220 protein-coding genes, 2 tRNA genes, 3 pseudogenes and 1 riboswitch (2 of these 226 running past the window's edge) are annotated in these 222451 nt (G+C 67.9%); of the genes and pseudogenes, 132 read left to right on the top strand and 93 right to left on the bottom strand.

All coding sequences use genetic code 11. From position 1 onward, the window contains the following. Window positions 1-936, bottom strand: partial view of a hydroxymethylbilane synthase gene (hemC, locus tag ACW178_RS15425; protein ID WP_287103473.1) — the 5' portion only. 18 nt of this gene lie to the left of the window's left edge; 936 of the gene's 954 nt are visible here — the first part of the coding sequence; its start codon is at window positions 934-936; the stop codon falls past the left edge of the window. Between hemC and tsaD the strand changes: the two genes are divergently transcribed. The 3 genes from tsaD to ACW178_RS15410 are packed head-to-tail and all read left to right on the top strand — an operon-like array spanning window position 935 to window position 3529. Next, entirely contained in the window at window positions 935-2137 is a 1203-nt protein-coding gene (tsaD, locus tag ACW178_RS15420; RefSeq protein ID WP_224761064.1) for a tRNA (adenosine(37)-N6)-threonylcarbamoyltransferase complex transferase subunit TsaD, read from the top strand. The genes hemC and tsaD overlap by 2 nt on opposite strands. A gap of 26 nt (window positions 2138-2163) precedes the next feature. After that, window positions 2164-3162, top strand: coding sequence for an NAD(P)H-dependent glycerol-3-phosphate dehydrogenase (locus ACW178_RS15415; protein WP_287103482.1), 999 nt, complete (start codon window positions 2164-2166; stop codon window positions 3160-3162). Then, entirely contained in the window at window positions 3155-3529 is a 375-nt protein-coding gene (locus tag ACW178_RS15410) for a Rieske (2Fe-2S) protein (protein ID WP_183215119.1), read from the top strand. The genes ACW178_RS15415 and ACW178_RS15410 overlap by 8 nt, the downstream gene beginning before the upstream one ends. 48 nt (window positions 3530-3577) lie before the next feature. Here the strand turns inward: ACW178_RS15410 and ACW178_RS15405 are convergent, their stop codons facing one another. From ACW178_RS15405 to ACW178_RS15395, 3 genes and pseudogenes are all read right to left on the bottom strand, one after another. Then, the gene (locus ACW178_RS15405) at window positions 3578-4705 is read right to left on the bottom strand and encodes a hypothetical protein (protein WP_492024739.1); all 1128 of its coding nucleotides are present in this window, start codon (window positions 4703-4705) and stop codon (window positions 3578-3580) included. Window positions 4706-4759: 54 nt separating this feature from the next. After that, window positions 4760-5527, bottom strand: coding sequence for an ABC transporter permease (locus tag ACW178_RS15400; protein WP_287106019.1), 768 nt, complete (start codon window positions 5525-5527; stop codon window positions 4760-4762). After that, a pseudogene (locus ACW178_RS15395) lies at window positions 5527-6460 on the bottom strand (ABC transporter ATP-binding protein). Before ACW178_RS15395 ends, ACW178_RS15400 begins: the two are co-directional and overlap by 1 nt. Window positions 6461-6605: 145 nt before the next feature. On the opposite strand from ACW178_RS15395, the gene ACW178_RS15390 reads away from it, so the two are divergent. The 13 genes from ACW178_RS15390 to ACW178_RS15330 all read left to right on the top strand — a co-directional run bounded on the left by ACW178_RS15390 (window position 6606) and on the right by ACW178_RS15330 (window position 21603). Then, window positions 6606-8003 carry a hypothetical protein gene (locus tag ACW178_RS15390; protein ID WP_287106017.1) on the top strand — a complete coding sequence of 466 codons (1398 nt, stop codon included), beginning with the start codon at window positions 6606-6608 and terminating at the stop codon, window positions 8001-8003. Window positions 8004-8020: 17 nt separating this feature from the next. Further along, a complete protein-coding gene (gene ccmI / locus ACW178_RS15385; RefSeq protein ID WP_287106016.1) occupies window positions 8021-8839 on the top strand; it encodes a c-type cytochrome biogenesis protein CcmI in 819 nt (272 codons plus the stop codon). Between the two features lie 70 nt (window positions 8840-8909). Further along, window positions 8910-9416, top strand: a complete 507-nt coding sequence (gene ccmE, locus ACW178_RS15380; protein WP_191554516.1) for a cytochrome c maturation protein CcmE — start codon at window positions 8910-8912, stop codon at window positions 9414-9416. After that, window positions 9413-11401 (top strand): heme lyase CcmF/NrfE family subunit, encoded by a 1989-nt coding sequence (locus ACW178_RS15375; protein ID WP_492024738.1) that lies wholly within the window; start codon window positions 9413-9415, stop codon window positions 11399-11401. The genes ccmE and ACW178_RS15375 overlap by 4 nt, the downstream gene beginning before the upstream one ends. Continuing rightward, window positions 11398-11928: a cytochrome c-type biogenesis protein gene (locus ACW178_RS15370; protein ID WP_409612646.1), complete on the top strand. Its 531-nt coding sequence runs from the start codon at window positions 11398-11400 to the stop codon at window positions 11926-11928. Before ACW178_RS15375 ends, ACW178_RS15370 begins: the two co-directional genes overlap by 4 nt. A 76-nt stretch (window positions 11929-12004) precedes the next feature. Then, window positions 12005-13540 carry a trypsin-like peptidase domain-containing protein gene (locus ACW178_RS15365; RefSeq protein WP_152950984.1) on the top strand — a complete coding sequence of 512 codons (1536 nt, stop codon included), beginning with the start codon at window positions 12005-12007 and terminating at the stop codon, window positions 13538-13540. Window positions 13541-14040: 500 nt separating this feature from the next. Next, window positions 14041-14712: a response regulator transcription factor gene (locus ACW178_RS15360; RefSeq protein ID WP_054766679.1), complete on the top strand. Its 672-nt coding sequence runs from the start codon at window positions 14041-14043 to the stop codon at window positions 14710-14712. A 151-nt stretch (window positions 14713-14863) separates the two neighbouring features. After that, window positions 14864-16267: a sensor histidine kinase gene (locus ACW178_RS15355; RefSeq protein ID WP_054766678.1), complete on the top strand. Its 1404-nt coding sequence runs from the start codon at window positions 14864-14866 to the stop codon at window positions 16265-16267. A gap of 148 nt (window positions 16268-16415) precedes the next feature. Then, the gene (locus ACW178_RS15350) at window positions 16416-19340 is read left to right on the top strand and encodes a bifunctional [glutamine synthetase] adenylyltransferase/[glutamine synthetase]-adenylyl-L-tyrosine phosphorylase (RefSeq protein WP_191558178.1); all 2925 of its coding nucleotides are present in this window, start codon (window positions 16416-16418) and stop codon (window positions 19338-19340) included. Between the two features lie 48 nt (window positions 19341-19388). Then, window positions 19389-20027 (top strand): EF-hand domain-containing protein, encoded by a 639-nt coding sequence (locus ACW178_RS15345; RefSeq protein ID WP_152950981.1) that lies wholly within the window; start codon window positions 19389-19391, stop codon window positions 20025-20027. 66 nt (window positions 20028-20093) lie between these two features. Then, complete coding sequence (locus ACW178_RS15340; protein ID WP_054766676.1) at window positions 20094-20678, top strand: RNA polymerase sigma factor; 585 nt, start codon at window positions 20094-20096, stop codon at window positions 20676-20678. Then, window positions 20675-21085 (top strand): hypothetical protein, encoded by a 411-nt coding sequence (locus tag ACW178_RS15335; protein ID WP_054766675.1) that lies wholly within the window; start codon window positions 20675-20677, stop codon window positions 21083-21085. Before ACW178_RS15340 ends, ACW178_RS15335 begins: the two co-directional genes overlap by 4 nt. After that, a complete protein-coding gene (locus ACW178_RS15330; RefSeq protein ID WP_444581239.1) occupies window positions 21082-21603 on the top strand; it encodes a periplasmic heavy metal sensor in 522 nt (173 codons plus the stop codon). The genes ACW178_RS15335 and ACW178_RS15330 overlap by 4 nt, the downstream gene beginning before the upstream one ends. A gap of 2 nt (window positions 21604-21605) precedes the next feature. Here ACW178_RS15330 and ACW178_RS15325 read toward each other — a convergent pair whose 3' ends face one another. Then, window positions 21606-22283: a bifunctional 4-hydroxy-2-oxoglutarate aldolase/2-dehydro-3-deoxy-phosphogluconate aldolase gene (locus tag ACW178_RS15325; RefSeq protein ID WP_054766673.1), complete on the bottom strand. Its 678-nt coding sequence runs from the start codon at window positions 22281-22283 to the stop codon at window positions 21606-21608. A gap of 217 nt (window positions 22284-22500) precedes the next feature. Between ACW178_RS15325 and ACW178_RS15320 the strand changes: the two genes are divergently transcribed. After that, window positions 22501-22758, top strand: coding sequence for an Lrp/AsnC ligand binding domain-containing protein (locus ACW178_RS15320; RefSeq protein WP_152950978.1), 258 nt, complete (start codon window positions 22501-22503; stop codon window positions 22756-22758). Here ACW178_RS15320 and ACW178_RS15315 read toward each other — a convergent pair. Further along, the gene (locus ACW178_RS15315; RefSeq protein ID WP_152950977.1) at window positions 22755-23267 is read right to left on the bottom strand and encodes a GNAT family acetyltransferase; all 513 of its coding nucleotides are present in this window, start codon (window positions 23265-23267) and stop codon (window positions 22755-22757) included. The genes ACW178_RS15320 and ACW178_RS15315 overlap by 4 nt on opposite strands. A gap of 143 nt (window positions 23268-23410) precedes the next feature. Here ACW178_RS15315 and ACW178_RS15310 point away from each other — a divergent pair, with 143 nt between their 5' ends. Both ACW178_RS15310 and ACW178_RS15305 read left to right on the top strand, forming a co-directional pair. Further along, window positions 23411-24595 carry an acyl-CoA dehydrogenase family protein gene (locus tag ACW178_RS15310; protein ID WP_492024737.1) on the top strand — a complete coding sequence of 395 codons (1185 nt, stop codon included), beginning with the start codon at window positions 23411-23413 and terminating at the stop codon, window positions 24593-24595. A 189-nt stretch (window positions 24596-24784) separates the two neighbouring features. Continuing rightward, window positions 24785-25903, top strand: a complete 1119-nt coding sequence (locus ACW178_RS15305) for an acyl-CoA dehydrogenase family protein (RefSeq protein ID WP_191558175.1) — start codon at window positions 24785-24787, stop codon at window positions 25901-25903. 7 nt (window positions 25904-25910) lie between these two features. Here the strand turns inward: ACW178_RS15305 and lepA are convergent, their stop codons facing one another. After that, entirely contained in the window at window positions 25911-27719 is a 1809-nt protein-coding gene (gene lepA / locus ACW178_RS15300) for a translation elongation factor 4 (RefSeq protein WP_182714958.1), read from the bottom strand. A gap of 200 nt (window positions 27720-27919) precedes the next feature. Between lepA and ACW178_RS15295 the strand changes: the two genes are divergently transcribed. Then, window positions 27920-29050, top strand: a complete 1131-nt coding sequence (locus ACW178_RS15295) for an efflux RND transporter periplasmic adaptor subunit (RefSeq protein ID WP_492025062.1) — start codon at window positions 27920-27922, stop codon at window positions 29048-29050. Between the two features lie 12 nt (window positions 29051-29062). Further along, a complete protein-coding gene (locus ACW178_RS15290; protein ID WP_191554508.1) occupies window positions 29063-32272 on the top strand; it encodes an efflux RND transporter permease subunit in 3210 nt (1069 codons plus the stop codon). Window positions 32273-32492: 220 nt separating this feature from the next. Here ACW178_RS15290 and ACW178_RS15285 read toward each other — a convergent pair whose 3' ends face one another. Further along, entirely contained in the window at window positions 32493-33152 is a 660-nt protein-coding gene (locus tag ACW178_RS15285) for a hypothetical protein (RefSeq protein WP_191554507.1), read from the bottom strand. 157 nt (window positions 33153-33309) lie between these two features. After that, window positions 33310-35874, bottom strand: coding sequence for a TonB-dependent receptor (locus ACW178_RS15280; protein WP_492025061.1), 2565 nt, complete (start codon window positions 35872-35874; stop codon window positions 33310-33312). A gap of 361 nt (window positions 35875-36235) precedes the next feature. Between ACW178_RS15280 and ACW178_RS15275 the strand changes: the two genes are divergently transcribed. The 11 genes from ACW178_RS15275 to ACW178_RS15225 all read left to right on the top strand — a co-directional run bounded on the left by ACW178_RS15275 (window position 36236) and on the right by ACW178_RS15225 (window position 45157). Continuing rightward, entirely contained in the window at window positions 36236-37678 is a 1443-nt protein-coding gene (locus tag ACW178_RS15275; RefSeq protein WP_191558174.1) for a protein adenylyltransferase SelO family protein, read from the top strand. Between the two features lie 122 nt (window positions 37679-37800). Beyond that, the gene (locus ACW178_RS15270) at window positions 37801-38328 is read left to right on the top strand and encodes a DUF2975 domain-containing protein (RefSeq protein WP_183215101.1); all 528 of its coding nucleotides are present in this window, start codon (window positions 37801-37803) and stop codon (window positions 38326-38328) included. Window positions 38329-38336: 8 nt separating this feature from the next. Beyond that, entirely contained in the window at window positions 38337-38558 is a 222-nt protein-coding gene (locus ACW178_RS15265) for a helix-turn-helix domain-containing protein (RefSeq protein ID WP_152950972.1), read from the top strand. Window positions 38559-38739: 181 nt separating this feature from the next. Beyond that, on the top strand, window positions 38740-39156 hold the full coding sequence (locus tag ACW178_RS15260; RefSeq protein ID WP_054766661.1) for a DoxX family protein: 417 nt from the start codon (window positions 38740-38742) through the stop codon (window positions 39154-39156). Between the two features lie 180 nt (window positions 39157-39336). Beyond that, window positions 39337-39819 carry a MerR family transcriptional regulator gene (locus tag ACW178_RS15255; protein WP_054766660.1) on the top strand — a complete coding sequence of 161 codons (483 nt, stop codon included), beginning with the start codon at window positions 39337-39339 and terminating at the stop codon, window positions 39817-39819. Between the two features lie 3 nt (window positions 39820-39822). Beyond that, window positions 39823-41607, top strand: coding sequence for an acyl-CoA dehydrogenase C-terminal domain-containing protein (locus ACW178_RS15250; RefSeq protein WP_287106533.1), 1785 nt, complete (start codon window positions 39823-39825; stop codon window positions 41605-41607). Between the two features lie 98 nt (window positions 41608-41705). Next, entirely contained in the window at window positions 41706-42869 is a 1164-nt protein-coding gene (locus ACW178_RS15245) for an acyl-CoA dehydrogenase family protein (protein ID WP_492024736.1), read from the top strand. 33 nt (window positions 42870-42902) lie between these two features. Beyond that, window positions 42903-43172, top strand: coding sequence for a type II toxin-antitoxin system Phd/YefM family antitoxin (locus ACW178_RS15240; protein ID WP_224761054.1), 270 nt, complete (start codon window positions 42903-42905; stop codon window positions 43170-43172). Then, a complete protein-coding gene (locus ACW178_RS15235) occupies window positions 43169-43429 on the top strand; it encodes a Txe/YoeB family addiction module toxin (protein ID WP_152950968.1) in 261 nt (86 codons plus the stop codon). Before ACW178_RS15240 ends, ACW178_RS15235 begins: the two co-directional genes overlap by 4 nt. 73 nt (window positions 43430-43502) lie before the next feature. Continuing rightward, on the top strand, window positions 43503-44801 hold the full coding sequence (gene hmgA, locus ACW178_RS15230) for a homogentisate 1,2-dioxygenase (RefSeq protein ID WP_287104867.1): 1299 nt from the start codon (window positions 43503-43505) through the stop codon (window positions 44799-44801). After that, the gene (locus ACW178_RS15225; RefSeq protein WP_287104862.1) at window positions 44798-45157 is read left to right on the top strand and encodes a hypothetical protein; all 360 of its coding nucleotides are present in this window, start codon (window positions 44798-44800) and stop codon (window positions 45155-45157) included. The genes hmgA and ACW178_RS15225 overlap by 4 nt, the downstream gene beginning before the upstream one ends. 24 nt (window positions 45158-45181) lie before the next feature. Here the strand turns inward: ACW178_RS15225 and ACW178_RS15220 are convergent, their stop codons facing one another. Beyond that, the gene (locus ACW178_RS15220; protein ID WP_191558173.1) at window positions 45182-45568 is read right to left on the bottom strand and encodes a DUF983 domain-containing protein; all 387 of its coding nucleotides are present in this window, start codon (window positions 45566-45568) and stop codon (window positions 45182-45184) included. A 120-nt stretch (window positions 45569-45688) separates the two neighbouring features. Between ACW178_RS15220 and ACW178_RS15215 the strand changes: the two genes are divergently transcribed. Further along, complete coding sequence (locus tag ACW178_RS15215; protein WP_191558172.1) at window positions 45689-48541, top strand: tetratricopeptide repeat protein; 2853 nt, start codon at window positions 45689-45691, stop codon at window positions 48539-48541. Between the two features lie 36 nt (window positions 48542-48577). Here ACW178_RS15215 and ACW178_RS15210 read toward each other — a convergent pair whose 3' ends face one another. From ACW178_RS15210 to ACW178_RS15200, 3 genes are all read right to left on the bottom strand, one after another. Next, entirely contained in the window at window positions 48578-48856 is a 279-nt protein-coding gene (locus tag ACW178_RS15210; RefSeq protein WP_054766654.1) for an HU family DNA-binding protein, read from the bottom strand. A gap of 113 nt (window positions 48857-48969) precedes the next feature. Continuing rightward, a complete protein-coding gene (gene fliP / locus ACW178_RS15205) occupies window positions 48970-49743 on the bottom strand; it encodes a flagellar type III secretion system pore protein FliP (RefSeq protein ID WP_183215264.1) in 774 nt (257 codons plus the stop codon). A 68-nt stretch (window positions 49744-49811) separates the two neighbouring features. Further along, the gene (locus ACW178_RS15200) at window positions 49812-50087 is read right to left on the bottom strand and encodes a flagellar biosynthetic protein FliO (protein ID WP_152950966.1); all 276 of its coding nucleotides are present in this window, start codon (window positions 50085-50087) and stop codon (window positions 49812-49814) included. Between the two features lie 143 nt (window positions 50088-50230). Here ACW178_RS15200 and ACW178_RS15195 point away from each other — a divergent pair, with 143 nt between their 5' ends. Genes ACW178_RS15195 through fliE form a run of 3 tightly spaced genes read left to right on the top strand, consistent with a single transcriptional unit; the run spans window position 50231 to window position 51388 of the window. Further along, the gene (locus ACW178_RS15195) at window positions 50231-50638 is read left to right on the top strand and encodes a flagellar basal body protein (protein WP_183215095.1); all 408 of its coding nucleotides are present in this window, start codon (window positions 50231-50233) and stop codon (window positions 50636-50638) included. Window positions 50639-50687: 49 nt separating this feature from the next. Beyond that, entirely contained in the window at window positions 50688-51074 is a 387-nt protein-coding gene (gene flgC / locus ACW178_RS15190; protein ID WP_054766651.1) for a flagellar basal body rod protein FlgC, read from the top strand. Window positions 51075-51085: 11 nt separating this feature from the next. After that, complete coding sequence (fliE, locus tag ACW178_RS15185; protein WP_054766650.1) at window positions 51086-51388, top strand: flagellar hook-basal body complex protein FliE; 303 nt, start codon at window positions 51086-51088, stop codon at window positions 51386-51388. Here the strand turns inward: fliE and ACW178_RS15180 are convergent. Together ACW178_RS15180 and ACW178_RS15175 are read right to left on the bottom strand one after the other, a co-directional pair. Next, complete coding sequence (locus ACW178_RS15180) at window positions 51369-52745, bottom strand: FAD/NAD(P)-binding protein (RefSeq protein ID WP_287104713.1); 1377 nt, start codon at window positions 52743-52745, stop codon at window positions 51369-51371. The genes fliE and ACW178_RS15180 overlap by 20 nt on opposite strands. Window positions 52746-52850: 105 nt before the next feature. Next, entirely contained in the window at window positions 52851-53711 is an 861-nt protein-coding gene (locus ACW178_RS15175) for a WecB/TagA/CpsF family glycosyltransferase (protein ID WP_287104714.1), read from the bottom strand. Between the two features lie 192 nt (window positions 53712-53903). Here ACW178_RS15175 and ACW178_RS15170 point away from each other — a divergent pair. The 8 genes from ACW178_RS15170 to ptsN all read left to right on the top strand — a co-directional run bounded on the left by ACW178_RS15170 (window position 53904) and on the right by ptsN (window position 59638). After that, window positions 53904-53990: transfer RNA gene (locus tag ACW178_RS15170), tRNA-Leu, on the top strand. 113 nt (window positions 53991-54103) lie between these two features. Continuing rightward, entirely contained in the window at window positions 54104-54718 is a 615-nt protein-coding gene (locus ACW178_RS15165; RefSeq protein ID WP_182714242.1) for a ribonuclease D, read from the top strand. A gap of 7 nt (window positions 54719-54725) precedes the next feature. Continuing rightward, complete coding sequence (gene lptC, locus ACW178_RS15160; protein WP_191554497.1) at window positions 54726-55385, top strand: LPS export ABC transporter periplasmic protein LptC; 660 nt, start codon at window positions 54726-54728, stop codon at window positions 55383-55385. Between the two features lie 5 nt (window positions 55386-55390). Beyond that, the gene (locus tag ACW178_RS15155; protein WP_224762147.1) at window positions 55391-55900 is read left to right on the top strand and encodes an LptA/OstA family protein; all 510 of its coding nucleotides are present in this window, start codon (window positions 55391-55393) and stop codon (window positions 55898-55900) included. 33 nt (window positions 55901-55933) lie between these two features. Beyond that, complete coding sequence (gene lptB, locus ACW178_RS15150) at window positions 55934-56728, top strand: LPS export ABC transporter ATP-binding protein (protein WP_492024735.1); 795 nt, start codon at window positions 55934-55936, stop codon at window positions 56726-56728. 153 nt (window positions 56729-56881) lie between these two features. Next, window positions 56882-58393 (top strand): RNA polymerase factor sigma-54, encoded by a 1512-nt coding sequence (rpoN, locus tag ACW178_RS15145; protein ID WP_183215091.1) that lies wholly within the window; start codon window positions 56882-56884, stop codon window positions 58391-58393. Between the two features lie 55 nt (window positions 58394-58448). After that, a complete protein-coding gene (gene hpf, locus ACW178_RS15140) occupies window positions 58449-59087 on the top strand; it encodes a ribosome hibernation-promoting factor, HPF/YfiA family (RefSeq protein WP_054766642.1) in 639 nt (212 codons plus the stop codon). 83 nt (window positions 59088-59170) lie between these two features. Continuing rightward, window positions 59171-59638 carry a PTS IIA-like nitrogen regulatory protein PtsN gene (gene ptsN, locus ACW178_RS15135; RefSeq protein WP_201463120.1) on the top strand — a complete coding sequence of 156 codons (468 nt, stop codon included), beginning with the start codon at window positions 59171-59173 and terminating at the stop codon, window positions 59636-59638. A 29-nt stretch (window positions 59639-59667) separates the two neighbouring features. On the opposite strand, the gene ACW178_RS15130 is transcribed toward ptsN, so the two are convergent. The 5 genes from ACW178_RS15130 to ACW178_RS15110 form a co-directional block, all read right to left on the bottom strand. Beyond that, window positions 59668-59916, bottom strand: a complete 249-nt coding sequence (locus tag ACW178_RS15130) for a DUF1150 family protein (RefSeq protein WP_054766640.1) — start codon at window positions 59914-59916, stop codon at window positions 59668-59670. Between the two features lie 62 nt (window positions 59917-59978). Then, the gene (locus ACW178_RS15125; RefSeq protein ID WP_348683957.1) at window positions 59979-60401 is read right to left on the bottom strand and encodes an Hsp20 family protein; all 423 of its coding nucleotides are present in this window, start codon (window positions 60399-60401) and stop codon (window positions 59979-59981) included. Window positions 60402-60514: 113 nt separating this feature from the next. Beyond that, complete coding sequence (locus tag ACW178_RS15120; RefSeq protein ID WP_492024734.1) at window positions 60515-61828, bottom strand: ammonium transporter; 1314 nt, start codon at window positions 61826-61828, stop codon at window positions 60515-60517. A gap of 45 nt (window positions 61829-61873) precedes the next feature. After that, complete coding sequence (gene gltB, locus ACW178_RS15115) at window positions 61874-66385, bottom strand: glutamate synthase large subunit (protein WP_492024733.1); 4512 nt, start codon at window positions 66383-66385, stop codon at window positions 61874-61876. Then, window positions 66382-67809: an NAD(P)-dependent oxidoreductase gene (locus ACW178_RS15110; RefSeq protein ID WP_287103710.1), complete on the bottom strand. Its 1428-nt coding sequence runs from the start codon at window positions 67807-67809 to the stop codon at window positions 66382-66384. Before ACW178_RS15110 ends, gltB begins: the two co-directional genes overlap by 4 nt. Window positions 67810-68038: 229 nt before the next feature. Between ACW178_RS15110 and ACW178_RS15105 the strand changes: the two genes are divergently transcribed. Beyond that, window positions 68039-70471, top strand: coding sequence for a membrane-bound PQQ-dependent dehydrogenase, glucose/quinate/shikimate family (locus tag ACW178_RS15105; RefSeq protein WP_287103708.1), 2433 nt, complete (start codon window positions 68039-68041; stop codon window positions 70469-70471). Between the two features lie 96 nt (window positions 70472-70567). Here the strand turns inward: ACW178_RS15105 and ACW178_RS15100 are convergent, their stop codons facing one another. Together ACW178_RS15100 and proB are read right to left on the bottom strand one after the other, a co-directional pair. Then, window positions 70568-71839 carry a glutamate-5-semialdehyde dehydrogenase gene (locus ACW178_RS15100; RefSeq protein WP_287103707.1) on the bottom strand — a complete coding sequence of 424 codons (1272 nt, stop codon included), beginning with the start codon at window positions 71837-71839 and terminating at the stop codon, window positions 70568-70570. After that, window positions 71836-72993 carry a glutamate 5-kinase gene (gene proB / locus ACW178_RS15095; protein WP_287103706.1) on the bottom strand — a complete coding sequence of 386 codons (1158 nt, stop codon included), beginning with the start codon at window positions 72991-72993 and terminating at the stop codon, window positions 71836-71838. Before proB ends, ACW178_RS15100 begins: the two co-directional genes overlap by 4 nt. Window positions 72994-73057: 64 nt before the next feature. Here proB and ACW178_RS15090 point away from each other — a divergent pair, with 64 nt between their 5' ends. The 4 genes from ACW178_RS15090 (at window position 73058) to ACW178_RS15075 (ending at window position 78500) form a co-directional block, all read left to right on the top strand. Next, window positions 73058-73840 (top strand): ZIP family metal transporter, encoded by a 783-nt coding sequence (locus tag ACW178_RS15090; protein WP_492024732.1) that lies wholly within the window; start codon window positions 73058-73060, stop codon window positions 73838-73840. A gap of 233 nt (window positions 73841-74073) precedes the next feature. Further along, window positions 74074-76293: a glycoside hydrolase family 3 N-terminal domain-containing protein gene (locus tag ACW178_RS15085; protein WP_492024731.1), complete on the top strand. Its 2220-nt coding sequence runs from the start codon at window positions 74074-74076 to the stop codon at window positions 76291-76293. Between the two features lie 97 nt (window positions 76294-76390). Beyond that, window positions 76391-77551 carry a glutamine-hydrolyzing carbamoyl-phosphate synthase small subunit gene (gene carA, locus ACW178_RS15080; RefSeq protein ID WP_287103382.1) on the top strand — a complete coding sequence of 387 codons (1161 nt, stop codon included), beginning with the start codon at window positions 76391-76393 and terminating at the stop codon, window positions 77549-77551. Between the two features lie 4 nt (window positions 77552-77555). After that, window positions 77556-78500, top strand: a complete 945-nt coding sequence (locus tag ACW178_RS15075) for a hypothetical protein (RefSeq protein ID WP_492024730.1) — start codon at window positions 77556-77558, stop codon at window positions 78498-78500. A 25-nt stretch (window positions 78501-78525) separates the two neighbouring features. Here the strand turns inward: ACW178_RS15075 and ACW178_RS15070 are convergent, their stop codons facing one another. The 4 genes from ACW178_RS15070 to metX all read right to left on the bottom strand — a co-directional run bounded on the left by ACW178_RS15070 (window position 78526) and on the right by metX (window position 81354). Then, window positions 78526-78792 carry a hypothetical protein gene (locus tag ACW178_RS15070; RefSeq protein WP_492024729.1) on the bottom strand — a complete coding sequence of 89 codons (267 nt, stop codon included), beginning with the start codon at window positions 78790-78792 and terminating at the stop codon, window positions 78526-78528. A 213-nt stretch (window positions 78793-79005) separates the two neighbouring features. Next, window positions 79006-79080: transfer RNA gene (locus ACW178_RS15065), tRNA-Glu, on the bottom strand. Window positions 79081-79132: 52 nt separating this feature from the next. Next, on the bottom strand, window positions 79133-80317 hold the full coding sequence (gene metB / locus ACW178_RS15060) for a cystathionine gamma-synthase (RefSeq protein WP_492024728.1): 1185 nt from the start codon (window positions 80315-80317) through the stop codon (window positions 79133-79135). Next, entirely contained in the window at window positions 80314-81354 is a 1041-nt protein-coding gene (gene metX / locus ACW178_RS15055; protein WP_287105595.1) for a homoserine O-succinyltransferase MetX, read from the bottom strand. The genes metB and metX overlap by 4 nt, the downstream gene beginning before the upstream one ends. Window positions 81355-81432: 78 nt before the next feature. Then, window positions 81433-81546: riboswitch (SAM riboswitch) on the bottom strand. A gap of 187 nt (window positions 81547-81733) precedes the next feature. On the opposite strand from metX, the gene ACW178_RS15050 reads away from it, so the two are divergent. The 3 genes from ACW178_RS15050 to thrB all read left to right on the top strand — a co-directional run bounded on the left by ACW178_RS15050 (window position 81734) and on the right by thrB (window position 84676). Continuing rightward, a complete protein-coding gene (locus ACW178_RS15050; RefSeq protein WP_228185332.1) occupies window positions 81734-81877 on the top strand; it encodes a hypothetical protein in 144 nt (47 codons plus the stop codon). Window positions 81878-81979: 102 nt separating this feature from the next. Beyond that, on the top strand, window positions 81980-83716 hold the full coding sequence (locus ACW178_RS15045) for an amino acid kinase family protein (protein WP_191558165.1): 1737 nt from the start codon (window positions 81980-81982) through the stop codon (window positions 83714-83716). A gap of 3 nt (window positions 83717-83719) precedes the next feature. After that, the gene (gene thrB, locus ACW178_RS15040) at window positions 83720-84676 is read left to right on the top strand and encodes a homoserine kinase (RefSeq protein WP_191558164.1); all 957 of its coding nucleotides are present in this window, start codon (window positions 83720-83722) and stop codon (window positions 84674-84676) included. Between the two features lie 429 nt (window positions 84677-85105). Here thrB and ACW178_RS15035 read toward each other — a convergent pair whose 3' ends face one another. Beyond that, window positions 85106-85870 (bottom strand): SDR family oxidoreductase, encoded by a 765-nt coding sequence (locus ACW178_RS15035; protein WP_191558163.1) that lies wholly within the window; start codon window positions 85868-85870, stop codon window positions 85106-85108. A 213-nt stretch (window positions 85871-86083) separates the two neighbouring features. Between ACW178_RS15035 and ACW178_RS15030 the strand changes: the two genes are divergently transcribed. Both ACW178_RS15030 and ACW178_RS15025 read left to right on the top strand, forming a co-directional pair. Further along, window positions 86084-86398 (top strand): CsbD family protein, encoded by a 315-nt coding sequence (locus tag ACW178_RS15030; protein WP_054766619.1) that lies wholly within the window; start codon window positions 86084-86086, stop codon window positions 86396-86398. Between the two features lie 68 nt (window positions 86399-86466). Continuing rightward, window positions 86467-87105, top strand: a complete 639-nt coding sequence (locus tag ACW178_RS15025) for a hypothetical protein (RefSeq protein WP_191554486.1) — start codon at window positions 86467-86469, stop codon at window positions 87103-87105. 90 nt (window positions 87106-87195) lie between these two features. Here ACW178_RS15025 and ACW178_RS15020 read toward each other — a convergent pair. Further along, window positions 87196-87503, bottom strand: a pseudogene (locus tag ACW178_RS15020) (transposase); the annotation flags it as partial. Window positions 87504-87795: 292 nt separating this feature from the next. On the opposite strand from ACW178_RS15020, the gene ACW178_RS15015 reads away from it, so the two are divergent. After that, window positions 87796-88590 carry a hypothetical protein gene (locus ACW178_RS15015; protein WP_492024727.1) on the top strand — a complete coding sequence of 265 codons (795 nt, stop codon included), beginning with the start codon at window positions 87796-87798 and terminating at the stop codon, window positions 88588-88590. On the opposite strand, the gene thrC is transcribed toward ACW178_RS15015, so the two are convergent. Next, entirely contained in the window at window positions 88580-89959 is a 1380-nt protein-coding gene (gene thrC / locus ACW178_RS15010) for a threonine synthase (protein WP_191558161.1), read from the bottom strand. The two genes, ACW178_RS15015 and thrC, sit on opposite strands and share 11 nt — an antisense overlap. A 211-nt stretch (window positions 89960-90170) precedes the next feature. Between thrC and ACW178_RS15005 the strand changes: the two genes are divergently transcribed. Beyond that, the gene (locus tag ACW178_RS15005) at window positions 90171-91118 is read left to right on the top strand and encodes an aspartyl protease family protein (protein ID WP_492024726.1); all 948 of its coding nucleotides are present in this window, start codon (window positions 90171-90173) and stop codon (window positions 91116-91118) included. 6 nt (window positions 91119-91124) lie between these two features. On the opposite strand, the gene pgm is transcribed toward ACW178_RS15005, so the two are convergent. The 3 genes from pgm to ACW178_RS14990 form a co-directional block, all read right to left on the bottom strand. Continuing rightward, window positions 91125-92759, bottom strand: a complete 1635-nt coding sequence (gene pgm, locus ACW178_RS15000; protein WP_492024725.1) for a phosphoglucomutase (alpha-D-glucose-1,6-bisphosphate-dependent) — start codon at window positions 92757-92759, stop codon at window positions 91125-91127. A gap of 35 nt (window positions 92760-92794) precedes the next feature. After that, entirely contained in the window at window positions 92795-93646 is an 852-nt protein-coding gene (ypfJ, locus tag ACW178_RS14995) for a KPN_02809 family neutral zinc metallopeptidase (protein WP_054766614.1), read from the bottom strand. Window positions 93647-93709: 63 nt separating this feature from the next. After that, complete coding sequence (locus tag ACW178_RS14990) at window positions 93710-94105, bottom strand: hypothetical protein (protein ID WP_054766613.1); 396 nt, start codon at window positions 94103-94105, stop codon at window positions 93710-93712. A gap of 104 nt (window positions 94106-94209) precedes the next feature. Between ACW178_RS14990 and ACW178_RS14985 the strand changes: the two genes are divergently transcribed. Beyond that, window positions 94210-94818: a type 1 glutamine amidotransferase domain-containing protein gene (locus ACW178_RS14985; protein ID WP_287104471.1), complete on the top strand. Its 609-nt coding sequence runs from the start codon at window positions 94210-94212 to the stop codon at window positions 94816-94818. Window positions 94819-94855: 37 nt separating this feature from the next. On the opposite strand, the gene ACW178_RS14980 is transcribed toward ACW178_RS14985, so the two are convergent. Both ACW178_RS14980 and ACW178_RS14975 read right to left on the bottom strand, forming a co-directional pair. Continuing rightward, the gene (locus tag ACW178_RS14980) at window positions 94856-95509 is read right to left on the bottom strand and encodes a class I SAM-dependent methyltransferase (protein WP_191558698.1); all 654 of its coding nucleotides are present in this window, start codon (window positions 95507-95509) and stop codon (window positions 94856-94858) included. After that, window positions 95506-96465 carry a fatty acid desaturase family protein gene (locus ACW178_RS14975; RefSeq protein ID WP_191558697.1) on the bottom strand — a complete coding sequence of 320 codons (960 nt, stop codon included), beginning with the start codon at window positions 96463-96465 and terminating at the stop codon, window positions 95506-95508. Before ACW178_RS14975 ends, ACW178_RS14980 begins: the two co-directional genes overlap by 4 nt. Window positions 96466-96593: 128 nt before the next feature. Between ACW178_RS14975 and ACW178_RS14970 the strand changes: the two genes are divergently transcribed. Genes ACW178_RS14970 through ACW178_RS14960 form a run of 3 tightly spaced genes read left to right on the top strand, consistent with a single transcriptional unit; the run spans window position 96594 to window position 98174 of the window. Further along, complete coding sequence (locus ACW178_RS14970) at window positions 96594-97001, top strand: hypothetical protein (protein ID WP_054766609.1); 408 nt, start codon at window positions 96594-96596, stop codon at window positions 96999-97001. Further along, complete coding sequence (locus ACW178_RS14965) at window positions 96998-97195, top strand: helix-turn-helix transcriptional regulator (RefSeq protein ID WP_054766608.1); 198 nt, start codon at window positions 96998-97000, stop codon at window positions 97193-97195. Before ACW178_RS14970 ends, ACW178_RS14965 begins: the two co-directional genes overlap by 4 nt. 43 nt (window positions 97196-97238) lie before the next feature. Beyond that, entirely contained in the window at window positions 97239-98174 is a 936-nt protein-coding gene (locus tag ACW178_RS14960; protein WP_191558696.1) for an alpha/beta fold hydrolase, read from the top strand. A gap of 18 nt (window positions 98175-98192) precedes the next feature. Here ACW178_RS14960 and ACW178_RS14955 read toward each other — a convergent pair whose 3' ends face one another. The 5 genes from ACW178_RS14955 to ACW178_RS14935 form a co-directional block, all read right to left on the bottom strand. Continuing rightward, window positions 98193-99026, bottom strand: a complete 834-nt coding sequence (locus ACW178_RS14955) for a DUF3298 and DUF4163 domain-containing protein (RefSeq protein ID WP_492024724.1) — start codon at window positions 99024-99026, stop codon at window positions 98193-98195. An 11-nt stretch (window positions 99027-99037) separates the two neighbouring features. Continuing rightward, window positions 99038-100084: a UbiA family prenyltransferase gene (locus ACW178_RS14950; RefSeq protein WP_492024723.1), complete on the bottom strand. Its 1047-nt coding sequence runs from the start codon at window positions 100082-100084 to the stop codon at window positions 99038-99040. 236 nt (window positions 100085-100320) lie between these two features. Next, the gene (locus ACW178_RS14945) at window positions 100321-101103 is read right to left on the bottom strand and encodes a GIN domain-containing protein (RefSeq protein WP_191558694.1); all 783 of its coding nucleotides are present in this window, start codon (window positions 101101-101103) and stop codon (window positions 100321-100323) included. Continuing rightward, complete coding sequence (locus tag ACW178_RS14940) at window positions 101100-101705, bottom strand: DUF1700 domain-containing protein (RefSeq protein WP_152950931.1); 606 nt, start codon at window positions 101703-101705, stop codon at window positions 101100-101102. The genes ACW178_RS14945 and ACW178_RS14940 overlap by 4 nt, the downstream gene beginning before the upstream one ends. Then, window positions 101702-102073, bottom strand: a complete 372-nt coding sequence (locus ACW178_RS14935) for a PadR family transcriptional regulator (RefSeq protein ID WP_054766602.1) — start codon at window positions 102071-102073, stop codon at window positions 101702-101704. The genes ACW178_RS14940 and ACW178_RS14935 overlap by 4 nt, the downstream gene beginning before the upstream one ends. Window positions 102074-102343: 270 nt before the next feature. On the opposite strand from ACW178_RS14935, the gene coxB reads away from it, so the two are divergent. From coxB to ACW178_RS14880, 11 genes are all read left to right on the top strand, one after another. Then, a complete protein-coding gene (gene coxB / locus ACW178_RS14930) occupies window positions 102344-103375 on the top strand; it encodes a cytochrome c oxidase subunit II (RefSeq protein ID WP_054766601.1) in 1032 nt (343 codons plus the stop codon). 15 nt (window positions 103376-103390) lie between these two features. Then, window positions 103391-105070 carry a cytochrome c oxidase subunit I gene (gene ctaD / locus ACW178_RS14925; RefSeq protein ID WP_183215060.1) on the top strand — a complete coding sequence of 560 codons (1680 nt, stop codon included), beginning with the start codon at window positions 103391-103393 and terminating at the stop codon, window positions 105068-105070. Window positions 105071-105157: 87 nt separating this feature from the next. After that, on the top strand, window positions 105158-106141 hold the full coding sequence (cyoE, locus tag ACW178_RS14920; RefSeq protein ID WP_395942008.1) for a heme o synthase: 984 nt from the start codon (window positions 105158-105160) through the stop codon (window positions 106139-106141). Between the two features lie 3 nt (window positions 106142-106144). Then, window positions 106145-106318: a cytochrome c oxidase system small membrane protein gene (locus ACW178_RS14915; protein WP_182714420.1), complete on the top strand. Its 174-nt coding sequence runs from the start codon at window positions 106145-106147 to the stop codon at window positions 106316-106318. Then, window positions 106315-106863: a cytochrome c oxidase assembly protein gene (locus tag ACW178_RS14910; RefSeq protein WP_287103991.1), complete on the top strand. Its 549-nt coding sequence runs from the start codon at window positions 106315-106317 to the stop codon at window positions 106861-106863. The genes ACW178_RS14915 and ACW178_RS14910 overlap by 4 nt, the downstream gene beginning before the upstream one ends. Beyond that, window positions 106863-107282 (top strand): NUDIX domain-containing protein, encoded by a 420-nt coding sequence (locus ACW178_RS14905; RefSeq protein WP_287103992.1) that lies wholly within the window; start codon window positions 106863-106865, stop codon window positions 107280-107282. Before ACW178_RS14910 ends, ACW178_RS14905 begins: the two co-directional genes overlap by 1 nt. A 119-nt stretch (window positions 107283-107401) precedes the next feature. Next, window positions 107402-108310 carry a cytochrome c oxidase subunit 3 gene (locus ACW178_RS14900; RefSeq protein WP_054766596.1) on the top strand — a complete coding sequence of 303 codons (909 nt, stop codon included), beginning with the start codon at window positions 107402-107404 and terminating at the stop codon, window positions 108308-108310. Beyond that, window positions 108307-108702: a DUF983 domain-containing protein gene (locus ACW178_RS14895; RefSeq protein ID WP_152950925.1), complete on the top strand. Its 396-nt coding sequence runs from the start codon at window positions 108307-108309 to the stop codon at window positions 108700-108702. Before ACW178_RS14900 ends, ACW178_RS14895 begins: the two co-directional genes overlap by 4 nt. Next, the gene (locus tag ACW178_RS14890) at window positions 108699-109400 is read left to right on the top strand and encodes an SURF1 family protein (protein WP_492024722.1); all 702 of its coding nucleotides are present in this window, start codon (window positions 108699-108701) and stop codon (window positions 109398-109400) included. The genes ACW178_RS14895 and ACW178_RS14890 overlap by 4 nt, the downstream gene beginning before the upstream one ends. A gap of 50 nt (window positions 109401-109450) precedes the next feature. After that, window positions 109451-110665: a M16 family metallopeptidase gene (locus tag ACW178_RS14885; protein WP_492024721.1), complete on the top strand. Its 1215-nt coding sequence runs from the start codon at window positions 109451-109453 to the stop codon at window positions 110663-110665. A 64-nt stretch (window positions 110666-110729) separates the two neighbouring features. After that, window positions 110730-111284 carry an NADPH-dependent FMN reductase gene (locus ACW178_RS14880; RefSeq protein WP_492024720.1) on the top strand — a complete coding sequence of 185 codons (555 nt, stop codon included), beginning with the start codon at window positions 110730-110732 and terminating at the stop codon, window positions 111282-111284. A 96-nt stretch (window positions 111285-111380) separates the two neighbouring features. Here ACW178_RS14880 and ACW178_RS14875 read toward each other — a convergent pair whose 3' ends face one another. After that, a complete protein-coding gene (locus tag ACW178_RS14875; RefSeq protein WP_008260410.1) occupies window positions 111381-111593 on the bottom strand; it encodes a cold-shock protein in 213 nt (70 codons plus the stop codon). Window positions 111594-111829: 236 nt separating this feature from the next. Here ACW178_RS14875 and ACW178_RS14870 point away from each other — a divergent pair, with 236 nt between their 5' ends. Then, the gene (locus ACW178_RS14870) at window positions 111830-112021 is read left to right on the top strand and encodes a hypothetical protein (protein ID WP_007443424.1); all 192 of its coding nucleotides are present in this window, start codon (window positions 111830-111832) and stop codon (window positions 112019-112021) included. Between the two features lie 16 nt (window positions 112022-112037). Here the strand turns inward: ACW178_RS14870 and ACW178_RS14865 are convergent, their stop codons facing one another. Together ACW178_RS14865 and ACW178_RS14860 are read right to left on the bottom strand one after the other, a co-directional pair. Then, a complete protein-coding gene (locus tag ACW178_RS14865; RefSeq protein WP_492024719.1) occupies window positions 112038-113231 on the bottom strand; it encodes a DUF1501 domain-containing protein in 1194 nt (397 codons plus the stop codon). Beyond that, window positions 113228-114625, bottom strand: a complete 1398-nt coding sequence (locus ACW178_RS14860) for a DUF1800 domain-containing protein (RefSeq protein ID WP_492024718.1) — start codon at window positions 114623-114625, stop codon at window positions 113228-113230. The genes ACW178_RS14865 and ACW178_RS14860 overlap by 4 nt, the downstream gene beginning before the upstream one ends. Before the next feature lie 112 nt (window positions 114626-114737). On the opposite strand from ACW178_RS14860, the gene ACW178_RS14855 reads away from it, so the two are divergent. Together ACW178_RS14855 and ACW178_RS14850 are read left to right on the top strand one after the other, a co-directional pair. Further along, on the top strand, window positions 114738-115340 hold the full coding sequence (locus ACW178_RS14855) for a GNAT family N-acetyltransferase (RefSeq protein WP_492024717.1): 603 nt from the start codon (window positions 114738-114740) through the stop codon (window positions 115338-115340). A 13-nt stretch (window positions 115341-115353) separates the two neighbouring features. Beyond that, window positions 115354-117021 carry a putative bifunctional diguanylate cyclase/phosphodiesterase gene (locus ACW178_RS14850; protein ID WP_191558689.1) on the top strand — a complete coding sequence of 556 codons (1668 nt, stop codon included), beginning with the start codon at window positions 115354-115356 and terminating at the stop codon, window positions 117019-117021. A 6-nt stretch (window positions 117022-117027) separates the two neighbouring features. Here ACW178_RS14850 and ACW178_RS14845 read toward each other — a convergent pair whose 3' ends face one another. Then, entirely contained in the window at window positions 117028-117309 is a 282-nt protein-coding gene (locus tag ACW178_RS14845; RefSeq protein ID WP_191558688.1) for a hypothetical protein, read from the bottom strand. A gap of 134 nt (window positions 117310-117443) precedes the next feature. On the opposite strand from ACW178_RS14845, the gene ACW178_RS14840 reads away from it, so the two are divergent. Then, window positions 117444-119135, top strand: a complete 1692-nt coding sequence (locus ACW178_RS14840) for a bifunctional protein-serine/threonine kinase/phosphatase (protein ID WP_492024716.1) — start codon at window positions 117444-117446, stop codon at window positions 119133-119135. Between the two features lie 396 nt (window positions 119136-119531). Continuing rightward, complete coding sequence (locus ACW178_RS14835) at window positions 119532-119984, top strand: MarR family winged helix-turn-helix transcriptional regulator (RefSeq protein ID WP_054766585.1); 453 nt, start codon at window positions 119532-119534, stop codon at window positions 119982-119984. 7 nt (window positions 119985-119991) lie between these two features. Here ACW178_RS14835 and ACW178_RS14830 read toward each other — a convergent pair whose 3' ends face one another. Beyond that, on the bottom strand, window positions 119992-120561 hold the full coding sequence (locus ACW178_RS14830; RefSeq protein WP_152950915.1) for a YqgE/AlgH family protein: 570 nt from the start codon (window positions 120559-120561) through the stop codon (window positions 119992-119994). 114 nt (window positions 120562-120675) lie between these two features. On the opposite strand from ACW178_RS14830, the gene ACW178_RS14825 reads away from it, so the two are divergent. Continuing rightward, window positions 120676-121161, top strand: a complete 486-nt coding sequence (locus ACW178_RS14825; protein ID WP_054766584.1) for a peroxiredoxin — start codon at window positions 120676-120678, stop codon at window positions 121159-121161. A 51-nt stretch (window positions 121162-121212) separates the two neighbouring features. After that, complete coding sequence (locus tag ACW178_RS14820) at window positions 121213-121653, top strand: very short patch repair endonuclease (protein WP_054766583.1); 441 nt, start codon at window positions 121213-121215, stop codon at window positions 121651-121653. On the opposite strand, the gene ACW178_RS14815 is transcribed toward ACW178_RS14820, so the two are convergent. From ACW178_RS14815 to ACW178_RS14795, 5 genes are all read right to left on the bottom strand, one after another. Continuing rightward, window positions 121620-123539 carry an ATP-binding protein gene (locus ACW178_RS14815; RefSeq protein ID WP_492024715.1) on the bottom strand — a complete coding sequence of 640 codons (1920 nt, stop codon included), beginning with the start codon at window positions 123537-123539 and terminating at the stop codon, window positions 121620-121622. The genes ACW178_RS14820 and ACW178_RS14815 overlap by 34 nt on opposite strands. 72 nt (window positions 123540-123611) lie before the next feature. Then, window positions 123612-124658 (bottom strand): quinone-dependent dihydroorotate dehydrogenase, encoded by a 1047-nt coding sequence (locus tag ACW178_RS14810; protein WP_191554464.1) that lies wholly within the window; start codon window positions 124656-124658, stop codon window positions 123612-123614. Continuing rightward, window positions 124655-124999: a DUF952 domain-containing protein gene (locus ACW178_RS14805; RefSeq protein ID WP_182714405.1), complete on the bottom strand. Its 345-nt coding sequence runs from the start codon at window positions 124997-124999 to the stop codon at window positions 124655-124657. The genes ACW178_RS14810 and ACW178_RS14805 overlap by 4 nt, the downstream gene beginning before the upstream one ends. Then, window positions 124996-125502: a SixA phosphatase family protein gene (locus tag ACW178_RS14800; RefSeq protein ID WP_054766579.1), complete on the bottom strand. Its 507-nt coding sequence runs from the start codon at window positions 125500-125502 to the stop codon at window positions 124996-124998. Before ACW178_RS14800 ends, ACW178_RS14805 begins: the two co-directional genes overlap by 4 nt. A gap of 70 nt (window positions 125503-125572) precedes the next feature. Further along, window positions 125573-126316, bottom strand: a complete 744-nt coding sequence (locus ACW178_RS14795; protein WP_201463077.1) for a class I SAM-dependent methyltransferase — start codon at window positions 126314-126316, stop codon at window positions 125573-125575. 45 nt (window positions 126317-126361) lie between these two features. Between ACW178_RS14795 and gloB the strand changes: the two genes are divergently transcribed. Beyond that, window positions 126362-127090, top strand: a complete 729-nt coding sequence (gene gloB / locus ACW178_RS14790; RefSeq protein WP_054766577.1) for a hydroxyacylglutathione hydrolase — start codon at window positions 126362-126364, stop codon at window positions 127088-127090. On the opposite strand, the gene ACW178_RS14785 is transcribed toward gloB, so the two are convergent. The 11 genes from ACW178_RS14785 to ACW178_RS14735 all read right to left on the bottom strand — a co-directional run bounded on the left by ACW178_RS14785 (window position 127080) and on the right by ACW178_RS14735 (window position 136711). Beyond that, a complete protein-coding gene (locus ACW178_RS14785; RefSeq protein WP_054766576.1) occupies window positions 127080-127850 on the bottom strand; it encodes a DUF4908 domain-containing protein in 771 nt (256 codons plus the stop codon). The two genes, gloB and ACW178_RS14785, sit on opposite strands and share 11 nt — an antisense overlap. Window positions 127851-127898: 48 nt before the next feature. Then, on the bottom strand, window positions 127899-128624 hold the full coding sequence (gene phbB / locus ACW178_RS14780; RefSeq protein WP_191554463.1) for an acetoacetyl-CoA reductase: 726 nt from the start codon (window positions 128622-128624) through the stop codon (window positions 127899-127901). 121 nt (window positions 128625-128745) lie between these two features. After that, entirely contained in the window at window positions 128746-129807 is a 1062-nt protein-coding gene (locus tag ACW178_RS14775; RefSeq protein ID WP_224761043.1) for an NAD(P)-dependent alcohol dehydrogenase, read from the bottom strand. A gap of 69 nt (window positions 129808-129876) precedes the next feature. Beyond that, window positions 129877-130626: a DUF72 domain-containing protein gene (locus tag ACW178_RS14770; RefSeq protein ID WP_191554462.1), complete on the bottom strand. Its 750-nt coding sequence runs from the start codon at window positions 130624-130626 to the stop codon at window positions 129877-129879. Then, a complete protein-coding gene (locus ACW178_RS14765) occupies window positions 130623-130943 on the bottom strand; it encodes a type II toxin-antitoxin system RelE/ParE family toxin (protein WP_152950907.1) in 321 nt (106 codons plus the stop codon). Before ACW178_RS14765 ends, ACW178_RS14770 begins: the two co-directional genes overlap by 4 nt. After that, on the bottom strand, window positions 130943-131188 hold the full coding sequence (locus tag ACW178_RS14760) for a type II toxin-antitoxin system ParD family antitoxin (protein ID WP_054766571.1): 246 nt from the start codon (window positions 131186-131188) through the stop codon (window positions 130943-130945). The genes ACW178_RS14765 and ACW178_RS14760 overlap by 1 nt, the downstream gene beginning before the upstream one ends. 133 nt (window positions 131189-131321) lie before the next feature. After that, window positions 131322-132944, bottom strand: coding sequence for an ATP-binding protein (locus ACW178_RS14755; protein ID WP_191554460.1), 1623 nt, complete (start codon window positions 132942-132944; stop codon window positions 131322-131324). Between the two features lie 59 nt (window positions 132945-133003). After that, a complete protein-coding gene (locus tag ACW178_RS14750) occupies window positions 133004-134365 on the bottom strand; it encodes a glutamate--cysteine ligase (protein ID WP_492024714.1) in 1362 nt (453 codons plus the stop codon). Window positions 134366-134620: 255 nt separating this feature from the next. Then, window positions 134621-135346: a 16S rRNA (uracil(1498)-N(3))-methyltransferase gene (locus ACW178_RS14745; protein ID WP_492024713.1), complete on the bottom strand. Its 726-nt coding sequence runs from the start codon at window positions 135344-135346 to the stop codon at window positions 134621-134623. A 321-nt stretch (window positions 135347-135667) separates the two neighbouring features. Next, window positions 135668-136294 carry a hypothetical protein gene (locus ACW178_RS14740; protein ID WP_492024712.1) on the bottom strand — a complete coding sequence of 209 codons (627 nt, stop codon included), beginning with the start codon at window positions 136292-136294 and terminating at the stop codon, window positions 135668-135670. Window positions 136295-136480: 186 nt separating this feature from the next. Next, on the bottom strand, window positions 136481-136711 hold the full coding sequence (locus ACW178_RS14735; protein ID WP_492024711.1) for an endonuclease domain-containing protein: 231 nt from the start codon (window positions 136709-136711) through the stop codon (window positions 136481-136483). 171 nt (window positions 136712-136882) lie between these two features. On the opposite strand from ACW178_RS14735, the gene dcm reads away from it, so the two are divergent. Then, window positions 136883-138052, top strand: a complete 1170-nt coding sequence (gene dcm / locus ACW178_RS14730) for a DNA (cytosine-5-)-methyltransferase (RefSeq protein WP_492024710.1) — start codon at window positions 136883-136885, stop codon at window positions 138050-138052. Beyond that, window positions 138045-138509 carry a very short patch repair endonuclease gene (locus ACW178_RS14725; protein WP_492024709.1) on the top strand — a complete coding sequence of 155 codons (465 nt, stop codon included), beginning with the start codon at window positions 138045-138047 and terminating at the stop codon, window positions 138507-138509. Before dcm ends, ACW178_RS14725 begins: the two co-directional genes overlap by 8 nt. Here ACW178_RS14725 and ACW178_RS14720 read toward each other — a convergent pair. After that, window positions 138501-139487, bottom strand: a complete 987-nt coding sequence (locus ACW178_RS14720) for an HNH endonuclease (RefSeq protein WP_492024708.1) — start codon at window positions 139485-139487, stop codon at window positions 138501-138503. The two genes, ACW178_RS14725 and ACW178_RS14720, sit on opposite strands and share 9 nt — an antisense overlap. Window positions 139488-139524: 37 nt before the next feature. Then, window positions 139525-141879, bottom strand: a complete 2355-nt coding sequence (gene uvrB / locus ACW178_RS14715; RefSeq protein ID WP_492024707.1) for an excinuclease ABC subunit UvrB — start codon at window positions 141877-141879, stop codon at window positions 139525-139527. A gap of 393 nt (window positions 141880-142272) precedes the next feature. On the opposite strand from uvrB, the gene ACW178_RS14710 reads away from it, so the two are divergent. Next, a complete protein-coding gene (locus tag ACW178_RS14710; protein WP_227975989.1) occupies window positions 142273-145173 on the top strand; it encodes a TonB-dependent receptor domain-containing protein in 2901 nt (966 codons plus the stop codon). A gap of 70 nt (window positions 145174-145243) precedes the next feature. Here ACW178_RS14710 and ACW178_RS14705 read toward each other — a convergent pair whose 3' ends face one another. From ACW178_RS14705 to ACW178_RS14690, 4 genes are all read right to left on the bottom strand, one after another. After that, the gene (locus ACW178_RS14705) at window positions 145244-146284 is read right to left on the bottom strand and encodes a restriction endonuclease (RefSeq protein ID WP_182713230.1); all 1041 of its coding nucleotides are present in this window, start codon (window positions 146282-146284) and stop codon (window positions 145244-145246) included. A 14-nt stretch (window positions 146285-146298) separates the two neighbouring features. Then, the gene (locus ACW178_RS14700) at window positions 146299-146532 is read right to left on the bottom strand and encodes a hypothetical protein (protein WP_191554453.1); all 234 of its coding nucleotides are present in this window, start codon (window positions 146530-146532) and stop codon (window positions 146299-146301) included. Window positions 146533-146599: 67 nt separating this feature from the next. Next, complete coding sequence (locus ACW178_RS14695) at window positions 146600-146884, bottom strand: hypothetical protein (protein WP_191554452.1); 285 nt, start codon at window positions 146882-146884, stop codon at window positions 146600-146602. A 103-nt stretch (window positions 146885-146987) separates the two neighbouring features. Further along, the gene (locus ACW178_RS14690; protein WP_492024706.1) at window positions 146988-150239 is read right to left on the bottom strand and encodes a type ISP restriction/modification enzyme; all 3252 of its coding nucleotides are present in this window, start codon (window positions 150237-150239) and stop codon (window positions 146988-146990) included. 56 nt (window positions 150240-150295) lie between these two features. Between ACW178_RS14690 and ACW178_RS14685 the strand changes: the two genes are divergently transcribed. The 3 genes from ACW178_RS14685 (at window position 150296) to ACW178_RS14675 (ending at window position 153603) form a co-directional block, all read left to right on the top strand. Beyond that, window positions 150296-150628 carry a PadR family transcriptional regulator gene (locus ACW178_RS14685; RefSeq protein ID WP_191554450.1) on the top strand — a complete coding sequence of 111 codons (333 nt, stop codon included), beginning with the start codon at window positions 150296-150298 and terminating at the stop codon, window positions 150626-150628. 26 nt (window positions 150629-150654) lie between these two features. After that, window positions 150655-151761, top strand: a complete 1107-nt coding sequence (locus ACW178_RS14680; protein ID WP_191554449.1) for an HAAS signaling domain-containing protein — start codon at window positions 150655-150657, stop codon at window positions 151759-151761. 66 nt (window positions 151762-151827) lie between these two features. Next, on the top strand, window positions 151828-153603 hold the full coding sequence (locus tag ACW178_RS14675; protein WP_191558285.1) for an SLC13 family permease: 1776 nt from the start codon (window positions 151828-151830) through the stop codon (window positions 153601-153603). Between the two features lie 44 nt (window positions 153604-153647). Here the strand turns inward: ACW178_RS14675 and ACW178_RS14670 are convergent, their stop codons facing one another. Further along, window positions 153648-153959 (bottom strand): hypothetical protein, encoded by a 312-nt coding sequence (locus tag ACW178_RS14670; RefSeq protein ID WP_191558284.1) that lies wholly within the window; start codon window positions 153957-153959, stop codon window positions 153648-153650. Window positions 153960-154121: 162 nt separating this feature from the next. Between ACW178_RS14670 and ACW178_RS14665 the strand changes: the two genes are divergently transcribed. Further along, window positions 154122-155204, top strand: a complete 1083-nt coding sequence (locus tag ACW178_RS14665) for a bifunctional transcriptional activator/DNA repair enzyme AdaA (protein ID WP_287103814.1) — start codon at window positions 154122-154124, stop codon at window positions 155202-155204. Continuing rightward, entirely contained in the window at window positions 155197-155736 is a 540-nt protein-coding gene (locus ACW178_RS14660; RefSeq protein ID WP_492024705.1) for a methylated-DNA--[protein]-cysteine S-methyltransferase, read from the top strand. Before ACW178_RS14665 ends, ACW178_RS14660 begins: the two co-directional genes overlap by 8 nt. On the opposite strand, the gene ACW178_RS14655 is transcribed toward ACW178_RS14660, so the two are convergent. Then, window positions 155723-156421: a LamG-like jellyroll fold domain-containing protein gene (locus ACW178_RS14655; RefSeq protein ID WP_152950889.1), complete on the bottom strand. Its 699-nt coding sequence runs from the start codon at window positions 156419-156421 to the stop codon at window positions 155723-155725. The genes ACW178_RS14660 and ACW178_RS14655 overlap by 14 nt on opposite strands. A gap of 22 nt (window positions 156422-156443) precedes the next feature. After that, window positions 156444-158003, bottom strand: a complete 1560-nt coding sequence (gene ilvA / locus ACW178_RS14650) for a threonine ammonia-lyase, biosynthetic (protein ID WP_492024704.1) — start codon at window positions 158001-158003, stop codon at window positions 156444-156446. Window positions 158004-158274: 271 nt separating this feature from the next. On the opposite strand from ilvA, the gene ACW178_RS14645 reads away from it, so the two are divergent. The 7 genes from ACW178_RS14645 (at window position 158275) to ACW178_RS14615 (ending at window position 163941) form a co-directional block, all read left to right on the top strand. Beyond that, window positions 158275-158979: a hypothetical protein gene (locus ACW178_RS14645; RefSeq protein WP_287105651.1), complete on the top strand. Its 705-nt coding sequence runs from the start codon at window positions 158275-158277 to the stop codon at window positions 158977-158979. After that, entirely contained in the window at window positions 158972-159181 is a 210-nt protein-coding gene (locus ACW178_RS14640; RefSeq protein ID WP_152950884.1) for a helix-turn-helix transcriptional regulator, read from the top strand. Before ACW178_RS14645 ends, ACW178_RS14640 begins: the two co-directional genes overlap by 8 nt. Before the next feature lie 85 nt (window positions 159182-159266). Beyond that, complete coding sequence (gene nadA, locus ACW178_RS14635) at window positions 159267-160346, top strand: quinolinate synthase NadA (protein WP_287105652.1); 1080 nt, start codon at window positions 159267-159269, stop codon at window positions 160344-160346. Between the two features lie 56 nt (window positions 160347-160402). Beyond that, complete coding sequence (locus ACW178_RS14630; RefSeq protein ID WP_054766547.1) at window positions 160403-161263, top strand: metalloprotease; 861 nt, start codon at window positions 160403-160405, stop codon at window positions 161261-161263. Continuing rightward, window positions 161260-162771, top strand: a complete 1512-nt coding sequence (locus ACW178_RS14625) for an L-aspartate oxidase (RefSeq protein ID WP_287103740.1) — start codon at window positions 161260-161262, stop codon at window positions 162769-162771. Before ACW178_RS14630 ends, ACW178_RS14625 begins: the two co-directional genes overlap by 4 nt. A gap of 8 nt (window positions 162772-162779) precedes the next feature. Beyond that, on the top strand, window positions 162780-163664 hold the full coding sequence (nadC, locus tag ACW178_RS14620; RefSeq protein ID WP_492024703.1) for a carboxylating nicotinate-nucleotide diphosphorylase: 885 nt from the start codon (window positions 162780-162782) through the stop codon (window positions 163662-163664). A gap of 73 nt (window positions 163665-163737) precedes the next feature. Further along, entirely contained in the window at window positions 163738-163941 is a 204-nt protein-coding gene (locus ACW178_RS14615; RefSeq protein ID WP_191554439.1) for a hypothetical protein, read from the top strand. Window positions 163942-163954: 13 nt separating this feature from the next. On the opposite strand, the gene ACW178_RS14610 is transcribed toward ACW178_RS14615, so the two are convergent. Beyond that, window positions 163955-165124, bottom strand: coding sequence for a cell wall hydrolase (locus ACW178_RS14610; RefSeq protein WP_224762064.1), 1170 nt, complete (start codon window positions 165122-165124; stop codon window positions 163955-163957). A 447-nt stretch (window positions 165125-165571) separates the two neighbouring features. On the opposite strand from ACW178_RS14610, the gene ACW178_RS14605 reads away from it, so the two are divergent. After that, entirely contained in the window at window positions 165572-165757 is a 186-nt protein-coding gene (locus ACW178_RS14605; RefSeq protein ID WP_182713242.1) for a hypothetical protein, read from the top strand. Between the two features lie 237 nt (window positions 165758-165994). After that, on the top strand, window positions 165995-166351 hold the full coding sequence (locus ACW178_RS14600) for a DUF6481 family protein (RefSeq protein ID WP_054766543.1): 357 nt from the start codon (window positions 165995-165997) through the stop codon (window positions 166349-166351). Window positions 166352-166413: 62 nt separating this feature from the next. On the opposite strand, the gene ACW178_RS14595 is transcribed toward ACW178_RS14600, so the two are convergent. Beyond that, window positions 166414-167193, bottom strand: a complete 780-nt coding sequence (locus ACW178_RS14595) for a response regulator (protein WP_492024702.1) — start codon at window positions 167191-167193, stop codon at window positions 166414-166416. Window positions 167194-167473: 280 nt separating this feature from the next. After that, window positions 167474-168886, bottom strand: a pseudogene (locus ACW178_RS14590) (PAS domain S-box protein); the annotation flags it as partial. A gap of 725 nt (window positions 168887-169611) precedes the next feature. On the opposite strand from ACW178_RS14590, the gene ACW178_RS14585 reads away from it, so the two are divergent. The 4 genes from ACW178_RS14585 (at window position 169612) to ACW178_RS14570 (ending at window position 173431) form a co-directional block, all read left to right on the top strand. Continuing rightward, window positions 169612-170091 carry a Dps family protein gene (locus tag ACW178_RS14585; RefSeq protein WP_054766541.1) on the top strand — a complete coding sequence of 160 codons (480 nt, stop codon included), beginning with the start codon at window positions 169612-169614 and terminating at the stop codon, window positions 170089-170091. Between the two features lie 95 nt (window positions 170092-170186). Continuing rightward, window positions 170187-171281, top strand: coding sequence for a cell wall hydrolase (locus ACW178_RS14580; protein ID WP_191557931.1), 1095 nt, complete (start codon window positions 170187-170189; stop codon window positions 171279-171281). 85 nt (window positions 171282-171366) lie between these two features. Further along, the gene (locus tag ACW178_RS14575) at window positions 171367-172965 is read left to right on the top strand and encodes a sensor histidine kinase (RefSeq protein ID WP_444571420.1); all 1599 of its coding nucleotides are present in this window, start codon (window positions 171367-171369) and stop codon (window positions 172963-172965) included. A 58-nt stretch (window positions 172966-173023) separates the two neighbouring features. After that, complete coding sequence (locus ACW178_RS14570; RefSeq protein ID WP_054766540.1) at window positions 173024-173431, top strand: response regulator; 408 nt, start codon at window positions 173024-173026, stop codon at window positions 173429-173431. 18 nt (window positions 173432-173449) lie between these two features. Here the strand turns inward: ACW178_RS14570 and trxB are convergent, their stop codons facing one another. Next, window positions 173450-174457, bottom strand: a complete 1008-nt coding sequence (gene trxB, locus ACW178_RS14565) for a thioredoxin-disulfide reductase (protein WP_182713244.1) — start codon at window positions 174455-174457, stop codon at window positions 173450-173452. A gap of 68 nt (window positions 174458-174525) precedes the next feature. Between trxB and ACW178_RS14560 the strand changes: the two genes are divergently transcribed. Then, a complete protein-coding gene (locus tag ACW178_RS14560; RefSeq protein ID WP_054766538.1) occupies window positions 174526-174810 on the top strand; it encodes a glycine zipper domain-containing protein in 285 nt (94 codons plus the stop codon). Window positions 174811-174982: 172 nt separating this feature from the next. Here the strand turns inward: ACW178_RS14560 and ACW178_RS14555 are convergent, their stop codons facing one another. The 5 genes from ACW178_RS14555 to ACW178_RS14535 form a co-directional block, all read right to left on the bottom strand. Continuing rightward, window positions 174983-175948 (bottom strand): mitochondrial fission ELM1 family protein, encoded by a 966-nt coding sequence (locus ACW178_RS14555; protein ID WP_492024701.1) that lies wholly within the window; start codon window positions 175946-175948, stop codon window positions 174983-174985. A 183-nt stretch (window positions 175949-176131) separates the two neighbouring features. Then, window positions 176132-176605, bottom strand: a complete 474-nt coding sequence (gene greA / locus ACW178_RS14550) for a transcription elongation factor GreA (protein WP_191557933.1) — start codon at window positions 176603-176605, stop codon at window positions 176132-176134. A gap of 145 nt (window positions 176606-176750) precedes the next feature. After that, complete coding sequence (locus ACW178_RS14545; RefSeq protein WP_152950872.1) at window positions 176751-176951, bottom strand: hypothetical protein; 201 nt, start codon at window positions 176949-176951, stop codon at window positions 176751-176753. Window positions 176952-177006: 55 nt separating this feature from the next. Then, window positions 177007-177672 (bottom strand): glutathione S-transferase family protein, encoded by a 666-nt coding sequence (locus ACW178_RS14540; RefSeq protein ID WP_191557934.1) that lies wholly within the window; start codon window positions 177670-177672, stop codon window positions 177007-177009. Window positions 177673-177732: 60 nt separating this feature from the next. Beyond that, on the bottom strand, window positions 177733-177954 hold the full coding sequence (locus tag ACW178_RS14535; RefSeq protein WP_054766533.1) for a hypothetical protein: 222 nt from the start codon (window positions 177952-177954) through the stop codon (window positions 177733-177735). A 129-nt stretch (window positions 177955-178083) separates the two neighbouring features. On the opposite strand from ACW178_RS14535, the gene ACW178_RS14530 reads away from it, so the two are divergent. Further along, a complete protein-coding gene (locus ACW178_RS14530) occupies window positions 178084-179394 on the top strand; it encodes a dicarboxylate/amino acid:cation symporter (protein ID WP_191557935.1) in 1311 nt (436 codons plus the stop codon). Between the two features lie 6 nt (window positions 179395-179400). Here the strand turns inward: ACW178_RS14530 and carB are convergent, their stop codons facing one another. The 4 genes from carB to ACW178_RS14510 all read right to left on the bottom strand — a co-directional run bounded on the left by carB (window position 179401) and on the right by ACW178_RS14510 (window position 184689). After that, complete coding sequence (gene carB, locus ACW178_RS14525; protein WP_191557936.1) at window positions 179401-182700, bottom strand: carbamoyl-phosphate synthase large subunit; 3300 nt, start codon at window positions 182698-182700, stop codon at window positions 179401-179403. Window positions 182701-182723: 23 nt separating this feature from the next. Beyond that, a complete protein-coding gene (locus tag ACW178_RS14520; protein ID WP_224761038.1) occupies window positions 182724-183041 on the bottom strand; it encodes a ribonuclease E inhibitor RraB in 318 nt (105 codons plus the stop codon). Window positions 183042-183182: 141 nt separating this feature from the next. Next, window positions 183183-183926 (bottom strand): hypothetical protein, encoded by a 744-nt coding sequence (locus ACW178_RS14515; RefSeq protein ID WP_492024700.1) that lies wholly within the window; start codon window positions 183924-183926, stop codon window positions 183183-183185. A 64-nt stretch (window positions 183927-183990) separates the two neighbouring features. Continuing rightward, window positions 183991-184689 (bottom strand): HAD family hydrolase, encoded by a 699-nt coding sequence (locus ACW178_RS14510; RefSeq protein WP_492024699.1) that lies wholly within the window; start codon window positions 184687-184689, stop codon window positions 183991-183993. Window positions 184690-184731: 42 nt separating this feature from the next. Here ACW178_RS14510 and ACW178_RS14505 point away from each other — a divergent pair, with 42 nt between their 5' ends. After that, window positions 184732-185442: an SDR family NAD(P)-dependent oxidoreductase gene (locus ACW178_RS14505; RefSeq protein ID WP_492024698.1), complete on the top strand. Its 711-nt coding sequence runs from the start codon at window positions 184732-184734 to the stop codon at window positions 185440-185442. Between the two features lie 26 nt (window positions 185443-185468). Here ACW178_RS14505 and ACW178_RS14500 read toward each other — a convergent pair whose 3' ends face one another. Together ACW178_RS14500 and ACW178_RS14495 are read right to left on the bottom strand one after the other, a co-directional pair. Continuing rightward, window positions 185469-185705: a YbdD/YjiX family protein gene (locus ACW178_RS14500; protein WP_224764281.1), complete on the bottom strand. Its 237-nt coding sequence runs from the start codon at window positions 185703-185705 to the stop codon at window positions 185469-185471. After that, a complete protein-coding gene (locus ACW178_RS14495; protein WP_287106642.1) occupies window positions 185698-187785 on the bottom strand; it encodes a carbon starvation CstA family protein in 2088 nt (695 codons plus the stop codon). Before ACW178_RS14495 ends, ACW178_RS14500 begins: the two co-directional genes overlap by 8 nt. Before the next feature lie 189 nt (window positions 187786-187974). Between ACW178_RS14495 and murC the strand changes: the two genes are divergently transcribed. The 10 genes from murC (at window position 187975) to lpxC (ending at window position 201129) form a co-directional block, all read left to right on the top strand. Then, window positions 187975-189387, top strand: a complete 1413-nt coding sequence (gene murC / locus ACW178_RS14490; protein WP_492024697.1) for a UDP-N-acetylmuramate--L-alanine ligase — start codon at window positions 187975-187977, stop codon at window positions 189385-189387. Window positions 189388-189456: 69 nt separating this feature from the next. Beyond that, window positions 189457-189702 carry a type II toxin-antitoxin system VapB family antitoxin gene (locus ACW178_RS14485; protein ID WP_287103557.1) on the top strand — a complete coding sequence of 82 codons (246 nt, stop codon included), beginning with the start codon at window positions 189457-189459 and terminating at the stop codon, window positions 189700-189702. After that, window positions 189702-190097 (top strand): type II toxin-antitoxin system VapC family toxin, encoded by a 396-nt coding sequence (locus tag ACW178_RS14480; RefSeq protein ID WP_287103559.1) that lies wholly within the window; start codon window positions 189702-189704, stop codon window positions 190095-190097. The genes ACW178_RS14485 and ACW178_RS14480 overlap by 1 nt, the downstream gene beginning before the upstream one ends. Continuing rightward, entirely contained in the window at window positions 190094-191002 is a 909-nt protein-coding gene (gene murB, locus ACW178_RS14475; RefSeq protein WP_287103561.1) for a UDP-N-acetylmuramate dehydrogenase, read from the top strand. Before ACW178_RS14480 ends, murB begins: the two co-directional genes overlap by 4 nt. Window positions 191003-191089: 87 nt before the next feature. Beyond that, complete coding sequence (locus tag ACW178_RS14470) at window positions 191090-192031, top strand: D-alanine--D-alanine ligase (protein WP_492024696.1); 942 nt, start codon at window positions 191090-191092, stop codon at window positions 192029-192031. Beyond that, window positions 192019-192903, top strand: coding sequence for a cell division protein FtsQ/DivIB (locus ACW178_RS14465; RefSeq protein ID WP_348685218.1), 885 nt, complete (start codon window positions 192019-192021; stop codon window positions 192901-192903). Before ACW178_RS14470 ends, ACW178_RS14465 begins: the two co-directional genes overlap by 13 nt. A 27-nt stretch (window positions 192904-192930) precedes the next feature. Continuing rightward, complete coding sequence (gene ftsA / locus ACW178_RS14460; protein WP_492024695.1) at window positions 192931-194259, top strand: cell division protein FtsA; 1329 nt, start codon at window positions 192931-192933, stop codon at window positions 194257-194259. 141 nt (window positions 194260-194400) lie between these two features. Further along, complete coding sequence (locus ACW178_RS14455; protein ID WP_492024694.1) at window positions 194401-198198, top strand: TonB-dependent receptor domain-containing protein; 3798 nt, start codon at window positions 194401-194403, stop codon at window positions 198196-198198. A 249-nt stretch (window positions 198199-198447) separates the two neighbouring features. Beyond that, a complete protein-coding gene (ftsZ, locus tag ACW178_RS14450; protein WP_054766519.1) occupies window positions 198448-200046 on the top strand; it encodes a cell division protein FtsZ in 1599 nt (532 codons plus the stop codon). Between the two features lie 183 nt (window positions 200047-200229). Beyond that, a complete protein-coding gene (gene lpxC / locus ACW178_RS14445; protein WP_492024693.1) occupies window positions 200230-201129 on the top strand; it encodes a UDP-3-O-acyl-N-acetylglucosamine deacetylase in 900 nt (299 codons plus the stop codon). Window positions 201130-201178: 49 nt separating this feature from the next. On the opposite strand, the gene pgeF is transcribed toward lpxC, so the two are convergent. The 3 genes from pgeF to lgt are packed head-to-tail and all read right to left on the bottom strand — an operon-like array spanning window position 201179 to window position 203909. After that, on the bottom strand, window positions 201179-201961 hold the full coding sequence (pgeF, locus tag ACW178_RS14440) for a peptidoglycan editing factor PgeF (RefSeq protein WP_492024692.1): 783 nt from the start codon (window positions 201959-201961) through the stop codon (window positions 201179-201181). Then, entirely contained in the window at window positions 201958-203043 is a 1086-nt protein-coding gene (locus tag ACW178_RS14435; RefSeq protein WP_287104855.1) for a class I SAM-dependent methyltransferase, read from the bottom strand. Before ACW178_RS14435 ends, pgeF begins: the two co-directional genes overlap by 4 nt. Beyond that, the gene (lgt, locus tag ACW178_RS14430; RefSeq protein ID WP_182713261.1) at window positions 203040-203909 is read right to left on the bottom strand and encodes a prolipoprotein diacylglyceryl transferase; all 870 of its coding nucleotides are present in this window, start codon (window positions 203907-203909) and stop codon (window positions 203040-203042) included. The genes ACW178_RS14435 and lgt overlap by 4 nt, the downstream gene beginning before the upstream one ends. A gap of 177 nt (window positions 203910-204086) precedes the next feature. On the opposite strand from lgt, the gene ACW178_RS14425 reads away from it, so the two are divergent. The 3 genes from ACW178_RS14425 to ACW178_RS14415 all read left to right on the top strand — a co-directional run bounded on the left by ACW178_RS14425 (window position 204087) and on the right by ACW178_RS14415 (window position 205775). After that, on the top strand, window positions 204087-204386 hold the full coding sequence (locus tag ACW178_RS14425) for an accessory factor UbiK family protein (RefSeq protein ID WP_182713262.1): 300 nt from the start codon (window positions 204087-204089) through the stop codon (window positions 204384-204386). A gap of 76 nt (window positions 204387-204462) precedes the next feature. Then, complete coding sequence (locus ACW178_RS14420; RefSeq protein ID WP_054766514.1) at window positions 204463-204966, top strand: type III secretion system chaperone family protein; 504 nt, start codon at window positions 204463-204465, stop codon at window positions 204964-204966. After that, window positions 204966-205775, top strand: a complete 810-nt coding sequence (locus ACW178_RS14415; RefSeq protein ID WP_287104857.1) for a pyrroline-5-carboxylate reductase family protein — start codon at window positions 204966-204968, stop codon at window positions 205773-205775. Before ACW178_RS14420 ends, ACW178_RS14415 begins: the two co-directional genes overlap by 1 nt. A 6-nt stretch (window positions 205776-205781) precedes the next feature. Here the strand turns inward: ACW178_RS14415 and ACW178_RS14410 are convergent, their stop codons facing one another. From ACW178_RS14410 to ACW178_RS14400, 3 genes are read right to left on the bottom strand one after another with little or no spacing between them, the layout of a single operon-like run. Then, the gene (locus tag ACW178_RS14410; RefSeq protein ID WP_054767037.1) at window positions 205782-206258 is read right to left on the bottom strand and encodes a hypothetical protein; all 477 of its coding nucleotides are present in this window, start codon (window positions 206256-206258) and stop codon (window positions 205782-205784) included. Further along, window positions 206251-207681 carry an ATP-binding protein gene (locus tag ACW178_RS14405; RefSeq protein WP_228185483.1) on the bottom strand — a complete coding sequence of 477 codons (1431 nt, stop codon included), beginning with the start codon at window positions 207679-207681 and terminating at the stop codon, window positions 206251-206253. The genes ACW178_RS14410 and ACW178_RS14405 overlap by 8 nt, the downstream gene beginning before the upstream one ends. 16 nt (window positions 207682-207697) lie before the next feature. Next, window positions 207698-208435 (bottom strand): response regulator, encoded by a 738-nt coding sequence (locus tag ACW178_RS14400; protein WP_183215000.1) that lies wholly within the window; start codon window positions 208433-208435, stop codon window positions 207698-207700. 82 nt (window positions 208436-208517) lie between these two features. Here ACW178_RS14400 and ACW178_RS14395 point away from each other — a divergent pair, with 82 nt between their 5' ends. Continuing rightward, window positions 208518-209396, top strand: coding sequence for a branched-chain amino acid aminotransferase (locus ACW178_RS14395; RefSeq protein ID WP_054766511.1), 879 nt, complete (start codon window positions 208518-208520; stop codon window positions 209394-209396). 7 nt (window positions 209397-209403) lie between these two features. Here ACW178_RS14395 and ACW178_RS14390 read toward each other — a convergent pair whose 3' ends face one another. Both ACW178_RS14390 and ACW178_RS14385 read right to left on the bottom strand, forming a co-directional pair. Next, a complete protein-coding gene (locus ACW178_RS14390) occupies window positions 209404-210039 on the bottom strand; it encodes an NrsF family protein (protein WP_054766510.1) in 636 nt (211 codons plus the stop codon). Next, window positions 210029-210571, bottom strand: coding sequence for a sigma-70 family RNA polymerase sigma factor (locus tag ACW178_RS14385; RefSeq protein WP_152950857.1), 543 nt, complete (start codon window positions 210569-210571; stop codon window positions 210029-210031). The genes ACW178_RS14390 and ACW178_RS14385 overlap by 11 nt, the downstream gene beginning before the upstream one ends. 162 nt (window positions 210572-210733) lie before the next feature. Between ACW178_RS14385 and ACW178_RS14380 the strand changes: the two genes are divergently transcribed. The 7 genes from ACW178_RS14380 to ACW178_RS14350 all read left to right on the top strand — a co-directional run bounded on the left by ACW178_RS14380 (window position 210734) and on the right by ACW178_RS14350 (window position 215713). After that, window positions 210734-211027: a BufA1 family periplasmic bufferin-type metallophore gene (locus tag ACW178_RS14380; protein ID WP_228185480.1), complete on the top strand. Its 294-nt coding sequence runs from the start codon at window positions 210734-210736 to the stop codon at window positions 211025-211027. After that, window positions 211027-211875: an MNIO family bufferin maturase gene (bufB, locus tag ACW178_RS14375; RefSeq protein WP_182713266.1), complete on the top strand. Its 849-nt coding sequence runs from the start codon at window positions 211027-211029 to the stop codon at window positions 211873-211875. Before ACW178_RS14380 ends, bufB begins: the two co-directional genes overlap by 1 nt. Further along, the gene (locus ACW178_RS14370) at window positions 211872-212636 is read left to right on the top strand and encodes an HvfC/BufC N-terminal domain-containing protein (protein ID WP_228185478.1); all 765 of its coding nucleotides are present in this window, start codon (window positions 211872-211874) and stop codon (window positions 212634-212636) included. The genes bufB and ACW178_RS14370 overlap by 4 nt, the downstream gene beginning before the upstream one ends. Continuing rightward, on the top strand, window positions 212633-213061 hold the full coding sequence (locus ACW178_RS14365; RefSeq protein ID WP_054766506.1) for a DoxX family protein: 429 nt from the start codon (window positions 212633-212635) through the stop codon (window positions 213059-213061). The genes ACW178_RS14370 and ACW178_RS14365 overlap by 4 nt, the downstream gene beginning before the upstream one ends. 83 nt (window positions 213062-213144) lie before the next feature. After that, on the top strand, window positions 213145-214419 hold the full coding sequence (locus tag ACW178_RS14360; protein ID WP_492024691.1) for a NupC/NupG family nucleoside CNT transporter: 1275 nt from the start codon (window positions 213145-213147) through the stop codon (window positions 214417-214419). A gap of 28 nt (window positions 214420-214447) precedes the next feature. Beyond that, the gene (locus tag ACW178_RS14355) at window positions 214448-215068 is read left to right on the top strand and encodes a glutathione S-transferase family protein (protein ID WP_336969788.1); all 621 of its coding nucleotides are present in this window, start codon (window positions 214448-214450) and stop codon (window positions 215066-215068) included. Between the two features lie 6 nt (window positions 215069-215074). Further along, window positions 215075-215713, top strand: a complete 639-nt coding sequence (locus tag ACW178_RS14350; protein ID WP_318174251.1) for a YoaK family protein — start codon at window positions 215075-215077, stop codon at window positions 215711-215713. Here the strand turns inward: ACW178_RS14350 and ACW178_RS14345 are convergent. After that, window positions 215697-216131 (bottom strand): PaaI family thioesterase, encoded by a 435-nt coding sequence (locus ACW178_RS14345; RefSeq protein WP_054766502.1) that lies wholly within the window; start codon window positions 216129-216131, stop codon window positions 215697-215699. The genes ACW178_RS14350 and ACW178_RS14345 overlap by 17 nt on opposite strands. 74 nt (window positions 216132-216205) lie before the next feature. Between ACW178_RS14345 and ACW178_RS14340 the strand changes: the two genes are divergently transcribed. The 8 genes from ACW178_RS14340 to flbD form a co-directional block, all read left to right on the top strand. Further along, window positions 216206-216484: a DUF3253 domain-containing protein gene (locus ACW178_RS14340; RefSeq protein WP_492024690.1), complete on the top strand. Its 279-nt coding sequence runs from the start codon at window positions 216206-216208 to the stop codon at window positions 216482-216484. Between the two features lie 138 nt (window positions 216485-216622). Next, window positions 216623-217225 carry a uracil-DNA glycosylase family protein gene (locus ACW178_RS14335; protein WP_492024689.1) on the top strand — a complete coding sequence of 201 codons (603 nt, stop codon included), beginning with the start codon at window positions 216623-216625 and terminating at the stop codon, window positions 217223-217225. Continuing rightward, entirely contained in the window at window positions 217222-218241 is a 1020-nt protein-coding gene (locus ACW178_RS14330) for an alpha/beta fold hydrolase (protein WP_183214995.1), read from the top strand. Before ACW178_RS14335 ends, ACW178_RS14330 begins: the two co-directional genes overlap by 4 nt. Before the next feature lie 88 nt (window positions 218242-218329). Next, window positions 218330-219976, top strand: a complete 1647-nt coding sequence (fliF, locus tag ACW178_RS14325; protein WP_054766499.1) for a flagellar basal-body MS-ring/collar protein FliF — start codon at window positions 218330-218332, stop codon at window positions 219974-219976. Next, the gene (fliG, locus tag ACW178_RS14320; protein WP_054766498.1) at window positions 219976-221010 is read left to right on the top strand and encodes a flagellar motor switch protein FliG; all 1035 of its coding nucleotides are present in this window, start codon (window positions 219976-219978) and stop codon (window positions 221008-221010) included. The genes fliF and fliG overlap by 1 nt, the downstream gene beginning before the upstream one ends. Before the next feature lies 1 nt (window position 221011). Next, a complete protein-coding gene (locus ACW178_RS14315; protein WP_054766497.1) occupies window positions 221012-221659 on the top strand; it encodes a FliH/SctL family protein in 648 nt (215 codons plus the stop codon). Continuing rightward, window positions 221659-221991, top strand: coding sequence for a flagellar motor switch protein FliN (fliN, locus tag ACW178_RS14310; protein ID WP_054766496.1), 333 nt, complete (start codon window positions 221659-221661; stop codon window positions 221989-221991). The genes ACW178_RS14315 and fliN overlap by 1 nt, the downstream gene beginning before the upstream one ends. 46 nt (window positions 221992-222037) lie before the next feature. Further along, window positions 222038-222451, top strand: partial view of a sigma-54-dependent transcriptional regulator FlbD gene (gene flbD, locus ACW178_RS14305; protein ID WP_054766495.1) — the 5' portion only. 1002 nt of this gene lie beyond the right edge of the window; 414 of the gene's 1416 nt are visible here — the first part of the coding sequence; its start codon is at window positions 222038-222040; its stop codon lies off the right edge, out of view.

Below are 222451 nucleotides of genomic sequence, written 5' to 3'. Positions count from 1 at the left end.
CGGATCGACCTCCTGGTCGCCGGCGAAGGCGTGGACCTCGGCCCCCAGCTTTTCGCCCAGGGCGCGCGCGTCGGCCTCGGTCGGCTTGAACAGTTCGCCCGCCCGGCGCCAGCGGGCCGAGCCGTCGGGGCTCAGCATTTCAGTGGTCAGGCGAAGGGTGTCGCCGTCGATCAGGGCGTAGGCGCCCACCGCCGTCCGGCACGACCCCTCCAGCGCCGTCATCGCCCCGCGCTCGGCCGCGACGGCGACGGCGGTCGGGGCGTGGTTCAGGGCGGCGACCCAAGGCGCGTCGATATCCTCGGCGCGGGTCTGAATGGCCAGGGCGCCCTGGCCCGGCGCGGGCAGAAAGGCGTCCAGCGGCAGCTTTTCGCGGATGTGTTCGGTCACCCCCAGCCGGGTCATGCCCGAGACGGCCAGCAGAATGGCGTCGAAATCGCCCTCGGCGGCGCGGCGCAGCCGGGTGTCGATATTGCCCCGCAGCATCTCGACCTTCAGGTCGGGGCGCAGGGCCAGGGCCTGGGCCTGACGGCGCAGGCTGGCGGTGCCCAGACGGGCGCCGAAGGGCAGGGCGTCGAAACTGTCGAAGTCACGGCTGATGAAGGCGTCGCGCGCGTCCTCGCGTTCCGGAATGGCGGCGATGCACAGGCCCTCGGGCTGTTCGGCCGGGACGTCCTTCATCGAATGGATGGCGATGTCGATGCGGCCGTCCAGAAGGGCCTCCTCGATCTCCTTGGTGAACAGGGCCTTGCCGCCCAGCTCCATCAGCCGGCGGTCCTGGATCCGGTCGCCGGTGGTGACGATTTCGACCAGGGGCACGGCCGTTTCGATCTCGGCCTCGGCTATGCCCAGTGCCCGGCCGATGGCGCGCTGCATCATGCCCGACTGGGCGAGGGCCAGTTTGGAGCGCCGGGTGCCGATGCGGAGGGGAAGGGTCATGAGCGTTGCTTACCGGACGCCGGATCGCTACCTCGATCCGATGGAGAGTTCCGCCGACTATAGCAGCGGCGCCGCAGCGGCAACTGGACGGGATGTCCCCCCTCGTTCCGGTAAAGCCCTGACGGTGCTGGGTCTGGAGACCAGCTGCGACGAAACCGCCGCCTCGGTGGTGCGCCTGCACCCATCGGAGCAGGGCGGCCGGGCCGAGGTCCTGTCCTCGGTCGTTCACAGCCAGATCGACGATCACGCGGCCTATGGCGGCGTCGTCCCCGAAATCGCCGCACGCAGCCATGTGGAGATGATCGCCGAGGTCACGCGTCGCGCCATGGCCGACTCCGGCCTGGGCTATGACGGTCTGGACGGCATCGCCGCGACCGCCGGACCGGGCCTGGTCGGCGGGGTCATGGTGGGCCTCAGCTTCGGCAAGGCGGCGGCCCTGGCCCGCGGCCTGCCCCTGGTGGCGGTCAACCATCTCGAAGGCCACGCGGTTTCGGCCCGTCTGGGGCAGGAGGTCGCCTATCCTTTCCTGCTGCTGTTGGTCTCCGGCGGTCATTGCCAGATACTGGAGGTGCGCGGCGTCGGCGACATGAGCCGGATCGGCGCCACCATAGACGACGCGGCGGGCGAAGCCTTCGACAAGATCGCCAAGGCCCTGGGCCTGGGCTATCCGGGCGGGCCGGCGCTGGAGCGGCTGGCGGCCCAAGGCGACGGATCGAAGATCGACCTACCGCGCGCCCTGCTGGGCCGCAAGGACTGCGACTTCTCCTTCTCGGGTCTGAAGACGGCCGCCTTCCGCATCGCCCAGACCTGCGAAACCGACCAGGACAAGGCCGATCTGGCCGACGCGGTCCAGACCGCCATCGCCCGGCAGCTGGCCGACCGGTCCGAACGGGCTCTGGCCGCCTATGCCGAGACCCACGATCATCGCCTCTTTGTCGTCGCGGGCGGCGTGGCCGCCAACAAGACCATTCGCGCCACCTTGCAGGCGACGGCGGCGAAACACGGTTTCGACTTCCTGGCGCCGCCTCTGGCCTATTGCACCGACAATGCGGCCATGATCGCCCTGGCGGGGGCCGAACGGCTGGCGCTCGGGCTGACCAGCGACATCGACGTGGTCGCCCGGCCGCGATGGCCGCTGGACGAAGCGCGCGCCCTGGCCGATCCTTCGCACAAGCCCGGCCGCAAGGGCGCAAAGGCATGACTGAAGAGACCGCCTCGGGAGGGCGCATGGAATTCCGCACCGCAGGGGTCATCGGCGCCGGCGCCTGGGGCACGGCCCTGGCCCAGGTCTGTATTCGCGCCGGACTGGAGACGACGCTTCAGGCGCGTGAGCCCCAGCTGGTCGAGACCTTGAGAACCACGCGCGCCAACGACCTGTATCTGCCGGGCGTGCCCTTGGCCCAGGGGCTCCAATTCACCGCTGATCTGGCCGACTTGGGCGGCTGCGACCTGATCCTGGCTGTGCCGCCGGCCCAGCATATGCGCGCGACCCTGACCGCTTTTGCGCCCTATCACCGCGCCGGCGTGCCTGTGGTGCTCTGCTCCAAGGGAGTCGAGCGGGGCACGATGAAGCTGATGACCGAGGTTCTGGCCGAGACCCTGCCGGACGCCCCGGCCGCCGTCCTGTCCGGCCCCAGTTTCGCGGGCGAGGTGGCGCGCGGCCTGCCCACCGCCGTCACCTTGGCCTGCGCCGATCCCGTCCTGGGCCAAGCCCTGCTGAACACCCTGTCGGCGCCGGGCTTCAGGCCCTATCTGGCCACCGACCTGATCGGGGCCGAGGCGGGCGGGGCGTTGAAGAACGTCCTCGCCATCGCCTGCGGCGTCTCCGAAGGGCGTCAGCTGGGACGCAGCGCCCACGCCGCCCTGATCACGCGCGGCTTTGCGGAAATGACCCGGCTCGCCGTCGCCATGGGCGGCCAGGCCGAGACGGTGGCGGGCCTGTGCGGCCTGGGCGATCTGGTCCTGACCTGCTCCAGCCCTCAGTCGCGCAATATGAGCCTGGGCCTGGCCCTGGGACAGGGCCAGACGGTGGAACAGGCCCTGGCGGGCAAGCGGTCGGTGGCGGAAGGCTATGAGAGCGCCCCGGCCGTGCGCGCCCTGGCCGCCCGCTTGGGGGTGGAGACGCCGATCGCCGAGGGCATCGCGGCCCTCTTGGCCGGCGAGATCACCGTGGACGGCCTGATCGACGGCCTGTTGGCGCGCCCGCTGAAGGCCGAGCGTGTCTGAAGGCGAGACCGAACGCAAACGGGTCTGGAAGACGCCGCCCGGCGTCGCCCTGTGCGCCGAGGCCGACATCGCCGATCCCGGGGCGCGCGGCTTCGTGCTTCAGATCGGGGAGGCCTTCTTCCACGGCTTCGTGGTGCGAAAGGACGGGGTCGTCGCAGGCTGGGTCGACCGCTGTCCCCACGCAGGTTTTCCCATCGCGGTCGAACTGGACCGCTATCTGACGCCTGATGGAAACCTGATCCTGTGCGGCTGGCACGGGGCGGTGTTCGAGCCCCTGACCGGCGAATGCCGCGGCGGCCCCTGCGCCGGCGGGCGGCTGACGCCCTGGCCGGTGGCGGCGAGCGGCGGGATCATCCGCACGGCGTGAGCCGCCGTCGTCTCCTCCCACCTGTGGGCAGGGAGGTGGGAGCAGTTGTCAGTCGAGCGGCTGGGGCCGGGTGACGATCGGGGCTTCGGGGTCGGTCTGGGTGGGGCGCGCGGCGGTGGGCGCAGGCGTCACCACCACCACCGGCGGCGTCTGGGCCGTCGTGGGGGCGTTTGAGGCGGGAGGCGTCGAAACAGTCGGCGCGGGCGTCGCCGTGGACGCCGGGCGGTCCGCTGCGGCGGCTTCGTTCGTCCTCTGGGGCGTCGTCTGGGGCGTCGTCTGGGCGGTCGCCGGCCGGGTGGCGGCGGGGGCGGTTTGAGCCGGGGCCCGATCCACGGCGGTCGTCGTCGCGGGTTGCGCCGCAGCGGGCGTCGACGCGGCCTCGACCGGCGCGGCGGGCTGGGCGGGCTGGGCGGGCTGGGGCGTAGGTGAAGCGGGCGTGAGCGCGACGGCGGGCGCCGCCGTCTCAACTGACGGCGCCGCAGCGGTCGGGACGACGGCCCCCGGACGAAGGGCGAACCAGAGACCGACGCCCAGCACCAGGACGGCGGCGGCGCCGACGCCGACATAGAGGGGCAGGCGCGATGGGCGACGCTCGCTCCGGCGGGGCGTGCGCATCGGCGAGGGTACGGACGCTGCCGACGGCGGGGGCGCCAGAGCGGCGATCGGCGTCTCCGGCGCTTCGGTGGATGCGGCGTCGATCGGGGGTTCAGCCGTCGGCGCCGCGACCTCGGGTCCGGGTTCCGGCGCGGGCAGGGGACGCACCGTCGTGTCCGCGACGGCCGATTGAGGACCGGCCGCCGGATCGGGGTTCGAAACGGATGTCGGCGCTGTCGGCGTCGCTGCGGCGGGGCGCGCCTGGGGGATCAGAGAGCCGGTCAATATGGCGCCGCTCGGACGCGGGGCGGCGCGCCGGGGCTGGAGCCCGCCTTCCAGCACGCCGCGCGCCGATCCTTGTGTCGGAGCTTGCGTCTGGTTCTGTCCTTGGCCGAGGGGCGTCTTCAGCGGCGGCCGGTTCGGAATCCGGTCCAGCGGATTGGGTGCGACCGGCACCGGGCCGACGTGAAAGGTGGTCGCCGGCATCCGGCCCCAGGTGATGACCTTACGCTGAAACGGCTCGGGCGACCCTTCCGGCAGGCGGTTCGCGGCGGTCGGCTGGGGCTTGGATTCGTCGGACATGTTGCTCTAATCGCTGGCGATCTGGCCGGTTTCGTGACGCCTGGACTTGGAAGTCTAGGCCTTCAGCCGATAGCCGGTCTTGAACATCCACATGACCACCCCCAGGCACAGGGCGAAGAAGCCCAGGGTGGCGGCCACGCTGATCCCGATCGCCACGTCGCCGGCGCCGTAGAAGGTCCAGCGGAAGCCCGAGATCAGATAGACCACCGGATTGAACAGGGCCACGGTCCGCCAGCCCTCGGGCAGCATGTCGATCGAATAGAAGGAGCCGCCCAGGAAGGTCAGGGGCGTGACGATCAGCATGGGGATGAAGTTCAGCTGTTCGAAACTACCGGCCCAGATGCCGATGATGAAGCCGAACAGGCTGAAGGTCACCGAAATCAGCACCAGCATGGCCAGCATCATCACCGGATGCAGCACCTGAAGCGGCACGAACAGGGCCGCCGTCGCCAGGATGATCAGCCCCAGCACCGCCGACTTGGTCGCCGCCGCCCCGACATAGGCGATCACCACCTCCAGCGACGACACGGGCGCCGACAGGATCTCATAGATGGTCCCCGTGAACTTGGGGAAATAGATGCCGAAGGAGGCGTTGAAGATCGACTGGGTGAACAGGCTCAGCATGATCAGCCCGGGCACGATGAAGGCGCCGTAGGCCACCCCGTCCACCGCCTCCATCCGCTCGCCGATGGCGCTGCCGAAGACGACGAAATAGAGGGCGGTGGTGATCACCGGCGTGACCACGCTCTGCCACAGGGTGCGCAGCGCCCGGGCCATTTCGAACCGATAGATGGCCCAGACGCCGTATCCGTTGAAGGTCATCAGGCAGCCTCTCCGTCGCGGTGGACCAGGCTGACGAAGATGTCTTCCAGCGAGCTCTGGCGGGTGTTCAGATCCTTGAAGCCGATCTCCAGCCGGTCCAGCCGGCGGATCAGGGCGGGCACGCCGGTGTCTTCGGCGTTGGCGTCGAAACTGTATTCCAGCTCGCCCCCGTCCGGGCTCAGCCTCAGGTCCCAGTCCGACAGGTCGGCGGGCAGGGCGGTCAGGGGCTCGACCAGGTTCAGGGTCAGGGTCTTCTTGCCCAGCTTCTTCATCAGGGCGGTCTTCTCCTCGACCAGGATCAGCTCGCCCTTCAGGATCACCCCCCACCCGGTCGGCCATCTCCTCGGCCTCTTCGATATAGTGGGTGGTCAGGATGATGGTGACGCCGCGCTCACGCAGTTTGCGCACCATGGCCCACATGTCGCGACGCAGTTCCACGTCCACCCCGGCGGTCGGTTCGTCCAGGAACAGGATGTCCGGCTCGTGGCTCAGGGCCTTGGCGATCATCACCCGCCGCTTCATCCCGCCCGACAGGGTCATGATCTTGGCGTCGCGCTTGTCCCACAGCGACAGGTCCTTCAGGATCTGTTCGACCAGGGCGGGGTTCCCCGGCCTGCCGAACAGGCCCCGGCTGAAGGTGACGGTGGCCAGCACCGTCTCGAAGGCGTCGGTGGTCAGCTCCTGCGGCACCAGGCCGATCTTCATCCGAGCGGCGCGGAAATCCTTGCGGATGTCGTGACCGTCGGCCACCACAGTCCCCGTGGTGGCGTTGACGATGCCGCAGATGATCGAGATCAGGGTGGTCTTGCCGGCCCCGTTCGGCCCCAATAGGGCGAAGATCTCGCCCCTGTCTATGGTCAGATCGACCCGCTTCAGGGCCTGAAGACCCGACGGATAGGTCTTGGTCAGACCTTGGATCTCGATAACCGGCATGGGCGCTCCCGTTCCTGCGGCGAATGGCGCCTGGCGTGGTGGTGGCGGGAATATGGCGCGCCGCGCGACCGGCTCAAGGGGCGCCAAGCCGTTGTTAATCACATTGGTGCAGGGTCGGGCCTCAAATCGTACCCAGGGAACCGTCTTGACTGCCCTGTCCGCCGCCCATCGCGCCGCCCTGGAGGCGGTCGTCCAGGCCTGCCCCGACGACGGTATGGCGCAGCTGGAGGCGGCTGTCGGCGGACTGCCGGGCGACAAGGCGGGCGAGCTGGCGATCCTGATTCAGGCGGAAATCCGCGATCGCGCCCGCCGGGATCAGGCGTTCGCGCCCCTGATCCCCCTGTTCCGGCCGCGCGCCGACCAGGTGGCGGCCCTGACCTTTCCCCGGCCGGTTCTGGCCCGTCTCTGGCGCGAGGCCAAGGTCGGCGACGAGCCCTATCTCAGCCTGCTGGACGGGGCGGGTCCGTCGCACGGCGACTGGACCCTGGTCGCCGATCGGCTGTGCGCCCGGGCGGCGGCTGTGCTGCGGGATCGGCCCGGCGACGTTTGGGCCGATCCGTCTCCGCCGGCGCGGGTTTCGAACCTGTCGCCGGCCGCCGCCCCCGCTCCGACCCCGGCGGAGCTCGCCGGCTGTTTCGACCTGGCCCCCTTGGCGCGAACCGCTACGCCGCGTTTGCCTGCCTGGCTCGACCGTCCCGACGACGAACAGGCGGCGGGACTGCGCCTGTTGATCCAGGACTGTCTTGCCGTCTCGCCCGAAGGCGGGCGCCGGATGGTCGACATCCTCTTCGCCCATGTCGCCGACGCCGAACGGATGCTGCGTGTCGTGACCCGCACCAATCGCCTCGCCGATAAGGAGGCGATGCTGAGCCATTCCGACATGGGCGTCTTTGTCGAACGTCTGCTGGCCTCGGTCACAACGCGCGTCGCACGGATCGCCGCCGCCCGGCCCAGCCCGGATGAGGCCGCCATGGCCGAGGTGGTTCAGGAGGTCGCCTGGTGCGCCGGGGTGCTGGGCGAGATCGACCTGTGTCTGCAAATGCGGCCGGACTCGCCCTGGGGCCGGGCCGCCCGGATGGCGCGGATCCAGGTGGCGGGTCAGATGTCCGGCCTGATGAAGTCCGCCTCGGCCGCCGTCCATGCGGCCCTGCCGATGAAGCGGCAGAGGCTGAGCGGCCGGATGACGCGACTCTCGCCCTGGCTGGACGCGCCCGCGACGGGCGAGGCGGTCGAGGCGGCCGCCGGCCTGCTGAACGCCGTCGGGGGGCTGAGAGGCGCCGCCGTCGTCTTCGGCTGCGAGGCGGATCGGATGGCCTTGAAGACCGAGCTGACCGACTATCTGTCCATCTGGGCCAATGAGGCCCTGGATCATCTGGCGGACGGCCAGGTCGCCCAGCCGGAGGGACCCTTGCGTCTGGTCGGCGTCGCGGCGCGGTTCCTGACCTTGATCGACGCGCTGGAGGCCGCGCGGGCGGTGCGACGTCGCGCCGCCGCCGCCGAGGCGCTTCTGGCGACCCAAGGGGCCTCGCCCGCCGCCGCCTGATGCGATAGACGGCGGGGATGATCGCCTTCTGGATAATGACCGGTCTCGCGGCGGCCGGCGCCGCCCTTCTGGTGCTGACCGGCGCGCGTTCCGGCGCCGACCCGACTCCGGCGACGCAGGCCGAGATCGGGGCGCGCGAACTGGCCGAACTGGACCGTCTGAAGGCGCGGGGGCTGCTGGACGAGGCCGCCCATGCGGCGGCGCGCGCCGAAGCGGCCCGGCGTCTGCTGGCCGGGCAGTCAGGGACGACGCCGGCGCCCCAGACGGGCCGTCGCGACCGGCTGTGGGTTCTGAGCGGGATCGCCGCCGCGACGGCCGCCGCCCTGGGGCTTTACATCCTGACCGGATCGCCGGGCCTGCCGGACCAAGCCTATCAGCGGCGGGTGGATGACTGGTCCACCCGGCTGGAGACGCTGCAGCCGGCCCAACTGGCGGCTGTGGCGGCGCGCGCGGCCCAGGATCGACCGAACGACCCCCAGGCCCTGGCCATGCTGGGCGCGGCCCGTTTCGCCGCCGACGACCCCTTGGGCGCCGCCTCGGCCTTTCGTCGGCTGATCGAGCGGGAGCCCGAGAACGCCCAGGCCTGGGCGCGGCTGGGCGAAAGCCTGGTGCGGGCCAATGACGACCAGATCGGCGCCGACGCCGAGGCCGCCTTCCGCCAGGCGGTGAAACACGATCCCGATCAGCTGGGCGCCCGCTTCTTCCTGGGCGAGGCGGCCCTGCGTCGGGGGGATGCGGCCACGACACGGGCCATGTGGACGCCGTTGATCGCCGCCCTCGATCCGGCCGATCCGCGTCGCAAGGATCTGGAACGCCGCCTGCCGAGGGCGGAATGAGCCGTTGGCGCGGGGCGCCGGCCTCTGTAGACGGAAAGAAAAATCCGTCGGGGAGCGGGTCCGCTAAGTCATGAGTTGGCTGCCGAAATCGCCGAAGGCGCGCCGTCGCCTGTGGGTCGTCGCCGCCGTGGCGCCGATCCTGGCCCTGGCGGTCGGCCTGTCGCTGTGGGCCATGCAGGACAGCGTGACCTTCTTCTATTCCCCGTCCGAGGCTACCGTCGACAAGGCGCCGGAAGGCCGCAACATCCGGCTGGGCGGCCTGGTCGAGACGGGCAGCGTGCGCAAGTCCGGCGACGGGGCCGTCGTCTTCACCGTCACCGACAATATCGCCGCGACCCAGGTCCAGTATCACGGCGATCTGCCCGACCTGTTCCGCGAGGGGCAGGGGATCGTGGCGCAAGGCTCGTTCGGCGCCGACCGCGTGTTCCACGCCAGCCAGGTCCTGGCCAAGCACGACGAAAACTATATGCCGCGCGAGGTCGCCGATCGGATCAAGGCCAAGGGCGAATGGCGACCGGAGGCGACGAACATGCGCTCAACTCGGTCGCAGGCCGATAGCGCGACAAAAGCCCTATGATTGTGGAACTGGGGGCTTTCGCCCTGGCCCTGGCCCTGGCCCTGTCGATCCTGCAGACAGGTTTGTCCGCCGCGGGGCGCTGGCGGCGCAGTCCCGTTCTGGCCGGCGCGGCGCAAGGCGCGGCCTTGGCGGCGGCGGGCGCCGTCGCCCTCAGTTTCGCGGCCCTGATCTACGCCTTCGTCATCTCGGACTTTTCGGTCTCCAACGTCGCGGCCAACAGCCACACCGACAAGCCGATGCTGTACAAGGTCGCTGGCGCCTGGGGCAGCCATGAGGGCTCGCTCTTGCTGTGGTGCCTGGTTCTGACGGTTTTCGGCGCCGTCCTAACCCGCGCGCGCGGCCTGCCGTTCGGGCTGAAGACCTCGGCCGTGGCGACCCAAGGCGCTCTGGGCTCGCTGTTCCTGGCCTTCGCCGTCTTCACCTCCAGCCCCTTCACCCGGCTGGACCCCGCCCCGTTTCAGGGCGCTTCGCTGAACCCCCTGCTTCAGGACCCGGCCCTGGCCGCCCATCCGCCCCTGCTCTATGCGGGCTATGTCGGCTTCTCCGTCTGTTTCTCCCTGGCGGTCGCCGCCCTGATCGAGGGCCGGGCCCAGACCGCCTTCTGGCCCGCCTGGGGCCGGTGGGTGCGCCCCTGGGCCCTGGCCAGCTGGGCCTTTCTGACCGTCGGCATCACCCTGGGCTCCTTCTGGGCCTATTATGAGCTGGGCTGGGGCGGCTGGTGGTTCTGGGACCCGGTCGAGAACGCCAGCTTCATGCCCTGGCTGGCGGGCGCGGCCCTGTTGCACAGCGCGGTGGTCACCGAGCGGCGCGGAGCCCTGGCGGGCTGGACCGTCTTTCTGGCCCTCTTGGCCTTCAGCTTCTCCATGCTGGGCGCCTTTCTGGTGCGCTCCGGCGTCCTGACCAGCGTCCACGCCTTCGCCGTCGATCCCCAGCGGGGGATGATGCTGCTGGCCATCCTGGGTCTCACGGCCGGCGCCGCCTTCGCCCTGTTCGCCTGGCGCGCGCCCCAGCTGAAGGGCGGCGGCCTGTTCGCTCCGGTCAGCCGCGAGGGCGCCCTGGTGCTGAACAATCTGTTCCTGACGGCGGCGGCGGCGACCGTGCTTTTGGGCACCCTCTATCCCCTGATCCTGGAGGCGGCCTCCGGCGCGACCATTTCGGTCGGCCCGCCCTATTTCGCCGCCACCTTCGTTCCGCTGATGACGGTCGCCTTCCTGATCCTGCCTGCGGGGCCTCTGCTGGCGTGGAAGCGGGGCGACCTGGCGGGGGCGACGCAGAGGCTGGCGGTCGCGGCGGGCCTGTCGCTGGTCTGCGCTCTTGCGGCCTACGCCCTGTGGTCGCCGAAGAAGGCGTTGGCCGCCGCCGGGATCGGTCTGGGCGCCTGGCTGATCCTGGGCGCCTTGGTCGAGGTCGCCGAACGGACGCGGCTGTTTCGCGCCTCGACTGCCGAGACCCTGCGTCGCCTCAAGGGCCTGCCGCTCGGCGCCTGGGGTATGAGCCTGGCCCATCTGGGCCTGGGCGTCTTCATCCTGGGGGCGGTGGTCGAGACCGGCTTCAAGGCCGAGGCGGCCCGCGCCCTGACCTTGGGCCAAAGCGTTTCCGCCGGCCCCTGGACCGTCACCCTGGATCAGGTGCGGGTGGTCGAAGGCCCCAACTATCTGGCCGAACAGGGCCGGCTGACCGTGCGGCCCTCCAACGACCGGGGCCGGGCGAAGACCGTCACGGCCGAGCGCCGCTTCTTTCCCGCGGGCGGCCAGACCACGACCGAGGTCGGTCTGGATTTCCGGGGTCTGGACGACGTCTATGTGGTGATGGGCGAGCGGGCCGGAACGACTGAGGCTCCCGCCTGGGTCGTCCGACTGTACTGGAATCCCTGGGCGCGGCTGATCTTCCTGGGGCCGATGATCATGGCCTTTGGGGGGCTTTTGTCCCTGCTGGATCGCCGGCTGCGGCTGGGCGTCGGCGCGCGACGGCGGAGGCCGGCGTGAGGCGGCTCAAGATTCTGCTGGCCGCGCCGGTCCTGGCCCTGATGCTGACGGCGGCCGAGCCCGCCGCCGCCCCCGACCGCCCCTTGAGCGACCCGGCCCAGGAAGCCCGCGCCCAGGCCCTGTTCAAGGACGTCCGCTGCGTCGTCTGCCAGCACGAGGCCATCGCCGACAGTCCGGCGGGCGTCGCCGGCGACATGCGCCGGCTGATCCGCGAACAGATCGCCGCCGGCGCCTCCGATCAGGCCGTGCGTCAGGATCTGGTCCGGCGGTTCGGCGACTATGTCCTGTTCACCCCGCCGGTGCGGGCCGGAACCTGGCTGTTGTGGTTCGGCCCCTTCGTCCTCGTCCTTCTTGCGGGGGCGGCTCTGGCCTTGCGCGCGCGCCGGCGCCCGACGGAGGTCGCGCCCCTTTCGCCTGAGGAGGAGCGTCGGCTGGACGAAGTTCTCGCAAATGAGACGCTTCGCCGCGATCTGGACGCAACCTCGCCTCACGACGGGCGCTTGTCGGGATCAACCATCGAACGCTGAAATTGGCGTAACGCCCGTTCGGCCTATATCAAGAGCGAGACGGGGCGCGGCCCCGACAGAGGATCGCAAGAACAAGATGCTGAAGCGCAAAGAGTTCATTCTCGGGGCCTTGGCCGGCCTGACCCTGGCGGCGGGAGCGACGGCGGGCGGGATCGTCACCTGGCCCGGCGCCCACGCCGACCCCCAGGCCGTCAACCGGATCACCCCCGTCCCCGCCAACGGCGACCGCTTCTCGCCTCCGCCCGGCGCGCCCAACAGCTTTGCTGACATCTTCGACCAGGTCGCCCCGGCAGTCGTCCAGATCGACGTGACGGTCAAGGTGGATCAGCCCCAGGGCGGCGCCTTCCAAATCCCCGGCCTGCCGTTCCAGTTCGTCCCGCCCCAGGGCCGCAGCGACGGCGAAGACGCCGAACCCCGCACCACCCAGGGCGCCGGTTCGGGCTTCTTCATCTCGCAGGACGGTTTCATCGTCACCAACAACCACGTCGTCGCCGACGCCACCGAGATCAAGGTCAAGATGTCGGACGGCCGCGAACTGCCCGCGCGTCTGGTGGGGCGCGATGAGGCCACCGATCTGGCCGTGATCAAGGTCGATGGCGACAACTTCAAATACGTCAGCTTTGAAGAAACGGCCGAACCCCGCGTGGGCGACTGGGTGATCGCTGTGGGCAACCCCTTCGGGCTGGGCGGCACGGCGACGGCGGGGATTGTCTCTGCGAAAGCCCGCAGCTTGCCGGATGCCTCTTCAGCATACACCGATTTTCTGCAGATCGACGCCGCCATCAATCGCGGGAACTCGGGCGGGCCGACCTTTGATGTCTACGGTCGCGTTATTGGTGTCAACTCCGTCATTCTGTCTCCAACTGGCTCGTCAGTCGGCATAGGCTTCGCGATTCCGGCGGAAATCGCTAAGCAGATCACGTCGCGCTTGATGCGTGGGGAGGTGATTGAGAGAGGCTATCTCGGCGTGAAAATCAGTACGCCAACCACCGAGGAGTTGGGTGCTTTGGGGCTGAAAGCCGACCAGAAGGGCGCCCTCGTTGCTGAGGTTACCCCTGAAGGTCCGGCCGACAAGGCTGGCCTCAGGTTCAGCGATCTTGTCGTCTCGCTGAATGGCGAGGTGATTGATTCATCGACGAAGCTGACGCGCTTAGTTGGCGCGGCTAAGCCGGGAGACACGCTTCGGATGGAGGTGCTGCGTGACGGTCGCCGACAAACGATCACGGCACGATCCGGTACCCGCCCTTCTGAGACGGAACTGAACAGCGAAAACGGCCTCGGCCAAGGCGGAGCCGCTCCGAACGATCCTTCGGGAGCTTCGGCCACAGTCGAAGGTCTAAACTTGACTCCTCTCACTCCAGCCCTGCGCCAACGTCTGGGCGCGCCGGCCTCCGTCGAAGGTTTGGCGATTATGGGTGTTGAAACCGGTGTCGATGCCCGCCTTGGGCAAGGGGTCGTGATCCAGCAGGTTCAGAATACGCCCGTAAGAACCGTGGACGACTTCCGAGACGCCGTAGCTTCGGTGAAAGCGTCTGGCCGATCCGGAGCTTATCTCCTGATCTGGGTTCGGGGTCAGGGCAACGTACCCTATGTGCTGACTTTCAAAAAATAGAGCACGAAACAGCCCGCCATCATTTCTGATGGCGGGCTGTTCACTTTTAGAAATCACGCTTGAATGATCTCGTCGTCGTATAAATATACGATCTGGCAGTCTAAAAATGGCACCCCATCTGGGTAGTGATTGGTTATGCAGACCATAACCGTCCGCACGGAGGTGGGTTGGTGAGACGGCGCTGTCGGTGATGCGAGGGCGGACGAACCTATGGCTGACGACAACAAGCTCAAAGCAATCAGTGTTCTCTTCACGTTTGATCTCCCAGGTCGAATGCCAAGTGGCGCTCAGTTGGTTCGCGTTTTAGTCGTTCAGTCGTCAACTTGAAACTGTATTCCGCTTCGTCAATTTTTGTTGACCGAGGAGATGGCTGCGTCGAGCTTCCCGCCCGAAGATCGAACTGTCCAAGAACTGATCGGTAATCTGACCAAGCCGTAACTCACTGAATCGCCGCCGATGCGCTACCATCGGCGGCGATTTTGATTCCGGGAGGGGTTTCGATGCGGATTCTGGTGGTCGAGGACGACGCCGAGGCGGCGACGGCCATGGTGCGCGGCCTGACCGAGGCCGGCCATGAGGTGACCCATGCCGTGGACGGCGCCTTCGGCCTGCTGGAGTCGCAAAAGGGCGGCTATGACGTCTATGTGGTCGACCGGATGATGCCGCGTCTCGACGGCGTCGGCATGGTCGAGACGGTCAGGAAGGGCGGGGACCAGACTCCGGTCCTCTTCCTGTCGGCCCTGGGCGAAGTCGAGGACCGGGTCACCGGCCTGAAGGCCGGCGCCGACGACTATCTGGTCAAGCCCTACGCCTTCGCCGAGCTGATCGCGCGGGTCGAGGCCCTGGCGCGGCGCCGCGAGACCGGCGGGGTCCAGACCGTGCTGAAGGTCGGCGATCTGGAGATGAATCTGATCGCCCGCACGGTTCATCGCGGAACCACAGAGATCGACCTCCAACCGCGCGAGTTCCAGCTGCTGGAGTTCCTGATGCGCCACGCCGGCCAGTCGGTGACGCGCACCATGCTGCTGGAGAAGGTGTGGGAATACCATTTCGACCCCCAGACCAACGTCATCGACGTCCACATCAGCCGCCTCCGCTCCAAGATCGACAAGGGTTTCGACAAGGCCATGCTTCAGACGGTTCGCGGCGCGGGGTATCGGTTGGAGGCGTGACGTTCGGAGTGGCGAGTGGTTAGTGGCGAGTGGCGAGAATGATTGAGGCTGGCGACCGAGCGGCGGTTTATGGTCAGGCCCCGCGGAAGCCTCTGTCTGTCCCTGCGCTTGCTCGCCACTCGCCACGCGTCACTCGCCACTAACAAGCCCCATGCGCCTTCCCTCCCTCCTTCGCCGCACGCCCTTCCGGCTGACGCTGCTGTTCCTGGCCCTGTTCGTCGCGGCGGCGGGGGCGATCCTGGCCTATGTCTATTTCGCCTCGGCCTCGGAGGCCCAAGGTCGCGCCCAGGCGGAGGTGGAGGCCGAGCGGGCGGCCCTGACCGCCGTCTATCGCACCCGCGGCCTCGACGCCCTGAACCAGGCCCTGGTCGAGCGCGCCATCCGCGCCGGCCCCTATCTGTATGTGCTGAAGGGGGCGGACGGAAAGATCATCACCGCCAACATCTCCGACGTGCCCGAGGGGGTCGATACGGGCGACTGGGAGCCCTTCCGCCTGACCGACACCGACGCCGAGGGCCGGGTGCGGCGGCGCCAGTCGATCGGCATCGACACCCGGCTGGCGGGCGGCGAACATCTGTTCGTCGGGGCCGACATCGGCGACGTCGAGGACTATCTGGCCCGCCTGACCCAGGCCCTGTGGGGCGCCATGGGCCTAGTCATCCTGCTGGGCCTTGCGGGCGGCCTCTACATCAGCCGCCGGGTCGAAAGCGCCATGGCCGGGCTGAACCGGGTCGTCTCAGCCGTGCAGGAGGGGGATCTGAAGGTCCGCGCCCCGATCCGCCATTCCGGCGACGAGCTTGACGAACTCAGCCAGGGGCTGAACCTGATGCTGGATCGGCTGGAGGCGTCCATGGCCTCCATCCGCCACGCCGGCGACGCCATCGCCCACGACTTGCGCTCGCCCCTGACGCGGATGCGGGCCAAGCTGGAGGTGGCCCTGATCGACGCCGAGGCGGGCCAGATCGACGGGGTAGACGCCCTGGGCGTGGCCCTGGACGAGGCGGACCATCTGCTGAAGACCTTCAACACCGTGCTCGCCATCGCCCGGCTGCAATCGGGCGGGGCGCCGGACCCCCAGCGGATGGACGCCGCCGCCCTGGCCGCCGACATGGCCGAACTGTACGAACCGGCGGCCGAGGACAAGGACATCGACTTCTCGGCCGAGATCGAGACCGGCCTGATGATCGAGGGCAACCAGCCCTTCCTGGCCCAGGCCCTGGCCAATCTGATCGACAACGCCATCAAATACACGCCCTCCGGCGGGGCGGTGAAGCTGCGGGCGCGGCGGCGGTCGTCCGGCGAGATCGAATATTCGGTCACCGACACCGGCCCCGGCGTGCCGGAGGAGGACCGCGAACGGGTGGTCCAACGTTTCGTGCGGCTGGACAACAGCCGCACCGAGCCGGGCTCGGGTCTGGGCCTGTCTCTGGTCACGGCTGTGGCCGAGGCGCACGGCGGCCGGGTGGTGCTGGACGAAGGCCCCGGCGCCTATGAGGGTTACGGGCCGGGTCTTCGCGTGGCCCTGGTTCTGCCGCCGGCCTCGGCCTCGACCTGATCTCCCCTCATTTCCGCTCATCCCGGCGAAAGCCGGGACCCAGTTCTTTGGGCGTTCAGGCTTGTGAGCGTGTCTTGGATCGTGGTCCAACGCATTGCCGAGCGAAAGCACTGGGTCCCGGCTTTCGCCGGGATGAGCGGATGATTTGATGCCCGAAACCAAAACCTCAGTTCCGTTGGCGCATAGCCTCGTCCCCGCCGGTCCCGTCGCCGACCCCGCCGCCGCCGAACGCCTGCACGAAACCCTGTTCGAGGCCGCCGCATCCGAGGGCTGGGCCGACACTCTGGACGCGGCCTGGCCGGCCCTGGCGTCCGTGGCGGGGGCCTCGCCCTATCTCGCCGGCCTGATGCGGCGTCGCCCCGCCCATCTGCGCCGCCTGCTGGAGACCAATCCGACCTCGGGCCTGATCCGCATCCTCGCCGACACCGACGCCCTGAACGCCGAACCCGATGAGGTCCGCGCGCCTCTGCGGGTGCTGAAGGCCGATCTGCACCTGCTGACGGCCCTGGCTGACCTCGGCGGGGTCTGGGACCTGGATCAGGTGACCGGCGCCCTGTCCGGCTTCGCCGACGCCGTCTGCCGCGCCGCCCTGCGCGCCGTCGCCGCCGAGCAGCGGGCGAGGGGGCGGCTGGTCTCGCCGCCCGACGATCCGCGCGGGCCCATCCCCGGCCTGTTCGGCCTGGCCATGGGCAAGCACGGCGCGCACGAGCTGAACTATTCGTCCGACATCGACATCTCCCTCTTCTTCGAGCCGCGCCTGATGGGCCTGGCCCTGCGCGAGGGCGAGGAGATGCAGGACTTCGCCAATCGCGTCGGCAAGGGGATCGCCGGCCTGCTGAGCGAACGCACCGCCGACGGCTATGTCTTCCGCGTCGACCTGCGGCTGCGGCCCGATCCGTCCTCCACCCCGCCGGTGGTCGCCGCCCCCATGGCCCTGGCCTATTACGAGAGCGTCGGCCAGAACTGGGAAAGGGCGGCCTTCATCAAGGCCCGGCCCGTGCTGGGCGATCCCCGCGCCGCCGCCCGCTTCGTCAAGGCCCTGCGGCCCTTCGTCTGGCGCCGCAGCCTGGACTACGCCGCCGTTCTGGACATTCAGTCGATCAAGAAACAGATCCACGTCCACAAGACGGGCGAGGGGCTTCAGGCCGCCGGCGCCAATCTGAAACTGGGTCGGGGCGGCATCCGCGAGATCGAATTCTACGCCCAGACCCAGCAGCTGATCCTGGCGGGACGCGACCCGGACCTGAGGGCGCCGCGCACCCTGGCCGCCCTGACCGCCTTGGCCGAGGCCGACCATATTCCGACCGCGGTCGCCGAGGAGATGTCGGCCGCCTATGTCGAACTGCGCGGGCTGGAACACCGGGTCCAGATGCTGGACGACGAACAGACCCACCGCCTGCCCGAGAGCCCCCAGGCGCGCGCCGCCGTCGCCGCCCTGGCCGGCTGGGCCGATCTGGCCGCCTTCGACGCCCATGTCGAAGCGCTGCTGGGGCGGGTCAACGCCCGCTACGGCGAGCTGTTCGAAGGCGGGGAAGACCTGGATTCCAGCTACGGCAGCCTGGTCTTCACTGGGGTGGAGAACGATCCAGAGACCCTTCTGACCCTGGGCCGCATGGGGTTTTCCGAGGCGGCCTCGGTCGCCGACACCATCCGGTCCTGGCACCACGGCCGCATTCCCGCGACCCGGACCGAGCGGGGCCGCGAACTGTTCACCCGCCTGGCGCCGCGCCTGCTGGAGGCCCTGGCGCGCACGGGCGCGCCGGACGAGGCCTTTCGCCGGTTCGCCGTCTTCTTTTCGGGCCTGGCCGCCGGGGTTCAGGTTCAGGCCCTGTTCCTGAACCAGCCCAAATTGTTCGAAATGGTGCTGGGGGTCATGGCCTTTGCGCCGCGCCTGGCCCGCACCCTGGGCCGTCAGCCTGCGGCCCTGGACGGGATTCTGGACGCCCGCTTCCTGGCCGACCTGTCCGACGATACCGGCCTGGGCGAACAGATGCTGCGCGAGGCCGGCGAGGCGGAGGATTTCGAAGGGGCGATGAACGCCGTGCGGCGTCTGCACCGCGAACAGATGTTCCGCATCGGCCTGCACGCCATGACCGGGCGCGCGGGGCCCGAGGCCGCCGGCCGGGCCTATGCCGATCTGGCCGACGCCGCCATGCGCATCCTGGCCCCTGCCGCCCTGGTCGAGGCGGAACGGTTGGGCGGCGCCTTTCCCGGCGCGGTCGCCGTGGTGGCCCTGGGCAAGGCCGGGTCGCGCGAGATGACGGCCGGGTCGGACCTGGACCTGATGACCCTCTATGACGCCCCGCCCGAGGCCGTGTCCGAGGTCAAGGGCTGGACCGCCGACGTCTTCTACGCCCGTTTCACCCAGCGGCTCATCGCCGCCCTGTCGGCCCATACGGCCGAGGGCGGCCTGTATGAGGTGGACATGCGGTTGCGGCCCACCGGGTCCAAGGGCCCGGTCTCGGTGCGGCTGTCCGCCTTCGACGACTATTACGCCGCCGAGGCCGAGACCTGGGAGTTCATGGTCCTGACCCGCGCGCGCGTGGTCTGGGCCAGCGACCCGGCCTTCGCCGAGCGGGTGTCGGCGGGGATCGAGGCGGCGCTGCGGCGGCCCCGGCCGGGCGTCAACGTGGCGGCGGATGTGCGCCGGATGCGCGCCCTGATGGATCGGGAACGCCGTCCGCACGGCTTCTGGGATCTGAAACTGTCGCCCGGCGGCCAGGTGGACGCCGAGTTCGCCGCCCAGTACCGCCAGCTTCAGGCTGCGGCGGCGGGCGAGCCCTTGACCCTGTCGACGCTTCAGGCCCTCGGGCAGGACCCGATCCTGGCCGAGGCCTGGCGCATCCAGCAGCGACTGGCCCAGCTCCTGGCCGCCGCCTTCGAAGGCCGGGTCGATCCCGAGGCCGAACCGGCGGTCTTTCAGCAGCGGCTGGCCGAGGCGGCGGGGGCGCTCGACTTCGAGAGCCTGAAGACCCGGCTGACGGACCTGCGCGCCCAAGCGCGTCGGGCCTTCGAGCAGGCGGTTCCGGCCGGTCGCGACGGAGAATCGCCGGACCCGCGTTCAACCTCCTGACGGGGCGACGAAAAGGCCGTGCTTGCCACGGCCCAGGAGAAGATCGAGATGAGAACAACCTTGCTGACCGGCCTCGGCGTCATCGCCTTGGCGGGCCTGGCCGGCGCCGCCACGGCCCAGACGCCGCCCCCAGGTCCTGCGCCGACGGCGGCGCATTCGGGACCCCAAGCCGACCGCCCCCATCATCGACGCGGTGAAGCCCGTCGCGCCGGTCCGGTGACGCGGGCCGAATTCGTGGATCAGCACATCGCGCGTCTGACCGCCTTGGACGCCGACCGTGACGGCGTGGTCAGCGTCGCCGAGCGCGAGGCCGCCGTTCAGGCCCGGCGCGCCCGGCACGCGGATTCGCGCTTCGCCAAGCTGGATGCGAACGGCGACGGCGCGGTCAGCCGCGCCGAGTTCGAGGCCGCCCGCGCGGCGCGCGGCGAGGCCGGCGGTCGTCGCGAACGGGCGGGTCGCGGCGACGGACCTCGTCGCGGCAAGGACGGCGCCCATCGCCAGGCCGGTCCGGTGACGATTTCGGACGTCGCCGCCAAACTGGGCGAACGGTTCGACACGATGGACGCCGATCACGACGGCGTTGTCACCCCCGAGGAACGCCGTGCGGCCGCCCAGGCCCACCGCGCCGAACGGCGTCAGGCCCGCTCCGCGCAACAACCGGCTTCCCCGCCGGCCGGTTCGGCGTAAGAACAGTGTCGGGGTCGGCCGTCGCGCGCGAATCGGTCCCTTTCGTCCGGATCGGAATAGGCAGGCTTGGTCGCGATCATCGACCCCGACGAGGATCTGGTGCGCCGCGTGGGTCAGGGCGATCCGGCGGCGGCCCAGGCGCTCGTCGCGCGCAAACTGCCGCGCATCCTGGCCTTGGCGCAGCGGATGCTGGGCGATGCGGTCGAGGCCGAGGACGTGGCTCAGGAAACGATGTTTAAGGCGTGGAAACAGGCGCCCCGGTGGACGCCGGGCCAGGCGCGGTTCGACACCTGGCTGCACCGGGTGGCGCTGAACCTCTGTTACGATCGGCTGCGGCGTCGTCGCGAGATTCCGACGCACACGCCCCCCGACCGTCCCGACGAGGGACCGGCCCCGGATCGGGGTCTGATGGCGGCCGAAACGGGCTTGCGGGTCGGACAGGCGTTGAGCCGCCTGCCGGATCGGCAGCGCGAGGCGGTGGTCCTGTGTCATTATCAGGAACTGTCCAATATCGAGGCGGCCGCCCTGATGGAGATCAGCGTCGAGGCGCTGGAAAGTCTGTTGTCGCGCGGTCGCCGCGCATTGCGTCAGTCCTTGTCGGACCTGGCGCCCCGCGCCCCGGCTGCGGCGCTGAGAGGAGAGGCGAGATGAAGGCGCAACGGTTGCACGCCCTGGCGGAGGCTTACGGCGCCGACCTGCGTCGATGGCCGGCGTCCGAACGCGCCTTCGCCGAAAGCCTGATCGCGGCTGATCCGTCGCTGAAGGCGGTGCTCGACGAGGCGGCGGCGCTGGACGCCCTGCTGGACGCCGCGCCGGCGCCGGCGCCCTCGGCCGTCCTGACCGCGCGGGTTCTCGCCGCCGCGCCCAAGGCCAGAAGCCGTCGTTTCCATCTGGACCGGCTCGCCTTCTATCTGGGCGCCGGCTGGGCGGCGGCGGCCTGCGCCGGGGTTGTGGCGGGGGTCGGCCTGACCAGCGAACTGACCGCCAACGAGCGGGCTGATGCGGTGCTTTATCAATCCAGCCTGACCGGGGTGGACGATACGGAGGTTCTTCGATGAGCGGACGCGGGCTGAAAATCGCCCTGGCGGTCTCTGTGGCCCTGAACCTGTTCGCCCTGGCCGGCGGGGTCGCCTTCGCCGTCAGCCGGGCCAAGGTGGATCAGCACGTCGCCGAACAGCGCCAGCCCGGTCGCGCCGGCGGCTTTCGCGCCCTGGTGGCGGAGCTGAGCCCCGAAACCCGACGCGAGGTGCGCGCCCGCATGCGCGCCGTCGCCCTGTCGGCCCGTCCCGATTTCGAGGCCGCGCGCGAGGCCCGCCGTCAGGCGGTCGAGGCCGCGCGCGAACCGCAGATGAATCCCGAGCGGGTCCAGGCCTTGCTGAATGACTCCCGCGCCGCCGAAATGCGCGGCCGCGCCCGTCTGGAAGGCGGCGCCATCGCCATTCTGGGCGCCCTGGACGTCGAAGACCGCCGCATCATGGCCGACATACTGGCGCGCAAGGGACCAGGCGCCGGCCGGGCCGATCGCCCGGCCGGCGAGGGGCCGCCGCCGCCCGAAGCCGGCGACGTCCCTCGCTGACCTCAGGCCTTGGAGGCGCGGAAGGCGGCGACAGCCTGAACCGCCTCGCGCACCGAGCTCTCGATGGCGGCCCAGTCGCCGGCCTTCACCGCCGCGTCCGTCACCAGTTTGGATCCCATGCCCGCCGCCACGATCCCGGCGCCGAACCATTTGGCGATTGAGGCTTCGTCGGGATCGACCCCGCCGGTCGGCATGATCTTGACCCAGGGCATCGGACCCTTGACCGCCTTGACGAAGTCCGGCCCGCCGACCGACGAACCAGGGAAGAGTTTGACGATGTCGCAGCCCAGTTCGTGCGCCTCGCCGATGTCGGTCACCGAGCCGCAGCCGGGGAAGTAGGCGACCATGCGCCGGTTGCAGACCTTGGCCACGTCGGGGACCAGGCAGGGGCTGACCACGAAACGCGCGCCCCGGTTCAGATAGAGGGCCGCCGTGCCGCTGTCGACGACCGAGCCGATGCCCAGAACCACCCAAGGATCGGTCTTGATCAGTTCGCGATTGATCTCGCCGAACAGGTCGCAGGCGAAGTCGCCGCGATTGGTGAACTCCACCACCGGCGCCCCGCCGCGCGCACAGGCGCGGATGACGTTCAGGCTGACCTCGGGATCGGGATGATAGAAGACCGGGCAGACGCCCTGGGTCTGAAGCGCCTTCAGCACGCTGACGCGATCATGGGCCATGTCTCAAATCTCCGCCTGTCCGACCCGCGCCGGAACGCCTGTGTTTCCTCAACCGGTCGCCCGGCCTTCGCGCCCTGCTTATCCCAGCCGCTGCAGAAAACGAAAGCCGCGCGGTCCGGTTCGGGGCGCTGTGGCGGAACATATTGTTTCACCGGCCGTCTTCGACGCCGCGTCCAAAACCGTTTAGGAGGCGGACCAGCAATAGGAGAGCCCCGCCATGATGACCGCCATCTTCGTCTTCATCAAAACCGAGCTGGGCTACGCCAATGAGGTGGCCGCCGACATCGTGGACCATGTGGAGAACGTGTCGGAGGTCTATTCGACCTCGGGCCAGCACGATCTGCTGGCCAAGTTCAACCTGCCGCGCGACGCCGACATCGGGACCTTCGTGACCAAACAGGTCCAGACCCGACCGCATGTCCGCGACACCTTCACCGTCATCACCTTCTCGCCCTTCCTGCCGAAGGGGGGCTAGGATTTTCCGGCGCCGGTCTTTCGCTTGACGGCGTCCCTGCGCTCCTCCGCCTCGTCGTCCTCGCCGACCTTTTCCTCGACCGAGGCCGAGAACCGCTGGAAGGCGCCCAGGCCCACCAGCACCAGGACGGCTGCGATCAGCAGGGCGGTCGGATAGATCAGCTGGCTGACGTCCTCGCGCGCGGTCTTGAACACCACCACCAGGGCCTCCAGGAACAGGGCGATGACGATGGTGGACAGGAATTTCGTCAGGCTGCGCCGGGCCTCGGCGGCGCTGCGCCGCTCATTGCCGCGCCGCACCTCGTCTTCGAAGATGTATTTGGCCACGTCGAAGACGGCGATGGCGACGATGACATAGCCCAGCACGTCCAGCACCGCCTCGGCCCCCGACTGGCCGGGCGCGCGAATGGTCTCCAGCGCGTCCTTGACGCCGAAGCCGATCAGGGCGGTGGCGGCCAAAAGCAGCAGCAGGCTGGCGCCGCCGAACACCGCGCGGGTCAGATAGGTCATGGTCGCCCCCTGGGCCGCCCCCTTAGTTTCAGGACCACCAACGCGCGGGCGGCCAAGCTGTTGCCTGGGCGCAAATGACCGTAGCCAATCGAAACCCATCTGCTAACCTCCCCTCCAAAGAGGAAACGCGGGGAACACGCGACATGACCGATCTGGACGCCTTCCGCACCGAAACGCGCGCCTGGCTGGAAGAGAATTGCCCGCCCGAGGTGCGCGGTCCCATGGCCTCCGAGGCCGATACGATCTGGGGCGGGCGCGACGCCGTCTTCGCCACGCCGGGGCATAAATTGTGGCTGGAGCGGATGGGCGCGCGCGGCTGGACGGCGCCGGAATGGCCCCGCGAATACGGCGGCGGGGGCTTAAGCCGCGAAGAGGCCAAGGTGCTGGCGTCGGAGCTGCGGCGCATCAAGGCCCAGCCGGCCCTGGCCAGTTTCGGCGTCTGGATGCTGGGCCCGGCGCTTCTGGCCTTCGGGACCGAGGAACAGAAGAAGCGGTTCCTGCCCGAGATCGTGCGCGGCGAAATCCGCTGGTGCCAGGGCTATTCCGAGCCCGGCGCCGGCTCCGACCTGGCCTCGATCCAGACCAAGGCGGAAGATCGCGGCGACCACTGGATGGTCAACGGCCAGAAGATCTGGACCTCCTACGCCGACAAGGCCGACTGGATCTTCTGCCTGGTCCGCACCGATCCGGAGGCGCCCAAACATCTGGGCATCTCCTTCGTCCTGTTCGACATGAAGACGCCGGGCGTCACCACCCGGCCCATCACCCTGATCAGCGGCAAGTCCCCCTTCTGCGAAACCTTCTTCGACGATGTGCGGGTGGAGAAGGAAAACCTGGTCGGCACGCTGAACCGCGGCTGGGACGTGGCCAAATATCTGCTGGCCCATGAGCGGACCATGATCGGCGCCATGGGCGAGGTCGGCGCCGGCCGGCCCCTGCACCAGACTGCTCTGGAGACGATCGGCGCCGACGCCGAGGGCCGGCTGGACGACCCCATGCTGCGCGCCCGGATCGCCGAGCTGGAGATCGACGCCGCCGCCTTCCGCCTGGCGATGGAGCGGGCCGGCGATCAGATGAAGGCCAAACAGGCCCATCCCGCCATCGCCTCCATGCTGAAATACTACGGCTCGGAACTGAACAAGCGCCGCCACGAACTGCGGATGGCGGCCGGCGGGATCGACGCCCTGGAATGGGAGGGCGAACGCTCGCACGGCGGCGCGGCCGCCCGAGACTGGCTGCGCACCAAGGCCAATTCCATCGAGGGCGGGACCAGCGAAATCCAGCTGAACATCATCGCCAAACACCTGCTGCAACTGCCGGGGGCGTGAGACCATGCGCCTTCGTCATCCTCGGGCGTGACCCGAGGACCGGGGGCGCCGCCGCTGGTGCGATGAACCGGGCGCACGGCGCGCCCTACAGCCGATCCTCGGGTCAAGCCCGAGGATGACGAACCGGGTCAAGCCCGACGATGACGAGTTCGGGTCAAGCCCGAGGATGAAGAAAGACGAGGGACCCCAATGCCCCTGATCCTGACCGAAGAACAGACGATGCTCCAGGAGGCCGCCGACGGCTTTCTGGCCGAACACGCTCCGCTGGACCATCTGCGCAAACTGCGTGACGACCGCGATCCGGACGGCCTGTCGCGCGACCTGTGGCGCGGCTTCGGCGAGATGGGCTTCGCCGGCGTCCTGATCCCCGAGGCGCACGGCGGCCTCGGCCTGGGCGCCGTCGAGGCGGGGGTGATCGCTGAAAGCCTGGGGCGCGCCCTGACCCCGTCCCCCTTCATGGGCTCGGCCGTCCTGTCGGCCAAGGTGCTGAGCGACGGCGGCTCAGAGGCCCAGCAGGCCTGGCTGCCCCGTATCGCGGCCGGCGAGGCCGTCCTGTCCCTGGCGATCGACGAGGGGGCCAAACACGCGCCCAGCCGCATCGCCGCGCGCGCCGAACGGTCCGGCAACGGCTTTCGCCTGAACGGCGCCAAGGCCCTGGTGCTGGACGGCCATATCGCCGACGCCCTGATCGTGGCGGCGCGGGCGGAGGAGGGGATCACCCTCTTCCTGGTCGATCCCAAGGCGGACGGGGTCGCGGTCGAACGCACCGTCATGGTCGACGCCCACAACGCCGCCCGCGTGACGCTGAGCGACGTCGAAATCGACGCCGACGCCGTGATCGGCGCCGTCGGCGGGGGGGAGGTCCTGCTGAACCCCGCCCTGGCGCTGGGGCGCGCCTGCGCCGCCTCGACCCTGACCGGCGCCGGGGACCAGGCCTTCAAGATCACGCTTGAGTATCTGCGCACCCGCAAACAGTTCGGCCGCCTGATCGGCGAGTTCCAGGCCCTGCAACACCGCGCCGCCCATCTCTATACCGAACTGGCCTTGGCCCGCGCCGCCACCCTGGCCGCGCTCCAGGCCATCGACGCCGGCCGCGACGACGCCGACCTTGCGGCCTCCGTCGCCAAGGCCAAGGCCGGCCGCGCCGCCGAACTGGCGGTGCAGGAGGCGGTCCAGATGCACGGCGGCGTCGGCATGACCGACGCCTTCGACGTCGGCCTCTATATGAAGCGCGTCCGCGTCCTCAACGAACTCCTGGGCGACGCTCAGTTCCACACCGAACGGCTGGCGAGGAGCCAGGGGTTTTGAGGGGGGATCAATCCTCGTCCATCTTCAGGGCGGCGATGAAGGCTTCCTGGGGGATTTCGACCTTGCCGAACTGGCGCATCCGCTTCTTGCCGGCCTTCTGCTTCTCCAGCAGCTTCTTCTTGCGGGTGGCGTCGCCGCCGTAGCATTTGGAGGTCACGTCCTTGCGCAGGGCGCGCACGGTCTCGCGGGCGATGATCTTGCCGCCGATGGCCGCCTGGATCGGGATCTGGAACAGGTGGGGCGGGATCAGCTCCTTCATCTTCTCGACCATGCCCCGGCCGCGCGTCTCGGCCCGCTGGCGGTGGACCAGCATGGACAGGGCGTCCACCGGCTCGGCGTTGACCAGGATGGACATCTTCACCAGGTCGCCGACCTTGTATTCGGTGATCTCATAGTCGAACGAGGCGTAGCCCTTGGAGATGGACTTCAGCCGGTCGTAGAAGTCGAACACCACCTCGTTCAGCGGCAGTTCGTAAACCACCATGGCGCGGCTGCCGACATAGGACAGCTCCACCTGCTGGCCGCGGCGGTCCTGGCACAGTTTGATGACGCCGCCCAGGTATTCGTCGGGGGTCAGGATGGTGGCCTTGATCCAGGGTTCGGCTATGGTGTCGATCTGCATCACGTCGGGCAGGTCGGCCGGATTGTGCAGGTCCATCTCGGAGCCGTCGCGCAGGCCGATCTTGTAGACGACCGAGGGGGCGGTGGCGATCAGGTCGAGGTTGAACTCGCGGCTCAGCCGCTCCTGGATGATCTCCAGGTGCAGCAGACCCAGGAAGCCGCAGCGGAAGCCGAAGCCCAGCGCCGCCGAGCTTTCCATCTCATAGGTGAAGGAGGCGTCGTTCAGGCGCAGCTTGCCGATGGCGGCGCGCAGGTCCTCGAAGTCGGCGGCGTCGACCGGGAACAGACCGCAGAACACCACCGACTGGACCTCCTTGAACCCCTTCAGCGGTTCGGCCGTGGGCCGTTTCTCGTCGGTGATGGTGTCGCCGACGGCGGCGTGGGCCACTTCCTTGATCTGGGCGGTGATGAAGCCGACTTCGCCGGGGCCCAGTTGGTCCACCGCAGTGTTCTTGGGCAGGAAGACGCCGACGCGGTCGATCAGGTGGGTCGAGCCGTTGCGCATCATCTTGACCCGCATGCCGGTCTTCAAGACGCCGTCGAAGACGCGGACCAGGACGACGACGCCCAGATAGGGGTCGTACCAGGCGTCGACCAGCATGGCCTTCAGCGGGGCGTCGGGGTCGCCCTTGGGCGCCGGCAGGCGGGTGACGATGGCCTCCAGCACCTCCTCGATGCCCAGGCCCGACTTGGCCGAACATTCCACGGCGTCCGAGGCGTCCAGGCCGATAACGTCCTCGATCTGGGCCTTGACCCGCTCGGGCTCGGCGGCGGGCAGGTCGATCTTGTTCAGGACCGGGACGATCTCGTGATTGTTGTCGATGGCCTGATAGACGTTCGCCAGGGTCTGGGCCTCAACCCCCTGCGACGCATCCACCACCAGCAGCGAGCCCTCGCAAGCGGCGAGGCTGCGCGAGACCTCATAGGCGAAGTCCACGTGGCCGGGCGTGTCCATCAGGTTCAGGATATACTCCTCGCCGTCCCTGGCCTTGTAGGTCAGGCGCACGGTCTGGGCCTTGATGGTGATCCCCCGCTCCTTCTCGATCTCCATATTGTCGAGAACCTGTTCCGACATCTCGCGCGCGGTCAGCCCGCCGGTGTGCTGGATCAGGCGGTCGGACAGGGTGGACTTGCCGTGGTCGATGTGCGCGACCACGCTGAAATTCCGGATGTTCGAGATCGGAGGAGTCGTCATCCGCGCGCCCCTAACATGCGTATTCCTTTTGGACCAGCCGCCCAGGTCCGGCGGGAACGCCCCGTCGTAGATTACACCTCTGCAATGTTGCTCGTCCGGGTTTGAGGCGGAGGCGCGGACGGGGTATTAGCCAAGCACCTTCCCGACCGGCGCGAGCCGGCGATCCGCTTCGCCTGAAACCGAGGAACTCCCCCGTGTCCATGACGACCCGAACCGCTGCCGCCCTCTGCGCCGTCGCCCTGTCGGCCTTCTTGGCGAGTTGCGGCGGGGGAGGCGAGGAGAAGAAGGCCGACACGACCGCCGGCGCGCGCCAGACCGTCACGGCCGCCACGGTGGCTTCGATCAACCTCAGCCGCACCGTCAGCGCCTCGGGCTCGGTTTCGGCCTGGGAGGAGGTGCCGGTGGCGGCCGAGACCGGCGGCCTGACGGCCGTCGCCGTCTATGTGGACGAAGGCTCCTACGTCCGTCAGGGCCAGCCCCTGGTGCAGATGAACGACGTCCTGCTGCGCGCCCAGCTGCGTCAGCAGCAGGCCCAGGTGCAGCAGGCCGAGGCCAACGTCGCCCGCGACGATGCGGCCCTGACGCGCGCCCAGCAGCTGAAGGAGCGGGGCTTCCTCAGCCAGGCGTCCCTGGACACGGCCCTGGCCAATCAGCGCAGCTCCAACGCCAATCTGGCGGCCGCCCGCGCCGCCCTGTCGGAAACCCAGACCCGCCTCAGCCAGGCCACCATCCGCGCGCCCGTCGCCGGTCTGATCACCAGCCGCAGCGTGACCAAGGGCCAGATCATCGCCGCCGGGACCGAGCTGTTCCGCATGGTGCGCGACGGTCGGCTGGAGCTGGACGCCCAGGTGCCCGAGACCGAGCTGGCCCTGGTTCGCGCCGGTCAGTCGGCGACCGTGACCTCCAGCGAGGCGGCGCCCACGACCGGCACGGTGCGGATCGTCACGCCGCAAGTCGATCCCGCCACCCGACTGGGTCTGGCGCGCATCTCTCTGGCCCCGGCGGCGCAACTGCGTCCGGGCATGTTCGCCCGCGCCGAGATCGCCGTCGGCGACCAGCCGGCCCTGGTCGTGCCAGGGGCGGCGATCGTCTATCGCGAAGGCAAGCCGGGCGTCTATGTGATCGGCCAGGGCGAGGCGGTTCGCTTCGCTCCCGTGACCACGGGCGCGCGCACAGGCGATCAGGTGGCCGTTCAGGGCCTTCAGGCCGGCCAGCGCGTGGTGGTCCAGGGCGCCGGCTTCCTGGGCGAGGGCGACCATGTGACGGTGGCCCCCGCGACTGCGGCTCCGGCCGCCGCCGCTCCGGCTCCTGCCGGCCAAGCCGCGCGCTAAGGGACCGGACCGATGGGTTTTCAGAACATCTCGTCCTGGTCGATCCGGAATCCGATCCCGATCGTCCTCTTGTTCGTCGTCCTGACGATCGCTGGGACGATGAGCTATTTCAAGCTCCGCACCAACAACTTCCCCGACGTCGACCTGCCGGTCGTGGCCGTCACCGTGATCCAGTCCGGCGCCGCGCCGACGGAGATGGAGACCCAGGTCACGCGCCTGGTCGAGGACGCCGTGGCGGGCCTGGGTTCGGTCAAACACATCACCTCGGTGGTCAATGAGGGGGTGTCGACCACCTCGATCGAGTTCCAGCTGGGGGTGAACCTGGAGAAGGTCACCAATGACGTGCGCAACGCCGTCAGCGGCATTCGCCAGAACCTGCCGGCGGACGTTCAGGAGCCGATCGTCCAGCGCATCGAATTCACCGCCATCCCCTTCGCCAACTTCGTCGTGCGGGCGCCGGGCATGAGCCCCGAGGAGCTGAGCTGGTTCGTCGACAATACGGTGGCCAAACGCCTGCTGTCGGTGCGCGGCGTCAGCCAGATCAGCCGCGACGGCGGCGTCAGCCGCGAAATCCGCATCAAGCTGGACCCGGCGCGTCTCGCCGCCTCGGGCGTGACGGCGGCCCAGGTGTCGAACCAGCTGCGCGCCTCCAACATCAACCTGCCCGGCGGGCGCGGCGAGATCGCCGGCGAAGAACAGGCCATCCGCACCGTCGGCTCGGCCCAGTCGGTCGAACAGCTGCGCGAGACTCTGATTCCGATCGGCAGCCGCAGCGTGCGCCTGGGCGACCTGGGCGAAGTCACTGACGAATGGTCCGAACCGCGCGGCCGCGCCCGGTTCAACGGCCAGGAGGTGGTCGGCTTCGGCGTCTCGCGCGCCATCGGCTCCTCCGAGGTGGACGTCTATGACCGGGTCAAGGCCGAACTGGCCAAGCTGGACGCCGAACGCGCGGATGTGACCTTCGAAGAGGTCGCCAACACCACTGAAGACGTCGTCAACAACTTCCACGCCTCGGTCGAGACCCTGGTGCTGGGCGCCCTTCTGGCCATCGCCGTGGTCTTCATCTTCCTGCGGGACTGGCGGGCGACCCTGATTGCGGCGGTCGCCATGCCGCTGTCGCTGATCCCGACCTTCTGGGTCATGGATCTGACCAATCAGTCGCTGAACGTGGTGACCCTGCTGGCCCTCTCCCTGACCATCGGCATCCTGGTCGATGACGCCATCGTGGAGATCGAAAACATCGTCCGACACATCCGCGACGGCAAGCCGCCCTATCCGGCGGCGATCGAGGCGGCGGACGAGATCGGCCTGGCGGTCATGGCCACGACGGCGACCCTGGTGGCGGTCTTCGCCCCGACCGGCTTCATGCCGGGCATCGTGGGTCAGTTCTTCAAGAGCTTCGCCATCGCCACCTGCGTCAGCGTGCTCTTCTCCCTGTTGGTGGCGCGAACCCTGACGCCCCTGATGGGCGCCTATCTGCTGAAGCGCGACCAGGGCAAGGAACACGGCGATCCCTTCTGGATGGGACCCTATCTGAAGGCCCTGAACTGGGCGCTCGGCGACGACTGGCGCAAACGCCGGGCCGAGCATCATCCGCAGGCCGGCTGGTTCCGCCGCAAGGTGGCGGACCGGATGTTCGATCACCGCGTCTGGGTTCTGGGCATGGGCGTGCTGTTCTTCTTCCTGTCCATCTTCATGGCCAGCCGCCTGCCGGGCGAGTTCATTCCGGTCGAGGATATTTCGCGTTCCACCGTGACGGTTCAGTTCCCGCCCGGCACGACCCTGTCCGAGACGGACGCGGCCGTGCAGCGGATCAATCGCGAACTGATGAAGCGGCCGGAAGTCGAGTCGGTCTATTCCTCGATCGGCTCGGCCACCACCAGCTTCGGGCCCGGCGGCGGCGGATCATCAGGCGAGGTGCGCAGCGCCAATCTGACCGTCAACCTAGTTGGACGCTGGGACCGCAAGCTGAGCCAACAGGCGTTTGAGCGCGACATGGGGCCGACCCTGCGTCAGGTGCCGGGCGCCCGCGTCCAGTTCGGCGCCTCGGGCGGAGGCGGGGGCTCCAGCCTCCTGACCATCGCCCTGGTCGGCGACGATCCCGACGTCCTAGAGCCGGCGGCCGCCAAGGTGGAGCGGGAGATGCGCAACATCTCCGGCCTGTCGAACGTCGTCTCCTCCGCCTCTCTGGTGCGGCCCGAAATCCTGGTCACGCCGCGGGCGGACGTCGCCGCCCTGCAGGGGGTGTCCACCCAGGACATCAGCCAGGTGGCGCGCGTCGCCACCCTGGGCGACGCCGATCAGCTGCTGGCCAAGTTCAACCTGGGCGACCGTCAGGTGCCGATTCGCGTCATGCTGAAGGAGGACGCCCGCTCGGACCTGGGGGTGCTGGAGAATCTGCGCGTGCCGACCGCCTCGGGCGCCACCGTCCCACTGTCGGCGGTGGCCGACATCACCTTCGGCGCCGGGCCGAACCAGATCAACCGTCTGGACCGACTGCGCGTCGCCAACATCACCGCCGAACTCACCGGCCTGACGCTCAGCCAGGCGACCGAGGCGGTGAACGCCCTGCCTTCGATCAAGACTCTGCCCCAGGGCGTCAGCCAACAGCCGTCCGGCGACGCGGAAAGCTTCCAGGAGCTGGGCACGGGCTTCGCCTTCGCCATCATCACAGGCATCCTGCTGATGTATGTCGTGCTGGTCCTGCTGTTCAAAAGCTTCTTCCACCCGATCACCATCCTGGCGGCGCTACCGGTGTCGTTCGGCGGCGCCTTCTTCCTGCTGCTGGTGACGGGCAAGTCGCTGTCGATGCCGGCCCTGATCGGCATCATCATGCTGACCGGGATCGCGGCCAAGAACTCCATCCTGCTGGTCGATTACGCCATCATGGCGATGGAGAAGGGGATGAACCGCCACGACGCCCTGATGGACGCCGCCCACAAGCGGGCGCGGCCGATCATCATGACGACCATGGCCATGGGCCTGGGCATGCTGCCGATCGCCGCCGCGTTCGGGGAAGGCACCGCCTTCCGCTCGCCGATGGCCATCGCCGTGATCGGGGGGCTGATCACCTCCACCGCCCTGTCGCTGATGTTCGTGCCGGTGGTCTTCAGCCTGATCGACGGCCTGAAGCGTCGCATGGAAAGCCGGTTGAGCCGTCTGACCCACGGGCAGCATGGGCATGAGGAGCCGGCGACTGCCCAAGAAGGCCCGGCCGGCTGAGCGACTGTCGCTTTCGGCGCAGGCCGTGGGTGACGGCTTTGGCCGGGCCTGAGCCGGTCAGAGCTGGGCCACAGGTCCGGGTAGCGGGCGATGCCGAGCGCGGGCGGGCATATCGGCCTTGTCCATCTACCAATTCCTCGAAAATGACGGCGCTGAAAATCCGATGCCGTTGGGTGAGTAAGCGCCGCGTCCCCTTTGGGTCGTCCACGGCAAGATCTTCTCAACCTGACCGACGTCGAGCGGGTCGTCGGTGACTTGGACCGTGCATCGCCCCCAGGTCAGACTGGGGATTTGCTTCGGCAGTTCCTCGGGCAGGAGGATCAATCCGCTGCCCGGCACGTGGGGCGTCCTGAACAGGGCGAGGATCGGCAGTTCGTCCCAATGCCAGCACGATCGGCTGCGTCCCTACCAGCGCCCGCGCCTGAGCGGGGCTGACGACGTTCTGGCGCTCGGCCGCTGATAGGGCTTCATAATCGCTCTGGGTGACGGCGCGCTTGCCGAGACGGCTCAGAACTACGTCGTAGGGCGTCCACGGACCGTGGGACCGCTCACGAAGGCCACGCACGATCACATAGCCCTCGAGCATGGCGAACAGATAGGCGGCGCCCGGCAGAGCAAGCGGTGTGGCGTCGCCCTGCCAGGACGACTGACCGGCTCCGTCTGACGGAAACCAACCGGGGTCGTTGAAATACTTGAACTGGCGGATCGAACTGCCGCGGACGGGTCGACCATCCACAAACACTTCCAAGGTCAGGCGAAACCGCATCCCCAGTTCATCGCCTGACGGGACCCTGTCCCGCTGGAAACAACCGGCCAGGCCGCCGCTCAAAACCGCAAGAACGGTTCGGCGTGAGAGCGGGGCTAAGGTGTCGGTTCTCATGCGGCGAGCTTCTTCGGGCAGTGAACAGCCGTCGGTAGATGGGGCGGAAACTTCTACGATCTCGTGAAAGGCCCAAGAAAAAGGCCCGACCGGTCTCCCGGTCGGGCCTTCGTCGTTCCGCCCTGTCAGCCGCTAGGTGCCGCGGCGGTTCAGACGATCAGTATTTGACCTTCAGCGTCACGCCCCAGGTGCGCGGGGCGCCCAGATAGGCGTTGTAGGTCGCCGTGTCGGTGGCGATGTTATAGTAGGTGCCGTCCGCCTGGGGCGTGGTGGTGTTGGTGAAGGCCGTGCCCTGCAGCGGGGCGGCGAAGGCCACCTGGGTGTACTCCTCCTCCAGCAGGTTCTGACCCCAGACATCCACGGTCCAGCGCTCGTCTTCCGAACCGATGGTGATGCGGCCGTTCACGACGGTGAAGGCCTCCTGGTTCTTGTACGGCAGCAGGTCCGAGCCGGTGTTGTACTCGGTCGAATATTTGGCCGACAGGTTGAAGCCGCCGCGCAGGCCGCCGCCCAGCGAGCGGTCGAAGGCCAGGGCGCCGGTCAGCGACCATTCCGGAGCGAAGGAGGCGCGGGCGCCCGGCAGCAGCGACAGCTGCGGGAAGCGCGCCGGGTTCGACAGATCGGCGCCGGTGAAGTCGCCGTACTTGGCGTCGGTGTAGGTGACGCCGCCCTGGAAGGACAGGCCCTCAATCGGGGTGAACCAGACCATGTCGGCGTCGACGCCGCGCGAGGTCAGTTCCGGGATGGATTCCACCACGAAGGCGGTGCCCAGGAAGGTGTTCAACTGGAAGTTTTCGAACTTCTGGTCGAAGTAGGTGATGTTCAACAGCATGGTGCGGTTGAACAGGGTCGTCTTCAGACCGGCCTCATAGCTGTCGACCGTCTCGGCCTCGAAGAAGAGCGAGGCGTCGGGCGTCACCCCCGTCTGCACCCGGTCCATATTGTAGCCGGCGCCCTTGTAGCCGCGGGCGTAGGAGACATAGCCCATGACCGAGGGGTTCAGGCGGTAGGAGGCCTTCACCGTGCCGCTCAGGTCGGTGTCGCTGAACTTCTCCTGGATGCGGCGGTTGTCGTACTGCGGGTTGGACCAAGGCAGGCAGAGCAGGCCGAGGGCCGCCGCCGGCGTTCTCGTATTGACGGTCCCGGGGATCGGAGACGCAGGCAGGGTGGGCGCCAGGTTGTTGGCCAGGGCGCCGCCGCAGGCCGCGCCGTTGGTCCCCAGATTGTCCTGGAGGCCCAGCAGACGCTTGCTGTCATAGGTGTAGCGCAGGCCCAGGTTGATCTCGAACGCCTCCGTCACCCGATAGGTGTTGTTGGTGAAGACGGCGACCGATTCGGACTTCTGCGAATAGTGGTCCTCATAGGCCTTGCCCGTGCCGAAGGTCGGGGCGGCGGCGCTGGGCGGCACGGCGCCGATCACGCAGAGCGGCTGTCCGGCGGCCGGACCGGCCGTGCCGACCAGGAAGCCCTGGGGATTGGTGAAACAGCCCAGGCGGCTGGGGCTGGGGCCGCCCACGGAGGCGGGAAGGGAGGCCGTCAGCAGCAGGGAGGCGAAGGCGTTGTAGTCGGCACCGTAGACATAGCTGTCGTCGCGATAGACCTCTTCCTTGGTGGCGAACAGGCCGACCAGCCAGTCGAACTTGTCCGTCGTCCCGGCCAGGCGCAGTTCCTGGGTCAGGTTGCCGACCCCATAGCCGTTGGAGCCGTCATTGGCGCGGTACAGGATGTCGGCGCCGGTGTAGTCCACGTCCATCCCCTGCTGGAACGACCAGTCGCGCCACGAGGTCTGGGACGTCAGGGTGGCGTTCAGGCTGGGCAGGTCGATGGTGGCCTCCGCCGACAGACCCATGTCCTCGATCTCTTGCGGGGTCTCGCGGTTCGAATAGGCGGTGCGGCTGAAGGGCACCGTGCCGAAGCCGGCGACCGGCGGACGCTGGCCGGGGCCGTTCGGCGCGGTCAGGGCGGCGATGAAGGCCTGGGTCGGGCCGACGCGGGTCTGAACGGCGGCGCAGCAGTATTCGTCGCGCTTGGTGTAGTCGGCGATCAGGCGGATCGATACCTCGTCGCTGGGCAGGATCAGCAGCTGGCCACGGCCGGTCCAGTAGTCCTGGGTGTTGTCTTCCGTCAGGGTGCGGGGGCCGTCGCCCAGATTGACGTCATAGAAGCCGTCGCGCTCGCGATGGGCGACGAACAGGCGGCCGGCGATCTGATCGGTCAGGCCGCCGGTCACCGAGACGGAGCCGCCGACGGCGCCGTAGTTGCCGGCGGTCAGTTCGGCCGAGATCGACGGGTCGAACGACGGACGTTCGGTGATGATGTTGATGACGCCGGCCGAGGTGTTCTTGCCGAACAGGGTGCCTTGCGGCCCCTTCAGCACCTCGATGCGGCTCAGTTCGCCCAGGTCTCCGAAGCCGACCGAGTTGCGCGAACGATAGACGCCGTCGATGACCACGCCGACCGAGCTTTCCAGACCGGGGTTGTCGCCCACGGTGCCGGCGCCGCGGATACGGACGGTGGTCGAGGCTTCCGACTGGGTCGAGGTGACGGTCATGCCGGGGGTCAGGATCTGCAGATCCTTGATGTCCTGCACGCCCGCGCCGTCCAGCACCTCCTGCGACAGGGTGGTGACCACGATCGGCACGTCCTGCAGGCTCTGTTCGCGCTTCTGGGCGGTGACGATGATGTCATCCACGGTCGCCGGCGCCTCTTGGGCGGCGGCCATGCCGGCGAAGCCGAAGGCGGCGGCGCCGACCACGGCGGCGGACACGGTGGTTCTGAGGTAGCGGTTAGTGTGGCGCAACGAAGCGTCCTCCCGGCTCTGAAGCTCGGTCGCGGGGCGACCGAAGCGTTTCCTATTTCCCAATCGACGCGCCTCTGCGTGGAGGCGCGTTCAGTAAGGTGAGGCTAAGCCTGCTTCCCGCCGAACGACAAGCGAGCGCTGATACCCGCGACCATTTTTCGCCCTAGTTCGGCCCTTCTGTGACACGGAAGAGACAGAAAATTTTGACGCTAGGTCAGTCTTCAGCCGATCAGCGACGAGTCCGCGCCTTGCGAAAGCGTCCAGGCGGGCGCAACTGACCGCCATGCCCGTCCACGCCGACTACCGCCCCGCTCCCGTCTTTTTCAATCTGGGGCCGGACTTCGCCGACGCTGTGGAGGCCGCGCGCTTTCCCAAGGCCGATTTGCGTTTCCGCAATCAGCGCGCCGCCGCCGAGGTGGGGCTGGACAGCCTGAGCGAGGCCGAATGGATCGCCGCCTTCGGCCGGTTCGAACCCCTGCCGGGCCAGCCGGGGCCGTTGGCGATGCGCTATCACGGCCATCAGTTCCGTCACTACAACCCCGACCTGGGCGACGGGCGCGGCTTTCTGGCGGCCCAGATGTGGGAGACGCCGCAGGCGACGGCTGCGCGGCGCGGCGCGCGGCCCCGTCTGCTGGATCTGGGAACCAAGGGATCGGGCCAGACGCCCTGGTCGCGCGGCGGCGACGGTCGGTTGACCTTGAAAGGCGGGGTGCGCGAGGTTCTGGCGGCCGCGATGCTGGAGGCCCTGGGGGTTCCGACCAGCCGCGCCTTCTCCTTGATCGAGACCGGCGAGGCGCTGGAGCGGGGCGACGAGCCGTCGCCGACCCGTTCGGCGGTCCTGGTGCGGCTGTCGCACTCCCATATCCGGTTCGGAACCTTCCAGCGGGCGGCCTATCTGGGGCGGGTCGATCAGATCGAAGCGCTGATCGCGCACGTCCGCAGCCTGTATCACCCACAGGTCGCGGCAGGGGACGCGCCCGGCCTGCTGCGCGCCGTCGTCGAGGCCTCGGCCAGACTGACCGCGCGCTGGATCGCGGCGGGTTTCGTCCACGGGGTGCTCAACACCGACAATCTGAACGTCACGGGCGAGAGTTTCGACTATGGCCCCTGGCGCTTCCTGCCGTCCTATCAGCCGGGCTTCACCGCCGCCTATTTCGACCAGACCGGCCTTTACGCCTTCGCCCGCCAGCCGGAGGCGGTGTTCTGGAACCTGACCCAGTTGGCCGGATGCCTGAAGCTGGTCGCCGAGGTCGAGCCCCTGACCGACGCCCTGAACGGCTTCGGCTCCGCCTATATCCGCGAATTGCGTGCGGCCTTTCTCATGCGGTTCGGCGTGCTGAGCCTGGGCGAGGCGGCTGACCAACGGCTGGTCGACACGGCCCTGGCCCTGCTGCGCGAAGGCGGGGAGGGGCTTCGCTGGGAGCCGCTGTTCTTCGACTGGTTCGGCGGCTTCGCCTCGGCCGCGCGCGCCTTGTCGGGACCGCGCGCAAAGCTCTATCAGGGCGAGGCCTTCGACGCGTTCCGCTTCGCCCTGATGGAGCACGAGCCCGACCGGATCGAACGGCTGGAGCATCCGATGTTCGCCGCGCGCGAGCCCGAAGAAATGCTGATCGACGAGGTCGAGGCGATCTGGGCCGCCATCGACGCCGCCGACGACTGGGCGCCCTTCCGGGCCAAGCTGGCCCGGCTGGAGGCGGCGCGCCTCGCCTGGGCCTTCACCGCTTGATGCAGAACCTTACAAAATCGTCATCTCGTTTATCGATAATTTTCTTGCCTGTTTATCGATGAAACCATATCGATAGTCACTAAGGCGCTGCGGAGGGCGCGCCGAAGAAAGGGCTGTTCGACATGAGACTGATCGGAAAATACTCTATCTCAAGCGCCCTGCGCTGGTGCCTGGGGTTCGCCAACGTCTTCGTCATGCTGGCCACCGGGATCATGGCGATCTGCTTGGCCGCCAGCATCATATCGCCCGATTTTGCTGCGGGGTTCGTCGACGGAATGAGGGACCTCGACAGCAGCGACGCGCGCGACCTGCACTGGCCGGAGCGGTTGACCCTGCTCGGCGCCTTCCTGGCCTGCGGCTTCACTTGGTGGATCATCAACCGACTGCGCCGCATCCTGCTTTCGGTCAATCAGGGCGACGCCTTCGAGTTCGCCAACGTCAAGCGGCTGCAGGGCGTGGGGCTGGGCCTGATGGGTATCCAGCTCACCGCCTTGATGCTGGCTCTTGTGGCGCCGCACGTCATGGGGGAGTCGGTTTCCGACTATGACTTCAGCCTAGGATCGTGGCTGGGCATTCTGGTCGTCTTCATCCTGGCCGAGGTGTTTCGCCAGGGCTCGGCCATGCGCGACGAACAGCTGGCGACGGTCTGAGGCGCGCCATGATCATGATCCAACTGGACCGGCTGCTGCTGGAGCGCCGCATGTCCTTGACCGAACTGTCCGACCGCGTCGGGGTGACGATGGCCAATCTGTCGATCCTGAAGACCGGCAAGGCCCGCGCCGTGCGCTTCTCCACCCTGGACGCCCTTTGTAGAGAGCTGGACTGCCAGCCGGGCGATCTGATCGTCCAGACACCGGGACCTCAGTCGGAAGAGGGGTGATCCTCAGGGAAGGGCGACGGGTCGCCTGTAGCGTGGATGTCACAGAAACAATAAGTCATCAGCCGATGTCATCAACTGATGTCATCCGGCGATGACAAAATGCATCGGCTGCGCTACATACCCCTTGCGAACGGAGTTGCTCGATCCGATCTCGCAACTGTTACCAATCAGGCGCTCCCCGATGACCTCCACCACTCTGCCCGTCGCCCAGTCGCGCACCCGCTCCGTCTACAAGAACGTAACACTGTGGACCTTCCAGGGCTGGATCGCGATGTTCTTCATCGCCGCCGGTTACGCCAAGCTGACCGAGCCGATGACCAATCTGATCGCCCTGATGGGCTGGCCTGCGGTCGCGCCGGAAAACATGGTGCGTGGACTGGGCTTGGTGGAGATGGCGCTGGGCCTGAGCGTTCTGGCGCCGCTGATCTCCTGGCGCGTGGGTCGCCCTCTGTTGCTGAGCGCCTCGGCCGGACTGATCGTGATGGAGGCGACCATGCTGATGGTCCACGCCCTGAGCCGCGACATCGGCCTGGCGGTGGTGAACCTCATTCTCCTGGCGCTCACCGTTCCCGTCCTCTTGGGACGGCGGCGCGCCTGAAACAGGATCGATCGCCGGGGCCTCTCCCCCTCCGCCCCGGTGTGTCGCGCCCGGAGCCTTCCCCAGGCTCCGGGCTTTTCTTTGCCTGGCGCGCCGCGAGGGAGGGGTGGCGACGAAAAGCTTACCCTTACGCGCACGTAAACTCTTTCCTTTACGCGCACGTCAAGTTATGGTGCCTTCATGGCTACCGCCGACGACCATCGCACCTATTCCATTCGCCAGCTGTGCCGCGAGTTCGACGCCACGGCGCGGGCGCTGCGCTTCTATGAGGACAAGGGTCTGCTGACCCCTGCACGCAAGGGTCAGACCCGCGTTTATGACGCCCGCGACCGCGCACGTCTGAAGCTGATCCTGCGGGGGCGCCGCATCGGCTTCACCCTGCAGGAGATCCAGGAGATGCTGGATCTGTACGACCGCAAGGATCACAACGTCCACCAGATGGCCGTGGCCCTGCGGCGTCACCGCGCCCAGATCGCGGCCTTGAAACAGCAGTTGGAAGACATCGAAGGCGCCATCCAGACGGCGGAGGACGCCTGCGCTTGGATGGAATCCAAGCTGAGCGAGCACCGTCCCGACCTGCTGCCCGGCGCCGAAGATTACGAGAAGCTGCTGCGCGCGCGTCTCAACCAAGACCACCACCACCCCTTCAAAGCGAGAGCCTGATCCATGGCCTACAAGTCGCCCGTCCGCGATTTCACCTTCATCCTCAACGAGGTGCTGGAGATCGACCGGTACACGAACCAACCTGGCTTCCAGGACGTGTCGTCGGACCTGGTCAACCAGATCCTGGAGGAAGGCGCCAAGTTCGCCGACGAGGTCATCGCCCCGATCAACAACCCCGGCGACAAGGAAGGCTGCCACTGGTCCGAGGGCGGCGTCGTGACCGGTCCCAAGGGCTGGAAGGAAGCCTATAAGGCCATGTCGGAAGCCGGCTGGATGGCGTTGGCCGCCGATCCGGCCTACGGCGGCCAAGGCATGCCCTCGATCGTCGCCTCGGCCTTCGGTCAGATGACCGCCGGCGCCTCGGCGGCCTTCTCCATGTATCCGGGCCTGACCGCCTCGGCCTATGCCGGCATCCACGCCAGCGCCTCGGACGAGATCAAGGCGAAATACCTGCCCAAGATGGTGTCGGGCGAATGGTCCGGCACGATGAACCTGACCGAGCCCCAGTGCGGCACGGATCTGGGCATGGTCCGCACCAAGGCCGTGCGCAACGACGACGGCAGCTTCTCCATCACCGGCCAGAAAATCTGGATCTCGGCGGGCGAGCACGACTTCTCGGACAACATCATCCACACCGTCCTGGCGCGGATCGAAGGCGCAGTTCCGGGCATCAAGGGCCTGTCGCTGTTCGTGGTGCCCAAATATCTGGTGAATGACGACGGTTCTCTGGGCGAGCGCAACACGCTGCAGTGCGTGGGCCTGGAAGAAAAGATGGGCATCCACGGCAACGCCACCTGCGTCATGCAATATGACGGCGCCAAGGGCTGGCTGCTGGGCGAGGAAGGGCGCGGCATGAACAATATGTTCGTGGTCATGAACGAGGCGCGCCTGGGCACCGGCCTGCAAGGCCTGGCCATCGGCACCGCCGCCTATCAGGCCGCCGTCGAGTTCGCCAAGGACCGCCTGCAGGGCCGCAGCCTGACCGGACCGAAGAACCCGGACGGCCCCGCCGACCCGATCATCGTCCACCCCGACGTGCGCCGCATGCTGCTGGAGGCCCGCGCCTTCGTCGAAGGCGGCCAGGCCTTCATCCTGTGGACCGCGCTTCACGCCGATCTGGAGAAGTCGGAAGACGAGGCCGTGGCGACCAAGGCCAAGGATTACATGGGCCTGCTGACCCCCGTGCTGAAGGCCTATCTGACCGACAAGGGCTTCCATGTCGCCTCGCTGGCCATGCAGGTCCATGGCGGTTCGGGCTACACTGAACACTTCCCCGCCTCGCAGTATCTGCGGGATGCGCGCATTACCATGATCTACGAGGGCGCCAACGGCATCCAGGCGCTGGATTTGGTCGGCCGCAAGCTACCGGCCAACGGCGGCCGCGCGATCATGACCTGGTTCGGCGAGATCGACGCCTTCGTGGCCGAGAACAGCGGCAATGAGGCGATCAAGCCCTTCGTCGACGGTCTGGCCGACGCCAAGGCCAAGCTGCAGGAAGGCACCATGTGGTTGATGCAGAACGGCATGGCCAATCCGGACAACGCCGGCGCCGCCTCGACCGACTATCTGAACGTCTTTGGCCTGACGGCGCTCGCCTATATGTGGGCGCAGATGGCCAAGGTCGCCCAGGCCCAGATCGAGGCCGGCTCGACCGACCCCTATTACGCCGCCAAGCTGCAGACCGGCCGCTACTTCGTCGAGCGCATCCTGCCCGACGCCGAAGCCCATCTGAAGAAGATGAAGACCGGCGCGGACGTGCTGATGGCCATGCCGGTCGAGGCGTTCTGACACTAGACTGACGATGGAACGGGCCGGCTGACTTCGCCGGCCCGTCTTTCTTTCCAACCAGAAGGGCGCGAAGCCCTCGCACCACAGGGACAAAACCGATGAACGTGCTGGGCAGCCCAGACCCTGATTTCATGCGTGAAGAAGAGATCACCCTCTTCTCCGACAGCGTCGGCAAATGGATCGACGAGCACGCGCCGCCGGAGAAGGTGCAGCAGTGGATCGCCGACTCCAGCGTGCCGCGCGCCCTGTGGAGCCAGGCCGGCGCCGACGGCCTTCTGGGCCTGTCCATGCCGGAAGAAGACGGCGGCATGGGCGGCGACTATCGGCATGAGGTGGTGCTGATGCGTCAGCTGGGCTGGAAGGGCGCGGACCATTTCGGCATCAGCCTGCACAACGCCATCGTCGCCCCCTACATCTGGCACTACGGCACCGAGGAGCAGAAGAAGCGCTGGCTGCCGCGTCTGGCCTCCGGCGAACTGGTCGGCGCCATCGCCATGACCGAACCGGGCGCGGGCTCGGACCTGCAAGGGGTCAAGACCACGGCGATCAAGAGCGGCAACGGCTATGTCGTCAACGGCTCCAAGACCTTCATCACCAACGGCCAGCTGGCCAACTTCATCATCGTGGTGGCCAAGACCGACCCGGCCGAGGGCGCCAAGGGCACGTCCCTGATCGTGGTCGAGACGGACGGGGCGGAAGGCTTCGAACGCGGCCGGAACCTGCACAAGATCGGCATGGAGGGGAACGACACCTCCGAACTGTTCTTCAACGACGTGAAGGTCCCCGGCGACAACGTCATCGGCGGGGTCGAGGGCCAGGGCTTCGTCCAGCTGATGCAGCAACTGCCCCAGGAACGGCTGAACATCGCCGTCCAGGGCGTCGCCGCCGCCGAGCGCGGGCTGGAGGCCACCCTGGCCTACGTCAAGGAGCGCAAGGCGTTTGGAAAGCGCGTCATCGACTTCCAGAACACCCAGTTCAAACTGGCCGAGGTCAAGACCAAGCTGACCGTCGCCAAGGTCTTCGTCGACCACTGCATCGGCCTGCACCTGAAGGGCCAGCTGGACGCCGCCACGGCCTCCATGGCCAAATACTGGGTCACCGACATCCAGGGCGAGACCATCGACGAGATGCTGCAGCTGCACGGCGGAAACGGCTATATGAACGAATATCCGATCGCCCAGCTGTACAAGGACGCCCGGGTCCAGCGGATCTACGGCGGGACCAACGAGATCATGAAACTCTTGATCGCGCGGACGCTCTGACCACGTAAAAGGCTAGCGATAATGTACGTAAATATGTACATTATCGCTATGAAGGCCATGTCCGTCACCGAACTTCGCAAGAACCTCGCGTCGGCCATCGACCGGGTGACGGCGGACCATGACTACACCATCATCACGCGCGATGGCGGCAAGCCTGCGGCGGTGCTGATGTCGCTGGAGGACTTCGCCTCCTGGCAGGAGACGGACTATCTGCTGCGCAGCCCGGCGAACGCCGAACGCCTGCGCAAGGCCGTCGCCGAGCTGGACGCCGGCGGCGGTCAGCCGCGCGACCTGATTGAATGAGGCTGACGTTTCAGGAAGCGGCCTGGGAGGATTATCTCTATTGGCAATCCACCGACACGAAGCAGCTGAAAAAGATCAACGGCCTGATCCGCGAATGCCTGCGCACGCCGTTTTCGGGAACCGGCAAGCCTGAACCGCTGAAGGGCGAGTTGTCCGGCTGGTGGTCGCGGCGCATCGATCAGGAGCATCGACTGGTTTATCGCCCAACGGAAGACGCCCTTCTGATCGCGCAATGCCGGTACCATTACGCCAAATGAAAGAGAGGCGGTCGACGGGCGGATGACGGCCGCCGTTGAACCTTCTAAACCTCCCGCCAAGGGAGACATGCACATGACGACGCGATCCAACGCGCCCGCCTATCTGACCGGCTTCGGCAATCATTTCGCGACCGAGGCCGCGCCCGGCGCCCTGCCGCAGGGCCAGAACTCGCCGCAGAAGACGCCGATGGGCCTCTATGCCGAACAGCTGTCCGGCACGGCCTTCACCGCACCGCGCGCGGAGAACCGGCGCAGCTGGCTGTACCGTCTGCGTCCCTCGGCCCAGCACGGCCCCTATGTGGCCTTCGACCAGGGGCGGGTCCGCTCCGGCCCGTTTGACGAGACCCCGCCCAACCCCAACCGCATGCGTTGGGACCCGCTGCCGATCCCCGAGACCGCGACCGACTGGGTCGAGGGTCTGGTCACCTACGGCGGCGCGGGCGATCCCGACGCCGGAGCCGGGGCGGGCGTCCACCTCTATGTCGCCAACCGGTCGATGACCGACCGCGTCTTCTACGACGCCGACGGCGAACTGCTGATCGTGCCCCAACAGGGCTCGCACCGGTTCGTCACCGAGATGGGGGTGATCGAGGCCCAGCCTGGCCACATCGTCCTGATCCCGCGCGGCGTCCGCTTCCGCGTCGAGATCGAAGGTCCCGTTCGGGGCTATGTCTGCGAAAACTACGGCAGTCCCTTCCGTCTGCCGGACCTGGGGCCGATCGGCGCAAACGGCCTGGCCAATCCGCGCGACTTCGAAACCCCGGTCGCGGCCTATGAGGACGTGGATCGCCCGACCCAGTGCGTCCAGAAATACGGCGGCCGCCTGTGGGCCACGACCTTCGACCACAGCCCGCTGGACGTCGCAGCCTGGCACGGCAATCTGGCGCCCTGCCGCTATGACACGGCGCGGTTCAACACGATCAACACGGTCAGCTACGACCACCCCGATCCGTCGATCTTCACCGTCCTGACCAGCCCGTCCGAGACGCCGGGCACGGCCAATATCGACTTCGTCATCTTCCCGCCGCGCTGGATGGTCGCCGAACACACCTTCCGCCCGCCCTGGTTCCACCGCAACGTCATGAGCGAGTTCATGGGCCTGGTGACCGGCGCCTATGACGCCAAGGCGGGCGGATTTGCGCCGGGCGGCGCCAGCCTGCACAACCGGATGAGCGGCCACGGCCCGGACCAGGCCAGCTATGAAGGCGCGATCAATGCGGACCTTCAGCCGCACAAGATCACTGACACCCTGGCCTTCATGTTCGAGACCCGGGCGCCGATCCGGGTCACGAAATGGGCGTCGGAATCGCCGCAGATGCAGCTCGACTACGACGACGTCTGGTCGGGCTTCGCCAAAGGACAGGTCGAATGATCCGTATCCCCCTTCTCGCCGCCGCCGCCCTTCTGGCGGCCGCCTGCACCCCGCAGACCACGGCGGGCTCGGACGCCCCGATGCAGAGCGCCGACGCCTCGGCCTGCGCCGCGCGCGGCGGGACGCTGAAACAGGTCGGCCGGCTGCAATCCTGGCAATGCGTGATCAACTACGCCGACGCCGGCAAGCGCTGCACCGACGGCGACCAGTGCCAGGGCGACTGCCGGATCGAGGGCAACAGCGGGATCGCGCCCGGAACCGCCGCGACCGGCGTCTGTCAGGCGACCAGCGACCGCTTCGGCTGCAACACGCCGGTCGAGGACGGCAAGGCGGGCGCGACCCTCTGCATCGACTGAGGGAGCAGGGGCTGCGCCCCGCTCTCAATCCCCGTGCTTGCCGTTGCTGGAGAATTCCGGCGGGGCGGCCTTGTGCACATACTGTTCCGCCACCAGCCAGGCCTTGAACGGCCGCAGACAGCCCAGGCAAAGCGCGATCAGGATCGGCAGGGTGACGACCGCGTGAACCCAGACGGGCGGCTTCATCGTGAAGTCGATGACCATCAACAGGATCATGCCGACCAGGCCGACCGCCGACATGACGAAGAAGGCCGGGCCGTCCGCAGGGTCCGCAAAGCCGTAGCTGAGCCCACAGTTCGGACAGGCTTCGCGCAGGGTCAGATACCCTTTGAACAGGGGACCCTGGCCGCAGCGCGGGCATTTGCAGCCCAGGCCGGTCTTCAGGGTGCTGAGGCGGGGATAATCGGTCATGGCCCCATGATGCGCCAGATCGCCCGGCCTGTCGCGTGGGCGAACCGTCCCATTCGTGGAATCGCGGGTGAACGTCGGTTAACCGCGATTAAAGAGCTTTTGCGGCATGGCTGGGCCGATATGTCCGGGACCCCGCACAGCAAGCGCCTGCTGAAGACGACCGTGGCCGCCGCCGCGGCCGGGGCGGTCGCCTTTGCGCCGCTTGCGCCCCTGGCCCAGGAGGCCGGCCGCTCCAGCGATCCCCTGTCGATCAGCATCGGCCAATCCAGCGAGTTCACCCGCGTCGAATTCGCCGGCGTCATCGGCGTGCGCAGCCAGGTGCGGCGTGAGGCCGACAAGGTCATCGTCCGCCTGGGCGTCTCGGCCGCCCCTGACATTTCGCGTCTGCGCGTCGATCCGCCGCAGGGGGTCAAGGCGGTCGAGACCCGAATGGCGCGCGGCGGGGCGACCGACCTGGTCATCACCCTGGCCGAGGGCGCCGACGCCCGTTCCGGCGTGGCCGACGGCGCCGTCTGGCTGAACCTCTATGCGCCGGGCAAGGCGCCGGAGACGCCGGCGGAAGAGACCGGGGCCAAGATCAACGCCGTCGTGCCGGTTCGCGCCGTCTCCAGCGACGAGAAGACGGTTCTGACCTTCCAGTGGGGCGCGCCGGTCGGCGCCGCCGTCTTCCGCCGGGGCGAGGCGGTCTGGGTCGTCTTCGACGCCGCCGCCAAGATGGATATGGCCGGCGCCAAGGCGCTGGGGCCCGCCAAGGACGCGCGCTGGGCCGCCGGCGGCGACTACACCGCCGTCCGCATCGCGGCGCCGGAGGGGCTGGCGGTTGCGGCGGACGGGCAGGGCGGGACCTGGACCGTGACCATCGGCGGGCCGCCGACCGGCGCCTCGGGCGTGGAGGTGGACCGCGCAGACGACGGCTCCGACGCCCTGGTGGCCCGGATGGCGGGAGCCACCAAGACGGTCTGGCTGACCGATCCCCTCGTCGGCGACCGGTTCGCCGCCGTCACCGCCCTTGCGCCCGGCAAGGGCTTCTCGGGCTCGCGCAGCACGATCGACCTCAGCCTGATCCCGACGGCTCAAGGCCTGGCGGTGGAGACGTCGACCGACGATCTGAAGATCGAGGCTGCAGGCGATCTGGTCACCCTCAGCCGCCCGAACGGCCTGACCCTTTCGCCGCCGTCGGCGACCCTGGAGGCGGGCGAGCGTGAGGCCGACGCGCCGAAACGGGCGTCCCATCCCAGCCTGATCCTTGAGGAATGGGCGACGACCGAGGGCTTTTCCGAGCGCTATCGCCGACTTCAGGACGCCGCGGCCCAGGAGAGTCTGGCCGCGACGGACAATCCCCGCGCCCCGATCGGCGCTCGTCTGGCCCTGTCGCGGTTTCTGGTCGGTTCGGGCCTGAACTATGAGGCGATCGGGGTGCTGAACGCCCTGATCGCCCAGGCCCCCAATATGCAGGGCGAGCCGGAGGTGCGTGGCCTGCGCGGCGCCGCCCGCGTCGGCGTCGGCCGGTTGGAGGAGGCTCAGGTCGACTTCGCCGGCGCGGCCCTGTCCAACGACCCGTCCGCCAAGGTCTGGCAGGGCTATATCGCCGCCGAACAAGGCGACTGGGAGGGGGCGCGCCGCGCCTTCGCCGCCGGGGCCTCGGTCATCGACGACTTCCCCAAGGAATGGCGCGCCCGCTTCGGCGCCGCCCACGCCTTGGCGGCGATCGAAACAGGCGATCTACCCGCCGCGCGCCAGCTGCTGGACTATGTGTTCAGCCAGAACGCCTCGGCGGCCGACCAGCTGGCGGCGCGGGTCGTTCAGGCGCGCCTGTTCGATCTGACGGGCGACAAGGCGCGGGCGCTGGCGGTCTATAAGGCGGTGGCGCGCGCCCCGCTGGACGGCATCGCCACCCCCGCCAAACTGGGCGCCATCAGCCTGGAACTGGACAAGGGCGCGCTCACGCCCGACCAGGCGGCCCAGCAGCTGGAGCTGCTGAAGTGGCGCTGGCGCGGCGATGCGACCGAACTGGCGGTGATCCGCAAACTGGCGGACCTCTATCTGCAACAGGGCCGCTATAGAGAGGCGCTGGACGCCCTGCGCAGCGCCGGCAAGCGGATGGCGAACGTGCCGGGCGCCGCCGAAATCCAGGCGGACCAGTCCAAGGCTTTCCGCGCCCTGTTCCTGGAAGGCGCCGCCGACGGCCTGCAACCTGTTCAGGCCCTGGCCCTCTTCTATGACTTCCGCGAGCTGACGCCGATCGGCGCAGACGGCGATGAAATGGTGCGCCGCCTGTCGCGCCGCCTGATCGACGTCGATCTGCTGGACCAGGCGGCCGAACTGCTGAAACACCAGGTGGACGAGCGGCTCGAAGGCGTGGCCAAGGCGCAGGTCGCCACCGATCTGGCCACCGTCTATCTGATGGACCGTCAGCCGGAGAAGGCGCTTCAGGCGATCTGGGGGTCGCGCACCACCCTCTTGCCGACCGCCGTCAATAGCGAACGCCGCGCCCTGGAAGCGCGGGCCCTGATGGACCTGGGGCGTTACGATCACGCGCTTGAGGTTCTGGATCGGGATCAGTCCGCGCCCGCGCGCGAAGTGCGCGGCGACGTCTTCTGGAAACAGCAGAAGTGGGCGGACGCCGCCCCCCTGTATGAGGCGCGTCTGGGCGATCGCCACAAACAGACCGACGTGCCCCTGACGCCCGCCGAGGAGAGCTGGCTGGTTCGGGCCGGGGTCGGCTATTCGCTGAATGGAAACCGCGCGGCCCTGGATCGTCTGCGGGGTCAGTATTCGCCCTTCATCGCCCGGGCGCGTTCGGCCAATGCGATTCGCGTGGCCTTGGACGACGACCTGTCGGGGGTGGCGGGCGCGGCCGATTTCGCCGGCCTGTCGGCCAACGCCGACACCTTCGTCGGCTGGGTCAATGCGGCCAAACAGGACTTCAGAAAAGAAGCGGGCGGGGGCCGCCCAGCGACCCCCGCCCGTTAATCCGCAGATCAGATCCGCAGTCTGGACCCGAAGGTCTTAGCCGTTGACGGCGTCCTTCAGCGGCTTGGAGACGCGGAAGCGCACGGCCTTGGAGGCGGCGATCTTGATGGTCGCGCCCGTGGCCGGGTTGCGGCCTTCACGCTCGGCGCGGTCGGCGGTGTCGAAGACGCCCAGGTTCGAGATGCGCACGTCGCCGCCGGCCTTCAGGCTGGCGTGGATGTTTTCGACGATGGCGGTCAGCACCTTGCCGGCGTCGGCCTGCGAGACACCGGCGTCCTTGGCGACGGCGGCGATCAGTTCGGCTTGAGTGGTCATAAGAGACATTTCCAGTGTTAGTCGCCCGATTCAGGGCGAGGACCGGGGGATCAACACGGATTTCGCTTGGCTTTGCAAGCGGTGAAACGGCGCAAAGCCTTATGGGGCGGGGATTATCCGGTTCCGGACGCCCGCTGGAAGCTCTCCACCAGGCTCCCGGCGACCAGTCTCCAGCCGTCCACCAGGACGAAGAAGATCAGTTTGAAGGGTAAGGAAACCACCACTGGCGGAAGCATCATCATACCCATGGACATCAGTACGCTGGCCACCACCAGGTCGATGACAAGGAACGGAACGAAAAGAAGAAATCCGATTTCGAAAGCCTTCTTCAGCTCGCTGATCATGAAGGCCGGTGTGACGACCCGAAGGGGCAGTTCCTGGAGGTTGGTCGGGGGCTCGACGCGGCTCAACCGGGTGAAGAGCGCCAGGTCCGAACGGTCCACCTGGGCCAGCATGAAAGTTTTCACAGGTTCGGACGCCGCATCGAAGGCCTGGGGCAGTTCCATCTGCTGATCCAGCAGCGGGCGGATGCCCGAATCATAGGCGTCCTGCCAGGTCGGGGCCATGACGATGGCGCTCAGGAACAGGGCCAAGGACACCAGAACGGCGTTCGGCGGCGACTGCTGCATGCCGAGCGCGGTGCGCAGCAGGGACAGGACCACGACGATCCGCACGAAGCTGGTGGTCATGATGACGATCGACGGCGCCAGGGACAGCACGGTCATCAGTCCGACCAGTTGGACCACCCGCTGGGTCAGGCCGGCCCCGGTGCCCAGGTCGATGTTGATGGCCGAGCCGGACTGGGCGGCTTCCTGGGCCAGGGCCGCGATCGGCCAGGCCAGGCAGACCAGGGTGGTGATCAGCGACAAGAAGGCCGCGCGCTTCAGTTCGGAGGCGGCGGGAACCGTGAAGACCTTTTCCCGGCTCCGGCGGGTGGAAGGCGGTTTTGCGTCCTTCACTTGAAAATCCCCGGCTGGCGCGGCTCGATCAGTTCGCGGCCTTCGCCCAGCAGGATCAGCCGTTCCTCGTCGTCGATCCGCACCAGGACCAGACGGCGGGCGGGGTCCAGCACCAGGGTCTCGACCACCTGCATCCGCCGTTCGCCGCGTTCGGCGTTCAGCCGGGCCAGCAACTGGGGGGCGTAGCGGCGCGCGGCGTAGGCCGCCAGGCCGATCAGCCCCAGGGTGAAGGCCAGGCCGAAGACGGCGCGGGCAAGATCGAGGAAGTTCATACGCTTTGGGCCCCGGCGCAGTCGGCGCTGTGACCCCAAGTCTTAATCAGCCTGGTTAACGAGGCGTTGAGATAACGCCCTATTAACCATGCAGGCGGCATTTTCTGCCCATTGCGCATTTTTGCGCCGCACGGGAGACCGCCATGGGCGTCGCCGACATTCCGCTGCTGGGACAGATCAAGGGCCGGCTGGGCTGGCTGGACGCCCGCCAGAAGGTCATCGCCGAAAACGTGGCCAACGCCGACACCCCCGGCTTCGTCGGCCGCGACCTGAAACAGCCCAGCGACTTCGCCGCGGCCCTGCGCTCCGGCGGCGGATTGCCGATGGTGCGGACCAACCGGGCCCATCTGGCGCCCGCCGTGGCGCCGCCCCGCTTCGATTCGTCCAAGTCCCCGGACTCTGAGACCACCCTGGACGGCAACTCGGTGGTGGTCGAAGAGCAGATGCTGAAGATGGCCGAGAGCCGCATGGCCTATGACGCCGCCATCGGCTTCTACCAAAAATCCATGTCGATGATCCGCATGGCCGCGCGCAAGCCCGGCGCGGCCTGAACCGGAGGCCTGACCCATGCCTGATCCCGTCCCCCCCTCGAACAGCGCCATGGCCGTGGCGGCCTCGGCTCTGAAGGCCCAGCAGTCGCGCATGCGCGTGATCGCCGAGAACATCGCCAACGCCCAGTCCACGGCCCGCACGCCGGGCGGCGAGCCCTATCGTCGGCAGATCCCCGTCTTTCAGGCGCGAGAGGTGGACGGCGCGACCGGCGTCGCCTTGGCCGAGGTCCGGCCCGACGACAGCGATTTCAAGATGGACTACGACCCCTCCCATCCGGCGGCCAACGCCCAGGGCTATGTGATGCGGCCCAATGTCGACACCCTGGTCGAGGCCATGGACATGCGCGAGGCCCAGCGCGCCTATGAGGCCAATCTGAACGTCATCGAGACGGCGCGGTCGATGGACAGCCGCACCCTCGACATCATCAAACGCTGAGGGACTAGGCCATGAACCCGATGATGGCCGCCAAGGCCTACGCCGCCGTCCAGGGCGGGGCCATGCCCGTCGCCGCCCAGCCGCCCGCCGCCGGCGACAACGGCTTCGCCGACCTGGTCAAGACCGCCATGACCGGGCTCGCCGACCAGACGCGGGCGGCCGAGACCCAGATGACCAAGTCGATCCAGGGCCAGGGCAATCTGATCGACGTGGTCACGGCGCTGAGCTCGGCCGAGGCGTCGCTGGAGACGGTGATGTCCGTCCGCGACCAGGTCATCTCGGCCTATAAGGAAATCATGGCCATGCCGATCTGACCGAGCCGTCGGCGTTCGTCAGTCGGTCTGCCACCACCGCCGCCAAGTCCCGCGCCTGCCCTCGCAGATCGGGCACGGCGGTCATTTCCCAAAAGGCGCCGCGGGTCAAAGGGCCGATGGCGTAAAGGTCTGGGGTTGGGGCGCCCTCGCCCCCGATCAGCTGCCCGCCCTGATCGACCTCCAGCCCCAGGCCGATCGGATCGGGCCGACCGTAGCCCTGGGCCAGCAGATTGCGGATCACCGGCTCGGCGCTGTGCTGAATGACGCCCAGCGGGCCGGTGCAGTTGATCACCAGATCGAACCTGTCCCGGATCGGCCGGCGACGGTGGCGCGGCCGCCAGGCGGCCTCGACCGAACCGTCGTCCAGCACCACTCCGGTCAGCTTGCCCGCCAGCACCGTCAGATCCCCCGCAGCCAGCATGGCGGCGATTTCTCGCGTCACGCCCGGCGCCGTCCGGTGGCGGTGAACATCCCAGAGGGGACGAAGATGACGCAGGAAGCGGCGCTTCTGCTGCGGCGTCCAGGCGCGCCACAGGTCGCGGGCGCCGTGCCTCAGGCGATCGAACACCGCCCGCCAATCGTGGGTCAGGACGGCGCGCCGCACTTGGGACAGGACTTCGGACGGACCGCCCGAAAAGGCGCCGTCGAAGGGCGCCGGTGGAACCGTGGCGTGGCCGCGGGGCAGGAGGCCGTGCCTGGACAGGGCGGTGAACCGCCGTCCCGGTCGCCGAAGCGTCAGGACCGCATCCACCATGGTCAGGCCGGAGCCGATCAGAAGGATGTTGCGCGCAGTTCCGACCGCAGCCGTGTCGATACGCCACGGGTTTTCGACATAGACGGCCGAGGCGCGGACCGTCGCATCGACGCCGGGCGGGGAGGCGGGCTCCAGATTGCCCAGGGCCAGGATCACCGCATCGGCCGCGATGACTTCCGCACCAACCATGATCCGCCAACCGCCGTCGCGGCGGTCGATCGCCTGGGCCTCGCCCTGGACGAGAGTCATTCGCCCCGCCTCGTCCGCATTCCCTTCGAGCGTCTCGGCCAGCAGATGCCGCAGATAGTCGCCGTACACGCCGCGTGTGATGAAGCCGTCCTGGGCGCGCCAGGACGGCTGTTCCGCCAGCCAGTTCGCCAGATGGTCGGGTCGGTCGGGAAAGGCGCTCATATTGTCTAGGCGGACGTTCAGCAGATGGCCGGGATTGCCGGTGTCATAGGCGACGCCGGGACCGAAGGCGTCGCGCCGCTCGATCAGGGTCACCCGCACGATGGGCGACCGCCTCAAGAGCTGTATCGCGGTCAGCAGGCCGCTGAAGCCGGCGCCGATGATCGCCACCCTGGGTCCATGGTCTTGCGACATCGATGCTCCCGTAATGCCCGTGGGGCGACCCTTCACCCTGACAGAACGGGCGGAGGCGGAAGTCGATCATGCCGATAAATATCTATCTGCCAAGTAGGATTTAGATCAATCCGCTTGGCGTCGTCGCCTTAGGGCGAAGGCGGCGCCAAGTTCACGCAAGGCCAGAGGCGCCAGGCTCCACGGTTCGACGCAATAGCGGTGAAACAGGCGCCGGGGATCGTGCAGCAGGCGATAGGCCCATTCCAGCCCGACCCGGCCCATCCAGCGCGGCGCCGACTTCTGAACCCCGGCCTCATAGTCGAAGGCCGCCCCGACCGAAAAGACGACGCAGGCGGGCAGATCGTCGAACACGGTCGCGATCCACGACTCCTGACGAGGCATGCCCATGCCGACGAACAGGATGTGGGGCGAGAAGGCGCGGATGTCCGCCAGGAGGTCGGCGTTGTCCGCAGATCCGGGGCGGGCGTCGAAGAAGCCGTGGCGGGTGCGAATCTCTGCGCCGGGGTAGCGTTCGGCCAGGCGCCGGGCCGCCTCCGGGCCGACGGCGGGCGCCCCGCCGATCGACATGACGCGCCAGCCCTGGCGGTCGGCGACGCTCCAGAAATGGTCCCGCCAGTCCAGATAGGTGGATCGGTGAAAGCCGCGACCGGGCAGGCCGAGGGCGCGCAGGAACCAGATCAGAGGCGTCGAATCGACCTGGATCAGGTCGGCGCGGTCATAGAAGGCCCGCATCTCCGCCTGGGTCTGGATCAGATGCAGGCTGTGCAGATTGTGGTTGGCGATCAGGGTCTTGCGGCCCTCTGCCACCGCCGCCTGAACATGGTGCAGCACCTCTTCGGGCCGGACCAGATCGACCGCCTCGCCCAAGAGGCGCACCCGCTCCTCCGGCCGTCGCTGACGGCGGTAGGGACGCCGCACGGCCGCGCGCCGATCGGGCGTCGTCTGGGTCAGGGTCGGCTGGGCCATGGGCGGATGCTAGGTCGGCTCGCCTCAAGGCGGGGTAAGCGAACAGGCTTAACGCAGGCTGGACGCCGCCTTGCGGCGACGCTTGGAAAATAAAACCGCCCGCCGATGAAAAATCCCTGTTGACCCCGCCCGGACCCTCCCTTAGAGGTCCGCGCCTTCCCGATGGAAACGCCGCAAGGCGCTGCCGACGGGGCCCAGATGGCGGAATTGGTAGACGCGCTGGCTTCAGGTGCCAGTGGCTTAACGGCCGTGGAGGTTCGAGTCCTCTTCTGGGCACCATCTTTCAGACGGCGCCGTGTTTTCGGACACGGCGCCGTCGTCGTTTCCGGCCCCTCATCATGCCTGTCGCGAGGCCGTTTCGCCGCGCGCCTTCGCCGTGTAAGAACCTGTCCATGACCGTTTATCTGCATGAGGGCGACCTGCCCGACGACCTGGACCTGGGGACGGAAGTCGCCATCGATTCCGAGACCATGGGCCTGCGTTTCCGTCGCGACCCCCTGTGCGTGGTCCAGCTGTCGTCCGGCGACGGAAACGCCCATGTGGTGCGGCTGAACCGTCCCGCCTACGACTGTCCGAACCTGAAGCGGCTGCTGACCGACCCGGCCGTGACCAAGATCTTCCACTTCGGTCGCTTCGACATCGGCATGTTCCAGCTGCACCTGGGGGTGGAGACCCGGCCGGTCTATTGCACCAAGATCGCCTCCAAACTGGCCCGGACCTATACGGACCGCCACGGTCTGAAGGACGTTGTGCGCGAACTGGTCGGGGTGGACCTGTCCAAGGCGCAGCAGTCGTCCGACTGGGGCGCGGCCGAGCTGAGCCCGGCCCAGCTGGACTACGCCGCCTCCGACGTTCTTTATCTGCATGCGGCCAAGGCGCGTCTGGATCAGATGCTGGCGCGCGAGGGGCGGGCCGAACTGGCCGCCCGCTGCTTCGACTTCCTGCCGAGCCGTTCGGCGCTCGATCTCGCCGGATGGGACGAGGTCGACATTTTCGCCCACAGCTGAGGCCGTCTTGACCGAACCCGGCGAACAGACCCGCATCGAGGCGGACGAACAGCGGGTCGCCCTGGCCGGGGCGCGCTGGCGCGCCCATTCCCGCCGGGTCAAACTGTATCGCCGCGTCCTGCCGATCATCATCCTGGTGCTGGCGGGGGGCGTCCTGACCTGGACGGTCTTCCGCACCGTCATGTCCGGCGTGGAGCGCAAGGCCAGTCAGGGCCAGGAGGTCCGCCTGGACAAGCCCCTGTTCCACGGCCAGGACGCGCAAGGCCGCGCCTTCACCGTCGGGGCCCAGGGCGCCGTGCGCGATGCGGCGACCGGCCGTTTCCGCCTGATCGGCCCGGCGCTGAAGCTGAACCTGGGCGGGCGCAAGGTCACGGAGATGACCGCCGACGGCGGAACCTATGACGAGCAGGCCAAGACCGTGACCATCGGCCCCAATGTGCGGATTTCGGACGGGGGCACGGGCTTTGTGCTGACCACGCCCGAGGCGGTGGTCGACACCTCGACCGGAATCATCACCGGTTCAAAAGGCGTTCAGGGCGCGGGCCCTATTGGAACCATCAACGCTTCGTCCTATGCGATCTATGATCAGGGCGAGCGCGTGGTGTTCAAAGGCTCCGGCGACACCAAGATAAGCGGAACCATCAATCCCTCGGGATCAGGCGAATGACGGCGATGACAGCGAAAACCCCTTACGTCCGGACCGCAGCAGCCCTCACGGCGCTGACCCTTCTGGCCTTGCCGGCCGTGGGCGACGCGCAAACCGCCCGCACGACCTCTCGCCAGCCGATCGCCATCGGCGCTGACGACGGCGAAGCCGCTCCCGATCGCGTGAGCCTGCGCGGCCGCGTCGAAATCATCCAGGGCGACAATCGTCTGCGGTCCGAGGCCATGACCGCCTATCGCGACGCCCAGGGCCAGATCACCCGGGTCGAGGCTAGGGGGACCGTCTATTTCGTCACCCCGACCCAGTCGATGCGCGGCGACCAGGCTGTCTATACGCCCTCGAACGGCGAACTGATCGTGACCGGCAATGTCGTCCTGAACCAGGGCAAGAACGTTCTGACCGGCGGCCGGCTGACCTATAACGTCAACACCGATGCGGCCGCCATGTCGGGCGCCCCGCGAGGCCAAGGCGCCGGCAGCCGCATCCAGGGCGTCTTCTATCCCGACGGAACCAACTGAGGCCGCGGCCCAGCTGAGCACGGATCTCGACCTTTGGCGCGTAAAGAACTCTCAGCCCTGAATCTGGACGATCGGCCGGCGCCCGAGCCGACGCCTGAGGTCGCGCGCGCGGAAAAGGGCCTGCGGGTGCGCAACATCGCCCGCGCGTTCGGCGCCCGGCAGGTGGTGCGCGACGTCTCCCTGACCGTCCAGCGGGGCGAGGTCGCGGGCCTGCTCGGCCCCAACGGCGCCGGCAAGACCACCTGTTTCTACATGATCACTGGCCTGATCCCGCCCGATTCCGGCTCGATCTGGCTGGACGGCGAGGAGATCACCGGCCAGCCCATGTATCAGCGCAGCCGCATGGGCCTGGGCTATCTGGCCCAGGAAGCCTCCATCTTCCGCGGCATGACGGTGGAGCAGAACATCAAGGCTGTGGCCGAACTGAACTATCCGCGCGACCGGGTCGAGGCGGAGACGGAGCGGCTGCTGGGTGAACTGCACATCGACCATCTGCGTCACGCCCCGGCCACCGCCCTGTCGGGCGGCGAGCGGCGCCGGGTCGAGATCGCCCGGGCGCTTGCGGGACGCCCCTCCTTCATCCTGCTGGACGAGCCCTTCGCCGGCATCGACCCCCTGGCCATCGCCGACATCCGTTCGGTGATCCGCTATCTGGCGGGGCAGGGGATCGGCGTCCTGATCACCGACCACAATGTGCGCGAGACCCTGGACATCACTGATCGGGTTTCGATCATCTCGGGCGGCGCGGTCCTGTTCGAAGGCACGGCGGACGAGGCGGTCAACGACCCCGAGGTGCGGCGGGTCTATCTGGGCGAAAACTACATCTGATCGAAGGGCGGCGGCGCTCTGCCCGCCGGTCGCCAAGGCTCAGACTTGCAAGTCAGGACGCGCCCGCATCCCCCGTTTGTCGGGCGTTAACCAATGGGCGGCACTCTCGACAGCAAGTTCCGGGCCAGTTTCGCGCCCGCAGGAAAACCGCACGTGATCGGGCAGCGTCTAGAGATCAGACAGGGGCAGGGGCTCGTCATCACGCCCCAGCTGCAGCAGGCGATCAAGCTGCTGCAACTGTCCAATCTCGAGCTGGAGGAGTTCGTCGAGGCCGAGCTGGAGCGCAATCCGCTGCTGCAACGCGACGAGCCCGAGGGCGCAGAGGCCGACGCGCCCGAAAAGGCGGCCGATCCCGTCGCCGATCAGGAAATGTCTTTCGGCGAAGGGGTGGGCCAGGATTCGGTCGCCGCGATGGACGCCGGTTCCGACGACGTCTATGGCGACGCGGCGCCTGGGGAACGCACCAGCGACCGACTGGTCGACGAGGCTCAGCCCGGCCTGTCGGACTGGTCCAGCGCCGGCAAGGGCGGCGTCGTGTTCGAAGGCGACGGCGAGCGCCCCGACGCCCATGAACCCACCCTGTGGGAGCATCTCCAGGCCCAGGCCTCTTCGGCGGGCCTGTCGCCGGCCGACCACGGCATCGCCCTGACCCTGATTGATGCGACGGACGAAGGGGGCTATCTGCGCGGCGAACTGGCGGAGTTCGCCGATCGGCTGGGGGTCGATCTGGCGCGGATCGAGGCGGTTCTGGCCGTCTGCCACGGGTTCGAACCGACCGGCGTCATGGCCCGTTCCGTGCCCGAATGCCTGAAGCTGCAGCTGATCGAGCGCAATCGCTTCGATCCGGCCATGGCGGCCCTGCTGGACAATCTGGACCTTTTGGCGCGTCGGGATATGGCGGGGCTGAAGAAGGTCTGCGGCGTCGATGCCGAGGATCTGAACGAGATGATCGCCGAGCTGAAGGGGCTGACCCCGCGGCCCGGCGCCGGCTTCGGCGGCGAACCCGCCCAGACGGTGGTTCCTGACGTCCATGTGCGGCCTGATCCCGCCGGCGGCTGGCGGGTCGAACTGAACGCCGACACCCTGCCGCGCCTGCTGATCGACAAACGCTACCATGGACTGGTCCAGGCCGGCGCGCGGTCGGAAACGGAAAAGACCTTCGTCGCCGAATGCGCGGCCCAGGCCAGCTGGCTGGTCAAGTCGCTGGACCAGAGGGCCAAGACCATCCTGAAGGTGGCCTCTGAAATCGTGCGTCAGCAGGACGCCTTCCTGGCCTTCGGGGTCGAGTTCCTGCGTCCGTTGAATCTGAAGACCGTGGCCGACGCCATCGGCATGCATGAATCGACGGTCAGCCGCGTCACCTCGAACAAATATGTCTCGACCCCGCGCGGGGTGTTCGAACTGAAATTCTTCTTCACCGCCGCCATCCAATCGACCGACGGCGCCGCCAGCCATTCGGCCGAAGCCGTCCGTCATAAGATAAAAACCATGATCGACGGCGAGAGCCTGGGGGGGGACATTTTGTCCGACGACAGAATCGTCGAAATCCTTAAGGAAACCGGCATCGACATCGCCCGCCGAACAGTCGCCAAGTATCGGGAAGCCTTGAGAATTCCGTCGTCCGTCGAGCGTCGCAGAATGGTTAGGGGCGCCTGCCAAGCGTGACCACAAATCGGTGATCCCGATTGACACCAAATGCGAGCGGGAGCGTTCTATCCTCATGCAAGTCCAAGTCAGCGGCAAGCAAGTGGATGTCGGCGAAGCGTTAGGCTCGCGCATCTCCCAGGAACTCGAAGAAGGGGTCGGAAAATACTTCGCCCGCGGCGGTGACGACGCCGAGGTCGTGGTGTCCAAGGACGGCCACGGCTTCAAGGTGGACTGTTGGGTCCGCCTCGCGTCGGGCCAGACTCTGGTGACGACGGGTATGGGCGGCGACGCCCACTCCGCCTTCACCGAGGCGCTGGACCGTCTCGAAAAGCGCGTCCGCCGCTATAAGCGCCGGCTCAAGGACCACCATATCGGACCCAAGGGTCTGTCGCCTGAAAAGACCGAAGACGCCGCGCGCGAAGTCGCCCGTAGCATCGTGCTGCGGGATCCCGACAGCGTGGAGGACGACGTCTTCGGCGACGCCGGCGACAGCGACGGTCCGCCCCCGGTCGGCATGGTCATCGCCGAAACCGAGCATGAGATCCGCACCATCACCGTGGGGCGGGCCGTGCTCGAGCTGGACATGACGGGCTATCCGGTCGTCCTGTTCCGCAACGCCGCCCACGGCGGTCTGTCGGTCGTCTATCGCCGTCCTGACGGCAATGTCGGCTGGATCGACCCCGAACGTACCGGCAAGACCAACGGCCACTAGGTGAACAGCCGCGTTTGACTTTGTCGCGGGAGCCTCTAAAGGGGCGCCCGCGACAGCCATTCGCCTGTCTGGAGTCGGCTACAATGCATATCGCAGACCTCCTGGCGCCCAACGGCGTAGTGCTGCGCGGCGGCGCTTCTTCCAAGCGGCAAGCGCTGCACGCGGTCGCTGAGGCGGCCGCCCAGGCCATGGGCGTGGATCAGACCCGCGTGTTCGAAGCCCTGCTGGAGCGCGAAGCCCTGGGCTCCACCGGCCTTGGGTCGGGCGTCGCCGTGCCGCACGCCCGGCTGAAGGAGATCGATCGGGTTTCGGCCGTCTTCGTGCGCCTGGATTCGCCGGTCGCCTATGACGCCGTCGACGATCGCCCGGTGGATCTTCTGTTCGCCCTGTTCGCTCCGCCCAAGGATGGGGCCGAGCATCTGCGCGCGCTGGCCGCGGCGTCTCGCGCCCTGCGTTCAGCCGAGCTGAGGGAGCAGTTGCGTCAGGCGCACACCGCCGACGCGATCCGCGCCCTCTTCGTCAAGGACGACGCTCCCGCGACCGCCGCCTGACAGCAGGCGGCGGCCTCTTCCCTTTCCGCTCAGTGAACCGAGACGGGCTCCAGCTCGTGTGCGACGGCGGCCGCAAAGGCGGTGTCGCGGTCCAGCATCACTGCCAGGCGTTCGCCGTCGGCGCTGTGGACGGCGTAGAGCGACTGGTTCGGGTCGAAGGCGACGTCCTTCATCTCGACCGCCTCTTCCAGCAGGTCGGACGCCTTCACCTCGCGCACATAGACGAGGTCAGGGGCGCCCAGGCCCGCAAAATCTTCCTTGGTCATAATCGGCGTCATAGGACCGCCTCCTTTGATTTCACAACGCCCGGATCGCCGGGCGGTTCGAACGGCCGCGCTTTTCAGCTCGCCGTGATGGGAATGCGCCGCACCTGGCGTTCCGCCTCGGGCCGGATCAGATCGACGTGTAGCAGACCGTGTTCCAGCCGCGCGCCCTGAACCTCCAGCCCGTCGGCGAGGACGAAGCTCCTGACGAAGCCGCGAGAGGCGATGCCGCGATGCAGGAAGGCCTGTTCGCCCTTGCCGGCCTCGTCGCGCTTGCCGGCGATGATCAGTTGACGCCCCTCAAGCGTGATAGACAGCTCGTCTGGCGAAAAGCCGGCGACAGCCAGGCTGATCCGAACCCCCGTGTCGGCGATCTGCTCGACATTATAGGGCGGATAGCTCTCGGCGGCGGCCTTGGCGGCGCGGTCGATCAGGGCGCGCGTATGGTCAAAGCCCAGCAGAAAGGGGCTGTCGAACAGAACGGTGCGGGTCGTCGTCATCTGGGTCCTCGAAAAAGCGACCGACCGACGGCCTCCCGCGAACGGCAAGACCTTCGATCACAGATGAAGATGGGGGCGGACGGGGACGGGATCAACCGCCCCTGTCCATGACCTCAGTGGATGGCTTCGCCATGCTGGGTATAGTCCAGTCCCTCGACCTCTTCGTCCCTGGCGACGCGCAGGCCGGTGGTGAACTTGCAGATCATCAGGACCACGAAGGTGCCCGCCGCGCTCCAGGCGATTGCGCCGACCAGGCCGACCGCCTGTTTCCACACGGTCGCCCCCTCCGCCAGGGCGTTGACGCTGGTGGTGGCGAAGACGCCGGTCAAAAGGGCGCCGACGATGCCGCCGATCCCGTGCACGCCGAAGGCGTCCAGACTGTCGTCGTATTTCAGGGCGTGCTTCAGCCAGACCGCTCCGGCGTAGCAGGCCGGGCCGGCGATCAGGCCGATGAAGAAGGCGCCCTTGGGATCGACGAAGCCGGCGGCGGGGGTGATGGCGACCAGACCGCCCACGATGCCGGACAGCAGGCCCAGCAGGGTCGGGCGTTTGCGGTCGAACCATTCGATCGCCATCCAGCCCAGGGCGGCGGCTGCGGCGGCCAGGATGGTGTTGAAGGCGGCGGTGGCGGCCAGGGCGTCGGCCGCCCCGGCCGACCCGGCGTTGAAGCCGATCCAGCCGACCAGAAGCAGGCCCGTGCCGATGGCGCTATAGACCAGATTGGCCGGGGCCATGTTGTCGCGGCCGAAGCCGTGGCGCGGCCCCAGCACCAGGGCGCAGACCAGGCCGGCGACGCCCGCATTGACGTGAACCACCGCACCGCCCGCGAAATCCAGCACCCCCAGTCCGCCCAGATAGCCGCCGCCCCAGACCTGATGGCAGATCGGCGCATAGACGATCAGGTGCCACAGGGCGAAGAACAGCAGGCTGGCCGAAAACTTCATTCGTTCGGCGAAGGCGCCGGCGATCAGGGCCGGGGTTATGATGGCGAAGGTCATCTGGAAACTGACGAACAACAGTTCGGGCAGGCCCGGCAGCAGGCTGTGCGCCGTCTGCATCGTCACCCCGTTCAGGAAGGCCGCCTGGACCCCGCCGATCAGACCGTTGACCGCATCGGGCCCCTTGCCGAACGACAGGCTGTAGCCGACCAGGAACCACAGCACCGAGACGAGGGCGAAGGCCGCCGCCGACTGGGCGATGACGCTGATGATGTTCTTCTTCCTGACCATGCCGCCGTAGAACAGGGCCAGGCCCGGCAGGGTCATCAGCAGGACCAGGGCGGTGGAGGTCAGAATCCAGGCCGTCGCCGCATTGTCGATGACCAGCGGCGCCTGGTGGGCCAGCAGGGCGGGCGCCGCCAGGGCCGGTGAGGCGAGCGACGCCGCCCCGACGGCGGTGAAGGCGGAAAGGGCGGCGGTTCGGGTCATTTCAGGCGTCTCGGGGAGGAGAGGAAGGAACGGCGCAACCAGGCTTCAGGCCGAAGTCTTAAGCCGTTCCTCCGCCCTGACAATGTCCGTGAGCGGTACGATGCGAACGAAACGGTCAAGCGTGTTGTCCCAGTCGCTCAACAGGCGCCGCGCCAAGGGCGAAGCCGTCGCGGCCAGGTGCGCCTCGACCAGTTCGCGCAGTCGTTCGGCTGCGGCCGCGTCAATGTCGGTCACGCCCGCCAGATCGCCGTTCAGGGCGCGCTCGGCGTGGCCCGGCTGATCCAGCACGAACAGCTCGCCGCCGCTCATGCCCGCCGCCAGGTTCCAGCCGACCGAGCCCAGGACGACCACCCGGCCGCCGGTCATATATTCGCAGCCGTGGGCGCCCAGGCCCTCGACCACGGCTTCCGCGCCCGAGTTGCGCACCGCGAACCGCTCGCCCGCCGCGCCGGCGACGAACAGCCGGCCCGAGGTGGCGCCGTACAGGGTGGTGTTGCCGCAGATCAGCTGATCCTCGCGCCATTCGGGCGTGCGGATCGAAATCTCGGCCCCCGAGAGGCCCTTGCCGACATAGTCGTTGGCCTCGCCCGTCAGGTGCAGTTCCAGACCCTTGGCGGCGAAGGCGCCGAAGCTCTGGCCGGCGATGCCTTCCAGACGCAGCTTCAGCCGTCCGGCCGGACCCTGGGACCCGAAACGCCGCACGATGGCGGACGAGACGGCGGCGCCGACCGTCCGCTGGGTGTTGTTCAGCGGATAGGACAGTTCCAGCGTCTGGCCCCGATCCAGGAACCGCACCGCATCCTTCAGCACCCGCGCGTCCAGACTGTCGGCGATGGGCTTGCGCCCCTTGTCCGCCCACTTGCCGGCGGCGCCCTCGTCGACCTGAACCAGCAGGGGGTTCAGATCGAGGTCGTCCAGGTGCGCCCCGCCGCGCCGGACCTGACGCAACAGGTCGGTGCGGCCGATGATTTCGTCCATCGTCCGGGCGCCGATCGAGGCCAGAATCTCGCGTGTCTCCTCGGCGATGAAGGTGAACAGGTTGACCACCTTGTCCGGCGTGCCGGTGAACTTCTCGCGCAGCCGCTCGTCCTGGGAGCAGACGCCGACGGGGCAGGTGTTCGAATGGCACTGACGCACCATCAGACAGCCCATGGCGATCAGGGCGGCGGTGCCGACCCCGTATTCCTCGGCGCCCAGCATGGCGGCGATGACCACGTCGCGGCCGGTGCGGACCCCGCCGTCGGTGCGCAACGTCACCGAGCCGCGCAGATTGTTCAGCGTCAGCACCTGGTGGGCCTCGGCCAGGCCGATCTCCCAGGGCAGGCCTGCGTGTTTGATCGAGGTCTGGGGCGAGGCGCCGGTGCCGCCGTTGTGGCCGGCGATCAGGATGGCGTCGGCATTGGCCTTGGCCACCCCCGAGGCGATGGCCCCGATGCCCGAGGCGGACACCAGTTTCACCGTCACCCTGGCGTCTGGGTTGATGGCCTTCAGATCATAGATGAGCTGGGCCAGATCCTCGATCGAATAGATGTCGTGGTGCGGCGGCGGGCTGATCAGGGTGGTGCCGGGCACGGCGTGGCGCATCCGGGCGATGAACTCTGTCACCTTGAAGCCGGGCAGTTGCCCGCCCTCGCCGGGCTTGGCGCCCTGGGCCACCTTGATCTCGATCTCGCGGCACTGGTTCAGATATTCGGCCGTGACGCCGAACCGGCCCGAGGCCACCTGTTTCACCGCCGAGTTGGCGTCGTCGCCGTTGGGGCGCGGGTGATAGCGTTCGGGATCCTCGCCGCCTTCGCCCGAGACCGAGCGGGCGCCGATGCGGTTCATGGCTATGTTCAGCGTCTCGTGCGCCTCAGGCCCCAGGGCGCCCAGGGACATGGCCTGGGTCAGGAAGCGGCGGCGGATGTCCGAGACGCTCTCGACCTGATCGATGGGAATCGGCGTCCCTTCGCGGAAGTCCAGCAGGTCGCGCAGCGACAGATCCGGCTGGTTTCGGACGGCTTGCGAGAACTGCTTGAACCGGCGGTAGTCGCCCCGGTTGCAGGCGTCCTGCAGCAGATGGATCGTCTTGGCCTCGTGGGCGTGGGCCTCGCCGCCCGCACGAATCTTGAAGAAGCCGCCGATGGCGGGGGAGGGCTGGGCCTCGCCCCAGGCGACCTTGTGCCGCTTCAGCGCCGCCTGCTCCAGCCCCGCCAGACCGATGCCGGAGATGCGCGAAGGCGCGCCGGGGAAGAACTCGGCCGTCAGGGCGCGGGACAGGCCCAGCACCTCGAACTCGCAGCCGCCGCGATAGGCGGAGATGACGCTGATCCCCTTGCGGGCCAGGGTCTTCAACAGACCCGCCTCGATGCCCGCCTTATAGTTCAGACAGGCGTCGCGCAGGGTCAGGCCGGGGTACAGGCCGCGATCCAGCCGCTCTTGGAACAGGTCCTGAGCCAGCCAGGCGTTGACGGTGGTGGCCCCGACCCCGACCAGAACGGCGAACCCATGCGGGTCCAGGGTCTCGGCGGTGCGGACCACGATCGAGCAATAGGTCCGCAGGCCCGCCGCAGTCAGCCGCCCGTGAACCCCGGCTGTGGCCAGGATCATCGGGGCCGCCAGTCGCGTCGCCGAGCTTTGCTGGTCGGTCAGCACGATCAGGGCGGCGCCGTCACGGGCGGCGGCCTCGGCCTCGTCCATGATCCGGTCTAATGCCGCGCGTAGGCCCGCGCCGGGCCGCGCGTCATCGGCGGGGACGTCATAGCTGCAGTCGATGACCACGGTCGAACCGGCGCCGACAGTCGCGACCATCCGCTCATACATGCCGTTGGTCAGGACGGGGCTGTCCAGGACGAAGACGTCGGTCTGGGCCTCTTCCTGAGCGAGAATATTGCCCAGGTTCTTGAACCGGGTCTTCAGGCTCATCGCCCCCGCTTCTCGAAGGGGGTCGATGGGGGGGTTGGTGACCTGACTGAAGTTCTGCCGGAAATAGTGGCTCAGCGGGCGCGGCAGGGCCGACAGCACCGCCGGCGGAGCGTCGTCGCCCATGGAGCCGACCGCCTCCTTGCCGTCGCGGACCAGGGCGTCCAGCAGCAGGTCCAGATCCTCGCGGCTGTAGCCGGCGGCGATCTGGCGGCGGGTCAGGTCCTCGCCGGAGGCCGAACGCGGTTCCGGTCCGGGGCCGATGATCGGCTCCAGATCCACCATATTGTCCAGCCACTCCGTATAGGGGTGGGCGGCGGCCAGGGCGTCGATGGCCTCATGCTCGTCGTAGAGACGGCCGTGCTTCATATCGACGGCGATCAGCTTGCCGGGGCCGATGTGCAGGCGCCGCTTCACCCGGCTTTCGGGAATGGGCACCAGACCCGCTTCCGACCCGGCCATCAGCAGACCATCGACCGTCTCGACGGCGCGCAGCGGGCGCAGGCCGTTCCGGTCCTTGCCCGCCACGATCCAGCGACCGTCGGCGGCGCAGATGGCGGCCGGACCGTCCCACGGCTCCATCACGGCGTTGCAATAGGCGTAGAAGGCCCGGTGTTCGGGCGGCATGACGACGTCGTCCTTGGCCCAGGCCTCGGGGATCAGCAGGGCCTTGGCCATCGGCGCGGGGCGACCGGCATGGACCAGAACCTCCATGACATTGTCTAGGGCGGCCGAGTCGGACCCGCCCGGCTGGACCACCGGCTTCACCTCGCGGTCACGATCCCCGAAGGCCTGGGCGGCCATGCGGATCTCGTGCGACTTCATCCAGTTGAGGTTGCCCTTCAGCGTGTTGATCTCGCCGTTGTGGGCCAGCATGCGGAAGGGCTGGGCCAGCTTCCATTCCGGGAAGGTGTTGGTGGAATAGCGCTGGTGGAAGACGGCGTAGGCCGAGACGAAGCGCGGATCCTCCAGGTCGGGATACAGGTCGCCCAGCAGTTCGGCCCGCACCATCCCCTTGTAGGCGATGGAGCGCGCGGACAGGGTGCAGATGTAGACCCCCGCCAAGTTCTCGGTCTTGACCGTCTTTTCGATGCGGCGGCGGCACAGGTACAGTTCACGCTCCAGCGCCTCGCCGTCCAGCGGCTGGCCGGCGTCGTCCAGCGGCGGGGCCAGCATGATCTGTTCGATCTCGGGCCGGGTGGCTCCGGCCTTGGTCCCGACGACCGACAGGTCGATGGGCGTCTGACGCCAGCCGTAGATCCAGAAGCCGGCGCGCAGGGCCTCGGTCTCGACGATGGCGCGGGCGCGGTCCTGGGCGCCCAGGTCGGTGCGCGGCAGGAAGACCTGGCCCACGCAGATCGGACCGGGCCGCACGGACTGACCGATCGAGGCCACCTGGTCGGCGAAGAAGCCCTGCGGCAGTTCGCACATGACGCCGGCGCCGTCGCCGGACAGGCCGTCGGGATCGACGGCGCCGCGGTGGGCCACGGCCTTCAGGCTGCGGATCGCATATTCGACCACGTCGCGGCGCGGCGTGCCGTCGATGGAGCAGACCAGGCCCACGCCGCAGGCGTCGCGCTCGGCGCTGCGGTCATAGGCGTTTTCGGCTTCCAGCCGGTCGCGGGTCTGTTCGTACTTGTTCAGCCAATCGGTCATGCCGCGACCTCCTCGGTGCGGGTCTTCAGGTAACGATCGATCTCGGCGGCGGCGTCCTGGCCTTCCCGCACAGCCCAGACGACCAGCGAGGCCCCGCGCACCGCGTCGCCGGCGGCGAAGACGCCGGGCAGGCTGGTGGCGAAGCTGACGGCGCCGACCTTGATGGTGCCGTCGTCGCGGAGTGTCAGGTTCGGCTCATGCGCGGCGAAGGGCTCGGGCGAAAAGCCCAGGGCCTCGATGACGATGTCGGCCGGAATATCGAAGTCGGCGCCGGGCACGGGCACGATGTCGCGCCGCTCGCCGGGGGCCGCCTCGGTCAGTTGCATCCGCGCGGCGCGGACGCCCGTGACGCGATCGCCCTGGGACAGCAGGGCCTTGGGCGCGCCCAGCCATTCGAAGACGACGCCTTCCTCCTCGGCGTTGACCACTTCGCGGGCCGAGCCGGGCATGTTTTCCCGGTCGCGACGATACAGGCAGGTGACGGAGGCCGCGCCCTGGCGGATCGCGGTGCGGACGCAGTCCATGGCGGTGTCGCCGCCGCCGATCACGACCACTCGCTTGCCGCGCGCCTCGTGCCAGCCGTCCTGTTCGGCGTCGCCCAGGTCGCGCCGGTTCTGATGGGTCAGATAGGAGAGGGCCACCACGGTGGAGTCCGGACCCCGCCCCGGCGCGGACAGGACGCGGGGTTGATAGACGCCCATGGCCAGGAGGACCACGTCGTGGCGGTCGCGCAACTCGGTCAGGGTCACGTCCTTGCCGACCTCGCAGCCCAGGACGAACTGAACGCCGCCGTCGATCAGACGGTCCACGCGCCGCTGGACCACATGCTTCTCCAGCTTGAAGCCGGGAATGCCGTAGATCAGCAGGCCGCCGGCCCGGTCATGACGGTCATAGACGGTGACCTGATAGCCTTCGCTGCGCAGCCGGTCGGCGGCGGCCAGACCGGCGGGCCCGGCGCCGACGATGCCGACGCTCTCGCCGCGCTCGGCCGCAGGCCGGATCGGTTCGACCCAGCCGTTGGCGAAGGCCTGATCCCCCAGCCAGGCCTCGACCGAGCCGATGGTCACGGCGTCCCAGCCGGACTGGTTCAGGGTGCAGCCGCCTTCGCACAACCGGTCCTGCGGGCAGATGCGGCCGCAGATTTCGGGCATGGTCGAGGTCAGAGACGCCACGCGCCAGGCTTCGCGCGGCTCGTTCTCGGCCGACAGGCGCAGCCAGTCGGGGATGTTGTTCTGAAGCGGGCAGGCGTTTTGGCAGAACGGCACGCCGCAGTCGGTGCAGCGCGACGCCTGTTTCTCCGCCGTCTCGGTCGAGGGCGGAATCGTGATCTCACCGAAACCGCGTGTGCGCAGTTCGGCGGAGGCCTTGGACAGGCGGCGGGGTTCGACCACGAAAGTCCCGCCTTGCTTCAGGGTCTTATGCATCCCTCGCATATGCAGCAAAGCGGCGGTGTGAGGCAAATATTATTGCCGCTACGGGCTATTGCTCGAGAAAATCGCAACAAATGATCAGATATGCGCGCAATGTGGCGATAAATGTGTGCGCCCGCCGCTCCACTTGGAACGGCTTTAGGGTCTGTAGGCGCCAAATTCGGAACCTGGGCGGCGTCCGTTCGTTGAGCTCGTCTCAACCGCAATCGAAAACGGGGGCTCCATGCCGAGATGGACCACGCCGACTGGGCTGGGAGGATGGCTGACGCTGCTCCTCGGCCTCCTGATCGCCCTGATCGGAGCGATCCTCGCCTTCGGCGGGGCGCAGCTCGCGGCCCTGGGCGGCTCCTGGTATTATCTGATCGTCGGCCTGCTGCTGATCGCCTCGGGCGTGCTGCTGGTCTTGCGCGACGTGCGGGGCGCCTGGATCTACGGCGGCGCCTTCCTGTTCACCCTGGTCTGGGCGCTTTGGGAAAAGGGGCTGGACGGATGGGCCCTGGTCCCGCGTCTGATCGGCCCGCTGGTTCTGATGTTCCTGGTTCTGGCTAGCCTGCCCGTGCTGATGGGGCGGGGCGGCAAACGGCTGGCGGGCGGCGGCGCCCTGGGACTGGCGGTCCTTACGGTGGTGTTCGGCTTCGCCGTGGCCCAGGCCAACCGCGCTCAGATCGCCAGCCCGGCGCCGGGCGCGCGCGGCGCCTACAACGACCCGGCCCTGCTGAAGACCGGCGCCGACTGGCCCGCCTGGGGCGGCACGGACAGCGCCCAGCGCTATTCGCCTCTGACGCAGATCAACAAGGACAATGTCGGTCGACTGGAACGGGCCTGGACCTTCCGCACCGGCGATCTGCCGGAAGAACGATGGGGCGCGGAGACCACGCCTCTGAAGATCGGCGACACCGTCTATCTCTGCTCTGCCCGCAACAAACTGTTCGCCCTGGACGCCGCCACGGGGCGACAGAAGTGGGCCTATGATCCTCAGGTCGCCGACGAGAACATCCCCTATACGGCCGCCTGCCGGGGCGTGACCTATCACGCGCGGGCCGGCGCCGACGCGGCCGAGCCGTGCGCGACCAAGATCGTCGAGGGCACTCTGGACGGCCGCATCATCGCTGTCGATGCGCGCACCGGACGCCCCTGTCCGGCCTTCGGCCAGAACGGCGCCGTCGATATCAAGCGCGGCATGGGCGAGCCCTATCCGGGCATGGTCTCGATAACTTCCGCCCCTGTGATCGTGCGCGGGGTGATCGTCACGGGGCATCAGGTGCTGGACGGCCAGAAGCGCTGGAACGCCTCGGGCGTGATCCAGGGCTTCGATGTGGAGACGGGTGAACTGCGTTTCGCCTGGGACATGATGCGCCCCGACCGCAACGGCCTGCCGCCGGAAGGAGAGACCTATACGCCGGGCACGCCCAATATGTGGACCACGGCCACGGGGGACGAGGCGCTGGGCCTAGTCTATCTGCCCATGGGTAATTCGTCCGCCGACTACTGGTCCAGCTCGCGGCGACCAGCCGAGAATGAATACTCCACCGCCCTGGTCGCGCTGGACGTGACGACCGGCAAGCCCCGCTGGCATTTCCAGACGGTGCATAAGGACGTCTGGGACTTCGACCTGGGCTCTCAGGCGACCTTAATCGACTTCCCGACGGGGGGCGGCGTGGTTCCGGCCCTGCTGCTGCCCACCAAACAGGGCGACATGTATGTGTTCAACCGCGCCACCGGCCAGTTGCTGCATGGGGTCGAGGAACGTCCGGTCCCGACCACGGGCGGAACCGAACAGGGCCAGCGGTCGCCCACCCAGCCCTTTTCGCTGTTCGCCACCCTGCGCAAGCCCAATCTGGAGGAGCGGGACATGTGGGGCATGTCGCCCATCGACCAGATGTTCTGCCGCATCAACTTCAGGAAGGCCGACTATCAGGGCTATTACACCCCGCCATCGACCAACCACTACATCAACTATCCCGGCTATAACGGCGGCTCCGACTGGGGCGGCGTGGCGGTCGATCCTGTGCGCGGCGTGATCATCGCCAACTACAACGACATGCCCAACTACAACCGGCTGGTGCCGCGCGAAGAGGCCAATGAGAGGGGCTGGTTCCCGCGTGACGACCCTCGCTACATCGCCCAGCAGCAGCAGGCGAACGTGCGCGGCGGCAGCCTGTCCAAGGGGGAAGGCGCCGGCGATCCGCAGATCGGCGTCCCCTACGCCATCGACGTCAACGCCGGCTGGCGCGTGAAGTGGACGGGCCTGCTGTGCAAGGAGCCTCCGTACGGCGGCATCACCGCCATCGACATGCGGTCCGGCAAGACCCTGTGGGACCGGCCGTTCGGCACGGCGCGCAAGAACGGGCCGTGGGGCATCCCCTCGCACCTGCCGCTGGAGATCGGCACGCCGAACAACGGCGGTTCGGTGGTGACGGCCGGCGGCCTGATCTTCATCGCCGCGGCGACCGACGACCTGATCCGCGCCATCGACATCGAAACCGGCGAGACCGTCTGGTCCGACGTCCTGCCGGCCGGCGGCCAGGCCAATCCGATGATCTATGAGCAGAACGGCCGCCAGTATCTCGTCATCATGGCGGGCGGCCATCACTTCATGGAGACGCCCCGCGGCGACTATGTGATCGCTTATGCTCTGCCCGAGGGCAGAGCATAAGCTTGCTCTTGGGCCTATCGCGCTTCGCGCTGCTTGAGGCCGTGATGAGATGATCCGAAGGGGCCGGAGGCGGAAAACGTCTCCAGCCTTTTTGCGTCACGGCCGCGTCTGGCCCTGACCCCGCACGACGTATTTGTAGGTCGTCAGCTGTTCGGCGCCGACGGGGCCGCGGGCGTGCAGGCGGGCGGTCGATATGCCGATCTCGCCGCCGAAGCCGAACTCTCCCCCGTCGGCGAACTGGGTCGAGGCGTTGATCAGGACGATGGCGCTGTCCACCTGGGCGGCGAACCGTTCGGCGGCCCTGGCGTCGGTGGTGATGATCGCCTCCGTATGGCCCGAACCGTAGCGGGCGATGTGGGCCACGGCCGCGTCCAGATCCTCCACCACCCGAACCGCCAGGACGGGCGCCAGATATTCGGTGGTCCAGTCGGCCTCTGTCGCCGGGATCATGGCGGGGACCAGGGCCCGCGCCGCATCGTCCCCGCGCAGTTCGCATCCGGCGGCGATCAGGTCGGCGGCGACCGGGGGCAGCAGACGTTCGGCAGCCGCGCGATCCACCAGCAGGGTCTCGGTCGCGCCGCAGACCGAAACCCGCCGCATCTTGGCGTTCAGCACCACGGCGCGCGCGACCTCCAGATCGGCCGCCTCGTGCAGATAGGTGTGGTTCAGCCCCTCCAGATGGCTGAGCACCGCCGTCTTGGCCTCGGCCTGGACTCGGGCCACCAGGCTCTTGCCGCCGCGCGGAATGATGACGTCGATCGCCCCGTCCAGCCCGCCCAGCATCAGGCCGACGGCTTCGCGGTCGGGCGTATCGACCAGTTGCACCGCATCCGCCGGCAGGCCGGCCTCCGCCAGGGATTCCGCGATCAGGCCGGCGATGGCGAGGGAGGACTGGAGGCAATCCGATCCGCAGCGCAGGATGGCGGCGTTGCCCGAGCGGACGCACAGGGCGGCGGCGTCGGCGGTGACGTTGGGCCGGCTCTCATAGATCACGCCCAGCACCCCGATCGGGGTGCGGACCCGCGCGATGTCCAGACCGTTGGCGGGGGTCCAGCGCTCGGTCTCGACGCCCAGGGGATCGGGCACGGCGGCGATGGTCGCCACTGCCTGAGCCATGCCGGCGATGCGGGCGGGGGTCAGAGCCAGCCGGTCGATCAGGGCCTCGCTCATGCCGTTGGCGCGGCCGGCCGCCACGTCTCGCGCATTGGCGGCCAGAATGTCCGCCTCGGCGGCGATCAGCCGTCGAGCCAGGCCGTCCAGGGCGCGGGTGCGGGCGACGGCGGGGGCGTCGCGCAGGCCGGCGGCGGCGGCGCGGGCGCGGCGGCCCCGCGCCAGCATCTGTTCGTTCAGCGTCAGGGTCTCGGTCATCGGTCGTCCAGCACCAGGTCGTCGCGGTGGATCAGGACCGAGGCGCCGCGATAGCCCAGAACGGACTCGATCTCATCGCTGCGGCGGCCCCGGATGCGGGCGGCCTCTTCGGCGGCGTAGGCGGCCAAGCCCACCCCGACCGACCGGCCCTCGGTGTCGGTCAGGCGCACGCAGTCGCCCTTTTCGAAATCGCCGGTCACGGCCGTGACCCCGGCGGGCAACAGGCTCTTGCCGGCCTTCAGCGCGGCGACGGCGCCGTCGTCCAGCGTCAGGGCGCCGGCCGGGGACAGGCTGCCGGCGATCCACTGCTTATAGGCGGCCATCGGGGTGTCCGGCGCCGTGATCAGGGTGGCGCGCGCCCCGGTGCGAACCGCGCTCAGAGGCGACAGGGTCTGGCCCGAGGCGATGACGGTGGCGCAGCCGGCTGAGCGGGCGATCTGGGCGGCGGCCAGCTTGGTCGCCATGCCGCCGGTGCCGACCCCGGCCTGGGCGTTGGCGCCGCCGCCCATGGCCAGGACGTCGGGGCCGAGGCTCTCGATCAGAGGCAGGTGGACGGCGTTCGGGTCTCGCCGTGGATCGGCGGTGTAGAGGCCGTCGACGTCGGACAGCAAAATCAGCAGATCCGCCCGCGCCAGCTGGGCCGTGCGCGCCGCCAGCCGATCGTTGTCGCCATAGCGGATCTCTTCGGTGGCGACGGTGTCGTTCTCATTGACGATGGGCACGACCCCGTGGGCCAGCAGGGCCTCGACCGTGGCGCGGCCGTTCAGCCAGCGCCGGCGCCGTTCGGTGTCGTCGCGGGTCAGGAGGACCTGCCCGGCGACCAGGCCGTGAGGGGCGAGGGCTTCGGACCAGGCGGCCATCAGCAGGGACTGGCCCACCGAGGCCGCCGCCTGCTTGTCCTCCAGCCGCGCGCCCAGGTTCGGCAGGCGGCCGCGCCCCAGTGCGATCGAACCGGACGAGACGACGATCACCTCGCGCCCCTCGGTCCTCAGCCGCGCCAGATCTTCGGCCATGGCGGCCAGCCAGTCGCGCGTCGGCCGCCGCGTCTCGGCGTCGATCAACAGAGACGATCCGATCTTGACCACGACCCGGCGGGCGGCCCCCAGGGCGGAGGCGGCGTCCGGGCGCGGCGCGGGGGAGGCGGCCTGGGACATGAAGGTTTCTCTAAACGCCCCATCGCCGCTTGTCTCTTGTCGTGTGCGGCGTCACAGCAGGGCGATGATGGAATCCCTGTCCCCTATCGCCGCGGGCGCCCTGGGCAGTCTGGCGGCGGGTCTGATGACGGCGGTCGGCGCTGCGCCGATGCTGGTGGTCAAAAGGCCCGGTCAGCAGACCCAGAGCGTGCTCCTGGGCTTCGCCGCCGGCGTCATGCTGGCGGCCTCCTTCTTCTCGCTGATCATGCCGGGGGTGGAGGTGTTGCAAACGGGCGGGGCGTCGCGCGGCTGGGCGGCGGGAACCATGGCGGCGGCGGTGCTGATCGGGGCCACGGTCATCGGCCTGATGAACCGGTTCGCGCCGGTGGACATGCTGGCGATCGGACCGGCCCAGTCGAAAAATCTGGCGCGCCGCATCTGGCTGTTCATCATCGCCATCACCCTGCACAACTTTCCGGAAGGCGCGGCCGTGGGCGTCAGCTTCGGCGGCGGCGACCTGCACCAGGGGCTGGCGACGACGCTCGGCATCGGGATTCAGAACATGCCCGAAGGCCTGGCCGTGTCGGCGGCCATGGCCTCGCTGGGGTATGGCCGCATCGCCGCCTTTGCGGGCGCCCTGGCCTCGGGTCTGGTCGAGCCGGTCGGCGGGCTGATCGGCGCGAGCGTGGTCGGCGCCTTGCCCGGCGCCCTGCCCTGGGGCCTGGGTCTGGCGGCCGGAGCCATGATCTATGTCGTCACTGCAGAGATCATTCCCGAGACGCGCGAGCGATCGACCGGCGACGGCTCCATGATCGGGCTGATGATCGGTCTGGTCGGCATGATGTTCCTGGACATCGCCTTGGGCTGAGCTTGGCCTTAAGCCTGATGTCGGGTTGAAGGGGGCCGGGGTCTGTTACATCATTTACATGCGGCGCGGGTCTGGACGGGGGCGGTCGCCAGAGGTTAGGCCACCAGTTCGCCGATCCATCTGCCCCGAAGGAGCGCCCCATTAAGACGCGACCTGAAAAGCCTTCGGCTTCCCGTCGAAACTTCTTGTCTGGCCTCGGGCTTCTCGCCCTGATGGGCGCCGGAGTGTATTCCATGCCTGCTTCCGCCGAAACCGCCCGCGCCGTTCAGCGTCACCGCCAGCGGATCGAGGATCTGATTTCGGCCATGACGGTCGAGGAGAAGGCGGGCCAGCTCAATCTGCTCGCCGATCCGTTCCGCTGGATGCCGACGGCGGTGAACCCGCTGGACGGCACGGGCGATCCCGCCCGCGTCACCGCCATGATCCGCGAAGGCAAGGTCGGCAGCCTGTTCAACGGCATCGGCGCCGAGGCCGGCCGCCGCATCCAGCAGGTCGCGATGGAAGAGAGCCGGCTGAAGATCCCGCTGCTGTTCGCGGCGGACGTGATCCACGGCCTGTCGACCATCTTCCCCGTGCCCCTGGCCGAGGCGGCGGCCTTCGACACCCAACTGGCCTATCGCACCGCCCGGGCGGCGGCGGTGGAGACGGCGGCCTCGGCCGTGCACCAGACCTACGCCCCCATGGTGGACGTGGCCCGCGACCAGCGCTGGGGCCGCAACGTCGAGGGCGCGGGCGAGGACGTTCTGCTGAACAATCTGCTGGCCGCCGCCCGGGTGCGCGGCTTCCAGGGTGAAAAGGGGCTGGACGACCGCGACGCCGTCCTGGCCACCGCCAAACACATGGCCGCCTATTCGGCCGCCATCGGCGGGGTCGAGTACAACACCACCGACATGAGCGAACAGACCCTGCGCGGGGTCTTCCTGCCGCCGTTCAAGGCGGCGGTGGATGCGGGTTGTCTGTCGATCATGAGCGCCTTCAACGATCTGAACGGGGTGCCGGCCTCGGGCAGCCGCAAACTGCTGACCGACATTCTGCGCGGCGAATGGGGTTTCGAGGGCTTCGTCGTCTCGGACTACACCTCCGAACAGGAGCTGATCGCCCACGGCTTCGCCGAGGACGGCCGCGACGCCGCCCGCCTGGCCTTCAACGCCGGCGTGGACGTGTCGATGGTCTCGGGCCTCTATCTGGAGCATCTGCCCAGCCTGGTCGCCTCGGGCGAGGTGTCGATGGCCCGACTGGACGAGGCGGTGCGCCGTCTGCTGCACACCAAGGCGGCGCTGGGCCTGTTCGACGATCCCTATCGCGGCACGGACGTGGCGCGTGAGAAGGCCGTGGTCGGCTCGCGCGATCATATCGCCCTGTCGCGCGAAGCGGGCCGCAAGTCCGTGGTCCTGCTGAAGAACGACAACGGCCTTCTGCCGCTGAACAAGAGCCAGAAGATCGCCCTGATCGGCCCCTTCGCCGATGACGTGGACAATGTCTGGGGGCCCTGGACCATCTGGGGCGCGCCTGAGCGTCGCGTCTCGCTGGAGGCCGGCTTCCGCGCCGCCATGAGCGATCCGCAAGCCCTGACCGTCGCGCGCGGCTCCGGCGTCGAGAGCGCGCTGGACGGCGGCATCGACGAGGCTGTCCGTGCGGCCGCCAACGCTGATGTCATCGTGCTCGCCATCGGCGAAAGCCAGAAGATGTCGGGCGAGGCACAGTCCCGCACCGAGATCGTCGTGCCGGCTCCGCAGATGGCCCTGGTCGACGCCATGGCGGCGCTGAACAAGCCGATGGTCATCCTGCTGCGCAACGGCCGGGCCCTGGCGCTGGAAGGCAATGTCAAGAACGCCCAGGCGGTGGTTGTGACCTGGTTCCTGGGCGAGCAGATGGGCAACGCCGTCGCGGACGTGATCTTCGGCGCCCATGGGCCTTCGGCCCGCCTGCCGATCAGCTTCCCGCACAAGTCGGGCCAGCAGCCCTATTCCTACGACCACAAGAACACGGGACGTCCGGCCAACCCGGACCTGCCGGTCGAGGAATACAAGGCCCGCTATCGCGAGACGACCAATACGGCCCTGTATCCGTTCGGTTTCGGCCTGACCTACGGCGAGGTGGTCTATGGGCCGGTTGAGATGGCGAGCGATCAACTGCCGTGGAACGGGACGCTGGACGTCGCCGTCACCGTGACCAACCGGGGCGTCCACGCGGCCGAGGAACTGGTGCAGCTCTATATCCACGACCGGGTCGCCAGCCTGACCCAGCCGGGCCGTCTGCTGAAGGACTTCAAACGGGTCAGCCTGCGCCCCGGTCAGAGCCAGACGGTGCGTTTCACCCTGAATCCGCGTCAGCTGGGCTTCATCGGCGAGGACGGCGCCTACCGGATCGAGCCGGGCTTGTTCGACCTGTGGCTGGCCCCGCACGCCCAGGGCGGTTCGGCGGCTCAGTTCCGTCTGATCGGCCCGGCCTGATCCTGCGGACGTTGACGGAGCGGACGGCAGGGCTTAACGAGCCCGCCGTTTGTCTTCGGCCTCCTTTCGGGCTGGATTCGTGTTTAGGAGCGCGCCCATGACGACCAAGATTCTTCCGGGCGCCACAGGCGTTCTCGCGCTCGCAGACGGCACGATCCTTCAGGGAATCGGAGTCGGGGCGGTCGGATCGGCCCTGGGCGAGGTGGTCTTCAACACCGCCATGACCGGCTATCAGGAAATCCTGACCGACCCGTCCTACATGAGCCAGATCTTGGCCTTCACCTTCCCGCACGTCGGCAATGTGGGGACCAATGTCGAAGACATCGAACAGATGGGCGGCGGCTCGGACACCTCGGCGCGGGGCGCGATCTTCCGCGACGTGCCGACCGATCCGGCCAACTATCGCTCGGATGCGGGTTTCGACGCCTGGATGAAGCGTCGCGGCGTCGTGGGTCTGGCCGGGGTGGACACCCGCGCCCTGACCAAGATCATCCGCGACAAGGGCGCGCCCCACGCCGTGATCGCCCATGATCCGAACGGCGCGTTCGATCTGGAGGCCCTGGTCGCCCAGGCGCGGCAATGGACCGGTCTGGTCGGTCTGGACCTGGCCAAGCCCGCCTCCACCCTGCAAGCCTTCGAATGGGACGAGGGGCTGTGGGAATGGCCGGAAGGCCACCCCAAGACCCAGGGGCGCAAGGACGTCGTGGTCATCGACTACGGCGTGAAGCGCAACATCCTGCGCGCCCTGGCCTCGACCGGCGCCCGCATCACCGTGGTCCCGGCGACGACGACGGCGGAAGAGGTGCTGGCGCGCAATCCGGACGGCGTCGTCCTGTCGAACGGGCCGGGCGATCCGGCCGCGACCGGTGAATACGCCGTGCCGGAGATCCAGAAGCTGGTCGCCAGCGGCAAGCCCCTGATGGGCATCTGCCTGGGCCACCAGATGCTGGCCCTGGCCCTGGGCGCCAAGACGGTGAAGATGGATCAGGGGCACCACGGCGCCAACCATCCGGTCAAGGATCTGACCACCGGCAAGGTCGAAATCGTCTCGATGAACCACGGCTTCACCGTGGACCGCGACAGCCTGCCCGACGCCGTGACCGAAACCCACGTCAGCCTGTTCGACGGCACCAACTGCGGCATCGCCGTCAAGGACAAGCCGATCTTCAGCGTTCAGCACCACCCCGAGGCCTCGCCCGGACCCACGGACAGCCTGTATCTGTTCGACCGGTTCGCCGATCTGATGGCCGCGCGCTGAGCCGATGAAACAGGCAGCGGCCCGGTCGGACTATCTGGACTGGCTGGCCCAGGCGCTGGAGGCGGAGCGCGGGATGACTCCCTTGCCTGACGGCGATGTGGTGGTCGGCTACGCCACCGGCTATGATGCGGCCGATGTCGCGCCCTTCGTGCGGTCCTTGCGGGCGGTGTTCGACGGTCCTGTCGCCCTGGTGGTGGATGCGGACGCCGAGTTGCGCGAATTTCTGGCCCAGAATGGCGTGACCGCCGTGGACGCGCCGACCTGGCGCGGCTGGGCGCCCCATCCGGTGATGCAGAGGTTCGTCGCCTTCGCCGGCCTGCTGGGCGATCGGCCCGGCGCGGCCCTGGCCTGCGACGTGCGCGACGTCGTCTTTCAGGCTTCGCCGTTCGCGCCCCATCCGCACGGGCTGGAAGTCTTCATCGAGGCTGAGGCCCCCCTGGGCGCTCACGCCTTCAACATGAAATATCTGCGCGCCCTGTTCGGCGAGGCGACGGCGACGGCCCTGGCCGATCGTTCCTGCCTGTGCGTGGGCACCCTCTTGGGGCCGCGGGTCGAGGTGTCGCGCCTGTCGCGGCTGATCCTGGCGCTGGCCGCCATTCCGCGTTCCGAGATCGGCGGGGCCTTCGGCGCGGATCAGGCGGCCTTCAACATGGCGATCCATCAGGGTCTGGCGGCGGCGACGGTCCAGCCCAACTATGGCCGCGTGGCGACCCTGGGCCTGACGCCGGGCGACCTTCTGTCGGTGCAAGGCGGCCGGGTCGTCAACCCGGACGGCACGGCCAGCGCCGTCGTGCACCAGCATGACCGCCATCCCCATTTGGACGCGGCGATGCATCAGCGGTGGGGTGGCGGTTTCGAGCACCGCAAACGCGTCCGCCCCAAGTCCGCCCGTCAAAAGCTGGACAAGCTGGCGGCCTCGCTGAGACGTCGGACGCCGGAGCTCCGCTGATCAGGCCAGGCGACCCGCCAACGGATCAGGGCAGGGGGGCGAAACTCTTGTCCTCGCGCAGGGCGCTGGCCTTTCGCACGGCCATCGGCGCAGCGTGCAGCCAGTAGTCGGCGTCTTCCAGCCGATGCTCGCGGCGGCGCTCCAGGCCGCGCATCCGCCTGAGGGCGGCGTTTTCCAGAAGGCGCGCATGCAGGGCGCGCGGCGACAATTCGAGGATGGCGGGAGAGCCGGGGACGGCGACGGCGTCGGGGCCTTGGGGCTCCACCGCCGGACGGGCGATGGCGATATACATCAGAATCTCGGTTCAGAAGGACAGGCGCTTCTGCGCCGCGCTAACGGGGAATTAACCACAACGCCTGTGGATAGTTCCTGACTGCGTCCGAAAAAAGTCCGTGATTCGAATGAGTTGGTGTCTCGATCCGAACAAAATGCTTACTGAAATCTTAATCTGGAGGCGGAGCGCTTTCTCAATACGCCTCGTCATGCCGCCGATGAACGGCGCCGGTGGCAGTCCCTAGGGGAATCGAACCCCTCTTTTCAGGTTGAAAACCTGACGTCCTAACCGATAGACGAAGGGACCGCGGCCGGGGCGGCGCATTTGCCCCGGATCGGTCCCTTCTGCAAGCGAAAATTTACGCCGCCTCGGCCGCTGCGGCCGGCGTGAGGGCGTCCAGCGCCGGGAACAGGTCGGCGATCAGATCCTCGACATGTTCCAGCCCGACCGACAGCCGCACCAGGCCGTCGCCGATGCCGGCGGTGGCGCGCTGTTCCGGCGTCATGGCGGCGTGGGTCATGGTGGCGGGATGGGCGATCAGGCTTTCAACCCCGCCCAGGGATTCGGCCAGGGTGAAGACGTCCAGGCTTTCGACCAGGGTCCGCACCGCCTCGGCCCCGCCCGCCAGTTCGAAGCTGAGCATGGCGCCCGGCCCCGCTTGCTGGGCCGTGACCAGGGCGTGGTTCGGGTGGGACTTCAGGCCCGGATAGTGGACGGCCTTGACCGCCGGGTGGCCGGCCAGCCTTTGGGCGATCGCGCCGGCCGTGGCCTGCTGCCGCTCGATCCGGGCGAACAGGGTGCGCACGCCGCGCAGGGTCAGATAGGCGTCGAAGGGCGAGCCGGTCACGCCGGTGCAGTTGGCCCACCAGGCCAGGGTCTGGTGATCCTCGGCGTCGGCCGACACGACCGCGCCGCCGACCACGTCGGAATGGCCGTTGATGAACTTGGTCGTGGAATGGACCACGAAGTCGGCGCCCAGCTTGATCGGGTTCTGAAGGGCCGGCGACAGGAAGGTGTTGTCGCAGACGACCTTGGCGCCCGCCGCATGGGCGCGGGTGCAGATGTCGGCGACATCGACCAGACGAAGCAGCGGGTTGGACGGGGTCTCGACCAAGACCAGCTTGGGCTTCAGCGCCAGGGCGGCCTCCAGGGCTTCCGGATCGCCCTGATCGACCAGCAGCAGCTCGAAATGGCCTTTGCGGGCGCGGGCGTTCAGCAGGCGGCAGGTGCCGCCGTAACAGTCGTGCGGGGCGATCAGCAGGTCGCCGGGCTCCAGCAGGGCCAGGGGCAGATCGACGGCCGCCATGCCGGTGGCGGTGATGACGCAGCCGGCGCCGCCCTCCAGCTCGGCCAGGGTCTCGGCCAGGACGTCGCGGGTCGGATTGCCCGATCGGCTGTAGTCGTACTTCCGCTTCTGGTCGAAACCGGCGAAGGAATAGTTGGACGACAGATAGAGCGGCGGCATGACCGCGCCGTGGGCCGTGTCCGTATCCACGCCCGTGCGGGCGGCGATGGTGTGCGGGCTGGCGGGGCGGGTCGTCATGCTTGGATATCCTTGAAGGCGGCGCGGAGGACTTCGCCGACGAAGGCGTCCTCCTTCAAAAAGGCGTCGTGGCCGTAGAGGGAGGGCGCCTCGACGAAGCGCCACAGGGTCGGCAGGCGCGCAGCCAGTTCGCGCATGTCGTCGATCGGCACCAGCCGGTCGGAGGTGAAGCCGATCAGGGTGACGGGGGTGGTTATGGCCTCGGGCGTCACGCTGTGGCGATCCAGCGAATCCGACATCGACAGCCAGCGGGTCGGGGTGGTGTGGGTGCGGTAGGCCTGGCCCCGCGCCGTCAGATAGTCGCAGACGGGATAGGCGCCGCCGACGGCGGCCGGGGCGGTGGTGTCGAACCGGTCGTTGAACTCTTCCGCCGTGCGATAGGTGGTCATGGCCAGTTCGCGGGCCAGGGCGACGCCTTCTTCCGGTCGGCCGGCGTCGACGGCGAACTGAAGAATACGGCGCTGGATGCCGCGCCAGGCCGTGGCCTGGGGATGGGCGCGGTGGGCGGCCGAGACGACGATCAGCTGTTCGGCCCAGTCGGGATAGAGTTCGGCGAAGGCCAGGGCGACCATGCCCCCGTAGGAACAGCCGACGAAGGCGGCGACCCGTTCGATCCGCAGATGGTTCAGAACCAGGGCCAGCAGGCGGGCCTGGTCGTGGGTGGTGATGGTGACGGGCGCATCCTGGAACTCCTGGCCGGGCGCGAAGTCGACGGCCAGGACCTGGAGCCTCGACAGGTCGATGGGGCCGCGCATGGAGACGGCGCCGGACCACCAGCCCAGGCCGTTGGTCTCGGTGCGGTGGACGAACCGGCCGGCCGAGATGCCGCCCGCCACCACGACGACGGGCGCCCCGGCGCGGCCGTGCAGGCGGCCGATGACGTTGGGCTGTTTCAGTTTTTCGCCGGAAGCGAGGCGGAAGTCGGCGGGAAGGGGAACGATCACGTCGCGGGCGCCGCCGCGTTCGCGCACAGGCTTGGCCGTCGGCTGGGGCCGACAGTCGGGTTCTTCGAGCAGGGATGTTTCAGCCAGGGTCATCTATCGTCGTCCGCATCGTTCTCGCTCAGCAAGGCTCGATGCGGTGACAGATCGTGGAGCGTCGCCTCGTCGATGCTCCACTCATCTCTCGCGACCCCGAAGGACCCCGCAGGAGTTGGCACCGTTTCGGGCGGAACCCGATGGTTGCCCCGGCGTCAAAGGGCCTAATCCCTCAGCCGGTCTTGATGAGTGATCTTACGTTGATCAAACAAGCGGAGCCGGTCAAGCGAAAAATTCAACCCAAGTTGATAGTTCGCGCGGCCTTGGCTGGTCTGAAACGACCTCCAAAGTCGTCGTTGCGAAAAAATCATCCAATGCGGCTTGACAGCGAGGGTGTGGTCCGATCACCCTAGGCTCAGATTTCAACCGGATCAGATCTGTGCGCCAGCACCTGCTCATCGCCGAAGTTTCGACCGTCGCCGGCCTCGCCGCGACGGCCTTCGGCATGACCATTGGCGGCTCGATTATTGGCGGCACCACCGGCACCACCACCACCATGCCCTCACGGGCGGGACGAGTTTAGCGCGCCGAACACCGGCAACCGCAGAACCCGAACCCCGCCCGGTCCGCCAGGCGGGGTTTTTCATTTCACCCCACCCCTTCCGAACATCGCCCGAGAAACCCAATGTCAGCCTCCCTCGCCGTAGTAGAGAAATCCGAGACCCTCGAACCGAGTAAACAGCCCGCCGCCGAGGTTGTGGTGCTGAAGTTCGGCTCATCGATCCTGCGAACCCCGGCGGAGGCGCCGCTGGTGGCCTCGGCCGTCTACGGCCATGTGCGGGCGGGACGGAAGGTGGTGGCGGTGGTCTCGGCCTTCGGCGGGGCGACCGACCAGATGCTGGGCGAGGCGCGGGCGCTGGGCCTGGCCCATTCCAACGAACTGTTGCCCGGCTATGTGGCCCTGGGCGAGGAGAAGTCGGCGGCCCTGGTCGCCATCGCCTGTGATCGGATCGGCCTGGACGCCTGCGCCCTGTCGGTGCGGGAGCTGGGCATCGTCGCCGAGGGGGAGCCGGAGCATTCGCGCCCCTGCGGCCTGCGGCCCGACCATCTGAAACAGGCGCTGGACCGGCACGAGGTGGTGGTGGTTCCCGGCTTCGGCGCGGTGCGGCCGGACGGGCGGATCGCCCTGTTGGGCCGGGGCGGGTCGGACCTGACGGCGGTCTTCCTGGCCGCGGAACTGGGGCTGAAGAAGGTGCGGCTGGTGAAGGACGTCGACGGCCTTTACGACCATGATCCGAACGACCGGACGGCCCCGGCCCTGCGCTATCGCCGGGCGTCCTGGGACGTGGCGCGCAAGCTGGGCGGCGCCTTGGTTCAGCACGACGCGATCGACCTGGGCGAGAGCCGGGGCGTGGAGATCGAGGTCGCGGCCCTGGACCGGGCCGACGGCACGGTGATCGGCAAGCGGTCGGCGCCCCCCGGACCGGCGCCGGCCCTGCCGCCGCTGAAGGTGGCGGTCGCCGGCTGCGGCGTGGTGGGCGGCGGGGTCCTGGCGCGGTTGCTGAACGATCCGCGCTATGACGTGGTGGGGGTGCTGGTGCGCAACCCGAAGAAGGTCCGCGACGTGGCCTGTCCGCAGTCGCTGTTCACCGCCGATCCGGCGGTCCTCTGGGCCAAGAAGCCGGACATCGTGCTGGAGGCCCTGTCGGAAGGCGAGGCGGGCCATGCGGTGATCCGCGCCGCCCTGGAGGCCGGCTGCGACGTGGCCAGCGCCAATAAACAGGCGGTCAGCCGCGATCCCGGCGGGCTTCAGGATCTGGCCAAGGCCAAGGGGCGACGGATCTTCTGGTCGGCCTCGGTCGGCGGCGGCTCGCCGATGATCGAGACGGTGCGGGCGGCCCGCGCCGCCGGCGAGGTGGTCGGGTTCGAGGCGGTGCTGAACGGCACGGTCAACTTCATGCTGGAGCGGCTGGGCGACGGGGCGGCCTTCGCCGAGGCCCTGGCCGACGCCCGGGCGGCGGGCTTTGCGGAAGAGGACCCGTCGGCGGACCTGGAGGGGCTGGACGCCGCCGCCAAGGTGCGGCTGCTGTGCCACGAGGCCTTCGGCCGCTCGCCCGACGGCGAGGTCCCGCGCGACTGCCTGACCGAGGCGACGTCGGCCGAGGGCGGGGTGCGCCAGATCGGCGCCGCCCATCTGAAGGACGGGGTCATCACGCCGTCGGTCAAGCTGACGGCCGGGCACGGCGACCCCTTGTTCTCCAGCCTGCGCGGCGAGGGCAACGCCCTGAAGGTTTACGGCGCCGACGGGCGGGTGTGGCGCTGCCGGGGCCGGGGCGCCGGCCGCTGGGCCACGACCGAGAGCATCATGGCCGACCTGGCCGAGATCGTGCGCGCGCGCCGCGCCGATGCGGGCCTGAACTAGGCCATGGCGGTCTTCACCCCCGTTTCGCTGGACGAGGCCAGGGCGTTCCTGGCCGGCTACGACCTGGGCGAGGTGGTCGAACTGACCGCCATCGCCGAAGGGGTGGAGAACACCAACTACCGGCTGGAGACCCAGGACGGGGCGAGCCGCAGACGGTTCGTCCTGACCCTGTTCGAGGCGCGGACGGACGAGGCGTCTCTGCCCTTCTGCCTGGGGCTGACGGCCCATCTGGCGGGGCGGGGCTTTCCCTGCCCGACGCCGATCAAGGACCGGTCGGGCGGATGGCTGGGGCGGCTGAACGGCCGGGCGGCGGCGGTGATCGAATGGAAGACCGGCGCCTGGCTGCGCCATCCGTCGGAAGCCGACCAGGCGGCGGCGGGGGCGGTGCTGGCGCGGCTGCACCAGACGGCCCAGAGCTTCGCCGGGCGGCGCGAGAATCCGGTCGGGCCGGCCATGTGGCGGCGGTTGGCGGACCGGTGCGCGGCGGGCGCCTCGGGCGAGGACCGCAGCCTGCTGGATCAGGTCGAGGCGGCGCTGGCGCGGCTGGATAATCCGTTTGCGGATGATCTGCCGACCGGGGCGATCCATGCCGACTATTTCCCCGACAACATCCTGTTCGAGAACGGGACCGTTTCGGCCGTGATCGACTTTTACTTCGGCTGCACCGGACCGCTGGTCTATGACCTGGCCATCGCCCTGTCGGCCTGGGGTTTCGACGCCGAGGGGCGGCCCATGCCCGACGCCCTGGCGGCCTTCCAGCGCGGCTATGAGGCGGTGCGGCCGCTGAGCGAGGCCGAACGCGCCGCCCTGCCGCGACTGGGCGAGGCGGCGGCCCTGAGGTTCACCGTCACCCGCCTGCACGATCGCATCTTCCACGACCCGTCCAAACTGGTCACGCCCAAGGACCCGGCGGTCTTCCTGCGCCGCATGGACCACTGGCGGGCGGTAGAGACCGTCTGAAGGGGTGATGCGTCGGACAGGGAAAACAGTGTCCGATGTGTCCGATGTGTCCGATGTGTCCGAAATCGGCGGCGCGCCGGACTCTGAAAAAGAGTGTCCGATGTGTCCGATCTGTCCGAAATCGACGGGGCCGAGGCCGCAGGGCCGAAGGCGAGGGGCTCAGTTTTCAAAGACCGGAGCCGGATGATCGCACGGATAGGAAAGGCACCGCGCCGATCGGTTTAGAACCGCGCCAGCGCGTTGAAAAGACCGAGGTTCATCGCCGCTCCTCGTGCGACATGAGCCATCTCCCGACCGCCTGCGAGAGGGGCTTCGAAGGGCGGAGGGGGCTCTCCGCCGCATCGAATCCGGATTGAGACCCCCTCCGTCACGGCGCCGAAGAGGCGCCGCGCCACCTCCCCCAGAGGGGGAGGAGACATCGCCCCGAGATCAGGTCCGGCAGATGGAGACGCCGCCGTCCACCCGTGTCGCCGTGCCGGTCATGAAGCCGGCGGCCTCGGAGGCCAGGAAGGCGGCGGCCTGGGCGATTTCCTCGGGCTGGGCGATGCGTTTGAGGGCGTGCAGGCCCGAGACGAAGGCCAGGGTTTCGGGGGTGTCGGCGACGGCCCGGCCCATCGGCGTGTCCACCCCGCCGCACAGCAGGGCGTTGGCGCGGATGTTCTGGGCGCCGAACTCGGCCGCGATGACCTGGGTCAGGCCGATCAGACCCGCCTTGGCCGAGGCGTAGGCCGCCATGCCCGGAAAGCCGACGGTATGGCCGACAAAGGTGGAGGTGAAGACGATCGAGCCGCCGCCGCGCCTCTGCATGGCGGGGATCTGATGCTTGGCGCACAGGAAGGCGCCGGTCAGGTTGATGTCCAGGGTCTGTTTCCAGCCGGCGACCGACAGGTCCGGCGTCGGGGCGGTTTCGGGGATGGCGCCGGCGTTGTTGAAGGCGATGTCCAGGCCGCCGAACCGCTCCTCCGCCGCCGTGGTCAGGGCCGCAGCCGTGGCCTCGTCGCACACGTCGCCTGGGACTGCGCAGGCCTCGCCCCCTTCGGCCTGTATGGCCGCGACCAGGGCGGCGAGTTCCGCTTCTCGGCGGGCCGAAACCACCACCTTGGCGCCCAGGCGGGCGAACAGTCGGGCGGCCGCCTGGCCGATGCCGGAGCTGGCGCCGGTGACGACGGCGACCTTGTCTTTCAGAGCGTACACGGGGGCTCTCCTCTTTGCGTTTGGAGGCCGGTCGGGGCGACACGGCCGAACGCGGCGGGTCTAGAAGGCGCGCGCGGTTCCGGCTGGCGGGAAGCGGCTGTGGGATTGGAAAAATCCGCCGCCTGCGCCGCCTTGTCGCTGGAACTGAAGGGCGGGCTGGGGTTTTGGTGGAGATGCGGCCACGGCCGCGCTCCCCGAGGATGAGATTTCACCATGACTGACGAACGGATCGAGGGCGCCGCGTATCAGGCGACCGGCAAGACCAAGAAGGGTTTCGGCAAGCTGGTCGGCGACCAGAAGCTGCAGGTCGAAGGCGCGTTCGAGGACGCCAAGGGCCGGTCGCTGGAGACCTTCGGCAAGGCGATGGACGCGGTCGATCGGCTGGTCGAAAAGGCGCCGGCCGACTATCGCGACAAGGCCCGCACCGTCGCCGCCGAGGCGCGCAAGCGGCCGCTGGTGACCACCCTGTCGGTGGCCGGCGTCGGCCTGCTGTTGATGGGCATGCTGACGGGCGGGCGTCGCCGCTAGTTCGCATACCGACGGTTTGACAACGTCTGATTGTTGACGCAGTCTCCCCTGCAAAGGGGAGGCTGCCTATGCGTATGACCATGAGGGGCATGGCGATCGCCGCCTGCCTTGCCGCCGCCGGCTGCACCACGCTGAAGATGAAGCCCCAGGGCGGACTGGGCGTCGGCGGCACGGGACAGGTGCTGGGGGTCGATGTCGTCACTGACGAGGCGAGTAAGGCCGCCGAGGACCGGATGGACGCCCAATGGGCGAAATGGAACGCCGAGACCCGGGGCAAGCAGTTGGTCTACGCCCTGGTCGCCGAATCCGACCTGCGATGCGACCGCTATCTGACCGCCGTCTCGATCGACCGGAATGCGACCCGCAGCAGCCTGGATATCGCCGGCCTGGCCCTGGCCGCCATCGGGGGCGTGGCCTCGCCCAACGCCAGCGCCAACTGGTTCTCGGCCGGGTCGACCCTGGCCCAGTCGTCGCGCCGGACGCTGGAGGATACGGTCCTGGGCGGGCGCGAGTTCGGCCTGATCTACGCCGCCGTGTGGCAGGGACGCGAAGAGGCGTCCAAGGCCCTGATGAAGCGGGCCGACGACGGCGAGTTCAAAACCTGGGACTGGCGGCCGATCCTGTCCGTGGCGCGCCAATATGATGTGAAGTGCGGCCTGAACTACGGCCTGGGTCGCCTGACCCAGGCGATCTCGTCGCCGTCCTAGGCAGGGTGGACAAAGTGCCGGATCCACAATCGGATTGCGGCGACCAGGACGAATCCGAGGAAGCTGTCGGCGGCCTTGTCGTATCGTGTGGCCAGGCGTGATCGCGACAGGGAGGCCAAGAGCGTTGCTGCGGAGATGGATCTTGGTCGAGAACCCGCCGCGCGAGCGGCCAAGACCCCGGTCCTGATCTCGCTTTTTAGCGCGCCGGCGGCGTGCTGATGGGCCCGGATAAGGGTGGAATCGATCATCTGGACGCTGCCATGCCCTGCGCCGGCTTCGTTCAGCGCCTCCAGCATCACGTCCCAGACCCCCGCCGCCGTCCAGCGCCGGAACTGCCGGTAGATCGAGTTCCACTCGCCGAAATGGCTGTGCAGATCACGCCAGGCCGTCCCCGCCTTATGGCTCGCTCGTCGGCAGGTTCATACAAATGTCAGCTATTCCTCCAACGGATGATCGCGGAATGGCGACGAAGCCAATGTACAACCCTAACATGATTTTTAGAAGGCGGCTTGAGTGGCCGATCTGCCGAGTCACTGGGAATCTTTTGCAGCCCAAAGGGGAATTTTCTCAGCGATGGATTAGTGTGTTGAGCCCCGGTGCTGAACAAATGATTGTTTTTAAGGAGAAATAGTTATCGATTGCGGCGGCGCGCATTTTGCGAGCACATACGCAGGTTGTCTGGAGAGACCCATGTCTGTCGGATCGGTGACACAAGGTGCGTACACGCATCGGTTTTATACGGCGAGCCAAACCCCGCCGCCCGCTTCTACGTCCGAGGTTGCGGCGTCGCCAAAGGCTTCGAGTGAGCCCGTCAAGGCTCCTTCGCTCTTTTCCAACGGTCAGTTTATCGGTCAGTCCGCACTGACAAATCCGTCCACACTGGCGGAGCTTTTTCAGTTGAATGAAGATGGAACCGTCAAAGTTAGCGACCTTGGCAGTCCTGTTACCAAACAGGGTGTGTTCATCGAGACACCGCAGGACTCGATGACCAAGTTCTTGATGCTCGGAACGGAATCGACCTGGACTGAAGCGGACAAAGCGACCGCAGCGGATCTGTCTAAAATCACCGACGACGACAAAGCGTTGTTCCGTGCCGTCACCGGCTACAATCTATTCATCAGCGGTCCGGCAATGCTGATGGTGGACGATCAGGGGAATTCACCGTCTCCCACGGATGCTGCCGCAGCAGATGAACTGTTCCAGCGTATGAAATTTGCGCGTGAGACGGATCAATCGGTGAGCCTGGAATGGTTCAACAACGTCGCGAAAGATATCGAAGCCTGGAAGGGCCCTGTTTTCCCGAGCGATTGGATGGATAAAGCGGACGCTTGGTTTGGCGACATGCTCGCATCGCGCCAGGACGCGTTTGAACGCCGAGAATTTGCAGATGCGGGAAGTATCTCTCCATCGGCTACACAATTGAGTTCTGCGTTGGACGCCTATGAAGATGCGGCTCGTCTTTCGGACGCCGTCCTTAGGCTTTGATTTCGGCCAGGACGGCGGCCAGGTCGGCGTCCACGATCGTCATCCGCTCGGCCTGATCGCCCAGGGCGGCGATGACCGGCGCGGGCTCGGGTTCGAAGCCCAGGACGTCGGAGACGAAGGCGCCGAACTTGGACGGGTGGGCGGTGGACAGGGCGACGACGGGGCCGGTCGAGCGGTCGAGGCGGCGGGCGGCGGCGAGGGCCACGGCGGTGTGGGGGCAGACGACGCGGCCCCAGGTCTCATGGGCGTGGGCGATCTCGGCCCGGGTCTCGGTCTCGTCGATGGAGACGGCCGAGACGGCGGCGCGCAGGGCGGTCAGCAGATCCGGATCGAAGGCGACGGCGCCGTCGCGGGCGAAGGTTTCGAACACGGCGCGGGTGCGGTCGCCGTCGCGGCCGGTCGCCTCATAGACCAGGCGTTCGAAGTTGGACGGAGCCTGGACGTCCATCGAGACGCTGGCGCTCTCGATCGCGGGACGGCGCGAATAGAGGCCGTCGTTGACGGCGCGGGCCAGGGCGTCGTTCTGGTTCACAGCGGCGACGAAACCACGGGTTGGAAGGCCCATATGGGCGGCGGCGATGCCGGCGAAGGCGTCGCCGAAATTGCCGGTGGGAACGACGAAGGTCGCCGGGCCGCCCAGTTGGGCGGTGGCCGAGACATAATAGGGAATCTGGCCCGCCAGCCGCGCCCAGTTGATGGAGTTGACCGAGGACAGGCGGCCGCGTTCGCGTAGGGACTCCTCAGCCAGCAGGCCCTTCACCAGACGCTGGCAGTCGTCGAAGTCGCCGCGCACGGCCAGATTCAGCACATTGTCGGCCTGGACCGTGGTCATCTGTTTGCGCTGAACCGGCGAGACGCGGTCCAGCGGGTGCAGCACCACCAGATCGACGGATTGGGCGCCGGCGAAGGCGCGCACGGCGGCGGCGCCGGTGTCGCCGGAGGTGGCGGTGAGAATGGTCAGACGCTCGCCGGACGCCGCCAGGGCCTCGTCCGTCAGGGCGGCGACCAGCTGCATCGCCAGATCCTTGAAGGCGGCGGTGGGGCCGTGGAACAGCTCCAGCACGAACAGGCCGGGCTCAAGCTCCACCAGGGGGGTGACGGCGGGATGGGCGAAGCCGGCCGTCAGCCGGTCCAGGGCGCGGTCGAGCGCGCCCGCCGGCAGGGCGTCGCCGATGAAGGGGGCGACGGCTTGCAGGGCGATGGACTTGTAGTCGGCGCTCGCGTCCCAGGCGGAGGGCGACAACCTCGGCCAGGCGGTCGGCATATAGAGGCCGCCGTCGGGGGCGATGCCGCGCAGCAGGGCGTCGGCGAAGTCGGTCTCGGGGGCCTGGCCGCGGGTGGAGACGTAACGGGCGCTGGAGGTGCTCATAGTGGTCTGGTCCTAGCCAGACGGGGCGGCGGCGTCACCCGGTTTCTGGCGATGCGCGGGAGGAAATTGTCGGATGGGCGGCGGGCGAGCCGGTTTGCGACAATTTCGTGCTGATTTTCGAGGGCCGCTCGCGCGAAACCGCAGTGGCGGACGGCCCTGCGACCATCGTCCCCGCTGGCGTCCAAGCGCCGGACGGTCCATGTGATCAGACATGAGAAGACGCGATCTCCTGATCCGGCTGGGCCTGGTCGCCGGCGGCGTGGCCGGGGCTTGGTGGCTGAGGGACCATGTGCTGTGGCGACAGCCCCAGGCGGGGTTTGGACCGGACGGGTCTTCGGGCTGGCTGGGCTATGCTCAGCCGCGCGCGGCGACGCCGACGGTGGAGGTTCTGCTGAACGGGACGCCGGTCCGGGCCCTGGTCGATTCCGGCGCCCAGTATTCGGTGGTGGATCGCGCCCTGGTGGATCGACTGGGGCTGGGCGAGGGCCTTCCCCTGCCGATGGTCGCCTATGGGGTCGGGGGCGGGGCCCAGATGGGGCGGGCCGCGACCCTGGACGTCCAGATCGGCGGACTGAGGCTGGACGGGCTGAGGACCGCCATACTGAACCTGGGGCCGCTGGCGGGAGAACAGGGCTTGGGCGCGCCCCTGATCATCGGCCAGGACGTGCTCAGCCAGGTGGTGCTGGAGCTGGACACCGGCCGGCGGCGGATGCGGTTTCTGCCCAGAGACGGCTGGACGCCGGGCCGGGATCTGGCGCCGATCGCGGTCCGGCGCGCCGGACGGGCGCTGGAGACGACCATCACGGTGGAGGGGGCGACGGTGACTGCGGTGGTGGACACCGGCGCCTCGGCCGTGCTGGCGGTGACGCGCGAAACGGCCCAGGCGGCCGGCCTGCTGGACGGGCGACCGCGCACGGCCGGCCAGAGCATCGTCCTGGGCGGGGTGGTGGGGGCCGAGACGGTGGTCGTGCGCACCCTGACCATCGGCGACGACATCTATCGCCGGGCCGAGGTGGCGGTTTACGACAATGTGGCCGTGCCGGGCTTCCCCGACGCCCTGGTCGGCATGGCGGCCTTTGAGGATCGCCGGCTGGTGCTGGACCTGGGCGGGCCGGGCCTGTTCGTCTCGCGACCGATGGAGATCACCGTCGGGCGGTGACGCCGATCAGCAGAGGGCCGCGGCCACCACCGCCTTGGCCTCGGTCTGGACCTGGGCCAGATGGTCGGGGCCGAGGAAGGATTCGGCGTAGATCTTGTAGACGTCCTCGGTGCCCGACGGACGGGCGGCGAACCAGGCGTCGGCGGTCACGACCTTCAGACCCCCGATCGGCTCGCCGTTGCCGGGGGCCTGGGTCAGGATGTCGGAGATGGGCTGACCGGCCAGGGTGGTCGCGGTCACGTCCGAGGGGCTGAGGGCCGCCAGCCGCGCCTTTTGCGCCCTGTCGGCCGGGGCGTCGATCCGGGCGTAGGCGGGGGCGCCGTAGCGGTCGGTCAGATCGGCGTAGAGGCGGTCGGCGCCGGCGCCGGTGCGCGCCTGAATCTCGGCCGCCAGCAGGCAGAGAATGAGGCCGTCCTTGTCGGTGGACCAGACCGTTCCGTCGCGGCGCAGGAAGGACGCCCCCGCCGATTCCTCGCCGCCGAAGCCGACTGTCCCGTCCAGCAGGCCGGGCACGAAATGTTTGAAGCCGACGGGCGTTTCCAGCAGGCGGCGACCCAGGCCCGCGACGACCCGGTCGATCATGGAGGAGGAGACCAGGGTCTTGCCCACCGCCACCTGCGGACCCCAGCCGGGCCGATGGGCGAACAGATAGGCGATGGCGGCGGCCAGGAAGTGGTTGGGGTTCATCAGGCCCCCGTCGGGCGTGACGATCCCGTGCCGGTCGGCGTCGGCGTCATTGCCGAAGGCGACGTCATAGGCCGAGCCGCCCTGCATCATGCCGATCAGACCCGCCATGGCCGAGGGGGAGGAGCAGTCCATGCGAATCTTGCCGTCGGCGTCCAGGGGCATGAAGGCCCAGCGCGGATCGACGGCCGCATTGACCACGGTCAGGTCCAGGTCCCAGCGTTCGGCGATCCGACCCCAATAGGCGACGGCCGCCCCGCCCAGGGGATCGGCGCCGATCCGGACCCCCGCATTGCGGATCGCGTCCAGATCCAGGACACTGTCGAGGTCGTCGACATAGGCGGTCATGAAGTCGAACCGGCCGGCCGCCGCCTGGGCCTGGTCGAAGGGCAGGCGTTTGACCCCGGACAGGCCGCCTTCGATCAGCTGATTGGCGCGGGCGGCGATGGCGGCGGTCGCCTCGCTTCCGGCCGGGCCGCCCGAGGGGGGATTGTACTTCAGACCGCCGTCGCGCGGCGGATTGTGCGACGGGGTGATCAGGACGCCGTCAGCCTGACGCCGCCCGGTCCGATTATGGGTCAGTATGGCGTGGGAGACGGCCGGGGTCGGGGTGAAGCCGTCGCCGGAATCGATCAGCACCTCCACCCCGTTGGCGACCAGAACCTGGATCGTGGTGCGGAAGGCGGGCTCGGACAGGGCGTGGGTGTCGCGGCCGACGAACAGGGGGCCGTCGATCCCCTGGGCGGCGCGATAGTCGGCGATCGACTGGGCGATCGCCAGGATGTGGGTCTGGTTGAAGGCGCCGTCCAGGCTGGAGCCGCGATGGCCCGAGGTGCCGAAGACCACCCTCTGGCCCGGATCGCCCATGTCGGGAACGACGCTCTCATAGGCGCCCAGCAGGGCGTCCAGGTCGATCAGGTCTTCGGCGAGAGCGGTCTGGCCGGCGCGAGGATGCATGGGAGGTCCGTACTGAAGTCTGAAGGCTGGGCGGCTCAGGCGCCGCTGAAGGTGTCGCAGGCGGCGGGGTCGCCGGACTGATAGCCGCGTTGCAGCCATTCGACCCGCTGGGCCGAGGAGCCGTGGGTGAAGCTCTCGGGCGAGACGCGCCCGCCCGCCCGGCGTTGCAGCGTATCGTCGCCGATGGCCTGGGCCGTCTTCATCCCCTCTTCGATGTCGCCGGGCTCCAGCGCCACCTCGCCGTTCGACACGGCGGCGGCGTTTCGGGCCCAGACCCCGGCATAGCAATCGGCCTGAAGCTCCAGCGCCACCGAATAGCGGTTGGCCTCGGCCTCGCCCCTAGCGCGCTGCTGGGCCTGACGCACCTGGTCGGAGGTTCCGGTCAGGGTCTGGACGTGGTGGCCGAACTCATGGGCGATGACATAGGCGCGGGCGAAGTCGGCGCCCGAGGCGCCCAGCTGGGTCTCCATCTCCTGCCAGAAGCCCAGGTCCAGATAGACGGTGCGGTCGGTCGGACAATAGAAGGGGCCCATGGCCGACTGGCCGTAGCCGCAGCCGGTCGAAGTGCCCTGTTCGTAGATGACGACGCGCGGACGTTCATACCCGTTAAGCTTCTGCGCCCAGACGTCGTTGATATTGCCTCCGACCACATCGACGAAGCGTCCGGCCTGATCTTCAGGCGTGCCGGCCTGCCCCTGTTGTTCCGCGCCGACCCCGCCGAACCGGCTGGCCAGCTGGGTCGTGGTCGAAGGATCTATGCCGAAGACCAGATAGCCGATGACGGCGAGCACGCCGACGCCGAGACCGCCCCCGGCGAGCGCGCCGCCTCCGAGGCCCCGACGGTCCTCGATCCCGCCGCCGCCCGTCCTGCCGCCCTGCCACCGCATGAGTTCCCTCCGCCCGTTCCGCCTGAAGCTAGGCCAGAACGCGAACGGAAGGGAAGGGATGCGTCAGCGCGGGCGGTCCAGCCAGGCGTCGATTTCGCTGAGGCTGCGTCGGGGTTCCGAAGCCGTGGGGGGCGGGGACGTCGATGGGGACGCCGGCGGGGCGACCGGGCGGAGATCGTGGACGGATGGGGCCGGCGCCGCCGTCGCTTGGCGCGCCGCTTCCAGCGTCAGGCGTCGCTGGGCCGCCTCGGCGTCCAGACGGCGGGCCAGGGCGGCGTTGGCCTGGGCCTGAAGACGGATCCGCTCGTTCTCATAGCGGTGCTGATCGGCGATCGCGGCGGGGGCGCCGCCCGGATAGGGGAAGCCGGGCTGAGGATAGGGATAGGGCGCGACCTGGGCCTGGACCGCGCTGGGGCCGAGGGCGGCGGCGAGCAGAAGGAGGGGCAGGGCGCGTCTCATGACCGACAGATGGGGTGTGATCGCGTCTCGCCAAGCGGGGCCGCAACCCTCGTCGGCCCACGGGGTTGAACAGGGCGAACCCATCCCAAATCAGGAGTTATCCCATGGCCCAGACCCTCTCTGGCAAGACCCTCTCTGGCAAGACCGTCGCCATTCTGGCGACCGACGGCGTCGAACTGGTCGAACTGACCGAGCCGATGAAGGCGCTGAACGAGGCCGGGGCGTCGGTCGAGATCGTGTCGCTGAAGGCCGGCGACTTCCAGGGCTTCAACCATCTGACGCCGGGCGACAAGGTGACGGCGGACAAGGCGGTGGCGGGGGTGGACGCCTCGGCCTATTCGGCCCTGATGCTGCCGGGCGGCGTGGCCAATCCCGACCAGCTGCGGGCGAATGAGGATGCGGTCAAGTTCGTCCGGGCCTTCTTCGACGCCGGAAAGCCGGTGGCGGCCATCTGCCATGCGCCCTGGCTGCTGATCGAGGCGGGGGTGGTCGAGGGCCGGACGATGACGGCCTTCAACAGCATTCGCACCGATCTGAGAAACGCCGGCGCCGATGTGGTGGACGAGCCGGTGGTGGTGGATCAGGGTCTGGTGACCAGCCGCAATCCCGACGACATCCCCGCCTTCAACGCCAAGATGATCGAGGAATTCGCCGAGGGCCGGCATCGCGAACAGGCCGAGAAGACCCAAGGGGTTCAGCCGGTCGCCCATTGACCGGATCGGCGGGGGCGGCGATCGCCCCCGCCGCCCTTCAGGGCAGGGCCCAGACCGCGGCGCGCTTGATCTCCTGATCCTCCAGCTCGCGGGTCGTGGGCACGCGGTATTCGGCCAGGAAGTCCAGGCCCGAACGCGGAAAATAGGTCCGGCCCGGATCGCCGATCAGAACCCGCGTCCCCGCCGCCCGCGCCTGACCCAGCCAGGCCAGGACGGCCTCGGTCATCGGCTTTTCATAGCAGATGTCGCCCGCGCAGATGACGTCGACGGGCGGCGGCGGCGCGTTCAGCAGGTCGTGGCCGACGAAGTCCAGGGCCACGCCGTTCGCCTGGGCGTTGGCGGCGACCGCCGCTTCGCAGAAGGGGTCGATGTCGGCGCAGAGGGCGCAGGCGGCGCCTGCCCGCATGGCGGCAACACCGACCAGACCCGAACCGGCGGCGAAGTCCAGCACCTGCTTGCCGGCCACCTCCTGCGGGTGATCCAGCAGATAGCGGGCCAGCGCCTGACCGCCCGCCCAGGCGAAGGCCCAGAAGGGCGGGGGCAGGCCCAGTTCGCCCAGCTCTTCCTCCGTCAGCCGCCAGATGGGGGTGACTTCGTCCGCCAGCCACAGGGTGATCTCGGGCGCATGGGGGACGGGCTGCAGCCGGGTGTTGGTCCGGATGAAGGCGGCGGGATCGGCGATGACGGTCACGGGCGGCGGGTCGCCGTCTTCAGAACCTCGACATAGCCCGGCGCCACCTCCATGCCCGCCGCCTGGGGCCGGGCGCGAACGGCCCGGTGAAGCGCCGGCAGCTTCCAGCAGGGGACGTGCATGAACAGATGATGCTCCGCGTGGAAGTTGACCCAATAGGGGGCGATGAAGGCGCGCTCCCACCAGGCGGCGCGAGTGGTGCGGGCCGCGCGGAAGGGGTCGGCGTCGGATCCTTCGACGCAGGCGTGTTCGGCGATGTTCCGGAGCCGCGTCACCAGCGGAAACCAGGTCGCCATCGGCAGCAGCCACAGGGCGAAGAAGGCCCACCAGACGCCTGCGGCGATGAAGCCGGCCAGCAGGATCGTATTGAAGACCAGGAAGGGCAGGACCGATCGGCCGGTCACCACCGCGTCATACTCATGCGCGGGATCGGCGGCCGCTTCGCCCTTTGCGCTCTTTGATCGGGCCGCCAGGGCGAGGGGCAGGACGATCCTCTGTTTGAAGAAGGTCTGGCCGGTCAGGTCGCGGATCATCTTGCGCCGCAAGGAGGCGGGCGACACGGGAAAGGGCGCCGACAGCATCAGATCGGGGTCCTCCGGCTGCTGGGCGAAGCGGTGGTGGTTCAGATGATAGGGGCGATAGGCGCCAAGGTCCGCCCCGATCGGGACGGCGCACAGCCAATGGCCCAGAAAGTCGTTCAGCCGCAGATTTTTGGACAGGCCGCCGTGGGCCGCCTCATGCATCAATATGGCCAGGCCCAGCTGGCGCGTGCCGATGATCATGACGCAGATCGGGATCAGCCAGGGGATCAGGACGCCCGCCCAGACCGCCAGGGCGATGACGCCCCAGCAATGGGCGACCAGCAGCGGCCCGATCCAGGCCGACCGGGTCTGGAACGGCCGCCAGTCGTCAGGGGCGAACAGGGCCGAGGGGGCGATGCGCGGGGCGGCGGGCATGGGCCGATCCTAGCGCAACTGCGGGGCTTTCGAAACCGGACGGGGCATGTAAGGCGATAATGACAAAAAGTCAGGTTGACATTACATGGAGGCGATGTCAGGTTCGCCTTACAAGAGGAGAGCGGGATATGATGAGTTTCGGAAAATCGACCACCCCGGCGCATAGGCGCTACGTCATTCGCATCATGGCCTTCACCATCCCCTATGTGGCGATCTGCGTATCCATGATGACGACCGACGCCTTTGACGAGGTGATGGGCAAGCCGGCGGCCTGGGCCTTGGCGGCGGTCGTGTCGGCGCCGGTGATCGGCCAGATCTGGGCCGTCCTGTCCCTGATGCGCGAAAGCGACGAGTTCGTGCGCGGCGTGACCGCCAAACAGTTCATCGTCGCCTCGGGGCTGGCCATGGCGGTCGCCACCTTCTGGGGCTTCGGCGAGAGCTTCGCCGGGGCGCCCCATATGCAGACCTGGCTGATCGTGCCGCTGTTCTGGGGCATGTACGGCCTTACCGCCCCCTTCATCCGGACCAGCCGATGAAGAACCGGCTGAAGCTGCTGCGCGTCGAGCGCGGCTGGACCCAGGAACAGTTGGGCCAGGCCCTGGGCGTATCGCGACAGGCGGTGATCGCGCTGGAGACCGAACGGCACGATCCGTCGCTGGACCTGGCCTATCGCATCGCCGCCACCTTCGGCCGTCCGGTCGAAGACATCTTCGAGAACCCGCACGCCTGAGGCGGCGGACCCGACTTCAAAACCTCAAGACAGGAGACATCCGATGTACAACGCCTTCTTCAAGGCGCGCCCGCGCCTGCGCGCCGCCCTGTTCGGACTGGCCGTCTGCACGCCCTCGCTGATGATCGGCGTGACCGCCGCCTTGGCCGAGACGCCGGGGGCCGTCGCTCCCGCCTTCGCTTCGGACCGGCTGTCGGTCGAGGTGGTCGGACGCGGACCCGACGTGATCCTGATCCCCGGCTATGGTTGTTCGCGAGAGGTGTGGCGGGCCACGGCCGATCGGCTGAAGGCGACCCACCGGGTCCATCTGGTCCAGCTGGCGGGCTTCGCCGGTCAGCCCTGGACCCACGGCGACGGGCCGCTGCTGGAGCCGGCGGTCGAGGCCCTGGCGGCCTATGTCCAGACCGCCGGTCTGCAAAAGCCGGCGGTCATCGGCCATTCGATGGGCGGATTGTCGGCCCTGATGCTGGCCCAGCGTCATCCCGAGGCCGTGGGGCGGGTGATGGCGGTGGACAATCTGCCCTTCTTTTCGGCCCTGTTCGGCCCGCAGGTGACGCCCGAGACGGCCCGGCCCTTCGCCGACCAGGCGGCCCAGGCCATGCTGAGCCAGGACGAGGCGGCGATGCGGGCGGCCCAAGAACAGGGGGCTATCGGCCTGGCGCGCGATCCGGCGACGCGGACGGCCATGGTCGACTGGACCCTGGCCTCGGACCGCCGCGCCCTGGCCACGGCCATTCATGAGGTGATGACGACCGACGTCCGCCCCGGACTGGCGGCCATGACGACGCCGGTCACGGTGCTCTACGCCGCCGACGCGAACGGCGGGGCGCCTGCGGCCATGGCCGACGCCCTGTGGGGCCGGGAATATGCGACCCTGCCCGGCGTCAAACTGATCCGGGTGGACGACAGCCGCCACTTCATCATGGCCGATCAGCCGCAGAGGTTCGCCCAACGGGTCGATCAGTTCCTGGCGGACTGATCCCGCCGAGCGAGGGGATCAGCCCGCCTTGGGCGTGACGTCTCCGGCCTTGACCGGCGCGCCGGCGAATTCGTCGGCATAGGCCGGGTTGAGCAGGGACCGGAAGACCGACTGGGGCACGGCGAGCCGATAGGGACCGTCCGAATAGGGGCCGATCTGATAGGCGCCGATCAGGAAGACGACGCCGCCCGCCTTGCCCGGAGTGGTGCTGGGCGCCAGGACGAAGGGGGTGGAGACGGCCTTGGGGCAGGTCCACATCTTACCGTCCGGGGTGGCGGTCTCCGATCCCGGCGAACGAGCCTGTTTGGCGGCGTTGGCGGCGTCGCACAGGGCCTTGTTCAGGCCCGACAGGTCAGCGCCGGGTCGGAACAGGTCTGCGAAGCCCAACCGCTTCTTCATCGCCTTGTCCCACAGGACGGCCGAGAAGCTGGTGTTGGGATGGGCGCCGCCGGTGTATTCGAAATCGGTGCGGACCAGGCTGAACAGCTTGCCGGTCTCGGCGCCGGGGTCGAAGGCGATGGTCTTTTCATAGGGGTTCGGTCCGCCGCCCGCCTCGGACAGGTCGGCCTGGGCGCCTTCGGAGAACTGGCGCAGGTCCCGCACCGCGGCGGCGTAGAGGGGGGCGTGCAGGTCGGGCTTGGACTTGAGCGCGTCCGGCAGAGTCAGTTTGACCGTGGCGTACTGGGTCTTGGAGTCGAAGCTCATCGGCGCCCCGGCGGCGGCCGGATCGACCGGGGCGGCGGCGATCGGGGCGGGCGGGGCCGTCTCGGCCTCGTCTTCGCGCCTCTGGCAGGCGGCGACGGTTGCGGCGACGGCGACGGACAGCAGCAGCAGACGAAGGGTGGAGGTCATGGGGGGCTCCTTCACAGGCCGATCAGGTTTTGGCCGAGAGATCCGAGGGCGAGGGCGGCTAGCAGGATGAAGCCCGCCTCTCGGTTCGATTTGAAAAGTCTCAGCGCCAGGGCGCCGTCGGTGCGGTCCAGCCGGACCACCTGGCGGGCCAGATGGGCGGCGTAGAGGGCCAGGCCGATCCAGAACAGCGGGCCGAGACCGGCGGAAAGACCGGCCAGGGCGGCCAGGACCAGGCTGATTCCGTAGAAGACGGCGACGCCGGGGCGCACCGCCGAGGCCAGCCGGCGGGCCGAGGATTTGACTCCGACCATGGCGTCGTCCTCGATGTCTTGTAGGGCGTAGACGGTGTCGTAGCCCAGGGTCCAGAAGACGCCGCCGAGGTAGAGAAGGACGGCGGGGACATAGGCCTGCCAGGCTAGGGCGACGGCGTGGCCGCTGTCGCTGGGCGGCGACCAGAGGAAGGGGCGGAACTCGCCCGCGATCTCGGCGGGAAGCAGCAGGGCGGCTGCGGCCAGGGGCAGGGCGGAGGCGAACCCCATCAAGGCGCCCCAGTTGAAGGTCAGGCCCAGCCAGGCCTGGGGCCACCAGGTGATCCGCTTCATGAAGGGATAGGCGGCGACCAGGGCGCAGGAGCCGACGCCCAGCAGGATGGAGACCTTGGGCAGGGTCAGCAGGATCATGAGGCTGATCAGGCTGCACCCTACCACGAAGGCCCAGGCCTGTTTGACACTGATCAGGCCGGCGGGGATGGGGCGAAGGGCGGTGCGGGCGACCCGGGCGTCGAAGTCGCGGTCGACGATGTCGTTGAAGGCGCAGCCGGCGGCGCGCATCAAGCAGGCGCCGATCCCGAAGCCGACGAACAGCCACAGGTCATAGAGGCCGGGCGTCTGGCGATACTGGGCCAGGGCCAGGGCGATCCCCTGCCAGCCGGGCAGGAGCAGCAGCCATATGCCGATGGGCCGGTCGAACCGGCCCAGCTTCAGCCAGGGCTTCAGCCGCTCCGGCGCATGGCGATCCACCCAGTTGGCGCCGGCGTCGGGAAGAGGGGCGGAGGTCATGACCGAGGCTTAACCGGAATGAAGGGCAGGGTGAAGGCGGAATGGCCCCCTGATGCCGGCCTGTCGGCGACAAGACCTTCCCCCGCTTGCGGGGGAAGCAGCAGCGCGTCGAGCGAAGTGAGACGGCTGACGATGGGGGAAGTCTTCTTCCTGGGCGACCCTTCCCCCTCCGAGCCTGGTCCGCTGCGCGGACGCCGGCTCACCTCCCCCGCAAGCGGGGAGGGGCTTTTTCGTCGTCAGTCCTGATACACGTCGCCGGAGCCCGAGAGTTCGGTGGTCAGCTTGGCGGGGCGGGCCGCCAGGGTGACGTCGCCGGAGCCGTCGATCCGCACCTGGACGTCGCCGGTCGGGGCGACATTGGCGTCGCCGGAGCCGGAGATGTCCACCGTGGCGTCGCGCGCCGCCAAGGCCCTCAGATCCGCGTCGCCGGACCCGTCGATCTCCAGCCGGAGGGCGTCGGTGCGGCCTTCGGCGGTCACATCGGCGGAGCCGGAGACGTCCAGGGCCAGGGTGGGCTGGTCATAGGCCTTGATGTCCAGATCGCCGGACGCATTGGAGACGAAGCGGACGACGTTGGGCGCGGTCACGACGACCCGCAGTTCGTCACGCTCCGACCGGGCCGAGAAGTTTCCGCTGCTCCAGCCGAAGACGATCCGTTCGTCGCCGTCGCCCAGGGACAGTCGGCCGTTCTCGAGTCGGACCCGGTCCGCCAGGGCCTTGGGCCCGGTGACGACCACGGTGTTGGCGGGGCCTTGGACATATTCCACGTCGATGGTGGAATCGACGGTCAGGGTGTCGCCGCCGGTCCAGGCCAGGGTGCGGGTGGTGAAGGGGCCGAGGTCTTCGACCTCTCCGCTTTTGACCCGTTCGAAACGGATGGTTTCGCCGTCGCGGTCCTTGATCGTCCAGGCCCAGCCGTGGCGTTGCAGATCATGTCCGCCCAGGGCGATGGCGCCGCCCACGGTGACGATGCACAGCACCAGGGCGGCGCCGGCGATGATGAAGAGCGTGCGGATCATTGCGAGCCTCCCGTGCTCGTGCCTTCGGATTGGGTGTCGGATTGGGGCTCCAGCGCCGGCTTCAGCAGCCGGTAGTGGAGGCGGGCGAACCAGACGAGGCCGTTGACCAGCCAGACGGTGACGATGGTCAGAAGGGCGCCGATGAAGACGGCCCCGGCCATCAGGCCCAGACCCATCAGGATCGCGGCGAAGGGGCCGCCGGGGAAGCCGGCGAAGGGCCCGGCCACCATGATCGCGCCGCCCGAGAAGAACAGGGCGATGGCGGCGATGAAGAAGCCGAAGATGGTCCCGACCACCCCCATCAGAATGGGCAGCAGGATCAGGATGTCGACGGCGCCCAGGCCCAGGACGGCGAAGACGGCGGCGGCGGCGGCGGAGGGGTTCTTCTCCTGGCGCCAGCGCTGGATCCCGGCCTCTGCCTTGAGTTCGCGGGCCAGACGGCCCGGATCGCCCAGGGCGGCGGCCACCTCGGCCTCGGTGCGGCCGGCGGCCAGGCCGTCGGCGAAATGAGTCTCATAGTCGGCGACGATGTCGTTCGCCGTGGCGGTCGGCAGGCCGACCAGGCCGTTTCTGAGACGGACGATGAATTCCGATCTCGTCATTGTTCCGTTCCCTCCGGTTGAGCCGTCGGCTCTTGAATATGGGGCGCGTCGCTGGCCAGGACGGCTTCGACGGCCGTGGTGAAGGCCGACCACTCGGCGGTCTGGGCGGCGAGGGCCGCGCGACCGGCCTCGGTCAAACGATAGTATTTGCGCGACGGGCCGGACGAGGATTCGACCAGATAGGTCTCGACCTGGCCGTCCGACTGCATTCGCCGCATCAGGGGGTAGATGGTGCCTTCCCCCATGCCGATCGCGTCGGAAAGGCGGCTGGCGATCTCATAGGCGTAGCTGTCCGCCCGGTTCAGAAGCGCCAGGACGCAAAGCCCCAGAACCCCCTTCTTCAGCTGTATCTCGATGGTTTCTGTCACCTCGACGTCTCCTTTGATGGAGATTGATTACGACAAGGTACCTTGTGACGCAAGGTACCTGTTTAAACATGACGAAGGTTTAATCCGCAGCCCGCCGCCGCCAATCGCGGCGGGTTTGCGGCGAAGGCGCGCGCGGATCGCTTGGCAAGCGAGGGGCGATCCGATAGGGACTCAACCAAGTGTCGGGCGGACCAACATGCCCGCGCGAAGATTTGCGAGCCATTCGCAAGTCTCTGCTGCGAAACGATATTATGGGGACTTCGTATGGGAATGGGGACGCGAGCCCTGAGATGGACCAGAGCGGCGACCGCCTCGGCGACGGCGGCTGTCGGACTGGCGCTGGTCTCTGCGGCGCCGGTGTGGGCGCAGGACCTGATGGGTCAGCCGACGCCGGGCGGGATCGACCTTCAGCCGGCCGCCGCGCCGCTGAAGCACGACGCCATCTGGTTCCACAACATCGTGCTGATGCCCGTGATCACCGGCATCACCCTGTTGGTTCTGGCTCTGCTGGCCTGGATCGTCTTCCGCTACAATAAGCGCGCCAACGCCACGCCCGCGCGCTGGAGCCACAACACCACGGTCGAGATCATCTGGACGGTGCTGCCGGTGGTGATCCTGGTCTTCATCTCCCTGTTCTCGTTCAGGCTGCTGTTCGCCTATCACGACATGCCCGAGCCCGATCTGACGGTGAAGGTGACGGGCAACCAGTGGAACTGGGCCTATGAATATCCCGACCAGGGCGTTTCCGAATACATCTCCAACATGGTGCCCGAGGGCGAGCTGGCCGAGCGCGGCCTGTCGCACAGCGTCTATCGCCTGGCGGCGGACGAGCCGATGGTGGTGCCGGTCGGCAAGACGGTGCGTCTTCTGATCACCGCCTCGGACGTGATCCATTCCGTGGCCCTGCCGGCCTTCGGCCTGAAGACCGACGCCGTGCCGGGCCGGGTCAATGAGACCTGGTTCAAGGCCGAGCGCACCGGCGTCTTCTACGGCCAGTGTTCGGAACTGTGCGGCGTCGATCACGCCTTCATGCCTATTCAGATCAATGTCGTGACCCAGGCCGAGTTCGCGCGCTGGGTCGCCTCCAAGGGCGGCTCGATGACGCCCAAGGCCCCCGAGGCGGCGCCGGGCGGCACGACCGCCCAGGTCGAGGCCGGAACCACGGGCGCGCCTGTGGTGGGCACGGCGACCACCGGTCCCCAGGCCGGCGCCCAGACCGACATCCCGACCGCCCAGACGGCGACGACGCCGACCGCTCAATCCGCTCCCGCCGCGGCTCCCGCCGCGCCGGCCGCCCAGTAAGAGGCGAGCAGTTCCATGGCTGACGCTACGATTTCGACCCGCGACACCCTTCACGCGCCCGAGGCCCATCATCACGACGACCACAAGCCGGGCTTTTTCACCCGCTGGTTCCTGTCGACCAACCACAAGGACATCGGCACCCTGTACCTGCTGTTCGCCATCATGGCGGGCGTGGTCGGGGGCGCCCTGTCGGGCCTGATCCGCTGGGAACTGGCCGAGCCGGGCATCCAGATCTTCAAGGAAGGCTCGTCGATCCAGCTGCTGGGCCTCGTCGAGCAGTCCAAGCACGGCTACAACGTCACCGTCACGGCCCACGCCCTGATCATGATCTTCTTCATGGTCATGCCCGCCATGATCGGCGGCTTCGGCAACTGGTTCGTGCCGATCATGATCGGGGCGCCGGACATGGCCTTCCCGCGCATGAACAACATCTCCTTCTGGCTGCTGGTTGCGGCCTGGTGCCTGCTGGTCCTGTCGATGTTCACCGACGGCGGGCCGGGCAAGGGCTTCGGCGGGGGCTGGACGGCCTATCCGCCCCTGTCGACCACGGGCCACGTCGGCCCGGCGTTTGATCTGGCCATCTTCGCCCTGCACGTGGCGGGCGCCAGCTCCATCCTGGGGGCGATCAACTTCATCACGACGATCCTGAACATGCGGGCGCCGGGCATGACGCTGCACCGGATGCCGCTGTTCGCCTGGTCGGTGCTGATCACCGCCTTCCTGCTGCTGCTGTCGCTGCCGGTGCTGGCCGGCGCCATCACCATGCTGCTGACCGACCGCAACTTCGGCACCCACTTCTTCGACCCGGCCGGCGGCGGCGACCCGATCATGTACCAGCACCTGTTCTGGTTCTTCGGCCACCCGGAAGTGTACATCCTGATCCTGCCGGGCTTCGGCATCATCAGCCACATCGTCTCGACCTTCAGCCGCAAGCCGGTGTTCGGATACCTGGCCATGGCCTACGCCATGGTGGCCATCGGCTTCATCGGCTTCATCGTCTGGGCCCACCACATGTACACGGTGGGGATGAGCATCAATCTGCGCGCCTATTTCGTGGCCGCGACCATGATCATCGCCGTGCCGACGGGGGTGAAGATCTTCAGCTGGATCGCCACCATGTGGGGCGGCTCCATCAGCTTCAAGACGCCCATGCTGTGGGCCATCGGCTTCATCTTCCTGTTCACCGTGGGCGGGGTGACGGGCGTGGTCCTGTCCAACGCCGGCATCGATTACAGCCTGCACGACACCTATTACGTCGTGGCCCACTTCCACTATGTGCTGTCGCTGGGCGCCGTCTTCGCCATCTTCGCGGGCTTCTACTACTGGTTCGAGAAGATGTTCGGGGTGAAGTACAACGAGTTCCTCGGCGCGACCCATTTCTGGATCATGTTCGTCGGCGTGAACCTGATCTTCTTCCCGCAGCACTTCCTGGGCCTGCAGGCCATGCCGCGTCGCTATATCGACTATCCGGACGCCTACACCCTGTGGAACCAGGTCTCGTCCATCGGCTATGCGATCACCATCGTCGGCGTGCTGGTCTTCCTGGTCATGCTGCTGGAAGCCGCGATCCGTCGCCGTCCGGGCGTCGCCAATCCCTGGGGCGAGGGCGCCACGACCCTGGAATGGACCCTGTCCTCGCCGCCGCCGCAGCACCAGTTCAACGAACTGCCGGTGGTCAAGGGCGACGAGCACTGATCCCGGGCTGAGATCCCGAACGGAGGGCCGCTCTTTCCACGGAAGGGGCGGCCTTCTGCTTTGGGGTGTGTTATTCGGTCCCCATCCATGACCCCCGCACCCATGACCCAAGACGTTCACGACCGTCCCGCGATTTCGACCGCCCAGCCGGAAGACTTCTTCCAGCTGCTGAAGCCGCGCGTCATGTCGGTGGTGGTCTTCACCGCCGCGACCGGACTGGTCATGGCGCCAGGGTCGATGAACCCGCTGGTCGCCGCCATCGCCATACTGTGCATCGCCGTGGGCGCAGGCGCGGCCGGTTCGCTGAACATGGCGCTGGAGGGCGAGACCGACGCCCTGATGCGGCGCACGCGCGGCCGGCCGGTGGCGGCGGGGCGCGTTCGGAAAAATGATGCGATGGCCTATGGCGTCATCCTGAGCCTGTTTTCGGTCATGCTGCTGGGGATGAACGCCAACTGGTTCGCGGCGGGGCTGCTGGCCCTGACCATCGTCTATTACGCCGGCTTCTACACCCTGCTGCTGAAGCGGCGGACGCCTCAGAACATCGTCATCGGCGGGGCGGCGGGCGCCTTTCCGCCGGTGATCGGCTGGGCGGCGGCGACGGGCGAGGCGCCGTGGCAGGCCTGGCTGCTGTTCCTGATCATCTTCCTGTGGACCCCGCCCCACTCCTGGGCCCTGGCCCTCTATTCGGCCGGAGACTACGCCAAGGCGGGCATACCGATGATGCCGGTGGCGCGGGGGGCCAAGTCCACGCGGCTGCAGATCCTGATCTATTCGCTGATCTTCGTCGCCTCGGCCGTGGCGCCGGCCCTGGTGGGCATGGGCGGGCTGATCTACGCCGTGGTGTCGGTCGGCGGCGGCCTGGCCTTTCTGGGCTTGGCCTGGCGGCTTTATCGCTCGCGCGCCGGCGACGAGCCCGACAAGGCCGACACGGTGGGACGCGAGGCCGCATTGTATGAGGTCAAGGTCCAGGCCAAACCGGCGCGGGATCTGTTCGCCTTTTCGATCCTGTATCTGGTCGCCCTGTTCTCGGCCTTCCTGGTCGAGGCCATAGCCGGCCTGGGAGTCTGAGCCATGCGTCTGACGCCTGAAGAATTGCGCGCCCGCAAACGGCGCAACGTCTGGATCGCGGCCGCCCTGGTGGCCTTCATCGTCCTGGTCTTCGCCACCACCGTCCTGCGTCTGCAGCAGAATCAGGCGGCCGAACGCGCCCTGTTGGAGGCGGCGACGACGGCGGGACCGCAATGAGGAAGCCGGGCCGTCAGAATCTGATCGCCATCCTGTGCGTCCTGGGCGTCATGGGGATGACGGGCGCGGCCTTCGCCGCCGTGCCGCTTTATCGGATGTTCTGTCAGGTCACAGGCTTCGACGGCACGGTGCGTCGGGCGGACAAGGCGCCGGACACGGTGCTGGACCAGACGGTGCTGGTCCGGTTCGACACCAATGTGCGCGGCCTGCCCATGACCTTCCGCGCCGAACAGACGACCCAGAGGGTGCGGATCGGCGCCACGGGCCTGGCCTATTTCGACGTCACCAACACCTCGGATCGGCCGATCCAGGTGCGGGCCGGATACAATGTCGTGCCGGAGTACACCGGCCCCTATTTCCAGAAGCTGCAGTGCTTCTGCTTCCAGGACCAGACCCTGGCGGCGGGTGAGACGCGCCAGTTCCCGGTCCAGTATTTCATCGCGCCCGAACTGGCCACCGACCGCGAGGCCAAGGGCGCGCGCGAAATCACCCTGAGCTACACCTTCTATCCGTCGGTCGACGCGCCGACGGGGCCGAACGCCTGATGGGCCGTCCCGGCGTCGACTTTCCCGGCGTCGGCTGCGGTCTGGTGATTCTGCGGGCAGATGGGCGGGTGCTGCTGTGCAAACGGCTGAAGCCGCCCGAGGCGGGGCATTGGAACATCGTCGGCGGCAAGGTCGATCAGGGCGAACGGTCCGCCGAGGCCGCCCGGCGTGAGGCGGAGGAGGAGAGCGGCCTGACGATCGGCGTCGTCGACTTCCTGTGCTGGACCGAAGAGATCATGGCGACGGACAGCCAGCACTGGCTGTCGCTGATCTATGTCACGCGCGATTTCGCCGGCGAGCCTCGGCTGACTGAGCCGGACAAGCTGTCGGACATCGGCTGGTTCGCGCTCGACGCCCTGCCGCAGCCGCTGTCGGTGTTCGCGGCCAAGGCGTTCGCCGCCCTGGAGGCCCGGGGGTAGGGCCGTCCGGTGCAGGATCAAGGCGGAAAGGCGCCGATCCACTGGCGTGTTGCAAAAGCGGCGGTTATAGCTGGCCGATAAGGCGAGTTCATCGCCAGCCCAAGATAGAGATGAAACGCATGGCCGACGCGCACGCCGCTCCGCATCACGACTATCACCTCGTACCGCCCAGTCCGTGGCCGCTGGTGTCCTCGATCGCCGCGACGATCATGTTCATCGGCGCCGTCATCTGGATGAAGGGGCTGGCCCCGGCCGAAAACGGTCCGATCGCCGCCAACTTCCTGGCCGAGGGCAAGCCGGGCGTCTTCTTCGCCGGCCTGGCGGGGGTGCTGGTGTCCATGTTCGGCTGGTGGTCGGACGTCATCAAGGAATCCAAGGGCGGGGACCATACGCCGGTCGTTTCGATCGGCCTGCGCTACGGCATGATCCTGTTCATCGCGTCGGAGGTGATGTTCTTCGTCGCCTTCTTCTGGATGTTCTTCGACATGGCGCTGTTCCACGAATCGCGCGCCCTGACGCCGGAAGTCGGCGCCTGGGCTGACACCGCCAAGGCCTGGTCCACCTGGCCGCCCAAGGGGGTCGAGGTTCTGTCGCCGTGGCAGCTGCCGCTGCTGAACACCGTGACCCTGCTGCTGAGCGGCTGCACCGTGACCTGGGCCCACCATGCGATCCAGGTCGGCGACCGCAGCGGCGCCAAGCTGGCCCTGGTCCTGACGGTGATCCTGGGCGTCTTCTTCACCTGCGTTCAGGCCTACGAATACAACCACATCCTGCACGAGCACCTGTTCTTCAACGAGGAAGCGGTCAACTCGGGCCTTTATGGTTCGATCTTCTTCATGGCGACGGGCTTCCACGGATTCCACGTGCTGGTGGGAACCATCTTCCTGACCGTCTGCCTGATCCGTCTGCTGGCCGGCGACTTCACCCCGCAGAAGCATTTCGGCTTCGAGGCGGCGGCTTGGTACTGGCACTTCGTGGACGTGGTCTGGCTGTTCCTGTTCGCCTTCGTCTACGTCGTCTTCGGTTGATCCCGGACACCACGGACAAGATCCCGGCGGCGGGGGGCGAGCCATCGTCTCCCGCCGTCGCCGTTTCCGCCGTGCGGGCGGGGCTGAAAGGGCGCTGCCCGCGCTGTGGTCAGGGGCGGCTGTTTGCGGGCTTTCTGAAGGTGCGGCCGGGATGCGACACCTGCGGCCTCGACTTTTCGACCATCCAGACCGGCGACGGCCCGGCCAGCTTCATCATGCAGATCGCCGGCTTCGCGGTCGGCTTCTCGGCCCTGGTCGTTGAGATCAAATACCATCCGCCGATGTGGCTGCATCTGGTCGTCTGGCTGCCGCTGGTGGTCGTCCTGTCGCTGGCCCTGATGCGGCCGGGGCGTGGGCTGATGATCGGCCTGCAATACAGGAATCAGACGTGAGGCGGTTTCCTTGGATACTGACGCTGGCGACGGCTGCGGCCCTGGTCCTGCTGATCGGTCTGGGTCTGTGGCAGGTCGAGCGGCTGAAGTGGAAAGAGGGGCTGATCGCGGCGGCCGAGGCGGCGGCGGCCAAACCGCCTGCGCCCCTGGATCAGGTTCTGGCGGGCGGCGACCTGGAGTTCAGGAAGGCGCTGATCGTCTGTCCGGGTCTGGCGACCGCCCCCTATGTCGAGCTTCAGTCCATCCATGAGGGCCAGGCGGGGGTGCGGCTGATCTCGGCGTGCAAACCGGCGGGTTCGGATTTCAGCCTGCTGATCGACCGGGGCTTCGTCGCCGACGGGGTGTCGGCCCGTCCGCGCGTGATCGAGACCAGCCTGCCCCTGGTGCTGATCGGCGAGTTCCGCCGCTTCGATCCGCCGGGCGGGCTGACGCCGGCCCCGGCGAACGGCCGCTTCTATGCGCGCGACACCGCAGCCATGGCCCAGGCTCTGAAGGTTCAGGGGCCGGTGCGGCCCGAGGCGGTGTTCGCCGTGACCCAGACCAATCCCGAGTTTGCGGCCCTGACGCCCTCCGCCCCGCCCGCGGCCTTTTCCAACAATCATTTCGGCTACGCCCTGACCTGGTTCGGACTGGCGATCGCGCTCCTTGGCTTCTATGTCGCCTTGCTCCGACGTCGGAATAAGAAGGACATCTCCTGACCGCTTCCCTGCACACCCTGTCCAACGGCGTCCGCGTCATCTGCGATCCTATGCCCGGCCTGAAGACCCTCGCCGTCGTCGTCACCGTCAAGGGCGGGGCGCGGTGGGAGCCCGAGGATCGCTCCGGCTGGTCGCACCTGCTGGAGCATCTGGTGTTCAAGGGCGCCGGCGACATGGCCGCCCGCGAGATCGTCGAACGGATCGAGGCCGAGGGCGGCACGATCAACGCCTCGACCGGCTATGAGCGGACAAGCTTCGAGGTGCGGGGGCTGGACGGGTCGCTGCCGCTGGCCATGCAGGTGCTGTCGGACCTGGTGTTCCGGCCGACGCTGGACCCCGCCGAGATCGAGCGGGAAAAGGACGTGGTGGCCCAGGAGATCGCCGAGGCCTTCGACACGCCCGACGATCATGTGTTCGAGATGGTCCAGACGCGGGCCTTCGCCGGCCAGCCGCTGGGCCGGCCGATCCTGGGCTCGGTCGCCAGCCTGAAACCGGCGGACAGGGCGGCGGTCGAGGCGTGGCGGGCGCGGCTCTATTCACCCGACCGGATGGTGGTGTCGGTGTCGGGCGCGGTGGAGGAGGGCGAACTGCTGGCCCTGGCCGAGCGCTGGTTCGGGGCGGCGGTCGCGACCCTCGTCGAGGCGCCGGCGCCGGCCGTCTTCGTCGGCGGCCATGCGACCCTGACGCGCAAGATCGAACAGGCCAATCTGGTGTTCCAGCTGCCGGCTTTGTCGGCGACCGATCCGGCCCTGTCCGCCATGCGGCTGTTCGGCGAAATCCTGGGCGGGGGCATGGCCTCGCGCCTGTTCCAGAGCGCGCGCGAGGAGCGGGGCCTGGCCTACGCCATCGACGCCTATCAGGAGCCCTATGAGGACGCCGGGGTGCTGGGCATCTACGCTGGGGCGGCGGCGGACCGGGCGAAAGAGCTGGCCCAGGTGGCGGCGGGAGAGGTTCGTGCCCTGGCCGAGACCGGGCCGACTGAGAAAGAGCTGTCGCGCGCCAAGGCGGTGATGAAGGCCGGTCTGTGGATGTCGGACGAAAACCCGATGAGCCGGGCCGGCCGCAACGCCGCCCAGACCCTGATCTTCGGCGCGCCCCGCTCCAGCCTGTCTATGACCGAACAGCTGGAGGCCCAGACGGTGGCGGACGTGCGGGCGGCGGGAGCGCGTCTGTTGGAGGGACGACAGGCGGCCAGCGCCGTCCTGGGACCGAAATCGGCGGCTCCGGCGGGCGAGGCCTTCGCGGCGGCGCTGTTCAGGGCCTAAGGGGAACATCCTGCGTCGTCATCGGTTATGCTGACGCTTGACCCTCACAATCCGGAGCCGCCCCATGTCCGTCCGCGTCGCCCTGATCGTCGGCAGTCTGCGCGAGGGGTCCTATTCTCGCGCCGTCGGCCTGGAGATGAAGGCCATGGCCGCGCCAGAGCTTGAGATTGAGCTGGTCGAGATCGGCGATCTGCCGCTCTATAACCCCGATCTGGAGACGGAGACGCCGCCGGCCGCCTGGACCCGGTTCCGGGCGGAAATGGCGGCGGTTCAGGCCGTGCTGTTCGTGACGCCGGAATATAATCGCTCGATCCCTGGGGCGCTGAAGAACGCCCTGGACGTCGGCTCGCGCCCCTATGGCGACAGCATCTGGGCGGGCAAGCCGGCCGCCATCGTCAGCGTCTCGCCCGGCGCCATGGGGGCCTTCGGCGCCAACCACCACCTGCGCCAGCCCCTGGTCTTCCTGAACATGCCGACCATGCAGCAGCCCGAAGCCTATGTGGGCAATGTCGCCGGCCTGCTGAACGAGGAGGATGGGAGGCTGAAGAACGAGGGGACACGGGAGTTCCTGAAGGGGTTCCTCGACGCGTTCGCGGGGTGGATCGAGAAGACCAAATAGTCTCGCCAGGATGACGTCGAAAGAGCGCGGACGCTCCAATTGAAAACGGCGGCTCCGTGAGGAGCCGCCGTCGCCAAATCAGCCGTGAAGCTGAAATCAGCCGATGGTTTGCAGCTGGCCAGCGGATTCCTTGCCCGAACGCTTGTCGCGTTCCAGCTCGTAGGAAACCTTCTGGTTTTCATCCAGGCCGCGCAGGCCCGCGCCTTCGACGGCCGAGATGTGGACGAAGACGTCCTTGCCGCCGTCGTCGGGTTGGATGAAGCCGTAACCCTTGGTGGGGTTGAACCATTTGACAGTGCCGGTAGCCATTTTGAGACCTCCGTTAGAAATTGACCGAGGGAACGTCCGTTCGGCCTGTCGGGTCTGAATGGGATCGGCCTGGACTCATGCGTTCGCAAGGAGAGTGGGCGTTACGCAGAGAGATCGACGAGGCTTATTAGCGCAGGCTTTTCCGACAAAAGCAAGGCGGGGCGAATTATGGCGTCTGAGCGGCGGAACAGCTGCGCTTCCAAGGCGTTGTTACGGCTCACGAAAGGTCTTGTGTCATGAATCGCACCCATGTGGTCGAGCGCGCCTATCAGCTTGCCCGCACCCCCGAATGTCTGAACACCGGCGATGTGGTCAAGGCCCTGTCGGCCGAGGGCTATTCCAGCGCCGACATTTCGCACTTCCAGGGCAGTTCGATCCGGGCGGATCTGAACCGCATCTGCAAACAGACGACGCCCGAAGCGGCCTGACAGAAGCGGCGTGACATCAGGCCAGGCCGTCGATCGCCGGCGCCTCGGCGGCGCTGTCGGGAAAGACGCGCGTGTCCAGCTGGGCGCGGTCCAGGCCCAGATGATCGCGCAGCACCCCCTTGAACACGGCGCGCACGTCCAGGGTGGGCGCCAGGTCGCGCCCCTCGAACAGACGGTTGTCGGCCAGGCCGGGCCAGTCGCCGATCAGGCCGCCCGGTCGAACGGCGCCGCCCGCCAGGATCAGCGAAGACGCCGTGCCGTGATCGGTGCCCCCCGTGCCGTTGGCGCGGGCGGTGCGGCCGAATTCGGTGGCCACCGCCACGACCGTGCGCCGCCAGTCCTCGCCCAGCCCGTTCTCCAGCCCGGCGATCAGCCGGTCCAAGCCGGTCAGCCGGGTCTGGAGCTGCGCCCTCTGGCCGGCGTGGGTGTCCCATCCGTCCAGCGACAGGGCGACGACGTTCGCCCCCTCGGTTCCGGTCATCAGCCGCGCCACCGCCTGACCCAGGGCCTGGGCGTCGTTGCGACCCACGCGCCCGCCGTCGCCGTCGAGGGCCGCCCGTTCCTCGGTCGCCAGACCGCGCGCCAGGCTTTGCCCCAGCAGCGGATCTTCGACATAGAGGTCTTGCAGCAGGCCGGCGATCCGGTCGTCCTCGCGCACCCGTCCACCCGGCGCCCAGCCGGAGACGGGCGCCTCGCCGCGCAGGATCAGGGGCGTCTGAGCGCCGATCGCCAGGCCCGTCAGTCTTCGCCCGCCCGCCGCGACGATGGCGCGGTTCAGCCAGCCGTCGTCCTGGCGACGCAGGCTCTCGCCGCCGTTCTCCAGCACGTCCTGGGCGTCGAAATGCGACCGCACCCGCACAGGCAGGGCCACGGCCGGCGCGAACCGCATCTGGCCGCGACGATACAGGGCGTGCAGGCCGCCGAGAGCCGGATGCAGGCCGAAACCGTCGGCCAAAGCCAACACGCCGTCGGCCTGGCCGGGCTCGGCCAGGGCCAGGCCGCCGCGCAGGGCCGCATAGTTTGGATCGGCGTAGGGGACCGTCACCGACAGTCCGTCCATGGCGCCCCGCGCGAGGATCACGACCAGCTTGTTGTCCGACGCGACGCCTTGAGCGCCCGATTGGGCGAAGGCGCGTCCGACGAAGGCCAGGCTCAGGCCGGCGGCCGATCCGCCCAAAAAGGCGCGGCGATGCAAGGCGGGGTGGGTCATCGGCGCTGGAACTCCGGCGACATCAGAAGAAGGGTCAGGGCCTCGGTCCGGCTCTCGGCCCGGGCGACGGCCGCGCGGGTGCGCTCGCCCATTCGGGCGCCCAGGGCGGAGCGGGCGACGGCGTTCACATCGCTGACGACCGCGGCGTCGGCGGTGGTCCGCGCCCAGTTCAGCCGCTTGACCAGGGCGTCGGGCCCGGCCCAGTCGGCGGCCGTGTCGGGCCAGCCCTCGGGCGACGGCGGCGCGAAGGGCGGCTGGCCCATGTCGACCAGCGCCTGTCGCAGAAGCGCGGGGCGTCGGGGGCCTTCATCCAGAGCCCGTCCGGCCGAGACGACGAACTCATAGGGCGTCTTGATCTTGGCGGCCTGGGGCGTCCAGGTCTCGGGCGCTTCGATCAGGGCGCGGGCGACCTCAGCCAGATCGCCTTGAGATCCGGTCCAGGCGGCCTCGAGCCGAGCGACCAGGGCCGGGGGCGGATCGTCGGCGACGAAATGGGCCGCGATCCGCCGCGACAGCCGCTTGGCCGTGGCCGGATGGCGCGCCAGATCCCGCAATATGGCCTCGCCCTGTCGGCGGCCGGTCTGGGCGTAGGTCCGGCCCATGACCGTTCGGACGCCGGGTTCGTGAATCTCGGGGCGGAAGACGAAGCCGCCGCCGTCCGCCCTTTGCCAATCCTGCTGGCGGGGGATCGACCATCCCGTCAGGGCGCGGGCCAATTCGGTGACGTCGGCCTGATCATAGCCGCCGTCGGCGCCGACCGTGTGCAGCTCCAGCATTTCGCGGGCCAGATTCTCGTTCAGCCCCAGCCTGCGGCGCGCGCCGGCTCGGCTGTCCGGTCCGGCCGACCGCGCCTGATCAAGGTACAGAAGCATGGCCGGATGCTGTTCGGCGGCGAGGACCAGATCCTCGAACCGGCCGAAGACATGGGGGCGAATGGCTTCGCGCTCATAGGTGTCGACGAAGGCGCCGGCGGTGAATTTGGCGGCCGAGACGGTCAGGGCGTTGGCCCAGAACAGGGCCCAGCGCTCGGCGAACCCCTGGTCGGTCTCCAGGCCCAGCCGAACGCGATCCAGAAAGCCGCGGGCCGTGTCCTCGGTTATGGCGCGCCGCGCCGCCTGCCGGGCCTGACGCGCGGCCTGCGCCGTCGGATCGGGCGCGCCGCGGGGCGCCGCCGCCTCGCGCCGGCCGGTCCCGCTGGCCTGATAGGCCAGGAAGGCCTCCATCCGTTCAGCGGTCGAGACGGCGGCGCCGGAGGGTTGGGGCGCACCTTCGGCCCGGATCTGACCCAGCGCCCAGCCTCTGGGATCGGCGGCGACGCGGTCGATCTCGCCGGGACGCGCGCCCAGGCCCAGCCGGGTCACGGCGACGGCGGCCTCGAAGGCGGATGCGGCCATGGGTGGTCTCCTTGCCGGCTTTGTCCGTTCAACGGCTCCAAGGCGGAATCTCCGTCGCCGGAAGCCTGCGGCCGGGTTTCACCCCTCGCGTTCATGCTTTACGCTGGAGGCGATGGCGCTGCTGGACTGGATGAGCGATGTGGCCGGGCCGGTTGTCCGGGGCGAGGGCGTGCTGCTGCGCCCCCCGCGCGCTGCGGACTATGCGGCGTGGTCGCGGTTGCGCGACGGGTCGCGCGACTATCTCCAGCCGTGGGAGCCGGCCTGGCCCGAGGACGATCTGAGCAAGGGCGCCTTTCGACGCTGGCTGTCCATCTATGCGCGGGAAATGGAGCTGGGAAACGCCTGGCCCTTCTTCATCTTCATCGAGGACGGCAAGACCCTGGTCGGAGCCGTGACCCTGTCGAACGTGCGGCGCGGCGTGGCCGAGACAGGCACCCTGGGCTACTGGATCGGTCAGCCCTTCGCCGGACGCGGCCATGGCACGGCGGCGGTGCGCGCCGTGGTCGCCTACAGTTTCGAGCGGCTGAAGTTGCACCGGCTGGAGGCCGCCTGCCTGCCCAGCAACCACGGATCGCGTCGCGTTCTTGAGAAATCGGGTTTTCGGCACGAGGGTCTGGCCCGCGCTTATTTGAAAATTAACGGCGATTGGGCAGATCATCTGCTGTTCGGCCTCGTGGAGGACGAGTTTGATCGCGGCGGCCGGGGGTCGTCTTGAGGGAACGACTGCTGTGAACGCGCGACCTCGCTCGCTGGCCTGGGACGCCACCGCCGCCATCGAGGCCCTGGCGGCGGCCGATACGGCCCTGTGGGTCTGGACGCCGGCCGAGGATCAGCTGCGTTTCACCGGCGCGACCCGCGCCCTGGGGCTGGGGCCCCTGGCGCCGGAATGTTCGGGCGCCGGCTTCGTCGCCTCGACCCTGCCGCAGGATCGGTCGCTGGCCGAGAAGATGCTGAAACCGCAGGAGGAAGGGGCCGAAATCTCGGTGCGCCTGCGGATGCGCGGAGCCGAGACCTGCCTGTGGCGCGGCGTGTGGCTGGAGGACGGCCTGCGGGCCGCCGGCGTGGTCGCTCTGGAGGCCAAGTTCACCGGTTCGGACCGCGACACCCTGACCGGCCTTCTGGACCGTCGCGCCTTCATCGCCCGCGTCGGCGAGGTGCTGACCCAGGCGGGCGAGTATGAATTGGTCGTCGGCGACGTGGACCGTCTGCGTCGTCTGAACGAGGCCCTGGGCCATGAGCGGACGGATCTGGTGCTGTCGGCCCTGGGGTCGCGCCTCGCCGCCGCCTTCCCCAAGGATGCGGCCGCCGCGCGGATCGGCGAGGACGAGTTCGCCATCATCGTGCCCAAGACCGCCTCTCACACCAGCTATCGGGTGCGCGAGGCGCTGGAACAGCCGCTGCGGGTCGCCGGTTTCGACATCTATCCCACCGTCTCGATCGGCGCCGTCATCGTCGAGGGCGGGCCGGATGCGCCCGACGCCTCAGAACTGCTGCGCCGGGTCGAGCTGGCGGTGGAATCGGCCAAGGCGGCCGGGCGGGGCGGGTCGGCCGCCTATGGGCGCGCCCTGGAAAGCGATTCCCTGAGCCGACTGGCGCTGGAGGCGGATCTGAGAAACGCCTTCGTGCGCGGCGAGATCACCCCCTTCTTCCAGCCGATCGTGAACCTGAAGACCGGCGCCGTGGCGGGCTTTGAGGCCCTGGCGCGCTGGCGTCATCCCCGGCGGGGCCTGGTGCCGCCGGACGAGTTCCTGGGCCTGACGGCCGACCTGGGGATGATGAACGAGCTGGGTCTGCTGATGATGACCCAGTCGGCGCGGCAACTGGCGGAGTGGATTCAGCGTCACCCCCTGGCCGGAAAGCTGTTCTGCAGCGTCAACCTGTCGGTCGGCGAGATCGAACGGCCGCATCTGTGCGAGGACGTGGCGCGGGTGATCAGGGAGGCGGGCCTGCCCAAGGGCGCCCTGAAGCTGGAAGTCACCGAGGGCGACATCATGCGCGACACCGCCCGCGCCGCCGAGGTGCTGCAGTCGCTTAAGGACGTCGGGGCGTCGCTGGCCCTGGACGATTTCGGCACCGGCTTCTCGTCGCTGTCGTACCTGGCGCGCCTGCCGTTCGATACGCTGAAGATCGACCGTTATTTCGTCCTGACGATGAACAAGGACGAGGGCTCGGCCAAGATCGTCAAGTCGGTGGTCAATCTGGGCCGCGACCTGTCGCTGGAGGTCGTCGCCGAAGGGGTCGAGAACGCCGAACTGGCCGCCCTGCTGCTGGAGGCCCAGTGCCACTACGGCCAGGGCTTCGGCTATGCCCCGGCGCTGCCGGCCCAGGAGGCCGAGGTCTATCTGGCCGAAAGCCTGGCCGACGGCACGGCGCCGCTGAAGCAGCGGTCGGCTTAATACAGGCTAGTGGGTGACGCCCCAGGCGGTCAGACGACGCTCGGCGAGCGTCTTCATAAAGCCGTCCAACGCGATCAGGCGGCGCTTCATCTCGCTGGGTTCGACGCCTTTCCAGACGGCTGGATCATAGTCGGCCTTGGCCTGCTGAAGGTCGTCCCCGGCCTCGAAACGCTCGGCCATATATAGAACTTCAAGCATCGCCTGGGGGTCGGTTTGCTGTTCGAGCTTGAGCGCGCCGAACTTGGTCAGACAGGCGGTCATTATGGCGTCATCGGACGTCGGGGACATGATCGGCTCCAGAGGTGCGATGCTGAGATAGGAGCGATGACCGTCTTGTCCAGAATGGGCTGGCCCAGAGGGACTTGTTTCTCGTTTCGCCATCCCGGGCCTTGTGCCTAGGATGGCGGCTCGGGGAGGGGATCGTGACCGACGCCAGACTGGAGATCGCCGCCGGTTTCGCCACCGCACAGGGGCCCAAGGCGGACAATCAGGATTTCGGCGGGGTGCATCTGGGCACGGCGGCCGAGCAGCGCGAGCATGGGGTCGTGGCGGTCATCGCCGACGGGGTGTCGGGATCGAAGGCCGGGCGGATGGCGGCCGAGCTGACGACGCGCAGCTTTATCGACGGCTATCTGGATCAGAACCCGCTGAACGGCATCGCCGCCAACGGGATCAAGGCGCTGAGGGGCTTCAACCGCTGGCTTCATGCGCGGGGCAAGATCGATCCGGCCATGGAGGCGGCGGCGACCACCTTCACCGCCCTGATCCTACGGGGACGTGAGGCGGTGGCGCTTCATGTGGGGGACAGTCGGGCCTGGCATTTCCGCGACGGGGTGCTGACCCGGCTGACTGAGGATCACACCCGGGCCCAGCAGGGGCTGAGCCATGTGCTGTACCGCGCCGTCGGCATCGAGGCGGACGTGAAGCTGGACGTGCGCCATGTGGAGCTGCAGCCGCACGACCGGTTGATGCTGACCACGGACGGGGTGCACGGGGTGCTGGACGAGGCCGCCCTGGCGCGGCTGCTGGCACGGCGCGGATCGCCCGACGCCGACGCCCAGGCCATTCTGGACGAGGTCGCCGAGGCGGGGGCGCGCGACAACGCCACCGTCCTGATCCTCGACGTCATCCGGGTCGGGGCGCCCGACTGGGAGGCGATCACGGCCGAGGCCGAAGGCCTGGCCATCCTGCCGCCGCCGAAACAGGGCGAGGCGGTGGACGGGTTTCATCTGGAGCGGCTGGTCGCCGACGGCCGCTACACGCGGCTGTTCCTGGCGCGGTCTGGCGAAGAACGGGTGGTGCTGAAGTTTCCAAAGCCGGCGGCGGTGTCGGAACGGGGGGCGAGGACGGCCTTCCTGCGCGAAGCCTTCATCGGCCGGCGCATCGACAGCCCCTTCGTCGGCAAGGTGCTGACGCCGGATGCGGGGCGCCAGAGCCGGCTCTATATCGTCCAGCCCTTCTACCAGGGCCAGACCCTGCATGCCCGCCTGGCCGAGGACGGGCCGTTCGAGATCGCCGAGGGGATCGGCGTGGCCCTGAAGCTGGCGCGGGGGGTGGCGGCCCTGCATCGGGCCGGGGTGATCCACCGCGACATCAAGCCGGACAATGTGATCCTGGAGACGCACGGCGGGCTGAAGCTGGTCGATCTGGGCGTGGCCCGGCTGAAGCGGGCCGAGGAGTTCGCCGAGGCCGAGGCGCCCGGCACGGCCGGTTTCAAGGCGCCCGAAATGTACGACGGCGAAAGCGGGAGCGCCGCCACCGACCAGTTCGCCCTGGGGGTGACCCTGTACCGGCTGTTCACCGGGACTTATCCTTGGGGCGAGATGGACCCTTCGGACGCGCCGCGCTTCGACCGCCCCCCGACCCCGCCCGGGCGACGCCGACCGGACATGCCCGCCTGGCTGGAGGCCGCCGTCCTGCGCGCCGTCGCCGTCGATCCGGACGAACGGTTCGAGGACGTCGAGGAACTGATCCACGTGCTGGAGACCGGCAGCGCGGCGGCCGCCCCGGCCCCCCGCCCCCTGTCGCTGATTGAGCGCGATCCGGTGCGGTTCTGGCAGGGGGCTTGTCTGGTTTTGGTTCTGCTGCTGCTGATTTCGCTGGCGACACGCTAGGGGGGAATGCGCCCGGTGTCATTGTTGTGCGCGCAAGTATTCGGCGTCGCATCATATGCATTCTTACTTAGGTAACTGTGGTGGAGATGTAAACGCTGTCGCCTTAATCGTGGAGCAGGACGGTTGCATGGCTAAGGCGTCTCAGCGAGATTATATCTCAATTTTCAACTCGAAGGAGACATAGTCTTGCGTGTATCCGCGCCCCAGACTAGGGGATTGGAAAATGCTTAGTGATTGACGGCGGCCTTTCCGTCAGCCTGTTCAGCGTGGTCCTTACGTATGCAAGATGCCGTTGTAGAGAGTAAATTGGAACAGTTGAGTATCGGGGCGTCAGACGGAGAGAATGTGAGCCAAAGGTCCTTGACGCAACTGTTGATCAGCCAAAAGACGGCACTAGTGGCGCGCCGTTTTACAGCGCGCGCCGCCCGTCTCTTCAAATCCGCCGGCTATACGAACGCCCAAAGAGCTCCTCTTCGCGTCCTGAAGACCGCGCCCGACGGCATGACCCAGGCGGAGCTCGCCGCCAGTCTTCAAATCTCGGAACCGACCCTGTCGCGTCGCGTCGCGCGTCTGCTGGCCGACGGGCTGATTTCCAAACAGCGTCGACCCGGCGACGGCCGGGCCAATACGATCAAGCTGGAGCCTCGGGGCTATCAGGCGCTTGAACAGTCCGAAGCCATGGCGGCGCGGGATCGCGACATCCTGTTCCAGGGCCTCTCTCAGGAAGAGCTGGACATCGCCTTGAAGGTCTTGAGCCTGCTGGCCGCGCGCATCGCCGCACCTCTGAACGGCGCGCTGAACGAGGATGCGCAACCGGACGAGGAGGAGGACGCGGACGGGGACGCCTGATCGGCGATCAGGCCCGCCCGCCCTGGGCTGACAGCCGGCCGGCGTCCACGCCCATGCGCGCCAGGGCGCGGGTCCATTTGGTCTGGTGATCGCTGTCGAAGATCAGGTCCAGGTCCGCTTCCGTGGTCAGCCAGACGTTATCGGCCAGTTCGTCTTCCAACTGCCCCTCGCCCCAGCCGGCGTAGCCGAGCAGCAAGGTGGCGTGGCGCGGTCCCATGACCGTGTCGGTCATCGCCGCCAGGGCCTCGCGCGTCCCCGTCATGGCCAGGCCGTCGCCGAAGGGCAGGGTGTCGTCCCCCACGCTCCAGTCGTCGGTGTGCAGGACGAAGCCGCGTTCGCGCTCGACCGGCCCGCCCATCAGAACCGGACGGCCTACGGACTGTTCCGGCGCGGGCGCGTCCAGCTTGTCCAGCACCGCCTTCAGATCGATCCCCTGGGCGGGCCGGTCGAGCCTCAGACCCATGGCGTGGTCCGGCCCATGGGCGCAGATCAAAATCACGGCGTGTTCGAACCGGGGATCGCCGATGCCGGGCATGGCGACCAGAAGACGGCCCGTCAGGGAGGAGGCGTCGGTCATGGTTTCCATAATCGGGGCTGAATGGGCCCGGCGCAAGCGCGCTGCGCTTGCCTTGGCGGCGTCGGCCGCTATCTGTCGCAGGCGCACCCAAGCCAACCCGCGCGGAGAGATTCCATGACCATCCAGATCGGCGACCGCATTCCCGAGGCGACCTTCGCCCAGGCCACGGCGGAAGGCCCCAAGCCCGTCAACACCGCCGACGTCTTCGCCGGCAAGACCGTGGCGCTGTTCGCCGTCCCCGGCGCCTTCACCCCCACCTGCTCGGCCCGTCACCTGCCGGGCTTCAAGGACAATCTGGACGCCTTCAAGGGCAAGGGCGTCGACGTCGTCGCCTGCCTCTCCGTCAACGACGCCTTTGTGATGAAGGCCTGGGCCGAGAGCCAGGGCGTGGAAGACGGCTCGATCGTCATGCTGGCGGACGGCAACGGCGAACTGACCCGCGCGCTCGGCCTGGTGCTCGACGGCTCGGGCTTCGGCCTGGGCGAGCGGTCGCAACGCTATTCGATGCTGGTCAAGGACGGCGTCGTGACCGAGCTGAACGTCGAACAGGGCGGCGAGTTCAAGGTCTCCTCGGCCGAGCATCTGCTGGCCCAACTCTGATCGGGATCGGGCCGCGCCGACGCCTCGCATTTTGAGCGCGGCCCAACACGCATGACGACGGACGTCTTCAGCCCCGAGAAGCGCAGCGCGGTGATGCGCCGCGTCAAGGGGCGGGACACCTCGCCCGAACTGGCCGTGCGCAGGGTGCTGCGCGCGGCCGGGATCGGCTATCGGCTAGGCGGCCAGGGGCTGGCGGGACGGCCGGATCTGACAATGAAAGGGCGGCGGGTCGCCGTCTTCGTCCACGGCTGCTTCTGGCACGGCCATGACTGTCCGCGAGGATCGCGCAAGCCCAAGGCCAACGCCGACTACTGGGGCGGCAAGATCGCCCGCAACCGCGCCAGAGACGCGCGATCGGCCGAGACCCTGACGGCCGACGGCTGGCGGGTGGTGATCGTATGGGAGTGTGACCTGCGCACACCCGATTTCGCCGCTCGGCTGGTCGCCGAGATCAAGGGTCAGGCCGCGTCGACGTCTGAGGTCGAAGGCTGAGGCGTTGCAGCGCCTGCGTCCTGGGCCGCGTCGTCCAACACATGCTGTAGCGCTGCGAACAGGGCCGGCGGCGTCAGGGGCTTGGAGACGAAATAGGCCATGCCGGCGGCTTGGCAGGCGGCGATGTCTTCCGGCGCGGAATCCGCCGTCACGGCCACAACGGGTGTTCGGGCGTTCGGACCGTCGCCGGCGCGCAGCCGGCGGGTGGTCTCGCGCCCATCAAGCTCGGGCATGCGCACGTCCATGAAGATGACGTCGAAGACGACTTCGGCGCAGCGTTGCAAGGCGATCACCCCGTCGGAGGCGGTGACGATGTCGCAGCCCAGGGGCTCGAGGATCAGCTGAACCGCGCGACGGTTGATGTCGTGGTCATCGACCACCAGCAGCTTCAACGGACGGTCGGCCTCTTCGGGCGGAGGCGGCGCGGCCGGCGTCTCGACGGGCGGCGTCTCGGCGGCCGGCGCTGGGACGTCTTCGGCAGTGGGCGCAATAGGCGGAGCGGCAAGGGGCAGGGCCAGCGCGTCGGGGCGGGCCGTCAGCCCCCGGGCCGCTGGAGCCGTTCGCTCCGTCGCCCGGCCGGCCGGCAGGAACAGAGACACGGTGAAGCGCGCGCCCTGGCCGGGGGCGCTGCGCGCCGTCAGCCGTCCCCCCATCAACTCGGTCAGATCCCGGCTGATGGACAGGCCCAGGCCCGAGCCGCCGAACTGGGCGCCGACGCCTTCGGCCGTCTGATCGAAGGGGTTGAAGAGGCGCTCCATCTGCTCGGCGGTCAGGCCCGGACCCGTATCGGCGACTTCGAACAGAAGGGCATAGCCGGACGGCTCTTCCGGCCAGGCCTCAAGGCGCAGGGTGATCTGTCCTTCGGCGGTGAACTTGACCGCATTGGACATCAGATTGTTCAGCACCTGACGGATCCGCATGGGATCGCCTTTGACGTCGCGCGGCATCTGGGCGGCGCCCTCGACCCGCAAGGTCAGGCCCTTGGCCTCGATCGGTCCGCGCCACAGACGCAGGGTCTGGGCCAGCATGGCGCGCAGATCGAAATCCACCACCTCGACCTTCATCCGGCCGGCGCCGATGCGGGTGTGGTCCAAAAGATCGTCCAGCAGGGCCTTCATCATGAGGCCCGCGTCGGTGATCAGGGCGGTGTTGGCGCGAGAAGCGGCGTCGGCCGCCTGAAGCTCGGCCGCGCCGGTCAGGATGGCGCCGATCGGGGTGCGCAGATCATGGCCGATCGCCGCCAGGAAGGCGGTATGGGCCGCCAGATTCTGTTCGGCCTGCCGCCGCAGCCGATCCGCCTCGTCGCGCGCCCGCTGGCGCTTTTCGGCCGTCTCGCTGATGATTTGCCAACTGAGCACGGTGAAGATGACGAACATCACCACGGCCGCAGAGGCGGTCATGATGACCGAGACGCCGGCCCCGAAATGGGCGGCGAAGAACGGCGTGGACAGCAGATACAGCATCGGCGGCGAAAGGGTCGCAACCAGAAGCATCTTGGATCGGGGCGCGTTGATCATCGAAAACAGCATCTGCGCCGGCAGCATCAGGGCCGCGCACAGGCCGCCCATTGCGCCGCCCATCAGCCACATGGGAATGGACAGGCCGCCGAAGGTCGCGGCGCTGATCAGGATCGCGGCGCAGGTCGGGATTTTCCGTAGGCGAGCGTCGGGCGCGCGTGAAGCCATGCGCAGGACCGCCCATTCCACCGTCTGGGCCAGGCCGTAGATCAGCAGCCAGAGCAGCGAGAGCCGCCAACCCAGCATCGGCGTCACGACCAGGGCGGTCGCCGCCGCCGTCGCCAGCCGTTGCGCCGCCTGCTTGGCGCGGAAGCGAGACGCCACAGTCCAGCCACTCACAGCCGTTGGGACCATGTTCGTCTGTTGCATTCCGCTTCCCATCGGCGCGAACGGTCTTCGTTCGTCGGGCCACAGGATGCGCAGATCGAAACTAACGCTCCGTCAACGGCCCGATCCCACGGCGGCGGAAACGGTGGAAAACCCGTCGGCGCGCAGGCGGGCGGCCAGGTCGCGCTTGATCGCGCCGACCAATCCCGGTCCCTGATAGATCAGGGCGGAATAGATCTGCACCGCCGAGGCCCCCAGGCGAAGGCGAGCATAGGCTTCGGCCCCGCTGTCGATCCCGCCGACGGCGATCAGCGGCAGACGGCCTTGCGCCGCCTCGGCCGCCGCCCGCAGCGCCCTTTCGGCGAAGGGACGCAAGGGAAGACCCGACAGGCCGCCGCTCTCTCCGGCCTGGGGCGAGCTTAGGGTTTCGGGGCGTTCCAGGGTGGTGTTGGAGACGATCAGCCCGTCGATCCGATGGGCCAGGGCGGCCTCGACGATCATGCCGATCTCGCCTGCGACCAGGTCCGGCGCGATCTTCAGGAAGACCGGCGCGCGGTCGGGTCGGGCCGTCGGCCGGGCCGCCTCGATCCGACCCAGCAGATCGTCCAGCTGGTCCCGCCCCTGCAAGGCGCGCAGGCCGGGCGTATTGGGCGAGGAGATATTGACCGTGAAATAGGCGGCCCGGCCCGCGAGGCGCTGAAGCCCGGCGACATAGTCGGCCGCCTTGTCCTCCGTATCCTTGTTGGCGCCCAGATTGGCGCCGACGACGACGCCCTGGGGGCGTCGCTCAAGCCGGGCGGCGAAGGCGTCGAGCCCGGCGTTGTTGAAGCCCATGCGATTGATGATCGCCTGGTCTTCCTGCAGTCGGAACAGCCGCGGCCGGGGATTGCCGGGCTGGGGCCGTGGCGTGACCGAGCCGCATTCCACGAAGCCGAAGCCGAGCCGCGACAGGCCGCGCAGGGCCTCCCCGTTCTTGTCCAATCCCGCCGCCAGGCCGATCGGATTGGGCAGGTCGAGGCCGGCGATTGTCGTGTGCAGGATCGGATCATCGACCGGGGCGGCGGGCAGGGGCGCCAGGGCCAGACCCTGGATCGCCAGCCGGTGCGCGGTTTCCGGGTCCAGACGGCGCAGGCCGGCCGCCAAGCCGTCGAACAGGTTCATGCCGCATCCTCGAACCGCATGGCCCCGTCCTCGGCTACGGCGAAGGGGCGGCTGGCGGTGACGGCGGCGACGGGCAGGGGGGCGTAGAGATGGGGAAACAGGGCGCCGCCGCGCGACGGCTCCCACACCAGGGCTTCGTCGAGCAGCGCCAGATCGATCGTCAGCAGCATCAGATCGGCCTGACCGGCGTAGTGGCGGCGCGCGGTCTCGACCAGTTGATCGGCCGTCGACATATGGATGTAGCCGTCGGCCAGATCGACGACGGAGCCTTCGTAGCGACCTTCCGCCACCATGCGGCGCCAGTCGTTCGACGACAGGATCTTGTAGGCGACGGACGTCATGCCGCCCCGCCCAGGGTGCGCGGGGTCAGAAAGCCTTCGTAGGTGCAGCGCCCGGCCGCATCGACGGTGAACAGGGCCGCCGCCCCGGTCGGAAAACCCCCGGCCAGGCGATCGAGAATGGCGGGCGAGGCCGCGCTTTCCGACAGATAGTCGCCGGCCAGCGCATGGACCCCCGGATTGTGGGCCAGAACCAGCAGACAGCCGGCCTCTTCCTCGCTGGCCTCGACGAAGCCGCGCAGGACGTCGGCGGGGGCGTTGTACAGGCGCGGCTCGTCGCGCACCTCCACATCGCCGAAGGCGTCATGCATCTGCTCCCAGGTCTGGCGGGTGCGGACCGCCGAGGATACCAGGGCCAGATCGGGCTTCAGCCCGCGCTCAGCCAGGGCCCGCCCCATCAGCAGGGCTTCGTTGCGTCCGACGGCGGACAGGGGGCGGGCTTCATCGCCGCCGGACGGGCTGTTCGGCTCGGCCTGGGCGTGCCGCATGAGGATCAGTCGATGCATGGGGCTTCGCCATAAGGCCGTTCGCAGGCGGCGACCAGATGGGACGACGTCAACTCCCCGTCAGAAGCGATCAGCCGAGCGGCCCGTCGTGCGAGACGGAGGCGGCGGGCTGGGGCGCAAGCGCCGCCTTGGCCGGGACGCGCTGGGCCTTGCCGCTGGGGCGGATGCGGGCGTAGGCCTGACGCGACGCCTCCAGCAGGATCAGACCGGCCGCGCCCGGCGCGATCCGACGGCCGACCTGTTCGAAACCGTCGGCCAGGGGCAGCAGGGGCGACCAGGGCGGAACATAGAGGGTCTGAGACCAGGCTGTCGGCTCCAGCCCCGCCTCGCGGACCAGCCGTTCCAGCTGGCCCCGCGTGAACGGCCGGCCGTGGCCGAAGGGGGTGTTTTCAGCGCGGGACCAGAGCCCGCCCCGCGCGGCGGCGGCCAGGATGATGCGGCCGGTTGGGGCCAGGGCGCGCACCGCCTCCAGCAGCAGGGCCGTCGGGTCGTCGGCCTCTTCCAGGGCGTGGACCAGCAGGATGCGGTCAAAGGCGCCGGCGGCGAAAGGCAGGCGGCGGTCATCGACCAGCAGGCTGCGGTTGCGGCCGACGCTGGGCCAGTGTTCGACCCCCTGGCCGCCGGGCATGGCCGCCACGACCCGCCGCGCCCCGACGAAGGCGTCCAGCCAGGGGGTGGCGTAGCCCAGGCCCAGGACGTCGCAGCCCGCTGCCTCGCCCCAGGCGTCCTCCAGCCGACGGGCCAGCAGCCGACGGGCCAGGGCGCCGGTCGGCTCGCCGTAGAAGGTTCGAAGCTCGTCGATGCTGCGCCGCATGTCGCCACCATAGGCCGCCGGGGTCCGTCCTGCTAGAACGTCGCCATGACCCTGGATGTTCACCTGTTTCCCTGCCGCAGCGACAACTACGGCTTTCTGATCCGCGACCGGGCGACCGGAACCGTCGCGGCCGTCGATACGCCGGACGCGGCGCGCATCCTGCAAGAACTGGACGGCCTGGGCTGGGGGCGGCTGGACCTGATCCTGAACACCCACTGGCATCCCGATCACACAGAAGGCAACGAAAGGCTGAAGGCCGAGACGGGCTGCGAGATCGTGGGGCCGCAGGAGGTGGCGCGCGTGGCGCCGCTGGACCGCGTCGTCGGCGATGGGGACACGATCGCGGTGGGCGAGACACGGTTCGAGGTCACGGGTACGCCGGGCCACACCCTGGGCCACGTCGTCTATCGGTCGGTGGAGGCGGGGGCGGCCTTCGTCGGCGACACACTCTTCGCCTTGGGTTGCGGCCGCCTGTTCGAGGGGACGCCCGAACAGATGTGGGCCAGCCTTCAGACCCTGGCGGCCTGGCCGCCGGAGACGGTGATCTGGTGCGCCCATGAATATACGGCCGCCAATGCGCGCTTCACCCTGAGCCTGGACCCCCGGCCCGAGACGGCCGCCCACGCCGAGGCGATCTTTGAGGCGCGGGCGCGGGGCGAGGCGACCGTGCCCACGACCCTCGAGACGGAACTGCGGTTCAACCCCTTCCTGCGGGCGGGTGACGCAGAGCAGTTCGCCGCGCGTCGGGCGGCCAAGGACGGCTTCAGCGGCTGAGGACGTCGTCCGCCACCAGGCGCACGATCCGCGCCGAGGACGGGCGGCCCGCGACGCCGGCGCGCGGCTCGATCACGATCCGCAGGGTGCCGCGGCTGAAGGCCGTCTGGCTGGTGCGGCCCTGATCGACGATTTCGATCCGCCGGATGCGGTTGGCTTCGGACCGTAGATTGGGCGAGCGGGCCATGCGGACGATGGCGTCCACCGCAGTGGACAGGGCGTCGGCGGCCACCGCCTCGGACCCCGGCTGGATATCGACATCGACCACGACCAGGCGCCCCAGAGCCCGGCTGGCGCGGTCGCTCTGGCGGACGATGTAGTTCCACAGCTGAACGGCGGTCAGGCCCGGCGCCAGAAGGGGCGCGGCCTCGCCGTTGCGCGACACCGGCGATCCTTGCGGCGCGGCGGTGGTGTAGAGGGTCATGCCGCCGTCGGGCGTGACCCGCAGGATCTGATCGCCGTTGTCGTTGCGATAGATGATGTCGCCGCGCGGCGCGGCGGTCGGACGCAGCACCCAGATCTCGGTCGACTGCTCGAACCGCATCAGGGGCCGGGCGCCCGTCACATCCAGCACGAAGGCTTGACCCGTGCCGGAGACGTAGCGGGCCGACGGGGGCAGGTTGCGGCGCGACTGGGCGTGGCAGTCGGCCGGCAGGACGGCCGGGGCGGCGACGGACAGGCCAAGGGCGACGACGGCGGCAAGCGCCGTCGCAGTCCCGCGTGGCGATTTTTTCGCCCAGGCCGATCCCGTCAACATCATGAGACTATGGATGAAACCGTCACGCGGCGGATTTTGGGCGAAGCCCGTTCACCCGACCAGGTATTGGCCGCCGTTCAGCGACAGGGTGCAGCCTGTGACATATCCAGCACGCTCGCCCACCAGCCAGGAGACCATGTCGGCGATCTCCTCGCCCTTGCCCAGGCGGCCAACGGGAATCTGCGACACGATCGATTCCAGAACCTTGGGGTCCATGGCGCCGACCATTTCGGTGTCGATATAGCCGGGGGCGATGCAGTTGACGGTCACGCCCTTCCTGGCGTTTTCCAGCGCCAGGGCCTTGGTGAAGCCGATCATTCCGGCCTTGGCGGCGGAATAGTTGGTCTGGCCGATCTGACCTTTCTGACCGTTGATCGAGGAGATGTTGACGATCCGGCCGTGGCCCCGGTCGCGCATGCCGTTGATGACCTGGCGCGTCATGTTGAAGACGCTGTCCATATTCACGCGGATCACGTCGGACCACTGGTCGTGGCTCATCTTGTGGAAGAAGCCGTCGCGGGTGATGCCGGCGTTGTTGACCAGGATGTCGATCGGGCCCAGCTCGGCCTCGACCTCGCTGACGGCGCGGGCGCAGTCCTCGAAACTGCCGACATTGCCCTTGACGACCATCACGCCCAGGGCGCGGGCGGTGGCCTGGGCCGCTTCGTCATTGCCGGAATAGCCGGCGGCGACGCTGATCCCGTCCTCGCTGAGGCGTTGAACGATCGCCTTGCCTATGCCCCGGGTTCCGCCGGTCACCAATGCTACGCGCGCCATCCGTCCGTCCTTGTTTCCTCGCGTCCGTCTGATGCGGACTGTCGCTCAAGGTGTAGCCGCGCAGGGGTTGCGGATCAAAGCCCCATTTCCCTTGCGGCGCCTTTGCGCCTGTTCAGGCGCGTCAGGCCGCCATCTTCTCCATGTCGATGACGAACCGATAGCGGACGTCGGACTTCAGCATCCGCTCATAGGCGTCATTGATCTGGTCCGGGGCGATGGTCTCGATGTCGCAGGCGATGCCGTGTTCGGCGCAGAAGTTCAGCATCTCCTGGGTCTCGGCCATGCCGCCGATCAGGGAGCCGGCGATGCGGCGGCGACGCCACAGCAGGGGCACGGCGAACACCGGCAGGCCCTCGGTGGTCAGGCCCAGCATGACCATGGTGCCGTCGCGGGCCAGAAGCTGGGTGTGGGCGGCGATCTCGTGGGTGGCCGAGACGGTGTTGATGATCAGGTCGAAGCTTTCGGCCGCCGCCTTCATCGCCGCCTTGTCGCTGCTGATCAGGAAATGTTTGGCGCCCATCCGCTCCGCATCGGCCTTCTTGCGGTCGGAGGTGGACAGGACGGTGACCTCGGCGCCCATGGCGGCGGCCAGCTTGACCGCCATATGGCCCAGTCCGCCCAGGCCGATGACCGCCACCTTGGAGCCCGGTCCGACCTTCCATTCCTTCAGCGGCGAATAGGTCGTCACCCCGGCGCACAGCAGGGGGGCGGCGACGTCCAGCGGCAGGCTGTCGGGAATGGTGACGACGAAGTGCTGATCGACCGTGATATGGTCGGAATAGCCGCCCTGGGTGATGGTCTCGGCCGTGCCGCCCTTCCTGTCCTTGGCCCCATAGGTGCCGGTGAAGCCGGGCACGCAATATTGCTCAAGCCCCTCGCGGCAGGATGAACATTCGCGGCAGCTGTCGACCATGCAGCCGACGCCGACGCGGTCGCCTTCCTTGAACCGGACGACGTTGGAGCCGACGGCCTTGACCACGCCGGCGATCTCGTGGCCCGGCACCAGGGGATAGGAGGCGGGTCCGGTCTCGCTGCGGGCCATGTGCAGGTCCGAATGGCAGATGCCGCAGTATTTGATCTCGATCAGCACATCGTCCGGGCCGGGATCGCGCCGCTCGAAGCTGTAGGGGACCAGGGGCTTGTCGGCGGCGGTCGCGGCGAAGGCGCGGGTGGCGATCGGCATGGAGAGTCCTTCAGGCTTTGGGGCGTGGCTGACAGATGCGCACCGCAGGCGCCGCCCGCAAGGCCGGCCCTATTTGAGCTGGGCGATCAGTGCCATGGCCGCCGCCGGATTGCGCACCTTGGCCCCCGAGATGAAATAGGCGAAGACCTCGCCGCGCTCGGCCCAGGCGCGGACCTGGTCGGCGACGGCGGACAGTTCGTCGGCGGTCATGCCGGTCGGTTCGTCCTGGCGGCTGGACATCAGCCGGGCATAGGAGAAGTCGGCGGTCGCCTCGTCGATCTGGGGCCAGGTCGGCTCTTCGTCATCGACGGCGTAGACGATGGCGACGCCGTATTTGCGGGCCAGGTCATAGAACTGTTCGGTGGCGAAGGTCGGATTGCGCACCTCCAGGGCGTGGCGCAGGCGGACCCCGTCCTTCTCGGGCGGCAGCAGCTTCAAGAAACCCTCGAAGTCCTCTGGATCGAACTTCTTGGTCCCCATGAACTGCCAGTTGATCGGCCCCAGCCTGTCGCCCAGTTCGGTCAGGCCCTGGGACAGGAACCGGTCGAAGCTCTCGCCGCCTTCGGACAGGACCTTGCGATTGGTACAATAGCGGCTGGCCTTGACCGAGAAGACGAAGCCGTCCGGCGTCTCGTCGCGCCACTTGCGCCAGGAGTCGGGCTTGAAGGTGGAATAGTAGGTGCCGTTGATCTCGATCGAGGTCAGTTTCGAGGCGGCGTATTCCAGTTCGCGCTTTTGAACCAGGCCCTCTGGATAGAAGACCCCGCGCCAGGGCTCATAGGTCCAGCCGCCTATGCCGATGTGGATGGGATGGGTCATGGTTCGCTCCCTTCGTCGTTCGATCCGACCTCAGAGCCATCGGATTGCCAATCCTCAAGCGCGTGCCGAATGCGTCGGATAAACACATCCGCATCGTCGATCCGATAGAGGACGGCATGGCTCTTGTAGAACATCACGTGAGCGTCCGCGCTTAACTCGGGCCGAGCGGCTCCGAGCCGGGGGAAGTCCGTAAGCAAATCCAGTTTTGCGAACAGGCCCTCGATATAGTCATCGGCCTGACGGCTCCTAAACAGTTCCAGACCTTGCAAATAGACCTGCTGCAAGTCCGCCCGCGCCTCGCGGCTCAGGCGAAGCATTAGGAGGCGCGGCGCAACTGGGCGCGCAGTTCCTCAATCACTTCACGCGGAGACTGATCGGAAACGCCAGAGGCGTCGGCCTCTGCGATCAATCTTTGCCAGTGCGCGATCTTTTCCGCCTTGACCTGCTCTCGGCGGATAAGGTCGCGGATGACGTCGGAGGCGTTGGCGTAGCGGCCCGATTGGGCCTGTTCCTCGACCCAGGCCTTCATCGGGTCGGGCAGGGAGATGTTCATCGTAGCCATGGGCGGTCCTTCCCTATCGCGGCAGAGGATGGACCTTTGGCAAACTTTGTCAATTTCCACCCCAAGGGACGATCGGCCGAAAAAGGGTGTCCGAACTGTCCGATGTGTCCGATTTGTCCCTCAGGACGGGGGCTTAAACCGCCCGCACGTCAGAGGCGGTCGCAGGGGCGGCCATCAGGGCTTGAATGCCGCCCAGCAGGGCGGCGGCGGTGACGGGCTTGGAGACGTGCAGATCGGCGCCGGCCGCCAGGGCCTGACGGCGGTGGTCGTCCATGGCGTTGGCGCTGAGCATGATGACGGGGGTGCGCCTGCGGCGGCTCGCCTCCACCCGGCGAATGGCGCGTGTCGCCGTCAGGCCGTCCATTTCCGGCATCTGCATGTCCATCAGCACCAGGTCGAAGTCCTGGCTCTGGAAGGCCTCAAGGGCCTGGAGCCCGTTGTCGACCGTGACGATCTGCATGTCGTGCGCGCCCAGGATCAACTGGACGACCCGCTGGTTGACGGGGTGATCTTCGGCCAGAAGCACGCGGAGCGCGGGCAGGGGCGCGGCGATCTGCGTCGCCCGGCCGCGTGTCTGGACATCGTAATCACCCAGGCTGCTGACGCGCGGCAACGGAATTTCGACCGTGAACCGGCTGCCGACGCCCGGTGTCGAGGCGGCTCTGATGCGGCCGCCCATCATCTCCGTCAGGGCGTGGCAGATCGACAGACCGAGACCGGTCCCGCCGAAGCGCCGGGTGACGGTGCTGTCGGCCTGAGTGAACCGCTCGAACAGGCGCGCGGCGTGGTCGCAGGAAAAGCCCACCCCCGTATCCTGCACCGTCAGGCTCAGCACGGTCAGGCCGTCGGAGTCTTCGCACACCCGGACGTCGACTTGGACGCCGCCGTGCTGAGTGAACTTGACCGCATTGGACAGGAGATTGTCCAGAATCTGGCGGATTCGCAGACTGTCGCCGACGAAGACGCCGCGGGCGTCGGCGTCGCGCCGCACCTCCAGGGTCAGGCCCTTGGCCTCGGCCCGCAGCCGCGCCACGTCTAGGCCGGCCTCCAGCGCCTCGTCCAGGTCGAAGGGGCGGGTTTCCAGGTTCAGCTGGCCGGCCTCGATCTTGGATACGTCCAGAATGTCCGAGACCAGGCGCTCCAGCGTCACGCCCGAACTCGCGATCAAGGCGACCATCTCGGCCTGTTCTGGGCTGAGGTCGGTCTTCGACAGGGCGTCGACGATTCCAATGACGCCGTTCAACGGCGTGCGGATTTCATGGCTCATATTGGCCAGGAAGTCGGATTTGGCCTGGTTTGCGGCTTCCGCTGCGGCCTTGGCCTCCCTCAGGGCGCGCTCAGCCGCGACCTTCTGGGTGACGTCGCGCGCGACGCCGAAGATCCGGTTCCCCAACCGCTGGGCGCGCCATTCCAGGGTCACGTAGCGGCCGTCCCGGTGGCGATACCGGTTGATCTGGCCCAGGACGGGATCGCCCGGCCGACGGCTGACGACCTCGGCCATGGCCTCGCGCGTCGCCTCCTGGTCGTCGGGATGGATCAGGCTGGGCAGGAGGCGGCCCACCAACGCCTCGGGACGATAGCCGAGCACGGTGAACCAGGAGGCGCTGGCCTTGAGCACGGGCCCGTTGATGTCGCGCACCACCAGCAGATCCAGCGAGACGTCGAAGAAGGTGTCGAGATCCAGCTCCGGCGCCCTGCGAGGGGCGTCAAAGGGCGCGGCAGGCGTGAGCGAGTCTGCGATCGAGCGGCTGGTCATTGTTCGGCTTACCCGTATGGGACACGCCGTACAGCTTGCGGGTTAAGGACGCCTTTTCATCAGTAGGCGAAATCGGCGTAAATCCGCTTCACATCGCCGCCCCAGGGGCCGTGGTACAGGTCCAGCAGCCGCTCGGCGGGGGTGATCCCGCTGTCGGCCATGTCTTCCAGTTCGGACAGATAGCCGCGCTCGTCCACCATGCCGCCCGAGAAGCGCGCCCGGTTCTTCAGGCCCTGTTTGGCGATATTGACCAGGTCCACGGCGATGTCGCGCACGCTGCGGCCCGCGACCTCGGCCTTGAGGCCCAGGCGGGTCACGTCGCGGCGCAGGCGCTCGTGGTCGGCGATGTCCCAGTCCTTGACCAGGTCCCAGGCGGCCGCCAGCGACGGCGCGTCGTACAGGACGCCGGCCCAGAGGGCGGGCAGGGCGCAGATCCGGCTCCACGGGCCGCCGTCGGCGCCGCGCATCTCCAGATAGGCCTTCAGCCGCACCTCGGGGAAGAGGGTGGTCAGGTGGTCGTTCCAGTCCTTGATGGTCGGATAGTCGCCGGGCAGGGCGGGCAGCTTGCCGGCCTGGAAATCGCGGAACGACTGGCCCGAGGCGTCGACGTATCGACCGTCGCGCTTGGCGAAATACATCGGGGTGTCCAGCGCATAGTCGGCGTAGCGCTCGAAGCCGAAGCCGTCTTCGAAGACGAAGCCCAGCATGCCCGTTCGATCCGGGTCGGTGTCGGTCCAGACATTGGCGCGGGCCGACAGGAAGCCGTTGGGCCGGCCTTCGGTGAAGGGGCTGTTGGCGAACAGGGCCGTGGCGATCGGCTGAAGCGCCAGGGAGGTGCGGAACTTCAGCACCATGTCGGCCTCGGAATCAAAGTCCAGATTGGCCTGGATGGTGCAGGTGCGCAGCATCATGTCCAGGCCCAGCGACCCCACCTTGGGCATGTAGGCGCGCATGATGTCATAGCGGCCCTTGGGCATGACCGGCGTCTGCTCGCGGGTCCACAAAGGGTCGAAGCCGGCGCCCAGGAAGCCGACGCCCAGCTGGTCGGCCACCTGTTTGACCTCCATCAGATGCTGGCCGGTCTCATTGCAGATGTCGTGGATGGTCAGGAGCGGGGCGCCCGACAGTTCGAACTGCCCGCCGGGCTCCAGGCTGACTGAGGCGACGAAGCCCTCGTCGTTCCGGCGCTCCAGCCCGATCAGAAAACCGTTCTCCTCGACCGGCGTCCAGCCGAAGCGCTGCAGCCCCTCCAGCATGGCCTTGATGCCGTTCGGGCCGTCATAGGCGGGGCGGGCCAGGGTGGTCTTGTCGAAGCCGAACTTCTCGTGCTCGGCGCCGATGCGCCACTGGTCCTTGGGCTTGATCCCCTTGGACATGGCCTCGATCAGGGCGGTCCGGCTAAGCGGCGCGTTGTCGGTCATGCGTCAGTCCCCTTCGGCGCATCACCGACCGTCTGTCGCGGCTAGATGGGCGAGGTTGAGGCAAGGCTCAAGGGGGCGGCGCTTATTCCGGAACGGATCGCAACGTCAAAAATCCTCCCCCTCTGGGGGAGGTGGCTCGGAGCGCAGCGGAGAGACGGAGGGGGCGCTGCGGCGTCGGGCCCCCTCCACCCCCGCGCAAGGGCGCGGCGGTCCCCCTCCCCCAGAGGGGGAGGAATGGGGGAGGAATGGCGTCTCTCAGCGGTCCCAATCCCCGACCGCCGCCTGCCACAGGCTCATGGCGGCGATGGCGGCGGTGTCGGCCCGCAGGATGCGGGGGCCGAGCGAAACGGCGGTGGTGAAGGGCAGGGCGCGGAGCCGTTCGCCCTCCTCGGGCGAAAAGCCGCCTTCGGGGCCGATCAGTATCGCCCATTTGGCGGCCGGAGGAGACGCCTGGGTCAGCGCTCGGATCGCCGGCGCCCCGCCGGTCTCGTCGCAGAACATCAGCCGCCGCCCGGCCTCCCAATCGGTCAAGACGGCGTCCAGCTTGATCGGATCGTCGATGCGGGGGACGTCCAGGCGGCCGGTCTGTTCGGCGGCCTCCTCGGCGATGGCGTCCAGCCGGTCCAGACGGATGCGGTCCGCATTGGTGCGTTTCGTCAGCACCAGCCGGACGCGGCGGGCGCCCAGTTCCGCAGCCTTCTCGACGATGGTCTCGACCCGGGCCTTCCTCACCACGGCGACGATCAGCTCCAGATCCGGGCCGAGCGTCTGGGGTCGGGTCTGGGCCTCGGCGCGCAGGATGACGCCCTTCTTCAGCACCTCGGCGATCGAGGCGCGCCATTCGCCGTCGCGGCCGTTGAAGACCAGCAGTTCGTCGCCCGCCTTCAGCCGCATCACCTGGGTCAGATAGCGCGACTGGTCCAGGGTCGGGGCGACGGCGGCGCCGGGCGACAGGTCGCCGGTCACATAAAGACGTATCATGGGTCAGGTCTCGGTCGCCGCAGGGGCTCAGCTGCTCATCATGTCCTGGGCGAACTCCAAGTCCATCTTCTTCATACGCTTGATCTCGTCGCGCAAGCGAGCCGCCTCTTGGTGCAGGGACTCGGTCAGGTTCTAGGCCCTCTTCTTGGTCACGGTGGCGACCGGGGCGCGGCGGCCGGCGCGGCTTGCCGGAGGATGACGAAAGATCAGGGGATAGCTTGGCCGCCGAAATGGAGACCGCCGCGCTCAACTTCTTCCTTCTCTCCTTGCGGGAGAAGGTGGCCCGCAGGGCCGGATGAGGGGTCGGTTCGGCGTGGACCGTCAGGGCTGGTGCAACCCCTCATCCGACCTTCCCTCGGGACAAGCCCGAGGGTCGCCCACCTTCTCCCGCAAGGGAAGAAGGAGTCCCGCCTCCACCCCCTCCGGCACGCCCACCGCCCGGCGCCACTCCTGCGGGTGCAGACGCGCCATCTCTGTATCCAGCCGGTGAAGCGGCCTCAGCGCCCCGTCCTCGTCCCAGAACGCCTCGGCCCAGACATACCCCATCTCCACCGCCCGTTCCCGGTCCCGCGCCGCCGCCTCGGGGCCCAGATGGTCGGCGCGCCAGCGATACAGCCACGGAATATGCCAGTGCGGCGCCCGCGTCAGCCGCTCGTCCTTCATCGCATCGACCAGACATTCGGCCAGCGCCCGCGCATCCGCCAGGCGAGCCTCGAAGGCGTCGCGCCGCCCCTGCACATAGGCGCCCCAGCCCTCGGCCGGCTCCACCGGCCCCGCCTTCGGCTCGGGCCGCGCCCAGCCCTCCGCCTCGCGCCGCTTCCATAGGGCGTGCACCCCCACATCATACCGCCGCGCCACCGACCGCGCCGTCTCCCCATCCTCCCACGCCTTGCGCACCTCGGCCCAGACGGCGTCGGATCGGATCTTGCGGTGAATGCCCTGGCTCATGCCCCCACGGCCTAAACCCCCGTTACGCCAAAGTTGGACGCAACTCTCTCTTCCTTCTCCCCCTGCGGGAGAAGGTGGCCCGCAGGGCCGGATGAGGGGTCGTTCAGCCTGAACCGTCAGAGCCGGTTTAACCCCTCATCCGTCAGCCTTCGGCTGCCACCTTCTCCCGCAAGGGGAGAAGGACGCTTAATCGCGCGTCAGTCTTTCCTCCGTCGCCGCCACAATGGCCGACAGCACTTCTTCCCGCTGGTTCCCGATCATCCCATTCGCAAACCGCAGCACCCGGAACCCCTGTTCGCGCAGCCAGGCGTCCCGCTCGGCGTCCTCGATCCGGTCGTCATGCTGCGGCCCGTCCGCCTCGACGATCAGCCGATGCCTCAGACAGACGAAGTCGACGATATACCGCCCGATCACCATCTGCCGCCGAAACTTCAGCCCCGCCAGCCGCCGATCCCGCAACAGCCCTTGGGGCGATGAGGCGTAGGGTGTGAATATATCACATGCGTTCCCGCCTTGTTCTCCTGGCTAAAACTTGGCAGTCTGGCACCTTATAACAGCGCGGGGTCGACCGTGTCGGAGTATGCGAACATGGTTAAGCAGGCGGGCCAAGCGGTGGCCGATAAGGCAGTTGAGCGTGGCTATATCGATGGACCAATTGAAGTCTCCCAACCTTCACTCAAGCTTGTGAGGGGAGGCAAGGACGCGGCCGATTTCACCTTCATCGACCTGTTTGCCGGCATCGGCGGACTGCGGCGGGGCTTCGAGTCCATCGGCGGCAAGTGCGTCTTCACGTCCGAGTGGGACAAGTACAGCCAGAAGACCTACGCTGCGAACTTCCCCCACGACGACCACGAGATCAACGGCGACATCACCAAAATCGCCGTTGAGGATATCCCGGCGCATGACGTTCTGCTGGCCGGCTTTCCCTGTCAGCCGTTCTCGATCGCCGGCGTTTCCAAGAAGAACGCGCTCGGCCGTGCGCACGGATTCGAGGACAAAACCCAAGGCACGCTGTTCTTTGATGTAGCGCGGATCATCGCCCATCACCAGCCTGCGGCCTTCCTGCTGGAGAACGTCCGCAACCTGATCAGTCACGATAGGGGGAAGACATTCCAGATAATCAAGGACGTTCTGACCGAAGAGCTAGGCTACACCATTGACTGGCGCGTCATTGACGGCCGGTCGTGGACTCCGCAGCACCGCGAGCGGATTTTCATCATCGGGTTCCGCGAGGATCAGGGATTCAGCTTCGCCGATCTGAAGGTGCCCGACGCCAAACCGAAGTTGAGAGATATCTTGCATCCTGGCGATGGTTCGGAAGCGCCGGACCAGAGGTTCACCGTCGGAAACTCGGGGCGGGTTTCGGAGAAGTACACCCTGACCGATCACCTCTGGAACTATCTCCAGCGGTACAAGGAGAAACACCAAGCGGCGGGCAACGGCTTTGGATTTGGTCTGGTCGGGCCGGACGATGTCGCCCGCACCCTGTCCGCTCGGTATTACAAGGACGGCTCGGAAATCCTTATCAAACAGGAGGATGGCAAGGCTCCAAGGCGTCTGACTCCTAGAGAGTGTGCGCGGCTAATGGGTTTTGACGAGCCGGATGGAAGTGAATTCATTATCCCAGTGTCGGACACTCAAGCCTATCGCCAGTTCGGAAACTCGGTCGTCGTTCCGGCTGTTAAGGCTGTGGCCGAACACATGAAGCCGCACCTGTTCCGAGCGCTGGCTGCGCGGCGCAAGGTGGCAGTTGGCTGACATCGTCGATTCGGCGACCCGCAGCCGGATGATGTCCGGCATCAGGAGCAAAAACACCAAGCCCGAACTCACGATTCGCAAGGCTCTTCACGCACGCGGGTTTCGCTACCGGATCCACTGCAAGGACCTGCCGGGTAATCCGGATCTGTGCTTGCCAAAATATCGGGCAGTGATCTTCGTGCACGGGTGCTTCTGGCATGGGCACGACTGTCATTTGTTCAAATGGCCGAAGACGCGGCCGGAGTTCTGGGCAGAAAAGATCTGCCAGAACTCGGAGCGGGACCACAAACACGCTCTCCAACTGAGTGCAGAGCGTTGGAGGATATGCACAGTGTGGGAGTGCAGCCTCAAAGGGAAAGGTCGCGTAGATCTTTTATCAATTTCATCTAAGATCGAAGAATGGCTTAATTCAGAAAAGCGCACTTTAGAAGTTGCTGGATCAAATACGTTAGGCTAGGGCTGATGTCTCGAAAACATGCTTGCGGTGCCAAGCGAGCGCACTAGGTTCAGGAAAAAATTTATGCTCTTTGGGTGTGGAAATCTTGTTTCCATCAATCAACTTTAGAGTAGCGTTTTCTGCCTTCGAATATAGTTCAGGCTTTACCATGACTGTGCTTTGCTCGCTGACACAAATCATACCTTGGTCGAAAGCCCAATGGTGAGCGCGACACAGGGCTAGACCATTTCTTACGTCATCCGATCCGAGAGCGCCGCGTCCAATGATATGTGCTGCCTCTATTTCTGAATTGCCTAAGACATTGATTAATCCGCCACCACACATTGCACATTTCTGATCGTAGGCACGCTTGACCAGACTGCGGAAAGCTCTACTTCTTGCAACCCGCGCAACTATTTGTATGTCTGCTCCGTCGTCAAACGGCCTGAATGGCTTGTTAGCCAACGCGGTCAGAACTTTCTCCGCAGAAGCGATCTGGGCGTTGCTGACGGGCGCGTCTCCACCCAAGATCCCCCACCTCCTACCTCCTGTGCGGCTGTCGATCTGGGCAAACGCCGGACTCCCTGCTCGATAAAGCGTAAGTCGATAGAAAAGATCATCATCGAGGCTACGCTCGATAGACAGAATATCGCCCGCCTTTGCCTTTCCAAGCAGAGGCTTTAAGTTTGAGGTGACACGCCGTTCAGGCGCTCGTGTTCCGCCCCACGTTTGGTGCTGATAGACGGTGTCCACTGTCCCAAGCGCTACGCCATTCGTCACGAGCAAGGCGCGAATGGCGATGGAAGGAACTGGGGACAGGGCGGTTCCAGGGGGGAGCGGGGGGAAAAATGGCCCAAGCTCAGCAGGTACGACAAATCCCGACTGATGACCGGGTGCGTCACCCGTGTCATTCCGTGGCAACCGCTTGAAAATCGGTGGCTCAAACTCTGAAAACGCCATGCAGCCTGCCCATAGCTTTTGAAGCGGTGATTTGCGCATGGGTAAGGCGCAAAATCAAACGGCCCTTAACCGCAGGTTACCGCCCCTTCCTGAACGCCTCCGCCTTCTCCGCCGCCGCTTCCGCCCGCCACTTCTTCGGCGCCGACTTGTCCACCTCTTCCCCCGCCCCCGTCAGGGCCTCGTTGGCGAATTCCAGGTCCAGCAGCTTCATGCGCTTGATCTCGTCGCGCAGGCGGGCGGCCTCCTCGAACTCCAGGTTGGAGGCGGCCTCGCGCATGCGGCCTTCCAGGTCCTTGAGCGCGGCCTGGAAGTTGGAGCCGACGAAGGGTTTGGAGGCCTCGGCCACGCCGGGGCGGGTCAGGCGGTCCATCTCGCGGGACTCATAGGGGCTGTCGAGGATTTCCTTGATGTCGCGCTTGACGCTTTCGGGCGTGATGCCGTGTTCGGCGTTATAGGCCATCTGGCGTTCGCGGCGGCGGTCGGTCTCGGCGATGGCGCGCTCCATCGAGCCGGTCATGCGGTCGGCGTAGAGGATGACGCGGCCGTCGACGTTGCGCGCGGCCCGACCGATGGTCTGGATCAGGCTGGTCTCGGAGCGCAGGAAGCCCTCCTTGTCCGCGTCCAGAATGGCGACCAGGCCGCACTCGGGGATGTCCAGCCCCTCGCGCAGCAGGTTGATGCCGATCAGACAGTCAAAGGCGCCCAGACGCAGGTCGCGCAGGATCTCGATCCGCTCCAGCGTGTCGACGTCGGAGTGCATGTAGCGGACGCGGATCCCCTGTTCATGCATATATTCGGTCAGGTCCTCGGCCATCTTCTTGGTCAGGGTGGTGACCAGGCTGCGGTAGCCGGCGCGGGTGGTGGCCTTGACCTCGTCGATGACGTCGTCGACCTGGTTGCGCGTGGCGCCCGAGACCGGGCGGATCTCGACCGGGGGGTCGATCAGGCCGGTGGGGCGGATGACCTGCTCCACGAAGACGCCGCCGGCCCGCTCCATCTCCCAGGGGCCGGGGGTGGCCGAGACGTGGATGGTCTGGGGGCGCATGGCGTCCCATTCCTCGAACTTCAAGGGCCTGTTGTCGATGCAGGAGGGCAGGCGGAAGCCGTATTCGGCCAGGGTCGACTTGCGGCGGTAGTCGCCCCGGAACATGCCGTTGATCTGGCCGATGGTGACGTGGCTCTCGTCCACGAACAGCAGGGCGTTGTCGGGGATGTATTCGAAGAAGGTGGGCGGCGGCTCGCCGGGGGCGCGGCCGGTCAGCCAGCGGGAATAGTTCTCGATGCCGGCGCAGCTGCCGGTGGCCTCCATCATCTCCAGGTCGAAACGGGTGCGTTGCTCCAGCCGCTGGGCCTCCAGCAGTTTGCCGTTCTCGATCATCCAGTCCAGCGTCTCCTTCAGCTCGGCCTTGATGCCGTTGACGGCCTGGTTCAGCGTCGGGCGCGGCGTCACATAGTGGCTGGCGGCGTAGACGGTGATCTCGTTCAGGTCGGCGGTCTTCTTGCCGGTCAGGGGGTCGAACTCCTGGATCGATTCCAGCTCGTCGCCGAACAGGCTGAGGCGCCAGGCGCGGTCCTCCAGGTGGACCGGGAAGATTTCGATCACGTCGCCGCGTTTGCGGAACATGCCGCGTTCGAAGTTCAGGTCGTTGCGCTTGTACTGCAGCGCGATCAGATCGGCCCTCAGCTTGGCCTCGTCGATCTGATCGCCGACCTTCAGGCTGAAGGTCATGGCCGTATAGGTCTCGACCGAGCCTATGCCGTAGATGCAGGAGACGGAGGCGACCACGATGACGTCGTCCCGCTCCAGGATCGCCCGCGTCGCCGAGTGGCGCATCCGGTCGATCTGCTCGTTTATCGAGCTGTCCTTCTCGATATAGGTGTCGGTGCGCGGGACATAGGCCTCGGGCTGATAATAGTCGTAGTAGCTGACGAAATATTCGACGGCGTTGTCCGGGAAGAAGCTCTTGAACTCGGAATAGAGCTGGGCCGCCAGGGTCTTGTTGGGGGCCAGGATCAGGGCCGGGCGCTGGGTCTGTTCGATGACCTTGGCCATGGTGAAGGTCTTGCCCGAGCCGGTGACGCCCAGCAGCACCTGATCCCGGTCGCCCGCCTCGGCCTGGGCCACCAGTTCGGCGATGGCGGCGGGCTGATCGCCGGCGGGGGTGTATTTCGTCTCCAGCCGAAAGCGCCCGCCCTTCTTGGCGCCTTCGCGCGAGGGGCGGTGCGGCACCCAGTCGGCCGGGGCGGCGACCGGCTCCTCCGGCGTCAGGCGCGGACCCGTCACCGGGGCGAACATCGGCATTTTCCCGGTGTCGCGAATGAAGGCGGCCGCCGCCTCCCGCACGCCGGGATCGGGCACATGGACGGGCTTTGCGGAGACGGGCTTGGCGGGCTTGGCCGCAGCGGGCTTCGGCGTCGAAGAACGGTTCATGAACAGAACTTAGTGCGGCGACTTCAAGGGCGCCAGAGAGCCGAAGAGCGCCTGTAGCGCCCGGAATGTGGCGCATGCGGGCCAAAAAATGGCGACAAAACGTCACTACGCGAAAAGAACATGCTTCGATATGCCGCGACGTGGCTGCTGTTTTGCGGTTTTTCGTCGCTAATCGTACGTTTGTGCGACTTTTTGGTTGCGGCCCGTATTCCTGATCCTTAACAGAGTCACAGAACTGATACATTTGATGTATCGGTGATATATACCTTTGTTACCCGGCTACCGATCTAAGTAGTGTATCAATACTGTTTGTGAATGGGGCGTATGCGTACTCGTAAAAACACTCTTCTTTCTTCGACGATTGTCGGGGGATTGGCCGCTTCTATCTCGGTCTTGGCCGCTTCTGGCGCCTTGGCCCAGGACGCCGCCGTGGTTCAGGACGGAACGGCGGCCCAGGACGGCTCCGCCCAGGTCGAGGACATCGTCGTCATCGGCTCGCGCATCCGGCGCGACAACTACAATGCGCCCTCGCCGACCCAGGTGGTGACGCGCGAAGAGGCGACCCTGCAGGGCTTCGCTTCGACCACTGAGGCGCTGCAAAGCACCGCCGTCACCGGCGGCACGTCCCAAATCAACAACGCCTACGGCGGCTATGTCACCGACGGCGGCCCCGGCGCCAACACCATCGGCCTGCGCGGCATGAGCCCGAGCCGGACTCTGGTGCTGCTGAACGGCCGTCGCGTTTCGCCGGCCGGTTCGCGCGGTTCGGTCGGCGCGGCTGACCTGAACGTCCTGCCGACCGCCATGATCGACCGGGTCGAAGTCCTGCGCGACGGCGCCTCTTCGGTCTACGGCTCCGACGCCGTCGCCGGGGTGGTCAATATCCAGACCCGCCAGAACTTCGAAGGCCTGGTCTTTGAAGGACAGCGCAACGAGCCGCTGGAGGCCAATGGCGCGGGCGGTTCGACCCGTCTGTCGCTGACCGCAGGCGTTCGTGGCGATCGCTGGCGCGCCGCCGGTTCGATCGAGCGCTACGAGCGCGACGAACTGACCCTGCGCGACCGCGAGTTCACCCGTTGCCAGACCGACGGCTTCCGCAACGGCCAGGACTATATCGACCCGCTGACCGGCCAGTCGAAATGCTATCCGGTCACCACGACCGGCTCGAACGGCGTGACGATCAACACGATCGCCACGGGCGCTACGACCGGCGTCGCGGCGCCGGGCGCGACCGGCACGACCTTCAACCGCTGGCGTCCGAACTCGGCCGTCACGACCGGTCTGGTCGGCTTTGAAGGCGTGGGCGGCCCGGGCAACGACCTGAACGTCCGCGACACCTTCGAAGACCGGATGCTGAACGAGTCGCTGATCTCGCCGGTCGAGATCACCACCCTGTACGGCGAAGCCGGCTATCAGTTGAACGCCCTGGGCAATGCTGAAATCTACGGCGAGGCCCTGTTCAATCAGCGCAAGTCGTCGCAAACCGGTTACCGCCAGCTGGCGCTGGACTACGCCGTCGGCAGCCCCCTGATCCCCGCCAATCTGCAGGGCAGCGTCGCCTTTGGCGACCAAGGGCTGAACCAGGGCCAAGACGTCGGCGTGCGCGCCTTCATCGGCTACGGCAACGATCACTCCGAACAGGAAGTCGATTTCGGCCGCTACGTCGCCGGGATCAAGGGCGACTTCTTCGTGCCTGAATGGCGCTATGACGCCTATGTCAGCTATTCGCGGTCCAAGTCGACCTACACCAGCGAACAGTTCCTGACCGACAATCTGATCGCTTCGCTGGACGTGGTCAGCGACGGCGCGGGCGGCTTCCAGTGCGCCGCCCTGGCGTCGAACCCCGGCTGTGTCGCGGCTCCGGCCCTGACGACCCAGACCATCGGCGGCGTCCTGCCGCAGGACTGGAAGGACTATGTCTTCCGTCCGGTGACCGGCACGACCGAGTTCATCGAGAAGGTCGCCAGCATCGGCATCGACGGTCCGCTGTTCAGCCTGCCCGCCGGCCGCGTCATGGGCTTCTTCGGCGCCGAATGGCGTGAGTCCGAGATCGACGACACCCCGGGCCTGGATAGCCAGCTGGGCAACACCTACAACTATTCGACCTCGGCCATCACCCGCGGTTCGGATTCGGTGAAGGAAGTCTTCGGCGAGATCGAGGCCCCGCTGCTGGTCGATCTGCCTGGCGTTCGCGAGCTGACCCTGAACGGTTCGGCCCGTTACACCGACTATGACTCCTACGGCGACGACACGACCTACAAGGTCGGCCTGGTCTATCGTCCGATCGACTGGATCACGGTTCGCGGCACCTACGGCACCTCCTACCGGGCCCCGGCCCTGTTCGAACAGTTCGTCGGCGCCACCAGCGGCTTCCAGTCGAACTCGATCGACCGCTGCAACGACTACGGCGCGCCGGGCGTGAACCCCAACCGCGTCGCCAACTGCGCGTCCGAAGGCCTGGCCGGCGACTTCCAGTCCACCAACAGCGTCCGGGTGATCACCGCAGGGGGCGCTGAGGCCGGCCTGTCGGCCGAGACCTCGACCAACATGACCCTGGGTCTGGTCGTGCGTCCTCCGATGCCGTCAAGCTGGGGCGACCTGGCCTTCGCCGTCGACTACTATGAGATCGAGGTCGAGAACGGCGTGTCGCGCACCGGCGCAGGCGAAATCCTGACCCGCTGCTACGACTCCAACCCGGAAGACTTCGCCGCCGACGCCGGCTTCTGCCGCCTGGTGTCGCGTGATCCGGCGGACAACAGCCTGACGGTCTCGGACAGCTACGTGAACCTGGCCACCGACAATGTGAAGGGGCTGGACTATACGGTTCGCTATCGCAAGGACGTCGGTCCCGGCACGGCCCTGCTGAACCTGGCGATCACCCAGTACACGGAGATCTCCAACAAGCTGTTCGAGGAAGACCCGCTGGTCGACTACACCGGCATGGTCAACAATCCGGAGTTCACCGGCACCGCCGACGTCTCCTACGCTTGGGATCAATGGCGCGTCCGCTACGGCGTCGAATGGATCCAGGGCACCGACAGCTACGCCTACTATGAGGAAGATCCGGTCACCTCGGACTACGACCTCGCGGTGGACGACTACTGGCTGCACAACGCCTCGGTCCAGTATTCGGCCGACGGCTGGACCGCCACCCTGGGCGTTCGCAACCTGTTCAACGAAAACCCCCCGACGATCTCGGCGGGCGTGTACAACCGGGTCGGCAACGCCCCGCTGTACTCGGGCTACGACTACCTGGGCCGCACGGCCTTCGTGAACCTGACCAAGTCCTTCTAAGGCGACGTCAGCGCGACAAGAACGGGGCGGCGGACTTCGGTCCGCCGCCCCTTTTTGCGATCGAAGCCGATTATACCGTCATGTCAGGAACCAGGGTCCAGATGCGTCGCAGCGGCAGTTCGGCGCGTATGTCGGCTGGAAGGTCATCGTAATGGGTCAGCAGGGCGTCAACGATCTGTTTGCGGTCCCAAAGCCGCACTCGGAAGTATAGCTCATTCACACGTTTTCGTACTGGCGGGCTAAAGCCGGACCAACTGACCAAAAGGCCATGATCGGCATGAACGTCATGGATGCAGCCGATCAGTCCTTGAAGCGTCGGCTGGTCCACCACTATGCCGCCGGACTTGACTTGAACGACAAGCTTGGGGCCGCTCAGGCCGAGGGCGCCCTGGCCTGCGACGATGTCGATGCCTCGATCCGGCCCGGGGGGCGAGACCTCGACTTGATATCCCTGAGTTCCTAAAAGCGCGGCGATCAAGCGCGTGAAGGCGTGGCCTGCGAACTGGCTGGATATGCGCCGCTCGATCTGGTCGCGCGCCAACTCGGCCAGGTCCGCGATATCGGACGTTTCGGCGGCTTCCTCCGCCCCGGTTTCCGGCGTCGATGACGGCTTGGTCGAGGGCAGGGCGGCTGCGCCGGGGTCCACCCCGGTCTCCACGGCGGCGAGCAGGCGCGCCAGCGCCTCGTTGCGGCTGATCTCGCACACCGTCTGCGACGCGCCGAGACTATACAGCAGATCCTGTTTCAGAGCGTCGCGGGGCAGGTCCGTGCGCAGCCATTCGACACGCCGGGCGGGCGCCCCGGCCTCGGTATGGATATAGCCCGGCTGAAGCCTGCCGACGGCGAGACGGCCGGTGGTCTTCAAGGGCGTCACCACCAGATCGCCTGCAACGGCGACGTTCTTCAACTGGTTCAGCTGAGCGGCCCAGTTCCGCAGTGTGCCCGGCTGCTCGTCCGGCAGGGCCTGGTGCAGGATGGACAGCACCGCCTCGCGCGTGTTGGCAGGCGTCAGGTCCGGCAGCTCCCATCCCGTGACCAGTTCCCCGGTTTCCAGGGCGTGGGCCTCCTGTTCGCCGAACTTGCCGAGCCGCACCATCCATAGTCGAGGCATTGATCAGGTCTCCGTCAAGCCGCGCGGCGCGCGGCGTAGGTTCCGCCGGGCAGGGCGCTGATCCAGCCGTAGCGGACCAGGGTGGACAGGGCCTGCACCACCCGCTGTTCGATCCGCTTGCCGCCGCCCTTGAAGGCGCGCGACACGGCGGCGGCGTCCATCGGGCGGTTCGCCGCCTGAAGCACGGCGTGGATCAGGGACATGGACGGCTTGGCCGCAGCGGGCTTCGGCGTCGAAGAAAGGTTCATGAGCGGAACTTAGCGCGGGACGGACGGTCTCGCCATAGCGCCGCAGGGCCGCGCGGGTTGCGGGCGGTCAGGCGTCGAGCCGCGCGGCCTCGGCCTCGATCCGGCGGCGCCAGTCCGCAGCCTCGTCCGGGGGCAGGACGGCCAGCATCTTGGGCACGTTGCGCTCCATCCGCGCCGCCTTCATGTCCGCATCCCAGGGCCAGACCTCGGCCGCCTGCAACATCTCCAGCGTCCGCCGCAGGGTGTTCACCGCAATGGGATAGGGCACGACATAGGCGGGCGCCGCCGGGGCGGGGTCGCCGAAGAGGTCGGGTTGGGGCGAGGGAAACAGTTCGGCCTGTGCGGGGGGCATCGGCGGGCTTTCGGTACGATTCGCACCCAGTATCGCGCGGGCCGCCGCTGGGCGCGAGCGGAGCCGGGGATTTATCCCCCGCTCTCTCCCGGCGGGAGAGGGGTCACTGAGACGGGAACGCCTTCAGATATTCCGCGTCGATCCGGGCCATCTGGGCGATGGTGAAGTTCAGGCTCTCGGCGATGTTTCCGACGTGGGTCTGTTCGTCCAGGCTCAGGACGCGGCCCTTGCGGCTCTTCAGATATTTGTCGATCACCTGATAGCCGCCGATATGAAAGTCCCAGACGGCCTGGGGCAGGTTGGCGAAGCCCTGGGTCTTGTTGATCCAGACGGTCTGCTCCTCTCGCGAATACCGCACGGCCTCGACCATGTGATCGCCCTTGCCCGTATAGTCGCCCAGACGCGGTTTGGAGCGCGGGACGGTCTTCAGCAGATGGGTCTGGATCAGTTCCCAGCCGAGGACCGACAGGGCCTCGAACTGTTCGGGCGTCTCGGCGAAGGGAATGCGCGGGAAGTCGATGCGCAGGAACTCCGCATAGCGCGTCCGATAGGTCGGGGCGTGCAGGACGGCGTAGATATAGCCGAGGATCTGCTCGGGGTCGTAGTGCTGGCCGTAGCGGTCATCGAGGAAGTCGCGGAAGGCGGGGGAGAGGTTTTCGGCTCCGTCCACCAACATGGGGAAGCCGTAGGTGATGTCGTAGCGAGTCCCCGCCTTGTGACGGTACGCAGTGTCCACCACGAGCGCTGTCGGATCGTCTTTTGTTACCCGGCTGGTCAGCAAGACTGGGTTTCCAGTCTTTGCATGGCTCATCACGCGGCGGACAGTCCGCCACACGAGGTCGTCATGGTAGAAAATCGACCTTCGGTCGAAGGGGGAGTAGGAAATCGGTCGAACGAACTCGGCGGTCGCGACATCAGATTGGGAGAGCGCCCGCCAGCCGCGCAGAATGTCCCAACCCGTCTTCTTGGCGACGGCGAAATCGCGATGGAGCCGGTCTTCGTCTCCAGCCGCGCAACGGAAGCGGTCATAACGTGAAACGAGGGCGCGCTCATCAAAGTCGATGGAGAACTCGTCGTGAGCTGTGACGATACCGGCCCCGCCGACTGGAAAAACGTCATCGACGGCCCACCCGTTGTCGTAACTAGCACCGGCGGCTTCGTCTCGGGCGACGAACAGGAGGTTTTCGGCTGTCGGCCGAATGAGCTGCCATTGCGCTGACGTCAATCGCAACTCGGTGGTTGCCTGATACTTAGTCAGCCTCTTGCCCCAAAGGTCGCCGCGCCAGACTCCCTTTTCCACTCCCGGCCGCTTCACGAACAGGCTGATCGCAACACCTTGTTCGATGTCGAAGACGTTTTCGTCCTTAGAGCCGTCCGGGCTTTTTTCCTTCTTCTTGGCGTTGCCGTGCAGGTCCAGAACATAGATCTGGTCAAAGCTGCGCATCAGCGACTGGCGCATCCCCCGGAACGTCGGATTGTCCAGCCATGAGTGGTTGGTGATGATGCCGACGATGCCCTCATCGACCTCGTCCATCTTCAGCTGCGCGAAGCGGATGAACTTCACATAGTCGTCGTTGAGCCATTTCGGATTGCGCTCGCCAAGCGGCACGACGCTTTCAACGCCGTTCTCATCGGTTTGGACTGTGTGCTTGTAGCCGGGATGGAAGACTTGGGTGGCCTTGTCCTCGCCGCTCCAATAGCCGTCGATGGCTTGTTTGATCCAATCACCGTTGTTCTTGGAGTGTCCTGAGTATGGGGGATTTCCAGTGATCACCAGGATCGGCTTGTCCTTGACCGCCTGTGCGCCCTTCACCTCTTCGGCCAGGGCGGGCATCAGCAGGTTGCCCTGCGGCTCCACCGGCTCCAGCGTGTTGGTCAGGAAGACCTGCAGCCGCTCCTGATCCTTCAGCGGATGGCCCTTGTCGCGCAGGTATTGCGACAGCTTCAGATGGGCGATGGTGTAGGGGGCGATCAGGTATTCGAAGCCGTAGATGTTCTTCGTCAGATGCTCGCGGACGATGCCGTCCGCGCGGCCGGACTCGGGGCCGCCGATGGTGTCGAAGATGCGCTCGAACACTTCCAGCAGGAAGGTGCCGGTGCCGGTGGCGAAGTCCAGCACCGTGACCCGCTTGTGGTCGGCCAGACCGTCGGCGATGCCGAAGGTCCCCTTCAGGATGTCGTCGATGGCGCGGACGATGAAGTTCACCACCGGCGGCGGGGTGTAGTAGACGCCGCGCCCCTTGCGCATGGCCGGGTCGTAGGCCTTCAGGAAGTCCTCGTAGAAGTAGATGAAGGGGTCCTTCTCGAAGAGGCGATGCTCCTCCTCGTCGCCGGCCTTGACCTTGCGGCTGATGGCCTTGCGCGCCCGGAACGACAGGTCGTTGTGGATGGCGGCCAGGTCGATGCCGTTCACGATGGACAGGATTTCGTCCACGACCCAGCGGCTGGGTTTGTATTCCGGCTCGTCCATCTCTTCCAGGAAGCGGACCAGTTCGCGGATCAGGCTGAAGCTGCCGGGGATGAATTTGCGGACATTGTCCAGCGTGACCTCGACACCCGCGCCTGCGTTCAGACGCGCCAGGAACAGTCCGTAGGCCAGCATCTGGGCGAAGGCGTCGGCGAAGGCCTTGATGTCCAGGTCGTGGAAGATCTGGTCTCTGAAAGCGGCGTAGAGACCGTGCAGCTTTCCGAGGTCATTGTCTTTCTGCTGGCGAACCAGTTCCTCGGTCAGGAAGTCGCGCAGCAGGGCGGCGCGGGTCGCCAGTTCCACCGCCAGCGTCTGGCCCCGGCCGATGTTCTGGGGCGCGGTCGAGAAGAAGGCGCGCAGAAGTTTGGCGACCTGATCGACCGCCTCAGGCTTCAGCGCCAGCTTTTTGGCCGACAGGTCGGTGGAGTGGGCGAGGCGGGCGCGCTGTGGGTCCTGCCCCTTCTTCAGCCAGACGAATTCCAGATAGTCGGTGAGCAGAAGGTTTTCGGACAGCTTCTGGTATTTTTTGACCTGATCCGAGCGGATCAGCTTGTCCAGGCTGTCGTCGATCTGCTTGTTCTCGACATAACCGACCACGCGGGCGTAGCGCTTGACCATAAAGTCGGGGCGGCCGCCGCCGTCCTTGTCGCCGCGTGGCTCGTGGCGGACATGGAGCCGTGTGTCGGCGTCAGCGGCGGCTTCTTTCAGCAGCCGTTCCAGCGCCCCGCGATCGGTGTGCTCAGTCTTGGCGTCGATCGGCGTCGCGGCCAGGGCCTTCAGATAGTCGTCGAAATTCAGCGTGACATCGTGCCCCGCAACCTTGGCGTGACTGTAGGCGTGCGGACTGCGCCTGCCAAGGCGCGTATCAGGCGGCCTTGACTCCCTCACACAGTATGTCGCATACACTGTGTATTACACACTATGTGACGCATGGAGATCGGCGGGTGAGTCAGGATGAGGAACTGCTGTTCGAGAGTCTGCGGCTGGAGCTGCGGCGGGGGTCTTTGATCCTGGCGGTGTTGGCCAGTCTGAGGACCGAGCAATACGGCTATTCGCTGCGGGTCGCCCTGAATGCGGCGGGCGTCGAGATGGAGGAGAGCACCCTCTATCCGCTGCTGCGCCGGCTGGAGGGGCAGGGGCTGCTGGACAGCGAATGGCGCGAGGAGGAGCGGCGCAGGAAGCGCTTCTACCGCCTGTCGGCGCGGGGCGAGGTCCTGCTGGCGCGGCTGGCGGCCGAATGGCGGGGCCTGTCGGCCTCGCTGGAGAAGATGTTGTGATCAAGGGGACTGAGGGAGAAAACGGGATGGACCTGGTCGAACGGTATCTGAAGGCGGTGGCGGCCCAGCTGCCCAAGGCGACGCGCGACGACATCGTCGCCGAACTGCGCGACGAGATCATGGGGCGGATCGAGGCGCTGGAGGAACGGCTGGGCCGGGCGCCCGGCGACGACGAGGTCGAGGCCCTGCTGCGCGAGGTGGGCCATCCGCTGACGGTGGCGGCGCGCTATCGGTCCGGGCCTCAGTCGCTGATCGGGCCGGAACTGTATCCCTGGTGGCTGTTCGCGGTGAAGACGGCCCTGGTGGTGATGGGCTGCGTCACCCTGATCGGCCTGGCGGTGCGGGTGCTGGTCGGGGACATCTATCTGGGCCAGGCCATAGGTCAGAGCTTCGGCGCCCTGTTCAGCGGGGCGGTGACGGTGATCGGGGTGGTGACCCTGATCGGCTTCGTGCTGGAGCGGCAGGAGAAGAAGCCGGACTTCATCGCCAAATGGCGGGTCAAGGATCTGGGCCTGTTCGAACTGGGCGGCGACCTGGACGCCGAGACCTGGGGCGAGCGGCTGGCGCGCGGTCGCGATGCGGCCCGAACGGCCAAGCCGGGGCCGGCGGTGCGCAAGAGCGCCGAGATGTCGCCCGCCGCCAAGGCCGTCGCCAGCGCCATCGCCTGGGCGGTGCTGCTGCTGTGGTGGACCGGCCTTCTGCCCATGGCCTCGATCCGGCCGGAAGACCTGGCCGGGAGTCTGGACGGGGTCGATTACGGCCGCATCCTGGTCCAGATCGTCGACGCCGCCTATTGGCCCGTGACCCTGTTCGCGGCGGCGCGGGTGGTGTTCGACCTGCTGCGGGCGGCCTCGGGCGGCAATGCGCGGCTGACGGCCGTGGGCGACATCAGCTTTGGGGCGGCGGCCGCCTGGGGCCTGTCGTGGCTGTGGTTCTGGTCGCCGCTGAGCCCGGTGATCTGGGTCGGGACGGCGACCGATTTCTTCGACCGGGTGCGGAGCCTGTTCGACCGGACCGGGGACCATGGCGGCGAACTGGCCGCCCTGTTGATGATCATCGTGGTCTGGGCCTTCGTCGGCGAGGTCTGGCGCGTCCTGCGCGGCGTGGGGCGGATGATCGTCGGACGGTGTTGAACCTCCGGCCGCCTTCGCCGTTGCAGTTGAAACGGCGGCGACGGGCGGCCGGGTCGGGGCTTAAGCGTGACGTTACAACAGGGTTTGGCCTTCGGCCTGGTGGGGCTGACGGTCGCAGCCTTCATCTGGGGAAGGTTCCGCTATGATCTGGTCGCCTTGGCGGCCTTGGTCGCGGGGCTGGCGATCGGGGTCATTCCGGCGGACGCGGCCTTCGAAGGCTTTTCCAACGACGTCACGGTGATCATCGCCTGCGCCCTGGTGGTCTCGGCCGCCTTCGCCAAGTCGGGCATCGTCGAAATGGCCCTGAAGCGGATCATGCCGTATCTGAAGACCGAACGGTCTCAGGCGCCGGTGCTGACGGCGGCCGTGACCCTGCTGTCCATGGTCACCAAGAACGTCGGCGCCCTGGCCATCATGATGCCGGTGGCGTTGCAGGTCAGCCGACGCACCGGGACCAAACAGTCGCGCCTGCTGATGCCCATGGCCTTCGGCGCCATGGCGGGGGGAATGGTCACCCTGGTGGGCACCGCCCCCAACATCCTGGTCGCCGAGGTGCGCGAGACCATGACCGGCGAGCCGTTTCGCATGTTCGACTATGCGCCCGTCGGCCTGATCCTGACGGCGGCGGCCCTGGTGTTTCTGGCCTTCGGCTACAGGCTGCTGCCCAAGGACCGGACCGGGACCATCGGCCTGTCGGCGGCCCTGTCGGCCAACGCCTATCTGACCGAGGCCCGCGTTCCCGAGGATTGGCTGATGGAGCCGCGACCGATCAACGCTCTGAAGGCCCTCGCTGTGGACGACATCCAGGTCATGGCCCTGATCCGCGACGGCAAGCGCAAGACGCGCCCGCGCGGCAACACCATCGTCCGCCCCGGCGACACCCTGTTGATCAAGGGCGATCAGGAGGCGCTGGAGGGGTTCATCGACGCCGCCAAGCTGAAGCTGGTGCGCGGCGACCGGCCGGTGTTGCTGGAGGAGGCCAAGGACGAGGTCAGTCTGGCCGAGGCGGTGATCGGGGCGGATTCGAAGCTGGTGGGGCAGTCGGTGCGGTCGCTGGATCTGTACGGTCAGCACGGGCTGAATCTGCTGGGCGTGTCGCGCAGCGGCTATGAGCTGACCCAGCATCTGCGGACGGCCAAGCTCCAGGCCGGAGACGTCCTTTTGCTCCAGGGGTCGGAATCGGGCCTGCCCGGAAAACTGGCGGACCTGGGCCTGCTGCCGTTGGCCGAACGGGAGATGCGCCTGGGCGGACAGAGGCGAAAATTCCTGCCCGCCCTGGTCCTGACGGCGGCGATGGTGATGGTGGGCTTCGGCCTGATCCCGGTCTCCATCGCCTTCTTCGGCGCGGCGGTGATCATCGTGGCCCTGGGCGGTCTGAAGATGCGCGAAGCCTATGCGGCGCTGGACGGACCGCTGCTGGTGCTGATCGCCGCCCTGATCCCCGTCTCGGACGCGATCCAGCAGACGGGCGGAGCCGATCTGATCGCCGGCGGACTGCGGTCGGTGTTCCAGGGCATTCCGCCCGTGATCGCGGTGGGTGGAATGATGTTTGCGGCCATGGCGGTGACGCCCTTCCTGAACAACGCCGCGACGGTTTTGGTGGTGGCGCCCATCGCCGCGACGCTGGCCCAGCAGCTGGGCTACCGCCCCGACCCCTTCCTGATGGCCGTGGCCGTGGGGGCGGCGTGCGACTTCCTGACCCCCATCGGACACCAGTGCAACACCCTGGTCATGGGGCCGGGCGGCTACAAGTTCTCGGACTATCCCAAGCTGGGGGCGCCGCTCAGCCTGCTGGTGCTGATCATCGGTCCGCCGGCCATTCTGCTGTTCTGGCCTATGTAGGTCCGCAGAAAGGCGACCGGTCCGGCCGGTCGCCTCCTCCGCAGTCAGGCCGAGCGGGGGGGCGAAGCCGGCGTGCAGGCCAGGCGGCCGTCGTCATTGCGGATCGCCGCGCCCCGGCAGCTGCGGACGCTCAGGGTCGACGAAACGGACTGACCGTTCCTGGCGATGCAGCGGGCGCGCAGCCGATCGCCGTTCAGAGTGATCCCCCGGCAGGTCTCACGATAGGCGCCGACCGGCAGGGCGCGGCCGGAGGCGGCGGGTTCCGGGCTGACCCTGTCCTGGGCGGCGGCGGTGAAGGCGATGAGGACGGCGCCGGCCCCCAGGGCGGCGAGTGTGGAAAAAGGTAGGCGAACCAAGGCGTGACTCCCATTGTTTTATAACTGCGCCTCTGCGTGCGCAGGTGAGAGGTTATGTCGCATGGGGTCTCAGCGAAACCCCCGTTCTCGGATGGAATTCTCACGCTCATCCATGGCCGAAAACCGCGAGACAGGGGCGGCTGAAACGCCCATTCTGCGCCGATGGAACAGACCCTGGATGCGGAAGCCTGCTGGCGGGCGCTGAGCGCGCGCGACGCCCGGTTCGACGGGCGGTTCTTCACGGGGGTCACCTCGACCGGCATCTACTGTCGGCCGGTCTGTCCGGCGCGGACGCCGCGGCGAGAGAATGTGGTGTTCCACCCGACTGCGGCCTCGGCCGAGGCGGCGGGGTTTCGGGCCTGTCTGCGCTGTCGGCCCGAGACGGCGCCGGAGATGGGCGCCTGGCGCGGCACGTCCAACACCGTCAGCCGCGCCCTGGCCCTGATCGAGGCGGGCGCGCTGGACGACGGGGACGCCGAGGCCCTGGCCGAGCGGCTGGGGGTGGGGGAGCGGCACCTGCGGCGGCTGTTTCGCCAGCATCTGGGCGCCGCCCCCGTCAGCGTGGCCCAGACCCGGCGGGTGCTTCTGGCCAAACAGCTGATCCATGAGACCGAACTGACCATGGCCGAGGTGGCGATGGCGTCCGGCTTCGGCAGCGTGCGCCGGTTCAATGAAACCTTCCAGGCCCTGTACGGGCGCCCGCCCTCGGCCCTGCGGCGGCGCAAGGCGGCGGAGGAGGGCGGCGGGCGCGTGACCCTGAACCTGGCCTATCGCCCGCCCTATGACTGGGACTTCGTGTCGGCGGCCTTGGCGGCGCGTGGGGCGGCCGATGAAACCACGGGGGACGGCGCCTGGACGCGGCGGCTGCGCAAGTCGGTGGATGGGACCGAGGGCGCAGTGACGGTGCGCCCCGGCGCGCTGGGCAAGGCTGTGGTCGAGGCCCGCATCGACGAGCTGAAGGCCCTGCCCGGCGTCCTGGCCCGGGTGCGGCGCGTGTTCGACCTGGCGGCCGATCCGGAGGCGATCACGCGCGACCTGTCCGCTGACCCCGAACTGGCGCCGGTCCTGGCCGCGCGGCCGGGTCTGCGCCCCGTCGGCGACTGGATCGACGACGGAGAGGACGCGCCCAGCGACCGGCTGACCGGCGTCGACGCCGCCCTGACGGCGCGGGCCGAGCGGTGGCGGCCGTGGCGCGCCTATGGGGCCCTGTATTGGAACATGATCAAGGAGATGAGCCATGACTGAACCCGCGACGGCGGCCTCGGACCTGACGCTGGATCGGTTCGCTTCGCCTCTGGGCGAGATTCTGGTGGTGACGGACGCGGACGGGGCGGTGCGGGCCCTGGACTTTCACGACTATGAAGACCGGATGCGGCGGCTGCTGCACCGCCATTACGGGCCGGTCGCCCTGAGGACGGGACGAGCGGAGGGGGTGCGGCGGGCGGCCGACGCCTGGTTCGCCGGCGAACTGAGCGCCTTCGAGGGATTGAAGGTGCGGACCGGCGGCGGGGCCTTCCAAAGATCGGTCTGGGCGGCGCTGCGCACCATTCCGGCGGGCGAGACCTGGACCTATGGCCGGCTGGCGGCGGCGGTCGGATCGCCCAAGGCGGCGCGGGCCGCGGGGCTGGCCAACGGCGCCAATCCGGTGGCGATCATCGTGCCGTGCCACCGGGTGATCGGCGCGAACGGCGCCCTGACCGGCTATGCCGGCGGGGTGGAGCGCAAACGCTGGCTTCTGGCGCATGAGCGGGGCGCCGACCGGTTCAGCGTGGCGTGAACCGGTCCGGCGCCAAGGCGGCGGGGGTGAAGCGGGCCTGACGCACCGCCCCGTTGAAATAGTTCAGCCGATTGATCCGGCAGCCGACGGAGGCCCGTCCCGGACCCTGGGGCTTGAAGGCGATCGGATGTTCGCCCTGCAAAACGCCGTCGACATAGGACCGGTACATCGTTCCGTCGAAGGTCTGGGCCACATGGAACCACTGTCCGCAGGGGTACAGCCGCTCCGGGAAGATCAGGGTGTGGTTGTAGCCGGGGCCGCGGGTGAAGGCGTCCAGGTACCAGCGGTCGCGCACGACGCGGATTTCGAACAGGAAGCGGGTCTGGGACGGGGGCTGGCCCGCCGGCGCCTCTTCCGCCAGATGGAACCACCGCTGTTCGAAGGCGCCGCCGTCGGGACGGAACAGGGCCTCGAAGGTGAAGGTCTCGGCTCCGGCCAGCGGATGGCTGTCGATGAACAAGGCGTCGTCCACGCCGTCGAACCGCACAGCCCGGCCATAGGGGCTGTCGATCAGGGCCGGCGCACCCTCCACCGTCGTCCGCTCGCCGCCGATGTCGGCCAGCCGGTCGAAGGTCCAGACCGTCTGCCGGGCCGGCGCCCCCGACAGGGTGGCGCAGCCGCTGAGGGCCAGGGCGCCCGCACCCGACAGGACGGCGCGGCGATGGGGAGGGGCGGGATCGGACATGGCGACCGTCTTCCCCTCTGGGTCAGGTCCCGTCAAGGAAGAGGCGGCAGGCGGGGTTGGTGGTTTCGTCGACGTAGGGGTAGCCCAGGTCGGCGAGGGCGGCGGTCAGTTGGGCCCGTTCTTCGGGCGGGACGCTGATCCCGGCCAGGACCCGGCCGACGTCGTCGCCGTGGTTTCGATAGTGGAACAGGGTCAGGGCCCAGGCGGGCTGGAGGCTGTTGAGGAAGCGCAAGAAGGCGCCCGGCCGCTCGGGGAACTGGAAGCGCAGGATGCGTTCGTGGGGCAGGCCGGTGGTGCGGCCGCCGACCATGTAGCGGACGTGCAGCTTGGCGGTCTCGTTGTCGCTCATGTCCTCGACCGCATAGCCGCCGGCGCGGAGCCGAGCGATCAGGTCGTCCTTTTCCTGCCCTATCGCCTCGCGCGCGGCGCGCGGCTGGTTGAGGGCGGCGTGCGGACCGTTGTGCAGGGCCACGCCGACGAAGATCTGGGCCTGGCCGTCGCCGGACCAGCGGTAGTTGAACTCGGTGACGGAGCGGCCGTCCAGGCTGTCGAGGAAGCGGCGGTAGTCGTCACGGTCGTCCTTCATGGCCACGGCCAGCAGGGCCTCGGCGCCCTCGCCGATCTCAGCCCGTTCGGCGACATGGCGCAGCCGGTCGAAGTTGACGTTGGCGCCGGAGTTGACGGCGATCAGGGCGCCCGATCCGGGATGGGCGGCGGCCCAGGCCTTGAGCCCCGCAAGCGCCACGGCGCCCGAGGGTTCGGCGACGGCGCGGCTGTCGTCGAAGATGTCCTTGATGGCGGCGCAGATGGCGTCGGTGTCCACCAGGACGATCTCGTCCAGCAGATCCCTGCACAGGCGGAAGGTCTCGGCCCCTGCGCGGCGCACGGCCACCCCGTCGGCGAACAGGCCGACCTCGTTCAGGGTGACGACCTCGCCGGCGTCGACGGCGGCCTTCATCGTGGGGGCGTCGACGGGCTCCACGCCGATGACACGGGTCTCGGGGCGCAGGAATTTGAGGATGGACGCAACGCCGGCGGCCAGCCCTCCGCCGCCGATGGGGACGAAGACGGCCTCTATGGGGTCGGCGTGCTGACGGGCGATCTCCAGCCCCACCGTGCCCTGGCCAGCGATCACGTCGGGATCGTCGAAGGGGTGGATGAAGGCGGCGCCGGTCCGACTCTCCAAATGGCGGGCGTGGGCGTAGGCCTCGTCGAAACTGTCGCCGTGCAGGACCACTTCGCCGCCCAGGGCGCGCACGGCGGCCACCTTGATGCCGGGGGTGGTGGTCGGCATGACGATGGTCGAGGGGATGTTGCGGCGGGCGGCGGCCAGGGCCACCCCTTGCGCGTGATTGCCGGCCGAGGCGCAGATCACACCCTTTGACAGTTCGGCCTGGGACAGGCCGGCGATCTTGTTGTAGGCGCCGCGAATCTTGAACGAAAACACCGGCTGCAGATCTTCGCGCTTCAGCAGGACGGGCCGTTCGAGACGCGCCGAAAGGCGACGCAGCGGATCGAGGGGCGTCTCCTCCGCCACGTCATAGACGCGGGCGGTCAGGATGCGGCGGATGGTGTCTTGCATGGAAATGCCGGGAAGTCGGTATTCTGCGGAATGAAGTCGGCCGTTGTCTAGGCGAACCTGCCGGGTTTGGGAACGGTTCTTGCCGTCTGCGGCGACGGTTATCGGCGCAAGACCAGGTGGCGAGGTGTTGAAATAGCCCGGCGGCGCCCCGGCATCGCGGACGTCAGGCGGCCGAAGCACGCAGAAGGCTTGCGTCGGAGGCGAGCGACCGGGCCGCTTGACGCGCCGAGTAACCCATGGGTTATATGTCACCTGTAGGTGACGCGGGGCCATGATGGACGATCAGGAAAGACGTGAGGTACGGGCGCGAGAGCGGAGGCGCACACAGCGTCTCGCGATCTGCGCGGGCCTGGGCGGAGCTGGACTGGCCCTGCTGGTCATCGGCCTGCTGGTCATGGAGGAGTGGCCGGCGAACCCCGATAAGGGGCGTCTCATCGGCGGCGCGACGATGGCGGCGGGTGTTGCGGCCCTCATTGCGAGCGCCTTCTTCGCGCGGCGTTTCCTGCCGAATGCTGACACCTACAAACTACAGACCGGCTCCGCCTATCGCGACAAGGTTCAACGCCAGCGAGCGCATTCCATGGCCGTCATGCCGATCACCGGCGCCTATCTGACCTTCCTGTCGGTCAAGGCCGGTTGGGGCTTGGCGTCGGGCGCGCCGGGGGGCGTGGATTACCTAATGGTCGTGATGGGGCCCATGATCGGCGGCCTCATGCTGCTGATGGTGGCCGGTTTGGACAATCGGCGCGACAAGCGGATGAAACGACTGCTGGACGACGAACTGACATTGTCGTTCCGGCACAGGGCGCTGGCTACGGCCCTGGGCGTCGCCGCCGTCGGGATGGTCGGCGTTTTTGCGCTGGGGCTTTGGCGACCGGCTGCGGCGGTCGCGGCCTTGCCGGCCCTGCTTTACCTGACCGGCACGGCGGCGGTGGTGCGCTATTGGTGGCTGGACCGCGAGGCCGAGCGTGGCTGAGCCTCGGCTGGCCGTGCGGCTGAAGGAGGTGCGGACGGCCGCCGGTCTGACGCAGCAGGAGCTGGCGGACAGGGCCGGGCTGTCGCGCAAGACGGTGAACACGATTGAAAACCGAGTCTTCACCCCGTCCGTGGTGGTGGCCCTGGCCCTGGCGAAGGCCTTGAATGTCCCGCTGGGCGATCTGTTCGAGCTGATCGACTGAACAATCCGCTTGCGCCCGTCCCCCATCGGCCTACATTGGTTCTGCTTATGCTAACTTTGAGCATAAGGGTCGATAGGAGAGGATCATGGCCGACGGCGCCTTTGGTCTGACGCAGGAACTGGAGCGGGAGACCGCCGGGGTGTGGGCGAAGGTCAAGGACCACGTCACGCCGCTGGAGTGGCCCGAACAGGCCCGGCTGATCAGCGCGATCAATCGGCTGAAGCGCGAGCGCGACGCCGTGATCCTGGCCCACAACTATATGACGCCCGAGATCTTCCATGGGGTCGGCGACTATGTCGGCGACAGCCTGGGCCTGGCCAAGGAGGCCGCGCGGTCGAACGCCAAGGTGATCGTCCAGGCGGGCGTGCACTTCATGGCCGAGACGTCCAAGATCCTGAGTCCGGAGAAGACCGTGCTGATCCCCGACCTGCGGGCGGGATGTTCGCTGGCCTCGTCGATCACGGGGGCGGACGTGCGGCTGATCAAGCAGCGCTATCCGGGCCTGCCGGTCATCACCTATGTGAACACCACGGCCGAGGTGAAGGCCGAGACCGACATCTGCTGCACATCCGCCAACGCCGTTCAGGTGGTGGAATGGGCGGCGAAGGAATGGGGCGTGGACCGGGTCATCCTGATCCCCGACGAATTCCTGGCGCGCAATGTGGCGGCCCAGACGACGGTGGGGATCATCGCCTGGAAGGGGCACTGCGAGGTGCACAAGCGCTTCACCGCCCAGGACATCGCCGACATGCGCGACGCCTGGCCCGACGCCGAGGTTCTGGCCCACCCGGAATGCCCGGAAGAAATATTGGCGGCCTCGGACTTCGCCGGATCGACGGCGGCCATGACCGACTATGTCGAACAGCGCCGGCCCAAGCGGGTGGTGCTGATCACCGAATGTTCGATGGCCTCCAACATCAAGGGCGACGTGCCCAGCGTGGAGTTCGTCGGCCCCTGCAACCTGTGCCCGCACATGAAGCGGATCACGCTTCAGAACATCCACGACTGCCTGCTGAACATGCAGTTCGAAGTGACCGTGCCCGAAGAGATGATCGAACGCGGGCGGATGGCCGTGCAGCGGATGATCGACCTGCCGCCGCCGACGATCCCGGCGCGCTATGACATCGTCAAGGCGCGGCATCACGTCGATGTGGAGCTGATCTGAGCGACGCGGCGATCGGTCCCCTCGTCGGGACAGGGCGCCGCGCCCATCTGGACGCCATGAGCAAGACAGACACACCCGCCCCCGCGCCCGACCGTCCCCTGGGGCCGTGGGACATCAAGCCCGAAGCGGCGGGCGCGCGGCCGGCCCAGACCGAGGCGGTGGCCGAAGAACCGGTCGAGAAGGATCAGAGCCTGGTCTGGGCCGTGCTGTCCACGGCCCTGATGGCGGGCTTCCTGTGGTGGATAACCGGCAGCGTCGTCGTGGCGGGGGCGGTGCTGATCGGCCTGTTCGTGCATGAGGCGGGGCACGCCCTGGCGATGAACCGGCTCGGCATGGGTCCGGCGCGCATCTACATCATTCCCTTCCTGGGCGGACTGGCCAAGGGACGGCGCGCGCCTCGAAGCGAGTGGGACGGAGTGCTGGTGTCGCTGGCCGGGCCGGCCTTCGGTCTTCTGGCCATGATCCCCTTCGTCGCCGTCGGGATGGCGACGGGCCAGGGCGAATGGTTGGCTGGCGCCTTCTTCATCGCCATGCTGAACTTGGTGAACCTGGTTCCCGCTCCGCCGCTGGACGGGTCCAAGGCTCTGGGGCCGGTGCTGACGCGGGTTCATCCGCGGCTTGAGCAGATCGTCCTGCTGGTCATCGGCGTGGCCGTGGTGTGGTGGGGTCTTTCCACGGGCCGGTTCATCCTGGCCGCCTTCCTGGCCCTGTCGGTGTTCAGCCATCTGAAGCGCGGCGTCTGGCGCGCGGCGTGGGGCACGCTGAGCTGGCCCGAGGCGGGCAGGAGCCTGGGGCTTTATCTGCTGACCCTGGCCCTCTGCGCGGCGGCGGCGGTCGGCGCCCTGATGCCCGTGACCGAGGGTGATCCGGCCGGCGCCGTTCGGCTGGGCCTGAACTATCTGGGGATCGGACGATGAGCCGCGTGCGACATGAGGGGCCGGTGATCTTCGGCGCCGGACTGGCGGGGCTGTCGGCCGCGCTGGAGGCCGCGCAGGCTGGGGCGAGGGTTCTGGTCCTGACGCCGGAGCCGCTGCTGAGCGGCTGTTCGTCCGCCTGGGCTCAAGGCGGGATGGCGGCGGCCCTGACGGCTGTGGACTCGGCCGAGCTGCACGCTCGCGACACCGAGGCGGCCGGGGCGGGTCTGGTCGATCCGGGCGCGGCCCAGGCCTTGACCGAGGCCGGGCGCGAAACCGTCGAATGGCTGGCGGCCCTGGGGGCGCCGTTCGACCAGTATGGGGACGGCAGCTTCGTCGTCAGTCTGGAGGCGGCCCATTCCGTGGCGCGCGTGGCGCGGGTCGGCGGCGACGGCGCCGGACGCGCCATTCTGTCGGCCGTTGTCGCAGCCGTGCGGGCCGAGGCCCGGATCGAGGTCTGGGAAGACGCCCGGCTGAAGGGGCTGATGCAGGATGAGACCGGCCGGGTGGTCGGGGCGGTCGCCGCCCGCGGCGAACGGCTGGTCGAGGTTACGGCCTCGGCCGTGGTTCTGGCGACCGGGGGCGCCGGGGGGCTGTTCGCCGCCACCACCACCCCCGCCGCCTTGAAAGGCGAGGGCATGGCCCTGGCGGCGCGGGCGGGGGCGGAGATTCTGGACCCCGAGTTCGTGCAGTTTCACCCGACCGCCATAGACGTCGGCCTCGATCCGGCCCCCCTGGCGACCGAAGCCTTGCGCGGCGAGGGGGCGCGGCTGATCGACGGCGCGGGCGCCTTCCTGCTGGGCGAAGAGGCCGACGCCGATCTGAAGCCCCGCGACGTGGTGGCCCGGGCCGTCCATGCCGCGCGGACCGCAGGCCGGGGCGCCTTTCTGGATGCGCGCACGGCTGTGGGAGAGGGCTTTCCGCACGAGTTTCCGGCCGTCTTCGCCGCATGCATGCGCGCCGGGCTGGACCCGCGCGTCAGCCCCATTCCGGTGATGGCGGCCTGCCACTATCACATGGGCGGGGTCGCCGCCGACGCCGACGGGCGCACGACGGTTCCGGGCCTGTACGCCGTCGGCGAATGCGCGGCGACGGGGGTGCACGGCGCCAATCGCCTGGCGTCCAACTCCCTGCTTGAGGCCGCAGCCTTCGGACGGCGGGCCGGGCGGGCCGCGTCGAGCGAGACGGGGGGCGGACGGCCGGTCCCGACGCCCCTGGCGCCCGATCTGCCCGAGGCGGCCCTGGCCGAGCTGAGGACGGCGATGACGGCCCAGGCGGGGGTGGTGCGCGATGAGGCCGGTCTGACGGCCCTGATCGCCCTGATCGACCGGCTGGAGGCCCTGCACGGGCCGGCGGCCTGTCTTCTGGCGGCGCGGCTGATCGCCCAGGCGGCGCTGGATCGGCACGAGAGCCGGGGTGGCCATTACCGCGCGGATTATCCGCAGACGGCGGCGAACGCTGCGCATACGCGGATCAGACTGGCCGGAGACCTCGCCCTGGCGGCGGAATGACGGCCTCTATGGAGACTCCCCGAGACATGGCCCTGAACCGATCCCTGCCGGAGGTCCTGATCGAACCGGTGGTGCGGATGGCTCTGGCGGAAGACCTGGGGCGGGCGGGCGACGTCACGGCCCTGGCCTGTATTCCCCCAGGGGCGCGCATGAAGGCGGCCTTCACGGCGCGCAAGGCCGGCGTTCTGGCCGGGATTCAGGCCGTGCGGCTGGCCGTGCAGGCGATGGACCCGACGGCCGACGTTGAGCTTCGGCTGGCCGACGGGGCGGCGTTCGAGACGGGGGCCGTGCTGGCGGTGGTCGAGGCCGACGCGCGCGCCTTCCTGTCCGCCGAGCGGACGGCCCTGAACCTGGTCGGACGGCTGAGCGGGGTGGCGACCCTGACGCGGGCCTATGTTCAAGCCGTCGCCGGGACCAGGGCGCGGATCGCCGATACCCGCAAGACGACGCCGGGCCTGCGGGCGCTGGAGAAACATGCGGTGGCCTGCGGCGGCGGGGTGAACCACCGGTTCGGCCTGGATGACGCCATCCTGATCAAGGACAACCACGTCGCCGTCTGCGGCGGGGTGGGCGAGGCCGTGCGGCGCGCCAAGGCCTTCGCCCCTCACCTGATGAAGGTGGAGGTCGAGGTGGATGGGCTGGATCAGCTGAGCGAAGTCCTGGCCCTGATCAATGAGGACCTGGCGCCGGACGTGATCATGCTGGACAATTTCAGCCTGGCGGACCTCAGGCGGGCGGTGGCCTGGACCGGGGGGCGCATCCGGCTGGAGGCGTCGGGCGGGGTGGATTTGACGACGGTGCGGGCGATCGCGGAGACCGGGGTCGATGTGATCTCGGTCGGGGCCCTGACCCATTCGGCGCCCGTGCTGGACATCGGCCTGGACGCCCTGTGAGGCCAGGGGAACAGCCCGCCGCGCGCGACGTTCATACGATGAACCGCGCGAGGAGCGAGCCCAGGAGCGACCGATGTCCCAGACGCCCCAGACGCCCCAGACGCCTCAGGCCCTGCGGGTGCGGCGGGCGCCCGCTCAACCGCTCAGCGTCGGCTACGACCGGCTGAGCGTGATCGGGGTCGGGCGGGAGCAGACCTCAAGCCCGGACAAGCCCGGCCGTCGGTTCGGCGAATTCGATCAGAACCGGACGACACTGGGGCCTTTCGGCCCGGACTGAAGCGCCTTTGCGATCAAACGGGGTTGGAGGCGTCCGCCGTTTCCGTCCTGGCCTCCGCCCGGGGCGCAGCGCCGCGCGGCGCCGAGGCCGCCGTGGGCCGGGCGGCGGGCGGGGGGGAAGCCTGGCCGGACGCCTGGGTGGCGACGGCCGCATCCGCAGGCTTGGCGGCGGGACGGGCGTTCGTCGGCGCAGCCTGGGGCTCGGCGCCGCCCTCCTGGGCCAGGATCAGCGAATAGGCCACGGCCTGTCCGGCCTGGCGGGCCGCTTCGACGGGATTGAGACCCGCCTGGATCAGACGGGGCTGATCGTCGGCCTGAGACGGACGGGCGGCGTAGGTGAAGGCCCCGCCTGAGCCGGCGCGACCGCCGAACCGATAGAAGAGATGGCTGCCCACCTGGTTCACCCGGATCAGGGTGTTGCGCCAGTCGGGCGACACGCCGGTGGTGTGGAAATGGGTGGCGTTGCCGACGCCCGCATAAACCGATCCGGACAGGGCCGAGGAGGCGATGCCGCGCGCTCGGTTCCAGGCGGCCTGATTGATCCGGCCGCGCATCACGCCGTTGCAGGTGAAGGAGAACTGGCAGCCGGTGCGGCGCGCGGCGCCCTGATAGACGACGGCGCAGATGCTCTTGGGGAAGGCGGGGTGGCGGACGCGGTTCAGGACGACCTGGGCCACGGCCCGCATGCCGTCGCGGCCCTCGCCCCGCGCTTCATAATAGACGACCTGGGTCAGGCAATCGAGGTCGCGGCTGGCGTCCAGGGCGTGATCCAGGCGGAAGGGCTTGGCGCCGACGGGGGTGGAGAGATTGGCGTGGCGCAGTTTGGGATCGCGGTTGGCGTCCAACTGATCCAGACGGGCCGCCAGAAGCTCGGCCTGGCGATCGCGCTCGGCGGCGCCGGCGCTGGTGTAGGGATCGTGCCGACGAGCGATCGACAGGGCGCTGGCGTCCAGACCGCCGGCGGCGGCGGACAGGGCTTCTTCGGTGAAGCCGGCGGCGGTGGCGCCCTGGATCCGTTCGGCCTGGGCCCGCAGCGTCGCATTGCGCGCCATGGTCCCGCCCAGATAGGCGCCGCCGATCGCCAGTCCCACCAGACAGCCGAAGGCCGCGGCCGCCGTCACGGGCTTGATCTTCGCCACATGATCGGTGCGGGCGGGGCCGCGCGTCTGCGAGGAATGCGACAACGAGTTCATCCTGTTCAGCAGGGCGAGAAACGCTGCCCCCGGGTCGTATCGCCGGCGGGGCGACCCGAAACGGTCGCCTGTCCGGCCGGCATTCGGCGCGCGGCACATACAGCCCGGGCGTCGAGGACGGGCCTATATAGCGAAGTTTGTGACCTGAATGTGGCTGATTCGCAAGCGGCTGGTTAAGGCGACGAAAGGATTAGGTATTTTTACGATATTGCCCCGGCGGCATGACAATATGGGCCGGATTGCGACAGTGGATAGAGCGAATACTGTATTGGGTTGCACGGCGTCTCGGCTGTAGATTGTCACATTTCCCCGTATCTGCTGAATGGCGCGCGGATTGTGTTGTCCGTTGGTCCGTTTTCCGTATTCGCCAGTTCTGGATTGCGCTGGGAACCTCAAGCGCGGCGCGGCGTTCAAGCGTGACCTTTTTGGAGAGACGCCATGTCGCGCATGATCATCACGACCTGCATCGCCGCCGGCGCCCTGGCGCTGACGGCTTGCGGGACCACTATCGAGCAAAAGGCCGCGAGCGGCGCCGTGGCGGGGGCTGTGGTGGGCGGACCCGTGGGCGCCGCCGTCGGTGGAGCGGCCGGAACCGTCGTCGGCCAGGCGCAGAAGCCCAACTGACGAACCCGCCCTTGCGCCTGCCCCTTGCAAAGGGGCGGGCGCGACCTATCTGCATCACTGGAGCAGGTAAGGGCGCCTCAAGCGCGCCATTTCGTGCGCGCGGCCGATTTCGTGGCGGCGAACCTTGCTTTTGGCCCCTGCATAGGCTTTGTGCGCCCCGCTTCGGGACGCGCCCGTTCTCCGCCGCCCGACCCCCGATGGCCGCTGGCCGATCACAAGGAACCCTGACGCTTTCGCATGAAAGATTTGAAGACCGGATTTACCGACCGCCTGACCGCCCAGCAGGAAGCCAAGAAGGCTCTGCTCGCCAAGTTCAAGCCCAAGCCCGCCGCCCCCGATCCCGAATTCGAGCGCCTGGCTGAGAAGCGCGCCGCCGAAAAGGAAGCCCTGCGCCAGCAGCACGAACTGGCCAAGGCGGAACAGCGCCGCGAGAAGGCCGAGAAGGAGGCTGCGCGTCTGGCCGCCGAAATGGCCGCTCAGGAAGCGATCGAGGCCGAGAAGCGGGCCGACCGCAAGGCGCGCAAGCAACTGACCAAGGAAGAGCAGAAGGCAAGGCGCGACGCGCGCTACGCCGCCCGCAAGGCGCGCCGCTGAGGCGACCTTGGAACTGACGAAGAAAAACGCGCCGCAGCCTCTGCGGCGCGTTTTTCTTGGATCTAATGGTTTGGCCGCGGCCCCGCCGTCGAAAGAACGGCGCGCAATTGCTCGGGCGAATAGGGTTTGCGCAGGAAGGGCCAGGGCGTGTCGGCCAGAACCTGGTCCACGTCGTCGCCCACATAGCCCGAGGTCAGGACGATCCGCATCTGGGGCCAGTCGCGCGCCGCCTGACGCGCCAGATCGACGCCGCTCAGGCCGCCGGGCATGACCACATCGGTCAACATGACGTCGAAGCGCGCCCGTTCCAGGGCCTCCAGCGCCTCGGGACCGGTCTCGACCCATTCGACGTCCAGGCCGAAACTTTCCAACTGATCCAGGGCGATGGCCGCGACATCCGCATCGTCCTCCACCAGCAGCAGGCGGTGGCCGTTCGGCAGGGCGGCGCCGACGCCGCCCGGTTCGGGTGACGGGGCGGCCTTGTCCGCGATCAGCGGCGGCAGATAGAGGCGGATTTCCGAGCCGCGGCCGGGGCTGGAAGCGATATGCACCCCGCCCCCCGACTGTCGGGCGAAGCCATAGACCTGGCTGAGGCCCAGGCCCGTGCCCTTGCCGATCGGCTTGGTGGTGAAGAAGGGTTCGAAGACCCGGTCGATGACCTCGGCCGACATGCCCGATCCGTTGTCGGACACGGCGACGCAGACATAGTCGCCCGCCGCCAGTTCCGGGATCTGCCCCGCCGCTACGGAACAGGCCTGGGTTTGGATCGTGATGCGGGCGCCGGCACGGACGGGGCCGTCTCGACCCCGATCGAGGCGGGCCGCCGGCCTCTTTCGTCGCATCGGCTGATGCGGCGTCGCGCCCGGTCACGTCGCCCAGGGCGTCGCGGGCGTTGACGACCAGGTTCAGCAGGGCGGCCTCGAACTGGGCTGGATCGACGTTGACGCGAACGCCGCCGCGCTTCAGCCGGATCTTGAAGTCCACGGCCTCGCCGACGGCCCGGCGCAGCAAGGGCTCGCCCTCGCGGATCAGGCCGTTCAGATCGACCGGTTCGGGACGCAGGGCCTGACGGCGCGAAAAGGCCAGAAGCTGGTGGGTCAGGCTCTCGCCGCGACGGGCGGCGGCCAGGGCGGCCTCGCCCAGCTTCTTGCGTTTTGCGGCGTCGTCGGAGCGCAGGATGATGTCCAGCGCCCCGATCACCACCGTCAGCAGATTGTTGAAATCGTGGGCGACACCGCCGGTGAGGCGGCCGACCGCCTCCATCCGCTGGGCGTGCATCAGATGGGCCTCTGCGGCGGCCTTTTCGGCCAGGGCCTCCGCGACCCGTTCCTCCAGCAGCTCATTGATGTGCTTCAGGTCGTCCTCGGCGCGCTTGGCGTCGGTGACGTCGATGGTGGCGCCCACATAGCCCTGGAAGGCGCCGGCCGCGTCGAACCGGGGCACGCCCTCGGTCCGGAGCCAGCGCAGCCCCAGGGTCGGATGATTGGCCCGGCTGAGCGCCTCGAACCGATCCCGCGCCTGGAAGGCCCGCAGGAAGGCGGCGTCGAACACCGTCTCATCGTCCGGATGCATCAGCCTGCGCCAGCCGTCCAGCAGCTGGCGCTGCGAGCGGATGTCGCAGAACAGCCGATAGCGTTTGTTGGCGAAGACGATCCGGGGCGTCGCGTCCGTCATCCAGATCATGGCCGGAGCGCTGTCCGCGACGGTGCGGAACCGGCTTTCGGATTCGGTCAGCCGGGCCTGGGCCTCGCGCATGTCGGTGACGTCGAAGGCGACGCCGACGAAGCCGATCAACTCGCTTCCGGCCATGCGCGGACGAGAGAAGGATTTCAGCCAGCGCCACTCGCCGTCATGACGCCGATACCGAGCCTCCAGAGAAAACGGTTCTCTCGTCGCCTCTCCGGCCAGGGACTCTCGAAGGATGCGGTCCTGGTCGTCCGGGTGCAGTCGGGCGCGCCAGTCCGCCGCAAGGGCCGTCTCATAGTCCGCGCCGAAGAAGTCCGCATAGGCCTGGTTGATGAAGGCGCGGCGGCGATCCTGGCGCGTGACCCAGATCAGGACCGGCGCGGTGTCGGCGATGGCGCGGAAGCGCTGTTCGCTCTCGCGGGTCTCGGTCTCGGCGCGGGCGCGTTCGATCTCGACCCAGGTGCGGGCGGCGACCTCCTCGACCAGCTGGACCTCCGCGTCAGTCCAGCGTCGGGGGGCGGCGGCGTGGACATAGAGGAAGGCGCGCAATCGGCCGTTGCGGATCAGCGGCGCTCGGATCAGGGCGCGGGTCTGGATTTCGGCGAAGGCGGCGGCGATGTCGGCCGAACGGGGGTCGTCGCGGACGTCGTCGATGCGGATGGTCCGACCGTCGAACAGGTCGGCGACGAGGGCGGGATTGAAGACGCTCGGCGCGCGCCCGTGAACGCTGGCGACGCCCTGAATCCAGTCGCGGCTCAAGGAGACGACTTCGCCCGTCTCGTCCACCTCGCCGTAGCCGACGCGGTTCGCGCTCAGCAGGCCGCCCAGGGACGCCTCGACCTCGGCCATCATCCGCTCCGGGTCGGACAGGTCGCGCAGGCGGTCGCTGAGGTTCAGAAGGAAATGCTGGCGGCGCTCGGCGCGGGCGGCCTTCTCCAGCGGTTCGCGCGCCCCGTCCACGTTCAGGTTGATCCCGGCATAGCCCAGAAAGGCGCCGGTCTCGTCAAACCGCGCGTTGGACAGGGACAGGGCCGAGACGACGGAATCCAGCCGGATCAGGGTCTGGCGCAAGGAGGCGCCCAGCCAGGTGCAGAACAGGCCCACCAAGACGAAGTTGGAGGTGGCGACCACGCCCAGATGCGGGGTCGTCGGGCCGGGGTTCAAGGCGACCAGCGCCCAGCCGCCCAGCAGAGACCCCGCAACCGCCGTCAGACCTGCCAGACGTCCGCCGGCCAAGGCCGCCAGAATGACGCCCGGCAGTAGGATCATGAAGCCGGTGATCCCGCCGTAAAAACCGGCGGTGGCCGCCCGCACCGCCAGTCCTGCGCCGGCGCCGGCCAGTCCGACTAGAATTCTCCGCCAGGCGGGACCGGACTTCAGACGGGCGAGAACGAGGAGACCGGCTTCGGCGTTCAGAAATCGGCGAAAGACCGCGCCTGGCGTCATATTGTGCCCGTCCCCTCACGTCGTTCGATGCGACGTTATGTGATGCAACGCTTGTTGCGGTTTTGCGTTCCTGCCTGCCGGATTGCGTCTAGATTGCCGGCGACGAACTCACACCCACGGAGCGTATTATGACCGCAACCATTGACACCGGACTGTCCCAGAGCGAGCGCGGCGACGTGGTTGAGCAACTGACCCGGGTTCTGGCGGACGCCTACGCCGTCTATCTGAAGACCCACGGCTATCATTGGAACGTGCGGGGGCCTGAATTCTTCTCGCTGCACAATATGCTGGAGCAGCAGTATCGCGACCAGTGGGCGGCCCTGGACGACATCGCCGAACGTATCCGCGCCCTGGGCGAGTTGGCGCCGCAGGGCTACGGCGCCTTCGCCAACCTGACCAGTATTCGCGACGGCGAGCCGGAAAAGGACGCGCCCGACATGCTGCGCGAGCTGATGCGCGATCATGAGACCTTGATCGCCACCATGCGCTCCGCCCTGGACGTGGCGGACGGGGACGGCGACGACGTGACCGTGGATCTGCTGACCCAGCGTCTGGCGGCGCACGAGAAGTTCGCCTGGATGTTGCGGGCCAGCCTGGGCGGTCGATAAGGCGGATCGGCGGTCCGCCTGAAAACGGCCCCGAAATGCGGGCACGGTCCGGGCCTCCTGCGTCCATGACCTGGTCGCGCCTGCTGTGGAACAGAATGGTCCTTACCCATTGGAACCGGATTTGGGCGGCGGTCAGGCGCTCGGCTGCGGCCTTGCCCGCCGCCGCCGCCGTGCTGGGCGTCGCCCTGTCGGCCGGCTCGGCCGTGCGGCCGGACGCGGATCGGACGGCGGAGGCCGTGGCGCGGATCACCCAGGGCGATCTGGGGCCCCACGGCCTGGCCGCTCTTGAGGGGCGGCTGAGCGCCTCGCAGCTGGCCCTGGCGCAGCGGCACGATCCGGCCCTGACCCGGGCGGCCTTCACCCCAGGTGCGACCCTGGCGACGGCCGGAGCCCTGCGTCCGGCGCGGCCCTTCGTCTTCAAGGGCGGGGCCGAGGATCGCCGTCGCGCCCTGCGGTGCCTGACCCAGGCGGTCTATTACGAGGCGGCGCTGGAGTCCGACGAGGGCCAGGCGGCGGTGGCTCAGGTGGTGCTGAACCGCGTGCGCGATCCCAACTACGCCGACACGGTGTGCGGCGTTGTGTTTGAAGGCGCCGAGCGTACGACCGGGTGCCAGTTCAGCTTCACCTGCGACGGCGCCCTGTCCCAGGCGCCGGTTCCCTGGGCGTGGGAGCGGGCGCGCAAGGCGGCCGAAAAGGCCTTGAACGGCTATGTGGCCCAGACGGTGGGGACCGCCACCCACTATCACGCCGACTATGTGGACCCCTGGTGGGCGCCGACCGTCTCGCGCGTCAACAAGATCGGGACGCACGTCTTCTATCGCTGGAAGGGTCTTTACGGGGAGACGGCCGCCTTCCGCGCCGTTTACAAGGGACGCGAGCCCCTGATCGATGAAGCGCGGTTCGCCCGCCCCCGACCCGGCGTTCAGCCCGGCCAAGGGACCGGAGGCCCGGACCCGGACGCGGTCCCCGCCGAGGCAGGGCAGGCGGCCCCGCTTAAGACCGTCGAGGTCGATGGACGTCAAAGGGTGGTGGGCGTGGTCAGCCTGGGCGGGCGTCGTCTGCCCACCCAGGAAGAGGTCGCCGCCATCAATGCGCGGCTTCAGGCCCTGGAGGCCAAGCCGGAGCCGGAGCCCGCTCCGGCAGGCGTCGCCGTGATGGCGGTGGAAGAGGTCGGACGCCCCGCCAAGTGAAGCGACGGGCCGCTCTAATGCAACGCTTGTGCGGGTCGAGCATTGAAGCTGCTGATCCCGCTTACGGCCTCGAAAGGACGCCTGTTTGACCGACCCCATTGCTGAACCTGCACGGTGGGATGAGTCCGAGCGTCTGGCGGCCCTGAGAGACTACGGCATTCTTGATACGGCGCGCGAGGCCGCCTTTGACGACGTGGTGGCCTTGATCGCCCGCATCTGCGAGACCCCGATCGCGGTCGTCAATCTGATCGACTCCGGACGGCAGTGGTTCAAGGCCGAGGTCGGGCTGGGCGTGCGCGAGACGCCGCTGGCGACCTCCTTCTGCGCCCACGCCCTGTTGAATGAGGACGGGCTGGTGGTGCCGGATGCGACAAGGGACGCCCGGTTCGACGGCAATCCTCTGGTTCATCAGGAGCCGGGGCTGCGCTTCTATGCGGGGCGGTTGCTGAAGACGCCCAGCGGCCTGCCCTTGGGCACCCTGTGCGTTCTGGACACCCAGCCCCGGCCGGAAGGTCTGACTGAGCTTCAGGAGACGGCGCTCAAGACCCTGGCCGGTCAGGTGATGTCGCAGATGGAACTGCGCCGCGCCCTGCGTCAGAGAGACGAGGGCCGGGACGCGCTTGAACGGGCCTTGGAGGCGTCCGACGACGTCGCCGCCCGGCTGAGGGCCAGCGAGGCCCAATTCCGGGTGCTGGCCGACGCCATGCCCCAGATGGTCTGGTCGACGCGCCCCGACGGCTTCCACGACTACTACAATGCACGCTGGTACGAGTTCACCGGCGTGCCAGCCGGATCGACGGACGGGGAAGGCTGGAACGACATGTTCCATCCTGACGATCAGCAGCGGGCCTGGGCCCGCTGGAGCCGGTCGCTGGAGACGGGCGAACCCTATGAGATCGAATATCGGCTGAAGCACCATTCCGGGGTGTATCGCTGGACCTTGGGGCGGGCGGTGGCGATCCGCAACGAGGATGGCGAGATCACCCGCTGGTTCGGCACCTGCACCGACATCGACGAGCTGAAACGGCTGGAGCAGGGTCGCGAACTGGTCAGCCAGGAGCTGAGCCACCGGATCAAGAACATCTTCGCCGTGGTCACGGCGCTGGTGGCCCTGTCGGCCCGTCAGTATCCTGAGGCCCGGGCCTTTGCTTCGTCTCTGCGGACCCGTATCGCCGCCCTGGCCCGCGCCCATGAGTTCGTCCGACCGCACACGGAGGCGTCTCAGCCGACGGTGGGGGCCACCACCCTGCACACCTTCCTGGCGGATCTGTTCAGGGCGTACAGCGATGACACGGGCGCCCCGCGCGTTCACATCAGCGGCGACGACGCCGTGTTCGACGACCAGGCGGCGACCTCCGTCGCCCTGCTATTCCACGAACTGGCGACCAATGCGGCCAAGTACGGCGCCCTGGCGACGGCGGCGGGTCGGGTGGAGCTGGCCACGCGCCGCGACGACGACCGGTTCATCCTGACCTGGACCGAGATCGGCGGCCCGGCGATCGAAGGGCCGCCCGAGCGCCAGGGGTTCGGCTCCTCCCTGGCCAGTCTGTCGGTGGAGGGCCAACTCGGCGGGCGGCTGCACCGCGAATGGGCGGCCGACGGTTTAAGGATTGTTGTGGATTTGCCCGCTACCGCGCTCTCGCGCCGCAGGGCGGCGGAAAAGGACCGCCTTCAGCCACTCTGACGGAAACCGATCGCCTGTCCCCGCGTTGTGTCCGCCACAGAACATAAAACCGCCGCCCATGACCGCCCGCATCCTGATCATTGAAGACGAAGCGCTCGTCGCTATGGAGCTGCGTTTCGTCCTGGAAGACCTGGGCCATAAGGTCGTGGGGGTGGCGTCGACGTCGAAGTCGGCCCAGAATCTGGCGCGTGAAAATGAGGTCGATCTGGCCCTGGTCGACATCCACCTGTCCGACGGCCCCACGGGCATAAGCCTGGGGCGCGAGCTGGGCCAGGAGATGGGCGTGACCGTCCTGTTCATGACCGCCAATCCGGGCATGGTGCGCGACGGCGTCGCGGGCGCCATTGGCGTCCTGTCCAAGCCGACCGATGAACAGGCGGTGCAGACGGCGGTCGATTACGCCCTGCGCCGCCGCACAGGCCAGCCGGTCCAATATGCGCCGCCGGGTCTGCAGCTGTTCGCCTGACTCCGCCCGTCCGGACGTTCACCAGACGCCGATCTTCTCGGCTTCCTTATGGCTGATGGGATGGTTGGCCTTGGCGTGGTCTTCCTCGGCCAGGAAACGGCTGGCTTCGAGCGCGGCCATACAGCCCATGCCCGCCGCAGTCACAGCCTGGCGATAGACGTCGTCGGTCACGTCGCCGGCCGCCCACACGCCCTCGATTGCGGTCTGGGCCGTGCCGGGTTTGACGCGGATATAGCCGCCCGAATTGGTCTCGAGCTGACCCTTGAACAGTTCCGACGACGGGGCGTGGCCGATGGCGATGAAGACGCCGTCGGCGGGGATCTCCTGGGTCGAACCGTCCTGAACGTTCTTCAAGCGAACGCTGGTGACGTTGCGGGCGACGCCGTCCACCACGCCCAGAATCTCTTCCACCGCCACGTTCCAGATCACCTCGACCTTGGGGTGGGCGAACAGGCGGTCTTGCAGGATCTTCTCGGCGCGGAACTCGTCGCGACGGTGGACCACCGTGACCTTGGCGGCGAAGTTGGTGAGGAACAGCGCTTCCTCGACGGCCGTGTTGCCGCCGCCGACCACGACCACGTTCTTGCCGCGATAGAAGAAGCCGTCGCAGGTGGCGCAGGCGGAGACGCCGAAGCCCTGATAGGCCGCCTCGGACTCCAGACCCAGCCACTTGGCCTGGGCGCCCGTGGAGATGATGACCGTCTCGGCCAGGATTTCCTCGCCGCCGTCCAGCTTCAGCCGGAACGGGCGCTGCGACAGATCGGCGGAGACGACGATGTCGTGGATGACTTCCGTGCCGACGTGCAGGGCCTGGGCCTGCATCTGCTCCATCAGCCAAGGGCCCTGAATGGTCTCGGCGAAGCCGGGATAGTTCTCGACGTCGGTGGTGATGGTCAGCTGGCCGCCGGGCTGGAGACCGGCGATGACGACGGGGTTCAGCGAGGCGCGGGCGGCGTAGATGGCGGCGGTCCAGCCGGCGGGGCCGGAGCCGATGATGGCGACGCGGACGGTACGAGCTTGGGTCATGCGCCTATTTAGGGGCTGATTCCCGTTTGCGCGATGTTAGTCTCGCCGCAGATGAGGAGGAGACGGGGATGAGCAACAAGAAGGCGGCCTTCCTGCCGATCGGGATCGGCATGGGTCTGTCGATCGGGGTGGCCTTGGGCGTGGCGATGGACAACGTCGGCCTGGGGCTCGCCCTGGGCACGGCCATCGGATCGGGCCTCGGCGTGGCCTTCATGGGCGCGGCGAACGCCAAGGCCAAGAAGGGCGACGGTTCGGACGGCGGCGCCGTCCCGCCGACGTCGGACACGTCAGGCTGCGCCGACTCCAGCGCGGACGGCGGCTGTGACAGTGGCGGCGGAGGGGGCGGCGACTAAAGGCCACTCCAAATTTTTTAGTGCACTTTCGTGCAGATTTTTGCGAGCGGTTCTTAGTTTTCCTCCTGACGCCAGCGGGTGGCTTGCACCACGGCTGCGTCAGAATCGGACGCAGAAGATTATCTCTGTTGCGCTCATGCCGGCGAAAGCCGGGATAAGCGGAGTGAGTGGCTTAGCGCGCCCCCATCGCCTCCAGCACCGCCCGCGCCGCGCGCTGGGTTTCGGCCAGGGGGGCGTAGGTCCATCCGTCCAGCGTTCCGTCGAACGGCCGGGTCGCGCCGCGTTCGGCCAGATCGTCGTGCAGTCGGGCGAACTTGTCGCCGGACCTGAGCGCGACCATGGGCAGGATGTGGACCGGCTTGCCGGTCGAGGCGGCCTCGGCGGCCATGTTGGCGCTGTCCTCGGTGACCAGGATGTGGTCGGCGAAATGCAGGAAGCCGAACAGGGGGTTGTCGCCGGCCCCGTCCCAGATCCAGCCGGGCAGGCCCGACAGGCGTTCGGTCATCACCGCCTTGGCGGCGTCCGGCGTGCGGCGTGAGAAGGTCAGCAGCAGCGAACCGCCTGAGGCGTGAACGGCCTCGGCGATCTGGTCGGCCAGGTCCGCCGCATGGGCCTGGGTCAGGTCGAAGGCCTTGGACCGGCCGCCGATCAGCACGGCGACGCGCGGGCGGGGCAGGGGGGCGATCCGGGCGGCGAAGGCCGGCGCGGCCTGGGCGATCCGCTCCGGCGTGACGCGATGAGGGGAGCCGGTGATTTCAAAGACATTGTCGCCCGACAGGCCGTCATGGGCCGGGGCGACGATCAGGTCGTAGCGGTCGTTCGCCCAGCGCGGGTCCTGGGTCTGGACGACGAAGGTCTTGCCGCCGCTCCAGCGCTTGATGCGGGTCGAGAGGGGCAGGGTCGCACGACCGGTGGCGATCCAGAGATCGGGCCAGGGCGCCGCGAGCGGGGCGGACGCCAGCATGGCCGGCGTCTTCAGCGCCGACGGCAGGCGGTCGAACAGGGGCCGCCAGCGGATGTGTTTGACCGTGATCTCGGCCGGGGTCAGGCGCTGGACGGCCTCGGCGAGGCCCAGGGCCTGGTTCTCGATCCCCGCGCGTCCGTCCGAGACGACCCAGATGGAGAGGGGGTCAGACATCTGTTTTGCCTCCCCGTTTCGGGGAGGGAGAGCGAGCGAAGCGAGGCCGGGTGGGGCAGGCACGGCGACGCCCCACAGACAAGGGGCCGATCGAGCAAGAGCGGCCCGCCGGGCCGCCCCCACCCCGTCGCTGCGCGACGACCCTCCCCGGAACGGGGAGGGAGACGGTTATTCGATCTGTGGTTATTTCCACTCGACCTTGAGGATCTCGTAGGCCTTGACCCCGCCGGGGGTGTTGACCTCGACCACGTCGCCGACCTCCTTGGAGATCATCGCGCGGGCGATCGGCGAGGCGATGGAGATCTTGCCCTTCTTCACATCGGCCTCGTGTTCGCCGACGATCTGATAGCGGGCCTCTTCTTCCGTGTCCTCGTCGACCACGGTGACGGTGGCGCCGAACTTGACCTGGTCGCCCGACAGTTTCGACACGTCGATGACCTGGGCGCGGCTGATCTTGTCCTCGATCTCGGCGATCTGGCCCTCGATCCAGCCCTGACGCTCCTTGGCGGCGTGGTATTCGGCGTTTTCGGACAGGTCGCCGTGCTCGCGGGCCTCGGATATGGCCGCGATGACGGCCGGCCGCTCGACCGACTTCAATTGCTTCAGTTGATCGTCGAGGACACGGTAGCCCTCGCCCGTCATCGGCACTTTTTCCATTGGTGTCGTGATTTTTCTGGTTCGCCCGGAGACTGGAAAGACGCGAAATAGGCAGACAAAAGGCCGCGGGGCGGGCGCGGCCGGGCATAGACACTAGGGCTTATCGCGCCGCAATTCAAGGGCGCGCCTCCACGCCCGATCGAGATCAGGCGCGGGCGGGGGGTTTGGTCTTGCCGCTGCGGTGGGTGACGCTCTTGATGAGGCTGTAGGCCAGCCAGGCGACAGCGGCCAGGCCCATCAGCATGAACAGGCTCGACGCCACGGCGGCGCCGGCCGCCATGAAGGCCAGGATGAAGGCGACGGCCGCGACGAGTCCGGCCACGATCTGAATGGTTTGAAGGCGCATGAGACGTTAACGCCTTCATCCCCGTCGGGTTGCGCGGCGCATCCCCGCGACGCCATCACGCATAGGTGTAGGGGCCGCCCCGTTCCAGCGCCCGCTGATAGGCGGCACGGGCGTGGATGCGTTGCAGGAAGGCGGCCAGGCGCGGCTTGGTCGCTATGTCGAAGGCCCGGTCCGCCCCGGCCTCGACCGGGAAACTCATCATGATGTCGGCGGCGGTGAACTGATCCCCGGCGAACCATTCGGATCGGCCCAGCTCATCCTCCCAAAAGCCGATATGGGTGCGAAGCTGGGGATCGACGAAGCCGCTCTGGGCCTTGGCGGCGATCCCGTTGACGAGGGGCTTGAGCAGGGCGGGGGCGCGGCGGGGCAGCAGGCCGAACACCAGCTTCAGCAGCAGGGGCGGCATGGCCGACCCTTCCGCATAGTGCAGCCAATAGGTGAAGCGCCGCGCCTCTTCCGTGCCGGGCGGGGGCCGCAGCCGCCCCTGGCCGTGGGCGTCCAGCAGATATTCGACGACGGCGCCGGTCTCGGCGACCTTGATCGCCCCGTCCTCGATCACGGGGGACTTGCCCAGCGGATGGACGGCGATCAGTTCGGGCGGCGCCAGCCGGGTCTTGGCGTCGCGTTCATAGCGCACGACCTCATAGTCCAGCCCCAACTCCTCCAGGAGCCACAGGACGCGCTGGGACCGGCTGTCGTTCAGATGGTGGACCTTGATCATCGGGCGGCTCCTGATGCGGTGGAACGGACTATTCCGCCCCGCCGTCGGGGAAGTCCAGACCTATCTCGGGGACCGACCGCTCCATCTTGAACGGGGCTGCGGACGGGCCTTGGACGCCGTCTGATGCTGGGTCTGACCCGCCTTCTGACGGCGGTTGCGCCAGACCTCCAGCGCCAGTGTGGCCAGGGCCAGTTTGCCGGCGTGGCGCCCGGCCAGACGACGGCCGCCGCGCGACAGCAGCAGGCTGCCGACCAGGGGGACGATGGAGTTCAGACGCGGCATGCAAGCCTCCTTTGTTTCCGGCTCAACGCCGCGGCGGCGGGGGCGTTTCCACCTGCGACGACATGGGCTGATGACGGGCGACAGAAGGTTTGACGCGCGCGCGGACGAAACCGGTGCTAGCCGTGGCGTATGCGCTCTTCCCGACTCGCCGCCTTCTTCACCTCGCTCAGCTTCGCCGTGATCGCCGCCCTCGTCGCGGGGGTGGTCGTGGGCGCCCTGGCTCAAGGGGCCGACACCCCCGTCCTGACGGGGGCGCTGGGCGTGATCGAGAGCCTGGGCCAGGTCTGGCTGAACGCCCTTCGAATGACCGTCATCCCCCTGGTCTTCAGCCTTCTGGTGACGGGGATCGTCTCCATCGCCGATGCGGCGGCGACGGGGCGGATCGCAGCGCGGGCCCTGATGGTGTTCGGCGTCCTGCTGGTCGGGGCGACGGTTTACGCCATCCTGGCGGGCCTGGGGCTGTTGGCCCTGTGGCCCATTGACCCTGAGGCGGGCCGCGCCCTGCTGGCCGGGGTCACCCCCGACGTGGCCCAGACGGTGGGCGAGGCGGCCCGGACCGACGGGTTCCGCGCCTTCCTGGCCAGTCTGGCGCCGGCCAATCTGATCAAGGCGGCGGCCGACGACGGGGTGTTGGCGGTCGTGGTCTTCGCCCTGGCCTTCGGCTTCGCCGCGACCCGGATCAAGCCCGAGCTGCGCCGCCCCCTGGCCGGCTTCTTCGAGGCGGTGGCCGAGACCCTGGTGGTGATCGTCCACTGGGTGCTGCTGGCGGCCCCCTTCGGCGTCTTCGCCCTGGCGCTCGGCGTGGGTCTGAGGGCCGGCCTGGGGGTGGCGGGCACCCTGGCCCATTATGTCGCCGTCGTCTGCCTGAGCCAGATCGGCCTGATCCTGATCCTCTATGTCGTCGGGACGGCCTGGGGGCGGATGTCCCTGGCCCGGTTCGCGCGCGCCGTGGCCCCGGCCCAGGTGGTGGCCGTCTCGACCCAGTCGTCGCTGGCCAGCCTGCCGGTGATGATCGAGCGGGCGCGCGAATGGCTGGGCGTGCCCCAGACCTCGGCGGGCCTGGTCCTGCCCCTGGCGGTGGCGGTGTTCCGCATCACCAGCCCGGTCGCCAATCTGGCCGTCTGCCTCTATGTTGCCCAGCTGAACGGGGTGGATCTGAGCCTGTCCGCCCTGGTCGCCGGCGGACTGACGGCCATCGCCGTCTCGATCGCCTCGGTCGGCCTGCCGGGGCAGGTCAGCTTCTTCGCCGCCATCGGCCCCATCTGTCTGGCCATGGGCCTGCCGCTCGGCGTCCTGCCCCTGCTGCTGGCGGTCGAGGTCATCCCCGACATCTTCCGCACCGTCGGCAACGTTACCGCCGACCTGGCCGCGACGCGGATCGTGGCCGGCGAAGATGGGGCGGGGGAGGACGCCGCGCCGGAGACCGACCCGGCGTCCTGACGCCCTTCAGGCGTAGTCCTGGATCGCCTTCACATCCAGGTCGCCGGCCTTGATGGCGCCGATGGCCTGGGCGGCGGCCAGGGCCCCCGCCGTGGTGGTGTAGTAGGGGATCTTCATCATCAGGGCGGTGCGGCGCAGCGAGAAGCTGTCCTGCAGCGACTGCTTGCCCGAGGTGGTGTTGAAGACCAGATGGACCTCGCCGTTCTTCATGGCGTCGACGATGTGGGGGCGGCCTTCCAGCACCTTCCTGACCAGGCCGACCTCGATCCCCTGGGCGGCCAGATAGTCGCGGGTGCCGCCGGTGGCGATGATGGAGAAGCCCTGGGCCAGCAGGGTCTTCACCGCCTCGACGATGAAGGGCTTGTCGTCCTCCTTGACCGAGACGAAGGCGCAGCCGGAGGTCGGCAGATGGGTGCCGCCGCCGATCTGGGACTTGGCGAAGGCGCGGGCGAAGGCGGGGGCCATGTCGGCCTCGCCCTCGCGCTTCCAGTCCAGGCCCATGACCTCGCCGGTTGAGCGCATTTCCGGGCCCAGAATGGTGTCCACCCCGGCGAAACGGGCGAAGGGGAAGACGGCTTCCTTGACCGCGATGTGGTCATAGGGGGCGTCGGTCAGGCCGAAGGAGGCCAGGGGCACGCCCGCCATGACCTTGGCGGCGATCGAGGCGATGGGCCGGCCGATGGTCTTGGCCACGAAGGGGGCCGTGCGGCTGGCGCGCGGATTGACCTCCAGCACGAAGATGCGCGGGTTCTCGCCGTGCGGCTCTTCAATCGCGAACTGGACGTTCATCAGGCCGCGCACCTTCAGGGCCTTGGCCATTTCGGTGGTCTGGCGCTTCAGCTCGGCCACCGTCTCGGGGCGCAGGGACCAGGGCGGCATGGAGCAGGCGCTGTCGCCCGAGTGGACGCCGGCTTCTTCGATATGCTCCAGCACCCCGGCGACGAAGACGGTCTCGTCGTCGCACAGGGCGTCCACGTCCACCTCGGTGGCGCGGTTCAGATAGTGGTCGATCAGGACGGGATCATCGCCCGAGACCCGCATGGCCTCGTGGACGTAGCGGTCCAGCTGCTCGCGGTCATGGACGATCATCATGCCGCGGCCGCCCAGGACGTAGGAGGGGCGCAGGACGACGGGATAGCCGACGTCCTCGGCCTTCTGCGCGGCCTCCTCGGCGCTGCGGGCCAGGGCGTTGGGGGGCTGACGCAGGCCGATGGCCTCCAGCATCTGCTGGAAGCGCTCGCGGTCCTCGGCCAGGTCGATGGAGTCGACGCTGGTGCCCAGGACGGGGATGTCGTCCTCCTGAAGCGCATGGGCCAGCTTCAGCGGGGTCTGGCCGCCGAACTGGACGACGCAGCCGATCAGATCGCCCTTGGACCGCTCGACCTCGATCAGCTCCAGCACGTCCTCGGCCGTCAGGGGCTCGAAATACAGGCGGTCGGAGGTGTCGTAGTCGGTCGAGACGGTCTCGGGGTTGCAGTTGACCATGATGGACTCGACGCCGATGTCGTCGAAGGCGAAGGCCGCGTGGCAGCAGCAGTAGTCGAACTCGATCCCCTGGCCGATCCGGTTCGGGCCGCCGCCCAGGATGACGGCCTTCTTCCTGTCCGACGGCTCGGCCTCGCATTCGGGAACCTGGCCCAGGGCGCCGGTCTCATAGGTCGAATACATATAGGCGGTGGCGCTGGCGAACTCGGCCGCGCAGGTGTCGATCCGCTTGAAGACGGGGCGGACGTTCAGGGCGCGCCGCGCGGCGCGGACCTCTTTCTCGGTCTTGCCGGTCAGGGCGGCCAGACGGGCGTCGGAGAAGCCCTTGGCCTTCAGGCGGCGGAACTCGGTCGGGTCGGTCGGCAGACCCTTGACCCGCACATGGCCCTCCTCGCGCACGATGTCGGCGATCTGGCGCAGGAACCAGGGCTCGTAGGCGCAGGCGGCGTTGACCTCTTCCACCGTCAGCCCGTGGCGGAAGGCCTGGGCGATGACGCGGATCCGGTCGGGGGTGGGCACGCCCAGGGCGCGGACCACGGCGGCGCGGGCGGCGCCGGCGTCCTCGACATCGGCGACGCCGTCGATCTCGATCTCGTCGAAGCCGGACAGGCCGGTCTCAAGCCCGCGCAGGGCCTTCTGCATCGATTCCTGGAAGGTGCGGCCGATGGCCATGACCTCGCCTACCGACTTCATCGAGGTGCCCAAGAGGGGCTCGGACCCCGGATATTTCTCGAAGGCGAAGCGCGGGATCTTGGTGACCACATAGTCGATCGACGGCTCGAAGCTGGCCGGGGTGACCTGGGTGATGTCGTTCTGCAGCTCGTCCAGGGTGTAGCCGACGGCCAGACGCGCGGCGACCTTGGCGATGGGGAAGCCGGTGGCCTTGGACGCCAGCGCCGAGGAGCGCGACACGCGCGGGTTCATCTCGATCACGACCATGCGGCCGTCCTTGGGGTTGATCGCCCACTGGACGTTCGACCCGCCCGTCTCGACCCCGATCTCGCGGAGCACATTGATCGAGCCGGTCCGCATCCGCTGATATTCCTTGTCGGTCAGCGTCAGCGCAGGGGCGACGGTGATGGAGTCGCCGGTATGGACCCCCATCGGATCGACGTTCTCGATCGAGCAGATGATGATGCAGTTGTCCGCCGTGTCGCGGACGACCTCCATCTCATATTCCTTCCAGCCCAGCACCGATTCCTCGATCAGCACCTCGGTGGTCGGGGACAGGTCCAGGCCGCGCAGGACGATCTCCTCGAACTCCTCGCGGTTGAAGGCGATGCCGCCGCCGGTGCCGGCCAGGGTGAAGGAGGGACGAATGACGGCGGGCAGGCCGACGTACTCCAGCCCTTCCAGCGCCTCTTCCATCGAATGGGCGGCCTTGGAGCGCGGCGATTCCAGACCCAGCTTGTCCATGGCGTCGCGGAACTTCTGGCGATCCTCGGCCTTGTCGATGACCTCGGCCTTGGCGCCGATCATCTCGACCCCGTACTTCTTCAGCGCGCCCGAGGCGTCCAGGGCCAGGGCGGTGTTCAGCGCGGTCTGGCCGCCCATGGTGGGCAGAAGGGCGTCGGGGCGTTCCTTGGCGATGATCTTCTCGACCATCTGCGGGGTGATCGGCTCGATATAGGTGGCGTCGGCCACCTCCGGGTCGGTCATGATGGTGGCGGGGTTGGAGTTGACCAGGATGACCCGGTACCCCTCGGCCTTCAGCGCCTTGCACGCCTGGACGCCCGAATAGTCGAACTCGCACGCCTGACCGATGACGATGGGGCCGGCGCCGATGATGAGGATCGACTGGATGTCTGTGCGTTTGGGCATGGGGAGGGCCTCTTCTTTTTGTTCTAGTGGGTCACGACCGCGCATTCCCAGCCGTCGTACTCCAGCTGGAAGGCCGCGGCCCAGGTCTGCATCATGGCCGAGACGGGCGCAAAGCTCGCCGCATCGACCGCCATGGTGGTCTCGAGAATCGTCATGTCGCCCTCGCCGCGCGCAATGAAGCCGGCGCGCCGCGCCACCTCGCACAGATCGCCGTGGGCGTCCTCGTCGCCGAGGAAGAAGAACAGCGTATGGCGCGGCGTCACGCCGCTGTCGCCCTGTTCGGCCAGCGCCGCACGCACCATGGCGTCGCGTTCGTCATGACTGATGTCCGAGGCGTGCACGGGGCGAGGGGATCCTTGGTTCTTTGCGCGCGCGTAGCCGCCGCAGGGCGTCGCCATGCGGAGCTTGCGTCGGGTTGTCGGTTAAGCGGCCCGTTTAGAGAGGGAGGGGCGGGGGGGCAAGGCCTTTTGACTTATGCCCGGCTAGTTTCCGAACAGTCGATCTAGCACCTTAACTCCGTGGGCCTTGAGCCAAGCAGCGACAACGCCTGTCGCGAATTGCGTCGCCTTGCCAATAGCGGTTTTAGCCGAAAAGCGAGCAGCGAGAGTTTCGAGAGGCCAAACAAGATACACTTGGACTGCACTGGCGGTCAGATACTCTGCATTTCGTAGCCAGTCGCTTGTTTCGCCTAGCCTTCTGACAACTTCATTTCGTTCCGCCGGAACGGAAGCGGCATAGCCGTTATCCGCTCTCACTTGCTCCGCGAGGGCGTCGATCGCTTCGGCTAGTTCCGTTGTTTTCGGATCAGCCGGTCGAACTTCCAGAGGTTCCCACTTGTCACCGACGAAGGTTTCGGAGGGCGGGTCTTGCTCGAAGGCGCGCTCTATAGACTCCTGAAGCCAGTCCCAGCCGAGATCAGAGGTCAAGACCATGGCTCTGCGCGTTTCTGGGTGGCTCTCGCTTATTTTGTCTAGAAGATCATCAATTGTAGATCTATCTAAAAGGAATCTTGGGCTCGCATGAGGCGTCTCGATAACGTCGAGTGAGCCGAAGAGCGCGAACAGAGAACGCTCGACATCTTCTGGTTCTATATCGATTTCGAGCTGTGAATTTTTTTCATTAACGACATGCATAGCCGTTAAAGCTATGCGCTTTTTGCTTCCCTTGCGGGATGTGCGAAGCAGATAATCTAGTACGACTACGTTGTGATAGTCGACGATGTCCATCGTAGATTTCCCCTCCTAGCTTCAGTGCCAGCTTTCAAGTTCGACCTTATTTGTTGGCATTGCGTCAATCCGCCACCGCCCTGATCCAGTCCGGCAATTCCCCGATCCGGCTTAGGGACACATATCGCGGGTGCCCCTCCGGGGCGTCGGCTAGCTCATGGGCCCAGGTGACATGGTAGGGGATGTGGACGCCGAAGGCGCCGGCGGCGATGGCGGGCAGGACGTCGGACTTCATCGAATTGCCGGCCATGACGGCTTCGGCCGGGCCTGTGCCGTGGCGGGTGAAGACCCGTTCATAGGTGGCCCGGTCCTTTTCCGAGACGATCTCGACCGCCGCGAACCGGTCGCCCAGGCCCGAGGCGGCCAGCTTGCGTTCCTGATCCAAGAGGTCGCCCTTGGTGATCAGGACCAGGCGGTAGTTTTCGGCCAGTTCGGCGACCACCTCGTCCACGCCGGGCAGGGTCTCGACCGGATGGGCCAGCATTTCGCGGCCGGCGGCCAGGATCTCGCGCACCACCTCGGGCGGGGCGCCGCCGTCGCACAGCTCCATGGCCGTCTCGATCATCGACAGGGTGAAGCCCTTCACGCCGTAGCCGTAGAGGCGCAGGTTGCGCTGTTCGGTCTCGGCCAGGCGCGCCTCGATCGTGGCGGCGTCACCGTGGTCGTCCAGCAGGTCGACGAAGCGGGCGTGGGTCAGACGAAAGATCGTCTCATTGTGCCAGAGGGTGTCGTCGGCATCGAGGCCGACCGTGGTGATGCTCATGACGCGCCCCTATCATGAGCCGCGTCGGCATGGGAGATGAAGATGAGCGGATCGGCGGTGGTGATCGGCGCCTCGGGCGGGATCGGGCGGGCCCTGACGCAGCGTCTCGTCGCCGAGGGCGGGTTCGAGGCCGTCTGGGCGGTGTCGCGTTCGGCGGCGGCGGTTCCCGGCGCCCAGGCCCTGGCGGCCGATCTGGAGGACGAGGACAGTCTGGCCCAGGCGGCGGCGCGGATCGCGCAAGGCGCCGCGCCGACCCTGGTGCTGGTCGCGACCGGCGTCCTGCACGACGGTTTCCAGCCCGAGCGGTCCCTGCGTCAGCTTGAGGCCGAGCATCTGCTCAGGGACTATCGGATCAATACGGTGGGGCCGGCCCTGGTCGCCAAACATCTCCTGCCCCTGCTGCCGCGCGACCGGCGGGCGGTGTTCGCGGCCCTGTCGGCGCGGGTCGGTTCGATCGGCGACAATCGGCTGGGCGGCTGGTACGCCTATCGCGCGTCCAAGGCGGCGCTGAACATGATCCTGCGCAATCTGGCGATCGAGACGGCGCGGACCCACCCCCTGGCGGTGGTCGCCGGGCTTCATCCCGGCACGGTGGACACGGGGCTGAGCGCGCCGTTTCAGAAGGGGGTGGGGGAGGGACGGCTGTTCAGCCCGGATCATTCGGCCGAACGGCTGCTGGCGGTGGCGGCGGGGTTGACGCCGGGGGACAGCGGCGGGGTCTTCGCCTGGGACGGGGCGCGCATCCCGGAGTGAGGACGGCCGAAGGCCAGGCCGTCAGCTCAGCAGCATTTGAAGCCGCCGGCGCCTCCGAAACGGCGCTGCTCGTGCAGGCGGAAGAAGGCGATCTTGTCCAGAGGCGGCTGGTCGGGGTGGGTCGCGGTCGCATGCCGGACATAGGCCTCATAGTCCGGCTGGCCGATCATGGCGCCGGCCGTGCGCCGGACGCCGCGACCCCACCGAACGGCGGCGTCGCGGCACAGGCACAGCAGATCGTCCTGGCCCGAGGGATCAGGCACGGGCGACGTCCGCCGCATCGTCGGCCGGGGTCAGATCGTGCGCCTCGGGATATTCGCGCACGGTCGGGCGGCTGTTCAGATAGGCCTTGCGACAGGCCAGGACGCCATAGATCACCATGGTGACGACCACGAACAGGAAGCCCGCCGTCAGGGCGGAGTTGACGTAGTCGTTGACGATGATCCGGTGCATGTCGCCGGCGGTCTTGGCCGGGGCCAGCAGTTCGCCGGCGCCCAGGGCCTCCTGATACTTCCGGGCGTGGGCCAAAAAGCCGATGCGGACGTCCGGATGGAACAGCTTCTGGAAGCCGGCCGTCAGGGTGCAGATCAGCAGCCAGGTCGCCGGGACCACCATGACCCAGGCGAACTTCTCGCGCTTCATCTTGAACAGGACGACCGTGCCCAGGATCAGGGCGACGGCGGCCAGCATCTGATTGGCGATGCCGAACAGGGGCCACAGGCTGTTGATGCCCCCCAGCGGATCGACGACGCCGGTGTAGAGGAAATAGCCCCACAGGCCGACGGTCAGGGCGGTGGCCACGACATTGGCGCCCCAGGACTTGGTCTCGCGCATCCTGGGCACGGCGACGCCCAGCAGGTCCTGGATCATGAAGCGGCAGACGCGGGTGCCGGCGTCGACCGTGGTCAGGATGAACAGGGCCTCGAACAGGATGGCGAAATGGTACCAGAAGGCCATCATGGCCTTGCCGCCGATCACGCCCGACAGGATGTGGGCCATGCCGACCGCCAGGGTGGGGGCGCCGCCCGCGCGCGACAGGATCGAGTGCTCGCCCACGTCGCGGGCCAGCTGCTCCAGCTCGCCGGGGGTGATGTGGAAGCCCCACTGGGCCACGGCGGCGGCGGCGGAGGCCGCATCCTTGCCGATGACGGCGGCCGGGCTGTTCATGGCGAAATAGACGGCCGGGTCCAGAACCGTGGCGGCGATCAGGGCCATGACGGCCACGAAGCTTTCGCACAGCATGGCGCCGTAGCCGATCATCGGGATCTGGGCTTCGTTCTCCAGCAGCTTGGGCGTCGTGCCCGACGAGATCAGGGCGTGAAAGCCCGAAACCGCGCCGCAGGCGATGGTGATGAACAGAAAGGGGAAGAGGGCGCCGGCGAAGACCGGGCCGGTGCCGTCGATGAAGGGGGTGATCGCGGGCATCTGCAGGTGCGGACGCACGATCAGTATGCCGATGGCCAGGGCGACGATGGCCCCGATCTTCAGGAAGGTCGACAGATAGTCGCGCGGCGCCAGCAGCAGCCAGACCGGGATGACCGAGGCGATGAAGCCGTAGACCATCATCAGTATGGCCAGGGTCGGGCCCGTCAGGGTGAAGGCCGGGCCCCAGAACGGGTCAGCCGCCACATGGCCGCCGCCGATGATGGCCAGGATCAGCAGGACCACGCCGATGACCGACACCTCGCCCACGCGGCCGGGCCGCAGGAAGCGGGTGTAAAGGCCCATGAAGACGGCGATGGGGATGGTGGCGGCGACGGTGAAGGTTCCCCACGGGCTCTCGGCCAGGGCCTTGACCACCACCAGGGCCAGGACGGCCAGGATGATGACCATGATCATCAGCACGCCCACCTGGGCGATGATGCCGGGGATATTGCCCATTTCGGTGCGGATCATGTCGCCCAGGGACTTGCCGTCGCGCCGGGTGGACATGAACAGGACCATCATGTCCTGCACCGCTCCCGCCAGCACGGCGCCGACCAGGATCCACAGCACGCCGGGCAGATAGCCCATCTGGGCCGCCAGCACCGGCCCGACCAGAGGCCCCGCGCCGGCGATGGCGGCGAAGTGGTGGCCGAACAGGACGTTTCGGGGCGTCGGCACATAATCCAGGCCGTCGTCGCGCCGCACCGCCGGGGTCGGGCGCGAGGGCTGCAACTGCATGACCTTGCCGGCCAGGTAGCGACTGTAGAAGCGGTAGGCGATCGCATAGGTGCAGACGGCGGCGACCACCATCCAGACCGCGCTGACGCTTTCGCCCTGGTGCAGGGCGATGACGCCCAATGAGACGGCCCCCAGGATCGCGATGACCCCAAATACCAGAGGGGTTCCAAGTTTGCCCACGACCTACTCCTACTCGACCGGACGACTGACGATTTCGCGTCCTGTTTGCACGATAGGCCCGCCGAAGGCCAATCGACTAAAGTCGTAGGCAGGGCCCGGCGTTCCGGCGCGCGATCCGTTCGCGCGGCTTCGAAACTTGGATACACGCCCCCCCGTGCAATCCGCCAAATCTATTGCTAAGCGCATCGGATGATCGCTCGCCTTCGCCCCGTCCCGTTCGACCTCGGTCCCGTCCATTTCGTCGGCATCGGCGGCATAGGCATGAGCGGCATCGCCGAGATCATGCTGAAGATCGGCTATTCGGTTCAGGGCTCGGACGCCAAGGCCAGCGCCAACACCGAACGTCTGGAGAAGCTGGGGGCCAAGATCTTCATCGGCCACGACGCCGCCCATGTCGGCGAGGGCGTCTCGGCCGTGGTCTATTCGACGGCGGTCAAGGCCGACAATCCCGAGATGAAGGCCGCGCGCGAGCGTCGCATCCCCCTGGTGCGCCGGGCCGAGATGCTGGCCGAGCTGATGCGGCTGCAGTTCTCCATCGCGGTCGGGGGCACCCACGGCAAGACCACGACGACCTCCATGGTCGCGGCCCTGCTGGATGCGGCCGGTCTGGACCCGACGGTGGTCAACGGCGGCATCATCAACGCCTACGGCACCAACGCCAAGGTGGGGGACGGCGACTGGATCGTGGTCGAGGCGGATGAGAGCGACGGCAGCTTCCTGCGGCTCAAGTCCACTGTTGCGATCGTGACCAATATCGACCCGGAACACCTGGACCACTACGGCGACTTCGACGCGGTGCGGAAGGCCTTCATCGACTTCGTCGAGAACATCCCCTTCTACGGCTTCGCCGCCGTCTGTCTGGATCATCCCGAGGTGCAGAAGCTGGTCGCCTCTATCGATAACCGGCGGCTGGTGACCTATGGCGTCAATCCCCAGGCCATGGTGCGGGCCGAGGGATGCCAGATGGGGCCGGACGGCGCCCGGTTCGACGTGGTGATCCAGAACGGCGAGACCCACCGGATCGACAATCTGCACCTGCCGATGGCGGGCTGGCACAATGTCTCCAACGCCCTGGCCGCCATCGCCGTGGCGCGCGAGCTGGACGTATCCGACGAGGCGATCCGCGAGGGCCTGGCCGGGTTCGGCGGGGTCAAGCGCCGCTTTACGACGACGGGCGTGGTGAACGGGGTGCGGATCGTGGACGATTACGGCCACCACCCGGTCGAGATCGCCGCCGTGCTGAAGGCGGCGCGTCAGGTGACGGAGGGCCGCGTCATCGCCGTGGTCCAGCCGCACCGCTACACCCGTCTGCGCGACCTGATGGACGACTTCTCGACCAGTTTCTCCGACGCCGACAGCGTGATCGTCGCCGACGTCTATCCGGCGGGCGAACAGCCGATCGAAGGGGTGGACAAGCACGCCCTGACTGAAGGGATCCGCCGCTACGGCCACCGCCATGTCCAGGCGCTGGAGAACGCCGCCGTCCTGCCGCGTCTGATCAAGGAAGAGGCCCAGTCGGGGGACGTGGTCGTGCTGCTGGGCGCCGGCGACATCACCAGCTGGGCCTATGGCCTGCCCGCGCAGCTGGAGGCGCTGGGGTGACGCCCGGCTTGTCCGGCGAGGTCTGGAAAGTATATATTGTGGTGTGACGGTATATCCCTCGAGGACGCCATGGCCCTTTATGTGAAGGATCCCGAAGTCGATCGGATGGCCGAACGCCTCAGCCGCATCGGAGGCATCAGCAAGACGGAGGCGGTGCGCCGCGCGCTGCGTCGCGAGTTGGAGCAGGTTGAGACGCCGTCGGACTTCGTGGAACGCGGCCTCGCCTTCGTCCGGGCGCTGGAGGCGCGAGCGCCAAGAGAGCGAGGAGAGCCGATCGACAAGGCCTGGATCGACAGCCTCTATGAGCGGGATTGATGTTCGTCGACGCCTCGGCGTTGACCGCCATCCTGACCGGCGAGTCCGACGCGCGAAATCTTTTTGAGCGTCTACAGCGCGGCTCGCCTCGCCTGACCTCTCCAATGGCGGTTTGGGAGACGGTCATAGCGGTGGCGCGGCGCAGGAATATGGAAGTCCATGACGCCGAGGGCGCCGTGGAAGCCTTCCCGACCGACTTCAATATCGAGGTGGTCGCCATCCCGGCCGAGGCGCGGCGCGAGGCGATCCGCGCTCACGCCCGGTACGGCAAGGGCCGTCACCCGGCGGCATTGAACTTCGGCGACTGTTTCGCCTATGCCTGCGCCCGCCACGCGCGATCGCCCCTGCTGTACAAGGGCGACGACTTTTCCCGGACCGACATCGAAGCCGCATGACCGAGATCACCCTTCCCCCCGTTCGCGGCAAGCTGCTGCGGGATGAGCCGCTCGGCCCCTACACCTGGTTCCGCGTCGGCGGCGCGGCCGAGGCCCTGTTCATTCCGGCGGACGCGGAAGACCTGGCTGATTTCCTCAAAGCCCTGGACCCGTCCGTGCCCGTGACCGTGCTGGGCGTCGGATCGAACGTCATCGTCCGCGACGGCGGGGTCGAGGGGGTGGTGATCCGCCTGGCCGGCCGGCCCTGGGCCCAGGTGACGACGGACGGCGACACGATCACGGCCGGCGCCGGGGCGCTGGACTCCATGGTGGCCAAGGTCAGCGCGAAGGCGGGGCTGGCGGGGCTGGAATTCTACGCCGGTATTCCGGGCACGGTCGGCGGCGCCCTGACCATGAACGCAGGCTGCTACGGGGCAGAGACCAAGGATGTGCTGGTCTCGGCCTGGGGGCTGACGCGGGCGGGCGAGCGGGTCGATTACGCCCTGGCCGACTTCGGCTACACCTATCGCCATTCGCGGGCGCCGGCCGACATCATCTGGGTCGAGGCCGTCTATCGTGGGACGCCTGACGACCCCGCAGCCGTCCAGGCCCGGATCGACGAGATCACCAGCCGTCGCGAAACCACCCAGCCGATCCGCGAGAAGACCGGCGGTTCGACCTTCAAGAACCCGCCCGGCCATTCGTCGTGGAAGCTGGTGGACGAGGCGGGCTGGCGCGGGAAACTGCACGTCGAAACCGGGGGAGGGGCCATGTTCAGCGAGCTGCACTCCAACTTCATGATCAACCCCGGCGAAGCGACCGCCGCCGACATCGAGGGTCTGGGCGAGGCGGTGCGCGCCGATGTCCTGTTGAAGACCGGCGTTCAGCTGGAGTGGGAGATCAAGCGGATCGGCCGACGCCTCTGATCACCGGCGTTTGACGCACAAATTTCACCTCGCGCGGGCGACAAGGTTGACGGCCTGTTAAACATCTCGGCCGCAATCGGAGAGCCCATGACCCGCGCATTCGAAGACCTTCATGTCGCCGTCCTGATGGGCGGTCTGTCCGCCGAGCGGGAGGTGTCCCTGACCTCCGGCGAACAGTGCGCCCAGGCGCTGGAGCGGCAGGGGGTGCGCGTCAGCCGCGTGGATGCGGGGCGCGATCTGGCGAACGTCTTGTCGGGCCTGATCAAGCCGGACGTGGTGCTGAACTGCCTGCACGGCGCCTGGGGCGAGGACGGCTGCGTCCAGGGCGTGCTGGAGACCCTGCGGATTCCCTATAGCCATTCCGGCGTCCTGGCCTCGGCCCTGGCGATGGACAAGAACAAGTCCAAGGCCGTGCTGAGGACGGCGGGCGTCAAGGTTCCGGGCGGCGGCCTGTACGATCGGCATGAGGTGGCGGCGCGCCACGTCATCGAACCGCCCTATGTGGTCAAGCCGAACGCCGAGGGCTCGTCCGTCGGGGTCTATCTGGTGACCGAGGGGGCCAATCGACCGGTCGCCGAGGTGGGCGAGCCCGGCTGGGCCTATGGCGAACAGGTGATGGTCGAGCCCTATATCGCCGGCAAGGAGCTGGCCGTCGCCGTGATCGGCTATGCGGACGGGCCGCGCGCCCTGACCGTGACCGACATCACCCCGACCAAGGGCTTCTATGACTATGAGGCCAAATATGCGCCGGGCGGTTCGGTTCACGTCCTGCCCGCCGTCCTGCCGCCCGCCGTTTTCGAGGCGGCCCTGCGCCAGGCCGAGGCGGCGCATGTCGCCATGGGTTGCAAAGGCGTGTCCAGAAGCGACTTCCGTTATGATGATGTTAAGGACGATCTGGTTCTGCTGGAGGTCAACACTCAGCCGGGCATGACGCCGACCTCGCTCGTCCCCGAGCAGGCCGCCCATGTCGGAATGAGCTACGAAGACCTGGTTCGGTGGATGGTGGAGGACGCCTCATGCCCGCGGTAGTTCGCGGCGGTCGGCGACAGAGTGCGGTTTCCTCGCGTGGCGCAGCCCCCAAGAAGGGAGGGCGTTCGCGCGGCGGGGCGCCCAAGCCTGCGTCCGCCATTCCCGGCAAGATGGCCGCCATCGGCCGTATTGATGTGTCGCCCCGCACCGTCATGATCGCGCTCAGCGCCGGCGCCCTGCTGGTGGTCGGGGTTTTGGCGACCGGCGCGCGCGCCGAGCGGATCGGCCAGTCCCTTTCTCGCGGGATCGACGGGGTGACGGCCGGCATGGGCCTGTCGCTGAAGCGGGTCCACATCACCGGCGCCTCGGCCGAGGCCGAGCCGGCCATTCAGCAGGCCCTGGGGCTTTATTCAGGCCAGCCGATCACCAGTCTGGATCTGGACGCCATTCGCGACCGGGTGCAGGGCGTGGGCTGGGTCAAGTCCGCGCGCGTCGTGCGCCTGTTGCCCGACACCCTGATCATCGAGGTCAAGGAGCACGACCGCCTCGCCGTCTGGCAGGAGGCCGGTCAGATCAAGGTCATCGACACACGGGGCCAGGTGATCAAGGGCGCCGACGCGCGCCGCTATCCCACCCTGCCGCTGGTCGTGGGCAAGGGCGCCGATCTGGCCGCCGCCGAAATCCTGCCTCTGCTGGCCCAGCGGCCGCGCCTGATGAGCCGGGTGGATGCGGTGGTGCGGGTGGACGAACGCCGCTGGGATCTGCGCCTGAAGGACGGCAGCCTGATCCAGCTGCCGGCCACGGAACAGGAGGCGGCCCTGATCCGCCTCGATGCGCTGGATCAGCGCGAACGCCTGCTCGACCTGGGCTTCGCCCGCGTCGATCTGAGAACGCCGGACGAGATTGCGGTGCGCCCCGCCGCCGACGCTTAACAGGGACCAGTGGAGAGTATGGCGGGAATGCAGCGTGGATCGGCGAACGACCAGGGCCGGGTGATGGACCCCCGCGCCGGCCGCGCGCCGGTGATCGCCGCCCTGGACATCGGTCAGTCCAAGGTCTCGTGCTTCATCATGAAGCCGGACGGCGTGCGCCACGCCGACCGCACCATTCGCGTCGCCGGGGCCAGCCACGTCCAGTCCAGGGGGGTGAAGGGCGGGGCCATCATCAACATGGATGAGGCGGCCCAGGCCATCGGCCACGCCGTCGAGCGGGCCGAGCGCGCGGCCCAGAGCCCGGTCTCGGGCGTGGTCGTCACCACCGCCATCGGCCAGATGGCCAGCCACAGGGTCCAGGCCCGGGTGTCCCTGGGCGCCAATCCCGTCGGCGACGCCGATCTGGCCCGCGCCATCGGCATGGCCCTGGCCCAGATCCGTTTGCCCAACCGCCGGCCGATCCACGTCCTGCCCATCGCCTGGTCGGTGGACGGGGCCCGGGGGGTTCACGATCCGCGCGCCATGCGCGGCGGCTCCCTAGGGCTGGACCTGCTGGTCGTCTCCATGGCCGAGAATGTGTTCACGACTCTCAGCCACTGTCTGGAACTGGCGCATCTGGATCTCCAGGGGGTGGCCGCTGCCCCCGTCGTTTCGTCGCTCGCCGCCTTGGAAGAGGACGAGATGGACCTGGGCGCCGTCTGTATCGACATGGGCGGCGGCTCGACCAGCGCCGCCGTCTGGGGCGGGCGATCACTGTTGCATGTCGAAAGCCTGAACGTCGGCGGAGACCATGTGACCTCCGACATCGCGCGGGGTCTGTCCACGTCCAAGGCGGGCGCCGAGCGGCTGAAGACCCTGCACGGTTCGGCCATGGCCAGCGCCAATGAGGACCGCGAAATGCTGGAGGCGCCGCCGCGCGGCGAAGACGCCTCGGCCGGCCCGGTCATTGTGCCGCGCGCCATGCTGAAGACCGTGATCGCCCCGCGCGTGGAAGAGACGCTGGAACTGCTGCGCGACCGGCTGAAGGCGGCGGGGGTCGGCCTTGAGCCCGGCGCCGGCCTGGTCCTGACCGGCGGCGCCAGCCAGCTGAACGGCGTGCGGGAACTGGCCGTGCGCGTCTTCGACCGCCCGGTCCGCCTTGGAAAACCCCAACGGGCGCCACATTTGGCCGACGCGGCGTCAGGACCGGCCTTCTGCGCCACCGCCGGGGTGCTGTTGCGGGCGGCCTATGGGCCCCGCGAGGCGGTGTCCGCCAGGAAGCTGATGGCGCGCCAGATCACCGCTGCGGATGCGCCCAAGGTGCATCGCGGCAATGTGGTGGGCCGTGTGGCGGGGTGGCTGCGCGACAATTTGTAGCGATAAATGCGCCATGAATCCGTGTTTTTTATAACACACCTAAGACGCATAGCGCCGTTTTTGCGCCGCAATCGGATTGTCGTTGAGCTTAGAGTCATGTGATGTCTCCGTACCAGTCGTATCGACTTTTTGGAGCCTTTGATGACCAAGCGGAACTATTTGTTCGGCACCACCGTATTGGCGGGTTTCCTCGCAACGGTATCTCCTTCCTTGGCGCAGACGGTGCAGCCTGCGCCGGCCGCGCAGCAGGCTCCGTCGACCGATGGAGAAGACCAACGGGCCGACACGGTCGAAGAAATTGTCGTTACGGGATCCAGAATCGCTCGCCCGCAGTATGAAGGCGTCATCCCTGGCGTTCAGGTCGGGTCGCAAGACATTGAACAGCGCCTGTTCACTAACGCTGGCGACGTGCTCAATGATATTCCGCTGGTTGGCGGCGGCGCCAGTCTTAACGGCACCAACGGCGGTCAGACGGCTTCGCTGGGCGTTACCTATATCGATCTGCTGAACCTCGGCACGGCTAGGACTTTGACGCTTGTTAACGGTCGGCGCTTTGTTTCCAACAACTCAGCGACGATCTTCGTGTCGGGCAACGAGACGGGGTCTCAGGTGGATGCCTCCACCATCCCTGTGGCGCTTATCGACCGTGTTGACATTCTGACTGTCGGTGGCGCTGCGGCCTATGGCGCCGACGCCGTTTCCGGCGTCGTAAACTACGTCCTGAAGGACAAGTACGAAGGCGCTGAGGTCAACATCATCGGCGGACAGACGTTCGACTACAACGACGCCGGCCGTGTAGCCGTCAACGCCACCGTTGGTCGCTCGTTCTTGGACGATCGGCTCAACGTCGCGGTGTCGGCGGAATACTCGAAGATCGATGAGGTGCTGGCCAGCGATCGTCCGTTCCGTGCGGATAATCAGGGCGGCATTTCGAACTTCATGAACGGTGGAGTTCGCAACACCGCCTTCACTCCCGGCTTGCCCGGTTCTCTGGCCTTCCTCGCCGGCGGCGTGGATGGGATGCCGAGCACGATCTACGCTAATAGCTTGCGCCAGAATAACAACTGGTTCGGTGGTGTGGTGTTTAACACCGTCTCCGGCAGTGGAACGGCGGAATCGACTGTGACCCAACCGGGCTTCGCACGAATCGCCAGCCCGGCCTCTTCCTTCATTTCCGGAACCTTGCAACAGGTGCCCGGCGCGCCCAACCTCTGTAACGCGGGCGCCTTCTCCGCGGCTCAAGCCCAAGCCGCTGCGGCGGCCAACAGCCGAATTTGTAACTTCGCGCCTTCGGCTCTGCCGGGTACGACTGCGGCACAACAAGCGGCCAACGCCGCTCGCGTCTATGCTTTCTACGGCGTTACGGCTCCGGTCGTCGGCACAGGCGCTGGGCAGGTGACCCAGGCGCAATATAACGCGGCCGCCTTGCAGATCCTGCAACAACGCAATCCTACGGCGCGTGAGTACTATCTGGCTAATCCGAACACGCCTTTGAACGCCTTCGCCGGCAGCTTCCTGGCCGGCTTGCCGGATATCGCCAATACCGGCGTCGGCTCTAGCGTCTTGCCGCGCTTGGCGGTGCCGCTGCGCTTCAACCGGAACGGCGATCTGGAAACCTACGCCTTGGGCCAGGGGGGGCCTAACACTCCGGGCACCTTCGCCACTGGCGTTGGCGGCGACGGCGCCAACCGCACCGACGCAACCGTGCTGCGCGTGAAGCAGGAGCGGAATGTCGGCAACCTGATCGCCAGCTACCGCGTAACCGACAACATCAAGTTCTTCACGGAAAACCTGTACTCAGACATTCGGGTCATCAACCCGATCGGAACGGGCGGTCTCTTCAACGGCGTCTCATCGAGCAGCACCGAGAACGCCGCGATCCTTGTGAACGTCAATCATCCCTTCCTGACCGTACAGAACCGAGCAGCCCTCGCGGCGGCTGGGATCACAGGGAACTTCACCGTTTCCCGTTACAACGAAGACATCGTCAACGATCTGTCTCAAGAATCGACGAACGAGACCTTCCGGACCGTCAACGGCTTCCAAGGCGATTTCCGGATGTTCGATCGGAACTTCAACTGGGAACTTTCGCACACCTACGGGAAGGCGGAGACGCGCGTCGAGTTCAGCGCAATCAACGATGTCGCTTTCGCTATGGCGATTGACGCGGTCGATGTGGGCGGCACAGTCCAATGCCGCGCTAAGCGTGATGGTCTTGCGACCTACCTCGCGAGCTACGGGGGGCAGATCCCCGGAACCCAGGCGAACGTCATCAGCAGGATCGGCTCTGACGGCGTCAGGGAACAGGTGGTCTTCCAAACCAATGCGACACAGGCCTTGGTTGATGGGTGCCAACCGCTGAACATCTTCGGGGAAGGCCGCGCGTCGCAAGCTGCGAAGGATTTCGTCAGCGTTCGCAACTTCTTCAACAACGAGTCTACGCAGAACTTCACTCAGGCCATCTTCGGCGGCGAACTGTTCAACCTTCCTGCCGGCCCCATCCAGTTCGCCCTGTCTGGCGAGTATCGCAAGGAAGAGCTGGCCTATACTGTTGATGAGGTCACCCGCATCGGCGCCACCCGCTCGGCGCCTTCGGCGACTACGTTTGCTGAAGTTGAGACCAAGGAGGGGGGTCTAGAGCTTCGCGTACCGATTTTCGGCGGCGACTTCACCCTGCCGTTCTTCAAGTCGCTCGAGTTCAACCCTTCGGTGCGCTATACGAAGCTGGAGGGGTCGGCTCCCTCGTTCCGCGACACCACGGGAACACTACGGTCGCCGAGCTACAAGGGGGATGTGGAGGAAATCTACACCCTCGCCGGAACTTGGCAGCCGTCTGAAGACATCCTCTTCCGAGGCAATATCTCGAAATCCGTTCGCCAACCGAGCATAGTGGAACTGTTCCTCGGCGGGCAGCCCTTCTTCACCTCGTCTGCTGACCCCTGCTCGACCGCTAACATCAGCGTCGGTCCGAATCCGACTGTCCGTCGGGCAAACTGCATTACCGACGTGCTGCAACGGGCGACCGCCAACGGTGGAAGCCTGACCGGCAACGCCGGCGCGGTCTCGATCACCGATCGCGCCAGCGCCGAGGCGTTCCTGAACAGCAACTTCACCCCGTCCGGCGCCGCCTTCACGGGCCTGATCTCGGGCACCCAAGCGCTGCGTCCTGAAGAAGGCGACTCGTTCACTTACGGCTTCGTCGCGACGCCTCGATTCATCCCCAACCTCATCTTTGCAGCGGATTATCTCGAGATCACTGTGACGGGGGCGTTGGGGCCGTTGCTTGCGCAGCCTGCGGCTGAGTTCTGCTACGACAGCGCCAACTTCCCGGATAACTCCGGCGATATCGGCGTCAACAGCTGCGCCGGCATTCGTCGAGACACGAGCTTCAACTTCACGAACGGTTTCGAACTGCCCTTCTTCAACCTGGGTGGAACTCGCGTAAAGGCGATCAACTCGAACTTCAGCTACAGCATGGATCTCGCGGACGTGTTCAGCGCCCAACGCGATCTGGGCCGGTTGAGCTTCCGCGGAAACATCTACTATCTGCTGGAGTACACGACCTCGGGGTCGGGTAATTTCGACGACTCACAGTCGGGCGAAGACACCCTCGCCAACCCGGTGTGGTCGACGCAACTCACCGCGCTTTATGATCTTGGTCGCTTCAACGCGCGGTGGACGACTCGAATCCAAGATGCGACTCGCATCAAGTCGGGCGGTACGCCCATCGGTATCGAGTTCCAGCCGATCGTCCGTTACGACGGATACATGTTGCACAACCTCTCAGTGGGTTATGACGTGACGGAGAACACCCGAGCTCAGATCGTGATCGACAATGTGACCAACGAAGACGCCTTGGGCCGCAACGGCTACTACAACGGCGCCTTTATTGATAACATCGGTCGGCGCTGGACCGCGTCGATCCAGATGAAGTTCTGATCGCGCGAGCAGGACTTAGGTGCGAGAAGCCCGGGAGGAACTCCCGGGCTTCTTACGTTCGAGGTTCGTGAGCGTGGAAAATCTCCAGCCAAGCTCGCACTTTGTGCTGTTCTCGAGTCCGACTCACATTATCGCCGTAACCATCTCTTAACCCTCGTGGGTGCAATCCTTAACGCGCTCATAACCAAGGTGATTCGGCGGGGTGTTCGCCTTGGGTCGAGGGGCAGGGTCGGAAGGTCGGAAAACAGAATGTCGCTCTCATTGGTCAAGCCGCAACACACTGAACTGAAGCCCCGCATCGTCGTGTTCGGCGTCGGCGGAGCCGGCGGCAACGCCGTGAACAATATGATCGACGCCGGCCTGGAAGGGGTCGAGTTCGTCGTGGCCAACACCGACGCGCAGCACCTCAGCTTCGCCAAGACGGATCGCCGCATCCAGCTGGGCGAGACCATCACCCAAGGCCTGGGCGCCGGCGCCCACCCCGAGGTCGGCATGAACGCCGCCGAGGAATCCGCCGACGAGATCCATCAGCACCTCGAAGGCGCCCACATGGTGTTTATCACCTGCGGCATGGGCGGCGGCACCGGCACGGGCGCGGCGCCCGTCATCGCCAAATGCGCGCGCGATCGCGGCATTCTGACGGTCGGGGTGGTGACCAAGCCCTTCACCTTCGAAGGCCGCCACCGGATGCGCCTGGCCGATGCGGGCGTCGCCGAGCTGCAACGCTATGTCGACACCCTGATCGTCATTCCGAACCAGAACCTGTTCCGCGTCGCCAATGAACGCACCACCTTCGCCGACGCCTTCGGCATGGCCGACCAGGTTCTGCACTCGGGCGTGCGCTCGATCACCGATCTGATGATCCTGCCGGGTCTGATCAATCTGGACTTCGCCGACGTGCGCGCCGTCATGTCCGAAATGGGCAAGGCGATGATGGGCACCGGCGAGGCGTCGGGCGATGATCGCGCCCTGATGGCCGCCCAGAACGCCATCGCCAATCCGCTGCTGGACGAAACCAGCCTGAAGGGCGCCAAGGCCGTGCTGGTCAACATCACCGGCGGTCTGGACATGACCCTGCTGGAAGTCGATGAAGCCGCCAACGCCATCTCGGCGGAAGTGGACGGCGACGCCAACATCATCTTCGGCGCCGCCTTCGATCCGGCGCTGGACGGCAAGATCCGCGTCTCGGTGGTCGCCACCGGCATGGATGAGGGCGTGGTGCAGCGCGCCGAGCCCTCGGCGCCGACGGCCCCCTTGGCCGATCACAGCGCCCGCCGTTCGGCCGGCGGCCTGTACGGAACCCAAACGTCGCGCGCCGCCCCGGAGCCCGCCCGCGAGACCTATCGCGAGCCGGTCCGCGCCGAACGCGCCCCGGAGCCGCGCGTCGAGGCCCGGCCCGAGCCCCGCATCGAAGCCGCCCCCGTCGTCCCCAGCTTTCAGGCCCCGGCTGCGGCCGAACCCCGTCCCGAACCGGTGATCCGCGTCGCTGAACCGGCGCCGCGCACCCTGGAGCCGATCGTGGATCCGTGGGTCGAGGAGTATGAGACGCGCGCCCCGGCGGCCTCCGCCCAGCCGAGCCGCGCCCCGGTCGAACCCCAGGGCGATCTCTACGCCGCGCGTTCGCCCGAGCCGACCGCCGACGACTATGACGACCGCGACCATCGCCGCAGCGGCTGGAGCCTGTTCGGTCGGGGCAAGCGCGCCCAGCCGCAGCCCGAGCCGACCTACAGCCGCGCCCAGCCGCAAATGCGCCAGTCGGCCCAGCCCCAATCGGCGCCGGAGCCGGAAGCGGGCCAGGCTGACGATGACCTGGAGATTCCCTCTTTTCTCCGCCGTCTCGCCAACTGACCGCCGGAAAAACTGACCACCACGCCCCGAAGCCCGGCTTCGGGGCGTTTTTCGTTCCGTCCGTATCAGAACGAAACAATCCGAAACCCGACTTTCATTTTCCTGTTGCCGGCCAACCGTTAGACCGGGCCTGTGCCGCAGTCCGTCCCCATGGGCTTCGGCGGTAACGAAGCGAGTTTGCCTTTGCCGGTCCGGAACGACCATCAGGAACGCACCCTCATCGCACCGGCGATTATCGCCGGCGTTGGCGTGCACACGGGCCGCCGGGTCCGGCTTGCGGTGCGGCCTGCGCCTTCGGGGACGGGGATCGTCTTCGTGCGCACGGACGTCACCGACCGCGACAACCGCATCCCCGTGTCGGGCGAGGCGGTCGTGGACGCGCGGCTGAACACCATGATCGAGAATGCGGCGGGCGTGCGCCTGTCGACGATCGAGCACCTGATGGCGGCCTTCTGTGCGCTGGGCGTATCGAACGCCGTGGTCGAGGTGGACGGGCCGGAGTTGCCGATCCTGGACGGGTCGGCGCTGGAGTTCGTGCGGCTGCTGGACCGGGCGGGCTTCCGGCCCCAGGCGCTGCCGCAGCGCTATATCGAAATCCTGGAGACGGTTCATGTCGTCGAGGGCGATAAACACGCCGCCCTTCTGCCGTGCGACCGCTATGAGATGCGGTTCGAGATCGACTTCCCCTCGGCCGCCATCGGCAATCAGGTGATCGACTTCGTCGTGGACGAGGCGACCTTTCGCCAGGAGATCATGGCCTGCCGCACCTTCGGCTTCGCCCATGAGGTCGAGGCCCTGCGCCAGGCGGGTCTGGCCCGCGGCGGTTCGCTGGAGAACGCCGTGGTCATCGACGGTGACGAGATTCTGAACCCCGGCGGTCTGCGCATGGAACGCGAGTTCGTGCGGCACAAGGCGCTGGACGCGATCGGCGACCTTTACGTCTTGGGCGCGCCCCTGCTGGGCCGATACGAGGGTTACAAGGCCGGCCACGCGGTCAACAACAAGCTGGTCCGCGCCCTGCTGGCTGCGCCGCATGCGTGGCGAGAAGTGACGCGCGTACCGGAGTTGGCCCAGGCGGGGTGATACACCCTCTCCCTCCCCGGACGGGGAGGGAGAGGGCAAGCGGATTAAGTCAGACCCCGATCACGGAAATCAAGCGCCCGAAATCCGGCTCTCCGCGTTGGAACGCCCTGCGGTTGGAATAGAAGCGGTCCGGGTCGGCGCAGGTGTCGTGGCCGGTCCAGACGGCCTGGCCGATCCTGGCCTGTTGCAGACGCCACAGGACGAAGCCCGGCAGGTCGAACAGGCGCTTGTCGTCCGCTGCGCCGGGCTTGAAGAAGCGTTCGCTGCCGGGGTCGTGGTGGACGAACCGCTCCTGGAAATCGACGCCGACCTCATAGCTGGCCTGGGCGATGCACGGGCCGACGACGGCCAGGATGCGGCGCGGCGAGGCGCCCAGGGCCTCCATGGCCGAGACGGCGGAATGAACCACCCCGCCCAGGGCGCCCTTCCAGCCGGCGTGGACGGCGGCGACGATCCGGGTCTCAGGGTCCGCCATCAGAACGGGCGCGCAGTCGGCGGTCAGGACCGAACACAGCAGGCCGGGCTCGGCCGACACGACCGCATCGCCCTCGGGTCGGTCGCCGCGCCACGGAGCATCGGCGACCCGGGCGACGGCCGAATGGATCTGATAGCAGCCGTTCAGATGATCGGCGTCAGCCCCGAAATGGGCCGCCACGCGGCGGCGGTTCTCGGCCACGGCGGCCGGGTCGTCCTTGGAGCCGACGCCGGTGTTCAGGCCCTTGTATATGCCGGTCGAAACGCCGCCCGCGCGGGTGAAGAAGCCGTGGTCGAAGCCGGCGGCGGTCAGCAGCGGATGGGTGATGGGGGCAAGGCTGGTCATCGGGTCGCTCATTGATCCCATCCCGGCACGATCAGCGAGCGGGGGGAGAAGATTGCGGCGGCCTTGAACAGGCGTCCCATCTGGTCCTCGGCGGTCAGGCGGTGCAGTTGGCGGTCGATGACGGGGGTCGCATCGGGGCGCCCCGTTTTCAACCGTTCCGCGCGGGCTTCGATCCCCAGACGGCGCAGGAAGTCGCCCTGTCCCAGGCAGCCGGTCACGTCGGCGCCGGCGCGGACGGCGGCCTCCAGCACGCGCGGGAAGTCGGCCCACTGGGTCAGGTCGGCCTCGCCGGGCCTGTCCAGCGGATCGACCTTCTGGTGGCGGCGCAGGGCCTGGAGGGTGTCGCCGGCCTCTGGGCGGGCGCGGCCGTAGTCGATCAGCAGGGCGGCGCCGGAGGCGGCCTTCATCAGCAGGGCCAGGTCGCGGCCGAAGATCGCCTGCTGTTCGGAAATCTCGAAAATCTGGCCCGGCGTCATGTCGAACGGGGGCTTTTCGAAGCCGCCGGTGATCGCGGTCAGGCCGAAGATCAGGTCGTTGTCGTCGGTGACGCCGATCCGCCGCTCGGCCCAGCCGTCCTCGGTGCGGACGAACTGGCGGGCGGGCATACAGTCCAGCACCTCGTTGGCGATCAGGACGACAGGGACGTCGGTCTCGATCTGGGTCAGGTCGCGCACCCAGCGCGGCGACAGGTCTGCGCCGGCCAGGGCCCTGGCCTGCAGATCACGCAAAGGTCCGCTGGGCTCGATCAGGATCAGGTCGCAGGCTTCCAGAAAGCCGGGAACCAGGCGGGCGGCCCTCAGGGCGTCGCTGATCAATGTCCCGTCGCCCGGCCCGACCTCGACCAGACGGAACCGCTCGGGCGCGCCCAGCCGGTTCCAGGTCTCGACCGCCCACAGGCCGATCAGTTCGCCGAACATCTGGCTGATTAGGGGGGCGGTGATGAAGTCGCCGCCCTCTCCGAGGGCCGGGCGCGAGGCGTAGTAGCCGCCCTTGGGATCATGCAGGCAGCGGGTTACATAGTCGGCGACCGTCATCGGCCCTGTCAGGGCGATCTCGCGCGCCAGACGGGTCTTCAGGCTCTCGGCTTCGCTCATGCGGCGACGGGCGGCCGGTTCCAGGCGCGCCAAACCAGCCAGGCGCCGACCAGGATCATCGGGATGGACAGCATCATCCCCATGGTCAGGCCCAGGGGGAAGTCGGGCATGCCGAAGTCGGGCTCGCGCACATTCTCCAGCGCGGCGCGGCAGACGCCGTAGCCGACCAGGAACAGGCCGGTGACATAGCCGGGCTTCTTCAGCAGGTCGAACTTCCAGATGCCCAGCGACAGGATGGACAGCAGGACGATCCCCTCCAGACCGGCCTCATAGAGCTGGCTGGGGTGGCGCGGCGCGTCGCCGGCGGGGCAGAAGCCGTACATCTGCTGGATACGGGCGTTGCAGAAGCGGATGGCCCAGGGAACGGTCGTCTCGCGGCCCCAGAGTTCGCCGTTGATGAAGTTGGCCAGACGGCCGAACATCAGGCCGATCGGCACGACCGGGGCCACCACGTCGCCCAGACGCAGCATGTCGATCTTCTGGCCGCGCGAATAGAGGACGATGGCCAGGCAGACGCCCAGGAAGCCCCCGTGGAAGCTCATCCCGCCGGTCCAGAGCTGGAACAGTTCGAACCGTTCGCCCAGGGTCTGGCCCGTGAACAGCTGGGCGTACATGACCGGCTTGTAGAAGAGGGCGTAGCCCAGGCGGCCGCCCAGGATGATGCCCAGCACGATCCACAGCACCAGATCGTCCAGCTGGGTCGTGCTGATTGGCGGCTTGCCCGGCGCCCACAGGCGTTCGGTCTTGATCAGTCGGGCGGCGTACCACCAGCCCAGGACGATGCCGGCCACATAGGCCAAGGCGTACCAGCGGATCGGAAGCGGTCCGAGATGGATCAGGACCGGATCGAATTCGGGAAAGGGCAAGGGGATTTCCTGTGCTGGCCAGTCTCTCGACGGGCGGTTTAGCAAGCGTCGCCGCCTACGTCGCCTGTGAAGACGCATCACGACGCCTTGATGGCGCCGCCGAAGCAGCAGAAAGAAAGGTTTCGTTCACCATAGTCGGTGACCCTCCGTTAACGACGTTCGAGTCGGAGCCCTTCGATGCAGACCCGCAATCCCCTTCTGGATGAGTTCGCCAAGCTGACGACGGGCGCCATGGGCCTGGCCCAGGCCGCCGGCGAAGAGGCCAAGACCGCCTGGCGCGCCCAGACCGACCGAATCGTCGCCGAGATGGACCTGGTCCGTCGCGACGAGTTCGATGTGCTGAAGGATGAGATCGCCGCCCTGCGGGCCGAGATCGCCGAATTGAAGGCCGGCAAGAAGCCCGCCGCCAAGACCTCGACCAAGCCCGCTGCGGGAACGTCCACAGATGGAACTCAACCCGGGGACGCAGCCGGTTGAGCCGAATCCGCGAACAGGCTTACCACTCTGTTAACGGCCGTGATTCTGGCGGCCGCAGCCCGAACTGAGAGACTTGATGGACATCGCCCGGCCCGAGGAAACGGACGTGCCCTTCGACCCGCTGGAGGTCGTGGAGCATGTTCTTACGGCCGAGAACCTGCCGTTCGACCGCACCGACGACGGTGATCTGGCCTTTGCGCTCGCAGGGGACTGGAAGGATTACGAGCTTTGGTTCGCCTGGCGACCGGAGGGCGACTGTCTGCAGCTTTGCTGCGCCCTTGATCTGAAGGTGGCCAAGAGCCGCAAGACGGCCGCCCACGAACTGGTCGGCCTGATCAATCAGCGCACCTGGATGGGCCATTTCGAGGTCTGGGCCGAGGACGGCGAGATCGTCTTCCGCCATTCCCTGGCCCTGCCGATGGGCGAGCGGCCGACCCTGGCCCAGGCGGCCTCGATGATTGATGCGGCGATCGAGGCGGCGGACCGCTATTACCCCGCCTTCGACTTCATGGTGCGCGGAAACAAGAAGCCCCAGGAGGCCATAGAGGCCTGCCTGTTCGAGACGGTCGGCAACGCCTGATGGCTGATCCCCAGCCGGTGGAAGGCCCCGTCGTCCTGGTCGGTTGCGGCCGGCTGGGCTCGGCCATTCTGGAAGGCTGGCTGCTGACCCAGACGGTCGCGGCCTCCGATCTGATCATCCTGACGCCGTCGCAAAAGCCCGCCGCAGAAGCCGCGCGGGCGCAGGGCGCGCGGGTCAATCCGCCGCTCGAAGTATTGGCCGAGGCCAAGGTAATCGTTCTGGCGGTCAAGCCCGCCCTGTGGCGCGACGTCATGACGCCGCTTCTGCCCTTCCTGGGCGATCAGGCGGTGATCCTGTCGGTCATGGCGGGCGTCACGGCGCCGACCCTGGCCGAAGGGATCGGCGGCTGGCCCATCGTGCGGGTGATGCCGACCACCGGCGTCTCGCGCGGACGCGGGGTGGCCTCGGTCTGGTCGGCCGATGATCGGGCGCGCGCCCTGGGCCGCGCCCTGTTCCAGCCGATGGCCGAGACGGTCGATCTGGCGGACGAAGCCCTGATGGACGCCGCGACGGCCGTGGCCGGATCGGGCGCGGCCTATTTCTACGCCTTCACAGAGGCCCTGGCGCGCGCCGGGGAGGCGGCGGGGCTGGACGCGGGCACGGCTGACGTTCTGGCCCGCGCCACCCTGCGATCCGCCGCAGAGTCGATGGGCGATGATCCCTTGGACGCCCTGATCGGCCGCATCGCCTCGCCCGGCGGCTCGACCCGCGCGGGGCTGGAGGCCATGGCGCGGGACGGCCGTCTGACGGAGATGCTGAACGACACGGTCGCGGCGGCGGTGCGCCGCAACCGCGAAATGGGCGCCTGAGACCCTTTAGAAGCGGCCGCGTTCGATCTGGTCGCCGAACCGCTCGAACGCCCGGTCGGCGTCGCGCCAGACGCTGTAGCCCCAGACGTCGCGGATGTTCGGCGAGAAGTAGGAGAAGTCCACCGGCCGCGACTGGCCGTCGGCGGTGACGATTTCGCCCTTGATCGCGGCGCCGCCGATCGAGACGCTGCGGATGGGGTCCAGGCTCGGGTTCTGGCGGATCTGCTCCATGGTCGGCCGGTTCGGCTTCAGATCGTTCAGGACCAGATTGGCCTTGGCGCCGGGATAGCGTTGCTCCAGCGCCTTGCCCACCTCGGCCTGAAGGGCGGCGATCTGTTCATTGACTTCGCGATCGCCCAGTTTTTCGACCTGGCGCTGCAGGTCGGGGCCGATCGTGACGTTGACGTTCGGGTTCTGCGCCTGAGCCATGGCGGCGACGGCCAAGGTCGCGGCAAGCGGCGCAAGAAAGGCGAGTTTACGCATCGTGTTCATCTCCATGCCCTGTCCGAACTGAAGATGCGCCCTGGCCCCCCGTTTCGCTAGAGGGGGCGACGATGGAGGCCTGTCCGGGCAGGCGGATGATCGCCTTCAGTCCGCCCATGTCGCTGCGGTCCAGGGTGACGTCGCCGCCGTGTCCCCGCGCGACGTCCCTGGCGATGGCCAGGCCCAGGCCGACACCCTTGCGGTTCTGATTGCGGGATTCGTCCAGGCGCGAGAAGGGTCGGAAGGCTTCCTCATACATGTCTTCGGGAATGCCGGGTCCGTCGTCCTCCACCGCAATCTCCAGCCCGCCCGAGGCCAGGGCGCGGGCCGACAGGCGCACCCGTTCGCCGTGCGAGGCGGCGTTGCCCGCCAGATTGACCAGGGCCCGTTTGAAGGCCAGCGGGCGCAGCGAGGCCGTCAGCCCCTCCGGCGCCGCCAGCTCGACTTCGGCGCCGGCGCGTTTCGCGTCCTCGCCGGCCGTCTTCAGCAGATCGCGGATGGACACCGGCTTCGGCGGCTCGCCGGCTTCGCCGCGGGCGAAGTCCAGATATTCGTCGATCATATGCTCCATCTCGTCCAGGTCGCCGCGCATGGCGGCCTGACGCTTGAACGGGGGGGCCAGGGCCAACTCCAGTCGAAGCCGGGTCAAGGGCGTGCGCAGATCGTGGCTGACTGAGGCGAGCAGGGCGGTGCGCTGGTCGATATGACGCTGGATGCGGTCGCGCATGGCCAGGAAGGCGGTCGCGGCGGCCCGCACCTCGCGCGCGCCGTGCGGCTTGAACCGGGGCACGGTCTCGCCTCGACCGAAGGCCTCGGCCGCATCGGCCAAACGTTCGATGGCGCGGACCTGGTTGCGGATGAACAGGATCGCCACCCCCATCAGCAGTATGGTGGCGACGGCCAGCCACAGGACGAAGATGTGGGCCTGGGTCGCCACCGCGCGTTCCCGCGGGGCGATGATCCGCAGCACCCCTTGCGGCTCCTGCACCTGAATGTCGACATAGGCGGGGTAGCGGGTGGTGTCGAACCAGTAGGGGCGGTCCAGGCGGGCGTCCAAGGCGCGGTCCAGCACCCGGTCCACCACCCCGATGGGCCCACGCCGGGTTTCGGTCGGCAGGGTGCGTCCCTCCTGCAGGGCGATCGACAGGGACATGGAGCGTTCGGCCCGGCTGGCCAGCCGCTCCAGATTGCGGGGGCTGGGGTCGTCCTCATAGCTTTCGACCGCCCAGGCGATGTCGCCGGCCAGACCTTCGGACAGGCGCGCCGTCACCGTCTGCCAGTGGGCGTCGAAGAAGATCCAGGTCACCACCACCTGCATCACCAGCACGGGCAGGACGATGATCAGCAGCGACCGGCCCCACAGCGAGGTCGGTATCCGCCGCTTCAGGAAACGCGGCCACAGATAGGCGGGCAGCAGCCGCATGGCGTCGGGTCCGCCCTCAGTCGGGCGCCAGCATATAGCCGACGCCGCGCACGGTCTGGAGATAGCGCGGGTTCTTGGGATCGACCTCCAGCTTGCGGCGCAGGCGGGTGACCTGGACGTCCACGGCGCGGCCGGTGATGTCGGCGGTGTCGGGCGACAGGCTCATCCGCTCGACCGGGGCATGGGCGTGAAGGGCCAGGGTCTTCAGAAGTTGGGCCTCGGCCTCGGTCAGGCGCTGGGGTGCGCCGTCGCGGATCAGCTCCAGCCGCTCCATGTCGAAGACCGCCGTCCCCAGCTTGATCTCGCGCGGGCCGATCGGCTTGCCGCCGGTGCGCCGCAGGATGGCGTCGATGCGCAGCGCCAGTTCGCGCGGCTCGAACGGCTTTGACATATAGTCGTCGGCGCCGCGCGACAGACCTTCGATCCGGTCCTCAGGGTCGCCCCGCGCCGTCAGCAGCAGGACCGGCGTCTTCGATGTCTCGGCCTTGGCGCGGACCCAGGAGGTCAGGTCAAGGCCGCTTTCGCCGGGCATCATGACGTCCAGCACGACCAGGTCGAACTCGATCAGCTCCATCATCCGCTTGGCCGCAGCGGCATGGGCGGCGCCGGTGACGCGGTAGCCTTCCCGCGCCAGGAATTCCTTCAGCAGTTCGCGGATGCGGTCGTCGTCATCGACGATCAGCAGATGACGGCCCACCCCCGGTCCCGCGATGGGTCCCGAGCGGCCGTAAGAGCGGGTTTCAGTCAGGCTCATGCGCGATTCTCCCGATCCCAGCCGTTGACCTGAGCGATTCGGGGGGCTCTAACAGGGAGACTTCTGCAGGAGACGTGTTTCAATGGCCTTCGTTCCTTTCGACGATCGCGATGGATGGATCTGGTTTGACGGCGAATTCGTGCCCTGGCGGGAAACGAAAACGCATATTTTGACCCATGCCCTCCACTATGGCTCGTCGGTATTCGAGGGTGAGCGTATGTACGGCGGCGAAATCTTCAAGCTGACGCCGCATTCGGAGCGCCTGAAGCGGTCCGCGAACCTGCTCGATTTCGAGATACCCTACAGCGTCGCTGAAATCGACGCCATCTGTAACGAAACCTGCGCCAAGAACGGTCTGACCGACTGTTACGTGCGTCCGGTCGCCTATCTGGGGCCGGAACAGACCAGCGTCTCGGCCCTGAACAACAAGGTCCATCTGGCGGTCGCTGTCTGGGATTGGCCCAGCTATTTCGATCCCGAGGTCAAGGCGCGCGGTCTGAAGCTGGAATGGGCCAAGTGGCGCCGCCCCGACCCGGCGACGGCCCCGACCACGGCCAAGGCCGCCGGCCTCTACATGATCTGCACCATGTCCAAGAACACGGCTGAGCGGAACGGTTTCGCCGACGCCCTGATGCTGGACTGGCGCGGCTATGTGGCCGAGGCCACCGGCGCCAACGTCTTCTTCGTCAAGGACGGCGTGCTGCACACCCCCAGCGTCGAGCACATTCTGGACGGCATCACCCGTCAGACGGTGATCGAGATCGCCAAGGCCAAGGGGATCGAGGTCGTGGTGCGCGACATCCGCCCCGAAGAGCTGTCGGACTTCTCCGAATGCTTCCTGACCGGCACCGCCGTCGAGGTGACCCCGGTGGCCGAGGTGGGCGACTACCGCTTCACCCCCGGCGCCCTGTCGCTGGACCTGATGGAGACCTACGGCAAGCTGGTGCGCCGCCAGCTCTGAGGGCGGCTCACCAACGCAGGGCGAAGCGGCCGACGGCGGCGCCGATCAGGCCGGCGGCCGCGATCCCCAGCGTGTACCAGGTGGCGACGAAGGCGGCGGTCGCCTCGCCGCAGTGAAGCAGGCCGTAGGCGGTGGCGGCGAGGCCGCCGGTCGCCAGGCCCAGCGCCAGACCCGCCGTCGCCGGCCGCGTCGGGGCCAGTTTCCGCGCCGAGAGAAAGACAAACGGCGCGGCGAAGGCCGAGACCAGCACGATGTTACGGCCGCAGATGGTCCAGGTTCCGCCCAGCCAGTCGTCCATGCGCTGCTCAGGCGAAGTCAGGCTCATCTCAATCAGGCCCCACAGTCCCGCCGCCGCCACAACGGCGAGCAGGGCGAAGACCGCCGGGCGCGGATCGACGCCGGGGCGCCCCAGCCGTATCGCCAGCCAGATCCCGGTCCCCGCAAGGGCGGCGGTGTAAATCCCTTTCAGCCAGGGGATCGGCCCCTGAAGCGCCTGGCCCAGATCAGGCCGGAAGCCCAAGAACAGGCCGACCGCCGCCACGGCCGCCACGGCGGCGGCGGCCAGCAGGACAGGGCTGGGCATGGCGGGCTTGGCCGGCTCCAGCCCGGCGGCGAGGGCGTCGATCAGGTCGTCAGTCTTCATCGGGCGATACGCTGGCGACCAGCGTCTTCATGCTGCGGTGGACGCTGACCTTGGCCGCGCCCTCGGTAAAGCCGTTGCGCTTGGCCGCTTCGGCCAAGGAGAAGCCGCCGATCCGAACGTCCTCGATGAGGCGGCGCTGACGCGGCGGCAGAATGGACAGGACCTTCTTCAGATCGCGGCGCACGACGCCGTCCTCGACCGTGTGTTCGGCCAAAAGGACCGACGCCTCCTCCAGCGGCACGTCGGCGCGTCGTCCCAGGCGGCGGAAATGATCGATCAGCTTGTAGCGCGCGATCGCATAGGCCCAGGCCGTGAAGGGCAGCGACCGGTCGTAGGTCGCCCGCTTGGCGTGGATGGCGATCAGACAGTCCTGCACGAGATCCTCCGCGTCGGCCTCGCAGCCGGTCAGGCGACGTTTGAAAAAGGGGGTCAGGGCGCCGCGCATTTCGGACAGCAGGGCGCGCCAGGCCACGGGGTCGCCGTCGAGACCCCGCAACATCAGACGTTTGAGCTCGGCTTCCTTGTCGACCACGCCCCAACCCATTCGCGTCGGACAGGGCGGAGGTTACACGGCGGACGACAATCGGCGAGAATTCTTTTTCTGATGGCGCCGGTAACCTTCGCCGTGCGGGCGTCGAAACCCTTCCTGTCAAGCGGGTCCGCTCCGGGCCGCTGTCACACAGGAAATGATCCCATGACTATCTCCGCCAAGATCCTGGTCGGCGCCGGCGCCCTGCTGGCCCTGGGCGCCAACGCCGCCGCTGCACAGAACCACCCGACCGCCCAGCAGGAAGCCGCCATGGAGAAGTGCTACGGCGTGGCCAAGGCGGGCAAGAACGACTGCGCCGCCGGCCCCGGCACCACCTGCGCCGGCACCTCGGTGCGCGACTATCAGGGCAATGCCTGGAAACTGGTCGCCAAGGGCACCTGCACCTCTATCGAGACGCCCAAGGGCAAGGGTTCGCTGAGCCCGATCCCGAACCGCTGATGTCCCCCGTTCCGACCGCTGGACTGGGCCTGAAGCCCCAGCACTACCCGGAGGCTGCGGCCTGTCCGGCGGCCGGAGCCCAGCGCGGCCTGTGGTTCGAGGTTCATCCCGAGAACTATATGGTTGCGGGCGGGCCGCGCCTGTCCTGGCTGGAGACGATCCGCGCCGCCCGACCGTTGTCGCTGCACGGGGTCGGCCTGTCCCTGGCCGGTGACGAGCGGCCGGACCGCGAACATCTGGCCCGTTTTCGCGCCCTGATCGATCGGTTCGAACCCTTTTTGGTGTCCGAACATCTGGCCTGGTCGCGACGCGGCGGGGTCTATCACCCCGATCTGTTGCCTGTCCCGCGCAGCCGCGAGATCCTGAACCTGGTGTGCGACCATGTCGACGAGGCGCAGCAGGCCCTGGGACGGCGGCTGCTAATCGAAAACCCGTCCGCCTATCTGGCCCTGGCCGGACATGACTGGGACGAGGTGGATTTCCTGGTCGAGATGGCCCGGCGGACCGGCTGCGGCCTGCTAATCGACGTCAACAATGTCCATGTCAGCGCCTCGAACATGGGCTTCTCCGCCGAGGCCTGGCTGGACGCCGTACCCGGCGAACTGGTGGGCGAAATCCATCTGGCGGGCCATCGCCCCGATCCCGTCTGGGGCGAGGCCCTGCTGATCGACAGTCACGACACCCCCGTGTCCGAGGCCGTCTGGGCGCTCTATGAGCGTCTGATCGCGCGCATCGGCCCTCGGCCGACCCTGGTCGAGCGCGACGGCGATGTTCCCGAATTCCCGGTCCTGCTGGCCGAGCAGGCACGCGCCGCTGCGGCGCTGACCGCCGTCGAGGCCTTGGCGTGACCGGGTTTCACGCCGCTTTCGACAGGGCGCTGACCGGCGATCTGGAGTCTCTGCGGCCTCACCTGGAGGCGGGCGACCGGACGCTGGGTGCGCTGGCCGTCTATCGCAACACGACGATCAAGGGCCGTATCGACGCCCTGGAAGCCAACTATCCCACCGTGTTGCAGATGGTTGGCGAAGATTGGTTTCGCGCGGCCGCCGCCGCCTTTGTCGCCGACCAGCCGGGCGACACCCCGGTGCTGGTCGATTACGGCGCAGGCTTCCCCGATTGGCTGGCGCGTTTCCAGCCGGCGACGGACATGGCCTATCTGGCGCCCTGCGCCCGGCTGGATCGGGCCTGGACCCAAGCTCATCTGGCCAAGGACGCAGCGCCGTTCGAGCCGCGCGAGGCCGCCGCGCTCGGCCCCGCCTTGGCGGGCGTAACGGCCAATCTGCACCCGTCGGTTCAGTTGTTCTGGTTCGAGTGGACGGCGCCCTCGCTCTGGCTGGCGCATCGTTATCCGTCCCCGGACGCGTCTCTCGAGTGGCGGGCCGAGGCGGAAGGCTTGCTGGTGCACCGGCCGGGCGCCGAGGTGCAGGCGCGGCGGTTGAGCCGCGCGGAATGGGTCTTCCTGGACGCCTGTCGCCTTCATCGACCGTTCGGCGTCGCTGCGGCGGCGGCCCAGGCCGCTGCGCCCCACTTGGATCTGTCCGCCCTGTTCGCCGGCCTGATCTCGCTCGGCGTCTTCCTCTCACCCTCGATCCCGAAGGACCGACCATGAACCGTATTGCGGACATTCATCGACGTATCACCGCCGCCGCGCCCGAGGCCGCCCTGGCCCTGCTGCTGCGCGTCGGGATCGCCACGCCCTTCTTCCTGTCGGGACGGACCAAGGTCGAGGGGCTGCTGACGATCACCCCCTCGACGCGCTATCTGTTCGCCGAGGAATACCGCGTGCCCCTGCTGCCCGCTGACCTGGCGGCGAATCTGGCGACCTATTCGGAACATCTGCTGCCGATCCTGCTGGTGCTGGGTCTGGCCACGCGGTCGGCGGCGGCGGGCCTGCTGTTCATGACCCTCGTGATCCAGGTCTTCGTCGAGCCGGGTGGTTGGCCCGTCCATCTGCTTTGGGCCGGGCCGCTGGCCTATCTGATCGCGCGCGGACCGGGCGCCGTCAGTCTGGACCGTGTGCTGAAGATCGACTGATACGCGCACGCCTCTTGTCAGCCGCGTCACTTTGTCCTTGAAGCGGATGAAGCCGGCGCGGGCCGGGCAGGGATCGCCGTTTCATGTTCAGCCTTCTGAACCTCCAGAGTCTGTTCGGCCTGGTCGTCATCATCGCCGTCTGCTGGGCGATCTCGGAGAACCGCCGGGTCTTCCCGTGGAAGCTGGCGATCGGCGCCGTGGCGGTTCAGGCCGCGCTGGTGCTGGCCCTGTTCGCCATTCCGGGGTCGCGAACGGTGCTGGCCGCCGTCACGGGGGCGATCGACGGCCTGGCCGTGGCGACGGCGCAGGGCACGCGGTTCGTCTTCGGCTATCTGGGCGGGGGCGATCAGCCCTATGCGGTTCAGAACGAAGGCGCCCTGTTCACCTTCGCCTTCAACGTCCTGCCGCTGATCATGGTGATTTCCGCCCTGTCGGCCCTGTTGTGGCACTGGAAGATCCTGAAGTGGCTGATCCGGGGCTTCGGCTTTCTGTTTCAGCGCACCATGGGGCTGGGCGGCGCCTCGGCCCTTGCGGTGGCGGCCAACATCTTCCTGGGCACGATCGAAAGCCCGATCGTCATCAAGGCCTATCTGGACAAGCTGAGCCGGTCCGAAATCTTCCTGATGATGACCGTCGGTCTGGCGACGGTGGCGGGATCGACCATGGTGGCCTACGCCAGCATCCTGTCCCAGACCCTGCCGAACGCGGCCGGCCACGTGCTGGTCGCCTCCATCGTCTCGGCCCCGGCCGGGGTGCTGCTGGCGCGGATCATCGTGCCCGAGCCCGACAAACAGGCGGCTCAGGCCATCAGCTATGACTCGGCCCTGAAGTACGACAGCGCCATCGACGCCATTTCCAAGGGCACCTCGGACGGGCTGATGGTGGTGCTGAACATTTCGGCCGTGCTGATTGTGTTCGTCGCCCTGGTCGCCCTGGTCAACATCATGCTGGGCGGTTTGATCGTCTTCGGCGAGCCGCTGACGGTCGAGCGGATTCTGGGCGTCCTGTTCACCCTCCTGGCCTGGCTGATCGGGGTGGACGCGCGCGAGGCGGGGCAGGGCGGCTGGCTGCTGGGCGTCAAACTGGCCCTGACCGAGTTCGTGGCCTTCATCGACCTGGGCAAGATACCGGCCGAGGCGATGAGCGAGCGGACGCGGATGCTTATGACCTATGCGCTGTGCGGCTTCGCCAACATCGGTTCGGTCGGCATTACCGTGACGGGCCTGTCGGTCCTGATGCCCGAGCGTCGTCATGAGGTTCTGGGGCTGATCTGGAAGGCCCTGTTCGCCGGCTTCATGGCCACGCTGATGAGCGCCGCCATCGTCGGCGCCTTGCCAGCGACGGTCTTCGGGCAGTAGCGTTTCCCAAAACAACGGAGACGTCCCGATGAAGCTCTACACCTCGCACCGCGCGCCCAATCCGCGGCGGGTCCGCTGGGTCATGGCGGAGAAGGGGATCGACGACGTCGAACTGGTCGACGTCGATATACTGACGGGCGAGCACAAGAAGGCCGAATATCGCGCCAAGGTCGGCGTGCCTCATGTTCCGGCGCTGGAGTTGGACGACGGCGAGACCATTTCCGAATCCGTGGCTATCGGCCGCTATCTGGAGGCCCTGTATCCAGAGCCGAACCTGTTCGGCCGCGACGCCCGCGAACAGGCGGTGGTCGAGATGTGGACGCGCCGGTGCGAGTTCTATCTGTCCAATCCGCTGATGCTGAACGTGCGCCATTCCCACCCGGCCCTGGCCGCGCTGGAGGCGGTGCAGATCCCGCAGGTGGCTGAGTACAATCGGGTTTCGGCCGAGCGGTTCATGAAGACCCTGGACCGGCATCTGGCGGAGCGGGAATTCATCGCCCTGGAACGGTTCACCATCGCCGACATCGTCGCCGTGGTCGGTTTGGACTTCGCCCGTTTGGTCCGTTATCGCCCGCCCGCCGAGTTCGAGAACCTGCACCGCTGGTTCGACGCCTGCCGCGAGCGCCCGGCCGCCAAGGCGGGGGTCTGAGCCGCCTTGCGGCTGCTGGCGCCGTCTGACCGCCGGCTGGCCCTGCTGCTCGCAGGACTGGCGGGTTATGTCGATAGCCTGGGCTTTTTGCACCTGGGCGGGGTGTTCGTCTCCTTCATGAGCGGCAACTCCACGCGGTTGGCCGCCAACCTCGCCGAAGGGCGTTGGCCGGCGGCCGGACAGCTGGCGGGGATCCTGGCCCTGTTCGTTCTGGGCTCCTTTTTCGGCGCCCTGGTCGCGGGCGGCGAGGATGCGCGATCGCGCAGCCGGGTTCTGATGTTCGAGGCCCTGTTGCTGGCGTCGGCGGCGGCCCTGGCGGGCGCGGGGCTGACGCCTGCGGCCGTCGGCCTGATGGTCATGGCGATGGGGGCGGAGAATTCGGTCTTTCTGAGGAACGGCGAGGTCGGGGTCAGCCTGACCTATATGACCGGAACCCTGGTCAAGCTGGGCCAGGCCCTGGCCAGCGCGGTCAGGGGCGGGGACCCTTCCGCCTACAAGGGTTATCTGACGCTCTGGGCCGGCCTGATCCTGGGGGCGGTTCTGGGCGCGCTGGTCTTCGGCCGTCTGGGACTGGCGGCCCTGTGGCCCGCCGCCGGTTTCGCCGTCCTTATGGCCCTGGTCGTGCGGTTCAGCCGCGCGGCGTGAATTTGCGGATGACGCCCGAGAAGGTCATCAGCAGCCGTTCGCCGGTGTTGATCTGGCCCCGCACGAAGATCAGGCTCTTGCCCGCCTTGGTCACCTGTCCGGTCGCCTCGATCAGTTCGCCGACATAGGCGCCGTCGATGAAGGTGGAATCGAGCTGGACCGTCACGCCCGAGGCGCCCTCCATCTCCTGATAGGCGATCTGGAACATGGCGATGTCGGCGAAGGTCATCAGACAGCCGCCGTGCATCCGCCCGCCGGCGTTCATGTGTTTCTGTTCGGCGCGGAAGGCGCACCGCATATGGCCGTTGGGATCGAGCTTGCCGTAGAAGGGGCCGACCACGACGTCGAAGGTGTCGTGCAGGTCATAGGTCTGCCAACCGGCGAACTCGCCCTCGGTGACGGTGATTTTCTTCGGCATGACGACTCGGCCTTACTTCTGGTCTCGCGGTGCAGCATATAGGCGCAATGAGCGATCCGATCGAAACCGCAATCTTGAATAAACTCGCCGGGCTTGAGCCGGGCAAGAGCATCGAGCCGGCCGAGGTGGCAAAGGCGCTGCAGCCGGAACAGTGGCAGCGGATGCTGCCCAAGGTGCGGGCTGCGGCCCTGGGCCTGATGCGCCAGGGCAGGCTGACCATCACCAAGAAGGGCAAGCCAGTCGATCCGGACAATTTTCGCGGCGTGACGCGCCTGCGTCTGCCGACCGAGGAGGAGGCGGCCCTGGCGCTGAGCCGCCGTCCGCCGGTCGCCGAGGACGACATCGAAGATTGACCACTCCGCTCATCCCCGCGAAGGCGGGGACCCAGTCCTTTTCTTGAGGCAAGGCTTTTGGGATCGGCATCGCTGAAAATCGGCGAGACGGAAGCCCCCAATGATCTGGGTCCCCGCCTTCGCGGGGATGAGCGGGGCGTGGGAAGTCTCGACGCCCTTCTGAGCGACATCCGCGCCTGCCGCGCCTGCGCGGGCGTGCTGCCGCATACGCCGCGGCCGGTGGTTCGGGTCTTTGCCGAGACGCGGCTCTTGATCTGCGGCCAGGCTCCGGGGCGGCGGGTGCATGAAAGCGGCCTGCCCTTCACCGATCCGTCCGGCGACCGGCTGCGCGACTGGATGGGGGTGGACTATGAGACCTTCTACGCCGACCGCCGCATCGGGGTGGCGGCCCAGGCCTTCTGCTATCCCGGCACGGCGCCGAAAGGGGGCGACTATCCGCCGCCCGCCCGATGCGCCGAGCTGTGGCGGCCGCCCCTGATGCAGGCCCTGCCGCAGATGGAATTGACTCTGCTGGTCGGCGGCTATGCCCAGGCCTGGGCCCTGGGCGGGCGAACGCAGCGCAATATGACCGAGACGGTGCGGGCCTGGCGGGACTACGCCCCCGACTATCTGGTGCTTCCGCACCCGTCCTGGCGCAATACCGCCTGGCTGAGACGGAATCCGTGGTTCGAGGAAGAGGTGATCCCCTATCTGCGGATGCGGGTCGCCTCGATCTTAACGCCGATGAGGATGCGCGCATGACCTCCAGAGGACTGATCGCGGCCGCAGGATTGGTCTTGGGCCTGACCGGTTGCGCCGCGCCCCATATCCAGCCGCCGATGACGCCTCCGCCGGGCTTCGCCGGGCCGCACGTGGAGGATCACGCCCTGGTCATGTCGGACGGGGCGCGTCTGCCTCTGATGCGCTGGGGCCCGACCGACCGTGAGCCCTGGGCGGTCATCGTCGCCCTGCACGGCATGAACGACCATGCCGCCAGCTTCCGACTGGCCGGACCCTGGTGGGCCGAACAGGGAATCGAGACCTGGGCCTATGACCAGCGCGGCTTCGGCGCGGCGCCGGGGCGGGGCGTCTGGGCGGGGACCGCCAAGATGACCCAGGACCTGCGCGAGGCGACGGCCCTGGCCCGCGCGCGCCATCCCCATGCCGTCATCGCCGTGGTCGGCGAGAGCATGGGGGGATCGGTGGCCGCCGCCGCCTTCGGATCGGACGATCCGCCCGACGCCGACCGGGTGGTGCTGCTGGCGCCCGGCGTCTGGGGCTGGTCGACCCAGGGGCCGTTGAACAGCGCCGTCCTGAACATCGCCGCGCGTCTGGCGGGCGGCGTGGCCCTGGAGCCGCCCAGCTTCATCACGCGCGACATCCACGCCTCCAGCAACACGCTGGAGCTGGTCCGCAACGGCCGCGACCCGCAAAGCATCCTGGCCACCCGGTTCGACACCATCTACGGCCTGGTCGATCTGATGGAGACGGCGTCGCGCAGCCTGGGCCGCATCCGCGGCGACGCCCTTCTGATGTACGGCGCGCACGATGAGATCGTCAAAAGGGATCAGATGAAGAAGGCCCTGCAAAGGGCCGTGGCCGAGGGCGGCGCCCTGAAGACGGCCTGGTATCCCGACAGCTGGCACCTGCTGGACCGCGATCTGGACGCCGAGATCGTCTATCGCGACATCGCCGCCTGGCTGAAGGATCCCAGGGCGGCCCTGCCGTCCGGCGCGCCACCGGTCCTGACTGAGCTGGAAGCGGCGGTTCGCCCGTAAAGGTCTCTTAACGGCCCATTTACCATCGACACGGCATTTTCTGCCTAGCGGGGCGTCGGTGTCTCCCGTGAGTTTGGGGCGTGGGCGCGTGGGCGGCTTTACGGCGGCGTTGCAGAAGTTCGGGATCGGTCGTCTGGCCGCCGTCCTCGGCGTCGCCGCGGGCGTGACCGCCGTCCTGGTCGCCGTCATGCTGCGCGTGGGCCAGGCGCCGGACGCCTTGCTCTATTCCAATCTCGATCTGCGCGAGGCCGGCGAAATCACCGCCGCCCTGCAACAGGCCGGCATCAAATACGCCTCCAAGGGCGACGGCTCGACCGTCATGGTCAATCGCGACGACGTGGGCACGGCGCGGATGCTGATCGCCGAAAAGGGGCTCGTGACCTCCGGCTCGGTCGGCTACGAAATCTTCGACAATCAGTCGGTCCTGGGCCAGACCGAATTCCAGCAGCAGCTGAACGAACAGCGCGCCCTGCAAGGCGAACTGGCCCGCACCATCATGTCGATGCGCGGCATCACCGCCGCCCGCGTCCACATCACCATGCCGCGTCGCGAGATGTTCACCGCTGCTGCGGGCGAACCCACCGCCGCCGTGCTGGTCGGCCTGGGCGGGCGGGATCTGACGGCGGATCAGGTGCGGGCCATCCGCAATCTGGTGGCCTCGTCCGTGCCCAATCTGAAGCCGGACCGGGTCACGGTGGCCGATCAGAACAACCGCACCCTGGCGGCCGGCGACGACGGCGGCTTCACCTCGGCCTCTGCGGCCGAAACCAAGGGCAATACCGAGGCCCAGCTTCAGGCGCGCATCAAGGACATCGTCGAGGGCGTCGTCGGCGTCGGCTCGGCGCGGGTCCAGGTGACGGCCGACATCGACCAAAGCCGCTCCACCACCCAGGAACAGAAGTTCGATCCCGACGGCCAGGTCGTGCGTTCGACCACGGCCAACGGCTCGCAGTCCTCGGACACGACCGGCCAGAACGACGGCGGCGTGACGGCGGCGAACAACATCCCGGGCGGCGCCCCGCCCGCGACCACGCCGGCCGGCTCGACCACCGCCGAGAACGCCGAGACGACAAACTACGAAATCTCCAACACCACCACCACGACCACCAAGGAGCCGGGCGAGGTCAAGAAGCTGGCCGTCGCCGTCGCCGTGGACGGCAAATGGACCCCGGCCGCCGACGGCAAGGGAGAGCCGACCTATGCGCCGCGCTCGGCCGAGGAGATCGCTCAGATCAAGTCCCTGGTCGCGGCGGCGGCCGGCATAGACGAGGCCCGCGGCGACAAGATCGAGGTCATCAACGTCCGCTTCAACCGCGACACCGGCCTGCCCGGCGGGCTGGACGACAAGCCTTCGCTGCTGGACTTCTCCAAGACCGACGTCATGCGGCTGATCGAGCTGGGCATCCTGGCGGCAGTGGCGCTGCTGCTGATCTTCTTCGTCCTGCGGCCCTTGCTGAAGACGGCCGGCTCGGGCGGGGCGGCCGGTCCTGGAGCGCCGGCTCTGACGGCCCCGGACGGCACGCCGGTCGCCACCTTGACCACGACCGTCATCGGCCCGGACGGCCAGCCCCAGCTGGTGCAACTGCCTGCGCCGAACGAAATGGACCAGAAGATCGACATTGCCCGTATCGAAGGGCAGGTGAAGGCGTCTTCGGTCAAGAAGGTCGCCGACTTCGTCCAGGCCCATCCTGACGAGGCCGCCAACATCCTGCGCAACTGGGTGGCGGAAGGCTGATGGCCAAGCTGGTTTCGAAAAAGCCGGTCATCGAGGACCCCAATCGGCTTACCGGCCCCGAGAAGGCGGCCGTCATCCTGCTGGCCCTGGGCGAAGACCACACCGCCCTGTGGGAGAGGCTGGACGACGAGGAGGTCAAGGAGATCTCCCAGGCCATGGCGACCCTGGGCAATGTGACGGCCGAGGCGGTCGAGGCCCTGATGCTGGAGTTCGTGTCCGGCCTGTCGGGCACGGGCGCCGTCATGGGCAGTTTCGAACAGACCCAGAAGCTGCTCAGCGCCTTCCTGCCCAAGGATCGCGTCGACGGCTTGATGGAGGAAATCCGCGGTCCGGCCGGCCGGACCATGTGGGACAAGCTGGGCAATGTGAACGAGGCGGTTCTCGCCAACTATCTGAAGAACGAATATCCCCAGACCGTCGCCGTCATCCTGTCCAAGGTGAAGTCCGACCACGCCGCCCGGGTGCTGACGGCCCTGCCGGAGGATTTCGCCCTGGAATGCGTCCAGCGGATGCTGCGGATGGAGCCTGTCCAGCGCGAAATCCTGGACAAGATCGAGGCGACCCTTCGCACCGAATTCATGTCGAATCTGGCGCGCACCTCCAAGCGCGACAGCCACGAAATGATGGCCGACATCTTCAACAGTTTCGACCGACAGACCGAGGCGCGCTTCATCGGCGCCCTGGAAGAGCGCAACCGCGAATCCGCCGAACGCATCCGCGCCCTGATGTTCGTCTTCGAAGACCTGTCCAAGCTGGATCCGGGCGGGGTTCAGACCCTTCTGCGGGCCGTTGACAAGGACTCGCTGGGCCTGGCGATGAAGGGGGCCTCCGAAGGGCTGCGGGAGATGTTCTTCTCCAACATGTCCGAACGCGCCGCCAAGATCCTGCGCGAAGACATGGAGTCCATGGGGCCGGTGCGGCTGAAGGACGTGGATGGGGCCCAGATGGCCATGGTCCAGGTCGCCAAGGATCTGGCCGCGCGCGGCGAGATCATGCTGGCCGGCCAAGGCTCCGACGACGAGTTGATCTACTGACATGAGCACCCCCTTCGCCTTTGACACCGAGTTCGACGCCGACGGCGCGGTGGTGCGCGCAAGCGCCTGGAAGCCGGTCAAACGCAGCTACATGCCCGCAGAGGTCGAGGCCCTGGTCGCCACCGCCCGGCTGGAGGCGCGCCAGGAGGCCCTCGCCGAGGTCGAAAACATCCGGGCCATGGCCCTGACCAACATCGCCCAGGCCGCCGCCGCCGCCCTGCCGTCGCTGCGAACCGTCGCCCAGACCCATCGCGAACAGTCCGCCGACCTGGCCCTGGCGGCGGCGCGGGCCATCGCCGACGCCGCCCTGCACCGCTTCCCCCAGGCGCCGTTGCGCGCCGCCCTGGAGTCCCTGGCTCAAGAGATCGACGCCTCGCCGCGCCTGGTGATCCGGGCCTCGGGCCTGGACGAGGTGGTGCGCGGCCAAATCGAACAGGCCTGCGCCGACAGCGGCTTCACCGGCGTCGTCGCCTTCCGCGACGAACCCGGCATGGCGGTCGCAGCCTTCCAGCTGGAGTGGGCCGACGGTCGCGCCGATCACGATCCCGAAGGTTCCGCCGCCCGCGTCGCGGAGGCCCTGAGCGCCGCCCTGGCGGCCGAGGCGGGACACGCCGAACCCCCAATCCACACCGACCGGAGTGAGTTCTGATGGCCTCCGACGATCTATCGCTCGAGGAATTTCCCGACTCCACCGCCCTGGCCGTCGCCGACGACGCGGGCGAAAAAACCGCCGCCGATCTGGCGACGGTGTTCGAGGTTCCGGTCAATATCTCGGCCGTGCTGGGCAAGTCGCATATGTCGGTCGCCCAGTTGCTGAAGCTGAACAAGGGTTCGGTGCTGGAGCTGGACCGCAAGGTCGGCGAGGCGATCGACATTTTCGTCAACAACCGTCTGATCGCACGCGGCGAGGTCGTCGTGGTCGAGGATCGGCTGGGCGTGACCATGACGGAAATCATCAAGACTGAGGACTCGGGCGGCTGACGCGCGCTGCGCGTCTGACCGGGTGAAGGATTAGAGGAGAAGAACGATGCGTCTTCTGGTGGTAGGCAGACTGAGCGGACAGCTCGCTTCGGCGGTGAAGATGGCCATGGCGCACGGCGCCAAGGTCAGTCACGTCGAGCGCGCGGATCAGGCGACCGAGCAGCTGCGACGGGGGCAGGGCGCCGACCTGCTGATGGTCGATTATCAGCTCGACATCGCCGCCCTGATCGCCGCGAACGAGGCCGAGCGGATCACGGTGCCGGTGGTGGCCTTCGGGGTCGACGCCGACGCCCGCGAGGCGGCCGCCGCCATCAAGGCCGGGGCCAAGGAGTTCATCCCCCTGCCGCCCGATGCGGAGATGATCGCGGCGGTCCTGGCCGCCGTCGCCGACGACGAAAAGCCGATGATCTCGGCCGATCCGGCGATGAAGGCGGTGCTGCAACTGGCCGATCAGGTGGCG

This window comes from Brevundimonas sp. AVps4, assembly GCF_058681525.1.
The sequence above is the reverse complement of the archived record's forward strand: the minus strand, read 5'-3'. Positions and strand labels throughout refer to the sequence as shown.

Coding starts and splice junctions, on each gene's coding strand:
- tsaD (WP_224761064.1), top strand. CDS start 935: ATGAGCGTTGCTTACCGGACGCCGGATCGCTACCTCGATCCGATGGAG.
- ACW178_RS15415 (WP_287103482.1), top strand. CDS start 2,164: ATGGAATTCCGCACCGCAGGGGTCATCGGCGCCGGCGCCTGGGGCACG.
- ACW178_RS15405 (WP_492024739.1), bottom strand. CDS start 4,705: ATGTCCGACGAATCCAAGCCCCAGCCGACCGCCGCGAACCGCCTGCCG.
- ACW178_RS15400 (WP_287106019.1), bottom strand. CDS start 5,527: ATGACCTTCAACGGATACGGCGTCTGGGCCATCTATCGGTTCGAAATG.
- ccmI (WP_287106016.1), top strand. CDS start 8,021: ATGATCGCCTTCTGGATAATGACCGGTCTCGCGGCGGCCGGCGCCGCC.
- ccmE (WP_191554516.1), top strand. CDS start 8,910: ATGAGTTGGCTGCCGAAATCGCCGAAGGCGCGCCGTCGCCTGTGGGTC.
- ACW178_RS15375 (WP_492024738.1), top strand. CDS start 9,413: ATGATTGTGGAACTGGGGGCTTTCGCCCTGGCCCTGGCCCTGGCCCTG.
- ACW178_RS15365 (WP_152950984.1), top strand. CDS start 12,005: ATGCTGAAGCGCAAAGAGTTCATTCTCGGGGCCTTGGCCGGCCTGACC.
- ACW178_RS15360 (WP_054766679.1), top strand. CDS start 14,041: ATGCGGATTCTGGTGGTCGAGGACGACGCCGAGGCGGCGACGGCCATG.
- ACW178_RS15355 (WP_054766678.1), top strand. CDS start 14,864: ATGCGCCTTCCCTCCCTCCTTCGCCGCACGCCCTTCCGGCTGACGCTG.
- ACW178_RS15350 (WP_191558178.1), top strand. CDS start 16,416: ATGCCCGAAACCAAAACCTCAGTTCCGTTGGCGCATAGCCTCGTCCCC.
- ACW178_RS15345 (WP_152950981.1), top strand. CDS start 19,389: ATGAGAACAACCTTGCTGACCGGCCTCGGCGTCATCGCCTTGGCGGGC.
- ACW178_RS15335 (WP_054766675.1), top strand. CDS start 20,675: ATGAAGGCGCAACGGTTGCACGCCCTGGCGGAGGCTTACGGCGCCGAC.
- ACW178_RS15330 (WP_444581239.1), top strand. CDS start 21,082: ATGAGCGGACGCGGGCTGAAAATCGCCCTGGCGGTCTCTGTGGCCCTG.
- ACW178_RS15325 (WP_054766673.1), bottom strand. CDS start 22,283: ATGGCCCATGATCGCGTCAGCGTGCTGAAGGCGCTTCAGACCCAGGGC.
- ACW178_RS15320 (WP_152950978.1), top strand. CDS start 22,501: ATGATGACCGCCATCTTCGTCTTCATCAAAACCGAGCTGGGCTACGCC.
- ACW178_RS15315 (WP_152950977.1), bottom strand. CDS start 23,267: ATGACCTATCTGACCCGCGCGGTGTTCGGCGGCGCCAGCCTGCTGCTG.
- ACW178_RS15310 (WP_492024737.1), top strand. CDS start 23,411: ATGACCGATCTGGACGCCTTCCGCACCGAAACGCGCGCCTGGCTGGAA.
- ACW178_RS15305 (WP_191558175.1), top strand. CDS start 24,785: ATGCCCCTGATCCTGACCGAAGAACAGACGATGCTCCAGGAGGCCGCC.
- lepA (WP_182714958.1), bottom strand. CDS start 27,719: ATGACGACTCCTCCGATCTCGAACATCCGGAATTTCAGCGTGGTCGCG.
- ACW178_RS15295 (WP_492025062.1), top strand. CDS start 27,920: ATGACGACCCGAACCGCTGCCGCCCTCTGCGCCGTCGCCCTGTCGGCC.
- ACW178_RS15290 (WP_191554508.1), top strand. CDS start 29,063: ATGGGTTTTCAGAACATCTCGTCCTGGTCGATCCGGAATCCGATCCCG.
- ACW178_RS15285 (WP_191554507.1), bottom strand. CDS start 33,152: ATGAGAACCGACACCTTAGCCCCGCTCTCACGCCGAACCGTTCTTGCG.
- ACW178_RS15280 (WP_492025061.1), bottom strand. CDS start 35,874: ATGGCCGCCGCCCAAGAGGCGCCGGCGACCGTGGATGACATCATCGTC.
- ACW178_RS15275 (WP_191558174.1), top strand. CDS start 36,236: ATGCCCGTCCACGCCGACTACCGCCCCGCTCCCGTCTTTTTCAATCTG.
- ACW178_RS15270 (WP_183215101.1), top strand. CDS start 37,801: ATGAGACTGATCGGAAAATACTCTATCTCAAGCGCCCTGCGCTGGTGC.
- ACW178_RS15265 (WP_152950972.1), top strand. CDS start 38,337: ATGATCATGATCCAACTGGACCGGCTGCTGCTGGAGCGCCGCATGTCC.
- ACW178_RS15260 (WP_054766661.1), top strand. CDS start 38,740: ATGACCTCCACCACTCTGCCCGTCGCCCAGTCGCGCACCCGCTCCGTC.
- ACW178_RS15255 (WP_054766660.1), top strand. CDS start 39,337: ATGGCTACCGCCGACGACCATCGCACCTATTCCATTCGCCAGCTGTGC.
- ACW178_RS15250 (WP_287106533.1), top strand. CDS start 39,823: ATGGCCTACAAGTCGCCCGTCCGCGATTTCACCTTCATCCTCAACGAG.
- ACW178_RS15245 (WP_492024736.1), top strand. CDS start 41,706: ATGAACGTGCTGGGCAGCCCAGACCCTGATTTCATGCGTGAAGAAGAG.
- ACW178_RS15240 (WP_224761054.1), top strand. CDS start 42,903: ATGTACATTATCGCTATGAAGGCCATGTCCGTCACCGAACTTCGCAAG.
- ACW178_RS15235 (WP_152950968.1), top strand. CDS start 43,169: ATGAGGCTGACGTTTCAGGAAGCGGCCTGGGAGGATTATCTCTATTGG.
- hmgA (WP_287104867.1), top strand. CDS start 43,503: ATGACGACGCGATCCAACGCGCCCGCCTATCTGACCGGCTTCGGCAAT.
- ACW178_RS15225 (WP_287104862.1), top strand. CDS start 44,798: ATGATCCGTATCCCCCTTCTCGCCGCCGCCGCCCTTCTGGCGGCCGCC.
- ACW178_RS15220 (WP_191558173.1), bottom strand. CDS start 45,568: ATGACCGATTATCCCCGCCTCAGCACCCTGAAGACCGGCCTGGGCTGC.
- ACW178_RS15215 (WP_191558172.1), top strand. CDS start 45,689: ATGTCCGGGACCCCGCACAGCAAGCGCCTGCTGAAGACGACCGTGGCC.
- ACW178_RS15210 (WP_054766654.1), bottom strand. CDS start 48,856: ATGACCACTCAAGCCGAACTGATCGCCGCCGTCGCCAAGGACGCCGGT.
- ACW178_RS15200 (WP_152950966.1), bottom strand. CDS start 50,087: ATGAACTTCCTCGATCTTGCCCGCGCCGTCTTCGGCCTGGCCTTCACC.
- ACW178_RS15195 (WP_183215095.1), top strand. CDS start 50,231: ATGGGCGTCGCCGACATTCCGCTGCTGGGACAGATCAAGGGCCGGCTG.
- flgC (WP_054766651.1), top strand. CDS start 50,688: ATGGCCGTGGCGGCCTCGGCTCTGAAGGCCCAGCAGTCGCGCATGCGC.
- fliE (WP_054766650.1), top strand. CDS start 51,086: ATGAACCCGATGATGGCCGCCAAGGCCTACGCCGCCGTCCAGGGCGGG.
- ACW178_RS15180 (WP_287104713.1), bottom strand. CDS start 52,745: ATGTCGCAAGACCATGGACCCAGGGTGGCGATCATCGGCGCCGGCTTC.
- ACW178_RS15175 (WP_287104714.1), bottom strand. CDS start 53,711: ATGGCCCAGCCGACCCTGACCCAGACGACGCCCGATCGGCGCGCGGCC.
- ACW178_RS15165 (WP_182714242.1), top strand. CDS start 54,104: ATGACCGTTTATCTGCATGAGGGCGACCTGCCCGACGACCTGGACCTG.
- ACW178_RS15155 (WP_224762147.1), top strand. CDS start 55,391: ATGACAGCGAAAACCCCTTACGTCCGGACCGCAGCAGCCCTCACGGCG.
- hpf (WP_054766642.1), top strand. CDS start 58,449: ATGCAAGTCCAAGTCAGCGGCAAGCAAGTGGATGTCGGCGAAGCGTTA.
- ptsN (WP_201463120.1), top strand. CDS start 59,171: ATGCATATCGCAGACCTCCTGGCGCCCAACGGCGTAGTGCTGCGCGGC.
- ACW178_RS15130 (WP_054766640.1), bottom strand. CDS start 59,916: ATGACGCCGATTATGACCAAGGAAGATTTTGCGGGCCTGGGCGCCCCT.
- ACW178_RS15125 (WP_348683957.1), bottom strand. CDS start 60,401: ATGACGACGACCCGCACCGTTCTGTTCGACAGCCCCTTTCTGCTGGGC.
- ACW178_RS15120 (WP_492024734.1), bottom strand. CDS start 61,828: ATGACCCGAACCGCCGCCCTTTCCGCCTTCACCGCCGTCGGGGCGGCG.
- gltB (WP_492024733.1), bottom strand. CDS start 66,385: ATGACCGATTGGCTGAACAAGTACGAACAGACCCGCGACCGGCTGGAA.
- ACW178_RS15110 (WP_287103710.1), bottom strand. CDS start 67,809: ATGCATAAGACCCTGAAGCAAGGCGGGACTTTCGTGGTCGAACCCCGC.
- ACW178_RS15105 (WP_287103708.1), top strand. CDS start 68,039: ATGCCGAGATGGACCACGCCGACTGGGCTGGGAGGATGGCTGACGCTG.
- ACW178_RS15100 (WP_287103707.1), bottom strand. CDS start 71,839: ATGACCGAGACCCTGACGCTGAACGAACAGATGCTGGCGCGGGGCCGC.
- proB (WP_287103706.1), bottom strand. CDS start 72,993: ATGTCCCAGGCCGCCTCCCCCGCGCCGCGCCCGGACGCCGCCTCCGCC.
- ACW178_RS15090 (WP_492024732.1), top strand. CDS start 73,058: ATGATGGAATCCCTGTCCCCTATCGCCGCGGGCGCCCTGGGCAGTCTG.
- ACW178_RS15085 (WP_492024731.1), top strand. CDS start 74,074: ATGCCTGCTTCCGCCGAAACCGCCCGCGCCGTTCAGCGTCACCGCCAG.
- carA (WP_287103382.1), top strand. CDS start 76,391: ATGACGACCAAGATTCTTCCGGGCGCCACAGGCGTTCTCGCGCTCGCA.
- ACW178_RS15075 (WP_492024730.1), top strand. CDS start 77,556: ATGAAACAGGCAGCGGCCCGGTCGGACTATCTGGACTGGCTGGCCCAG.
- ACW178_RS15070 (WP_492024729.1), bottom strand. CDS start 78,792: ATGTATATCGCCATCGCCCGTCCGGCGGTGGAGCCCCAAGGCCCCGAC.
- metB (WP_492024728.1), bottom strand. CDS start 80,317: ATGACGACCCGCCCCGCCAGCCCGCACACCATCGCCGCCCGCACGGGC.
- metX (WP_287105595.1), bottom strand. CDS start 81,354: ATGACCCTGGCTGAAACATCCCTGCTCGAAGAACCCGACTGTCGGCCC.
- ACW178_RS15045 (WP_191558165.1), top strand. CDS start 81,980: ATGTCAGCCTCCCTCGCCGTAGTAGAGAAATCCGAGACCCTCGAACCG.
- thrB (WP_191558164.1), top strand. CDS start 83,720: ATGGCGGTCTTCACCCCCGTTTCGCTGGACGAGGCCAGGGCGTTCCTG.
- ACW178_RS15030 (WP_054766619.1), top strand. CDS start 86,084: ATGACTGACGAACGGATCGAGGGCGCCGCGTATCAGGCGACCGGCAAG.
- ACW178_RS15025 (WP_191554486.1), top strand. CDS start 86,467: ATGCGTATGACCATGAGGGGCATGGCGATCGCCGCCTGCCTTGCCGCC.
- ACW178_RS15015 (WP_492024727.1), top strand. CDS start 87,796: ATGTCTGTCGGATCGGTGACACAAGGTGCGTACACGCATCGGTTTTAT.
- thrC (WP_191558161.1), bottom strand. CDS start 89,959: ATGAGCACCTCCAGCGCCCGTTACGTCTCCACCCGCGGCCAGGCCCCC.
- ACW178_RS15005 (WP_492024726.1), top strand. CDS start 90,171: ATGAGAAGACGCGATCTCCTGATCCGGCTGGGCCTGGTCGCCGGCGGC.
- pgm (WP_492024725.1), bottom strand. CDS start 92,759: ATGCATCCTCGCGCCGGCCAGACCGCTCTCGCCGAAGACCTGATCGAC.
- ypfJ (WP_054766614.1), bottom strand. CDS start 93,646: ATGCGGTGGCAGGGCGGCAGGACGGGCGGCGGCGGGATCGAGGACCGT.
- ACW178_RS14990 (WP_054766613.1), bottom strand. CDS start 94,105: ATGAGACGCGCCCTGCCCCTCCTTCTGCTCGCCGCCGCCCTCGGCCCC.
- ACW178_RS14985 (WP_287104471.1), top strand. CDS start 94,210: ATGGCCCAGACCCTCTCTGGCAAGACCCTCTCTGGCAAGACCGTCGCC.
- ACW178_RS14975 (WP_191558697.1), bottom strand. CDS start 96,465: ATGCCCGCCGCCCCGCGCATCGCCCCCTCGGCCCTGTTCGCCCCTGAC.
- ACW178_RS14970 (WP_054766609.1), top strand. CDS start 96,594: ATGATGAGTTTCGGAAAATCGACCACCCCGGCGCATAGGCGCTACGTC.
- ACW178_RS14965 (WP_054766608.1), top strand. CDS start 96,998: ATGAAGAACCGGCTGAAGCTGCTGCGCGTCGAGCGCGGCTGGACCCAG.
- ACW178_RS14960 (WP_191558696.1), top strand. CDS start 97,239: ATGTACAACGCCTTCTTCAAGGCGCGCCCGCGCCTGCGCGCCGCCCTG.
- ACW178_RS14955 (WP_492024724.1), bottom strand. CDS start 99,026: ATGACCTCCACCCTTCGTCTGCTGCTGCTGTCCGTCGCCGTCGCCGCA.
- ACW178_RS14950 (WP_492024723.1), bottom strand. CDS start 100,084: ATGACCTCCGCCCCTCTTCCCGACGCCGGCGCCAACTGGGTGGATCGC.
- ACW178_RS14945 (WP_191558694.1), bottom strand. CDS start 101,103: ATGATCCGCACGCTCTTCATCATCGCCGGCGCCGCCCTGGTGCTGTGC.
- ACW178_RS14940 (WP_152950931.1), bottom strand. CDS start 101,705: ATGACGAGATCGGAATTCATCGTCCGTCTCAGAAACGGCCTGGTCGGC.
- coxB (WP_054766601.1), top strand. CDS start 102,344: ATGGGGACGCGAGCCCTGAGATGGACCAGAGCGGCGACCGCCTCGGCG.
- ctaD (WP_183215060.1), top strand. CDS start 103,391: ATGGCTGACGCTACGATTTCGACCCGCGACACCCTTCACGCGCCCGAG.
- cyoE (WP_395942008.1), top strand. CDS start 105,158: ATGACCCCCGCACCCATGACCCAAGACGTTCACGACCGTCCCGCGATT.
- ACW178_RS14915 (WP_182714420.1), top strand. CDS start 106,145: ATGCGTCTGACGCCTGAAGAATTGCGCGCCCGCAAACGGCGCAACGTC.
- ACW178_RS14910 (WP_287103991.1), top strand. CDS start 106,315: ATGAGGAAGCCGGGCCGTCAGAATCTGATCGCCATCCTGTGCGTCCTG.
- ACW178_RS14905 (WP_287103992.1), top strand. CDS start 106,863: ATGGGCCGTCCCGGCGTCGACTTTCCCGGCGTCGGCTGCGGTCTGGTG.
- ACW178_RS14900 (WP_054766596.1), top strand. CDS start 107,402: ATGGCCGACGCGCACGCCGCTCCGCATCACGACTATCACCTCGTACCG.
- ACW178_RS14885 (WP_492024721.1), top strand. CDS start 109,451: ATGCCCGGCCTGAAGACCCTCGCCGTCGTCGTCACCGTCAAGGGCGGG.
- ACW178_RS14880 (WP_492024720.1), top strand. CDS start 110,730: ATGTCCGTCCGCGTCGCCCTGATCGTCGGCAGTCTGCGCGAGGGGTCC.
- ACW178_RS14875 (WP_008260410.1), bottom strand. CDS start 111,593: ATGGCTACCGGCACTGTCAAATGGTTCAACCCCACCAAGGGTTACGGC.
- ACW178_RS14870 (WP_007443424.1), top strand. CDS start 111,830: ATGAATCGCACCCATGTGGTCGAGCGCGCCTATCAGCTTGCCCGCACC.
- ACW178_RS14865 (WP_492024719.1), bottom strand. CDS start 113,231: ATGACCCACCCCGCCTTGCATCGCCGCGCCTTTTTGGGCGGATCGGCC.
- ACW178_RS14860 (WP_492024718.1), bottom strand. CDS start 114,625: ATGGCCGCATCCGCCTTCGAGGCCGCCGTCGCCGTGACCCGGCTGGGC.
- ACW178_RS14855 (WP_492024717.1), top strand. CDS start 114,738: ATGGCGCTGCTGGACTGGATGAGCGATGTGGCCGGGCCGGTTGTCCGG.
- ACW178_RS14845 (WP_191558688.1), bottom strand. CDS start 117,309: ATGTCCCCGACGTCCGATGACGCCATAATGACCGCCTGTCTGACCAAG.
- ACW178_RS14830 (WP_152950915.1), bottom strand. CDS start 120,561: ATGACCGACGCCTCCTCCCTGACGGGCCGTCTTCTGGTCGCCATGCCC.
- ACW178_RS14825 (WP_054766584.1), top strand. CDS start 120,676: ATGACCATCCAGATCGGCGACCGCATTCCCGAGGCGACCTTCGCCCAG.
- ACW178_RS14820 (WP_054766583.1), top strand. CDS start 121,213: ATGACGACGGACGTCTTCAGCCCCGAGAAGCGCAGCGCGGTGATGCGC.
- ACW178_RS14815 (WP_492024715.1), bottom strand. CDS start 123,539: ATGCAACAGACGAACATGGTCCCAACGGCTGTGAGTGGCTGGACTGTG.
- ACW178_RS14810 (WP_191554464.1), bottom strand. CDS start 124,658: ATGAACCTGTTCGACGGCTTGGCGGCCGGCCTGCGCCGTCTGGACCCG.
- ACW178_RS14805 (WP_182714405.1), bottom strand. CDS start 124,999: ATGACGTCCGTCGCCTACAAGATCCTGTCGTCGAACGACTGGCGCCGC.
- ACW178_RS14800 (WP_054766579.1), bottom strand. CDS start 125,502: ATGCATCGACTGATCCTCATGCGGCACGCCCAGGCCGAGCCGAACAGC.
- ACW178_RS14795 (WP_201463077.1), bottom strand. CDS start 126,316: ATGCGGCGCAGCATCGACGAGCTTCGAACCTTCTACGGCGAGCCGACC.
- gloB (WP_054766577.1), top strand. CDS start 126,362: ATGACCCTGGATGTTCACCTGTTTCCCTGCCGCAGCGACAACTACGGC.
- ACW178_RS14785 (WP_054766576.1), bottom strand. CDS start 127,850: ATGATGTTGACGGGATCGGCCTGGGCGAAAAAATCGCCACGCGGGACT.
- phbB (WP_191554463.1), bottom strand. CDS start 128,624: ATGGCGCGCGTAGCATTGGTGACCGGCGGAACCCGGGGCATAGGCAAG.
- ACW178_RS14775 (WP_224761043.1), bottom strand. CDS start 129,807: ATGCCGATCGCCACCCGCGCCTTCGCCGCGACCGCCGCCGACAAGCCC.
- ACW178_RS14770 (WP_191554462.1), bottom strand. CDS start 130,626: ATGACCCATCCCATCCACATCGGCATAGGCGGCTGGACCTATGAGCCC.
- ACW178_RS14765 (WP_152950907.1), bottom strand. CDS start 130,943: ATGCTTCGCCTGAGCCGCGAGGCGCGGGCGGACTTGCAGCAGGTCTAT.
- ACW178_RS14760 (WP_054766571.1), bottom strand. CDS start 131,188: ATGGCTACGATGAACATCTCCCTGCCCGACCCGATGAAGGCCTGGGTC.
- ACW178_RS14755 (WP_191554460.1), bottom strand. CDS start 132,944: ATGACCAGCCGCTCGATCGCAGACTCGCTCACGCCTGCCGCGCCCTTT.
- ACW178_RS14750 (WP_492024714.1), bottom strand. CDS start 134,365: ATGACCGACAACGCGCCGCTTAGCCGGACCGCCCTGATCGAGGCCATG.
- ACW178_RS14745 (WP_492024713.1), bottom strand. CDS start 135,346: ATGATACGTCTTTATGTGACCGGCGACCTGTCGCCCGGCGCCGCCGTC.
- ACW178_RS14740 (WP_492024712.1), bottom strand. CDS start 136,294: ATGAGCCAGGGCATTCACCGCAAGATCCGATCCGACGCCGTCTGGGCC.
- ACW178_RS14735 (WP_492024711.1), bottom strand. CDS start 136,711: ATGGTGATCGGGCGGTATATCGTCGACTTCGTCTGTCTGAGGCATCGG.
- dcm (WP_492024710.1), top strand. CDS start 136,883: ATGGTTAAGCAGGCGGGCCAAGCGGTGGCCGATAAGGCAGTTGAGCGT.
- ACW178_RS14720 (WP_492024708.1), bottom strand. CDS start 139,487: ATGCGCAAATCACCGCTTCAAAAGCTATGGGCAGGCTGCATGGCGTTT.
- uvrB (WP_492024707.1), bottom strand. CDS start 141,879: ATGAACCGTTCTTCGACGCCGAAGCCCGCTGCGGCCAAGCCCGCCAAG.
- ACW178_RS14705 (WP_182713230.1), bottom strand. CDS start 146,284: ATGCCTCGACTATGGATGGTGCGGCTCGGCAAGTTCGGCGAACAGGAG.
- ACW178_RS14700 (WP_191554453.1), bottom strand. CDS start 146,532: ATGAACCTTTCTTCGACGCCGAAGCCCGCTGCGGCCAAGCCGTCCATG.
- ACW178_RS14695 (WP_191554452.1), bottom strand. CDS start 146,884: ATGCCCCCCGCACAGGCCGAACTGTTTCCCTCGCCCCAACCCGACCTC.
- ACW178_RS14680 (WP_191554449.1), top strand. CDS start 150,655: ATGGACCTGGTCGAACGGTATCTGAAGGCGGTGGCGGCCCAGCTGCCC.
- ACW178_RS14665 (WP_287103814.1), top strand. CDS start 154,122: ATGGAACAGACCCTGGATGCGGAAGCCTGCTGGCGGGCGCTGAGCGCG.
- ACW178_RS14660 (WP_492024705.1), top strand. CDS start 155,197: ATGACTGAACCCGCGACGGCGGCCTCGGACCTGACGCTGGATCGGTTC.
- ACW178_RS14655 (WP_152950889.1), bottom strand. CDS start 156,421: ATGTCCGATCCCGCCCCTCCCCATCGCCGCGCCGTCCTGTCGGGTGCG.
- ilvA (WP_492024704.1), bottom strand. CDS start 158,003: ATGCAAGACACCATCCGCCGCATCCTGACCGCCCGCGTCTATGACGTG.
- ACW178_RS14645 (WP_287105651.1), top strand. CDS start 158,275: ATGATGGACGATCAGGAAAGACGTGAGGTACGGGCGCGAGAGCGGAGG.
- nadA (WP_287105652.1), top strand. CDS start 159,267: ATGGCCGACGGCGCCTTTGGTCTGACGCAGGAACTGGAGCGGGAGACC.
- ACW178_RS14630 (WP_054766547.1), top strand. CDS start 160,403: ATGAGCAAGACAGACACACCCGCCCCCGCGCCCGACCGTCCCCTGGGG.
- ACW178_RS14625 (WP_287103740.1), top strand. CDS start 161,260: ATGAGCCGCGTGCGACATGAGGGGCCGGTGATCTTCGGCGCCGGACTG.
- nadC (WP_492024703.1), top strand. CDS start 162,780: ATGGAGACTCCCCGAGACATGGCCCTGAACCGATCCCTGCCGGAGGTC.
- ACW178_RS14615 (WP_191554439.1), top strand. CDS start 163,738: ATGTCCCAGACGCCCCAGACGCCCCAGACGCCTCAGGCCCTGCGGGTG.
- ACW178_RS14605 (WP_182713242.1), top strand. CDS start 165,572: ATGTCGCGCATGATCATCACGACCTGCATCGCCGCCGGCGCCCTGGCG.
- ACW178_RS14600 (WP_054766543.1), top strand. CDS start 165,995: ATGAAAGATTTGAAGACCGGATTTACCGACCGCCTGACCGCCCAGCAG.
- ACW178_RS14595 (WP_492024702.1), bottom strand. CDS start 167,193: ATGCGACGAAAGAGGCCGGCGGCCCGCCTCGATCGGGGTCGAGACGGC.
- ACW178_RS14585 (WP_054766541.1), top strand. CDS start 169,612: ATGACCGCAACCATTGACACCGGACTGTCCCAGAGCGAGCGCGGCGAC.
- ACW178_RS14580 (WP_191557931.1), top strand. CDS start 170,187: ATGGTCCTTACCCATTGGAACCGGATTTGGGCGGCGGTCAGGCGCTCG.
- ACW178_RS14570 (WP_054766540.1), top strand. CDS start 173,024: ATGACCGCCCGCATCCTGATCATTGAAGACGAAGCGCTCGTCGCTATG.
- trxB (WP_182713244.1), bottom strand. CDS start 174,457: ATGACCCAAGCTCGTACCGTCCGCGTCGCCATCATCGGCTCCGGCCCC.
- ACW178_RS14560 (WP_054766538.1), top strand. CDS start 174,526: ATGAGCAACAAGAAGGCGGCCTTCCTGCCGATCGGGATCGGCATGGGT.
- ACW178_RS14555 (WP_492024701.1), bottom strand. CDS start 175,948: ATGTCTGACCCCCTCTCCATCTGGGTCGTCTCGGACGGACGCGCGGGG.
- greA (WP_191557933.1), bottom strand. CDS start 176,605: ATGGAAAAAGTGCCGATGACGGGCGAGGGCTACCGTGTCCTCGACGAT.
- ACW178_RS14545 (WP_152950872.1), bottom strand. CDS start 176,951: ATGCGCCTTCAAACCATTCAGATCGTGGCCGGACTCGTCGCGGCCGTC.
- ACW178_RS14540 (WP_191557934.1), bottom strand. CDS start 177,672: ATGATCAAGGTCCACCATCTGAACGACAGCCGGTCCCAGCGCGTCCTG.
- ACW178_RS14535 (WP_054766533.1), bottom strand. CDS start 177,954: ATGCCGCGTCTGAACTCCATCGTCCCCCTGGTCGGCAGCCTGCTGCTG.
- ACW178_RS14530 (WP_191557935.1), top strand. CDS start 178,084: ATGCGCTCTTCCCGACTCGCCGCCTTCTTCACCTCGCTCAGCTTCGCC.
- carB (WP_191557936.1), bottom strand. CDS start 182,700: ATGCCCAAACGCACAGACATCCAGTCGATCCTCATCATCGGCGCCGGC.
- ACW178_RS14515 (WP_492024700.1), bottom strand. CDS start 183,926: ATGGACATCGTCGACTATCACAACGTAGTCGTACTAGATTATCTGCTT.
- ACW178_RS14510 (WP_492024699.1), bottom strand. CDS start 184,689: ATGAGCATCACCACGGTCGGCCTCGATGCCGACGACACCCTCTGGCAC.
- ACW178_RS14505 (WP_492024698.1), top strand. CDS start 184,732: ATGAGCGGATCGGCGGTGGTGATCGGCGCCTCGGGCGGGATCGGGCGG.
- murC (WP_492024697.1), top strand. CDS start 187,975: ATGATCGCTCGCCTTCGCCCCGTCCCGTTCGACCTCGGTCCCGTCCAT.
- ACW178_RS14485 (WP_287103557.1), top strand. CDS start 189,457: ATGGCCCTTTATGTGAAGGATCCCGAAGTCGATCGGATGGCCGAACGC.
- ACW178_RS14480 (WP_287103559.1), top strand. CDS start 189,702: ATGTTCGTCGACGCCTCGGCGTTGACCGCCATCCTGACCGGCGAGTCC.
- murB (WP_287103561.1), top strand. CDS start 190,094: ATGACCGAGATCACCCTTCCCCCCGTTCGCGGCAAGCTGCTGCGGGAT.
- ACW178_RS14470 (WP_492024696.1), top strand. CDS start 191,090: ATGACCCGCGCATTCGAAGACCTTCATGTCGCCGTCCTGATGGGCGGT.
- ACW178_RS14465 (WP_348685218.1), top strand. CDS start 192,019: ATGCCCGCGGTAGTTCGCGGCGGTCGGCGACAGAGTGCGGTTTCCTCG.
- ftsA (WP_492024695.1), top strand. CDS start 192,931: ATGCAGCGTGGATCGGCGAACGACCAGGGCCGGGTGATGGACCCCCGC.
- ACW178_RS14455 (WP_492024694.1), top strand. CDS start 194,401: ATGACCAAGCGGAACTATTTGTTCGGCACCACCGTATTGGCGGGTTTC.
- ftsZ (WP_054766519.1), top strand. CDS start 198,448: ATGTCGCTCTCATTGGTCAAGCCGCAACACACTGAACTGAAGCCCCGC.
- pgeF (WP_492024692.1), bottom strand. CDS start 201,961: ATGAGCGACCCGATGACCAGCCTTGCCCCCATCACCCATCCGCTGCTG.
- ACW178_RS14435 (WP_287104855.1), bottom strand. CDS start 203,043: ATGAGCGAAGCCGAGAGCCTGAAGACCCGTCTGGCGCGCGAGATCGCC.
- ACW178_RS14425 (WP_182713262.1), top strand. CDS start 204,087: ATGCAGACCCGCAATCCCCTTCTGGATGAGTTCGCCAAGCTGACGACG.
- ACW178_RS14420 (WP_054766514.1), top strand. CDS start 204,463: ATGGACATCGCCCGGCCCGAGGAAACGGACGTGCCCTTCGACCCGCTG.
- ACW178_RS14415 (WP_287104857.1), top strand. CDS start 204,966: ATGGCTGATCCCCAGCCGGTGGAAGGCCCCGTCGTCCTGGTCGGTTGC.
- ACW178_RS14410 (WP_054767037.1), bottom strand. CDS start 206,258: ATGCGTAAACTCGCCTTTCTTGCGCCGCTTGCCGCGACCTTGGCCGTC.
- ACW178_RS14405 (WP_228185483.1), bottom strand. CDS start 207,681: ATGCGGCTGCTGCCCGCCTATCTGTGGCCGCGTTTCCTGAAGCGGCGG.
- ACW178_RS14400 (WP_183215000.1), bottom strand. CDS start 208,435: ATGAGCCTGACTGAAACCCGCTCTTACGGCCGCTCGGGACCCATCGCG.
- ACW178_RS14395 (WP_054766511.1), top strand. CDS start 208,518: ATGGCCTTCGTTCCTTTCGACGATCGCGATGGATGGATCTGGTTTGAC.
- ACW178_RS14390 (WP_054766510.1), bottom strand. CDS start 210,039: ATGAAGACTGACGACCTGATCGACGCCCTCGCCGCCGGGCTGGAGCCG.
- ACW178_RS14380 (WP_228185480.1), top strand. CDS start 210,734: ATGACTATCTCCGCCAAGATCCTGGTCGGCGCCGGCGCCCTGCTGGCC.
- bufB (WP_182713266.1), top strand. CDS start 211,027: ATGTCCCCCGTTCCGACCGCTGGACTGGGCCTGAAGCCCCAGCACTAC.
- ACW178_RS14365 (WP_054766506.1), top strand. CDS start 212,633: ATGAACCGTATTGCGGACATTCATCGACGTATCACCGCCGCCGCGCCC.
- ACW178_RS14360 (WP_492024691.1), top strand. CDS start 213,145: ATGTTCAGCCTTCTGAACCTCCAGAGTCTGTTCGGCCTGGTCGTCATC.
- ACW178_RS14355 (WP_336969788.1), top strand. CDS start 214,448: ATGAAGCTCTACACCTCGCACCGCGCGCCCAATCCGCGGCGGGTCCGC.
- ACW178_RS14345 (WP_054766502.1), bottom strand. CDS start 216,131: ATGCCGAAGAAAATCACCGTCACCGAGGGCGAGTTCGCCGGTTGGCAG.
- ACW178_RS14330 (WP_183214995.1), top strand. CDS start 217,222: ATGACCTCCAGAGGACTGATCGCGGCCGCAGGATTGGTCTTGGGCCTG.
- fliG (WP_054766498.1), top strand. CDS start 219,976: ATGGCCAAGCTGGTTTCGAAAAAGCCGGTCATCGAGGACCCCAATCGG.
- ACW178_RS14315 (WP_054766497.1), top strand. CDS start 221,012: ATGAGCACCCCCTTCGCCTTTGACACCGAGTTCGACGCCGACGGCGCG.
- fliN (WP_054766496.1), top strand. CDS start 221,659: ATGGCCTCCGACGATCTATCGCTCGAGGAATTTCCCGACTCCACCGCC.